The 230,686-nt window shown below is 61.3% G+C and carries 195 protein-coding genes, 3 tRNA genes, 1 other RNA gene, 3 pseudogenes and 1 riboswitch (1 of these 203 cut by a window edge); of the genes and pseudogenes, 79 read left to right on the plus strand and 123 right to left on the minus strand.

Features of this window, described 5'->3' with window-relative positions; genetic code table 11:
* A partial coding sequence (locus WBK23_RS14015) for an ABC-F family ATPase (RefSeq protein ID WP_424484553.1) occupies positions 1–1,497 on the plus strand: 1,497 nt, incomplete at its 5' end.
* 66 nt (positions 1,498–1,563) lie between these two features.
* On the opposite strand, the gene WBK23_RS14020 is transcribed toward WBK23_RS14015, so the two are convergent.
* Positions 1,564–2,172 (minus strand): FMN-dependent NADH-azoreductase, encoded by a 609-nt coding sequence (locus WBK23_RS14020; RefSeq protein ID WP_424484554.1) that lies wholly within the window; start codon positions 2,170–2,172, stop codon positions 1,564–1,566.
* A 123-nt stretch (positions 2,173–2,295) separates the two neighbouring features.
* Between WBK23_RS14020 and WBK23_RS14025 the strand changes: the two genes are divergently transcribed.
* A complete protein-coding gene (locus WBK23_RS14025) occupies positions 2,296–3,195 on the plus strand; it encodes a LysR substrate-binding domain-containing protein (protein ID WP_424484555.1) in 900 nt (299 codons plus the stop codon).
* Positions 3,196–3,222: 27 nt separating this feature from the next.
* Here the strand turns inward: WBK23_RS14025 and WBK23_RS14030 are convergent, their stop codons facing one another.
* Positions 3,223–4,191 (minus strand): alpha/beta fold hydrolase, encoded by a 969-nt coding sequence (locus tag WBK23_RS14030; RefSeq protein WP_424484556.1) that lies wholly within the window; start codon positions 4,189–4,191, stop codon positions 3,223–3,225.
* 85 nt (positions 4,192–4,276) lie between these two features.
* Positions 4,277–5,107 carry an undecaprenyl-diphosphate phosphatase gene (locus tag WBK23_RS14035; RefSeq protein WP_424484557.1) on the minus strand — a complete coding sequence of 277 codons (831 nt, stop codon included), beginning with the start codon at positions 5,105–5,107 and terminating at the stop codon, positions 4,277–4,279.
* 326 nt (positions 5,108–5,433) lie between these two features.
* Here WBK23_RS14035 and WBK23_RS14040 point away from each other — a divergent pair, with 326 nt between their 5' ends.
* The 4 genes from WBK23_RS14040 to WBK23_RS14055 all read left to right on the plus strand — a co-directional run bounded on the left by WBK23_RS14040 (position 5,434) and on the right by WBK23_RS14055 (position 10,269).
* Positions 5,434–7,068, plus strand: coding sequence for a methyl-accepting chemotaxis protein (locus WBK23_RS14040; protein WP_424484558.1), 1,635 nt, complete (start codon positions 5,434–5,436; stop codon positions 7,066–7,068).
* A 7-nt stretch (positions 7,069–7,075) separates the two neighbouring features.
* Positions 7,076–7,693, plus strand: a complete 618-nt coding sequence (locus tag WBK23_RS14045; protein ID WP_424484559.1) for a hypothetical protein — start codon at positions 7,076–7,078, stop codon at positions 7,691–7,693.
* Positions 7,694–8,129: 436 nt separating this feature from the next.
* Complete coding sequence (locus WBK23_RS14050; protein WP_424484560.1) at positions 8,130–9,788, plus strand: nitrite/sulfite reductase; 1,659 nt, start codon at positions 8,130–8,132, stop codon at positions 9,786–9,788.
* Entirely contained in the window at positions 9,772–10,269 is a 498-nt protein-coding gene (locus tag WBK23_RS14055) for a DUF934 domain-containing protein (RefSeq protein ID WP_424484561.1), read from the plus strand. Before WBK23_RS14050 ends, WBK23_RS14055 begins: the two co-directional genes overlap by 17 nt.
* Before the next feature lie 60 nt (positions 10,270–10,329).
* Here the strand turns inward: WBK23_RS14055 and WBK23_RS14060 are convergent, their stop codons facing one another.
* Positions 10,330–11,319: a YhdH/YhfP family quinone oxidoreductase gene (locus WBK23_RS14060; protein ID WP_424484562.1), complete on the minus strand. Its 990-nt coding sequence runs from the start codon at positions 11,317–11,319 to the stop codon at positions 10,330–10,332.
* 19 nt (positions 11,320–11,338) lie between these two features.
* Complete coding sequence (gene sohB / locus WBK23_RS14065; RefSeq protein ID WP_424484563.1) at positions 11,339–12,358, minus strand: protease SohB; 1,020 nt, start codon at positions 12,356–12,358, stop codon at positions 11,339–11,341.
* A gap of 210 nt (positions 12,359–12,568) precedes the next feature.
* Between sohB and WBK23_RS14070 the strand changes: the two genes are divergently transcribed.
* From WBK23_RS14070 to WBK23_RS14085, 4 genes are all read left to right on the plus strand, one after another.
* On the plus strand, positions 12,569–13,279 hold the full coding sequence (locus WBK23_RS14070) for a histidine phosphatase family protein (protein ID WP_424484564.1): 711 nt from the start codon (positions 12,569–12,571) through the stop codon (positions 13,277–13,279).
* Positions 13,280–13,339: 60 nt separating this feature from the next.
* Positions 13,340–13,651, plus strand: a complete 312-nt coding sequence (locus tag WBK23_RS14075; RefSeq protein ID WP_424484565.1) for an SCP2 sterol-binding domain-containing protein — start codon at positions 13,340–13,342, stop codon at positions 13,649–13,651.
* Between the two features lie 208 nt (positions 13,652–13,859).
* Entirely contained in the window at positions 13,860–14,927 is a 1,068-nt protein-coding gene (locus tag WBK23_RS14080; RefSeq protein ID WP_424484566.1) for a phosphotransferase family protein, read from the plus strand.
* A gap of 40 nt (positions 14,928–14,967) precedes the next feature.
* Positions 14,968–15,735, plus strand: a complete 768-nt coding sequence (locus WBK23_RS14085) for an SDR family oxidoreductase (RefSeq protein WP_424484567.1) — start codon at positions 14,968–14,970, stop codon at positions 15,733–15,735.
* Positions 15,736–15,789: 54 nt separating this feature from the next.
* Here WBK23_RS14085 and WBK23_RS14090 read toward each other — a convergent pair whose 3' ends face one another.
* A complete protein-coding gene (locus tag WBK23_RS14090; RefSeq protein ID WP_424484568.1) occupies positions 15,790–16,437 on the minus strand; it encodes a hypothetical protein in 648 nt (215 codons plus the stop codon).
* 101 nt (positions 16,438–16,538) lie between these two features.
* On the opposite strand from WBK23_RS14090, the gene WBK23_RS14095 reads away from it, so the two are divergent.
* On the plus strand, positions 16,539–17,324 hold the full coding sequence (locus tag WBK23_RS14095) for a TSUP family transporter (RefSeq protein ID WP_424484569.1): 786 nt from the start codon (positions 16,539–16,541) through the stop codon (positions 17,322–17,324).
* Here WBK23_RS14095 and nudC read toward each other — a convergent pair.
* From nudC to WBK23_RS14130, 7 genes are all read right to left on the minus strand, one after another.
* The gene (gene nudC / locus WBK23_RS14100; protein ID WP_424484570.1) at positions 17,292–18,119 is read right to left on the minus strand and encodes an NAD(+) diphosphatase; all 828 of its coding nucleotides are present in this window, start codon (positions 18,117–18,119) and stop codon (positions 17,292–17,294) included. The genes WBK23_RS14095 and nudC overlap by 33 nt on opposite strands.
* Positions 18,120–18,121: 2 nt before the next feature.
* A complete protein-coding gene (locus tag WBK23_RS14105) occupies positions 18,122–19,801 on the minus strand; it encodes a ferrous iron transporter B (protein ID WP_424484571.1) in 1,680 nt (559 codons plus the stop codon).
* Between the two features lie 50 nt (positions 19,802–19,851).
* On the minus strand, positions 19,852–20,664 hold the full coding sequence (locus WBK23_RS14110; RefSeq protein WP_424484572.1) for a crotonase/enoyl-CoA hydratase family protein: 813 nt from the start codon (positions 20,662–20,664) through the stop codon (positions 19,852–19,854).
* 238 nt (positions 20,665–20,902) lie between these two features.
* Positions 20,903–23,161, minus strand: a complete 2,259-nt coding sequence (locus WBK23_RS14115; RefSeq protein WP_424484573.1) for an Orn/Lys/Arg decarboxylase N-terminal domain-containing protein — start codon at positions 23,159–23,161, stop codon at positions 20,903–20,905.
* Between the two features lie 128 nt (positions 23,162–23,289).
* The gene (gene dnaQ / locus WBK23_RS14120; protein WP_424484574.1) at positions 23,290–24,033 is read right to left on the minus strand and encodes a DNA polymerase III subunit epsilon; all 744 of its coding nucleotides are present in this window, start codon (positions 24,031–24,033) and stop codon (positions 23,290–23,292) included.
* Entirely contained in the window at positions 24,026–24,478 is a 453-nt protein-coding gene (rnhA, locus tag WBK23_RS14125; RefSeq protein WP_339527156.1) for a ribonuclease HI, read from the minus strand. Before rnhA ends, dnaQ begins: the two co-directional genes overlap by 8 nt.
* Positions 24,479–24,496: 18 nt before the next feature.
* Positions 24,497–25,276 (minus strand): methyltransferase domain-containing protein, encoded by a 780-nt coding sequence (locus tag WBK23_RS14130; RefSeq protein WP_424484575.1) that lies wholly within the window; start codon positions 25,274–25,276, stop codon positions 24,497–24,499.
* 74 nt (positions 25,277–25,350) lie between these two features.
* Between WBK23_RS14130 and gloB the strand changes: the two genes are divergently transcribed.
* Positions 25,351–26,124, plus strand: a complete 774-nt coding sequence (gene gloB / locus WBK23_RS14135) for a hydroxyacylglutathione hydrolase (RefSeq protein ID WP_424484773.1) — start codon at positions 25,351–25,353, stop codon at positions 26,122–26,124.
* 98 nt (positions 26,125–26,222) lie between these two features.
* Positions 26,223–27,791, plus strand: coding sequence for a LysM peptidoglycan-binding domain-containing protein (locus WBK23_RS14140; protein ID WP_424484576.1), 1,569 nt, complete (start codon positions 26,223–26,225; stop codon positions 27,789–27,791).
* On the opposite strand, the gene WBK23_RS14145 is transcribed toward WBK23_RS14140, so the two are convergent.
* The gene (locus WBK23_RS14145; protein ID WP_424484577.1) at positions 27,792–29,237 is read right to left on the minus strand and encodes an HDOD domain-containing protein; all 1,446 of its coding nucleotides are present in this window, start codon (positions 29,235–29,237) and stop codon (positions 27,792–27,794) included.
* Positions 29,238–29,383: 146 nt separating this feature from the next.
* Between WBK23_RS14145 and WBK23_RS14150 the strand changes: the two genes are divergently transcribed.
* From WBK23_RS14150 to fabI, 6 genes are all read left to right on the plus strand, one after another.
* Positions 29,384–31,213: an extracellular solute-binding protein gene (locus tag WBK23_RS14150; protein ID WP_424484774.1), complete on the plus strand. Its 1,830-nt coding sequence runs from the start codon at positions 29,384–29,386 to the stop codon at positions 31,211–31,213.
* Complete coding sequence (locus WBK23_RS14155; protein ID WP_424484578.1) at positions 31,210–33,051, plus strand: extracellular solute-binding protein; 1,842 nt, start codon at positions 31,210–31,212, stop codon at positions 33,049–33,051. The genes WBK23_RS14150 and WBK23_RS14155 overlap by 4 nt, the downstream gene beginning before the upstream one ends.
* A gap of 1 nt (position 33,052) precedes the next feature.
* Positions 33,053–34,126, plus strand: coding sequence for a microcin C ABC transporter permease YejB (locus WBK23_RS14160; RefSeq protein ID WP_424484579.1), 1,074 nt, complete (start codon positions 33,053–33,055; stop codon positions 34,124–34,126).
* A 1-nt stretch (position 34,127) separates the two neighbouring features.
* Entirely contained in the window at positions 34,128–35,147 is a 1,020-nt protein-coding gene (locus tag WBK23_RS14165; protein WP_424484580.1) for an ABC transporter permease, read from the plus strand.
* Position 35,148: 1 nt separating this feature from the next.
* Positions 35,149–36,756, plus strand: coding sequence for an ABC transporter ATP-binding protein (locus WBK23_RS14170; RefSeq protein WP_424484581.1), 1,608 nt, complete (start codon positions 35,149–35,151; stop codon positions 36,754–36,756).
* 174 nt (positions 36,757–36,930) lie between these two features.
* Positions 36,931–37,725, plus strand: coding sequence for an enoyl-ACP reductase FabI (fabI, locus tag WBK23_RS14175; RefSeq protein WP_274086671.1), 795 nt, complete (start codon positions 36,931–36,933; stop codon positions 37,723–37,725).
* Between the two features lie 141 nt (positions 37,726–37,866).
* Here the strand turns inward: fabI and WBK23_RS14180 are convergent, their stop codons facing one another.
* The 9 genes from WBK23_RS14180 to WBK23_RS14220 all read right to left on the minus strand — a co-directional run bounded on the left by WBK23_RS14180 (position 37,867) and on the right by WBK23_RS14220 (position 46,751).
* Positions 37,867–39,744, minus strand: a complete 1,878-nt coding sequence (locus WBK23_RS14180) for a SurA N-terminal domain-containing protein (protein WP_424484582.1) — start codon at positions 39,742–39,744, stop codon at positions 37,867–37,869.
* A 173-nt stretch (positions 39,745–39,917) separates the two neighbouring features.
* A complete protein-coding gene (gene hupB / locus WBK23_RS14185; protein ID WP_010490206.1) occupies positions 39,918–40,190 on the minus strand; it encodes a nucleoid-associated protein HU-beta in 273 nt (90 codons plus the stop codon).
* A 137-nt stretch (positions 40,191–40,327) separates the two neighbouring features.
* A complete protein-coding gene (lon, locus tag WBK23_RS14190) occupies positions 40,328–42,721 on the minus strand; it encodes an endopeptidase La (RefSeq protein WP_424484583.1) in 2,394 nt (797 codons plus the stop codon).
* Positions 42,722–42,870: 149 nt separating this feature from the next.
* Positions 42,871–44,151 carry an ATP-dependent Clp protease ATP-binding subunit ClpX gene (clpX, locus tag WBK23_RS14195; RefSeq protein ID WP_424484584.1) on the minus strand — a complete coding sequence of 427 codons (1,281 nt, stop codon included), beginning with the start codon at positions 44,149–44,151 and terminating at the stop codon, positions 42,871–42,873.
* A gap of 111 nt (positions 44,152–44,262) precedes the next feature.
* Positions 44,263–44,898, minus strand: coding sequence for an ATP-dependent Clp endopeptidase proteolytic subunit ClpP (gene clpP / locus WBK23_RS14200; protein WP_090241800.1), 636 nt, complete (start codon positions 44,896–44,898; stop codon positions 44,263–44,265).
* Positions 44,899–44,988: 90 nt separating this feature from the next.
* Positions 44,989–46,299 carry a trigger factor gene (gene tig / locus WBK23_RS14205; RefSeq protein ID WP_424484585.1) on the minus strand — a complete coding sequence of 437 codons (1,311 nt, stop codon included), beginning with the start codon at positions 46,297–46,299 and terminating at the stop codon, positions 44,989–44,991.
* A gap of 127 nt (positions 46,300–46,426) precedes the next feature.
* Positions 46,427–46,511, minus strand: a tRNA-Leu gene (locus WBK23_RS14210).
* Between the two features lie 53 nt (positions 46,512–46,564).
* Positions 46,565–46,640: transfer RNA gene (locus tag WBK23_RS14215), tRNA-His, on the minus strand.
* Positions 46,641–46,674: 34 nt separating this feature from the next.
* Positions 46,675–46,751: transfer RNA gene (locus WBK23_RS14220), tRNA-Arg, on the minus strand.
* A 270-nt stretch (positions 46,752–47,021) separates the two neighbouring features.
* Here WBK23_RS14220 and folD point away from each other — a divergent pair.
* Positions 47,022–47,876, plus strand: a complete 855-nt coding sequence (folD, locus tag WBK23_RS14225) for a bifunctional methylenetetrahydrofolate dehydrogenase/methenyltetrahydrofolate cyclohydrolase FolD (RefSeq protein ID WP_424484586.1) — start codon at positions 47,022–47,024, stop codon at positions 47,874–47,876.
* A gap of 129 nt (positions 47,877–48,005) precedes the next feature.
* Here folD and cysS read toward each other — a convergent pair whose 3' ends face one another.
* Positions 48,006–49,388: a cysteine--tRNA ligase gene (gene cysS / locus WBK23_RS14230; RefSeq protein ID WP_424484587.1), complete on the minus strand. Its 1,383-nt coding sequence runs from the start codon at positions 49,386–49,388 to the stop codon at positions 48,006–48,008.
* Between the two features lie 206 nt (positions 49,389–49,594).
* On the minus strand, positions 49,595–51,259 hold the full coding sequence (locus tag WBK23_RS14235) for a glutamine--tRNA ligase/YqeY domain fusion protein (RefSeq protein ID WP_424484775.1): 1,665 nt from the start codon (positions 51,257–51,259) through the stop codon (positions 49,595–49,597).
* 188 nt (positions 51,260–51,447) lie between these two features.
* Between WBK23_RS14235 and WBK23_RS14240 the strand changes: the two genes are divergently transcribed.
* From WBK23_RS14240 to WBK23_RS14250, 3 genes are all read left to right on the plus strand, one after another.
* The gene (locus WBK23_RS14240) at positions 51,448–51,945 is read left to right on the plus strand and encodes a peptidylprolyl isomerase (RefSeq protein WP_424484588.1); all 498 of its coding nucleotides are present in this window, start codon (positions 51,448–51,450) and stop codon (positions 51,943–51,945) included.
* On the plus strand, positions 51,942–52,664 hold the full coding sequence (gene lpxH / locus WBK23_RS14245; RefSeq protein ID WP_424484589.1) for a UDP-2,3-diacylglucosamine diphosphatase: 723 nt from the start codon (positions 51,942–51,944) through the stop codon (positions 52,662–52,664). The genes WBK23_RS14240 and lpxH overlap by 4 nt, the downstream gene beginning before the upstream one ends.
* A 102-nt stretch (positions 52,665–52,766) precedes the next feature.
* Positions 52,767–54,116: an SPFH domain-containing protein gene (locus WBK23_RS14250; RefSeq protein ID WP_424484590.1), complete on the plus strand. Its 1,350-nt coding sequence runs from the start codon at positions 52,767–52,769 to the stop codon at positions 54,114–54,116.
* Positions 54,117–54,165: 49 nt separating this feature from the next.
* On the opposite strand, the gene WBK23_RS14255 is transcribed toward WBK23_RS14250, so the two are convergent.
* Positions 54,166–54,771, minus strand: coding sequence for a tRNA-(ms[2]io[6]A)-hydroxylase (locus WBK23_RS14255; RefSeq protein WP_424484591.1), 606 nt, complete (start codon positions 54,769–54,771; stop codon positions 54,166–54,168).
* A gap of 228 nt (positions 54,772–54,999) precedes the next feature.
* Here WBK23_RS14255 and WBK23_RS14260 point away from each other — a divergent pair, with 228 nt between their 5' ends.
* Complete coding sequence (locus WBK23_RS14260; RefSeq protein WP_424484592.1) at positions 55,000–55,863, plus strand: universal stress protein; 864 nt, start codon at positions 55,000–55,002, stop codon at positions 55,861–55,863.
* Between the two features lie 59 nt (positions 55,864–55,922).
* Here the strand turns inward: WBK23_RS14260 and WBK23_RS14265 are convergent, their stop codons facing one another.
* Positions 55,923–56,399, minus strand: coding sequence for a DUF1289 domain-containing protein (locus WBK23_RS14265; RefSeq protein WP_424484593.1), 477 nt, complete (start codon positions 56,397–56,399; stop codon positions 55,923–55,925).
* Between the two features lie 406 nt (positions 56,400–56,805).
* Here WBK23_RS14265 and acnB point away from each other — a divergent pair, with 406 nt between their 5' ends.
* The 5 genes from acnB to alaC all read left to right on the plus strand — a co-directional run bounded on the left by acnB (position 56,806) and on the right by alaC (position 63,181).
* A complete protein-coding gene (acnB, locus tag WBK23_RS14270; RefSeq protein ID WP_424484776.1) occupies positions 56,806–59,415 on the plus strand; it encodes a bifunctional aconitate hydratase 2/2-methylisocitrate dehydratase in 2,610 nt (869 codons plus the stop codon).
* Positions 59,416–59,564: 149 nt separating this feature from the next.
* Positions 59,565–59,774 (plus strand): YgdI/YgdR family lipoprotein, encoded by a 210-nt coding sequence (locus WBK23_RS14275; protein ID WP_424484594.1) that lies wholly within the window; start codon positions 59,565–59,567, stop codon positions 59,772–59,774.
* A gap of 212 nt (positions 59,775–59,986) precedes the next feature.
* On the plus strand, positions 59,987–61,183 hold the full coding sequence (locus WBK23_RS14280; RefSeq protein WP_424484595.1) for a CmpA/NrtA family ABC transporter substrate-binding protein: 1,197 nt from the start codon (positions 59,987–59,989) through the stop codon (positions 61,181–61,183).
* Between the two features lies 1 nt (position 61,184).
* Positions 61,185–61,763 (plus strand): ANTAR domain-containing response regulator, encoded by a 579-nt coding sequence (locus tag WBK23_RS14285; protein WP_424484596.1) that lies wholly within the window; start codon positions 61,185–61,187, stop codon positions 61,761–61,763.
* Between the two features lie 179 nt (positions 61,764–61,942).
* Positions 61,943–63,181, plus strand: coding sequence for an alanine transaminase (gene alaC, locus WBK23_RS14290; protein ID WP_424484597.1), 1,239 nt, complete (start codon positions 61,943–61,945; stop codon positions 63,179–63,181).
* A 76-nt stretch (positions 63,182–63,257) separates the two neighbouring features.
* Here alaC and WBK23_RS14295 read toward each other — a convergent pair whose 3' ends face one another.
* Positions 63,258–63,653, minus strand: a complete 396-nt coding sequence (locus WBK23_RS14295; RefSeq protein WP_424484598.1) for a hypothetical protein — start codon at positions 63,651–63,653, stop codon at positions 63,258–63,260.
* A 210-nt stretch (positions 63,654–63,863) separates the two neighbouring features.
* On the opposite strand from WBK23_RS14295, the gene WBK23_RS14300 reads away from it, so the two are divergent.
* The 4 genes from WBK23_RS14300 to WBK23_RS14315 all read left to right on the plus strand — a co-directional run bounded on the left by WBK23_RS14300 (position 63,864) and on the right by WBK23_RS14315 (position 67,595).
* Positions 63,864–64,181 (plus strand): transcriptional regulator, encoded by a 318-nt coding sequence (locus tag WBK23_RS14300; protein WP_424484599.1) that lies wholly within the window; start codon positions 63,864–63,866, stop codon positions 64,179–64,181.
* A 448-nt stretch (positions 64,182–64,629) separates the two neighbouring features.
* Positions 64,630–65,913 carry a CmpA/NrtA family ABC transporter substrate-binding protein gene (locus WBK23_RS14305; RefSeq protein ID WP_424484600.1) on the plus strand — a complete coding sequence of 428 codons (1,284 nt, stop codon included), beginning with the start codon at positions 64,630–64,632 and terminating at the stop codon, positions 65,911–65,913.
* A gap of 14 nt (positions 65,914–65,927) precedes the next feature.
* A complete protein-coding gene (ntrB, locus tag WBK23_RS14310; RefSeq protein ID WP_424484601.1) occupies positions 65,928–66,779 on the plus strand; it encodes a nitrate ABC transporter permease in 852 nt (283 codons plus the stop codon).
* 24 nt (positions 66,780–66,803) lie between these two features.
* Positions 66,804–67,595, plus strand: a complete 792-nt coding sequence (locus WBK23_RS14315) for an ABC transporter ATP-binding protein (protein ID WP_424484602.1) — start codon at positions 66,804–66,806, stop codon at positions 67,593–67,595.
* Here the strand turns inward: WBK23_RS14315 and WBK23_RS14320 are convergent.
* The gene (locus WBK23_RS14320; RefSeq protein ID WP_424484603.1) at positions 67,592–68,491 is read right to left on the minus strand and encodes an alpha/beta hydrolase; all 900 of its coding nucleotides are present in this window, start codon (positions 68,489–68,491) and stop codon (positions 67,592–67,594) included. The genes WBK23_RS14315 and WBK23_RS14320 overlap by 4 nt on opposite strands.
* A gap of 173 nt (positions 68,492–68,664) precedes the next feature.
* Here WBK23_RS14320 and WBK23_RS14325 point away from each other — a divergent pair, with 173 nt between their 5' ends.
* The 7 genes from WBK23_RS14325 (at position 68,665) to cobA (ending at position 79,838) form a co-directional block, all read left to right on the plus strand.
* Positions 68,665–69,108, plus strand: a complete 444-nt coding sequence (locus WBK23_RS14325; RefSeq protein ID WP_424484604.1) for a thioesterase family protein — start codon at positions 68,665–68,667, stop codon at positions 69,106–69,108.
* An 822-nt stretch (positions 69,109–69,930) separates the two neighbouring features.
* Positions 69,931–71,142, plus strand: a complete 1,212-nt coding sequence (locus WBK23_RS14330; protein ID WP_424484605.1) for a nitrate/nitrite transporter — start codon at positions 69,931–69,933, stop codon at positions 71,140–71,142.
* A 233-nt stretch (positions 71,143–71,375) separates the two neighbouring features.
* A complete protein-coding gene (locus WBK23_RS14335) occupies positions 71,376–73,040 on the plus strand; it encodes a protein kinase domain-containing protein (protein WP_424484606.1) in 1,665 nt (554 codons plus the stop codon).
* Positions 73,041–73,400: 360 nt separating this feature from the next.
* Positions 73,401–75,857 (plus strand): nitrite reductase large subunit NirB, encoded by a 2,457-nt coding sequence (gene nirB, locus WBK23_RS14340; RefSeq protein WP_424484607.1) that lies wholly within the window; start codon positions 73,401–73,403, stop codon positions 75,855–75,857.
* Positions 75,854–76,183, plus strand: coding sequence for a nitrite reductase small subunit NirD (nirD, locus tag WBK23_RS14345; protein ID WP_424484608.1), 330 nt, complete (start codon positions 75,854–75,856; stop codon positions 76,181–76,183). Before nirB ends, nirD begins: the two co-directional genes overlap by 4 nt.
* 189 nt (positions 76,184–76,372) lie before the next feature.
* Positions 76,373–79,090 (plus strand): molybdopterin-dependent oxidoreductase, encoded by a 2,718-nt coding sequence (locus tag WBK23_RS14350; protein ID WP_424484609.1) that lies wholly within the window; start codon positions 76,373–76,375, stop codon positions 79,088–79,090.
* Positions 79,091–79,100: 10 nt separating this feature from the next.
* The gene (cobA, locus tag WBK23_RS14355; protein ID WP_424484610.1) at positions 79,101–79,838 is read left to right on the plus strand and encodes a uroporphyrinogen-III C-methyltransferase; all 738 of its coding nucleotides are present in this window, start codon (positions 79,101–79,103) and stop codon (positions 79,836–79,838) included.
* Positions 79,839–79,993: 155 nt separating this feature from the next.
* Here the strand turns inward: cobA and WBK23_RS14360 are convergent, their stop codons facing one another.
* From WBK23_RS14360 to ppsA, 8 genes are all read right to left on the minus strand, one after another.
* Complete coding sequence (locus WBK23_RS14360; protein WP_424484611.1) at positions 79,994–80,959, minus strand: OmpA family protein; 966 nt, start codon at positions 80,957–80,959, stop codon at positions 79,994–79,996.
* A 107-nt stretch (positions 80,960–81,066) separates the two neighbouring features.
* Positions 81,067–81,657, minus strand: a complete 591-nt coding sequence (sigX, locus tag WBK23_RS14365; protein ID WP_424484612.1) for an RNA polymerase sigma factor SigX — start codon at positions 81,655–81,657, stop codon at positions 81,067–81,069.
* A gap of 88 nt (positions 81,658–81,745) precedes the next feature.
* Positions 81,746–82,561, minus strand: a complete 816-nt coding sequence (locus WBK23_RS14370) for a mechanosensitive ion channel family protein (protein ID WP_424484613.1) — start codon at positions 82,559–82,561, stop codon at positions 81,746–81,748.
* Between the two features lie 2 nt (positions 82,562–82,563).
* Entirely contained in the window at positions 82,564–82,809 is a 246-nt protein-coding gene (locus tag WBK23_RS14375) for a CrfX protein (RefSeq protein ID WP_424484614.1), read from the minus strand.
* 54 nt (positions 82,810–82,863) lie between these two features.
* The gene (locus WBK23_RS14380; RefSeq protein WP_424484615.1) at positions 82,864–83,874 is read right to left on the minus strand and encodes a zinc transporter ZntB; all 1,011 of its coding nucleotides are present in this window, start codon (positions 83,872–83,874) and stop codon (positions 82,864–82,866) included.
* Between the two features lie 7 nt (positions 83,875–83,881).
* Positions 83,882–84,370, minus strand: coding sequence for a ribonuclease E activity regulator RraA (rraA, locus tag WBK23_RS14385; protein ID WP_424484616.1), 489 nt, complete (start codon positions 84,368–84,370; stop codon positions 83,882–83,884).
* Between the two features lie 65 nt (positions 84,371–84,435).
* On the minus strand, positions 84,436–85,455 hold the full coding sequence (locus WBK23_RS14390; protein WP_424484617.1) for an alpha/beta fold hydrolase: 1,020 nt from the start codon (positions 85,453–85,455) through the stop codon (positions 84,436–84,438).
* 137 nt (positions 85,456–85,592) lie between these two features.
* Positions 85,593–87,968, minus strand: coding sequence for a phosphoenolpyruvate synthase (gene ppsA, locus WBK23_RS14395; protein ID WP_424484618.1), 2,376 nt, complete (start codon positions 87,966–87,968; stop codon positions 85,593–85,595).
* 198 nt (positions 87,969–88,166) lie between these two features.
* Here ppsA and ppsR point away from each other — a divergent pair, with 198 nt between their 5' ends.
* A complete protein-coding gene (ppsR, locus tag WBK23_RS14400) occupies positions 88,167–88,985 on the plus strand; it encodes a posphoenolpyruvate synthetase regulatory kinase/phosphorylase PpsR (protein ID WP_424484619.1) in 819 nt (272 codons plus the stop codon).
* Positions 88,986–89,052: 67 nt separating this feature from the next.
* Here ppsR and prpF read toward each other — a convergent pair whose 3' ends face one another.
* The 5 genes from prpF to WBK23_RS14425 form a co-directional block, all read right to left on the minus strand.
* Positions 89,053–90,240, minus strand: a complete 1,188-nt coding sequence (prpF, locus tag WBK23_RS14405) for a 2-methylaconitate cis-trans isomerase PrpF (protein ID WP_424484620.1) — start codon at positions 90,238–90,240, stop codon at positions 89,053–89,055.
* Between the two features lie 99 nt (positions 90,241–90,339).
* Positions 90,340–92,952 carry a Fe/S-dependent 2-methylisocitrate dehydratase AcnD gene (gene acnD, locus WBK23_RS14410; protein WP_424484621.1) on the minus strand — a complete coding sequence of 871 codons (2,613 nt, stop codon included), beginning with the start codon at positions 92,950–92,952 and terminating at the stop codon, positions 90,340–90,342.
* A 14-nt stretch (positions 92,953–92,966) separates the two neighbouring features.
* Positions 92,967–94,127, minus strand: coding sequence for a bifunctional 2-methylcitrate synthase/citrate synthase (gene prpC, locus WBK23_RS14415; RefSeq protein WP_424484622.1), 1,161 nt, complete (start codon positions 94,125–94,127; stop codon positions 92,967–92,969).
* Between the two features lie 54 nt (positions 94,128–94,181).
* On the minus strand, positions 94,182–95,066 hold the full coding sequence (gene prpB / locus WBK23_RS14420; protein ID WP_424484623.1) for a methylisocitrate lyase: 885 nt from the start codon (positions 95,064–95,066) through the stop codon (positions 94,182–94,184).
* Positions 95,063–95,800 (minus strand): GntR family transcriptional regulator, encoded by a 738-nt coding sequence (locus WBK23_RS14425; protein ID WP_424484624.1) that lies wholly within the window; start codon positions 95,798–95,800, stop codon positions 95,063–95,065. Before WBK23_RS14425 ends, prpB begins: the two co-directional genes overlap by 4 nt.
* Before the next feature lie 303 nt (positions 95,801–96,103).
* Here WBK23_RS14425 and WBK23_RS14430 point away from each other — a divergent pair, with 303 nt between their 5' ends.
* The 3 genes from WBK23_RS14430 to WBK23_RS14440 are packed head-to-tail and all read left to right on the plus strand — an operon-like array spanning position 96,104 to position 99,163.
* Complete coding sequence (locus tag WBK23_RS14430) at positions 96,104–96,640, plus strand: ATP-dependent zinc protease (RefSeq protein ID WP_424484625.1); 537 nt, start codon at positions 96,104–96,106, stop codon at positions 96,638–96,640.
* A 5-nt stretch (positions 96,641–96,645) separates the two neighbouring features.
* Entirely contained in the window at positions 96,646–98,172 is a 1,527-nt protein-coding gene (locus WBK23_RS14435; RefSeq protein ID WP_424484626.1) for an inactive transglutaminase family protein, read from the plus strand.
* A gap of 4 nt (positions 98,173–98,176) precedes the next feature.
* Complete coding sequence (locus WBK23_RS14440) at positions 98,177–99,163, plus strand: alpha-L-glutamate ligase-like protein (protein ID WP_424484627.1); 987 nt, start codon at positions 98,177–98,179, stop codon at positions 99,161–99,163.
* A 63-nt stretch (positions 99,164–99,226) separates the two neighbouring features.
* On the opposite strand, the gene WBK23_RS14445 is transcribed toward WBK23_RS14440, so the two are convergent.
* From WBK23_RS14445 to WBK23_RS14475, 7 genes are all read right to left on the minus strand, one after another.
* On the minus strand, positions 99,227–100,375 hold the full coding sequence (locus WBK23_RS14445; protein ID WP_424484628.1) for a MalM family protein: 1,149 nt from the start codon (positions 100,373–100,375) through the stop codon (positions 99,227–99,229).
* A 9-nt stretch (positions 100,376–100,384) separates the two neighbouring features.
* Positions 100,385–101,977, minus strand: a complete 1,593-nt coding sequence (locus WBK23_RS14450; protein WP_424484629.1) for an outer membrane protein transport protein — start codon at positions 101,975–101,977, stop codon at positions 100,385–100,387.
* A gap of 17 nt (positions 101,978–101,994) precedes the next feature.
* A complete protein-coding gene (locus WBK23_RS14455) occupies positions 101,995–102,999 on the minus strand; it encodes a transporter (RefSeq protein ID WP_424484630.1) in 1,005 nt (334 codons plus the stop codon).
* Positions 103,000–103,035: 36 nt separating this feature from the next.
* Positions 103,036–103,797, minus strand: a complete 762-nt coding sequence (locus WBK23_RS14460) for a C39 family peptidase (protein ID WP_424484631.1) — start codon at positions 103,795–103,797, stop codon at positions 103,036–103,038.
* An 88-nt stretch (positions 103,798–103,885) separates the two neighbouring features.
* Positions 103,886–104,320 (minus strand): DUF6160 family protein, encoded by a 435-nt coding sequence (locus WBK23_RS14465; RefSeq protein WP_424484632.1) that lies wholly within the window; start codon positions 104,318–104,320, stop codon positions 103,886–103,888.
* A 243-nt stretch (positions 104,321–104,563) separates the two neighbouring features.
* The gene (locus WBK23_RS14470; RefSeq protein ID WP_424484633.1) at positions 104,564–107,287 is read right to left on the minus strand and encodes a LuxR C-terminal-related transcriptional regulator; all 2,724 of its coding nucleotides are present in this window, start codon (positions 107,285–107,287) and stop codon (positions 104,564–104,566) included.
* Positions 107,284–109,998: a LuxR C-terminal-related transcriptional regulator gene (locus WBK23_RS14475; protein WP_424484634.1), complete on the minus strand. Its 2,715-nt coding sequence runs from the start codon at positions 109,996–109,998 to the stop codon at positions 107,284–107,286. The genes WBK23_RS14470 and WBK23_RS14475 overlap by 4 nt, the downstream gene beginning before the upstream one ends.
* Before the next feature lie 162 nt (positions 109,999–110,160).
* Between WBK23_RS14475 and pabB the strand changes: the two genes are divergently transcribed.
* Positions 110,161–111,510: an aminodeoxychorismate synthase component I gene (gene pabB, locus WBK23_RS14480; protein WP_424484635.1), complete on the plus strand. Its 1,350-nt coding sequence runs from the start codon at positions 110,161–110,163 to the stop codon at positions 111,508–111,510.
* An 86-nt stretch (positions 111,511–111,596) separates the two neighbouring features.
* Here the strand turns inward: pabB and thrH are convergent, their stop codons facing one another.
* The gene (gene thrH, locus WBK23_RS14485) at positions 111,597–112,214 is read right to left on the minus strand and encodes a bifunctional phosphoserine phosphatase/homoserine phosphotransferase ThrH (protein ID WP_424484636.1); all 618 of its coding nucleotides are present in this window, start codon (positions 112,212–112,214) and stop codon (positions 111,597–111,599) included.
* A 188-nt stretch (positions 112,215–112,402) separates the two neighbouring features.
* On the opposite strand from thrH, the gene WBK23_RS14490 reads away from it, so the two are divergent.
* Complete coding sequence (locus WBK23_RS14490) at positions 112,403–113,137, plus strand: phosphoadenylyl-sulfate reductase (RefSeq protein ID WP_424484637.1); 735 nt, start codon at positions 112,403–112,405, stop codon at positions 113,135–113,137.
* Positions 113,138–113,201: 64 nt separating this feature from the next.
* On the opposite strand, the gene WBK23_RS14495 is transcribed toward WBK23_RS14490, so the two are convergent.
* Positions 113,202–113,483, minus strand: coding sequence for a GNAT family N-acetyltransferase (locus WBK23_RS14495; protein ID WP_424484638.1), 282 nt, complete (start codon positions 113,481–113,483; stop codon positions 113,202–113,204).
* A 587-nt stretch (positions 113,484–114,070) separates the two neighbouring features.
* Between WBK23_RS14495 and oprI the strand changes: the two genes are divergently transcribed.
* The gene (oprI, locus tag WBK23_RS14500; protein ID WP_257779487.1) at positions 114,071–114,322 is read left to right on the plus strand and encodes an outer membrane lipoprotei OprI; all 252 of its coding nucleotides are present in this window, start codon (positions 114,071–114,073) and stop codon (positions 114,320–114,322) included.
* Positions 114,323–114,537: 215 nt separating this feature from the next.
* On the opposite strand, the gene WBK23_RS14505 is transcribed toward oprI, so the two are convergent.
* The 3 genes from WBK23_RS14505 to WBK23_RS14515 form a co-directional block, all read right to left on the minus strand.
* Positions 114,538–115,491: a L,D-transpeptidase family protein gene (locus WBK23_RS14505; protein WP_424484639.1), complete on the minus strand. Its 954-nt coding sequence runs from the start codon at positions 115,489–115,491 to the stop codon at positions 114,538–114,540.
* A gap of 74 nt (positions 115,492–115,565) precedes the next feature.
* Positions 115,566–115,847 (minus strand): hypothetical protein, encoded by a 282-nt coding sequence (locus WBK23_RS14510; protein ID WP_424484640.1) that lies wholly within the window; start codon positions 115,845–115,847, stop codon positions 115,566–115,568.
* A gap of 58 nt (positions 115,848–115,905) precedes the next feature.
* On the minus strand, positions 115,906–116,511 hold the full coding sequence (locus WBK23_RS14515; protein WP_424484641.1) for an arylesterase: 606 nt from the start codon (positions 116,509–116,511) through the stop codon (positions 115,906–115,908).
* 10 nt (positions 116,512–116,521) lie between these two features.
* On the opposite strand from WBK23_RS14515, the gene WBK23_RS14520 reads away from it, so the two are divergent.
* The 4 genes from WBK23_RS14520 (at position 116,522) to mnmC (ending at position 122,372) form a co-directional block, all read left to right on the plus strand.
* A complete protein-coding gene (locus tag WBK23_RS14520) occupies positions 116,522–117,205 on the plus strand; it encodes an ABC transporter ATP-binding protein (RefSeq protein ID WP_424484642.1) in 684 nt (227 codons plus the stop codon).
* Entirely contained in the window at positions 117,205–119,709 is a 2,505-nt protein-coding gene (locus WBK23_RS14525) for an ABC transporter permease (protein WP_424484643.1), read from the plus strand. Before WBK23_RS14520 ends, WBK23_RS14525 begins: the two co-directional genes overlap by 1 nt.
* A gap of 174 nt (positions 119,710–119,883) precedes the next feature.
* Positions 119,884–120,381 carry a transcription elongation factor GreB gene (gene greB, locus WBK23_RS14530; protein ID WP_424484644.1) on the plus strand — a complete coding sequence of 166 codons (498 nt, stop codon included), beginning with the start codon at positions 119,884–119,886 and terminating at the stop codon, positions 120,379–120,381.
* 11 nt (positions 120,382–120,392) lie between these two features.
* Positions 120,393–122,372 (plus strand): bifunctional tRNA (5-methylaminomethyl-2-thiouridine)(34)-methyltransferase MnmD/FAD-dependent 5-carboxymethylaminomethyl-2-thiouridine(34) oxidoreductase MnmC, encoded by a 1,980-nt coding sequence (gene mnmC, locus WBK23_RS14535; protein ID WP_424484645.1) that lies wholly within the window; start codon positions 120,393–120,395, stop codon positions 122,370–122,372.
* A gap of 33 nt (positions 122,373–122,405) precedes the next feature.
* Here the strand turns inward: mnmC and rlmKL are convergent, their stop codons facing one another.
* Positions 122,406–124,679: a bifunctional 23S rRNA (guanine(2069)-N(7))-methyltransferase RlmK/23S rRNA (guanine(2445)-N(2))-methyltransferase RlmL gene (gene rlmKL, locus WBK23_RS14540; protein ID WP_424484646.1), complete on the minus strand. Its 2,274-nt coding sequence runs from the start codon at positions 124,677–124,679 to the stop codon at positions 122,406–122,408.
* 426 nt (positions 124,680–125,105) lie between these two features.
* Here rlmKL and rmf point away from each other — a divergent pair, with 426 nt between their 5' ends.
* Positions 125,106–125,321, plus strand: coding sequence for a ribosome modulation factor (gene rmf, locus WBK23_RS14545; RefSeq protein WP_424484647.1), 216 nt, complete (start codon positions 125,106–125,108; stop codon positions 125,319–125,321).
* Positions 125,322–125,408: 87 nt separating this feature from the next.
* Here rmf and WBK23_RS14550 read toward each other — a convergent pair whose 3' ends face one another.
* Complete coding sequence (locus WBK23_RS14550; RefSeq protein WP_424484648.1) at positions 125,409–126,437, minus strand: quinone-dependent dihydroorotate dehydrogenase; 1,029 nt, start codon at positions 126,435–126,437, stop codon at positions 125,409–125,411.
* An 80-nt stretch (positions 126,438–126,517) separates the two neighbouring features.
* Entirely contained in the window at positions 126,518–126,739 is a 222-nt protein-coding gene (locus WBK23_RS14555; RefSeq protein WP_424484649.1) for a DUF2835 domain-containing protein, read from the minus strand.
* A gap of 225 nt (positions 126,740–126,964) precedes the next feature.
* Between WBK23_RS14555 and WBK23_RS14560 the strand changes: the two genes are divergently transcribed.
* Entirely contained in the window at positions 126,965–127,849 is an 885-nt protein-coding gene (locus WBK23_RS14560; RefSeq protein ID WP_424484650.1) for a DUF6685 family protein, read from the plus strand.
* Between the two features lie 96 nt (positions 127,850–127,945).
* Here the strand turns inward: WBK23_RS14560 and WBK23_RS14565 are convergent, their stop codons facing one another.
* Complete coding sequence (locus WBK23_RS14565) at positions 127,946–141,352, minus strand: retention module-containing protein (protein ID WP_424484651.1); 13,407 nt, start codon at positions 141,350–141,352, stop codon at positions 127,946–127,948.
* A gap of 439 nt (positions 141,353–141,791) precedes the next feature.
* On the opposite strand from WBK23_RS14565, the gene WBK23_RS14570 reads away from it, so the two are divergent.
* The 3 genes from WBK23_RS14570 to WBK23_RS14580 are packed head-to-tail and all read left to right on the plus strand — an operon-like array spanning position 141,792 to position 146,698.
* Positions 141,792–143,147 (plus strand): TolC family outer membrane protein, encoded by a 1,356-nt coding sequence (locus tag WBK23_RS14570; RefSeq protein WP_424484652.1) that lies wholly within the window; start codon positions 141,792–141,794, stop codon positions 143,145–143,147.
* Positions 143,148–143,180: 33 nt separating this feature from the next.
* Positions 143,181–145,331: a type I secretion system permease/ATPase gene (locus WBK23_RS14575; RefSeq protein WP_424484777.1), complete on the plus strand. Its 2,151-nt coding sequence runs from the start codon at positions 143,181–143,183 to the stop codon at positions 145,329–145,331.
* A gap of 8 nt (positions 145,332–145,339) precedes the next feature.
* The gene (locus WBK23_RS14580) at positions 145,340–146,698 is read left to right on the plus strand and encodes an HlyD family type I secretion periplasmic adaptor subunit (protein WP_424484653.1); all 1,359 of its coding nucleotides are present in this window, start codon (positions 145,340–145,342) and stop codon (positions 146,696–146,698) included.
* A 24-nt stretch (positions 146,699–146,722) separates the two neighbouring features.
* On the opposite strand, the gene WBK23_RS14585 is transcribed toward WBK23_RS14580, so the two are convergent.
* The 6 genes and pseudogenes from WBK23_RS14585 to aceK all read right to left on the minus strand — a co-directional run bounded on the left by WBK23_RS14585 (position 146,723) and on the right by aceK (position 153,236).
* On the minus strand, positions 146,723–147,337 hold the full coding sequence (locus WBK23_RS14585; RefSeq protein ID WP_424484654.1) for a tRNA-uridine aminocarboxypropyltransferase: 615 nt from the start codon (positions 147,335–147,337) through the stop codon (positions 146,723–146,725).
* Between the two features lie 110 nt (positions 147,338–147,447).
* Positions 147,448–148,416: pseudogene (locus tag WBK23_RS14590) on the minus strand (methyl-accepting chemotaxis protein); the annotation flags it as partial.
* A 315-nt stretch (positions 148,417–148,731) separates the two neighbouring features.
* Positions 148,732–149,013, minus strand: a pseudogene (locus WBK23_RS14595) (PAS domain-containing protein); the annotation flags it as partial.
* 205 nt (positions 149,014–149,218) lie between these two features.
* Positions 149,219–149,350: a PA1414 family protein gene (locus WBK23_RS14600; RefSeq protein WP_424484655.1), complete on the minus strand. Its 132-nt coding sequence runs from the start codon at positions 149,348–149,350 to the stop codon at positions 149,219–149,221.
* A gap of 113 nt (positions 149,351–149,463) precedes the next feature.
* Entirely contained in the window at positions 149,464–151,500 is a 2,037-nt protein-coding gene (locus tag WBK23_RS14605; protein WP_424484656.1) for a TonB-dependent receptor family protein, read from the minus strand.
* Between the two features lie 5 nt (positions 151,501–151,505).
* On the minus strand, positions 151,506–153,236 hold the full coding sequence (aceK, locus tag WBK23_RS14610; protein WP_424484778.1) for a bifunctional isocitrate dehydrogenase kinase/phosphatase: 1,731 nt from the start codon (positions 153,234–153,236) through the stop codon (positions 151,506–151,508).
* Positions 153,237–153,439: 203 nt separating this feature from the next.
* Between aceK and WBK23_RS14615 the strand changes: the two genes are divergently transcribed.
* A complete protein-coding gene (locus WBK23_RS14615) occupies positions 153,440–154,339 on the plus strand; it encodes a DMT family transporter (RefSeq protein WP_424484657.1) in 900 nt (299 codons plus the stop codon).
* Positions 154,340–154,402: 63 nt separating this feature from the next.
* Here the strand turns inward: WBK23_RS14615 and cysK are convergent, their stop codons facing one another.
* Positions 154,403–155,377, minus strand: coding sequence for a cysteine synthase A (gene cysK / locus WBK23_RS14620; RefSeq protein ID WP_424484658.1), 975 nt, complete (start codon positions 155,375–155,377; stop codon positions 154,403–154,405).
* Between the two features lie 205 nt (positions 155,378–155,582).
* Here cysK and WBK23_RS14625 point away from each other — a divergent pair, with 205 nt between their 5' ends.
* From WBK23_RS14625 to WBK23_RS14640, 4 genes are all read left to right on the plus strand, one after another.
* On the plus strand, positions 155,583–156,428 hold the full coding sequence (locus WBK23_RS14625; protein ID WP_424484659.1) for an AAA family ATPase: 846 nt from the start codon (positions 155,583–155,585) through the stop codon (positions 156,426–156,428).
* Between the two features lie 28 nt (positions 156,429–156,456).
* Positions 156,457–156,852, plus strand: coding sequence for a GFA family protein (locus WBK23_RS14630; RefSeq protein ID WP_424484660.1), 396 nt, complete (start codon positions 156,457–156,459; stop codon positions 156,850–156,852).
* A gap of 34 nt (positions 156,853–156,886) precedes the next feature.
* Positions 156,887–158,065, plus strand: coding sequence for a vWA domain-containing protein (locus WBK23_RS14635; protein WP_424484661.1), 1,179 nt, complete (start codon positions 156,887–156,889; stop codon positions 158,063–158,065).
* Positions 158,066–158,157: 92 nt separating this feature from the next.
* Positions 158,158–159,123: a DMT family transporter gene (locus tag WBK23_RS14640; RefSeq protein WP_424484662.1), complete on the plus strand. Its 966-nt coding sequence runs from the start codon at positions 158,158–158,160 to the stop codon at positions 159,121–159,123.
* Between the two features lie 98 nt (positions 159,124–159,221).
* Here WBK23_RS14640 and WBK23_RS14645 read toward each other — a convergent pair whose 3' ends face one another.
* From WBK23_RS14645 to WBK23_RS14715, 15 genes are all read right to left on the minus strand, one after another.
* Entirely contained in the window at positions 159,222–160,889 is a 1,668-nt protein-coding gene (locus tag WBK23_RS14645; RefSeq protein ID WP_424484663.1) for a flavin monoamine oxidase family protein, read from the minus strand.
* Positions 160,890–161,087: 198 nt separating this feature from the next.
* A complete protein-coding gene (locus WBK23_RS14650) occupies positions 161,088–162,569 on the minus strand; it encodes an aldehyde dehydrogenase family protein (protein ID WP_424484664.1) in 1,482 nt (493 codons plus the stop codon).
* Between the two features lie 23 nt (positions 162,570–162,592).
* On the minus strand, positions 162,593–163,396 hold the full coding sequence (locus tag WBK23_RS14655; RefSeq protein ID WP_424484665.1) for an NTP transferase domain-containing protein: 804 nt from the start codon (positions 163,394–163,396) through the stop codon (positions 162,593–162,595).
* 168 nt (positions 163,397–163,564) lie between these two features.
* Positions 163,565–165,043, minus strand: coding sequence for an OprD family porin (locus WBK23_RS14660; RefSeq protein ID WP_424484666.1), 1,479 nt, complete (start codon positions 165,041–165,043; stop codon positions 163,565–163,567).
* 110 nt (positions 165,044–165,153) lie between these two features.
* Complete coding sequence (locus WBK23_RS14665) at positions 165,154–167,001, minus strand: amidohydrolase (protein ID WP_424484667.1); 1,848 nt, start codon at positions 166,999–167,001, stop codon at positions 165,154–165,156.
* Positions 167,002–167,103: 102 nt separating this feature from the next.
* Positions 167,104–168,156: a response regulator transcription factor gene (locus tag WBK23_RS14670; protein ID WP_424484668.1), complete on the minus strand. Its 1,053-nt coding sequence runs from the start codon at positions 168,154–168,156 to the stop codon at positions 167,104–167,106.
* A gap of 70 nt (positions 168,157–168,226) precedes the next feature.
* Complete coding sequence (locus WBK23_RS14675; protein WP_424484669.1) at positions 168,227–169,729, minus strand: aldehyde dehydrogenase family protein; 1,503 nt, start codon at positions 169,727–169,729, stop codon at positions 168,227–168,229.
* A 17-nt stretch (positions 169,730–169,746) separates the two neighbouring features.
* Entirely contained in the window at positions 169,747–170,787 is a 1,041-nt protein-coding gene (locus WBK23_RS14680) for an aminoglycoside phosphotransferase family protein (RefSeq protein WP_424484670.1), read from the minus strand.
* A 4-nt stretch (positions 170,788–170,791) separates the two neighbouring features.
* Positions 170,792–171,136 carry a cupin domain-containing protein gene (locus WBK23_RS14685; RefSeq protein ID WP_424484671.1) on the minus strand — a complete coding sequence of 115 codons (345 nt, stop codon included), beginning with the start codon at positions 171,134–171,136 and terminating at the stop codon, positions 170,792–170,794.
* Positions 171,137–171,197: 61 nt separating this feature from the next.
* Positions 171,198–171,563: a cupin domain-containing protein gene (locus tag WBK23_RS14690; RefSeq protein WP_424484672.1), complete on the minus strand. Its 366-nt coding sequence runs from the start codon at positions 171,561–171,563 to the stop codon at positions 171,198–171,200.
* Positions 171,556–172,842, minus strand: coding sequence for a nucleotide disphospho-sugar-binding domain-containing protein (locus WBK23_RS14695; protein WP_424484673.1), 1,287 nt, complete (start codon positions 172,840–172,842; stop codon positions 171,556–171,558). Before WBK23_RS14695 ends, WBK23_RS14690 begins: the two co-directional genes overlap by 8 nt.
* A 47-nt stretch (positions 172,843–172,889) precedes the next feature.
* The gene (locus WBK23_RS14700) at positions 172,890–173,969 is read right to left on the minus strand and encodes an ABC transporter ATP-binding protein (protein ID WP_424484674.1); all 1,080 of its coding nucleotides are present in this window, start codon (positions 173,967–173,969) and stop codon (positions 172,890–172,892) included.
* Positions 173,959–174,771 (minus strand): ABC transporter permease, encoded by an 813-nt coding sequence (locus WBK23_RS14705; RefSeq protein ID WP_424484675.1) that lies wholly within the window; start codon positions 174,769–174,771, stop codon positions 173,959–173,961. The genes WBK23_RS14700 and WBK23_RS14705 overlap by 11 nt, the downstream gene beginning before the upstream one ends.
* Complete coding sequence (locus WBK23_RS14710; protein ID WP_424484676.1) at positions 174,764–175,627, minus strand: ABC transporter permease; 864 nt, start codon at positions 175,625–175,627, stop codon at positions 174,764–174,766. Before WBK23_RS14710 ends, WBK23_RS14705 begins: the two co-directional genes overlap by 8 nt.
* 183 nt (positions 175,628–175,810) lie before the next feature.
* Positions 175,811–176,866 carry a polyamine ABC transporter substrate-binding protein gene (locus WBK23_RS14715; protein ID WP_424484677.1) on the minus strand — a complete coding sequence of 352 codons (1,056 nt, stop codon included), beginning with the start codon at positions 176,864–176,866 and terminating at the stop codon, positions 175,811–175,813.
* A gap of 191 nt (positions 176,867–177,057) precedes the next feature.
* On the opposite strand from WBK23_RS14715, the gene WBK23_RS14720 reads away from it, so the two are divergent.
* From WBK23_RS14720 to WBK23_RS14735, 4 genes are all read left to right on the plus strand, one after another.
* Positions 177,058–177,972 (plus strand): FCD domain-containing protein, encoded by a 915-nt coding sequence (locus WBK23_RS14720; protein WP_424484678.1) that lies wholly within the window; start codon positions 177,058–177,060, stop codon positions 177,970–177,972.
* A gap of 117 nt (positions 177,973–178,089) precedes the next feature.
* Positions 178,090–179,379: a glycosyltransferase gene (locus tag WBK23_RS14725; protein ID WP_424484679.1), complete on the plus strand. Its 1,290-nt coding sequence runs from the start codon at positions 178,090–178,092 to the stop codon at positions 179,377–179,379.
* A gap of 26 nt (positions 179,380–179,405) precedes the next feature.
* Entirely contained in the window at positions 179,406–180,800 is a 1,395-nt protein-coding gene (locus tag WBK23_RS14730) for an NAD(P)/FAD-dependent oxidoreductase (RefSeq protein ID WP_424484680.1), read from the plus strand.
* Positions 180,801–180,821: 21 nt separating this feature from the next.
* Positions 180,822–181,187: a cupin domain-containing protein gene (locus WBK23_RS14735; RefSeq protein ID WP_424484681.1), complete on the plus strand. Its 366-nt coding sequence runs from the start codon at positions 180,822–180,824 to the stop codon at positions 181,185–181,187.
* 7 nt (positions 181,188–181,194) lie between these two features.
* On the opposite strand, the gene WBK23_RS14740 is transcribed toward WBK23_RS14735, so the two are convergent.
* From WBK23_RS14740 to WBK23_RS14755, 4 genes are all read right to left on the minus strand, one after another.
* A complete protein-coding gene (locus WBK23_RS14740) occupies positions 181,195–181,728 on the minus strand; it encodes a DUF2937 family protein (protein ID WP_424484682.1) in 534 nt (177 codons plus the stop codon).
* Between the two features lie 32 nt (positions 181,729–181,760).
* A complete protein-coding gene (locus tag WBK23_RS14745; protein WP_424484683.1) occupies positions 181,761–182,537 on the minus strand; it encodes a class II glutamine amidotransferase in 777 nt (258 codons plus the stop codon).
* Positions 182,530–182,973, minus strand: coding sequence for an HIT family protein (locus WBK23_RS14750; protein ID WP_424484684.1), 444 nt, complete (start codon positions 182,971–182,973; stop codon positions 182,530–182,532). The genes WBK23_RS14745 and WBK23_RS14750 overlap by 8 nt, the downstream gene beginning before the upstream one ends.
* 68 nt (positions 182,974–183,041) lie before the next feature.
* Entirely contained in the window at positions 183,042–183,515 is a 474-nt protein-coding gene (locus tag WBK23_RS14755) for an MFS transporter (protein WP_424484685.1), read from the minus strand.
* 135 nt (positions 183,516–183,650) lie between these two features.
* On the opposite strand from WBK23_RS14755, the gene WBK23_RS14760 reads away from it, so the two are divergent.
* The 4 genes and pseudogenes from WBK23_RS14760 to WBK23_RS14775 all read left to right on the plus strand — a co-directional run bounded on the left by WBK23_RS14760 (position 183,651) and on the right by WBK23_RS14775 (position 188,127).
* Positions 183,651–185,681: a S9 family peptidase gene (locus WBK23_RS14760; protein WP_424484686.1), complete on the plus strand. Its 2,031-nt coding sequence runs from the start codon at positions 183,651–183,653 to the stop codon at positions 185,679–185,681.
* A 223-nt stretch (positions 185,682–185,904) separates the two neighbouring features.
* Positions 185,905–186,432: pseudogene (locus WBK23_RS14765) on the plus strand (Tar ligand binding domain-containing protein); the annotation flags it as partial.
* 507 nt (positions 186,433–186,939) lie between these two features.
* Entirely contained in the window at positions 186,940–187,527 is a 588-nt protein-coding gene (locus WBK23_RS14770) for a methyl-accepting chemotaxis protein (RefSeq protein ID WP_424484779.1), read from the plus strand.
* Positions 187,528–187,653: 126 nt separating this feature from the next.
* A complete protein-coding gene (locus WBK23_RS14775; RefSeq protein ID WP_424484687.1) occupies positions 187,654–188,127 on the plus strand; it encodes a cyclic nucleotide-binding domain-containing protein in 474 nt (157 codons plus the stop codon).
* Between the two features lie 4 nt (positions 188,128–188,131).
* On the opposite strand, the gene WBK23_RS14780 is transcribed toward WBK23_RS14775, so the two are convergent.
* Complete coding sequence (locus WBK23_RS14780) at positions 188,132–188,428, minus strand: hypothetical protein (protein WP_424484688.1); 297 nt, start codon at positions 188,426–188,428, stop codon at positions 188,132–188,134.
* Between the two features lie 126 nt (positions 188,429–188,554).
* Here WBK23_RS14780 and WBK23_RS14785 point away from each other — a divergent pair, with 126 nt between their 5' ends.
* Complete coding sequence (locus WBK23_RS14785) at positions 188,555–188,929, plus strand: YajD family HNH nuclease (RefSeq protein WP_424484689.1); 375 nt, start codon at positions 188,555–188,557, stop codon at positions 188,927–188,929.
* 74 nt (positions 188,930–189,003) lie between these two features.
* Complete coding sequence (locus tag WBK23_RS14790; RefSeq protein ID WP_424484690.1) at positions 189,004–189,474, plus strand: RNA methyltransferase; 471 nt, start codon at positions 189,004–189,006, stop codon at positions 189,472–189,474.
* A gap of 12 nt (positions 189,475–189,486) precedes the next feature.
* Here WBK23_RS14790 and WBK23_RS14795 read toward each other — a convergent pair whose 3' ends face one another.
* The 8 genes from WBK23_RS14795 to rnd form a co-directional block, all read right to left on the minus strand.
* Positions 189,487–190,578, minus strand: coding sequence for an extracellular solute-binding protein (locus tag WBK23_RS14795; RefSeq protein ID WP_424484691.1), 1,092 nt, complete (start codon positions 190,576–190,578; stop codon positions 189,487–189,489).
* A gap of 9 nt (positions 190,579–190,587) precedes the next feature.
* On the minus strand, positions 190,588–191,700 hold the full coding sequence (gene aguA / locus WBK23_RS14800; protein ID WP_424484692.1) for an agmatine deiminase: 1,113 nt from the start codon (positions 191,698–191,700) through the stop codon (positions 190,588–190,590).
* A 96-nt stretch (positions 191,701–191,796) separates the two neighbouring features.
* Entirely contained in the window at positions 191,797–192,684 is an 888-nt protein-coding gene (locus WBK23_RS14805) for a LysR substrate-binding domain-containing protein (protein WP_424484693.1), read from the minus strand.
* A gap of 51 nt (positions 192,685–192,735) precedes the next feature.
* Positions 192,736–193,962 (minus strand): hypothetical protein, encoded by a 1,227-nt coding sequence (locus WBK23_RS14810; protein WP_424484694.1) that lies wholly within the window; start codon positions 193,960–193,962, stop codon positions 192,736–192,738.
* Between the two features lie 85 nt (positions 193,963–194,047).
* Positions 194,048–194,497, minus strand: a complete 450-nt coding sequence (locus WBK23_RS14815; protein WP_424484695.1) for a YcgN family cysteine cluster protein — start codon at positions 194,495–194,497, stop codon at positions 194,048–194,050.
* A gap of 84 nt (positions 194,498–194,581) precedes the next feature.
* Positions 194,582–195,514 (minus strand): D-2-hydroxyacid dehydrogenase, encoded by a 933-nt coding sequence (locus WBK23_RS14820; RefSeq protein WP_424484780.1) that lies wholly within the window; start codon positions 195,512–195,514, stop codon positions 194,582–194,584.
* Positions 195,515–195,543: 29 nt separating this feature from the next.
* Complete coding sequence (locus tag WBK23_RS14825; protein ID WP_424484696.1) at positions 195,544–195,837, minus strand: YcgL domain-containing protein; 294 nt, start codon at positions 195,835–195,837, stop codon at positions 195,544–195,546.
* On the minus strand, positions 195,834–196,967 hold the full coding sequence (gene rnd, locus WBK23_RS14830; protein ID WP_424484697.1) for a ribonuclease D: 1,134 nt from the start codon (positions 196,965–196,967) through the stop codon (positions 195,834–195,836). The genes WBK23_RS14825 and rnd overlap by 4 nt, the downstream gene beginning before the upstream one ends.
* A gap of 147 nt (positions 196,968–197,114) precedes the next feature.
* Between rnd and WBK23_RS14835 the strand changes: the two genes are divergently transcribed.
* A complete protein-coding gene (locus WBK23_RS14835; protein WP_424484698.1) occupies positions 197,115–198,176 on the plus strand; it encodes an SMP-30/gluconolactonase/LRE family protein in 1,062 nt (353 codons plus the stop codon).
* A gap of 64 nt (positions 198,177–198,240) precedes the next feature.
* Here the strand turns inward: WBK23_RS14835 and WBK23_RS14840 are convergent, their stop codons facing one another.
* The gene (locus WBK23_RS14840; RefSeq protein ID WP_424484699.1) at positions 198,241–198,924 is read right to left on the minus strand and encodes a spermidine synthase; all 684 of its coding nucleotides are present in this window, start codon (positions 198,922–198,924) and stop codon (positions 198,241–198,243) included.
* A gap of 165 nt (positions 198,925–199,089) precedes the next feature.
* Here WBK23_RS14840 and WBK23_RS14845 point away from each other — a divergent pair, with 165 nt between their 5' ends.
* The 4 genes from WBK23_RS14845 (at position 199,090) to WBK23_RS14860 (ending at position 202,794) form a co-directional block, all read left to right on the plus strand.
* Positions 199,090–199,944 (plus strand): sulfurtransferase, encoded by an 855-nt coding sequence (locus tag WBK23_RS14845; protein WP_424484700.1) that lies wholly within the window; start codon positions 199,090–199,092, stop codon positions 199,942–199,944.
* Positions 199,945–200,197: 253 nt separating this feature from the next.
* Positions 200,198–200,677 (plus strand): hypothetical protein, encoded by a 480-nt coding sequence (locus WBK23_RS14850; RefSeq protein ID WP_424484701.1) that lies wholly within the window; start codon positions 200,198–200,200, stop codon positions 200,675–200,677.
* 163 nt (positions 200,678–200,840) lie between these two features.
* Positions 200,841–202,106, plus strand: coding sequence for an OmpP1/FadL family transporter (locus WBK23_RS14855; RefSeq protein WP_424484702.1), 1,266 nt, complete (start codon positions 200,841–200,843; stop codon positions 202,104–202,106).
* 70 nt (positions 202,107–202,176) lie between these two features.
* Complete coding sequence (locus WBK23_RS14860) at positions 202,177–202,794, plus strand: response regulator (protein WP_424484703.1); 618 nt, start codon at positions 202,177–202,179, stop codon at positions 202,792–202,794.
* Here the strand turns inward: WBK23_RS14860 and WBK23_RS14865 are convergent.
* From WBK23_RS14865 to ttcA, 25 genes are all read right to left on the minus strand, one after another.
* Positions 202,763–204,541, minus strand: coding sequence for a hybrid sensor histidine kinase/response regulator (locus WBK23_RS14865; RefSeq protein WP_424484704.1), 1,779 nt, complete (start codon positions 204,539–204,541; stop codon positions 202,763–202,765). The two genes, WBK23_RS14860 and WBK23_RS14865, sit on opposite strands and share 32 nt — an antisense overlap.
* A 27-nt stretch (positions 204,542–204,568) precedes the next feature.
* Entirely contained in the window at positions 204,569–205,408 is an 840-nt protein-coding gene (locus WBK23_RS14870) for a lipase secretion chaperone (protein ID WP_424484705.1), read from the minus strand.
* Positions 205,409–205,684: 276 nt separating this feature from the next.
* Positions 205,685–206,611 (minus strand): esterase/lipase family protein, encoded by a 927-nt coding sequence (locus tag WBK23_RS14875; protein ID WP_424484706.1) that lies wholly within the window; start codon positions 206,609–206,611, stop codon positions 205,685–205,687.
* Positions 206,612–206,722: 111 nt separating this feature from the next.
* Positions 206,723–207,277, minus strand: a complete 555-nt coding sequence (locus tag WBK23_RS14880; protein ID WP_424484707.1) for a glutathione peroxidase — start codon at positions 207,275–207,277, stop codon at positions 206,723–206,725.
* A gap of 19 nt (positions 207,278–207,296) precedes the next feature.
* Positions 207,297–207,422, minus strand: coding sequence for a hypothetical protein (locus WBK23_RS14885; RefSeq protein WP_424484708.1), 126 nt, complete (start codon positions 207,420–207,422; stop codon positions 207,297–207,299).
* Positions 207,419–208,627 carry an MFS transporter gene (locus WBK23_RS14890; protein ID WP_424484709.1) on the minus strand — a complete coding sequence of 403 codons (1,209 nt, stop codon included), beginning with the start codon at positions 208,625–208,627 and terminating at the stop codon, positions 207,419–207,421. Before WBK23_RS14890 ends, WBK23_RS14885 begins: the two co-directional genes overlap by 4 nt.
* Positions 208,628–208,794: 167 nt before the next feature.
* Positions 208,795–209,682: a hypothetical protein gene (locus WBK23_RS14895; RefSeq protein ID WP_424484710.1), complete on the minus strand. Its 888-nt coding sequence runs from the start codon at positions 209,680–209,682 to the stop codon at positions 208,795–208,797.
* A gap of 37 nt (positions 209,683–209,719) precedes the next feature.
* Positions 209,720–210,448, minus strand: coding sequence for an adenosylcobinamide-GDP ribazoletransferase (locus WBK23_RS14900; RefSeq protein ID WP_424484711.1), 729 nt, complete (start codon positions 210,446–210,448; stop codon positions 209,720–209,722).
* The gene (cobC, locus tag WBK23_RS14905) at positions 210,445–211,020 is read right to left on the minus strand and encodes an alpha-ribazole phosphatase family protein (protein WP_424484712.1); all 576 of its coding nucleotides are present in this window, start codon (positions 211,018–211,020) and stop codon (positions 210,445–210,447) included. The genes WBK23_RS14900 and cobC overlap by 4 nt, the downstream gene beginning before the upstream one ends.
* Positions 211,017–212,072, minus strand: coding sequence for a nicotinate-nucleotide--dimethylbenzimidazole phosphoribosyltransferase (gene cobT, locus WBK23_RS14910; RefSeq protein ID WP_424484713.1), 1,056 nt, complete (start codon positions 212,070–212,072; stop codon positions 211,017–211,019). The genes cobC and cobT overlap by 4 nt, the downstream gene beginning before the upstream one ends.
* A complete protein-coding gene (gene cobU, locus WBK23_RS14915) occupies positions 212,069–212,590 on the minus strand; it encodes a bifunctional adenosylcobinamide kinase/adenosylcobinamide-phosphate guanylyltransferase (RefSeq protein ID WP_424484714.1) in 522 nt (173 codons plus the stop codon). Before cobU ends, cobT begins: the two co-directional genes overlap by 4 nt.
* Positions 212,591–212,703: 113 nt before the next feature.
* Complete coding sequence (locus tag WBK23_RS14920; RefSeq protein WP_424484715.1) at positions 212,704–214,152, minus strand: cobyric acid synthase; 1,449 nt, start codon at positions 214,150–214,152, stop codon at positions 212,704–212,706.
* Positions 214,149–215,141, minus strand: coding sequence for a threonine-phosphate decarboxylase CobD (gene cobD / locus WBK23_RS14925; RefSeq protein WP_424484781.1), 993 nt, complete (start codon positions 215,139–215,141; stop codon positions 214,149–214,151). Before cobD ends, WBK23_RS14920 begins: the two co-directional genes overlap by 4 nt.
* Before the next feature lie 8 nt (positions 215,142–215,149).
* On the minus strand, positions 215,150–216,058 hold the full coding sequence (cbiB, locus tag WBK23_RS14930) for an adenosylcobinamide-phosphate synthase CbiB (protein WP_424484716.1): 909 nt from the start codon (positions 216,056–216,058) through the stop codon (positions 215,150–215,152).
* Positions 216,055–216,702: a 5,6-dimethylbenzimidazole synthase gene (bluB, locus tag WBK23_RS14935; protein WP_424484717.1), complete on the minus strand. Its 648-nt coding sequence runs from the start codon at positions 216,700–216,702 to the stop codon at positions 216,055–216,057. Before bluB ends, cbiB begins: the two co-directional genes overlap by 4 nt.
* A complete protein-coding gene (locus WBK23_RS14940) occupies positions 216,699–218,006 on the minus strand; it encodes a cobyrinate a,c-diamide synthase (RefSeq protein WP_424484718.1) in 1,308 nt (435 codons plus the stop codon). Before WBK23_RS14940 ends, bluB begins: the two co-directional genes overlap by 4 nt.
* Positions 218,003–218,614, minus strand: a complete 612-nt coding sequence (gene cobO / locus WBK23_RS14945; RefSeq protein WP_424484719.1) for a cob(I)yrinic acid a,c-diamide adenosyltransferase — start codon at positions 218,612–218,614, stop codon at positions 218,003–218,005. Before cobO ends, WBK23_RS14940 begins: the two co-directional genes overlap by 4 nt.
* Before the next feature lie 110 nt (positions 218,615–218,724).
* Positions 218,725–218,949, minus strand: a riboswitch (cobalamin riboswitch).
* A gap of 60 nt (positions 218,950–219,009) precedes the next feature.
* Positions 219,010–219,330 (minus strand): hypothetical protein, encoded by a 321-nt coding sequence (locus WBK23_RS14950; protein WP_424484720.1) that lies wholly within the window; start codon positions 219,328–219,330, stop codon positions 219,010–219,012.
* A gap of 6 nt (positions 219,331–219,336) precedes the next feature.
* A complete protein-coding gene (locus WBK23_RS14955; RefSeq protein ID WP_424484721.1) occupies positions 219,337–219,999 on the minus strand; it encodes an O-methyltransferase in 663 nt (220 codons plus the stop codon).
* A gap of 27 nt (positions 220,000–220,026) precedes the next feature.
* Positions 220,027–220,551: a C40 family peptidase gene (locus WBK23_RS14960; RefSeq protein WP_424484722.1), complete on the minus strand. Its 525-nt coding sequence runs from the start codon at positions 220,549–220,551 to the stop codon at positions 220,027–220,029.
* Between the two features lie 161 nt (positions 220,552–220,712).
* A complete protein-coding gene (locus tag WBK23_RS14965; protein ID WP_424484723.1) occupies positions 220,713–221,327 on the minus strand; it encodes a C40 family peptidase in 615 nt (204 codons plus the stop codon).
* A gap of 76 nt (positions 221,328–221,403) precedes the next feature.
* A complete protein-coding gene (locus WBK23_RS14970) occupies positions 221,404–222,162 on the minus strand; it encodes an NAD-dependent deacylase (protein WP_424484724.1) in 759 nt (252 codons plus the stop codon).
* Positions 222,163–222,178: 16 nt separating this feature from the next.
* Positions 222,179–222,251: non-coding RNA, sX9 sRNA (locus WBK23_RS14975), on the minus strand.
* Between the two features lie 51 nt (positions 222,252–222,302).
* The gene (locus WBK23_RS14980; protein ID WP_424484725.1) at positions 222,303–222,974 is read right to left on the minus strand and encodes a DNA-3-methyladenine glycosylase I; all 672 of its coding nucleotides are present in this window, start codon (positions 222,972–222,974) and stop codon (positions 222,303–222,305) included.
* Between the two features lie 31 nt (positions 222,975–223,005).
* Positions 223,006–223,830 carry a tRNA 2-thiocytidine(32) synthetase TtcA gene (gene ttcA, locus WBK23_RS14985; protein ID WP_424484726.1) on the minus strand — a complete coding sequence of 275 codons (825 nt, stop codon included), beginning with the start codon at positions 223,828–223,830 and terminating at the stop codon, positions 223,006–223,008.
* Between the two features lie 97 nt (positions 223,831–223,927).
* Between ttcA and WBK23_RS14990 the strand changes: the two genes are divergently transcribed.
* The 3 genes from WBK23_RS14990 (at position 223,928) to WBK23_RS15000 (ending at position 225,894) form a co-directional block, all read left to right on the plus strand.
* Positions 223,928–224,530, plus strand: a complete 603-nt coding sequence (locus tag WBK23_RS14990; RefSeq protein WP_424484727.1) for a DNA-J related domain-containing protein — start codon at positions 223,928–223,930, stop codon at positions 224,528–224,530.
* 158 nt (positions 224,531–224,688) lie between these two features.
* The gene (locus tag WBK23_RS14995) at positions 224,689–225,288 is read left to right on the plus strand and encodes a Yip1 family protein (RefSeq protein ID WP_424484728.1); all 600 of its coding nucleotides are present in this window, start codon (positions 224,689–224,691) and stop codon (positions 225,286–225,288) included.
* 111 nt (positions 225,289–225,399) lie between these two features.
* Positions 225,400–225,894, plus strand: a complete 495-nt coding sequence (locus WBK23_RS15000; protein ID WP_424484729.1) for a SprT family zinc-dependent metalloprotease — start codon at positions 225,400–225,402, stop codon at positions 225,892–225,894.
* Between the two features lie 14 nt (positions 225,895–225,908).
* On the opposite strand, the gene trhA is transcribed toward WBK23_RS15000, so the two are convergent.
* The 4 genes from trhA to WBK23_RS15020 all read right to left on the minus strand — a co-directional run.
* Complete coding sequence (gene trhA, locus WBK23_RS15005) at positions 225,909–226,526, minus strand: PAQR family membrane homeostasis protein TrhA (protein WP_424484730.1); 618 nt, start codon at positions 226,524–226,526, stop codon at positions 225,909–225,911.
* A 104-nt stretch (positions 226,527–226,630) separates the two neighbouring features.
* Positions 226,631–228,067, minus strand: a complete 1,437-nt coding sequence (locus tag WBK23_RS15010) for a response regulator (protein WP_424484731.1) — start codon at positions 228,065–228,067, stop codon at positions 226,631–226,633.
* 36 nt (positions 228,068–228,103) lie between these two features.
* On the minus strand, positions 228,104–229,219 hold the full coding sequence (locus WBK23_RS15015) for a response regulator (RefSeq protein WP_424484732.1): 1,116 nt from the start codon (positions 229,217–229,219) through the stop codon (positions 228,104–228,106).
* On the minus strand, positions 229,216–230,686 hold the final stretch of the coding sequence (locus WBK23_RS15020) for a response regulator (RefSeq protein ID WP_424484733.1). Its footprint extends 1,571 nt past the window's final position; 1,471 of the gene's 3,042 nt are visible here — the last part of the coding sequence; its start codon lies off the right edge, out of view — the gene reads right to left on this strand; it ends in the stop codon at positions 229,216–229,218. The genes WBK23_RS15015 and WBK23_RS15020 overlap by 4 nt, the downstream gene beginning before the upstream one ends.

Below are 230,686 nucleotides of genomic sequence, written 5' to 3' on the forward strand. Positions count from 1 at the left end.
GGCCTGATCGGGGCGAACGGCTGCGGCAAGTCGACCTTTATGAAAATCCTTGGCGACGACCTGGAATCGAGCGGTGGCCAGGTGATGCTGGAGCCGAACGTACGCCTGGGTAAATTGCGCCAGGATCAGTTCGCTTACGAAGAATTCAGCGTAATCGACACCGTGATCATGGGCCACGAAGAGCTGTGGAAGGTCAAAGCCGAGCGCGACCGCATCTACTCGCTGGCTGAAATGAGCGAAGAAGACGGCATGAAGGTCGGCGAGCTCGAAGGTGAGTTCGCTGAGATGGACGGCTACACCGCCGAGTCCCGTGCCGGTGAGTTGCTGCTCGGTCTGGGTATTCCGCTGGAGCAGCATTTCGGTCCGATGAGCGAAGTCGCGCCGGGCTGGAAACTGCGCGTATTGCTGGCGCAGGCCCTGTTCTCCGATCCGGAAGTGTTGCTGCTGGACGAACCGACCAACCACCTGGACATCAACACCATCCGCTGGCTGGAAAACATCCTCACCCAGCGCAACAGCACCATGATCATCATTTCTCACGACCGTCACTTCCTGAACTCGGTCTGCACCCACATGGCTGACCTGGATTACGGCGAGCTGCGCCTGTTCCCGGGCAACTACGATGAGTACATGACCGCTGCGACCCAATCGCGCGAGCAGTTGCTGTCCGATAACGCCAAGAAGAAAGCGCAGATCAACGAGCTGCAAAGCTTTGTTAGCCGCTTCTCGGCCAACGCCTCGAAATCCAAGCAGGCATCGTCGCGCGCCAAGCAGATCGACAAGATCCAGCTGGCCGAGGTCAAGCCATCCAGCCGCGTCAGCCCGTTTATTCGTTTCGAACAGAACAAGAAGCTGCACCGCCAGGCCGTGATGATCGACAAAATGGCCAAGGGTTTTGACGGCAAGGCGCTGTTCAAGAACTTCAGCTTCCAGGTTGAAGCCGGCGAGCGCGTCGCGATTATCGGCCCGAACGGGATCGGTAAAACCACCCTGCTGCGCACCCTGGTCGGCGAACTGACCCCGGATGCCGGTCATGTGAAATGGACCGACAGCGCCGAGCTCGGCTACTACGCCCAGGATCACGCCCACGACTTCGAAGACGACGTCAGCCTGTTCGACTGGATGGGCCAGTGGACCACCGGCGAGCAAATGATCCGCGGCACCCTGGGGCGCATGCTGTTCAGCAACGACGATATCCTCAAGTCGGTAAAAGTCATCTCCGGTGGTGAGCAAGGCCGCATGCTATTCGGCAAGCTGATTTTGCAAAAGCCGAACGTGCTGATCATGGACGAACCGACCAACCACTTGGACATGGAGTCCATCGAAGCGCTGAACCTGGCGCTGGAGAACTACCCGGGCACGCTGATCTTTGTCAGTCATGACCGTGAGTTCGTCGGCTCCCTGGCCACCCGCATCATCGAGCTGTCGGCCAACGGCATCACCGACTTCAGCGGCACTTATGACGACTACCTGCGCAGCCAGGGCGTGATCGTCTAAACCGGCAGCTACTGCCGACCAACAAAAAGCCCGCTTATTAAGCGGGCTTTTTGTTTATGCGTGTTATCACGCAGTGACGAACAACTCCGCGATCTTCGCCTGCGCCGCCATGAGGGCATTGGCGCGCGGCTCTTCACCGTAGGCCAGGCCTTCGGCGCGGACGATCTCGATGTCGGTGATGCCGAGGAAACGCAGCACCAGCTGCAGATACTCTTCATGGGCCTGGCCGCTTGGCTGGCCGGCGTGAATACCGCCCGCAGTGGAAACAATCACCACCTTCTTGCCGCCTGCCAGACCTTTAGGGCCGTTCTCATCGTAGGCAAAGGTCTTGTCGGCGACGGCCACACGGTCGATCCAGGCCTTGAGCTGGGTCGGCACAGTAAAGTTGTACATCGGCGCGCCAATCACGATGGCATCGGCGGCGAGAAACTCATTGAGGGTGCCTTCGGCCAGCTCGACTTCATGCTTTTGCGCCGCATCGCGCAGTTCGGCTGGGGTACCGCCGGCGACCAGACTGGCGGCGGACAAATGGCTCAGCGCATCGCTGGCCAGGTCGCGATAGCTCACGTGTGCTTCAGGCTCGGCGGCCAACCAAGCGTCGACCACGGCGCGGCTGAGTTGGCGGGAAGTGGACGAGTCGCCGAGGATGCTGGAATCGAGGTGCAGTAGTTTCATGACAATCTCCAAATTGAGATCGCCCCACGGCGATCAAGATGCTGGAGATACTATCGATGAAAGCAATAGCCGATTAGTCGGCGTAAATGCGATAGCTCGTCCCACTGATAGGACGATAAAACCATGCATGACCTCAACGACCTGTTCTACTTTGCCAAGGTGGTGGAAGCCGGCGGCTTCGCCGCAGCCGGACGCATCCTCGGCATCCCCAAATCACGCCTGTCGCGGCGCATTGTCGAGCTGGAGAACCGCCTCGGCGCGCGCCTGTTGCAACGCACCACGCGCAAGCTGGCGCTGACCGATATCGGCGAGCGTTACCTGCGCCATTGCCAGGCCATGCTGCTGGAGGCCGAACAGGCCGAGGAAACCGTGGCCAGCCTAACCAGCGAGCCACGCGGTCGCCTGCGGGTCAGCGCGCCAGGCGGCATCGCCCTACTGCCTGAGCTGGTGGTGAGTTTTCTCGCGGCCTACCCCAAGGTGCAGCTGGAGCTGATTCAGACCAATCGGCGCATCGACCTGCTTAATGAAGGCGTAGACGTCGCCTTGCGTGTGCGCAGCGCCGAGAATGAAGACCCTACGTTGATCACCCGCCGTCTGCGCCCGGCGCAGGCCTTTATGGTGGCTGCACCCGAATTACTGCAGTACGCCACTATCAGTACACCTGACGACCTCTCAGCGCTGCCGGCCCTGGGAGCTTTAGATGCGGATCGTAGAATTCACCTGCGCTTGCAGCATGACGGCGGCCGCGTGCAGGAAGTCGTGCTGGAGACGCGTCTGGCCATCGAGGACTTCAACGTGCGCAAACACGCGGCCATGAGCGGCCTGGGCTTTACCATGCTGCCCGAGCACCTGTGTCAGGAGGAGCTGGCCGATGGCCGACTGATCCGCCTGCTGCCTGACTGGACACTGCCCGGTGGCAATCTGCAGGTGGTGTACACCCACAGACGCGGCATGTTGCCAGCCGTGCGGGCGTGGATCGAACACCTGAGTGATGCCTTTAGCCGTTGGGATCAACCGATATAGCCATGCGGCGCTCATTACGCCCGTGGTTTAACGGGGAAAATGCCGCGCGAGAAAGGCCAGCAGCAGCTGATTAACCTGTTCGGCCTGCTCGTTCTGAATCCAGTGCCCGCAATCCTGCAGCACATGCTGCTCCAGCTGGGTCACACGTCTGGGCATCTGCTTGAGGGTGTAAGCCTCCAGGGTGCCGACCGGGTCTTTATCACCCAGCAGAAACAACGCCGGCTGTTCGATCTGCCGGTCGGCCAAGGCCTCGGTGCGCTGCCAGTTACGTTCGAAGTTGCGGTACCAGTTCAGCGCGCCGTAAAAGCCACGGCCTTCGAAGGTTTTCAGGTACTGCGCAAAAGCATCTTCATCACACCACTCGGGCAGCACGCCGGGGTCCTGCATGCCATCGAACAGCCAGGCCCCGGTAGGTTTTTCCTGCAGGAAGAAGTCCTTGGGCACGGCCGCCGAGGTGTTGTGCATCATCATGCGCAGGGTGCGGGGGATGTCGGCATCCATTTCCGCCTCGGCCACGCCCGGCTGCTGGAAATGCAGGATGTAATGAAAGCGTTCGGCATACAGCTGGCGCATCAGCTCAGTAGCCGGCTGCCGGGGTCGCCCGCCAAACGGCACGGCCATACCAACCACCGCCTGCACTCGCTCAGGTTCGAGCAGCGCCAGATGCCAAGCAACCGGCGCGCCCCAGTCGTGACCGATAACGCAGGCTTCATGCTGACCAAGAACGTCCATAGCCGCCTGGATATCGCCGCACAGGGTGATCAGGTCATAGGCCGCTGGCTCGCGCGGCGCGCTGCTCTGGCCATAACCACGCATTTCCGGGATCAGCACCCGGTAACCCGCCGCAGCTAATGGCGCAATCTGCTGACGCCAGGAATGCCAGCACTCGGGAAAGCCGTGCAGCAGCCAGAGCGGTCGCCTCGTGGTGGGACCGGCGCTGTACAGGCTGAGTTGGATACCGTTGACCGAGAGTAACTGATGTTCAAGCGGGTGCATGCGCGCCTCCTTTAGCAGACGCCACTATGACAAAGGCGCACCCATGGGTGCGCCTTTATTGATCTGCCGAATACAGCGCCAGCAATCAGCCCTGCGCCGTGCTCCAGTCGATCCACTGCAACTGCCAGGTCGCCAGTATCAGCAAGCCAAAGCCAATGCGGTACCAGGCAAAGGCTGCGTAACTGTGGTTGCCGATAAATTTGAGCAGCGCGCGCACCGCGATCATGGCGAAGACAAACGAGGTGACAAAGCCAATGGCGAACACCGGCAGATCGTCCGGGCGAAACAGCTCGCGGTACTTGTAGCCGGAGTACACCGCCGCCCCGACCATGGTCGGCATCGCCAGGAAGAAGGAGAACTCGGTCGCCGCCTTGCGCGACAAGCCAAACAGCAGGCCGCCTATGATCGTCGCCCCCGAGCGCGAGGTGCCGGGAATCATCGCCAGGCACTGCGCGCAGCCGATTTTCAGGGCATCTTTCCAGCTCATGTCATCGACCGTCTCGGCATGTACTACATGCGCGCGGCGTTCGGCCCAGAGCATGATCACCCCACCCACCACCAGGGCCATGGCCACGGTGACCGGGTTGAACAGGTAATGATGGATGAGGTCGGCAAACGCCACCCCGAGAATCACGGCGGGAAAGAAGGCGATCAATAGATTGCGGGTGAAGTGCTGCGCCTGGCGCTCTTTCGGCAGGCCGATGACCACATCGAGGATCTTGCGTCGGTACTCCCAGACCACCGCGAGAATCGCCCCAAGCTGGATGATGATATTGAAGGCCATCGCCCGTTCACCGCCGAAGCCGATCAGGTCGGCCACGATAATCTGATGCCCGGTGCTGGAGATCGGCAAAAACTCGGTAATGCCTTCAACAATGCCCAGTATCAGCGCCTGAACGGCCACCCAAAGATCCATCCCCACTCCTCAAACGGTGCTTCACACGCACCTGCAACGGCACTGCCGGTAAAATCGCTGCCTGCCAGCAGCGCCATGACAGCAACCCGTATGGCGTAGAAACAGCAGGCAAATCATTTGCTTAACCCATAAGCGGGCAAATCCTAGCAGAGAACGCGAGGGCCTCGCGCGACAAACCGCAACCGCAGCGCTCAGACGTTCGCAGTGAGTGGGCACAGCAATACGCCGTTATTTCATCAACTAGCCTAAGGTCTAACGTAGTGAACGCGCGCTGTTGGCCTATAAGAGGCGACCCAACGCCTAAAATAAAAAGGGAGAGCAATGCCATGAACAGCCTTCGCAGCCTGCCCATCAACCGTCGCCTGTGGCTGATCCTGGTGGTCGCCATCGTCATGCTGATCATCCAGGGTGCCCTGCTGCTGCAACAGATTCATGCCGACCTGTATGCCGCCAAGAGCGAGAAGACCGAGCATGTGGTGCAGAGCGCCGCCGGTATTCTCAAGCACTTCCACAGCCTGGAAACCGCAGGCGGGCTGAGCCGTGAAGACGCACAGAAGCAGGCGATGGCCGTGATCAAGGGCTTGCGCTATGACGGCCAGGAGTACTTCTGGATCAATGACCAGACGCCTGTGATGGTCATGCACCCAACCAACCCCAAGCTCGACGGGCAGAACCTCTCAGGCTTCAAGGACCCCGACGGCAAGGCACTGTTCAATGACATGGTGCAGGTCACCAAGGACAAAGGTGCTGGCCAGGTCAACTACCGCTGGCCCAAGCCGGGTGCCAGCGAGCCAGTGCCCAAGGTTTCATATGTCGAACTGTTCCAGCCTTGGGGCTGGATCATCGGTTCCGGCGTGTATGTTGATGATGTACAGGCCGAGTTCCAGACCCAGGCCACCCATGCGGTGCTGATCGGTTTGGCGATTGCCGTGCTGGTGGCCATTCTGGTGGTGTTGATCGTGCGCAGCATCACCCAGCCGCTGCAGCAGGCCGTCAGCGCCATGGCCAATATCGCCAGCGGCGATGGCGACCTGACGCGCAACCTGGATACCCATGGCCGTGATGAACTGTCCGCCCTCTCCCGCCACTTCAATGCCTTTACCGACAAGCTGCGTCTGGTGATCAAACAATCGCTCGACTCCGCCGGCCAGCTCGACGATGCCGCGCGCAACCTCGGTGAGGTGGCCGGCCAGGCGCAGCAGCACAGCGAACAGCAGTCGCAACAGATGGAGCTGGTGGCCACGGCCATCAACGAGGTGACTTACGGCGTGCAGGATGTGGCGAAGAACGCCGAGCATGCCTCAACCGAAGTGCACGCGGCCGAAGAGCAAGCCCTGCAAGGCCAGCAGAACATCGAGGCCAGCCTGCGCCAGATCAACGAGCTGTCCAGCACCATCAACCAAGCCGTCGAGGTGATTCAGGCCCTGGCCCAGGAAAGCACGCAGATCGGCAGCGTATTGGAGGTGATACGCTCGATTGCCGAACAGACCAACTTGCTGGCGCTTAACGCCGCCATCGAGGCCGCGCGCGCCGGCGAGCAGGGCCGCGGCTTTGCCGTGGTCGCCGATGAAGTACGCCTGCTGGCGCAACGCACGCAAAAATCCACGGCGGAAATCCAGGTGATGATCGAGCGCCTGCAAGGCAACTCGGAGGCTGCGGTCAAGGTCATCAATGAAAGCAGCAAAGCCTCAGAGCTCACCATCGAACAGGCCAGCCAGGCCGGCGAGAGCCTGGCGCAGATTGCCAGCGGCTTGCGCAACCTGACCGGTTTGAATGCTTCCATCGCCAGCGCTACGCTGCAACAATCGCATGTGGTCGAAGACATCAATCAGAACGTCACCCAGGCGGCCAGCCTGGCCCATAACAATGCCATGGCCGCGCAGCAATCCAGCGATGCCGGACAGCATCTAGGCCAACTGGCCGAACAGCTAAATCGGCTGCTTGGGCAGTTCAGGGTATGAGAGCTAAATGAGCAGCATGGAACATCAGGAAGTCGACCTCAGCAAACCGCAGAACCAGGACCTGATCTGGGACCTGGACAGCATTGCCCGGCGCGAGTTGGCGGAACGCTTTATCAAGCTGTTCGAGAACCGCCTGTGCGTGTATTCGGAATCGACACGCCAGCTGTACACCAACTATGACCTGCATTTTCCCAGCGACATGGGCCGCAAGATGGTGGTACTGCCCAACCCCTATGCCTTCCACGACACCCTGCATGGCATCGAGTCGCATGCCGTGCGCAAGACCGGGCTCTGCGTGCTGCCTGGCGTGGTGCTGAACAAACCGGGCCTGCTGCTGACCACCATGTTCACGGAAGGCGGCCCTGCGCCCAAGACCATGGCATTTAAACCGGCCCTGGCGCAGATCATCAGCAACCAGAAAAAGGCTGGCGATATCTTCCTGCCGATCTTGATGAAAGGTGACTTGCGCGAATTCGATCAAAAAATGCCCTACATCCACCTGCATCGCTTGCAGGTCAGCCGCCTGACCCGGCTGTCGACCTTTGAGCGCGACGATATCCAGCAAACCATTACGCGCAAGCTGCTCATGCTCTATCGCCAGGCAGATAGCCTCAGCTGCCACTAGACTGCCAATAAAAAAGCGGGCCCTCGTTATCGGGGACCCGCTTTTTTGTTTATCGAGTGAAAATGGCTGTGGGCGCGCCCGCTATTGCTGGCTGACCCAGAACACCGCGGTGGCGACGAAGATCACAATCAGGGCGAATATCGCCTTGGCATCTACTGCGCTGTCGCGGTTATCGGGTTCGGAATGCTCGGTCATGGACTACCCCTCTTGTTCTGTTTATGGGCGAATCGCTTCTGCAGTTAAGACCAGCCAGCGCGCTTACTCAAGCGGCGCAGCTATGTTTGGCTGCGGTCTTATCGCTTTAAGTTCTTTCCATATACTCAAACATCACTTTTGCGCATAACCCTGAACTGGTATCTTCCCCCGGCTCCGCCAGGGGTGCGCGGCCGTGCGCGCTGATTAGCTGTAAAAAGCCTGATAACAGGACAGACACTCCATGTACGTATACGACCAGTACGATCAACAAATCGTCGAAGACCGCGTCAAGCAGTATCGCGATCAAACCCGCCGTTACCTGGCTGGCGAGCTGAGCGGTGAAGAATTCCGCCCGCTGCGCCTGCAGAATGGCCTGTATATCCAGCGCTTCGCGCCAATGCTGCGCGTGGCCGTGCCGTACGGTCTGATGTCGTCCGCCCAAGTGCGCATGATGGCCAAGATTGCCCGCGACTACGACAAGGGTTACGCGCACATCAGCACCCGCCAGAACGTCCAGTTCAATTGGCCGGAGCTGGAAGATGTGCCCGATATCCTCGCCGAGCTGGCCACCGTGCAGATGCACGCAATCCAGACCAGCGGCAACTGCATCCGCAACACCACCACCGACCAGTTCGCAGGTGTGGCCAAGGATGAAATCATCGACCCGCGTCCGTGGTGCGAAATCATCCGTCAGTGGTCGACCTTCCACCCCGAGTTCACCCACCTGCCGCGCAAGTTCAAGATTGCCGTCAACGGCGCAGTCAGCGACCGTGCCGCGATTGAAGTGCACGATATCGGCCTGGAAGCGGTACAGAACGACGCGGGTGAGCTGGGCTTCCGTGTATCCGTCGGTGGCGGCCTGGGCCGTACCCCGATCGTCGGCAGCTTTATCAACGAATTCCTGCCGTGGCAGCACCTGATCAGTTACCTCGACGCCATCCTGCGTGTGTACAACCGCTATGGCCGTCGTGATAACAAGTACAAGGCGCGGATCAAGATTCTGGTCAAGGCGCTGACCCCTGCGGTGTTCGCCGAGCGCGTGAATGCCGAGTGGGCCCATCTGAAAGACGGCCCAACCACCCTGACCGAAGCCGAAGTGGCGCGCGTTGCTGCCCACTTTATCGACCCAAGCTACCAGGCCCTCGACGACCAGGACGCCGCACTTGCTGCGCTGGATGCCGAGCACCCGGGTTTCGCCCGCTGGCGTCAGCGCAACACCTTCGCCCACAAGAAGCCCGGTTATGTCGCCGTCACCCTGTCGCTCAAACCGACCGGCGTGGCGCCAGGCGATGTCACCGACAAGCAGCTGGATGTGATCGCCGACCTGGCCGACCGCTATAGCTTTGGCGAAGTGCGTAACAGCCATAACCAGAACATCATCCTCGCCGACGTCGAGCAGGCGCAGCTGTTCACCCTGTGGGGCGAGCTGCGTGAGAACGGTTTCGCCACGCCGAACGTAGGCCTGCTGACCGATATCATCTGCTGCCCCGGCGGCGACTTCTGCTCGCTGGCCAACGCCAAGTCGATCCCGATTGCCGAAGCCATCCAGCGTCGCTTCGATGACCTGGATTACCTGTTCGACATCGGCAATATCGACCTGAACATCTCCGGTTGCATGAACGCCTGCGGCCACCACCACGTTGGCCATATCGGCATTCTCGGGGTGGACAAGAAAGGTCAGGAGTTCTACCAGGTGTCGCTCGGCGGCAGCGCCGGCCGCGACGCCAGCCTGGCGCAGATCCTCGGCCCGTCCTTTGCCGAAGCCGACATGGCTGACGTGATCGACAAGATCATCAAGGTCTATGTCGAGCAGCGTACCGATGAAGAAAGCTTCCTCGACACCTTCCGCCGCGTCGGCGTCGACCCGTTCAAGGAGCGCGTATATGCAGCGAATCATTAAAAACGGCCAGTTGCTCGACGAGACCTGGCACCTGCTGCCCAAGGACGCCACGCTGGACGGCATTTCCAACTGCGACGACCTGATCGTGCCGTTGGCGCTGTGGGTCGAGCATGCCACCGCCCTCAAGGCCCGTGATGGCGGCCTGGGTGTATGGCTGGATGCCGGTGAGGAAATCGAAGAAATCGCCGATCAACTGGATAACTTCCAGGTGATCGCGCTGAATTTCCCAGCCTTCACCGATGGCCGTCATTGCTCGACCGCCTACCTGCTGCGCACCCGCTACGGCTACACCGGCGAAGTACGCGCGATTGGCGATGTACTGCGCGACCAGCTGTTCTCCTATCTGCGCGTGGGCTTCGACGCCTTCGCCCTGCGTGAAGACAAAGATCCGCTGGATGCTCTGAAAGCCTTCGAGGAGTTCGCCGAGGTCTATCAGGCGTCTGCCGACCAGCCGCAACCGCTGTTCCGCCGCCGCGCCTAAGTAATACTCAGTAAATAAAAAGCCCCGCAAATGCGGGGCTTTTTATTTACACAGAAGCCATCAGTCGAGTTTGACCAACACTCGCCCGACCTGCTGACCGGCCAGAATCTGCTCGATAGCCTTGGGCAGTTGCGGCAGCGTCACCTCGCTGACCAACGCGTCCAGATTGACCTTCCACTGCAGCGACAGCTTGTCCCACATCGACGCCTTGACCACGAGCGGCAGCTCGACCGAGTCGACACCCAGCAGGTTCACTCCGCGCAGGATAAACGGCAGCACATTGGCATTGAAGTCGACCCCGGCAGTCAGGCCGCAACAGGCCGCGCTGGCACCGTAGCGCAGCGACTTGAGCACGTTGAACAGAATCTCGCCGCCGACCGTATCCACCGCGCCGCCCCACTGCTCTTTCAACAGTGGCCGCTGCGTGCCTTCCTGCAATTGGCTGCGCAGCACCACCGCATCGGCGCCCAAGCTTTTGAGGAATTCCGCCTGCGACTCCTTGCCAGTTGCCGCCGTCACGCTGTAACCCAGACTGCTCAGCACCACCACGGCAATGCTGCCGACGCCACCGGTCGAGCCTGTCACCACAATCGGGCCGGCATCGGGCATCACCCCGGCACGTTCCAGCTTGTCGACACACAACGCGGCCGTCAGCCCGGCCGTACCGAGCACCATCGAATCGCGCAGCGACAAACCCTTGGGTCGCTTCAGGGCCCAGCTGGCGGGAATACGAATGTACTGGGCAAAGCCGCCCGAGGTGTTCATGCCCAGGTCATAGCCGGTGACAATCACCTCATCGCCAGCGCTGAATTCGGCCACGCTGGAGGCTTCCACCACACCGGCGGCATCGATGCCGGGGGTGTGCGGAAAGCTCCTGGTTACGCCGCGGTTGCCACTGGCCGACAAGGCATCCTTGTAGTTTAGCGAGGAATACTTGACCCGAATCAGCAGCTCGCCGGCCGGCAAGTCATCGATCTCACGCTGCACAATCACCTGTTCAAAACCGCCCGCTGCGCTCTCACGGGCCTGCAATGCATTGAACTTGCTCATATCGACTCCCTTTAAACGGTTACCAGAAGCGCTGCTGATTCAAACGACTCAGCCAGTTCAGCACGAAACGATCCAGCGCCACGCTGCCCGCCAGCCCAACGCGCTCCTGCAGGGTTTTCTTCTCGGTATAGTGCAAATGAAACAGCTCGGCGCTCTTCGCGCGTTCTGCCAGGTATTCGTCACTGGTCTTCAGTTCATCAACCAGCTGCTTCTCCAGCGCCGTCAGGCCCAGCCAGACTTCACCGGTGGCAATCTGATCGATATCCAGCTGCGGCCGATAGCGGGCGACAAAGCCCTTGAACAACTCATGGGTGGTTTCCAGGTCTTCCTGGAACTTCTCCCGGCCCTTCTCGGTGTTCTCGCCGAATACGGTCAGGGTGCGCTTGTACTCACCGGCGGTGAGCACTTCGAAGTCGATGTCATGCTTCTTCAACAGGCGGTGCACGTTAGGCAGCTGAGCCACCACGCCAATCGAGCCGAGGATGGCAAAAGGCGCGGAGATAATCTTCTCGCCAATGCAGGCCATCATGTAACCACCGCTGGCCGCGACCTTGTCGATGCAGACGGTCAGCGGTACACCCGCCTGGCGGATACGTGCCAGCTGCGAGGACGCCAGACCATAGCTGTGGACCATGCCGCCGCCGCTTTCCAGGCGCAGCACCACTTCATCCTGCGGCGTCGCCATGCTCAGTACAGCAGTGATCTCATGGCGTAGGCTGTCGGTGGCCGAGGCCTTGATATCGCCATCGAAATCCAGCACATAGACCCGCGGCTTGTGGATACCGGCCTTCTTCTCTTGCTTGGCGACCTTGGCTTCGGCTTTGCTCGCAGCTTTCAGTTGCTCCTTGTCGAGCACCGCGTGTTCCATGCGCTGATGCAGCTGCTTGAAGAAGTCGTTGAGCTTGTTCACCTGCAGCTGGCCAGTGCTCTGCCGGCCCTTGCTGCGCAGTGCGGCAATCGTCACCAGCACCACCAGAATGGCCACAACCAGGGTCACTGTCTTGGCCAGAAAGCCGATGTACTCTGCAAAAAACTCCACGTATTCCCCCTCGTCCCAATGGCAGCGCGTGCTCATCGACCGCACTGAATAGTGCCCAAGCATACCGAGGCCATGGGTTGGCGGCCAGCAAGCAAGACCTAGACATTCAGCGCGCCGATACAATTCAAACAAGCGTATGTTTTTACGTTGACAGCTCCTGAGCTTCCTCATACCCTCGCGAAACTTTCACCGTACCGGAATCGAGCGGACGTGGGCAGCATCTACCTGATTCGACATGGCCAAGCCTCCTTCGGTGCAGACGATTACGATGTGCTATCGCCCATCGGCATTCGCCAGGCCGAAGTGCTGGGCGTGCACCTCGCGCAACTCGGCACGCGCATTGATCGCAGCGTCAGTGGTGATCTGCGGCGCCAGCAACACACGGCGAACAGCGCCTTGCAACAGCTGTGTGAGGCCGGCATTGCCATACCGCCACTGGAAATTGATTCTGCCTTTAATGAGTTCGATGCCGACGCGGTGATCCGCAGCCTGCTGCCGGGCATGCTTGGCGAAGAACCTGAAGCCCTGCATATCCTGCGTAACGGCGCGAGTAATCGTGCTGAATTTCAGCGTCTGTTCGCCAAGCTGATTGGCCGCTGGATTTCCGGCGAGCATGACATGCCGGAGCTGCAAAGCTGGCAAGGCTTCGTCGAGCAGGTGCAGGGCGGCCTCAACCGCCTGCTGGAACAGGCCGAAAGCAAACAGAACATTGCCGTATTCACCTCTGGCGGCACTATTACCGCCCTGCTGCACCTGATTACCGGTATTGCGCCGGCGCAGGCTTTCGAGCTGAACTGGCAAATTGTTAACACCTCACTAAGCTGCCTGAAGTTTCGCGGCAGCCAAGTGAGCCTGGCCTCCTTCAACAGCCATGTGCATTTACAGCTGTTGAAGGCGCCGGAGCTCATCACTTATCGCTGAGCTGCGGCCCACTGCACCCATCACGGGCGCTAGAAAAAACCTGAGAAAAAGGAAGAAACCATGAGCGTTGCAGACATCGTCAATACCATGCAGTCCAAATTCAACGCAGCAGCCGCTGCCGGCCTGGACCTGGTGTTCCAGTTCAACATCGAAGACGGCGAAAACTACGCCCTGATCGTCAAGGACGGCACCTGCGCCGTTGAGAAAGGCGACAACGCCAACGCCAACGTGACCCTGATCATGGACACCGACACCCTGAAAGGCATCACCAGCGGCGAAACCGACGGTATGCAAGCCTTTATGTCCGGCAAGCTGCGCGCCGAAGGCGACATGATGCTGGCCATGAAACTGGGTGAATTGTTCCCGGTTTAAGCGACAAGGCTACTGCGCTACAAAACAAACCGGAGTCCTCGACTCCGGTTTTTTTTCGTCCTCAATACGCACCAGAACAGCCAATCAGGCAGCTTGATTGGGTAGCAACACGCCCGCCTATAACGGCGCGTAATCCTTGTGAGGCGGCCCCAGCAGCATTAGATTAGCTAATTATCTTAGGCACCCATCATAAGCAGAAGGGATAAACATGGCGCTTACTGACCAGTCCACCCGTATCCGCGAAGGCGAAGAACTCGACGCCGCGATCATCGACCAGTACCTCAAGGCGCATATCCCTGGTCTGACCGGCGAGCCACGTATCAGCCAGTTCCCCGGCGGTGCCTCGAACCTGACCTATCTGCTCGAATACCCTGATAAGGAATTCGTTCTGCGCCGCCCGCCATTCGGCCACAAAGCCAAATCGGCCCACGACATGGGCCGCGAATACCGCATCCTCAACCAGCTCAACGCCGGCTTCCCCTACTGCCCGAAAGCCTACGTGCACTGCACCGACGAGTCGGTGATCGGTGCCGAGTTCTATGTGATGGAACGGGTCAACGGCATCATCCTGCGCTCGGACATGCCGGCTGAACTGAACTTCAGCGCCGAGCAGACCCGCGAGCTGTGCAAAAGCTTTATCGACAAGATGGTCGAGCTGCACAACGTCGACTATCAGGCCTGCGGCCTGGGCGACCTGGGCAAGCCCGAAGGTTATGTGCAACGGCAGATCGGTGGCTGGAGCGATCGCTACGACAAGGCCCTGACCCCCGACGCGCCGCTGTGGGAGCCGGTTAAAGCCTGGCTCAAGGACAAGATGCCCGCCGACCACCATAAGCCCGGTATCGTGCACAACGACTACCGCTTCGACAACGTGATCCTCAATCCGCAGAACCCGAGCCAGATCATCGGCGTACTGGACTGGGAGCTGACCACCATCGGCGACCCACTGATGGACCTGGGCAACACCCTCGCCTACTGGATCGAAGCCGGCGATTCGGCCCCGATCCAGATGATGCGCCGCCAGCCGAGCAACGCCCCCGGCATGTTGACTCGCCAGCAGTTCGCCGACTACTACGCCGAACGCTCAGGCATCGAAATCAAGAGCATCGATTTCTACTACACCTACGGCCTGTTCCGCCTGGCCGGCATCGTGCAGCAAATCTACTACCGCTACTTCCATGGCCAGACCCAGGACAAACGCTTCGCGCAGTTCATTCAGATGAACAAGTTGCTGGAGCAGATGAGCCTGCAGGTCATCAATAAATCGCAGCTGTAACCGGCCGAACAGGCCTCTTAAATTAGGAAAGGAAAAGCCCATGTCCAAGACCCAACTGTTCGACCTCGACAGCAAGATCGCTTTCGTCTCCGGTGCCAGCCGCGGCATCGGTGAAGCCATTGCCAAACTGCTGGCCCAGCAAGGCGCTCACGTGATCGTTTCGAGCCGCAAGATCGACGACTGCCAGAAAGTCGCCGACGCGATCATCACCGACGGCGGCAAGGCCACTGCGATTGCCTGCCATATCGGCGAGATGGAGCAAATCAGCAATGTCTTCGCGCAGATCAAGGAGCAGTTCGGCCGCCTCGACATCCTGGTCAACAACGCCGCCACCAACCCGCAGTTCTGCAACGTGCTGGACACCGACCTGGGTGCATTCCAGAAGACCGTCGATGTGAACATCCGCGGCTACTACTTTATGTCCATCGAAGGCGGCAAGCTGATGAAGGCAGGCGGTGGTGGCAGCATCATCAACGTCGCCTCGATCAACGGCGTCTCGCCAGGCGAGTTCCAGGGCATCTACTCGGTGACCAAGGCCGCCGTGATCAGCATGACCAAGGTCTTCGCCAAGGAATGCGCGCAGTTCGGCATCCGCTGCAACGCCCTGCTGCCAGGCCTGACCGATACCAAGTTCGCCTCTGCGCTGGTGAAGAACGACGCCATCCTCAACCTCGCTCTGCAGCGTATCCCGCTCAAGCGCGTAGCTGCCCCGAGCGAAATGGCCGGCACCGTGCTGTACCTGGCCAGCGATGCCTCCAGCTACACCACCGGTGTGGCGCTGAACGTGGACGGCGGCTTCCTCTCCTGAGGTAGCCCCTAATAAAAAAGGGACCCGAGGGTCCCTTTTTTATTGTCTACAAGCTTACTGCCAGTCTTTCAGCGCCTGCTTGGCGGCCTGGTTCATCGGCTCGGCCAACAAGCCGGCCGGCGTCAGGCTGATGCTGTAGACTGCCTCATCGGCAAGCGGCAAATAGGTGACCCGGCGCGCCTGCGGATCGAACAGGAACAGGTCGTGCTGACCCAGCCGCAGCCAGCGCCACAGATCGATACCGTAGGGGCTGCGCGCCAGTTCGACGCGGGTGTGTTGAGCCAGGGTCTGTTGCTCGATGGCGAGGAAACGGCCGGACAACTTCTCCAGACGATAACCTGGCTGCAAGCCGATCAAGGCGGCCAGGCCCTTCCATTGCAGGAAGCGCGCATCTAGCTGCCAGAGATCGCCTTCCATGGTCAGGCTGCGCTCCTGACCGCCTTCCAGCACACTGACCCGATACAGCGGGCCGTCAGCCTTGAAGCTCAGCGTGGCCAGCGGCTTACCTTCGGGAATAGGCGCATAGCTGCGCAGGTCATAGGCCAGCACGCCAATCAGCGCGGCCAGCGCCAGAAAGGCCAGGCCACAGGTGCCCCGCAACCAGCCGAGAAACCACTGCCGATTGAACAGGATTCGAGCCGCAACAAAAGCCGCCAGCACTGCCAGCAATGCCGTTGCCCACGCCAGTCCGCCGTATTGCATCGCCCTGCATTCCTTATGCTTGAAATTGCCGGCATTATGCGCAGCTAGCGGTCTGGCGAACAGCAAGAGAACCGCACAATTAGACACAGGGCGTGTTTTTGATGGCTTTACCCTTTGAACTCAGCGTTGATCTATCGACCCTAGCGATTCTCGCTCTGGTGGCCTTTATTGCCGGTTTTATCGACGCGATTGCCGGCGGTGGCGGCCTGCTGACCATTCCCGCCCTGCTGACTGCCGGGTTGCCACCGCACCTGGCCATGGGCACCAATAAGCTCTGCGCCAGCTTCGGCTCGGCCACCGCCAGCTACACCTTCTACCGGCGCAAACTGTTCGACCCCAGGCAATGGCGCAACGCCCTGATCGGTACTGCGGTGGGCGCGCTACTGGGGGCAGCGCTGGCGCACTGGCTGCCGTCGGCCTGGCTGAATCAGATGCTGCCAGTGGTGGTATTCGCCTGCGGCCTGTATCTGCTGTTTGGCAAGACGCCCACGACTCCGCCAGTTGCCGATGCGCCCATCGCGCAAGGCCGGCAATGGCCGCAAAGCCTGGGGCTGGGCTTCTATGATGGGGTAGCCGGCCCCGGTACCGGAGCCTTCTGGACGGTCAGCAGCCTGCTGCTCTACCCGCTCGATCTGGTGCGCGCCAGTGGCGTGGCGCGCAGCATGAACTTCGTCAGCAACGCCTGTGCGCTCAGCGTATTTGTCATCAGCGGGCAAGTGGCGTGGCTACTGGGCATCTGCATGGGTTTGGCCCTGATGATCGGGGCGTTTCTCGGTGCACGTACCGCGATCAAGGGCGGCTCAAAGTTTATCCGCCCAGTGTTCATTCTAGTGGTGCTGGCCCTGACGGCTCGCCTAGCCTGGCAACACTGGTTCGGGCTGGCCTAAACGACGCGCCACGTAGACATCAATCAGATAGCGGGCGATCGAACGTGAAGCCGGCAGTGGCGGCAGGTCGTGCACGCTGAACCACTGCGCATCTTCGATTTCATCGGCCTGCATCACGATCTCGCCTCCGGCGTACTCGGCGTGAAAACCGAGCATCAGTGAATGCGGAAATGGCCAGCCCTGGCTGCCCAGGTACTGCAGGTTAGTGACCTCGACCCCGACCTCTTCGCGCACCTCGCGGGCCACGCACTGCTCGACCGACTCGCCCGCCTCGACGAAGCCCGCCAGGGTGCTGTAAACCCCGGCGACAAAGCGCGGCGAGCGCGCCAGCAGGATCTCATCGCCACGGGTCACCAGTACGATCATGCTCGGTGAGAGCCGTGGGTAATGCTGCAGCTCGCAGCGCGGACAATGCATGGCCCGCTCACCAGGGATATGCTGCATCGCCCCGCCACAGCTGCCGCAGAAGCGGTGCTGACTGGCCCAGGTGCCGATCTGGGTGGCGTAGCTGAGCAGCTTGAAGGTATCGGCATCGCCCTGCAGCATAAACTGGCGCAGGCTCTGCCAGGCGCAGCCCGGCATCTCGAACGGCTGGCTCAGCTCAAGCAGGTAGATGGCATCGCCATTGAAATGGCCCAGACCATGCTCGGCGATAATCGGCAGATCCTGCTTCTTTAGCCATTCCCGGGGAAACAGCACACCATTAGTGTCGGCCAGAAAGTGCTGCTTGCAGTGTGCTAGTACCCAGCCACCGGGTTGCTGGCTGTCGAGGTGGGCCGGCTGCCAGCGCTGCATCGTCAAACGCCCAAAGGCATACCCAGAGCCCGCACGCTTTCCGCGGCGAGATCGAGCACGCTCGGCTGGGTTTCCGGACGCATCACCGCGCCAGATTCCAGATAATACTCAAGGCTGCTCAGGGCATCGGCGAGGGTTTCCAGCATCTGCTCGGACGGCATCTGCTGCGCATCGAACATATGCTTCTGGATGTAATCGGCGCAAGCTCCGACCAACAGCGCCGCGCGCTCCTGACCGAGGAACCAGAGGCCACCGCGCACAGCTTGCAGGCTGAACGGCACATTCGACAGGTGCATCCGCTCGCCACCCGACTCCAGGTAAGCAGTAATTGCGCGCTTGGCCAGGGCCAGGCCGGCCTGGGCCTCATCGACCACGACAATTCGCGCCTCATTCAGTTGATGCAGGGCGAACGACTCGGCCTCGGTGCCGGACTGGGTTTGCGCCGAACGCGCATCGCGCCGCTCGCCACGCTCCAGACTGGCGACCATGCCTTCGACATACAGCACCGCATCGGCCAGTTTGTGCAGTTCCTGCGGCTGCGGCGCACTCTCCTCGCTCCAACCGGCAACGGTTTGCAGCTGGGCGCTCAGTGAGTTGCCGGCAGAACTCAGACCGACCATGCCAAGGGTCTTGCTCAGTTTGCCGAGCAAGGCATGCAGGTTGTTCAGGCTTTCGCTTTGCAGCGTGCCGCGTTCAATCAGGTCAAGCATGTCCTTGACGCTGGTCAGCTCCTCACGGATCGCCGAACTGAGCGAACGCATCACCGCCTGACCTGGGCCGGCCAGACGCTGGTATTCCTCTTCCAACAGATGGTCGGTAAACGGCAGCGGCGTCAGTGCAAACACTTCACCCAGAGCGCTCGCCAGAGGGCCACGGCTGTTGGCCAGCGCCACCAGATACAACAACTCTTTAAGCAGATTGCGCGGCGCTTCGTACTGACCGTTGGCCAGCATCAGCTTGAGTTCACGGTCGATCCGTGAGAACAGCTGCTTGCGCGATTTGCGCGACAACAGCTGGCCGTCCACCTGGGCCTCGACCGAGGCCGCCGCAACCCAACACAGGCGGCCGCGCGGCTCGTTGGCATACAAGCTGTCCAGACGCGTCAGCGCCCGCCCCATCAATTTGAGACTGGCCTGGGGATTCTGTTCGCGAATAAACCCAAGCAGCCCGACCTGATACATATGGCGCAAGCGCCGCCCCTCACTCTCGCGAGCAGCCCCGTCAACCGAGGCTGGCGCAGTGCGCGGGCGCGCATGATCGAGGCGTACGCTGAAGAAGAAGCTTTCCGGCAATGCCGGCTGGCCACCGGCCTGACGCAGGTCGTTGATCGCCGGCAGCAGCAGCTCGGGCATTTCCTGACGATGCGCCTCGACGTTTTCCAGGTAGCGGCGCAGCACGTGCAAGGCATTGCTCAGGGCGGAAAGCTGCACATCGCGCTCTTCGCCGGCACCCGCGGGAATGTCGGTAGCTTGATCGAGAACTTCCTGCGCCAGCAACTCGGCACCGGCCAGCTCGATCAGGTTCAGTGTGCCGCGAACCTGATGCAGGTTTTCCACGGCCTGTTGCAGCAGGCTGCCGTTGTGGCGGTCGGCAATAAACTGCTCAAGGCTCGACTCGGCCTCTTCCATGGTGGTGAACAGCTCGTCACGCACCAAATTAAGCGACGTGGCTCCAGAAACCATGAGCTATTGCGCCTCCCGCGTAAGTAATGAAAACAGCTGGAAGGACGGCATCAGTCAGCGAACTCCGGTTTTTGCTTGCTCATATGGGCCGCCATGGCCACGCGCAGGTCTACCGATTGCAGCATCGCGGCATTCCAGGTAGCAATGTATTCCAAGCCGTCATCGACCCGGTGATCACGCATATAGCGAATCATTTCCTTGGTGCCACGAATGGCCACTGGCGACTTGCTGGCGATCTCACGGGCAATACCCATAACGCCATCGAGCAAGGCATCGACGTCGGCATAAGTGCGGTTGACCAGGCCAATGCTGCGCGCTTCTTCACCGCCAATGGTGCGCCCAGTAAAGGCCAGTTCGCGCATCATGCCGTCACCAATGATGCGTGGCAGACGCTGCAGGGTGCCGACATCGGCCGCCATGCCGATATCGATTTCCTTGATCGAGAACTGCGCATCGACCGTCGAATAACGCATATCGCAGGCTGACACCAGATCGATGGCACCACCCAGGCAGTAGCCTTGAATGGCTGCCAACACCGGCTTGCGGCAGTTGTCCACGGCGTTGAAGGAGGCTTGCAGTTCAAGAATCTTGCGCCGCAGTTTTTCCGCATTACGGCCAACATCAGGGCCCATCTGGCTACCCAGTTGCGCCAGCATCATCAGGTCGATACCCGAAGAGAAGTGCTTGCCGGCCCCGGAAATCACCACCGCGCGCACCTCGTCGGTGACGTCGATCCAGCGGAAGATCTCGATGATTTCACTCCAGAAGTCCGCGCTCATGGCGTTGATCTTCTCCGGGCGATTGATCACCACATGGGCGACCTTATCTGCCAACACGACATTAAAGGCTTTGTAGTCGGACACGGCAGTCATCCTCAGCTGGGGCGCAAGCGCACGATGGAATTGTTCTTATGCTAAAAATCGAGCAACTATAACAATCAACAGATAAAAGTCGATGCTGGCCACTGTGACGCAGAACACGTCATTAAAGTTAAGCTCAACTTTTACCTATCGGTGATAAGCGCTTGATCTACTGGGGATCACAGCCGATTCCGGTGCTTCTCACCTGGCCCGCCGACAAAAACTGCGGGCCAAGTGAGCATCATGCCTTGATGCAATCGACGGTATATAGCCCTTCCTCGCGCTGCAAGCCATGCACATCGGCATCGAAGCCAGGGAAGCTGCGGTCGAAGGTGCGGGCAAATTCCAGATAATCGATGATCGAGCGGGTCTGCGCGGTAAAGCGCTCGCCTGGCATGATCAACGGAATACCTGGCGGATACGGCACCAGCATCACTGCCGCAATCCGGCCTTCCAGCTGCTCGATCGGTACCGCCTCGACTTCGCCACGCACCAGCTGGTTGTAGGCATCGGCCGGCTTGATCGCCACCTCCGGCAGCACTGTGTACATGCGTTTGAGTGCCTTGGCCGTGGCGTTTTCGCGGTAGCAGGCATGCAAGGCATCGCACAGGTCACGCAGGCCCATGCCTTGGTAGAACAGCTTGCCGGCCTGGGCAATCGAGGGCAGCACATCACTCAGTGGCAAGTTGGCGTCGTAGCTGCGCTTGAACTCCAGCAATTCAGTCAGCAGCGTGCTCCACTTGCCCTTGGTAATGCCCATGGAGAACAGCACCAGGAAGGAATACAGACCGGTTTTCTCCACCACCAGGCCGCGCTCCCAGAGGAACTTGCTGACCACTGCCGCCGGAATACCGCGGGCGTCCAGCTTGCCATCAGCGGTCAACCCTGGCGTGACCAAGGTCACCTTGATCGGATCGAGCAGCACGTAGTCTTCGGCAACATCGCCAAAGCCGTGCCAGTCGGCTTGCGGTTGCAGCAACCAATCCTGGGTCACCACATCATCGGTGCCCTCTGCCTGTGGCGGCTGCCAAATGCTGAACCACCAGTCGTCGCTACTGAGGTTCTGCCGCAGGTTAGCCAGGGCGCGGCGGAAGCTAAGGGCCTCATCGAAGGTTTCCTGAATCAGCGAGCGACCCGCCGGCCCTTCCATCATCGCCGAGGCCACATCCAGCGAAGCGATGATGCCGTACTGCGGCGAGGTGGAGATGTGCATCATAAAGGCTTCGTTGAAACGATCGCGGTCAAGCTGACGCACACCGCCATCCTGCACATGGATCATCGAGGCCTGGCTGAACGCAGCCAGCAGCTTATGCGTCGAGTGGGTGGTAAACACCAGTGGCGCACCCTCGGTGCGCGCCGTGCCCATGCCATAACGCCCGGCATAAAACTCATGAAATGCCGCATAGGCGTACCAGGCTTCGTCGAAATGCAGCACTTCGACACTATTGCCCAGGGTTTGCTTGATTAGTTCGGCGTTGTAGCAGAGGCCGTCATAGGTGGAGTTGGTCACTACCACCAGTTTGACCATCGCCCCGCTGCTGCTTGGCACACGGCCGCGCGCCAGTGGGCTGGCATCAATCTTCGCCTGGATCGACTCACGGCTGAATTCGCTCAGCGGAATCGGCCCGATGATGCCCAGTTCGTTGCGCTCTGGGCACAGGTACAGCGGGATCGCGCCAGTCATGATGATCGAATGCAGGATCGACTTGTGGCAGTTGCGATCGACCAGCACCAGATCGTCACGGCCGACCATGCTGTGCCAGACAATCTTGTTGGCCGTCGAGGTGCCATTGATCACGAAATAGGTGTGGTCCGCACCGAAGTTACGCGCAGCGCGGGCCTCGGCCTCGGCCAGAGGGCCAGTGTGATCGAGCAGCGAACCCAGCTCCGGCACCGACACCGACAGGTCGGAGCGCAGGGTGTTCTCACCGAAGAACTGGTGAAACGCCTGCCCCACCGGGCTCTTGCGATAAGCCACGCCGCCGCCATGGCCAGGCGTGTGCCAGGAATAGTTGGACTGCGCGGTGTGCTGCACCAGCGCCTTGAAGAATGGCGGCAGCAGGCAATCCAGATAATTACGCGCGGCGCGCGCCACCTGGCGGGCGAGGAACGGCACGGTGTCTTCAAATAGATAAAGGATGCCGCGCAACTGATTGAGATCGACCATGGCCTCGGCCGGCGCATTCTCGATGGTCACCTGCTCGCCAAGGGCAAAAATCGGCAGTTGTGGTGCACGGCGGCGAGCGATGCGGATCAGCTCGACCATGTCCTGCAGCAGGTTCTTGTTCTCCCCCGCACCTTCGGCGGCCACCAGGATGCAGGCCAGGCCGTGGTGGGTGGAGGCAACGATGCGCCCCTCGGCGGAGCTGGCGGTGGAAAGAATACTGAAACCGTCCTGCTCCAGTTCTTGGGCGATGGCGCGTACCCGGTCACCGGCCACGGTATCGGCCTTGATGTCACGGTGCACGATCAGGACGGGGAACTTGAGGTCTTTATACATTGTGGCGTCCCTGGGAGTGACAGGCTGAGCCTGCCTATCACCTCAGGGTAGAGGCTGGCTCCGTCAGGCGGAACCCCCTCTGCGTGACGCTGTACGAAAAGGTCGCGAGTGGATAACTCGCGACGTGATCAAGCTTCGATCTTGGGCTGCTCCATTTGCACCCAGAGCGGTGGCGCACCAGCGGATTTTTCGATAATCGCCAGGCGCGCAGCATGCTCGGCCAGTTCTGCAGCGCTGGCGTGAATCACCTGGGTGCGGGCGCGCTCGGCGGGCAGGCGGCGGATCGCACTGGGTTGCTGGCGCCCATTGCTATCGCCTTCCGAGCCATCGCCGGCCAGGGACAGATTGGTCTGCCCGCCGGTCATGGTCAGGTAGACGTCGGCAAGAATCTCAGCATCGAGCAAGGCGCCGTGCAGGTCACGACCGGAGTTGTCGACGCCATAGCGTTTGCACAGCGCATCGAGGTTGTTGCGCTGCCCCGGGTGGCGCTCACGGGCCATCATCAGGGTGTCGAGGATCGAGCAGTGCTCACTGATGTCGGCGCGCTCGTCCTGCTTGATCAGGGCGAATTCGTTGTTGATAAAGCCAACGTCGAACGCCGCGTTGTGGATGATCAGCTGCGCGCCCTTGATGAATTCGAAGAACTCGTCGGCAACTTCCTTGAAGCGCGGCTTATCCTTCAGCGCATCATTGGTGATGCCGTGCACCGCGATAGCGCCTTCGTCGATCTCGCGATCCGGCTGCAGGTAGACATGGAAATGCCGCCCGGTCAGGCGCCGGCCAATCAGTTCGACACAGCCGATTTCGATGATCCGGTGGCCATCGGCCACCGGCATACCGGTGGTTTCAGTGTCGAGTACGACGCTACGCATGCTTTAACCCTCTTATTTCATCCACACCGCGATTGGCCAACTGGTCAGCACGCTCGTTGCCTGGGTGACCGGTATGACCGCGCACCCACTGCCACGTCACTTCATGGCGATTGACCTGCTCGTCCAGCGCCTGCCATAGATCGGCGTTCTTCACCGGTTCTTTGGCGGCGGTTTTCCAACCACGCTTCTTCCAGTTCGGCATCCACTCCTGGATGCCCTTCATCACATACTGCGAGTCGGTAATCAGGCGCACCGAACAGGGCCGGGTCAGCGCGATCAAGGCACAGATCGCCGCCATCAGCTCCATACGGTTATTGGTGGTATTGGGCTCACCGCCCCACAGTTCCTTCTCTACACCCTTGCAAATCAACAACGCGCCCCAGCCACCGACGCCAGGGTTGCCCTTGCAGGCACCATCGGTGTAGATCTCGACCTGTTCACTCATGTATCTGCAATCTCTCGCTCAATTTATCGGCCGATGCTGTTCATCCGGCGTTTCGCGCCGGCTGACTTTGGCCACAGGCATGGGGATCAACTTGCCAACCGTCTGCCGGTTGGGTTGGCGTAATGGCCGCAGCCCCACCACCAGCTTGCGCGCCACCAGCACGTAAAAACCGCCGCCGGGAGGCTGCCAGGCCGCACCTAAGCGCTCCAGTGAAGCCAATCGCGCCTGCCAGGCCGGCGAAGAAAGCGGCGGACGATAGCACCCGAAGCGGCGTTTCTCCAGCGCAAAGCCCAGTAGGTGCAACCAGTCGCTGACCCGACTGGGCGCAATGCAGCGCGCCTGGTGCAAGGCATCACGGGTGAACAGATGGCGCATACCCCAGGCACTCATCGGGTTGACCCCGACAATCAGCAGATGGCCGCCCGGCCGTACACTGCGCGCGGCCTCACGTAGCAGGCCATGGGGCGACAGGCTGAAATCCAGGCCATGCTGCAACAGCACCACATCGGCGGCGTGTTCGGTCAGCGGCCAGGATTGCTCTTCGCAGACGATCTCCACCCCACTAAAGGGCGCGCCCAAGCGTACGCTGCGCTGAATCTGCACGGCATCGGGCAACGTGGTTGCAGTCGGGCCGTAATGCACCAGATAGCCGCCAAAGAAACGCGCCAGTTCGTCCTCCAGCAACTGCCGCTCCTGCTCCAGCAGCAACTGCCCGAGCGGACCATTGAACCAGGTGCGCGCCGCGCCAATCAGGCTCAGCCAGTCACTGTCGGCATGGGCAAACGGGTGATCGGACATAAGGATCGCCTAAGTAGTCAGCACCGCCAATGAGACCTAAGATGCACCTTTGTGCCCTGCTTAGCGACCTGCTCATGATAAAAATCGACGCACTGCCTGCATTCTCCGACAACTATATATGGCTACTGCAAGATCCCGAGCAACGCCGTTGTGCGGTGGTCGACCCCGGTGACGCGGCCCCGGTCGAAGCCTGGCTGACGGCCAACCCGGGTTGGCAACTGAGCGACATCCTGATCACTCATCACCATTTCGACCATGTCGGCGGTATCGAACAGCTGAAAGCAAGCAGCGGCGCACGCGTGCTGGGACCGGCCAACGAGAAGATTCCAAGGCGCGACCTGGCGCTCGGCGAAAGCGATCGAGTCACGGTACTCGGGCACGACTTTCAGGTTATCGAAGTGCCCGGCCACACCCTGGGGCATATCGCCTATCACCAGGCTGACCAGCACTGGCTGTTCTGCGGTGACACGCTGTTCGCCGGCGGCTGCGGCCGCCTGTTCGAAGGCACGCCGCAGCAGATGCATGCCTCGCTCAGCCGCCTGGCCGCGCTACCGGAACAGACCCAGGTGTACTGCACCCACGAATACACCCTGAGCAACCTGCGGTTTGCCACGACCGTTGAACCGCTCAACACACAGATCGCCCAGCGCCTGGAGCAAGTCAGCCAGTGGCGCGCGGCCGGGCAGATCAGCCTGCCGTCGTCGATTGGCCTGGAGCGCGCCACCAATCCCTTCCTGCGCAGCGCACAGGCGGCGGTCAGCACCACACTCGCAGCGCGTGACGGCATTAAAGAGCGCTCTAACATCGAGGCATTCGCGGCCCTGCGGGCCTGGAAAGACAGCTTCTAAAGCTCGACGACCACACAAAAGATTGGTTAAAACTTGACCAGGCGCATGCTGGTTCCTAGAATCGCCCGACCTTTTCGCTGGAACGCACACCGCCGCCAATGCCTCTATCACCACGCAAACCCTTGAATTTAAAGGCATTGGCACATAGCGCTCAGACGCTGGTGGTGATCATGTGCGTAACCCTGGCAGGCTGCCAGAGCATCAGTGACAAGCGCGCCGACGATGGCCGCGACACCGACCGCGCGGTCGGCCTCGAGCAAGAGCCGGAATGGCTCACCAGCAGCATTCAGCCTGCCGCCGAAGAGCCCAAGGACATCTGGGAGCGGGTGCGCAACGGCTATCAGCTGCAAGACAACATCACCCTCAACCCGCGTATCGAGCGGCAGCGCCTGTGGTTTGTCAGCAACCCTTCGTTTATCGAAAAGGCCGGCGAACGCAGCAGCCCCTATATCCACTTTATCGTCGAGCGCCTGGAACAGCGCAATATGCCGACGGAGCTGGCCCTGCTGCCGATGATCGAAAGCTCCTACAACCCGCTGGCCTACTCCCCCGCCAACGCGGTTGGCCTGTGGCAGTTCATCCCCTCGACCGGGCGCAACTTCAACCTGCGCCAAACCAACTGGTATGACGGCCGCCGTGATGTGATGGCCTCGACCGACGCCGCGATCAGCTACCTGACGCGCCTCAAGGAAATGTTCAACGGCGACTGGCTGCTCGCCCTCGCCGCCTACAACGCCGGTGAAGGCCGGGTTAGCCGGGCGATCGAGCGCAACCAAAAACTCGGACTGCCAACCGATTACTGGAACCTCTCGCTGCCCAGCGAAACCCAGAACTATGTGCCCAAGCTGCTGGCCTTGGCACAAGTGGTGATGACGCCACAGGCCTATGGCGTCAGCCTCAGCCCGATCGCCAACGAGCCATACTTCGAGAAAGTCGAATTCAAGCAGCGCATGGACCTCGCGCGCGTCGCGGCCATGGCCGACCTGGATGAAAGCGAGCTGTACCTGCTCAACCCTGCGTTCAAGAAAGGCGTGACCCTGGACGGCCCGCAACACCTGCTGGTGCCGACCGACAAGGCCGACCTGCTGACCGCCAACCTGTCGCTGATGAAGCCTCAGGAACAGGTGAGCTGGCAACAATACCGGGTGCGCTCCGGCGACAGCCTGCACAGCATTGCCAACCGCCACCAACTGACGGTGGCCACCCTGAAAGACATCAACAAGCTTAAAGGCAACAGCCTACGTACCGGCCAACTGCTCAGCATCCCCACCCAGCCTGGCGTGCAAGCGCGCGAACCGCTGTTTCAACGCGCGGTTGCGCACGTAGAGCCAACACGCACCTACCGGGTGAAAAGCGGCGACAACCTCTGGCAGATTGCCAAGAGCCACAAGGTTGCAGTCAAGGATGTGCAGCGCTGGAACAAGCTCTCCGGCAAGAGCCTGCGGGTCGGTCAGGTGCTGAGCTTGCAGGCGGGCCAGTCCAGCACTGGCGGCAGTGGCAGCGCACCGCGCAAGAGTGCGACCTATTACAAGGTGCGCCAGGGCGACTCGCTGTACCTGATCGCCAAGCGCTTCAATGTGCCAATGAAGAGCTTGCAAACCTGGAACCCAAGGGCCGGCAGGGCCCTCAAGCCAGGACAGACGCTGACCCTGTACAGCGTCAACTGATCAGGCCTTTTTGCTCATCGCCTCCAGGCAGCGCCCGGTCAGCTGGGTAAACCGCTGAAACGCGACAAACTGCTCGTGCTTCAAGGCCCGCCCCGACACCCGACTGTCGGCATACACCAGACCAATCTCACGCGTACCGGCCAGCAGTGGCGCGATAAAGAACATGCCCTGCCCCAGGCGCTGGCGAATGGGCTGGGTCACCAGCTCATTGAGGTTGTAGCTGGCCGGAACGCCCATCCACAACGCCTCCTTGTTGCGCAGCGCATAACTGAAAATATGCTGCTGCTCGCGCTGCTCTACCGGCAGGACAAAATCGCTGGCCCAGCTCTCGGTGCCTTCGCCGATCACCCGCTTGGCGCGAAAGCAGCTCTGCCCGTCGGCCAGCACCACCAGCATGATGCGCTCCAGCCCTGCGCCCTGATGCAGGCCCTTGAACAGGGTATCGAGCACCTGGCCAAGATCACCGCGACGCGAAACCATCAGCCCAAGGTCCTGCAGGGCCTGCTGCAAAACCAGCAGGTTGGGCTGCAACAGACGCGCCTTACGCTGCTCCTGCTGCATGCGGATCTGTTCCGGATCGGTATTGGGGATCAGCTTGCACAACTGGCTGGCCCCGAAGGTGGCCGCCATCTTCACCGTTTCCTCGGCACTGGCCAGCACCTGCTGCATGGCTTCCTGCGGGGTCACCCCGATAAAACTGGCCAACTGTCCAACCAGCGCTTCCATGGCCGGCGTATCCCAGCCATCCAGCGCCGCCTGGCTGATCTTCGCGCCCAGCGTCACCGCTTTCACCGCTGGGTCATTCTGGCTGGTCGACTGATGCGCCAGGCTGATGGTGTCGCCCAGGTTCCAGCTTTTCACCAGGGCCTGACTCAGCTGGCGGAAGCTGGTGCCCAGCACCCGCATGACCACTTCATCTTCATCCGCCCCAGGCTGGGCCAAAGCACTGGCCAGCTCATCGGCGTCATCACCGGCACAGCCCCAGAACGCCAGCTCGCCAACGTTGTGCAGCAAGGCGGCGATAAACACCACTTCATCATTCTTGGTCAGCACATAGCCGGCGATATTGCGCGCCTGCACGGCAGCGTGGAACGAGCGTGCCAGCAATTCCGCCAACTGATCGCGGGAGCTGCGCGCCAGCAGGCCGTCGATCAGACTGACCGACAGGCCGATCTGGCGCACGTTATCGAAGCCGATCAACACGATGGCTCGAGAAATGGTGCGAATGGTCTCCTGGGAGGGGTTGTAATACACGCTATTGCCGATGCGCAGCACCTTGGTGGTCAACGCCGCGTCGCGCAGCAACACATCGGCCAATTGTTGCACCGAGGATTTATCACCCAGGGTCAGTCGGTGTAAGTCCTGCACCACCGTAGCCAGAGCGGGGAGCTCGGCTTGGTTGAAACGGTCAATCCATGACTGCAGACCATGGCACGCTGTAGCCAAGTTAATACCCTCGCGATTAGTAAATGCAGTGTAGTCAAAGTGCCGCTATTGCTCGCCGGCGATCCTACCCTTTTTCCTGCCGATACAAGCTGTTAATGTGCCTGACCAGCAGCCCACCAGATGCCACGGATCGGATATTTCACTTGATACGTCCCCTCCTCTCGCTGTTCCTCTGCCTGACCATCGCCTCATCCGCCTGGGCTACTCGTTATGAAAGCCACGGTTATGCCCAATTTGGCGAACTGAAGTACCCCGCCAGCTTCACCCACTTCACCTGGGTCAACCCGGAAGCGCCCAAAGGCGGCACGCTGCGGATGATGGCCAACGGTACGTTCGACACACTCAACCCCTACACATTCAAGGGCAGCAGCCCGATCAGCACGGCCAACTTCCTGCAATACGGAGTCAACGAGCTGAACGCGCCGCTGATGGTCGGCACCGGGGCCTTCGACCCCTCCGGCGACGAACCGGCCTCCAGCTACGGTTTGATCGCCCAATCGGTGCAATACAGCGATGATCGCAGCTGGGTGGTGTTCAACCTGCGACCCGAGGCACGCTTTCATGATGGCAAGCCGATTACCGCCTACGACGTGGCATTTTCCTACCGACTGTTGCTCAAGGACGGGCATCCGCAGTACCGCACCAATCTGCAGGAAGTAAAACGGGTCGATATCCTCAATCGCCACAGCATTCGCTTCGTGTTCAAGCGCGGCGGCAATTCACTGCTGCTTCTGCGCCTCGGCGAGTTGCCGGTACTGCCCCAGCACTACTGGAAAGACCGCGATTTCAAAGCCACCACCTATGAGCCGCCCCTGGGCAGCGGCCCCTACCGTATCACCCAGGTCAGCCCCGGACGCAGCCTGAGCTTCGAGCGGGTCAAGGACTGGTGGGGCGAAAAGCTCCCGGTCAACCGCGGCAAATACAACTTTGACCGGGTGGACGTGGAGTTCTACCGCGACAGCCACGTCGCCTTCGAGGCGTTCAAGGCCGGTGAGTTCGACATCTATATCGAGCAACAGGCGAAGAACTGGGCCAGCGCCTACCGCTTTCCGGCGCTGAGCCGTGGCGAGGTGGTCCGGGCGGAAATCCCGCACAAAATCCCGACCCAAACCCAGGCACTGTTCATGAACACCCGCCGCGCCGTGTTTGCCGAGCGCAACGTGCGTGAAGCCCTGGGCCTGATGTTCGACTTCGAATGGGCCAACCGCGCGCTGTTCAACAGCTCCTACACCCGCGCCAAGAGCTATTACCCCAACAGTGAGTTCTCCGCTACCGGCAAGCCGGAAGGGGCCGAGTGGCTGCTGCTCTCGCCGTACCGCAAACAGCTACAGCCGCGCCTGTTCAGCGAGCCCTTCGCCGTGCCGCAGACCGATGGCCGTGGCATTCCGCGGGAAACCTTGCGCCGCGCCCTGGGTCTATTGGCTGAAGCCGGCTGGAAGCCCGCCGGACAACAGCTGCAAAACGCCAAAGGCGAGCCGCTGAAGTTTGAAATCCTGCTGGTCAACCCGAACCTTGAGCGCATTCTCCAGCCCTTTACCGAGAACCTCGCCAGCATTGGCATTCAGGCCAATCTGCGCACTATCGACCGCGCGCAATACAAGCAGCGTCTCGATCAATACGACTTCGACATGATTTTGCTGACCCTCCCGCAAACCCTGAGTCCGGGCCTCGAGCAATCGCTGTATTTCCACTCGTCCCAGGCCAAGGTCAAAGGCGGCAGGAACTACGCCGGTGTGACCCATCCAGTGGTCGACAACCTGATCGAAAAACTCCTGACGGCGCAGACCCGCGACGAGCAGATCGCCGCCACCCGCGCCCTCGACCGTGTGCTGCTGTGGCAGCACTACAGCATTCCCAATTGGTATATCGACTATCACCGCCTGGCCTATCGCAACCGATTTGCCTTCGTCGCCACGCCGCCTTACACCCTCGGGCTGCGGACCTGGTGGCTGAAATCCTTGGAGAACGTTGAATGACCCGTGCATTGCGCGCCTTTTTCGTCCACGGCAGCAGCATCGCCCTGCTCAGCCTCGCCGGCCTCGCGCTAGCCAGCCCCAAGCATGCGCAAACGCTGTATGACGAACCGCCCAAATACCCGGCCAATTTCAAACACTTCGACTACGTCAACCCGGATGCGCCCAAGGGCGGCATCCTGCGCCAGGCTGGCTTTGGCGGCTTCGACAGCCTCAACCCCTTTATCAACAAGGGCGTGCCTGCCGACGATATCGGCCTGATCTACGACACCCTGACCCGCCAAGGCCTGGACGAACCCTTTAGCGTGTACGGCCTGCTCGCCGCGAAAATCGAGAAGGCCCCGGATAACGCCTGGGTACGCTTCTACCTACGCCCTGAGGCGCGCTTCCATGACGGCCAGCCGGTGACCGCCGAGGACGTCAAATTCAGCTTCGATACCCTGATGAGCAAAGGCGCGCCGATGTACCGCGGCTACTACACCGATGTCGCCAGCGTCGAAATCGAAGGGCCGCGCACCGTGCGCTTCATCTTCAAACAGGCCGGTAACCGCGAGCTGCCGCTGATCATCGGCCAATTGCCGGTGCTGCCAAAGCATTGGTGGGCCAGCCGTGATTTCGCCAAGGGCAATCTGGAAATACCCCTGGGCAGCGGCCCCTACAAAGTGGCCGATGTGCAGGCCGGCCGCTCGATCCGCTATGAGCGGGTCAAGGACTGGTGGGGCAAGGACCTGCCGGTCAACCGTGGTTTCTACAACTTCGACACCCTGCAGACCGACTACTACCGTGACAACACCGTGGCGCTGGAGGCGCTCAAGGCCGGGCAGTTCGACTACTGGCTGGAAGTCAGCGCAAAGAACTGGGCCACAGCCTACAACACCGAGGCCGTAGCCAACGGCCAGTTGATCAAGGAAGAGATCGCCAACCACAACCCAACCGGCATGCAGGGCTTTATCTTCAATGCCCGCCGACCGCTGTTTAGCGATCGCCGCGTACGCGAAGCGCTGGGGCTGCTGTTTGATTTCGAATGGGCCAATCGGCAGCTGTTCAACGGCGCCTACACCCGCACCCGCAGTTACTTCGACAATTCCGAACTGGCCGCCAGCGGCTTGCCGTCCGCCGCCGAACTGAAGCTGCTGGAACCGCTGCGCGCACAGATCCCGCCGCAGGTGTTCACCAGCGAATACCAGCCCTCGGTCACCGACGGCAGCGGCATTATTCGCGAGCAGCAGCGCCGCGCTTACCAACTGCTGCAGGAAGCCGGTTGGCGTATCGATGGCGACAAGATGCTCGACAGCACCGGCAAACCGGTGAGTTTCGAGTTCCTGCTGGCGCAGACCGAGTTCGAACGCATCCTGCTGCCGTTCAAGCGCAACCTGGCAGACCTGGGTATCGAACTGGTGATTCGCCGCGTCGATGTCTCGCAGTACATCAACCGCCTGCGCTCGCGCGATTACGACCTGATCGTCAGCGGTTTCGGCCAATCCAATTCGCCGGGTAACGAACAGCGTGAATACTGGCACTCCAGCAGCGCCGACAACCCTGGCAGCCGCAACTTTATTGGTCTGAAAGACCCGGCAGTGGACAAGCTGGTCGATGGCCTGATCAATGCCGACTCGCGCCAGAACCTGATCACCCACACCCGCGCCCTCGACCGCGTGCTGCTGTGGGGCCATTACGTAGTACCCAACTGGCATATCAAGACCTGGCGCGTGGCCTACTGGAACCGCTTCGAGCATCCCAAGGTCACCCCGCAATACGACATCGGCCTGCACACCTGGTGGGTTCGTGAGCAATCACCGGAAGCGGCAGCCGCGGCAGCCCCTTTGAGCACGGAGCAATAAGATGCTGGCGTATATCTTCCGTCGCCTCTTACTGATCATCCCCACGCTGTTCGGCATTCTGCTGATCAACTTCATCATCATCCAGGCCGCGCCAGGCGGCCCGGTCGAGCAGATGATCGCCAAGCTCGAAGGCTTCGACGGCGCGACCAGCCGGATCGCCGGCGGCGGTGCCGAGGTATCCGTGGCAGGCTCCAACTACCGCGGTGCCCAAGGCCTCGATCCGGAGCTGGTGGCGGAAATCGAGCGCATGTATGGCTTCGACAAATCGGCCCCGGAGCGCTTCTGGCTGATGCTCAAGAGCTACGCGCAACTGGATTTTGGCTCCAGCTTCTTCCGCGATGCCGAAGTGATCGACCTGATTATCGAGAAGATGCCGGTGTCGATCTCGCTGGGGCTGTGGAGCACCCTGATCATGTACCTGGTGTCGATCCCGCTGGGCATCGCCAAAGCCACCCGCCACGGCAGCGCCTTCGACGTTTGGACCAGCTCGATGATCATCGTCGGCTATGCGATTCCGGCGTTCCTGTTCGCCATCCTGCTGATCGTGCTGTTTGCAGGCGGCAGTTACTGGGACTGGTTCCCGCTGCGTGGGCTGACCTCGAACAACTTCGACGAACTGAGTTTTACCGGCAAACTGCTCGACTACTTCTGGCACCTGGCGCTGCCCGTGACAGCCCTGGTGATCGGTAACTTCGCCACCCTGACGCTGCTGACCAAGAACAGCTTTCTCGATGAGATCAACAAGCAATACGTGGTCACCGCCCGCGCCAAGGGCCTGAGCAATACCCGTGTGTTGTATGGCCATGTGTTCCGCAACGCCATGCTGATCATCATCGCCGGCTTTCCGGCCGCCTTTATCGGCATCTTCTTTACCGGCTCCTTGCTGATCGAGGTGATCTTCTCCCTCGATGGCCTGGGCCTGATGAGTTTCGAGGCGGCGATCAACCGCGATTATCCGGTGGTCTTCGGCACCCTGTTTATCTTTACGCTGCTGGGCTTGGTGGTGAAATTGATCGGCGACATAACCTACACCCTGGTCGATCCGCGCATCGACTTCGAAAGCCGGGAGAGTTGAGATGAAACTGTCCCCGATCAATCAACGCCGGTTCAAGCTATTCAAGGCGCACAAGCGCGGCTGGTGGTCCCTGTGGATCTTCCTCGCGCTGTTCTTCGTCACCCTGGGTGCCGATCTGATCGCCAACGACAAGCCGCTGGTGGTGAGCTACGACAACGAGCTGTATTTCCCGGTCTTCAAGCGCTACCCGGAAACCACCTTTGGCGGCGAATTCCCGCTGCAGGCCAACTACAAGAGCCCGTATATCCGCGAGCTGATCGAAGCCAAGCAAGGTTGGATGATCTGGCCGCCGATACCGTTCAGCTACTCCAGCATCAACTACGACCTGCAAGTGCCCGCCCCGGCTCCGCCTTCTGCAGAGAACTGGCTGGGCACTGATGACCAGGGCCGCGATGTACTGGCGCGGGTGATTTATGGCTTCCGCATTTCCGTGCTGTTCGCCCTGATCCTGACCCTCGCGAGTTCGGTGATCGGCGTGTTTGCCGGGGCCCTGCAGGGTTTCTATGGCGGCTGGGTCGATCTGGCCGGACAGCGCTTTCTGGAGATCTGGTCCGGCCTGCCGGTGCTCTACCTGCTGATCATCCTGGCCAGCTTCGTACAGCCGAACTTCTGGTGGCTGCTGGGCATCATGCTGCTGTTTTCCTGGATGAGCCTGGTGGATGTGGTGCGTGCCGAGTTCCTCCGCGGGCGCAACCTGGAATACGTGCGCGCCGCACGGGCGCTGGGCATGCAGAACGGCGCGATCATGTTCCAGCACATTCTGCCCAACGCCATGATCTCGACCATGACCTTTATGCCGTTCATCCTCACCGGCGCGATTGGCACCCTCACCGCTCTGGACTTCCTCGGCTTCGGCCTGCCGCCCGGCGCGCCCTCGTTGGGTGAGCTGGTGGCGCAAGGTAAATCCAATCTGCAAGCGCCCTGGCTGGGCATCAGCGCCTTCGCCGTGCTCGCCCTGATGCTGAGTTTGCTGGTGTTTATCGGCGAAGCGGCACGCGATGCCTTCGACCCGAGGAAATAATATGAGCGAATCCAGCACCCTCATCGAAGTCCGTGATCTGGCGGTCGAATTTGTCAGCGGCAGCCTCAAGCAACGCGTGCTCGAAGGCGTCAGCTTCGATATCAAGCGCGGTGAAACCCTGGCCCTGGTCGGCGAAAGCGGCTCGGGCAAATCGGTCACCGCGCACTCGATCCTGCGTCTACTGCCCTACCCGCTAGCCCAGCACCCCAGCGGCAGCATTCACTACGCCGGACAAGACCTGCTCAAGCTCAGCGAAAACAAGCTACGTGGTATTCGCGGTAACCGCATCGCCATGGTCTTCCAGGAGCCCATGACCTCGCTGAACCCGCTGCACAGCATCGAGAAGCAGATCAACGAGGTGCTGGCCCTGCACAAAGGCCTGCGCGGCCAAGCCGCCACCGCACGCACCCTGGAGCTGCTGGAGCTGGTCGGCATCCCCGAACCGCACAAACGCCTCAAGGCCTATCCGCATGAACTGTCAGGCGGTCAACGCCAACGCGTAGTGATCGCCATGGCCCTGGCCAACGAGCCGGAGCTGCTGATCGCCGACGAACCGACCACCGCGCTGGACGTCACCGTGCAGCTGAAGATCCTCGAGCTGCTCAAGGACCTGCAAGCGCGCCTGGGCATGGCCATCCTGCTGATCAGCCACGACCTCAATCTGGTGCGGCGGATTGCTCACCGGGTCTGCGTGATGCAGCACGGGCATATCGTTGAACAAGCCGACTGCAAAACACTGTTCCATGCGCCGCAGCACCCCTACACCCGCGAACTGCTGGGTGCCGAACCCAGCGGCGGCCCGGTCGATCAACCGCCCGGCGAACCCTTGCTGGAAGTCGATGACCTACGCGTCTGGTTCCCGATCAAAAAAGGCCTGCTGCGCCGCACCGTCGACCATGTAAAGGCGGTGGATGGGATCAACTTCAGCCTGCCCCAGGGCCATACCCTGGGCATCGTCGGTGAAAGCGGCTCGGGCAAATCCACCCTGGGCCTGGCGATTCTGCGTCTGCTCGGCAGTCAGGGTGGCATTCGTTTTCAGGGCCAGGCTTTGAATGGTCTATCGCAGCATGAAGTGCGGCCGCTACGTCGGCAGATGCAGGTGGTCTTCCAGGACCCGTTCGGCAGCCTCAGTCCGCGCATGTCGGTGGGCCAGATCGTCGGCGAAGGTTTGCAGATTCACCGCATGGGCAGCGAGGCCGAGCAGGAACAGGCAATTATCGCCGCACTGGTCGAGGTCGGGCTGGATCCGGAAACACGTCATCGCTACCCGCATGAGTTCTCCGGTGGCCAACGCCAGCGCATCGCCATTGCCCGCGCACTGGTGTTGAAACCGGCGCTGATCCTGCTGGATGAGCCCACCTCGGCCCTCGACCGCACCGTGCAGCGCCAGGTGGTGGAGTTGCTAAGGTCATTGCAGGCCAAGTACAACCTGACCTACCTGTTTATCAGCCACGACCTGGCCGTGGTCAAAGCCCTCAGCCACCAGGTAATGGTGGTCAAACAAGGCAAGGTGGTCGAACAAGGCCCGGCCGCACGTGTCTTTGCCGCGCCACAGGACATCTATACACAGCAGTTGCTGGAAGCGGCCTTTATGGCCCCAGCTGATTAACAGGCTATTGAAAAGCGTTGGCGAGGCCGCCAGCGCAAGGCAAAAACAGGCGGAAAAGCGGAGTTTACGCGCTGTAAATGAGCATTTTTCGCCTGTTTTTAACGCAGTGATGGCAACGCAGGTAGTTTTTCAACTGCCTGCCAATCCTTGTAGACAGGAAGAGGAAAAACACCCATGGGTTTTCTAAGCGGCAAGCGCGTACTGATCGTTGGCGTCGCCAGCAAACTGTCCATCGCCTCCGGCATCGCGGCAGCCATGCACCGTGAAGGTGCCGAACTGGCGTTCACCTACCAGAACGAAAAACTCAAAGGCCGCGTCGAAGGTTTTGCCGCTGATTGGGGCTCGAACGCTGACCTGTGCTTCCCTTGCGACGTGGCTAACGACGAGGAAATTGCCTCGGTATTCGAAGCCCTGAGTAAGAAGTGGGATGGTCTGGATTGCATCGTCCACTCCGTTGGTTTCGCCCCTGGCGACCAACTGGACGGTGACTTCACCGACGTCACCACCCGTGAAGGTTTCCGCATCGCTCACGACATCAGCGCCTACAGCTTCGTCGCCCTGGCCAAAGCCGGCCGCGAGATGATGAAAGGCCGCAATGGCAGCCTGCTGACCCTGTCCTACCTGGGTGCCGAGCGCACCATGCCCAACTACAACGTCATGGGCATGGCCAAGGCCAGCCTGGAAGCTGGCGTGCGTTACCTGGCCGGTAGCCTCGGCCCGGAAGGCACTCGCGTTAACGCCATCTCGGCTGGGCCGATCCGCACCCTCGCGGCCTCGGGGATCAAGAGCTTCCGCAAGATGCTCGCCGCCAACGAGAAGCAGACTCCACTACGCCGCAACGTGACCATCGATGAAGTCGGCAACGCCGGTGCCTTCCTCTGCTCCGACCTGGCGTCAGGCGTCAGCGGCGAGATCATGTACGTCGATGGCGGTTTCAACACCACCGCCATGGGTGCCATGGAAGAGTAAGTCGTTAAATCGCAGCAATAAAAAAGGCCGCTTAACTAAGCGGCCTTTTTTATGCTTTGCCATCCATGGCAGTCACCCTTCGGGCCGTCGCTATGCGACGTTTAAAATGGCTCCCAGCCATTCTTCATTCAGCGCTGCCGATCAGAAACGCTCGATATCGGCCTGGGCTTGCAGCTGCTTACGGAACGCGTCGAAGTCCTGCTGGCCCACGCGCGAAGCGAGGAAACGGCTGTACATGGCCTTGTCTTCGTCCGACAGTGCTTGCTCGGGCTGGCTTACGCCATTCAAGCGCACAATCACGAAGTCGCCATTGCTCAGGCTCAGCCCGGAAAAGTTCGGCTTGTCGGCATCAGCGGGCTTGGGCATGCGGAACAAAGCCTGCAATACCGCTGGATCAACTCCTTCCTGACTACGCGTAGCCGCTTCAACGACCTGCCAGGTCTGCTTGGCATCCGCCTGGGCAACCGGCGTTTGCCCGGAGCGCAGTGCGGCCAGCTGCTCTTCACCCTTGGCTTTAACTGCTTCGGTGGCGCGAACCTTGGTCAGCTGGGCACGAATGCTGTCAGCAACCTGTTCGAGCGGCAGCTGCTCTGGCTTGTTGTGCTGTTTAACCCGCACCACCACCACAGTATTCGGATCAAGCTCGATCACGCTGCTGTTGCTGCCGTCTTCCAGCACTTCGTCACTGAACGCAGCCTGGATTACCTGGCGGTTGGCCGACAGGCCGGCAGCGCCGCCTTGACGTCCGAACGCTTCAGTGACCTTGACTTGCAAGCCAAGCTCTTGAGCCGGTTGGCTCAGGTCAGACGCTTCGAAAGCAGCATCTTCGAGGTTCTTGGAAACTTCGACAAAACGCTGCTCGACCTGACGTGCCTTGAGGTCACGTTGCAGCTTTTCTTCCAGGCTGGCAAAGCTCGGTACTTCCGGAGCCTGCACGCCCAGCAGCTTGATCAGGTGCCAACCGAACTCGCTGCGCACTGGAGCCGACACCGCATTTTCAGTCAGCGCGTAGAGCGCTGTTTCAAAGGCTGGGTCATACACGCCAGGGCCAGCAAAGCCGAGATCACCACCTTCACCGGCGGAACCCGAGTCATCGGAGAACTCTTTGGCCAATGCGGCAAAGTCTTCGCCCTGCTCCAGGCGCTTTTGCACCTCGACCAGCTTGGCTTTGGCCTGCTCGTCGTTCAGCTTATCGCTGACTTCAACCAGAATATGCGCGGCGCGACGCTGTTCGGCGAGGTTGCCGATTTCGTTCTGATACGCGCTCTGCAGCTCTTCCTTGCTGACTTCGACCTGATCAAAGAACGCGTCTTTCTTCAGCTCGACATACTCCAGCACGACTTGCTCAGGGCTCATGAACTCAGCGGCCTGCGCATCGTAATAGGCCTTGATGTCATCCTCGCTCAGGGTAACGGAGTTGATGTCCGCCTTGAGGGTCATGGTGGCGAAGTCGCGGGTCTGTTTTTCCAGTGCGGCAAAAGCCTTGACCTGGGCGTCGGTCACAAACCCGCTATTGGCCAAGCCGGCACGCAACTGACCGATCAGCATTTCCTGCTCAAGCATCTGACGGAATTGCAGGCGGGTGTAACCCAGCTGGCGAATCACCTGATCGAAGCGCTCGGCGCTGAACTGGCCATCCACCAAAAACTCGGGAGTCTTCAGAATAAGCTGATCGAGTGCTTGCTGAGAAAAGGCGAACTTGGCGTCTTTAGCGCTATCAAGCAGCAACGTACGTTCGACCAAGCCATTCAGTGCCGCTTCACGCAGCAGCTTTTCATCCAGCAAGGAAGCATCGAAATCCTGACCCAACTGCTGTAGCAACTGCCGGCGCTGCATTTCAACGGCCTGGCTCAGCTCTGCGGTGGTGATTTCTTCGCCATTCACTTCAGCGGCATTTTGACTGTTGCTGGTGCTGGTAAAAATGGCATCGACACCGGTCAGCGCCATCAGCGCGACGATAAGGCCGATAATGGTTTTGGCAATCCAACCCTGTGAATTGTCCCTAATATTCTGCAGCATGCGTCCCCCAGAACGACTGTACAAAAAAAGCAGTCGCGCAGTGTGGGTAAAATCCGGATAGAAGAAAGGCGCATCAGTGGATGCGCCTTCTCGTAACTGGCGAAGCGTATCGAACCCGCCCCGCTGACAGATCAGCCATTCAACTGATCTGCTGGGTAAACCCAGAAAGAGGCTTAGTTGACAGCGTCTTTCAGAGCTTTACCGGCTTTGAAGCCTGGAATCTTGGCAGCAGCGATGCTGATCGGGTTACCAGTCTGTGGATTACGGCCGGTGCGAGCAGCACGCTCTTTAACAGCGAAAGTGCCGAAGCCAACCAGTACAACGGAGTCACCAGCCTTCAGAGCACCAGTAACGGATTCAATCACTGCATCCAGCGCACGGCCGGCAACAGCTTTTGGGATATCAGCAGATGCAGCGATGGCATCGATCAGTTCCGACTTGTTCACTCTTAAGTCCCCTTAATTTCTGTTGAGTTTATTTCTTGCTTTTAAATGTAAGCGAAGCTGGTGCTGGAGAGCCTGCTGACACGATAAGAGCCGCTTTATAACAAGGGCTCTAAAAATGTGTCAAGAAACCCCTCCGGCTAATGCGTGCTAATTCGCTCCTTGGAATCAGTCTCGCGTTTTTCATCCTTTGCAACCATGGGAGCCGCATCAGGCAAGGGCTCCGGGGCGTATTGCAGCGCAATTTGCAGGACCTCGTCAATCCATTTAACCGGTTTAATCTGCAGGTCTTGCTTAATATTCTCCGGAATCTCTTTCAAATCGCGCACATTCTCTTCCGGAATGATCACGGTCTTGATTCCACCACGGTGAGCGGCCAGCAGTTTTTCTTTCAGACCACCAATTGCCAATACCTGGCCACGCAGGGTGATTTCACCGGTCATTGCCACGTCCGCACGCACAGGAATCTGCGTCAGGGCTGAAACCAGCGCCGTACACATGCCAACGCCCGCGCTGGGGCCATCTTTAGGCGTCGCACCTTCCGGCATATGGATATGAATGTCCTGCTTCTCATAGAAGTCCACAGGCACGCCCAGGCTCTTGGCGCGACTGCGCACCACGGTCTGCGCAGCAGTGATCGACTCCAGCATCACATCACCGAGCGAACCGGTTTTGATCAGCTGACCCTTGCCAGGCACCACCACCGCTTCGATGGTCAGCAGCTCGCCGCCGACCTGGGTCCAGGCAAGACCGGTGACCTGACCAATTTGATCCTGTTGCTCGGCCAAACCGTAGCGGTGCTTACGCACACCGAGGAAATGCTCGAGCGAATCGGCCGTAACAGTGACCTGGAAGCGCTTCTCGGTTGAGTGCTCCTTGACCACCTTGCGGCAGACCTTGGCAATCTGCCGCTCCAGGCCACGCACACCGGCTTCACGGGTGTAGTAACGAATGATGTCGCGGATCGCGGCATCCTCGAACATCAACTCGGTTTTCTTCAGGCCATTGGCCTGCACCTGCTTGGGTGCCAGGTACTTGATCGCGATATTGATCTTCTCGGCTTCGGTATAACCCGGTAGACGAATCACTTCCATACGGTCCAGCAACGGGCCCGGAATGTTCATCGAGTTGGCCGTGCAGAGGAACATCACATCGGAAAGGTCGTAATCGACTTCCAGGTAATGGTCGTTGAAGTTGTGATTCTGCTCGGGATCGAGCACTTCCAGCAGCGCCGAAGCCGGGTCGCCGCGCATGTCCTGGCCCATCTTGTCGATTTCATCGAGCAGGAACAGCGGGTTGCGCACCCCAACCTTGGTCATCTTCTGAATCAGGCGACCCGGCATCGAACCGATGTAGGTGCGACGATGCCCACGGATCTCGGCCTCGTCACGCACGCCACCCAGAGCCATACGCACGAACTTGCGGTTGGTGGCACTGGCAATCGATTCGGCCAGGGAGGTTTTACCCACCCCAGGCGGGCCGACCAGACAGAGCACAGGACCCTTGATTTTCTTCACACGTTTTTGCACGGCGAGGTATTCAAGGATGCGTTCCTTGACCTCATCCAGCCCATAGTGGTCGGCATCCAGAATCGCTTCGGCGCGCGCCAGATCCAGGCGCACCTTGCTCTGCGCTTTCCATGGCACGTTGACCAGCCAATCGATATAAGAACGCACCACAGTGGCTTCGGCCGACATCGGCGACATCTGCTTGAGCTTGTTCAGCTCGGCATTGGCCTTGGTGTGGGCTTCAGTGGTCAGGCCAGCATTTTCGATGCGCTTTTTCAGCTCATCGAGTTCGTTGTGGCCCTCCTCGCTGTCGCCGAGCTCCTTCTGAATGGCCTTCATCTGCTCATTCAGGTAGTACTCGCGCTGGCTGCGCTCCATCTGCTTCTTGACCCGCCCCCGAATGCGCTTCTCGACCTGCAGCAGGTCGATCTCGGCATCCAGCAAGGCCAAGACATGCTCGACTCGGGTGGAAAGATCGGTGATTTCCAGGATTTCCTGCTTCTGCTCGATCTTCAGCACCATGTGTGCGGCCATGGTGTCGACCAGGCGACCCGGCTCATCGATGCCATTGAGCGAAGCCAGTACTTCGGCGGGGACTTTCTTGCCCAGCTGCACATACTGCTCGAACTGGCTGAGCAGGCTGCGGGTGAATACTTCGGACTCACGCTCGGCGGCCTCGACCTCATCGATCAGCTGCACTTCCGCTCGGCAGTGGCCATCGACTTCGATAAAACGCTCGATCTCACCGCGCTGCTCACCTTCGACCAGCACCTTGACCGTGCCGTCGGGCAGTTTCAGCAATTGCAGGACGGTGGCGACAGTACCCACGCGGTAAAGGCCGGTTTCGTCTGGATCGTCGTCCGCCGGATTTTTCTGCGCGAGCAGCAGAATCTGCTTCTCACCGGTCATCGCTGCCTCGAGGGCCTCGATGGACTTTTCACGCCCGACAAACAGCGGGATGACCATATGCGGATAGACCACAACATCGCGCAACGGCAGGAGAGGCAATTCGATGGTTGTCTTCATGATTTCGGCTCTACGGCGGCCATACGGCCGTAAACAGATGGGATGACCCTTGACCCTAAGATGGGGGCAGCCCCAACAAAAAACAAGCACTGGCACAGCAAAAGAAAAGGGGCCCGCAGGCCCCTTGCTTTCAACATGTTACGAACTGATTACGCGTCAGGCGCAGCCTTGGCTGGTAGCTCGCTGTTCTCGTAAATCAGCAGAGGCTTGGAGGTGCCTTCGATGACGCTTTCATCGACGACCACCTTGCTGACGTCGGACTGCGATGGAATTTCGTACATGGTATCGAGCAGGACACCTTCGAGAATCGAACGCAGGCCGCGGGCACCGGTTTTGCGTTCCAAGGCCTTGTGAGCCACAGACTTGAGGGCATCCGGGCGGAACTCCAGCTCAACCCCCTCCATCTCGAACAGCTTGGCGTATTGCTTGGTCAGGGCGTTTTTCGGCTCGGTCAGAATCTGCACCAAAGCCGCTTCATCAAGCTCATCCAGGGTTGCGATAACCGGCAAGCGGCCCACGAACTCAGGAATCAGACCAAACTTGACCAGATCATCAGGCTCGACGGCACGCAGTGACTCGCCAACTTTTTTGCCCTCTTCCTTGCTGCGAACCTCGGCGTTGAAACCGATTCCACCTTTGGTCGAACGGCCTTGGATGACTTTTTCCAGACCGGAGAACGCACCACCACAGATAAACAGGATGTTGCGCGTATCGACCTGCAGGAATTCCTGCTGCGGGTGCTTGCGACCGCCCTGCGGCGGAACCGAAGCAACCGTACCCTCGATCAGCTTGAGCAGTGCCTGCTGCACGCCCTCGCCCGATACGTCGCGGGTAATCGACGGGTTATCCGATTTGCGCGAGATCTTGTCGATTTCGTCGATGTAGACGATGCCCATCTGGGCCTTCTCGACATCGTAATCACACTTCTGCAGCAGCTTCTGAATGATGTTCTCGACGTCCTCACCGACATAACCGGCTTCGGTCAGGGTGGTGGCATCGGCGATGGTGAACGGTACGTTAAGCAAGCGTGCCAGGGTTTCGGCCAGCAGGGTTTTACCCGAGCCAGTCGGACCAATCAGCAGGATGTTGCTTTTACCCAACTCGACATCATCTTTCTTGTCGCGCTGATTGAGGCGCTTGTAGTGGTTGTACACCGCTACCGCCAAAACCTTCTTCGCACGCTCCTGGCCGATCACATACTGATCGAGGATGGTGCTGATTTCCTTGGGTGCGGGCAGCTTGTGCGCACTGCTCTCGGCCTGGGCTTCCTGCACCTCCTCGCGGATGATGTCGTTGCACAGGTCGACGCACTCGTCGCAGATAAAGACCGAGGGGCCGGCAATCAATTTGCGCACTTCATGCTGGCTTTTGCCGCAGAAGGAGCAATAAAGCAGCTTGCCGTTGTCCTCGCCGTTGCGGGTGTCAGTCATTCGTTCAATCCAATCCGGTAGGCTTGAAACACAAGATGAGGGCAAATGCGGGCGTTTTCAAGCCCGCCGGCGGCCGGACACGCCGACCAGCCCTATTTTGAGCTGCTTATATTAAGCGGGGCGTTTTTCAATCACTGCGTCGATCAACCCGTATTCACGAGCGGCTTCGGCGCTCATGAAGTTATCACGATTGGTATCGCGCTCGATTTCTTCCAGAGTGTGCCCGCTGTGCTTGGCCATCAGCGTGTTAAGACGTTCGCGGATGAAGAGGATTTCCTTGGCGTGGATTTCGATGTCCGACGCCTGACCCTGGAAACCGCCCAGTGGCTGGTGAATCATCACGCGCGAGTTCGGCAGGCAGTAACGCTTGCCCTCAGCGCCAGCGGTGAGCAGGAATGCGCCCATGCTGCATGCCTGACCAATACAGGTGGTGGACACGTTAGGCTTGATGAACTGCATGGTGTCGTAGATCGACATACCCGCCGTCACCGAGCCGCCTGGGGAGTTGATGTAAAGATGGATGTCCTTGTCCGGATTTTCCGCTTCAAGGAACAGCAGTTGCGCACAGATCAAGTTGGCCATGTAGTCCTCTACAGGGCCGACAAGAAAGATCACTCGCTCCTTGAGCAGGCGCGAATAGATGTCGTAGGCGCGCTCACCACGGGCCGACTGCTCGACAACCATAGGAACCAGACCGCCAGCGGCTTGGATATCGGGCATTTGCTGCATAAAAGGATTGCGGGACATGCTGCACTCGCTCCCTAAATAGTCATGTCACAAATACGCATAAGCCAGCGCGGAGGCTGGCTTATGGCGTGTTCGAACGAGGTAAAGAAATCAGGCGGCTTGTGGTGCTTCTACCGGCTTGACAGCTTCTTCGTACGAGACCGCTTTATCGGTCACGTTGGCCTTCTGCAAAACAGTATCTACAACTTGCTCTTCCAGCACAACCGAACGCACTTCGTTCATTTGCTGGTCGTTTTTGTAGTACCAGGCCACAACTTGCTCAGGCTCTTGGTAAGCCGAAGCCATTTCCTGAATCATTTCGCGAACGCGGGCATCGTCCGGCTTCAGCTCGCACTGCTTGACCACTTCAGCCACAACCAGACCCAGGACAACGCGACGCTTGGCTTGCTCTTCGAACAGCTCAGCTGGCAGCTGCTCAGGCTTGAGGTTGCCACCGAACTGCTGAACAGCCTGCACGCGCAGACGGTTCACTTCGTTGCTGATCAGCGCCTTCGGCACTTCGATCGGATTGGCAGCCAGCAGACCGTCCATTACCTGATTCTTGACCTTGGACTTGATGGCCTGGCGCAGTTCGCGCTCCATGTTCTTACGCACTTCAGCGCGGAAGCCTTCCATGCCGCCTTCTTTCACGCCGAACAGGGCGAAGAAGTCGTCATTCAGCTCAGGCAACTGAGGTGCGGAGATGCTGTTGACGGTGACGCTGAACTCGGCAGTTTTGCCAGCCAGATCAAGATTCTGGTAATCAGCCGGGAAAGTCGGGTTGATTACACGCTCTTCACCCGCCTTGGCACCGACCAGGGCATCTTCAAAGCCAGGGATCATACGGCCAGAGCCGAGAACCAGCTGAGTGCCTTTGGCCGAACCGCCAGCGAAGGCTTCGCCGTCGATCTTGCCAACGAAATCGATGTTCAGCTGGTCGCCAGTTTCAGCAGCGCGCTCAACGGCGGCGAAACGGGTATTCTGCTTGCGCAGGATTTCCAGCATGTTGTCGACGTCGGCGTCAGCTACGTCAGCCTGCAGGCGCTCGATGGCGATCGAATCGAAGCCAGCAACGGTGAATTCCGGGAAGACTTCGAAGGTCGCAACGTATTCCAGATCCTTGCCTTTCTCGAACGACTTCGGCTCAACGGCCGGAGCGCCAGCTGGATTGAGCTTCTGCTCAACAACGGCTTCGTAGAAAGTGGATTGAATCAGGTCACCCAGCGCTTCCTGACGCGCAGCATCTTCATAACGCTGACGGATCACGCTCATTGGCACTTTGCCAGGACGGAAACCAGGAACCTTGGCGCGACGGGCAGTCTGCTGCAGACGCTTGTTGACTTCAGTCTCGATGCGCTCAACAGAGACGCCAACGGTCATACGGCGCTCGAGAGCAGAAGTACTTTCAACAGAAACTTGCATGGATAATCCTCGTTGCACAGACATAAGCCGGCCGCTTGCCGGCCCCTAATCAAGGGCATGCATTCTAGAGGGTCGATTTGCAGAAGTCACCCTAGATGCAGGCGGCAAACGGGAGGGAGCTAAAAGATGGTGCGGACGGAGAGACTCGAACTCTCACGCCTTGCGGCGCTGGAACCTAAATCCAGTGTGTCTACCAATTCCACCACGTCCGCGTGGTAAAGCTTTTATACAAAAACGCCAGGAATTAACCTGGCGTTTTGGAATATGGGGTGGACGATGGGGATCGAACCCACGACAACAGGAGTCACAATCCTGTGCTCTACCAACTGAGCTACGCCCACCATATTGCATTTTGCTTGAGCCAAGACCGCCAAATGGCACGCCCGGCAGGACTCGAACCTGCGACCATCCGCTTAGAAGGCGGATGCTCTATCCAGCTGAGCTACGGGCGCCTATCCATCTGCAGATGCAGACTTAAAGCTTTCGGCTTCGGAAAAAACTTTGCAGCTTCTACCTTTGCCGTCTTACCCAGCGACTGGCTGTGCTCGACAAGCGGGGCGAATGTTATAGAGCCGGTTCCAGGTCGTCAACAGGAAAAGTTAAAAAAATTCAGCCATTTAAAGGAGTTACGCGAAAACCGTGGCGTGCGCCTTTGCCCCACAGCATGGTCATGCGAGAATGCGCGTCCTTTTTCCATCCTTCTTTATGGTTAACCAAGCGCAATGATCGCACAACTGATCGACGGCAAAGCGATTGCCGCCAGCCTCCGCCAGCAGATCGCCAAACGTGTCGCCGAAAGGCATCAGCAAGGCCTACGCGCACCTGGCCTGGCTGTCATTCTGGTTGGCAGCGACCCGGCTTCCCAGGTCTATGTTTCGCACAAGCGCAAAGACTGTGAAGAAGTTGGCTTTGTATCGCAGGCCTACGATCTGCCGGCGGACACCAGTCAAACCGATTTGATGGCGCTGATCGACCGACTGAATGACGAGTCGAGCATCGACGGCATTCTCGTACAGCTGCCGCTGCCTGAACACCTCGATGCCTCCTTGCTGCTTGAGCGGATTCGCCCGGACAAAGACGTCGACGGTTTTCACCCGTACAACATCGGCCGCCTGGCCCAGCGCATGCCACTGCTGCGCCCCTGCACGCCGAAAGGCATCATGACCTTGCTGCAAAGCACCGGTACCGACCTGTACGGCATGCACGCGGTCGTGGTGGGCGCCTCGAATATCGTCGGCCGACCGATGGCCATGGAACTGCTGCTGGCTGGCTGCACCGTCACCGTTACCCACCGCTTCACCAAAGACCTGCCGATGCATGTTGGCCAGGCCGATATCGTCGTGGTCGCAGCCGGCAAGCCTGGCCTGGTGCACGGCGAATGGATCAAACCAGGGGCGATCGTGATTGATGTCGGCATCAATCGTCAGGCCGATGGCAAGCTGATCGGCGACGTGGTCTATGAAACCGCCCTGCCCCGCGCCGGCTGGATCACCCCGGTGCCCGGCGGCGTTGGCCCGATGACCCGCGCCTGCCTGCTGGAAAACACCCTGCACGCGGCCGAGCACCTGCATAACTGAATGCCGGCTTAGCGCATGCAAAACGGCACCTTCGGGTGCCGTTCTGGTTACTGGGGTGCGGGAACAGGGCGCAATCCGCGCCAAATAAAAAGGCCGCTCGAGAGCGGCCTTTTCAATCCAGCAGAACGGTTACTCAGACAAACGCCAGGTGGTGCCACCCTTGCCGTCTTCCAGAACCACGCCCATGGCGGTGATCTGGTCGCGAATACGGTCGGACTCGGCCCAGTTCTTCTCGGCGCGAGCCTGCAGGCGCGCGGCGATCAACGCATCCACTTCGGCGGCGTCAACCTTGCCCTCGGCTCCTGCTTTAAGGAAGTCGTCCGGCTGCAACTGCAAGACGCCGAGCACCCCGGCCAGCTCCTTCAAACGCGCCGCCAAACCAGCAGCGGCCTGCAGATCTGTTTCGCGCAGGCGGTTGATCTCACGAGCCAGCTCGAACAGCACAGCGCAAGCCTCCGGCGTGCCGAAGTCATCGTTCATGGCCACAGCAAACCGCTCGACGAATGCCTCGCCCCCGGCCACCGGCACGGCCGGCAGACCTTTGAGCGCGTTATAGAAGCGCTCCAATGCACTCTTGGCGTCCTTGAGACTGTCTTCCGAGTAGTTGATCGGGCTGCGATAGTGACTGGATACCAGCAGGTAGCGCACCACCTCGGGGTGGTACTTCTCCAGCACATCGCGAATGGTGAAGAAGTTGTTCAATGACTTGGACATCTTCTCGCCATTGATGCGGATCATCCCGCAGTGCATCCAGGCATTGGCGTAAGGCTTGCCGGTGGCCGCCTCGCTCTGGGCGATTTCGTTTTCGTGGTGGGGGAACTCCAGGTCGCTGCCGCCGCCATGAATGTCGAAAGTCTCACCCAGGCAGCAGGTCGACATCACCGAGCACTCGATATGCCAGCCCGGACGACCCGCGCCCCACGGCGATTCCCAGCTCGGCTCGCCCGGCTTGACGCCTTTCCACAACACGAAGTCCAGCGGGTCCTGCTTGGCTTCGTCGACTTCAATGCGCGCGCCGATGCGCAGATCTTCGATCTTCTTGCGCGACAGCTTGCCGTAGCCCATGAACTTGGCGACGCGGTAGTACACATCGCCATTGCCCGGAGCGTAGGCGTAGCCCTTGTCGATCAGGGTCTGGATCATGCTCAACATGCCCGGAATATGATCCGTGGCGCGCGGTTCCATGTCCGGCTTGAGGATATTCAGGCGCGCCTCATCCTCGTGCATGGCATCGATCATGCGCGCGGTCAGGGCATCAAACGGCTCGCCGTTCTCCCGGGCCCGGTTGATGATCTTGTCTTCGATGTCGGTGATGTTGCGCACATAGGTCAGGTCATAACCACTGAAGCGCAACCAGCGAGTCACCAGGTCAAACGCCACCATGCTGCGACCGTGACCAATGTGGCAGTAGTCGTACACGGTCATGCCGCAGACGTACATACGCACCTTATTGCCGTCCAGCGGCTTGAAGGCTTCTTTGCTTTTGGTCAGCGTGTTGTAGATCGAGAGCATCGATATTCCTTGGAAAACCACGGGCCAGTATGCCGGCCCGGTTCTAATCAGAGCGCCTGAGCCTTTAGAGGCTATTTCGGATCTCGCGAGCTAGAGCGAGACAAGGCAAAAATGGCCAAGGAAGCGGAGTTTACAACTGTAAATGAGCATTCCGAGGCCATTTTTAACGCAGTATCGCCGACGCGCAGTAGATCCGAGACAGACTCTTAGGCCCAGGAGTCACGCAGCGTCACGGTGCGGTTGAACACCGGCGCGCCTGGCTTGCTGTCTTTGATATCGGCGCAGAAATAGCCTTCGCGCTCGAACTGGAAGCGCTCTTCCGGTGCCGCATCGGCCAGCGACGGCTCGGCGCGACAGCCTTTGAGCACCACCAGCGATTGCGGGTTGATGTTATCGAGGAAGCTGCCGCCCTCTTCGTCCTTCTCCGGATTGGCGGAGCGGAACAGGCGGTCGTACAGGCGCACTTCGCACTCGACACTCTCGGCGGCCGGCACCCAGTGGATCACGCCCTTGACCTTGCGGCCCTCGGGATTCTTGCCCAGGGTGTTCTCGTCGTAGCTGCAGCGCAGCTCGATGATATTGCCCGCCGCGTCCTTGATCGCCTCGTCGGCGCGAATCACGTAGCTGCCGCGCAACCGCGCTTCGCCACCCGGAATCAGGCGCTTGAAGCCGTCCGGCGGGGTTTCCTCGAAGTCACCGGCGTCGATATAGATCTCGCGGCTGAACGGCAGCACACGCACGCCCATGTCCTGCTTGGGATGGCGCGACAGTTCGAGGTTCTCGACCTGGCCTTCTGGGTAGTTGGTAATGACCACTTTCAGCGGTTTGAGCACGCACATGGCACGTGCGGCATTGGCGTCGAGGTCGTCACGGATGGCGAACTCGAGCATGCCGACATCGACCACGCCGCCGGCGCGGTTGACACCGATCATGTCGCAGAAGGTGCGGATCGACGCCGGCGTGTAACCACGGCGGCGGAAGCCCGAGAGGGTCGACATGCGCGGGTCGTCCCAGCCATTGACGTGATTTTCGTCAACCAACTGCTTGAGCTTGCGCTTGCTGGTGATGGTGTAGTTCAGGTTCAGCCGGGCGAATTCGTACTGACGCGGCTGCGACGGCACCGGCAGCTGCTCGAGGAACCACTCGTAGAGCGGGCGGTGATCTTCGAATTCCAGGGTGCAGATGGAGTGGGTGATGCCTTCGATGGCGTCCGACTGACCGTGGGTAAAGTCATAGCTCGGGTAAATGCACCACTTGTCGCCGGTCTGATGGTGATGAGCATGGCGAATGCGATAGAGAATCGGGTCGCGCAGGTTCATGTTCGGCGAAGCCATGTCGATCTTCGCACGCAGGGCGCGAGCGCCGTCCGGGTACTCGCCGGCTTTCATACGGGCGAACAGGTCGAGGTTTTCCTCGACGCTGCGCTCGCGGAACGGGCTGTTCTTGCCCGGCTCGGTCAGGTTGCCGCGGTATTCGCGAGCCTGTTCCGGGGACAAATCACAGACATACGCCTTGCCGGCCTTGATCAGCTCGACGGCCCAGTCATGCAATTGGTCGAAATAGTTGGAGGCGTAGCGCGCCTCGCCGGCCCACTGAAAGCCCAGCCACTGCACGTCGCTCTTGATCGCGTCGATGTATTCCTGGTCTTCCTTGGCCGGGTTGGTGTCGTCGAAGCGCAGGTTGCACTCGCCACCCAGTTCCTGGGCCAGGCCGAAGTTCAGGCAAATCGACTTGGCGTGGCCGATATGCAGGTAGCCGTTGGGCTCCGGCGGAAAACGGGTGATGATCTTCGCGTGCTTGCCGGCATCCAGATCGGCCTGGACGATGGGGCGAAGAAAGTTAGCGGCGGCGACAGTTTCTGGCTTGCTCATGGTGTCCTTGATCATGCTGGTGCGCGGCGTAGGGTAGGCCGACTAAAACAAAGCGCTTATCATAGCCGAAGCTGTCAACCCCCTGACAGGCCCAAGCACCGCTTGAATAACCTTTACCTCACGCTAATGCGGCGTAACCAAAGGAAATTCCGACGGTTCGTGGATTTCTCGACAGAGCGACTATCTCGATGATCAAGCTGCACACCAACCACGGCGTTATCACCCTCAACCTGTTCGAAGACAAAGCCCCGGAAACCGTGGCCAACTTCAAGCAGTACGTCAAAGACGGTCATTACGACAACACCGTTTTCCACCGCGTGATCAGCAACTTCATGATCCAGGGTGGCGGTTTCGAGCCAGGCATGAAAGAAAAGCAAGACAAGCGCCCGAGCATCAAGAACGAAGCCAACAACGGCGTCGCCAACAAGATCGGCACCGTCGCCATGGCCCGTACCATGGAGCCGCATTCGGCCAGCGCGCAGTTCTTTATCAACGTTGCCGACAACGGCTTCCTCAACCACAGCGCGCCGACCGTACAAGGCTGGGGCTATGCGGTGTTCGGTGAAGTGGTTGAAGGCATGGACGTGGTCAACGCCATCAAGGGCGTCGCCACCACCAGCAAATCCGGCCACCAGGATGTGCCGGTTGATGACGTGATCATCGAGCGCGCCGAGATCGTTGAGTGATTCTACTGATCTCCGATCTGCATCTTGAACAGGAGCGCCCGGACATCAGCCGGGCGTTCCTGGACTTCCTCAAGACTCGCGCGACCCAGGCTGAGGCGCTGTATATCCTCGGCGACTTCTTTGAAGTGTGGGTCGGCGATGACGCCATTACCCCCTTTCAACGCTCGATTGCCCAAGCCCTGCGCCAACTGAGCGACAGCGGCACGCGCATCTACCTGATGCACGGCAACCGTGATTTCCTGCTCGGCAAGGCCTTCTGCCGCGAAGCCGGCTGCACCCTGCTAAAAGACCCTTGCCTGGTCGAATTAGGCGGCGAACAGGTATTGCTGATGCATGGCGACAGCCTGTGCACCCAGGACTTGGCCTATATGAAGCTGCGCCGCTGGCTGCGCAACCCGCTTTCGCTGTTTATCCTGCGCAACCTGCCGCTGAGCACCCGGCACAAACTGGCGCGCAAGCTGCGCAGCGAAAGCCGTGCACAAACCCGCATGAAAGCCAGCCAGATCATCGACGTCACGCCCGAAGAAGTGCCGCGGATCATGACCGCCTATGGCGTACGCACGCTGATTCACGGCCACACCCACCGCCCGGCGGTGCACCAGCTGGCGGTTGACGGCCAAGCGGCGCGGCGGATTGTCCTGGGCGACTGGGACAGCCAGGGCTGGGCCTTGCAGGTCGACGCCAGCGGTTTTCAGCAAGCACCCTTCCCGCTCGCCTGAAGAATCCACGCGAGGCAAGGCACATATCGACCCTGCCCGACTTGACGCCCAGCGCGCGCCTCCCCAGCATTCGAACTCTTTTCCCCTCATCAAGGACAGATCATGGAAATCTCCAACGGAGCCCCCTCAAAACGCTCCCTCGTCAAGTACGTCGGCCTGCCCGTACTGGTCGCCGCAATCGGCTTCGTCACCTTCAACGGCGTGTTCTTCTATAACGAAGCCGGTTTCGCTACCCACGTACGCACCATCTTCGGTGAAGAGAAGATCGTCGACGACGTGGGCTACGCGACCAAATGGTTCGGCCGTGCCACCGCCTGGAAGAAGGCGCTTAGCGTGCAATCGGTGCTCACCGAAGCCCTGGCCATCGACGACAGCAGCGACAACGATTCGCTCGGTGCGACCATTGAAGCCTTCCCCATCGTGTTTCTCGGCAACGTCGATGCCAAGGTCGAGTCGTCTGCGCGCTTTCGCCTGCCGGCGGGCGACCAGTTCCTGAAGATTGCCCAGGAATACCGCAACCCGGAGAACTTCATCAAAACCGCGCTGGTCCCGGCGATCAAGGAAACCCTGCAAGCCACCGCCTCGCTGATGAGCGCCGATGACTTCTATGCCGGCGCGCGCAGCGAATTCGCCGCCGAGTTCGAAAACCAGCTCAACGACGGCCTGTACCTGATCAAACGCCGCGAAGTGCGTGGCCCGCGTGGCCATCAGCCGAGCCAGACCGCCATTCTCCAAGCCGGCACCGAACAAGGCGCGTTCGGCGATAACAACGCCAGCCAGTTCGTTACCGAGAAGGTCATGGACAGCAAGGGCATCCCAGTGCGCAAACAGCAGCAGTTCCGCAAGTACGGCGTGGAAGTAGTCGAGGCGCGCATCACCAACGTCGACCCCAACCCGCAGTACAAACAGCGCATGGTCAAGGTGCAGCAGGCACTGGCCGAACTGGCTGTGGCACGGCAAAACCGTCTGAAGGAAGAGGAAGAGAAGCTGCTGGTCACCGCCCGCGGTGAGAAGGAAGTGGAAGCGCGTCGCCAGGAAACCCTGCGCGACCAGATCGAACGCACTACCCAGGCGGAAACCGAGAAGCAACTGGCGCGCATCAACGCCGAACGCGAAAAAGGCCGCGCCGAAATCGAGAAGCAGACCGCCGAGCTGCTACGCGACAAGGCCGCAATCACCGCCGATGCCACGAAGATCACCGCCGATGCCGAGGCCTACGCCCGTGAAGCGGTGATCAAGGCGGACGGTGCGTTGCAACCCAAGCTGGATGCGCTGATCGAAATCAACAAGGTCTGGGCGCAAGCGGCCTCGCAGGCTCCGGTGCCGAGCGTGATGATGGGCGGCGGCAAGGACGGCGCAAGCAGCCGCCAGGATGAAATCGGCCAATTGATGGGCGTATTGGCGACCAAGGCCGCGCGCGATCTGGCGCTGGATTTGAGCGTAAAGCAGTAACGCCACATCAGTGATCAATAAAAACCGCCCATCAGGGCGCTTTTTTGTTTTAGAGCGTGGGCACGCCGCTGTGAAAGCGCATCTCCGTATCCGGCGACTCGATCAGCTCGCGCTCAACCGCCCTCACCCGCTCGATGGCCTGGTTGACGTCACGCTCCTCGCCGTACTGATAGGCCAGTTTCAGATAGTTCTGAAAATGCCGCGCCTCGCTCTTCAGCAAACCGAAGTAGAACTTGCTCAGTTCTTCATCCAGGTGCGGCACCAGCGCCTCGAAGCGCTCACAACTGCGCGCCTCGATAAACGCGCCAACCACCAAGGTATCCACCAGTTTGACCGGTTCATGGGTACGCACCGCCTTGCGCAGGCCCGAGGCATAACGCGCCGCCGACACCGGGCGCAGGCCAATCTTGCGCCGCTTCATAAGGCGCAGTACCTGCTCGTGATGCACCAGCTCCTCGCGGGCCAGGCGCGACATGGCGTTAATCAGGTCGGCATAGGTGTTGTACTTGGCCATCAGACTCAGCGCCGTGCTCGCGGCTTTGAACTCGCAGTTCTTGTGATCGATCAGCAACGTCTGTTGGTCAGCCAAGGCGGCCGCGAGCCAGCCATCCGGCGTGCGGCAACCGAGAAACTCGTGAATCTCCGGCAGATTCATGGGCGCATATCCCGGAGAGCGGAAGCGCTGCAACGCAGCAGGTAATCGATTTCGGCTAACAGATACATAAATTCACAAAATTAGGCAGGCTGGCGTGAGGCCGCTACAGGGCGGCCATTATACGAATGAGCGCGCGAACAGCCACTCGCTTGACACCGATCAAGCACCAACCGGGCGGCAGCGATCTATAGTGATAAACAGTACAACCGACTGCACATGGAGATGATCATGCAAGCTATTCGCAGCATTCTGGTGGTAATGGAGCCAAACCACGCGGAAGGTCTGGCCCTGAAACGCGCCAAGCTGATTGCCGGCGTCACTCAATCGCACCTGCACTTGCTGGTGTGCGACAAGAAGGGTGACCACAGCGATTACCTGCGTGACCTGACCGGCCTGCTCGACAGCGAAGGTTTCAGCACCTCCAGCCAGCAGGCCTGGAATGAAAACCTGCACCAAACCATTATCAGCGTGCAGCAGGCAGAAGGCTGCGGCCTGGTGATCAAGCAGCACTTCCCCGACAACCCGCTGAAAAAGGCCCTGCTCACCCCTGACGACTGGAAGCTGTTGCGCTACTGCCCAGCACCGGTGCTGATGGTCAAAACCGACAGATCCTGGGCTGGCACCGCCATTCTGGCTGCGGTCGATGTCGGCAACGCCGATAACGAACACCGCACCCTGCACACCAGCATCGTCAGCCACGGCTTCGATATCGCCGCACTGGCCAAGGCCGAGCTGCATGTGATCAGCGCCCACCCCGCCCCCATGCTCTCGGCCGCCGACCCGACCTTCCAACTCAAGGAAACCATCGAGGCGCGCTACCGTGAACAGTGCAAGGCGTTCCAGGCCGAATACGAGATCAGCGATGAGCGCCTGCATATCGCCGAAGGCCCGGCCGACGTGCTGATTCCGCATACCGCGCACCAGCTCAAGGCTGGCGTCACGGTGATCGGCACCGTGGCACGTACCGGGATCTCCGGAGCTTTGATCGGCAACACCGCCGAGGTGATTCTCGACTCACTGGAAAGCGACGTGCTGGTGCTCAAACCCGACGATATCATCGCCCACCTGGAAGAGCTGGTTGCCCAACGCTGAGCCAGCCGCTGAAACGACAAAGCCGCCTAAAAAGGCGGCTTTGTCGTTTAAAACCCGATTTAAACCCTGATTTCCAGGCCTTCACGCAAAAATCGCGGGGCGATATAGCGCTCGTAGTGCGCCTCGGAAAGCAGAAAGAACTCGCGGTCGATGGCGTCACGCAGCTCTGGCAGGTTCCACTCACGAAATTCCGGCAGCAGCACCATACCGTAGGCATTCAACTGACTGATCACCCGCGCGCCACGGGCAATCAGCTGGTACGCCCAGCAATACGGCGATTGCTGTGGCACAAAGCGAATCTTGCGCTGCTCCAGCTGGTTGCGCAGGCGCGCCGTATCGAAAATCTCGAGTTTGCCGGCCATCACCTGCACCAGAAGCACTTCCAGGCGCAGCCAGACCGCGTGCTTTTCCTCTTCGTTATAGCCATTCCAATTGATCACCTCATGATGGAAGCGCTTGCAGCCACGGCAGACCAAATCACCGTAAACAGTGGAGCACAGGCCAACACAAGGGGTTTTGATACGTTGATTGGACATGACGAAAGGCATAGATACTGGCGGACAGGCTGGCATCTTAGCCCTTTGTCTAAGGCAGATCACCCCTAGATCGGCTGGGGCTTTTACTTAACTTTATAAAATCTTTCCAGTAGAATCGGCCGGCCTTTTAGAGGCAGCAACGTCCGTTGGAAGCTGTTTTCAAAGCGTCACGAGCACAGTCAATCCTGCAGGTTCGATGTTGGTGCCGACCCTTGAGCCACCCTTCAAGTGTCTGCACCAGCCCTCATCAAGCCCGTCCTGCCGGCGTAAAACTTTGAAAACAGCTTCTGCAAGAAAGCAGCGAAACCTCGGCTGAGCGGCCCATAAAGCCACGAAGCGCTTGGTTCGGTGTTTTCTGGATCGCGTCCCGGACAACCCTTTGGGACCACTGATGAGGGTAATAACTGTGCTTGAAGCCTATCGCAAACATGTAGCAGAGCGTGCCGCTCAGGGTATCGTGCCCCAGCCGCTGAACGCCGAACAAACCGCAGGCCTGATCGAGCTGCTGAAAACTCCGCCAGCCGGCGAAGAAGCCTTTCTGCTCGACCTGATCACCAACCGCGTGCCGCCAGGCGTCGATGAAGCCGCCTACGTCAAGGCCGGTTTCCTCTCTGCCCTTGCCAAAGGCGAAGTCACTTCCCCACTGATCAGCAAGCAACACGCTGTTGAACTGCTCGGCACCATGCAAGGCGGTTACAACATCGCCACCCTGGTTGAGCTGCTCGACGACAGCGAACTGGCTGCCGTGACTGCCGAGCAACTGAAGCACACCCTGCTGATGTTCGACGCTTTCCACGACGTCGCTGAAAAAGCCAAGAACGGCAACGTTCACGCCAAAGGCGTACTGCAATCCTGGGCTGACGGCGAGTGGTTCAAGAACCGCCCGACTCTGGCCGACAAGATCAGCCTGCGCGTATTCAAGGTGACTGGCGAAACCAACACCGACGACCTGTCGCCGGCTCCAGACGCCTGGTCGCGTCCGGATATCCCGCTGCACGCCCTGGCCATGCTGAAAATGGCCCGTGACGGCATCGTGCCGGACGAGCAAGGCGTAACCGGCCCGATGAAACAGATCGAAGCCATGCGCGGTCAAGGCTTCCCAATTGCCTACGTCGGTGACGTAGTCGGTACCGGCTCCTCGCGTAAATCCGCCACCAACTCGGTGCTGTGGTTCTTCGGCGACGACATCCCTAACGTGCCGAACAAGCGCGCTGGCGGCTTCTGCTTCGGCAGCAAGATTGCTCCGATCTTCTACAACACCATGGAAGATGCCGGCGCTCTGCCAATCGAATTCGACGTTTCCAACATGCACATGGGCGATGTGATCGACCTGTACCCGCATGCTGGCAAAGTCTGCAAACACGGCACCGACGAAGTACTGACCACCTTCGAAATGAAGACCCCAGTACTGCTCGACGAAGTCCGCGCTGGCGGCCGTATCCCGCTGATCATCGGTCGCGGTCTGACCGAGAAAGCGCGTGCCGAACTGGGCCTGGGCCCAACCGATCTGTTCAAACTGCCTGAGCCACCTGCTGCTAGCACCAAGGGTTTCACCCTGGCGCAGAAGATGGTTGGTAAGGCCTGCGGCCTGCCGGCTGGCAAAGGCGTCCGTCCGGGCACCTACTGCGAACCGAAGATGACCACCGTCGGCTCCCAGGACACCACTGGCCCGATGACCCGCGACGAGCTGAAAGACCTGGCTTGCCTGGGCTTCTCCGCTGACCTGGTGATGCAGTCGTTCTGCCACACCGCTGCTTATCCGAAGCCAATCGACGTCACCACCCACCACACCCTGCCGGATTTCATCCGCACCCGTGGCGGCGTGTCCCTGCGTCCTGGCGACGGCATCATCCACAGCTGGCTGAACCGCATGCTGCTGCCGGATACCGTCGGTACCGGTGGTGACTCGCACACCCGCTTCCCGATCGGCATCTCCTTCCCGGCCGGCTCCGGTCTGGTTGCCTTCGCCGCTGCCACTGGCGTAATGCCGCTGGACATGCCGGAGTCGGTACTGGTGCGCTTCAAGGGCAAACTGCAACCAGGCATCACCCTGCGTGACCTGGTGCATGCCATCCCTTACGTGGCCATCCAGAAAGGCCTGCTGACCGTCGAGAAGAAAGGCAAGAAGAACATCTTCTCCGGCCGCATCCTCGAGATCGAAGGTCTGGACGAGCTGACCGTTGAACAGGCTTTCGAGCTGTCCGACGCCTCCGCCGAACGTTCTGCTGCCGGCTGCACCATCAAGCTGCCGGAAAAGGCCATCGCCGAATACCTGCGTTCGAACATCACCCTGCTGCGCTGGATGATCAGCGAAGGCTACGGCGATGCGCGCACCATGGAACGTCGCGCTCAAGCGATGGAAGCCTGGTTGGCCGATCCGAAGCTGATGGAAGCCGACAAGGACGCCGAGTACGCCGAAATCATCGAAATCGACCTGGCCGACATCAACGAGCCAGTTCTCTGCGCACCGAACGACCCGGACGACGCTCGTCTGCTGTCCAGCGTTCAGGGCGAGAAGATCGACGAAGTGTTTATCGGTTCGTGCATGACCAACATCGGTCACTTCCGCGCTGCCGGTAAGTTGCTGGAAAAAGTCGAAGGCACCCTGCCGACTCGTCTGTGGCTGTCGCCGCCGACCAAGATGGACCAGCATCAACTGACCGAAGAAGGCTACTACGGCATCTACGGTAAAGCCGGCGCGCGCATGGAAATGCCGGGCTGCTCGCTGTGTATGGGTAACCAGGCACGCGTTGAGGCGAACTCCACTGTGGTTTCGACCTCCACCCGTAACTTCCCCAACCGTCTGGGCGATGGTGCCAACGTCTACCTGGCTTCGGCCGAGTTGGCGGCTGTTGCGGCCATCACCGGTAAGCTGCCGACTGTTGAGGAATACATGGTCTACGCGAAGAAAATCGACACCATGGCCGCGGACGTTTACCGCTACCTGAGTTTCGATCAGATCGCCGAGTTCCGTGAAGCTGCTGCAAACGCCCAGATCCCGGTCGTTCAAGCCTAACGAAACAACGCATCTCGCTGCATGTATCAAAGAAGAGCCCCGCCCTGTGCGGGGCTTTTTCTTTACGCGCCAATTGCACAGAACAAAGCCAAACAGCTACCTTCTGCGCCTGGGGGCACAACGCACCGCATCACCATTAGGAGAAACACATGAAGCACTGGATCATCGCTGCACTTTGCCTGTTCAGCCTGGCTGGCTGCAGCAGCGAATACATCATCAGCACCACCGACGGGCAGCTTTTGACCAGTGATGGCAAACCGCAGCTGGACGAGGACACCGGCATGATCGAGTTCACCGATAGCGAAGGTCGCGTACAGCAAATCCCGCAAAGCTCGGTCAAACAGATGCTGGAACGTTAAGCGTCCGCAAGCACATCGCAAACCCCGCCCCGGCGGGGTTTGTTTTTTCTGCAGCATTCCCAGCCGTGCTCTGGCATATGCCTTGCTTTGCATTAGCCAGCAGAGCGCATTCCAACGGCGGAAGCGGCTCGATAGACAATGGTGTCGTTCCAATCGCAGACTGAGTCGGCAATTGGCACGGCACCTTTTTGTGTGGCCAAAGGAAAAGCGTAATGAGCGAGCACGACAGCAGCCGCAGCAGTGCACCGGAGAAACCGGTGCTGAATATCGGCTTTATGGCCCTGACCGACGCCGCGTCGGTGATAGTTGCCGCTACGCAAGGCTTCGCCGAGAAGTACGGCCTCACGCTTAACCTGCAGCGCCAGGCCTCCTGGGCCACCCTGCGTGACAAACTTTTGAGCGGCGAGCTGGATGCGGCCCACAGCCTCTACGGCCTGATCTATGGCGTTCAGCTAGGACTTGGCGGCGCGCCTGCCACCGATATGGCCGTGCTGATGGGCCTCAACCACAACGGCCAGAGCATCAATCTGTCGCCAGAGTTGCAGGCTGCGAACGTGAGCAGCGGCAGCGCGCTGGCACAGCGCGCGCACCAAGGCGGTGCAAAGCTCACCTTCGCCCAGACCTTTCCCACCGGCACCCACGCCATGTGGCTGTATTACTGGCTGGCCAGCCAGGGCATTCACCCGCTGCGCGATGTCGACAGCGTAGTGGTACCGCCGCCACAGATGCTCGCCCACCTGAAAGCCCGACGTATCGACGGCTTCTGCGTCGGCGAACCCTGGAGCGCCCAGGCGGTGGATGAACAGATGGGTTGCACCCTGACCACCAGCCAGTCGATCTGGCCGGATCACCCGGAGAAAGTCCTGGGTTGCACTCGCGAGTTTGTCGAGCACAACCCCAACAGCGCGCGCGCCCTGATAATGGCCGTGCTGGAAGCCAGCCGGTTTATCGATGAGAGCGAAGAAAACAAACGCAGCACCGCGCAATTGCTCAGCGGCAGCGACTATGTCGACGCCCCGTTGTCGGCGATCCAGCCGCGCTTTCTCGGCCAATACCAGGACGGCCTCGGTCATGCATGGCAGGACAGTAATCCTCTGCGTTTTCATGGCGCAGGCACGGTGAACATGCCCTACCTGTCGGACGGCATGTGGTTTATGACCCAGTTCCGCCGCTGGGGCCTGCTGCGCGACGACCCCGACTACCTGGCGGTCGCGCGTCAGGTGCAACAACTCGACCTCTACCGCCAGGCCGCCGAAGCATTGAATATCCAGACTCCTGGCGAGATGCGCAGCTGCCAGTTACTCGATGGCAAGCACTGGGACGGCAGCGACCCTGCCGCCTACGCCCGCAGCTTTGCCCTGCACGCGCTGGCCGACGCGCCAGCCAGCGCCCTGCAGGAGAGTCGCTAAGATGCTGCGTATCCTGCTGATCAACGACACGCCAAAGAAGGTCGGGCGACTGAAAGCGGCGCTGATCGAGGCCGGCTTCGAGGTGATTGACGAGTCCGGCCTGACCATTGACCTGCCCGAACGGGTCGAGGCGGTGCGCCCCGACGTGATCCTGATCGACACCGAATCCCCTGGCCGCGACGTCATGGAGCAAGTGGTGCTGGTCAGCCGCGACCAGCCGCGACCGATTGTCATGTTCACCGACGAGCACGACCCCGGCGTGATGCGCCAAGCCATCCAAAGCGGCGTAAGCGCCTATATCGTCGAAGGCATCCACGCCCAGCGCCTGCAGCCGATTCTCGACGTGGCCATGGCGCGCTTCGAGAGCGATCAAGCCCTGCGTGCGCAATTGCAGGCTCGCGACGCCCAACTGGCCGAACGCAAGCGCATCGAGCTGGCCAAGGGCCTGCTGATGAAGATGAAGAACTGCGACGAGGAAGAGGCCTACACCCTGATGCGCCGTCAGGCCATGAGCCGTCAGCAGAAACTGGCGCAGGTGGCCGAGCAGATCATCGCCATGCACGACATGCTCGGCAGCTAAGAGGAACGCCTGCGTAGGATGGGTTGAGGCGCGCTCAACCCATCCTACGGCTGTACTCCCAAGTTTCCCCGCAACTGCTCTGGACAGTGGCGCTGCACCGCGCTTATCTTCGCCTCCTGGCCAGCGCACTGGCCAACGTCGCTCGGACGGTTCCGGGCGCTTACGTATCCGAGGAAAGCATGGCTGACCAAGCTTCGCGCCGCTTTGCGCGCATCGATCGACTCCCCCCCTACGTTTTCAATATCACTGCCGAACTGAAGATGGCCGCGCGTCGCCGTGGCGAAGACATCATCGACTTCAGCATGGGCAACCCGGATGGCCCCACGCCACCGCATATTGTCGAAAAGCTGGTGCAGGTCGCCCAACGTGAAGACACCCACGGTTACTCCACCTCCCGCGGCATCCCACGCCTGCGCCGCGCCATCTCGCGCTGGTACAAAGATCGCTATGCGGTCGAGATCGACCCGGAAAGTGAAGCCATCGTCACCATCGGCTCCAAGGAAGGCCTGGCGCATTTGATGCTGGCCACCCTCGACCATGGCGACACCGTGCTGGTGCCCAACCCCAGCTACCCGATCCATATCTATGGTGCGGTGATCGCCGGTGCCCAGGTGCGCTCGGTGCCGCTGGTGCCCGGCGTGGACTTCTTCGCCGAGCTGGAACGGGCGATTCGCGAATCGATTCCCAAGCCGAAGATGATGATTCTCGGCTTCCCCTCCAACCCCACCGCGCAGTGTGTGGAACTGGACTTCTTCGAACGTGTGGTGAGCCTGGCCAAGCAGTACGACGTGCTGGTGATCCACGACCTGGCCTACGCCGATATCGTCTACGACGGCTGGAAAGCCCCGTCGATCATGCAGGTGCCGGGTGCCGAGGACATCGCCGTAGAGTTCTTCACCCTGTCCAAGAGCTACAACATGGCCGGCTGGCGCATCGGCTTTATGGTCGGCAACAAAGAGTTAGTCAGCGCCCTGGCACGGATCAAGAGCTACCACGACTACGGCACCTTCACCCCGCTGCAGGTTGCAGCCATCGCGGCTCTTGAAGGTGATCAGCAATGCGTGCGCGATATCGCCGAGCAATACCGCCAGCGCCGCAATGTGATAGTCAAAGGCCTGCATGAAATCGGCTGGATGGTGGAGAACCCCAAGGCCTCGATGTATATCTGGGCCAAGATCCCCGAGCCTTATGCTCACCTGGGTTCGCTGGAGTTCGCCAAGAAGCTGCTACTGGAGGCCAAGGTCTGCGTCTCCCCCGGCATCGGCTTTGGTGACTACGGCGATGACCATGTACGCTTTGCCCTGATCGAGAACCAGGATCGCACCCGTCAAGCGATTCGCGGCATCAAGGCCATGTTCCGTGCCGATGGTTTGCTCGACGCACCAGCCGCCAACAAGCCCACCAAGAACACACCCTAGTCAAAACCTGAAGATGGGTTAGCCGTTAGCGGCTAACCCATCGCTAGCGGCGTTTGCCGTATCGGCTCGAACTGCATCAGCTCGAATAGTCCAGCACCGTCCACACCCGGCTAAGCCCCTCGGCGATCACACAACCGCTTTGCCCCAGCTGTTCGCTGTTGCTGTGCAACGACATCAGCGTGGTCATGCCGTCGGCGGCATCCGAGCGTTCGCTCAACCATTGCACCCGCCCGCAATTGACCGTTTCGATCACATAACTGGCCGCCACGCTCGAATCCTGGTTGGGTAACTTGAGCACATCCACCACCGTGCCCTGCTCTTCCACACGCTTGCCATCGGATACCAGCACCGCCCAGGCCTGGCCGTTCTCGATCACCAGGTAGGTGCCATTGGCCCTCGGTTGATCAAGCTGCGGTTGCGCACAACCGGCCAAAAGACCCAACAGCACAATTGTCATCAGCATCTGTTGCATTGTTAGTGACTCCTCTGCAGTGCCTGTGGCCATTGGCTTTGCGGGCAGATGGCGCGAGTGATCGAGTAGGTGCCGATTAGGGCGTTGGGCTTACTATTATCGAATACTGTTTATTTGTACAGTATTTTTCGATTACCCTTGTCTGCGTCATCCAGCCAGATCCGCAGACCGCCAAACTGGCCAATCCAAGGCGTCAACAGGAGTACACCGATGCTCGACGTACTGCAGCTCAAACACACCGTGAATCGCATGCCGCTGGAAAAAGTCCGGACGACTGTTGAAGAGTTACAGCTCGAAGGCATCGTCACCGAAGGCAAGACGCCCTTCTCACGCGTGCACTTCAATACCTGCTTTGCCGAAATCGAGGCGCTGTTGCAGCGCGCGGGATATCACCGCCAGCTGGATGTGGTCGGCTATCAGGGCCAGGCCTATGCCATGTTCGACCCCACGCGCTGGGAGGCGGTGGAGGTGCTGCGCTGGCTCAAGGAGTTTGTCGAGGAAGCCCAGAGCAAAACGCTGTCGCGCTAAGGCGCTGGCACGCGCTTAACACCTGGGCTCAGCCAGCACCAAGGCGAAGCAAAAGCGCTCGACTGCGGTTCAGCCATGCACAGCATTGGCTCAATAAACCGCCTGAAAGCGCTGCTGAGCAGCAGTATGGTGAGTGGCTATAGCAATAACCATGTGCTCTATTCAGCATTCAACATTGCGCTTAAACCCATGATTTATAGCGCTTAAGCCTACCAACCTAAGTCTTATTCGAGCCGCCTTCAGCAACTTCCGGCAGCGGCTAGCCGCCGCGCTTCAGTAAAACTGGCAAGCCCCTTGCAATTGTCCTCACAAGATTCCTGCGCAGCCCACCAACGGCGGTGAGCCGCGGATCACGGACAACGGCGTCCGTCAGGTCCCCTCCTTAGAGGTGGCCTGGCGTACGCCGTTTTTTGTTTCAGCCGTTTTATCGGCCAGAAAGGACAGACCAATGACTGATCGTGATTCGAAGCACCCAAGCCTGCACAGCCGCCGTAACTTCCTGAAAACCTCGATTGCCGTCGCCGGCACTGTCGGCGGTGTCGCCGCCCTTGGCCTAAGCGCGCCCGCCTCGTTACGTAGCGTGGCATGGGCCGCCGGTTCCGATGCACCAGAAAAGGCGGCGCTGAAAGTTGGCTTTATCCCGTTGACCGACTGCGCGTCAGTAGTGGTCGCTGCGACCCAGGGCTTTGGCGAGAAATACGGCCTGACCATCACCCCGAGCAAGGAAGCCTCCTGGGCCGGTGTACGCGACAAACTCAATACCGGCGAGCTGGATGCCGCCCACGTGCTGTACGGCATGATGTACGGCGCGCAGCTGGGTATCGCTGGGCCGCAGAAGGATATGGCCGTGCTGATGGGGCTGAACCAGAACGGCCAGGCCATCACCCTCTCCAAACAGCTCAAGGAAGCGGGCGTCACCAACGGTGCGCAACTGGCCGAGCATGTGAAAAAAGGCGGCAACCCGCTGACCTTCGCCCAGACCTTCCCCACCGGCACCCACGCCATGTGGCTGTATTACTGGCTGGCGAGCCTGGGCATCAACCCGATGAGCGATGTCAAAACCATCGTCGTGCCGCCACCGCAGATGGTCGCCAATATGCGCGTCGGCAATATGGACGGTTTCTGCGTGGGCGAGCCCTGGGGCGCGCGGGCGATTGCCGACAAGATCGGCTTCACCGCCACCACCACCCAGCAGATCTGGCCGGATCATCCGGAAAAAGTCCTCGGGGCCACCCGCGCCTTTATCGAGCAATACCCCAATGCCGCCCGCGCCCTGATCATGGCCGTACTGGAAGCCAGTCAGTTTATCGAGGCCAGCGAGGAGAACCGCAAGAGCACCGCCAAGCTGATTTCCGGCAAGGCCTACGTCAACGCGCCGGTGAGCGTCATCGAGCCGCGCTTCCTCAGCCAGTACGAAGACGGCCTGGGCAACAGCTGGAAGGACGACCACGCCATGGCCTTCTGCAAGGGCGGCACGGTGAACTTCCCTTATCACTCCGACGGCATGTGGTTTATGACCCAGTTCAAGCGCTGGGGCCTGATCAAGCAAGACCCGAACTACGCCGCCGTCGCCGCCGGGGTCAACCAAGTGGCGCTGTACAAGGAAGCCGCCAGTGCGCTGAACATCCCCGTGCCGGCCAGTTCACTGCGCAGCAGCACGCTGATTGACGGCAAGGTCTGGAATGGTGCCGACCCGGCTGCCTACGCCCAATCCTTTGCGATCAAAGCCTGACGGGGAGGTTCGTGATGAACGCACCATTGAAAACGCCATTACCGCTGCCGCTGGCCATCAGCAAAGCGCCGCGCCTGGCCTTGCCGGGCGCGGCGCTGCTGGCCAACCTGGTCAGAAGCGCCGTACCACCACTGCTGGGGATTGCCCTGTTTATTGGCGTCTGGGCGCTGATTGCAACCAAGAGCGAGGGCCTGCCCGGCCCGCTGAGCACCTGGCTGGCGGCACTGGAGCTGTTTGCTGATCCGTTCTATGACAATGGCCCGAACGACATGGGCATCGGCTGGAATATCCTGCACTCCCTGGGCCGGGTCGGTCTGGGCTTCGGCCTGGCGGCGCTGATCGGGATTCCGCTGGGCTTCGCCATCGGCCGCTTCGCCTTCCTCGCCAATATGCTCTCGCCAATCATCAGCCTGCTGCGTCCGGTGTCGCCGCTGGCCTGGTTGCCGATCGGTTTGCTGGTGTTCGAGGCCGCAGGACCTGCCTCGATCTGGGTGATCTTTATCAGCTCGATCTGGCCGATCATCCTCAACACCGCCGCCGGCGTCGCCAGCGTGCCGCAGGATTACCTGAACGTGGCGCGCGTGCTCAAGCTGTCGGAGTTCAAGGTGCTCACCCGCATCCTCTTCCCCGCCGTGCTGCCGCACCTGATGACCGGCATCCGCCTGGCCATCGGCGTGGCCTGGCTGGTGATAGTCGCTGCCGAGATGCTCACCGGCGGTACCGGCCTGGGCTTCTGGGTGTGGGACGAGTGGAACAACCTCAACGTCGAACACATCCTCATCGCCATCATCATCGTTGGCCTGGTCGGCCTGGCCCTGGAGCAGCTGCTGTTGCTGCTGGCCAAACGTTTCGATTACACCAGTTAAAGCAGGCCAGCTGAGGAGAATCACATGGAAAAGTTCGTAGAGCTGACCCAGGTCAGCAAGCATTTCGACACCAAGAAAGGCCGCTTCCAGGCGCTCAGTGACGTCAACCTGAGCATCGCCAAGGGCGAGTTCGTTTCGTTGATAGGCCACTCCGGCTGCGGTAAATCCACCGTGCTCAACCTGATCGCCGGCCTGCTCGAAGCCAGTGAAGGCGGCCTGATCTGCAACGGCCGCGAAATCGACGGCCCCGGCCCAGAGCGCGGCGTGGTGTTCCAGAACCACAGCCTACTGCCCTGGATGACCTGCTTCGGCAACGTCTACCTGGCAGTGGAAAAGGTCTTCGCCGGCAAGGAGAGCAAGGCCCAGCTGAAGGCGCGCACCGAAGCGGCCCTGGCTATGGTTGGCCTCAGCCACGCCACCTACAAGCACCCCAACGAGATATCCGGTGGCATGAAACAGCGTGTCGGCATCGCCCGCGCGCTGGCCATGGAGCCCAAGGTGTTGCTGATGGACGAACCGTTCGGCGCGCTGGACGCCCTGACCCGCGCGCATCTGCAGGACGAGCTGCTGCGCATCGTTGGCGAGACCCACAGCACCGTGGTGATGGTCACCCATGACGTCGACGAGGCGGTGCTGCTGTCGGATCGCATCGTGATGATGACCAACGGCCCGGCGGCGACCATCGGAGATATCGTCAAGGTCGAACTGGCGCGCCCGCGTGATCGCCTGGCGCTGGCCAATGACCCGCAGTACCACGCCTACCGCAGCGCCGTGCTGGAGTTTCTCTATCAGCGCCAGCAGCGTCCGGCGGCCTAAGGCAGCGCTGGCTTAGGCACTGCACCGACGCGTTTGAAGAAGGCTTCAACCGCGTCGGTGTAAGGCCCGGGCTCACCGAGTTGCTGATTGATCGCGCCATGCGACAGCGCTTGCGGCAACACCTGCACCGAGCGCCCCAGCTGCTTGCCACGCTCGGCAAAGGCGTCGGCCTGGCGACAGGCTTCCTCTCGTTTACTGGAACACACCGCCAACAGCGGCGCGCCTGCCGGCTGCAACCGCCAATACGGCGAGGCGATGCGCCAGTACTTGGGCTCAGTGCCAAATGCCTGGTCGTACAGGCGGTAATGCTTGCCGCGCATGATGCTGTCGACATCAAAGGCCGCGCTGTCCAGCGCCACCGTGCCGAGCCAGGGCTTGGCGGAAAACCGCGTGGCGATGGCGTTGTCGGCACTCAGCAGGCTGACCAGATGCGCACCAGCCGAATGCCCGAGCAACACCACGCGCTGCGGATCACCGCCCCAGCTCTGCGCCTGTTGCTGCACGTAACTCAACGCCTGGGCAATGTCCTCGACCTGCTGCAAGGGCCTGGCATCCGGCAGCAAGCGGTAGTTCACCGAGACCAACAGATACCCCTGGGGCAACCAGCGCGCCAGCTTGTTCTCCACCACCCGCGCCATGCGCTTGTCGCCCTTGGCCCAACCTCCGCCATGCACCATCAGCAGAATGGGCGCAGCGCTGGCCTGCAGCGGCCGGTAGACATCCAGACGCTGACGCTCATGGCTGCCATAGGGCAGATCGGCCAGCAGCTCACCGCCCAGTGCGGCCACGGCCTTGGCGCTGCGCCGCTCACTCAGGCGGTCAGCGAGCCCGGCCACCGCGCTGCTGCTCAAAAACAGCGCCAGCCAGGCCAGGCAAAGTAGGTGTTTTGCTGTCATCTGTTGCTCCCTGCCGATACAGATATTATCGCCACCCGCGTAATCATCACCGTTATCGCCCGCGGCCTGCCAGCCGTGGGTATTATCCAGCGCCGGAATGCCCTGGGTGACTGCCCGCACCCGGCGAACAGCAGTATTATCGACGCCCCTATTGATTGCGACCGGATATTGGCATGGCCCGCCTGACGCTTGAGTTCCCTGAAGACCAGTTCTGCTACGCCACCCACCTGACTGTGCGGGTCACCGATATCAACGCGGCCAACCACCTGGGCAATGACTCGATGATTTCGATGATTTCCGAGGCGCGGGCGCGCTTTCTCTTCGAGTTCGGCATCGAGGAAACCCAGGAAGACGGCACCGGCATCATCGTCACGGATCTCGCCACCACCTACCGCGCCGAGGCCCACGCCCGCGACCAACTGCTGTTCGAGGTTGGCGTGATGGACTTCAACAAGTACGGCGGCGATATCACCTTCCGCATCACCCGCCCACTCGATGGTGCGCTGGTGGCCATGGCCAAGTCCGGCTTCGTGTTCTTCAACTACAAGCTGGGCAAAGTGGTCGGTATGCCTGCCACGTTCAGCGGCAAGTTCAGCAAGGTCAATTGGCTGGATTGATAAAACACCCCAATTCTCGTCAGAACGCGGCGAGTTACCTGCCGGTTCCAGGTTGATCACGGCATACACCTGTTTATCGCACTGTTCTTGCACATTTCATTGGTTGCCGCAGTGACAGTTCCCTCATCCTCTGCTACGCCTTAGGCATAACAACAAAAGCAGGGGAATTGCTATGCCGACCACGCGCAGCCATGTCCGCCAAGCCGGGCTCTTGAGCAACCTACTCGCTCTGGCCCTTCTCACCCTTCCCTTACCCACCCAGGCCAAGAGCCCTAGCGCGCTCGACAGCCAACCAAGCGAACAGCGGTGCAGCGGCCTCAATCACGCCGGCTAAAGCACTGCCCATAAGGCCCTACATGGCCTGCGCGGCTCAGCTCCTGGTTTGCCAGAACCGGGCATGCACCCTACGCCCCATCCAAGTGCGCAAAATCCCACAGCGCCTCTTTTTGTAGCGACTTTGCCCCAGTTCAACCCCCGACAGTCCTGTTATCACGATAAATCCGCCAGTTGGCGCAGCTCTTGCTAATACACAGGCACAGGTAGCCAAAGGCGGCTGCTCGACAAACGACAAAGACGTCGCATCACCCACGCCCCAGGGCGCTCGGGTTATGCGACGTTTTGCGTTTTAGCCCCAGTGCGTGGGGCGGGTGCCTGCTCTGCGATCCAGAGCTTGCGCCAGCAACTCTCTCAACCCAGCTGCGGCTTCGGCCTCAGGGTGCCGCACCACAAGTACGGCACCTCCCCGGAGGGTTGCAGCCGCCATGCCCACGATCATGGCGAGCTGCACCCACCGGGACCCTTTATTGCTGAATGAGGTTTTCGATGAATACAAGTTTCTGGAAATCCGGCCACACCGCGACGCTGTTCGCCGCCTTTCTCTATTTCGACCTGAGTTTCATGGTCTGGTACGTGCTCGGCCCACTGGCCGTGCAGATCGCCACGGCACTCGACCTGACCGCGCAACAACGCGGCCTGATGGTGGCCACACCAATTCTCGCCGGTGCCGTACTGCGCCTGCTGATGGGCTTTATCTGTGATCGCCTGTCACCCAAGACCGCCGGCCTGATTGGCCAGGTCATCGTCATAGTGGCGCTGTTCTGCGCCTGGCAGATCGGCATCCAGAGCTATGAACAGGCCCTGCTGCTCGGCCTGTTCCTCGGCTTTGCCGGGGCCGCCTTTGCCGTGGCTCTGCCGCTGGCTTCACAGTGGTATCCGCCGCAGCACCAGGGCAAAGCCATGGGCATCGCCGGTGCGGGCAACTCCGGCACCGTGCTGGCGGCCCTGTTCGCCCCTGGCCTGGCCGCCCTGTTCGGCTGGCAGAACGTGTTTGGCTGGGCGCTGATCCCGCTGCTGGCCACCCTGCTGATTTTCGCCTTGCTGGCCAAGAACGCGCCGGAGCGGCCCAAGCCGAAAGCCCTGGCCGATTACCTGAAGGCCCTGGGTGACCGTGACAGCTGGTGGTTTATGTTTTTCTACAGCGTCACCTTCGGCGGCTTTATCGGCCTGGCCAGCGCCCTGCCGGGCTACTTCAACGACCAGTACGGCCTGAGCCCGGTGACGGCCGGCTACTACACCGCCGCCTGCGTCTGCGCCGGCAGCCTGATGCGTCCGCTCGGTGGTGCCCTGGCTGACCGCATCGGCGGTATTCGCTCGCTGCTGATGATGTACACCCTGGCCTCGCTGAGCATTGCCGCGGTGGGCTTCAACCTGGAAAGCTCGGCTGCCGCGCTGGCGCTGTTCGTCACCGCCATGCTCGGCCTGGGTGCCGGTAACGGCGCGGTGTTCCAGCTGGTTCCGCAGCGTTTCCGTAAGGAAATCGGCGTGATGACCGGGCTGATCGGCATGGCCGGCGGCATCGGTGGCTTCCTGTTGGCCGCTGGCCTGGGCACCATCAAGCAGCAGACTGGCGATTACCAGATGGGCCTATGGCTGTTCGCCAGCCTCGGCGTACTCGCCTGGTTCGGCCTGTATGGTGTCAAACAGCGCTGGCGCACCACCTGGGGCAGCGCGGCAGTGACCGCTGCCCGCGTGTAATTGCCCAGACGCAGGGTGGATGACGCCTTTTTCATCCACCATAAGCCAAAGGTGGATCGACAAGCGCGATCCACCCCAGGCCCAACCACTGGAGCGTTGAGGCAAAGGCGGGGCTGACCGGCAGCGCTGCATTGCACTGGTCAGGAAAGGCGAGTGAAGTCGGCAACGACAAACTCGTGCAGCCCGGCCCCGGTCTCGCCTTTGCCTCAACCCTTCCCACTCAGGATGTCCGCATGGCCTTGCAATTGACCTTCGGCGAAGCCAGCGCCATTGGCCCACGCAGCGAGAACCAGGACGCCATCCGGGTCGTCACCCCTGCACCCGCCTTGGCGGCGAGCAAGGGCTACCTGTTCGCCCTGGCCGATGGCGTCAGCCAGTGCGCCGACGGCGGTCTGGCCGCACGCGCGACCTTGCAGGCGCTGGCCCTGGACTATTACTCCACCCCGGAAACCTGGGCGGTCACCCAATCGCTGGACCGCGTGCTGGTGGCGCATAACCGCTGGCTGCAAGCCAACGGCGGCGGCCAGCCCCTGCTGACCACCCTCAGCGCGCTGATCCTGCGCGGCCGTCGCTTTACCCTGGCGCACGTTGGCGATTGCCGCGCCTATCGCTGGCTGGGCGGCACGCTGGAACGCCTCAGCGAAGACCATGTCTGGGAGCAACCCGGCATGCAGCATGTACTCAAGCGCGCCATGGGCCTGGATCAGCATCTGGTGATGGATTACCTGGACGGTGAACTGCGCCAGGGCGAAAGCTTCGTACTGGTCAGCGACGGAGTCTGGGCGACCCTCGGCGACGCCGGCATCCAGCGTATCCTCCACGATGAGCAGGAACTCGAGGCCGCCAGCCGCGCGCTGGTCAATGCCGCGCACCTGGCCGGCAGCCAGGACAACGCCAGCGCCCTGCTGCTGCGCGTCGATGCCCTGCCGGAAAGTGATCTGGCCGATACCCTGGCCCAGCTCGAACACTGGCCTTTGCCACCGAAACTGCGCGATGGCCAAGCCTTCGAAGGCTGGCAGGTCGAGCGCCTGCTGGCAGAGTCACGCCAATCACTGGTCTACCGCGTGCGCGACAACCAGACGCGGCGCTGGCTGCTGAAAACCCTGCCGAGTGGGCGCAGCGACGAACCGCAAGCCGGCTCTGCCCTGCTCCTCGAAGAATGGTTTCTGCGCCGCGTGTCCGGGCGCTTCTTTGCCGACGTGCACCCGCTGCCACAGCGTCAGCACCTGTATTACGTGCAACGCGAATACGCCGGGCAAACCCTCGCCGAACACCTGCGCCTGAGCGGCCCGCTGGGCCTGCCGGAGTGGCTGGACATCGCCCCGCGCCTGATCAAGGCTCTGGGCATGCTGCACCGGCGCAATATCCTGCACCGCGACATCAAGCCGGAAAACCTGCTGTGGGGAGACGATGGCGAGCTGCGCGTGCTGGATTTCGGCCTGGCCTACTGCCCAGGCCTGAGCCGCGACGAAGCCTGCGACCTGCCGGGCACCCCCAGTTATATCGCCCCCGAAGCGTTCAGCGGAGCCGCCCCCACGCCGCAGCAAGACCTCTACAGCGCCGGCGTAACCCTCTACCACCTGCTGACCGGGCATTACCCCCATGGCGAAATCGAGGCGTTCCAGCACCCGCGTTTTGGCCAGGCCACACCTGCCAGCCGTTACCGCCCTGACCTACCCAGCTGGATCGACGACAGCCTGGGCCGCGCCCTCAGCGCCGATCCCAAGCAGCGTTATGAAACCGCCGAAGAGTGGCTGCTGAGCCTCGAACAGGCGGAACGTAAATCCCTCAGCAGCCGACCACGACCGCTGCTTGAACGTGAGCCGCTGCGGGTCTGGCGCGGCGTGGCGCTGTTCTCCCTGCTGCTCAACCTGGCGCTGCTGGTCTGGTTGCTGTAGCTGGATAAACCCGCACGCGCACCAAAGCAGCGCAATCTGCATTGAAAAGGTGCGCAATAGCGCCGCGACCTTTACTGCAAGTCGCTGAAAAGCCTTTAAAAACGCCAATAACAGAAGTTGGCACAAGCCCTGCTAAGGCAATTGCATAATTTAATAAAGCGCAGCCTTCAACGAAGAGGGCCGCACTTCCCGATAGAACGGGACTTGGACAAAGGCGTCCTCGCTAGGTGACTAGCGGGACGCCTTTTTTGTTTTATGGCCGGCCATCCCTGGCAGCCACTTTTCGAGTCGTCGCGGAGCAACGCTAAAAAATGCTCCCGACATTTTCCCCGTGATTTCTATACGCAGGAGATAGCCGGCATGAAAAAACTCAAGCTGGTCATGGTTGGTAACGGTATGGCCGGGGTACGGACGCTGGAGGAGCTGCTCAAGCTCGCCCCCGACCTCTACGACATTACGGTGTTCGGTGCCGAGCCGCACCCGAACTACAACCGCATCCTGCTCTCGCCGGTACTGGCCGGCGAACAGACCTTTGAGGAGATCATCCTCAACGACCTCAACTGGTATGCCGAAAACAACATCCAGCTGATGCTCAACCGCAAAGTGGTCAGCATCGACCGCAAGAAGCGCGTGGTCATCGCCGATGACGGCAGCAGCGCCGAATACGACCGCCTGCTGATCGCCACCGGTTCCAACCCCTTCGTTCTGCCGATTCCAGGTAACAAGCTGGAAGGCGTGATCGGCTACCGTGACGTGGCCGACACCCAGACCATGATCGACACCGCCAAGACCCACAGCCACGCCGTGGTCATCGGCGGCGGCCTGCTCGGCCTGGAAGCGGCCAACGGTCTGAAGATGCGCGGCATGGACGTGACCGTGGTGCATCTGTCTGACTGGCTGCTGGAGCGTCAACTGGACAAAACCGCTGGCAAGCTGCTGCAAACCGCGCTGGAAGCGCGCGGCATTCACTTCCGCCTCAATGAGCAGACCGAAGAGCTGATGGACAACGGCGACGGCCGCGTCTGCGCCGTACAGTTCAAGGGCGGCGACGTGATCCCAGCCGACCTGGTGGTGATGGCCGCCGGTATCCGCCCCAACACCGAACTGGCCGAAAAAGCCGGCATTCCGTGCAGCCGCGGCATTCTGGTCAACGACACCATGCAGACCTACGACCCGCGCGTGTATTCGATTGGCGAATGCGCCAACCACCGCGGCATCGCCTACGGCCTGGTCGCGCCACTGTTCGAGCAGGCCAAGGTCTGCGCCAACCACCTGGCCCAGCTTGGTTTCGCCCGCTATCAAGGCTCGGTGACCTCGACCAAGCTGAAAGTTACCGGCATTGACCTGTTCTCCGCCGGCGACTTCATGGGCAGCGAAGGCACCGAGACCATCACCCTCTCCGACCCGATTGGCGGCGTGTACAAGAAGCTGGTGGTAAAGAACGACATCCTCGTCGGTGCCTGCCTGTATGGCGACACCGCCGACGGCGGCTGGTACTTCCGCCAGGTCAAGGAGAACGCCAATATCAGCGAGATCCGCGATCATCTGATGTTCGGCGAAAACGCCCTGGGCGACGTCGGCCACCAGGGTCAGAGCAGCACCGCCAACATGCCCGACAGCATGGAAGTGTGCGGCTGTAACGGCGTGTGCAAAGGCACCATCGTCAAGGCCATCCAGGAGAACGGCCTGTTCTCGGTGGATGAGGTGAAGAAGCACACCAAGGCCGCCAGCTCCTGCGGTTCATGCGCCGGCCTGGTCGAGCAGATTCTGATCAGCACCGTCGGCGGCGCCGCCGATGTGAAGCCGAAAAGCGAGAAAGCCATCTGCGGTTGTAGCGAGATGAACCACGGGCAGATCCGCCAGGCGATTCGCGACCAGCATCTGATCACCATGGCCGACACCATGAGCGCGCTGCACTGGAGCACGCCAAACGGCTGCGCCACCTGCCGTCCGGCGCTCAACTACTACCTGATTTCCACCTGGCCGGGCGAAGCCAAGGACGACCCGCAGTCGCGCCTGATCAACGAACGCGCCCACGCCAACATCCAGAAAGACGGCACCTACTCGGTAGTGCCGCGCATGTGGGGCGGCGTGACCAACCCGTCTGAGCTGCGTCGCATCGCCGACGTCGCCGACAAGTACAACGTACCGATGGTCAAGGTCACCGGCGGTCAGCGTATCGACCTCTTGGGCATCAAGAAGGAAGACCTGCCGGCCGTGTGGAAGGAGCTGGACATGGCCTCGGGCCACGCCTACGGCAAATCCATCCGTACCGTGAAGACCTGCGTGGGTAGCGAGTTCTGCCGCTTCGGCACACAGAATTCAACCCAGCTGGGCATCGATCTGGAACACGACCTGTTCAATATGTGGTCGCCACACAAGGTCAAGCTGGCCGTCTCCGGCTGCCCGCGCAACTGCGCCGAGGCCGGTATCAAGGACGTCGGCATCATCGGCGTGGACTCCGGCTTCGAGATGTACATCGGCGGTAACGGCGGGATCAAGACCGAGGTCGCCGAGTTCTTCGTCAAGGTGAAAACCGCCGAAGAAGTGCGCGAATACAACGGTGCCTTCCTCCAGCTGTACCGCGAGGAAGCCTTCTACCTGGAGCGCACCGTGCACTACATGCAGCGCGTCGGCATGGAGCACATCAAGAAGGCCGTGCTGGAAAGCGAGGACAACCGCAAAGCGCTGAATGCGCGCCTGCAGTTCGCCCTGTCGTTCGAGCAGGACCCGTGGAAAGAACGCATTGAAACCCCGCAACTGAAAAAAGAGTTCGACCGCATCAGCGTCGTGCAAGTCGAGGAGGCCACCGTATGAATTGGCTGGATATCTGCGCCCTGGAAGAAATCAACGTGCTCGGTTCGCGCATCATCAGCGGCCCGAAAGGCGATATCGCGATCTTCCGTACCAGTGACGACGAAGTGTTTGCCCTCGATGACCGTTGCCCGCACAAGGGCGGCCCGCTGTCTCAGGGGCTGATCTACGGCAAGCGCGTGGCCTGCCCGCTGCACAACTGGCAGATCGAGCTGGAAAGCGGTGTGGCGGTCGCACCGGATGTCGGCTGTGCGCACAAGCATGAGGCCAAGGTGGAAAACGGTCGCGTGCTGCTGGCCCTGAAAGTCGCCACCGCCGAGTGCGCATAACAGGCCGCTGAAAAGCGTTGGCGAGGCAGCCAGCGCAAGGCAAAAACAGGCGAAAAAGCGGAGTTTACTGCTGTAAATGAGCATTTTGAGCCTGTTTTTAACGCCGCGATGGCAACGCAGGTAGTTTTTCAACAGCCTGATAACCCTGTAGGCGCGGAGCAATCCGCGCTTGCACACGGAGAAACGGCCATGGCCAATCAAATCACCGCTTCGACCTGCTGCTACTGCGGTGTCGGCTGCGGCGTGCTGATCGAACACGACGGCGAGAAGATTCTTGGCGTCGCAGGCGATCCCAGCCACCCGGCCAACCTCGGCAAACTCTGCAGCAAGGGCGCGAGCCTGCACCTGACCGGCGACCTCGCCGCCCGCGCGCTCTATCCCGAGCTGCGTTTGGCCAAGGGCCTGGCGCGTTCGCGCACGGATTGGGACAGCGCCCTCGATCACGCCGCCAATGTATTCGCCGAAACCATCCGCGAGCACGGCCCGGACAGCGTGGCTTTCTATATATCCGGCCAGCTGCTGACCGAGGATTACTACGCCTTTAACAAGCTGGCCCGCGCCCTAGTCGGCACCAACAATATCGACAGCAACTCACGGCTGTGCATGAGTTCGGCCGTGGTCGGCTACAAGCGCAGCCTGGGTGCCGATGCGCCGCCGTGCAACTACGAGGACATCGAGCAGAGCGATTGCGTGCTGATCGCCGGCAGCAACATGGCCTACGCCCACCCGGTGCTGTTCCGCCGCCTGGAAGAAGCCAAAACCAAGTGCCCGCAGATGAAGGTCATCGTCATCGACCCGCGGCGCACCGACACCTGCGACCTGGCCGACCTGCACCTGGCGATTCTGCCCGGCAGCGACGTGGCGCTGTTTCACGGCATCCTGCATATCCTGATGTGGGAAGGCTGGATCGACCGCCGTTATATCGATGCCCACACCGAGGGCTTCGACGCCCTGAAAAGCCTGGTGCACGCCTACAACCCGCAGATGGTCAGCGAGCTGTGCGGCATCAGCGTGGAAAGCTTGCAACAGTGCGCCCAGCTGGTCGGCCAGGCGCCGAGCTTTCTCTCGCTGTGGTGCATGGGCCTCAACCAGTCCACCGCAGGCTCAGCCAAGAACAGCGCGCTGATCAACCTGCATCTGGCCACTGGGCAGATCGGCAAAGTCGGCAGCGGCCCGTTCTCCCTGACCGGCCAACCGAATGCCATGGGCGGCCGCGAAACCGGTAGCCTGAGCAATCTGCTGCCAGGCCACCGCGAAGCCGCAAACGCCGAGCACCGTGACGAAGTCGCCCGCTACTGGGGCGTCGACGCGCTGCCAGAAAGTACCGGCCTGACCACTGTCGAGCTGTTCGAAGCGGTGCGCGTCGGCCAAATCAAGGCCCTGTGGATCGCCTGCACCAACCCGGCGCAATCCATGCCGGACCAGACCAAGGTGCATGAAGCCCTGGCCGCCTGCCCCTTTGTCGTGGTGCAGGAAGCCTTCTTCACCACCGAAACCTGCCACTACGCCGACCTTCTGCTGCCAGCTGCCAGCTGGGGCGAAAAAGAAGGCAGCGTGACCAACTCCGAGCGGCGCATTACCCATGTGCGCCGCGCCGTGCCAGCGCCCGCCGAGGCGCGGCCGGATTGGGCGATCACCACGGATTTCGCCCGCCGCTTAGAACTTCTGCTCCGCCCCGGCCTGCCCAGCCTGTTCACCTTCGACAGCCCTAACGCGCTGTTCGAGGAATACAAACACCTGACCGCCAAGCGCGACCTCGACCTCTCCGGGCTGAGCTACGCGATTCTGGATAACCAAGGTCCCCAGCAATGGCCGTTCCCGGCCGGCGTTACTCAGGGAACTGCGCGCCTGTATGGCGATGGCCAGTTCCCAACTGCAAACGGTCGTGCGCAGTTTCAGGCCGAGCCGTTCCGTGCGGCCAAGGAAAAACGCGAGACGCGCTATTCCCTGACCCTCAACACCGGTCGTCTGCGTGACCAGTGGCATGGCATGAGCCGCACCGGCTCCGCCGCACAACTGTTTGGTCACGCCCCTGAAGCGCTGCTCAGCATGCACCCGGATGAACTGCGCCGGCGTCGCCTGCAGAGCGGCGACCTAATCAAGGTGCGCAGTCGCCGCGGCAGTCTGATCGTGCCGGTAGTGGCCGATGAGTCGGTACGCAGCGGCCAGGCGTATATGCCTATGCACTGGGGCAATCGCTTTCTCAAGGGGCTGGGCACCAACGTGCTGACCCAGCCGGCATTCGATCCGCTGTCTAAACAACCGGAACTGAAACATGCCGGCATCGAAGTGGAAAAGGTCGAGCTGCCCTGGAGCTTCTTTGCCCTGGTCGAAGGCGATGTGCAGTCGCGCTTCGAGGCATTGCGTCCGTTATTCGAAGAGTTTGCCTACGCCAACCTCACCCTCACCGGTCGCGAGCGCCCTGCTCTGTTGATCCGTGCGGCCTGCGCGGTGGCACCCGAGGCCGAATTACTGGCACAGATCGACCGCCTGCTCGGCCTGACCAAGGGCCCGGTACTGGCCTATGACGACCCGCGCAAAGCCGTCGGCAAGCGCGTACGCATCGAAGACGGCCGCATCACTGCGATCCGCCTGGCCGGTGAAACTGCCGCCCGCGACTGGCTGAAAACCCTGTGGAGCGAAGGCCAGGCCGATGCCGACCTGCGCCGCTGGCTGCTCGCCCCAGTATCGACACCACCGGGCAGTGCCAGCACTAAAACCGCCAGCAAAACCCTGTGTAACTGCTTGAACGTCAGTGAAGCCACGGTCTGCGCCGGTATCGCCCGCGGCCTCGACCTGAATGGCCTCAAGCAGGAGCTGAAATGCGGCACCAGCTGCGGCTCCTGCGTACCAGAAATCAAACGACTGCTGGCGACACAAACCGTGTCCGCCGTAGCGAATGCCTGAGGAGATCAACATGAGCGCAAAAGTCTGGCTGGTAGGCGCAGGCCCAGGTGATCCGGAGTTGCTGACCCTCAAGGCGGTAAGAGCCCTGAATCAGGCTGAGATCGTAATGATCGACGACCTGGTCAACCCGGCGGTGCTGGAGCACTGCCCTAACGCGCGGATCATGCCGGTGGGCAAGCGCGGCGGCTGTCGCTCCACCCCGCAGGCCTTTATCCATCGGCTGATGCTGCGCTATGCACGCCAGGGCAAATGCGTGGTGCGCCTGAAAGGCGGCGACCCGTGCATCTTCGGCCGCGGCAGCGAAGAAGCCGACTGGCTGAGCGAACACGGCATAGAGGTGGAAATGGTCAACGGCATCACCGCAGGTCTGGCTGGAGCGACCAATTGCGGTATTCCCCTGACCTTGCGCGGTGTAGCCCGCGGCGTGACCCTGGTCACTGCCCATACCCAGGACGACAGCAGCCTCAACTGGGCGGCCCTGGCCCAAAGCGGCACCACTCTGGTGGTGTACATGGGCGTAGCCAAGCTGCCGGAAATCCGCGAAAGCCTGCTGGCCGGCGGTATGCGTGCCGACATGCCGGTGGCACTGATCGAGAACGCCTCGCTGCCGCAACAACGCGAGTGCCGCAGCTCACTCGCCGCAATGCAGCAGGATGCCCATGACTTCCAGCTGAAAAGCCCGGCCATTCTGGTGATCGGCGAAGTCGCCGCCCAGCGGCAGGTAATGGCTACGGCCATGAGTGCATAACCGCTTCGCGCTCCTGCGGAGTTGTTCCCCTTGCCCGCCCCAAGCGGGCTTTTTTATGGCGGGTCATCGCGCGCGACGTTAAAACTATTTTCGGCAATTTTTTACAGACATAAAAAAACCCGGCCGAAGCCGGGTTTTCTATAAAGCCAGATCGATTACTGCTTGATCTGAGCTTCTACTTCAGCTTCTACACGGCGGTTAACAGCGCGACCGGAATCAGTGGCGTTGTCAGCAACCGGGCGAGCTTCGCCGTAGCCAGCAGCGTTAACGCGGGCAGCGTCTACACCGTACTGGTTGACCAGAACGTCACGAACGGCGTTAGCACGGCTCTCGGACAGATTCTGGTTGTAGGCGTCGCTGCCTTTGGAGTCAGTGTGACCTTCAACCACGGTGGTGGTCTGTGGGTACTGCTTCATGAAGTCAGCCAGGTTCTTGATGTCGCCGTAGCTTTCTTCTTTGACGCTGGATTTGTCGAAGTCGAACTTGACGTCCAGTTCAACGCGAACCAGTTCCATCGGCTCTTCAGCAGCAACCGGGGCAGGAGTCGGCTCAGGAGCAACTTCAGCAACCGGAGCCGGCTTGCTGCCGCCACCGAAGTTCATGCCGATACCGACGCTTGGTGCCCACTCGGTGTCGCCTTGGTCGATGTTGTACTGAGCTTCAACGCCAGCACGGGCGTAGAAGTTGTCAGTGAAGTAGTACTTGGCACCGCCGCCAACGTTGGCGAAGGTGGAGCCGTTACGACCGTCACGACCGGATTGACCGATGCTCTGGTCCGAGAAACCGGCGGAAACGTAAGGACGCAGAGCGTCGCCAGCGTTGTTGAAGTGGTACAGAGCATCCAGGGCAGTGTTCGAGCCCTTGATGTTGCGACCGTCTTCGCCACGAGCGTTGTGCACTTCATCGTAGCCAAGGCGCAGTTCAACGTCGTCGGTCAGGTAGTAACCGATGCTGCCGCCAAACAGATTGCCGTTGTTCTTGAAATCACGGGCGCTATCGAAGAGTTCCTTCTTAGCGAAGCCCTCCACTTCTACAGCGCCTTGACCCTGAGCCATCACGCAAACGGAAGAAGTGGCGAGCAGCGAGCCTATGACAACGCCTAAAGTGTTTTTCAATTTCATTACTAAAATCCCTATCTTGGTGGTCAGTAAGTTGTCTGACAGACGCAAGACAACTCAGCCGGCGATTCTATCAGAATTAGCCGCTAATTATGATGTTTTTATCCCAACTAAGTTTCGGCGCTGTCGGAAAATTTATCGCGAAGGCGATCAAGGGCGCGTTTGTAGCGCATTTTGGTGGCGCTCAGGCCCATATGCATGATGTCGGCGATCTCTTGAAACTCCAGTTCTGCGACAAAACGTAGCACCAGAATTTCCCGATCAATTGGGTTTACATGCACCAACCAGCGGTCTAAACCGCCTTTGTCTTCGGGCTTTGGCGTCTTTTCTTCGGACGCCTCTTCAAGCGGGTCAAGACTCAAGGCATCCAGCAAACGGCGCTTACGGCGCTCTTTGCGATACTGAGTAATACACTCGTTATACGTGATGCTATATAGCCATGTTTTGAACTTGGACTTACCTTCAAAGTTCTTCAGGCCATACAGAACCTTAAGCATGACTTCCTGGCATACATCGTCCGCATCGCGATCGTTACCCAAGTATCGCGCGCACACATTGAACAACGTGCGCTGATAACGACGCATCAATTCTTCATAGGCGCGAGTGATATGGAATAACTCGTCGTGGGCACGCGCCACCAACTCTTCGTCCGAGAGTTCGCGGGGGTCGTAGCGCAAAGACACAGATTGGGCTTTATTCAAAACGAGTCGGGCCGACAGTCAGGACAAAGGCCAACGCAACCTGAATTCAGGCTGCGTGATTGGCCGCATACAATAGCAGGGATTGGCCTTAGCGGCTGCTTACCTGCTGCTCGAGCAAGGTACGGTTGGCCACTGAAACCAGCTCGCCGGCTTCCGTCAGCAGCGTGGTTTTGACCGTACCGATTTCCTCGATCTGCCCTTCGACCGCACCAACCTGCACTTGTTGCCCAACCTCATACAACTCGCGCACATAAATACCGGCCAGAATCTGGCTGGCAATGTCGCGACTGCCCAAGCCCAGCGCCAGAGCGACAGCCAAGCCGACCGAGATCAACACAATGGCGATCACGTTGTTGAGCAGGTCAGTCTTGACCTCCAACTGACCGATTGCCACCGAGATGCTGATGATGATAACCAGCCCCTGGGCAACACGCCCCAGGCCATTGGCGTAGTCCAGACCAACGCCTTCCGCCGCGCCACGTACCAGGCCGCTGACCAGTTGTGCCAGCAATACACCGGCAAGCAGCACCAGCGCCGCGCCGAAGACTTTTGGCAAGTACAGCGCGAGCACGTCGAGGGTCGCGGAAACCCGCTCAAGGCCCAGGGACTCGGCAGCCGTGACCAGGAAGATCAGCAGCACGAACCAATAGACGATCTTGCCGATCAGGGTCGATACCGGCACCTGAATGCCGGCGCGGCTCAGCAGCTTGGTCAGGCCGGTACCCGCCATCAGGCGATCTAGGCCGATTTTTCCGAGCAATTTGGACAACAGGGTATCGAGAAACTTAGCCACCACGAAACCCAGCAGCACCACCACCATGGCCCCAAACAGACGCGGGATAAAGGCGGCAATCGGAGTCCAAACACCGGCCATCGCGTCAACCAGAACTTGAGTAAATTCCATGCTCAGTCAGCCTTATCAGTCGAACTAGTTGAAGGTTTACGGCGAGAAACCGGCGCAACATGCGCCGAGCCGTTGTTCAGCGCGATCATCAGCGCACTCGCCCAGTGCCCCATCAACGCAAACAAATCACCCGCCCCAACCTGACGATTGGCGGTCTTGAGCACACGATGCAAGCAGGCATCATCGTCATGACTCGAGGTGGGCGACTTGAGCAAGTCGCGCAGGGATTCTTCGAAGGGGTCGTGCATGGCGCACCTCAGGGTATGTGACGGCTAGACGAGGCGAAGCCCGTACAAGTCACATCAGATCCAGCGCAAACGGCGAAACAGCAACCACTGGCCAAAGGCCACGGCCGCCACCAATGAACAGGCCAGGAGAAAGCCATAAGGGCTTTCGGAGCCAGGAATACCGCCAACATTGATGCCCAGCAGGCCGGTCAGAAAGGTCATCGGCAGGAAAATTCCGGTAATGATGCCGAAACGGTACATGGTGCGGTTCATCCGCTCATCCATGCGCCGGTTCTCCGCCTCAAGCAGCAGGCTGACGCGCTCGCGGCTCAGCTCAAGCTCTTCCAGGTAACGGGTCAGACGGTTGTTCAACTCGTTCCAGTAGCCGCTGTCAGCGCCAACGAACCAGGCCTGGGCGCTGGCCGCCAATTGCGCATAGATATCGCGCTGCGGAGCCAGAAAGCGCCGCAGACCGGCGGCACGTCGGCGCATGTGCAAAAGCCCAGCGTGGTCGGGCGCCTGCCGCTCATCGGCATCCATTCGCTCCTCTTGCTCGTCAATACGCTCGGACAACTCAGCGAGCAACGGCTCGACCTTGTCCGTCAGGTAGTGCGCCAGGCTGAGAATTAGCTCGGCGGCGGTTTTCGGCCCACGCCCGGCAGCCAAATCCTCGATCAGCACATCGGTTGCATGCAACGGGCGCAGCCGCAGGGAGATCGCGCGGCGCGTGTCGGCGAATATGCGCACCGACACCATGTCCTCGGGCTCGGCACCCGGGTTGAGGTTGAGGCCGCGCAGGAACAGCAACAGCTGCTGCTCAGGCATGGCCAGCAGTCGCGGTCGGGTGTTTTCTTCCAGCAGCAGGTTGCAGGCGAACTCGCTCAAGCCGCTGTCGCTGCGCAACCAGCTCTGGGTGTGCGGGTGACTGCGGTCCCAGTGCAACCAGAGGCTTTCCTGCTCGGCCAGCACCAGGTCCTGCAAGTCTTGCCGGGCGATGCCGCGCGCACCGCCCTGACCATCCAGGACGAAGGCGTGCACCAGGCCCCACTGCGCGTTGTCGTCCTCGTAGCGTGCGGCTTCCTGCAAAATCAACTCACTCCGGCATTTGCAGCGTAGAGGGCGAGATAATCACGCCATTGTTGTCGGCGTAGATGAACTCGCCCGGACGGAAGGTCACGCCACCGAAAGTCACGGGCACGTTGAGGTCACCAATGCCGCGCTTGTCAGTTTTCATCGGATGGCTGGCCAGCGCCTGGATGCCCAGATCGGTCTGCGCCAGGACATCGACATCGCGCACGCAACCGTAAACCACAATGCCTTCCCAGCCATTCTTGGCCGCCTTTTCGGCGAGCATGTCACCGAGCAGCGCACGACGCATCGAGGCCCCGCCGTCGACCACCATCACCTTGCCCTTGCCTGGCTGCTCGACCTGCTCCTTGACCAGCGAGTTGTCCTCGAAGCACTTGATGGTGACGATCTCGCCACCAAAGGAATCGCGGCCACCAAAGTTGCTGAACATCGGCTCAACCACCTGGACCAACTCCGGGTAGGCATCGCACAGGTCGGGAGTGATGTAGTGCATGGCAAAGCTCCTTAAGAGAGGGATGGACGTATAAATCGCTGCAGGCCAGATACTAGTCGCAAAGCTTAATCCGGCGAAACGGCTTTGTTGCGCTCTAGCTCGGCACTTTCAACCTTGGCGGCGACCTCGGCAGCCACCTGCGGGCTTTTACGCAGCCACTGCTCGACCAACGGCCAGACTTCACGCTGTGCCTCTTTGCTGACCAACATTTCAACATGGCCGAAATCGCCGCTGAAACCATGTTTTTTACCCAGACAGAGAAACTCGCTCAGGGGCGAACCAAACTGTTTGAGTAATTTCTGGCAGGCCCACGCCGGGTCCTGGCTATCACCCAATGCCGCCACCGCCATGACCGGTACCCGCACCTCGGCCAAACCCGCCCACCAGTCGCGGTCAGCATCGCCGAAACGGCCAAACAGGCCATGCCAGCGCAGGCTCTCGACGGCCAGGCCAATCGGCTCATCCTCGGGGCCGCGCTTGAGCCGGGAACCGGAAATGGCGGAGAAACGCTTGAGCAGAAAACGCCCACCCCACTCCACTGGCGGAATCTTCAGCGGCCAGTAGACGCGGCTGATCTGACTGCCGAACAACACACTGGAGGCGACATTCGACTCATTCAGATAACGCCCACCCAGCGCGCCGGCAAGAATGATCCCACCCAGGGAGTGGCCCAGCCAGTGGGCTTTCTGTGGGTTCTGCTCATAAACGAACGAGGCAATCGCCGGCAGGTCATAGCGCACGTAATCGCTGACGGTGTTGCGTTGATAGTCGCGGTTACGCGGCGACAAACCGTGGCCACGCATCTCGGCGATCCACACATCAAAACCGGCGCGCGCCAGATACGGCCCCAGGCCAATGCCTTTAGGCGAATACCAGAAGCGCCGGTTGGAGAAACTGCCGGGAATCAGAATCACCGGCACGCCGCGATCCTGCTCATGCCCGGCACGCCCCAGGCGCGTCAGAGCCAGTTCGACACTACTATCCGGACTGTTGCCGGGCTTGAGGCGATAGATATCCTCACTCAAGTCACCGCGAAATTCCGCGCTGATCAAGGCGACGGGGAAAAGCTCACTGCTGCTTTGCATCTTCGCTCTGGCACAAAAAATTGTCGGGAGCAATTTTTAACGTCGCTCGCGACGACCCGAAGGGTGACTGCCAGGAAAGGCAGTCATAAAAAAGGGCAGGATCAACCCGCCCTTGGATAGAGATTTAGCAGCGTTAATCAGGCCGGCGACTGACCTTCGGCCAGGAAGAACCAGGTATCGAGCACCGAATCCGGGTTCAGCGACACGCTTTCGATGCCCTGCTCCATCAGCCAACGCGCCAGATCCGGATGATCTGAAGGACCCTGACCACAGATGCCGATGTACTTGCCGGCCTTGTTACAGGCCTGGATGGCGTTGCTCAGCAGCTTCTTCACCGCCGGATTACGCTCATCGAACAGGTGCGCGACGATGCCGGAGTCGCGGTCCAGGCCCAGGGTCAGCTGGGTCAGGTCGTTGGAGCCGATGGAGAAACCGTCGAAGAACTCAAGGAACTCTTCAGCCAGAATCGCGTTGGACGGCAGCTCGCACATCATGATGACCTTGAGGCCATCCTGACCGCGGGCCAGGCCGTTGGCAGCGAGCAGGTCAACCACCTGGCTGGCTTCGCCGAGGGTACGCACGAACGGCACCATGATTTCGACGTTGGTCAGGCCCATCTCGTTGCGCACTTTCTTCAGCGCACGGCATTCCAGCTCGAAGCAGTCGCGGAACGATTCGCTGATATAACGCGAAGCGCCACGGAAGCCCAGCATCGGGTTCTCTTCTTCCGGCTCATACAGCTTGCCGCCGATCAGGTTGGCGTATTCGTTGGACTTGAAGTCCGACAGACGCACGATGACCTTCTTCGGCCAGAACGCCGCGGCCAGGGTGCTGATGCCTTCGACCAGCTTCTCGACGTAGAAGTTGACCGGATCGTCGTAACCGGCAATGCGCTTGTCGACGCTGTCTTTGATTTCTGGCGGCAGGCCAGCGTAGTTCAGCAGCGCTTTCGGATGCACGCCGATCATGCGGTTGATGATGAACTCCAGACGCGCCAGACCAACACCTTCGTTGGGCAGTTGGGCGAAGTCGAAGGCACGGTCCGGGTTGCCGACGTTCATCATGATTTTGAACGGCAGCTCAGGCATGGCATCGACCGAGTTCTTGCGAATATCGAAGCCCAACTCGCCTTCGAAGATAAAGCCGGTATCGCCTTCGGCGCAGGAAACCGTCACGCCCATACCGTCTTTCAGTACCTGGGTGGCGTTGCCGCAGCCGACTACCGCCGGAATACCCAGCTCACGGGCGATGATCGCGGCGTGGCAGGTACGCCCGCCACGGTTGGTGACGATGGCGCTGGCGCGCTTCATCACCGGCTCCCAGTCCGGGTCGGTCATGTCAGAGACCAGTACGTCACCGGGCTGGACTTTGTCCATCTCGGACACGTCATGGATCACCCGCACGCGGCCCGCGCCGATCTTCTGACCGATAGCGCGACCTTCCACCAGCACGGTGCCAGTTTCCTTGAGCAGGTAGCGCTCCATCACATTGACGTTGGTGCGGCTTTTCACCGTCTCTGGGCGCGCCTGGACGATATACAGCTTGCCGTCATCACCGTCTTTGGCCCACTCGATGTCCATCGGACGACCGTAGTGCTTCTCGATGATCATCGCCTGTTTGGCCAGCTCGCTGACCTCGGCGTCACTCAGGCAGAAGCGCGCACGCTCGGCGCGATCGACATCGACGACCTTGACCGATTTGCCGGCCTTGGCTTCGTCGCCGTAGATCATTTTGATCGCTTTGCTGCCCAGGTTACGGCGCAAAATCGCCGGGCGACCGGCTTCCAGCGTCTGCTTGTGTACATAGAACTCGTCAGGGTTGACCGCACCCTGCACCACGGTTTCGCCGAGGCCGTAGGCGCCGGTGATAAACACCACGTCACGGAAGCCCGACTCGGTGTCCAGGGTGAACATCACGCCGGCGGTGCCGGTTTCCGAACGCACCATGCGCTGCACACCGGCGGACAGGGCGACCAGTTTGTGGTCAAAGCCCTGGTGCACGCGGTAAGCGATGGCGCGGTCGTTGAACAGCGAGGCGAATACCTCTTTGGCCGCGCGGATCACGTTTTCCACGCCACGAATGTTCAGGAAGGTTTCCTGCTGGCCGGCAAACGAGGCGTCCGGCAGGTCTTCGGCGGTGGCCGAGGAGCGCACGGCAACCGCCATATTGTCGTTACCACCGGCCATTTCAGCGAAGGCGGTGCGGATCTGCGCGTTCAACTCTTCGGGGAACGACGCATCCATCACCCACTGGCGAATCTGCGCGCCGGTCTTGGCCAGGGCGTTGACGTCATCGACATCGAGGGCATCCAGCGCGGCATGGATCTGCGCGTTCAGACCGCTCAGCTCGAGAAAGTCCCGGTAGGCCTGGGCTGTGGTGGCGAAACCACCGGGCACCGAAACTCCGGCACCGGCTAGGTTGCTGATCATCTCGCCCAGGGAGGCGTTCTTGCCCCCTACGTGCTCAACATCGTGGTTGCCGAGCTTATCGAGGGAAACTACGTACTCTACCAAGGTGATCTCTCCACTAAATGTTGGAAAAGCTCAGAACCCATTCAAGGCTCTCTAGGGGCTGGGAAGCTCGGCGGCAGACATGCCCGCACGATTGTGGCCTGGCCCTGGAAAATAAGTAACAATGCCGGCCAGATCGGCCCTGCAACGGCGGGCCTATGATAGCCAAGATTCGTCCTCAGCTTAAGGCCCATGGCGCAAATGAAACGAACCGCTTTTTTCATCTCCGATGGCACCGGCATCACTGCCGAAACCCTGGGCCAGAGTCTGCTGGCACAGTTTGAAACCATCGACTTCACCAAACTCACGCGACCCTACATCGACAGCGTGGAAAAAGCGCGCGCAATGGTACAACAAATCAACACCGCGGCCGAGAAAGACGGCGCTCGCCCGATCATCTTCGACACCATCGTCAATCAGGACATTCGCGACATCCTGGCTGAGTCCGAAGGCTTTATGATCGATATTTTCTCGACCTTCCTCGCCCCGTTGGAGCAGGAACTGACGTCGCATTCCTCCTACTCCGTCGGCAAGTCCCACTCCATCGGCCATAACTCCAATTACATGGAGCGTATCGAGGCGGTCAACTTCGCCCTCGACAACGACGACGGCGCGCGCACCCACTACTACGACAAGGCCGATCTGATCCTGGTCGGCGTCTCGCGCTGCGGCAAGACCCCGACCTGCCTGTATATGGCCATGCAGTACGGCATTCGCGCCGCCAACTACCCGCTGACCGAAGACGATATGGAGCGCCTACAGCTGCCGGCCGTGCTGAAAAAGCACAAGGACAAGCTGTTTGGCCTGACCATCGACCCGGATCGCCTCACCGCCATTCGCCACGAGCGTAAGCCCAACAGCCGCTACGCCAGCTTCGCCCAGTGCGAATTCGAAGTGCGCGAGGTGGAAAACCTGTTCCGCCGCGAGAACATCAACTTTATCAACTCCACCTATTTCTCCGTGGAAGAGATCTCCGCGAAGATTCTGGTGGAAAAAGGTGTTGAGCGCCGCCTCAAGTAACCCGCTCAACCCATTGAAGTCAAAAGAAAAGACTCGAACACATCGAGCCTTTTCTTGTTTATAAACGCTAGAAAGTATCGCCAGGCACCCGCACCCAGCCTTCCATCAATATCCGCGCGCTACGCGACATAATGGCCTTGGTTACCGTCCACTGGCCGTCGACCAGAGCCGCCTGTGCACCCACCCGCAGCGTGCCGGACGGATGGCCAAAACGTACCGCTTCGCGCGCACTGCCACCGGCCGCCAGATTGACCAAGGTGCCGGGAATCGCCGCCGCCGTGCCGATGGCGACCGCGCAGGTGCCCATCATCGCGTGGTGCAGCTTGCCCATGGACAGCGCGCGCACCAACAGATCGACTTCACCGGCCTGCACCGTCTTGCCACTGGACGAGACGTAGTCCTTGGGCTTGGCGACAAAGGCGATCTTCGGCGTGTGCTGACGGGTCGCCGCTTCTTCTGCCGTCTTGATCAGCCCCATGCGCAGGGCCCCGGCCACGCGGATTTTCTCGAAACGCGCCAACTGCTCAGGATCAGCATTGATCTGCTCGCGCAGCTCGGTGCCTTGATAGCCGATATCTTCGGCATTGACGAACACGGTCGGGATACCGGCAGTGATCATGGTCGCCTTGAAGGTGCCAATGCCCGGTACGTCCAGATCATCGACCAGGTTGCCGGTGGGGAACATCGAGCCGCCCTCCTCGCCATCGTCGGACGGATCGAGGAACTCCAACACGATCTCGGCCGCCGGAAAGGTCACTCCATCGAGTTCGAAGTCGCCGGTTTCCTGCACCTGGCCATTGCTGACCGGCACATGAGCAATGATGGTTTTCTGGATATTGGCCTGCCAGATACGCACCACGCATACGCCGTTTTCCGGAATACGTGCAGGGTCAAGCAAACTTGCATGAATGGCGAAGGCTCCAGCGCCGGTCGACAGATTGCCGCAGTTGCCGCTCCAGTCGACGAAAGCCTTATCGATGGAGACCTGACCATAGAGGTAGTCGACATCGTGATCCGGCTGACTGCTTTTCGAGAGAATCACGCACTTACTGGTGCTGGAAGTCGCGCCGCCCATGCCATCGATCTGCGCGGCATAAGGATCGGGGCTGCCGATCACGCGCATAAACAGCGCATCGCGCGCCGCGCCCGGCACCTGGCAGCTTGGCGGCAAGTCCTGCAGGCGGAAGAACACGCCCTTGCTGGTGCCACCACGCATATAGGTGGCGGGCACTTTGATCTGGGGTACATGAGCCATGGACATATTCCTCAAACTGAATTCTTGAGTCCTTTGCTTATCGACCCGGAGCGGAGGCCGCACCGGGTCGATAAGCAGGACTGAGACTGCACCAGGCGATTAGGCCGTGGCCGTCGACTCCAGGAAGTCCTGGGCGAAGCGCTGCAGCACACCACCGGCGTTGTACACGTTGACTTCGGCGGCGGTATCCAGGCGGCAGGTCACCGGCACCTTGGTCACTTCGCCGCTCTTGCGATTGATGACCAGAGTCAGATCGCAACGCGGCGACAGCTCGCCCTGGATGTCATAGGTTTCAGTGCCGTCGAGGCCGAGGGTCAGGCGGGTGGTGCCCGGCTTGAACTCCACCGGCAGCACGCCCATGCCGACCAGGTTGGTGCGGTGGATGCGTTCGAAGCCTTCGGCGACGATCACTTCCACGCCAGCCAGGCGTACGCCCTTGGCAGCCCAGTCGCGGGACGAGCCCTGACCGTAGTCGGCACCGGCAATGATGATCAGATTCTGCTTGCGGTTCATGTAGGTTTCGATCGCTTCCCACATACGCATGACCTTGCCTTTCGGCTCGACGCGCGCCAGCGAGCCCTTCTTCACTACGCCGTCAACAACGGCCATTTCATTGACCAGTTCTTTGTTGGCGAAAGTAGCGCGCTGCGCCGTCAGGTGGTCGCCGCGGTGGGTGGCGTAGGAGTTGAAGTCCTCCTCCGGCAGGCCCATCTTGTGCAGGTATTCACCGGCCGCCGAGCTCATCTGGATCGCGTTGGACGGCGACAGGTGGTCGGTGGTGATGTTGTCCGGCAGGATCGCCAGCGGCAGCATGCCCTTGAGGGTACGCTCGCCCGCCAGGGCACCTTCCCAGTACGGCGGACGACGGATGTAGGTGGACATCGGACGCCAGTCGTACAGCGGGCTTTCAGCTTCGGCAATGGTGCCCAGATCGAACATCGGGATGTAGATCTGCTTGAACTGCTCCGGCTTCACGCTGGCAGCGACAATCGCGTCGATCTCCTCATCGCTCGGCCACAGATCCTTCAGGGTGATTGGGTTGCCCGCTTTATCGGTACCCAGCACGTCCTGCTCGATGTCGAAGCGCACGGTACCGGCGATGGCGTAGGCCACCACCAGCGGCGGCGAGGCCAGGAAGGCCTGCTTGGCGTAGGGGTGGATACGACCGTCGAAGTTGCGGTTACCGGACAGTACCGCGGTGGCGTACAGGTCGCGGTCGATGATTTCCTGCTGGATCAGCGGGTCCAGCGCACCGGACATGCCGTTACAGGTGGTGCAGGCATAGCCGACAATGCCGAAGCCGAGTTTTTCCAGCTCGGTCAGCAGGCCGGCATCTTCCAGATACAGCTTGGCGACTTTCGAACCAGGAGCGAAGGACGTCTTGACCCACGGCTTGCGCAGCAGACCCAGTTCGTTAGCCTTCTTCGCCAGCAGACCGGCGGCAACCACGTTGCGCGGGTTGGAGGTGTTGGTGCAGCTGGTGATGGCGGCGATGATCACCGCGCCATCGGGCAGCAGGCCTTCGGCCTCCTCGACCTTGGACGCCGCCAGCATGGCGTCGCCAGCGATACCGCGCTCCTGCAAAGCAGACGTTGGCAGGCGTTTGTGCGGGTTGGACGGGCCAGCCATGTTGCGCACGACGGTGGACAGATCGAAGCTCAGCACCCGCTCGTACTCGGCAGTGACCAGCGCATCGGCCCACAGACCGGTGAGCTTGGCGTAGTTCTCGACCAGGGCGACCTGCTCCGGCTCGCGACCGGTGAGCTTGAGGTAATCGATGGTTTGCTGGTCGATGTAGAACATCGAGGCAGTGGCACCGTATTCCGGGCACATATTGGAGATGGTCGCGCGGTCGCCGATGGTCAGGCTGTCCGCACCCTTGCCGAAGAACTCGACCCAAGCACCCACCACACGCTCCTTGCGCAGGAACTCGGTGATCGCCAGGACGATGTCGGTGGCGGTAATGCCAGGCTGGCGCTTGCCAGTCAGTTCGACACCGACGATGTCGGGCAGGCGCATCATCGACGGCAGGCCGAGCATCACCGTTTCGGCTTCCAGACCGCCGACGCCGATGGCGATCACGCCCAGGGCATCAACGTGCGGGGTGTGCGAGTCGGTGCCCACGCAGGTGTCCGGGAAGGCCACGCCGCCACGCGCCTGGATCACCGGGCTCATTTTCTCCAGGTTGATCTGGTGCATGATGCCGTTACCGGCCGGGATCACATCGACGTTCTTGAACGCGGTCTTGGTCCACTCGATAAAGTGGAAACGGTCCTCGTTGCGACGGTCTTCGATGGCGCGGTTCTTGGCGAAGGCGTCCGGGTCAAAGCCTGGGGCTTCCACGGCCAGGGAGTGGTCGACGATCAGCTGCGTCGGCACCACCGGGTTGACCTTGGACGGGTCGCCGCCCTTCTCGGCGATGGCGTCACGCAGGCCGGCCAGGTCGACCAGCGCAGTCTGACCGAGGATGTCGTGGCAGACCACGCGAGCCGGGTACCAGGGAAAATCCAGGTCCTGCTTGCGCTCGATCAGCTGCTTGAGCGAATCGGTCAGCGCGGCCGGCTCGCAGCGGCGCACCAGTTGCTCGGCCAGCACGCGAGAGACGTAAGGCAGCTTGGCGTAGGCGCCAGGGGCGATAGCATCAATCGCCTCGCGGGTATCGAAGTAGTCGAGCGCGCTGCCGGGCAGGTTTTTGCGATATTGGCTATTCATTTGGATGCTCATGGTTATGGGCGATCCTTTAGCGGCACGAACTTCAGGTCTTCAGGACCGGTGTAGTTGGCGCTCGGACGGATGATCTTGCCGTCGATGCGTTGCTCGATCACGTGGCTGGACCAGCCCGAGGTGCGCGCAATCACGAACAGCGGAGTGAACATGGCAGTCGGCACACCCATCATGTGGTAGCTGACGGCGCTAAACCAATCGAGGTTGGGGAACATCTTCTTGATTTCCCACATGGTGCTTTCCAGGCGCTCGGCAATATCGAACATCTTCATATTGCTCTGCTCGGCAGACAGCTCGCGGGCGACGTCCTTGATCACCTTGTTGCGCGGGTCGGCCACGGTGTACACCGGGTGACCGAAGCCGATGACGACTTCCTTCTTTTCGACGCGGGCGCGAATGTCGGCCTCGGCCTCATTCGGGTTGTCGTAGCGCTTCTGGATCTCGAAGGCCACTTCGTTGGCACCGCCATGCTTCGGCCCGCGCAGTGCGCCGATGGCACCAGCGATGCAGGAGAACATGTCGGAACCGGTACCGGCGATCACCCGGGAGGTGAAGGTGGAGGCGTTGAATTCGTGCTCGGCGTACAGGTTGAGCGAGGTGTGCATGGCGCGCACCCAGGACGCACGCGGCTTCTCGCCGTGCAGCAAGTGCAGAAAGTGACCACCAATGGAGTCGTCGTCGGTTTCCACGTCGATGCGCTTGCCGTTGTGGCTGAAGTGGTACCAGTACAGCAGCGCGGAACCCAGCGAGGCCATCAGCTTGTCGGCGATATCGCGGGCACCCGGATGGTTGTGGTCTTCCTTCTCCGGAGACACGCAGCCCAGCACCGACACGGCAGTACGCATCACGTCCATCGGATGGGCCGACGGCGGCAGCTGCTCAAGGGACGCCTTGAGGGCGGCCGGAATGCCGCGCAGGGCCTTGAGCTTGGCTTTGTACCCAGCCAGTTCGGCCGCGTTCGGCAGCTTGCCGTGCACCAGCAGGTGGGCGATTTCTTCGAATTCGCAGCGATTGGCGAAGTCGAGAACGTCATAGCCGCGGTAATGCAGGTCGTTGCCAGTACGGCCGACCGTGCACAGCGCGGTGTTACCGGCCGCAGTGCCGCTCAGGGCCACGGATTTCTTCGGCTTGAAGCCGGTGGTGGTTTCTGGGGTAGCACTCATCACTTATCTCTCCTCATCCGTTTAATACACAGGCGGCTAAGACCTGCGCTCCGGTTATTTTTTAGCGGCAAACAGCGCGTCGAGGCTCTGCTCGAAGGCGTGGTAATTGATGCGCTCGTACAGCTCCATGCGGGTTTGCATGGTATCGACCACATTCTTCTGGGTGCCGTCGCGGCGTACCGCCATGTAGACGTTTTCGGCCGCCTTGTTCATGGCGCGGAAAGCCGACAACGGGTACAGCACCAGGGACACGTCGACTGCGGCCAGTTCTTCGGTGGTGTACAGCGGTGTGGCACCGAACTCGGTGATATTGGCCAGAATCGGCGCTTTCACCCGCTCGGCGAAGGTCTTGTACATCGCCAGTTCGGTGATGGCTTCCGGGAAGATCATGTCGGCACCGGCCTCGATGCAGGCGGCAGCACGGTCCAGCGCCGAGTTCAGGCCTTCAACCGCCAGGGCATCGGTACGTGCCATGATCACAAAGCTGTCGTCGGTACGGGCATCGACGGCCGCCTTGATGCGGTCGACCATCTCCTGCTGAGTGACAATCTCCTTATTAGGACGATGACCGCAGCGCTTGGCGCCCACCTGGTCTTCGATATGAATCGCTGCCGCGCCGAACTTGATCATCGATTTGACCGTGCGTGCGACGTTGAACGCCGAGGCCCCAAAGCCGGTGTCGACATCCACCAGCAGCGGCAGGTCGCACACATCGGTGATACGGCGCACGTCGGTGAGTACATCGTCCAGGCCAGTGATGCCCAGGTCCGGCAGCCCGAGGGAGCCGGCAGCCACCCCGCCGCCAGACAAGTAGATCGCCTTGAAACCGGCGCGCTTGGCCAGCAAAGCGTGGTTGGCGTTGATTGCGCCGATGACTTGCAGCGGGTGCTCTGCGGCGACGGCATCACGGAAACGCTGGCCGGGACTCTTCAAGCTCATGACTCACCTCGGGTTTTGGCTGTCTTGGAGTGCGCGCCCTGCCCCATACTGATGGCGTAGTGGCGCTCGATATTGCGTTTTGAGGCACCGATATGTCGGCGCATCAACAACTCGGCCAGCTCGCCGTCACGGTCGGCGATGGCATCGAGAATGCGGTGGTGTTCGGCGAACGCCTGGTGCGGTCGGTTCGGCGTTGCGGAGAACTGCAGGCGGTACATGCGCACCAACTGGTACAGCTCACCGCAGAGCATCTGGGTCAGGGTCTTGTTGCCGCTGCCCTGAATGATCCGGTAGTGAAAGTCGAAGTCGCCTTCCTGCTGGTAATAGCCGACACCCGCCTTGAAGGCCGCGTCCTGCTCATGCAGGTCAAGTACCGCACGCAGCTCGTCGATTTCCGCCTGGGTCATGCGCTCGGCAGCCAAGCGACAGGCCATGCCCTCCAGCGACTCGCGGATCTCATAGAGTTCGATCAGCTCGGCATGGCTGAGTGAGACCACCCGCGCGCCGATATGCGGCACACGCACCAGCAGGCGTTGGCCTTCCAGGCGGTGAATGGCCTCGCGCAAAGGGCCTCGACTGATGCCATAGGTGCGCGCCAGCTCCGGCTCGGAAATCTTGCTGCCCGGGGCGATCTCACCTTTGACGATGGCGGCCTGGATACGCCGAAAAACCTGCTCGGAAAGGGTTTCCGAATCATCCTGGGCGGACTCCAGCGGCTCGATTACATCCAGCATATTGTCGACACTGTTAGTGATTAATGCCTGAAAACTACCCTCGAAAGCCTTATCTGTCAAACAAACAAACAGCACTGTCGACAATATCCATGATCTTTTCGACTACCGGCGAGAGCGAGCTTACTTGCACAAACGCGTATAAGCGCCTGTCCTGACTGAAAAAGCCCATGGTAGAATGCCGGCCGTTTGTTGCCCGCAGGCTTGTTCAGGCGGCCTGCTAGACTCCAGACTCAGGCACGCCAACTGCACCACGCGCTGCCATCACATGCTCGGCTCATCATTGACACCATGCCTTCAGGACTTATGACACTAAAGCCCTCCATCGTGCTGCTTTGCCTGCTACTTGCTCCCGGCTTGAGCCTTGCCGCGGAAAAGACAGTCTATGGGCTTAATGAATACGTCAGATTGTTCGACCTCGACCTGAAATTGGCAGCCAAACTCGACACCGGTGCCAAGACCGCCTCCCTCAGCGCTCGCGACATCAAGCGCTTCAAGCGTGACGGCGAAACCTGGGTGCGCTTTTACCTGGCCATAGATGAAGCCCACACCAGCCCCATCGAACGCCCTCTGGCGCGCATCAGCAAAATCAAGCGACGCGCCGGCGACTATGATGCAGATGAAGAAAAAACCTACACCGCACGCCCCGTGATCGAAATGGATATTTGCATGGGCAAAACCCTGCGTACGATCGAAGTGAACTTGACCGACCGCAGCGCTTTCCAATACCCGTTGTTGATAGGCTCCGAAGCACTCAAGCGGTTTTCGGCCCTGGTCGACCCGAGTCTTAAATACGCAGCAGGAAAACCTGCCTGCGCCCCTGCCGCAAACCTTGGCGAGTAACTCCCATGCGCTCTCTTACCCTTCATCTGAAAGTCCTGGTCATACTCTTGGTGAGTCTGGGCGTTCTGATCACGGCCTATCAGATCTTTATCCTCGGCATTCCGGTGACCGAAGATGAGACTGACGACCTGTGGAACATCGACGCCAAAGTCGAGTTCCAGGCCAGCCCGCGCGAGCCAGTAAAGCTGCAGATGTTTGTGCCGCCCCTGGCCCAGGATTACGTCAGCCTCAACGAGAGCTTTATCTCGAACAACTACGGCGTGAGCATCAACCGCGCCGACGGCAACCGCAAAGTCACCTGGTCCGCACGGCGCGCCAGTGGCAAGCAGACCCTGTACTACCGTTTGGTGCTGACCAAGCGTTACAGCGGTGAGCAGGCCAAGGCCAAAGGCCCGATCTTCCGCGACAGCATCCCGGTTGAAGGGGCCGAGAAGATTGCCGCCGAAGCCCTGCTTGCGCCGATTCGCCAGCACTCGGCGGACGTCGAAACCTTTATCAGCGAGACCATCAAGCGCGTCAACAACGTCAATGACGACAACGTCAAGCTGTTGCTGGGCGGCGATGCCTCAACGCCGAATAAAGCCAAGGTCATCGAACTGCTGCTGTCCATCGCCCACGTACCGATGGAGCGCGTGCACACCATTCGCCTGGCGGCCGATATTCAGCAGAGCCCGGAACTGTGGCTGCGCAGCTTCAACGGTGAAAACTGGCTGTACTTCAGCCCGGAAACCGGTGAGCAAGGCTTGCCTGGCGACCGCCTGGTCTGGTGGATCGGCGATGGCAGCCTGGTCAGCCTGGAAGGCGGCAAGCAGGCGCAAGTCAGCTTCAGCCTGGACAACAGCGAAATGAACGCTATTCGCCTGGCCAAGCTGACCGACGAAAACACCGACGCCGACTTCCTCGAATACACCCTGTACGGCCTGCCACTGCAGACCCAGCAGACCTTTATGATCATGGTGATGATCCCGATCGGCGTGTTGGTGATCCTGATTCTGCGCAACCTCGGCGGCCTGCAGACGCTGGGTACCTTTACCCCGGTACTGATCGCCCTGGCCTTCCGCGAAACCCAGTTGGGCTTCGGCATCGTCCTGTTTACCGTGATTACCGCGCTCGGCCTGTCGCTACGCTCCTACCTCGAGCACCTGAAGCTACAGATGTTGCCAAGGCTATCGGTGGTACTGACCTTCGTTGTGGTACTGATCGCGGTGATCAGCCTGTTCAGCCACAAGCTGGGCCTGGAACGCGGCCTGTCGGTAGCACTGTTTCCGATGGTGATTCTGACCATGACCATCGAACGCCTGTCGATCACCTGGGAAGAGCGCGGCGGTGGCCATGCCTTCAAGGTCGCCATCGGCACCCTGTTCGCCGCAACCCTGGCGCACCTGCTGATGAGCGTGCCGGAACTGAACTACTTCGTTTTCACCTTCCCAGCCATCCTGATGGTGCTGGTGGGCTTCATGCTGGCGATGGGTCGCTATCGTGGCTACCGCCTGACCGAACTGTTCCGCTTCAAAGCCTTCCTCAAGGACTAATGCCATGTTCGGTCTGATCAAGACGTGGAAAGCCCTTGAAGCCAAAGGCATCATGGGCATCAATCGGCGTAACGCGGACTACGTGCTGAAGTACAACAAACGGCACCTGTACCCGATCGTCGATGACAAGATCATCACCAAGATGCGCGCCATCGAAGCGGGCATTGATGTGCCAGAAATGTACGGCATCATCGATACCGAAAAAGGCATCGATAACCTGCGTGCAATCATCGGGGATCGCCCGGATTTCGTGGTCAAGCCCGCGCAAGGCGCGGGCGGCGACGGCATCCTGGTGATAGCCGATCGCTTCGAGGAGAAGTACAAGACCGTCTCGGGCAAGATCATCAGCCATGAGGAGATCGAGCATCAGATATCCAGCATCCTCACCGGCCTCTACTCCTTGGGCGGCCACCGCGACCGTGCGCTGATCGAGTACCGGGTGACTCCGGACCAGATCTTCAAAAGCATCAGCTACGAAGGCGTGCCGGACATCCGCATCATCGTGCTGATGGGTTATCCAGTGATGGCCATGCTGCGGCTGCCCACCCGCCAATCCGGTGGCAAAGCCAACCTGCACCAAGGCGCAATCGGTGTGGGCGTGGACCTGGCGACTGGCGTAACCCTGCGCGGCACCTGGCTGAACAACAAGATCAGCAAACACCCGGACACCACCAACGCGGTGGATGGCGTGCAACTGCCGAACTGGGATGGCTTTATGAAGCTGGCGGCCGGCTGCTATGAGCTCTGCGGCCTGGGCTATATCGGTGTGGACATGGTCCTGGATCAGGACAAGGGCCCGTTGATTCTCGAACTCAACGCCCGCCCGGGCCTGAATATCCAGATCGCCAACGACTGCGGCCTGACTCACCGTGCCCACGCTGTCGAAGCACGCCTGGCCGAGCTGGCTAAGAAAGGCATAGTGGAAACGCCCGAAGAGCGCGTGCGCTTCTCGCAGGAGCTGTTTGGCCACGTGTCGATTGCGCAGATCTGACCGACCGCACCATAAAAAAGCCCGGATAAGTCCGGGCTTTTTTATGGCTGCCTGTTCAACCCACTAACGCACAATCGCCAATTCAAAAGCCCCTTCATCGCTGTGCGCATGTGCTTGCATGCCCGCTTCGTCGACGTCCAGAGCCTGCAGCGGACGCTTGAACGGCTTGTTATCCAGGGTTTTCAGGCTGCGGTCCTCGTCGGTGGTCAGCAGCAGCACGTAATGCTCACCGGTGGCCGCCTTGACCGGCACGGTGCCTTCGATAAAGGCATAGCGGTACCAGGTTTCCGCATGCAGCTGGTACACCGCATCACTGACCAAACGGGTCGGCCGCTTGGCTTCATCGAGAAAAAGCAGCGACGGATAAGCGACCTGTTTGTTGGCGAAACTGCGAATGCGCAAACCAAAGTTATGCTGCGAGCGCGGTAACTTCAGCGCGGCGTAATAACTCTTGCCCATGGGAAAATCCAGGCTGGACGAAAACCGGTTGAGCTCCTCATAGCGTGGTTCATCGGCGCTCAACGGGGTAAAGGCATCCTCGCTCAATTGCCCGCAGCAACGCTCGACCAACTCCTGGTAGCGCCCTGCCCCGGCGCTCTCGGTACCGGCGAGCAAGGCCTGCATGGCCGCATTCGGCTGGCCGTCCAGGCCCGGCAGCGCTTGCGGCGCGGCATCAAACTCGACTTCCCGGCCCTGGGTAAATCGGATATTCGGATCCGGCTGCTGCGGTGCCTTGGCACCCTTGGCAGGCACCTTGGAGTTGCGCATGCGCCCCTGCTCATCGACCCAGGTGAAGTAACGGCCATTCTCCTCGTCGCGGGAGAACTCGCGGCCTTCGAGCACATCCGAATCGATATAGGCGCTGGAACGCTCGCCGGTGCCCAGCAGCACTTCATTACCACCGGCCTGCATCTGCTGACCGGCATAGAAACTGTTCTGCAAGTTGCCGCTGGCATCCACCCAGGTGAAGTAGCGGCGCTTGCTTTCAATGCTAGCCTGACTGCCCGGCCACCCTGACACCTCACCGTCCTTGAGGCGGGCTTGATCGCTGCGGCTGATATTGCCCACTGCAAGGCGCTGGTGCTTGGCATAACTGGCGTCGACAAAGGTGTTATGCACCCGGCCCTGGTCATCCACCCAAGTCAGGTAGCGGCCGCTCGCATTCACCTGCGCGACCATTAGCGTCAATCCCAACAGCAACAGAACGCGCATAAGCAGAACCTAGAAAGTAGTGCGGTAAGTCAGCGCCAACACATAGGCTTTGACGCTGGTTTTCACATCAAGATCGGCATAGGGGTTGTACACCATGCTGTCGATGGATGAGCAGTTGATGTTGCAACTGGAACGCGCCGGAATGTCCTGCTTGCTGACCAGGTAGTTGAAGCCCAGATCGATCACCGTTTCCTTGTCCCACTGATAGCCCATGCCCAGACCATAGAGTTTCGCATCGCCCAGCGGGGCCAGTACATCCGCCTTGTTTCCGGGAATCGCCGAAGGCCGTGGCTCATAACCCATGCGCAGGCTCAGACGGTCATTGACCTGATACTCAACCCCCACCGCCCAGCTCCACACCGACTCATAACCACGGTCGAGGATGATGCTGGTCGAGGTGGCGTTCTCCGGCGAGAACAGGCTGGCGATGGTCAGGATGTCCAGCTGACGATCGAACTCCAGCTCGAACTTGTCCCAGGCCGCATAGTCGGTCCATTTCACATCCAGGTTGATCTGCCAGCGCTCATGCGGCTTGAACTTGATGCCCGTGGCAAAGTGCGCCGGGTAGGTCATGTCCATCGATACGTTGCCCTGCTCTTCATCGAACAAACCGTCCGGTGTCAGGGTGTTGAACACCGCGCCGATAAACGAGCTGTCCAGGCCCTGCCAGAAGCCTTGCCAATTCTCGGAGTAATCCACCACGTACTGTCCTTTCAGGCGCATCTTCGCCTCGCTCTGGTAAACCATGCCCAGGGCGAACCAGTCACGCGGTTCCCAGAGGAAACCGACGTTCCAGGTCGGCGAAAGGGTCTGCTGCATATCGATGTCGATATTGGCGATATCGGTAAAAGGCCCCAGCTCGCCACCGCAGATATTCAGAAATATCTCAAATGGGTTGTTGTCGACCAGGCACAAGGCATCCTGCGCCACGCCAACAAACCCGGTGAGAATCCCTGGCGCACGGAAGTCCTGGTTCAGCGCCATGGCCTGGTGCGAGAAGCCGACCGACAGGCCCAGCGACAACTCGTCGTTGACCTGGTAGGCCAGCGAGGGCGAAAAATAGGTCAGGCGCTGGAGCACCAACTCCTTGCCCTGATAGCGCCCCGGATCATCGTCCTCGCGAGCAAAGCCGAGCGCCTGCGGGGTGTACATATTGGTGGCGAACGTCAGCTTGGAGCCCGGCGGAGTGATCGACAACCCGGCCAGCGGTGCAAACAGCATGGGCAGTTCGGTGGCTCCGCCGACTCCGGGCAAATACATCATGGCCGAGCTGGCGCGACTGGAGGAGTTGGCGATCGGGTCATCGTCCAGCCCCAAAAAGCTGCTGCCATAACCTTCTGGCGCATCGAAGTCGGCGCGAATGTCCATCATCCCGGTGATGAACTTGACCGTGGTCTGCCGGCCCTTGAGCTTGCTCAGCGCCGCCGGGTTGTAATGCACCGCGTCGATGCCGGTAAAGTCGGCGGTCACCGCGTTACCCAAGGCCATGGCCTTGGGGCTGCCAATGGTCAGGTTCTGCGCCAGCTGAGCCTGGGCCAAGCCTGCGACAAGCAAGCCGGCCCAAAAAATCGCCTGCCTGAGCAGCGAAATTCGCATGTTCATAGGAGTTTCGCTCGCGCTTATTGGGCCTTCAGGCCTTTGATATCCAAAGGCATGGAGATGCCCAACAACACATCCGGCGAATCCTCGGTCATACCGAACCCGGCATTGACGTTGACGATGCGTTCCGGCGAGGTGCGCAAGCCCAGCGAGAAGTTCATCACCGCGCTGGTCTGGCCGCGACCTTCAATATCGCCGTCGGCAAAACCGAACGTCGGCTTCAGGGTGTGCGACATCTGGTAGGAGGTCGCCAGCGACACGTCATACGACAGGGCATAGGCAAAGCCCATGCTCAGGGAGAATGAAGAGCCTGGATCGACATCCTCAAGCAACCGCCCGCCACGCACCTGGCTGATGCCAGTAATCGGCTGGTTGTAGGTGTAACCGACTGAGCCGAAGAGCACGACCGGGTCGATCACATATGACAGGTTGGCCCCCACGCCCAGGCTGTAGTAACCGCTGCCGGTCGACAGATCACTCTGCGCATTGATGTCATAAGGGCTGTTGCCCGTCGGCAAACCAAGGGTCGCGTAAAGGGTGGTGACCGGCTTGCCGCGCAAGGATGTCCATGGCTGCCAACGCAGGCTGGCGGAGATATCGCCCAGGCTGTAGGCATCCATATCACGCTCGGTGTCGTACTTGGCCACCATCGGCAGGCGCACGCTGAACGTCAGGTTGTCCCACACGCCGTAATCGAAGGTAAACGAGTTGGTGAAGGTGTGCTGCGCCTCACTCTGCCCGACCACGCTGAGGATGTTGTTGCCGGTGCGTACGGTTTCGATAACCGTGTCGCGCACCAAGGCGTAATCGACGCCATAGGTCAGGGTCCGCTCACCCTTTTTCAGCAGGGTGTAGCTTTTTTCCGCCGCCTGGAACACTTCCTCCAGCGCCTTGGCACTGTCGGCGTCGTCTTCCTGCTTGCTCAATGCCTCACGGGCCTGATCGACCGAAGCCGGATCGGCGCAAACCGTTGAACTGGCAGCCCCTGCCAGCATGGCCAGCCATACATAATGCAAAACTCTCATGGCGCAGCCCCCAAATTTTATTGTTATGCCGGGCGTTTACTTGCGTCGGATATACCGAATATCGCCACCGGACCCCAGCTCTGTGGCCTGGTTCTCGGTGAACTTGGTGATTTGTGGGAACTCACGAAATGCCAGCAAGCTGACGGTGCGATCATCGATGATGCGCAAGTCCTGCTCGCTCAAGGCAAGGGCATTCGGTGGTTCATTGCCGTTCGGGAAAATCACGAAAAGCACGTTCTGATCCCAGATTTCCTCGAAGCGCGTACGGGTGAAACTGATGTTGCCAAGCGCGGGATCGGCCACGAACACGTGGTCGTTGTAGACATCGCGCACCACCACGAAATGCTTGAAGCCGGCATATTCGATGGGAACAATTGCCGGATGCTCAAGCGCATCGAGGTCGGCGAACGCCGCGCGAAAACCGCCGCTTTTGTAGCCAATGGCCGTGACAAAACGCTTCATGTCGAGCAGCGAGAAACCGCGGCGCTCGACGATCTTGTCGGCCTCGCCAAACTTCAGCAGCCCCTCCATGACCTGGCGCTCCTGCAGATTGCGGCCGAGAAAATAGTCCAGCAGTGAGGTCAAGGCCGCCGAGCCACAGCTGTAGTCATAGGCCTGACGAATCACATTGCGAAACTGCAACTGGTTCATCGGTTCAAGCGTCACGGTCTCGCGCAACGGGCCGTTCGGCAGCGACTGCTGATTAATGTGCACGGTGCCCGGTGCCGGCGGCTTGGTATCCACCGCCTCGGTAAAGCCCCACACGCCGATCAGGCTGCCCAGCAAAATCTCGATCATTGACCAACCGCACTCCTGCCCATCAAGAGAAAAGTCCTACCAGCCGAAACCGGTAAGACTTTTCGACACACGCAACGACTAAGCGAACTTAGTGGCCCCAGACCTTGATCGTGGTGCCGGCCATGTTCATGTCGTTGACGGCCAGGGAGCCGATGCTGGCAGCACTGGCGTCGCCAATTTTGATTGCGCCAACGCTCAGCTGACCGGTGATGGTCGGCAGGCTGATTTGCAGCTGCTCGGTACCGCTGGCGTTTTCGACTACGTCGACTTTGACCGGAGCGGTGTCGGAGATGTTGAAGCCAGTGAAGGAAACGGTTTCCATGCGCAGGGAACCGCCGCCGGTGTCACCGTCGGTGTAAACCAGGCTGCCGATGGTGCCGTTGAAGCTACCGGAGATGCTGATGCCGTCCTGACCGGTTACGGTGGCCAGAGCAGTGTCGTCCATGGCCTTGAGTTCAGCCTGAGCCATAAAAGGAACAGCCAGAACAGCGGCGGCCAGAGCCAGTTGCTTAAGAGTTTTCATTGTTATTGTCTCCACAGTTCACTAATGGGTTGTCCCCGGCAGGCTGTTCTGGACTCCTGTCCATCTCAGCTACAGCGACTTGCATCGCTCACCAGGTCTGACACTGCTTCCCTAGTCGCGTCAGGCTTGGAATCGTGAAGCGGCATGCTTCTCGTCCTGACGCTAAAACTACTGGTGCCTGCCCTGGCTGCCAGCCCATCCAAGGGATGGAGCGCCAACAGCCTGTCTCTCAGCCCATGAAGCTCAGGCCTCGCTTAACAACCCCAGACTCTTGCCCTTCAATACCGCCTGCGTACGGCTGCGCACACCCAGCTTGGCGAACAGGTTATGCAGGTGCCATTTGATCGTGGCTTCGGACAGATGCACCGCCTGAGCAATATCGCGGTTGGACAAGCCGGCCGCCACGAAGCGCAAAATCTCTCGCTCGCGATGGCTAACATCTTGATTTTCATCGAAAGTTTCTAAATCGATGGACAGCCGGCGGCACTGCTCACGCAACTGCTCGGCCAGCCCTTGCCAGGCTCCGGCCCGCTTGGCTTCGGCGTTGTGCCAGGCGTCCCAGAGCGGTAGCAGCCACAACGCATCGTCGAGAAAGATGCGCCGATAACCGCTGGCCCAGGCGTCTTCCAGCGTCGCCTTGAACAGGGCAAAAGCCTTGTCGCTGTTACCTTTGCGCCAATACGCCACAGAAAGTAACAAGGCCAGACGCAAACGCCGGTCGCGCTGGTGATCGGCCGTCTGTTTGGCCAGGCAGGCTTCCAGCGCGGTTTGCGCCTTGTCGGCACGCCGTTCGGTCAACGCCAGGCGCGCCTCGGACAGTACCAGTACAGTCTCCGCATCGGCATAGCGCCCCGGCTGCAGCACGGCCAGATGGCGCTGCAACTGCAAACAGGTGCGTTCGGCTTCATTGGGCCGACGCAACCAGAGCAGAAACTGCACCTTGCAGCTCATGCCCAGGGCATAAACCCGCTCATAACCCGGGCCATGCAGACCGCCTAGCCATTCATCCAACTCGGCCAGGGCAGATTCACCTTCGCCGGCAAAGAAGCGCGCCTTGGCCATAACCAGTTTGCCGCGGCTGATCAACTCGATCGGCGTTGCCACATCACGCCAGGTGGTCGCCAGTGGCAACTCCGCAAGAATCGCCGCGTGCCGATCCTGCTCATACAGCAGGTCGGCATAGGCCAGCGCCAGCGGACCACCGACTCGGCTACGACGGCCAAACACCTGTTCGACCCGTGCTCGCGCACTTTCTGCCAGCGCGCGGCCGCGCTCCGGCTGGCCCATCTCCTTGCAGATCAGCGCCTCGATCAGGCTGACCACCGCATGCAAATATTCACTGTCGGCCTGCTCCAGGTTGTCGCGCGCCACCGCAATCGACTTGGCCGCATCGCCGAACTCGCCGAGCAACGCGTAGGCTGCCGCCTGAATGCAGGACATGCTCGCGCGGAAAATCGGCTGGTTGTCCGGCACCAGGGCCAGCCAGTGACGCGCCACCTTCAGCGCTGCTTCCAGCTTGTCCTGATACAACAGCACCAGCGCCTTGAGCACCTGGGCCACCGCCAGCAACACCGCCAGGCCGAAGTGCATCGGCTTGCCACGCCCCTGCATCAGGCGCGTGCTGACTTCCTCGATCAGCGCTTCGGCCTCGGCGTACTTCTGCTCGAAGGCCAGTTGCCAGGCATAGAATATCTGGAACACCGGGTGTTCGCGAATCACCTCGGCAGGCACATCCTTGAGGATCGCCAGAATGCCGTACACCTGATTGCCGGCAATCAGGTTGGCCCCCTGGCGCTCCAGCAGCTCGGCGGCAAAACCGTAGTCGCGGGCACGCAAGGCGTATTTGACCGATTTGTCGGTCAGCTCATGGCTTTCACACCAGCGTGCGGCGGCATGCAGCAAGTGGGTCGGATCACCCGAGCGACTCAAGCGGCTTTGCAGGAACTCGGCAAACAGGTGGTGATAGCGGAACCACTCGCCCTGCTCATCCAGGGCGATGATAAACAGCTGCGCCGCTTGCAGGCGTTGCAGCATCTGCGCGCCATCGCTGCGCCCGGTCAGGGCGTTGCACAACTCGGCATTGAACTCATCCAGCACCGAGGTCTGGTCGAGGAAAAACTGCTGCTCCGGCGGCAAATGGTCGAGCACGTCCTCGGCCAGGTAATCGGCAATATTGCGCTCGGTGCCGGACAAACCAGCCAGGAACGCACTGCGCTCGGGGTGACGCGCCAACGCCAGGGCCACCAGGTGCAAGGCAGTGATCCAGCCTTCGGTGCGACCATGCAGCAGGTCCAGCTCCGCCGCGCTCAAGTCCAACTGTTTCAGTTCATGGAAATAGGCGGCGGTTTCGCTACGGGTCAGGCGCAGCTCTTCCGCCTTGACCCACAGGGCCCATGAGGCACTGGTCGGCTGCTCATCGAGAAAGCGCGGCTGGAAGCGCGTGCTGCCGATCATCCGCACATTGGCCGGTACCTGTTTGACGAAGTAACTGACCAGCGGCCCGAGATCGACATGCCGTACCCGGTGGAAGTCATCGAAGATCAGGTACAGATCGCCCTGAACCTTCTTCAAATCACCGATAAAGGAATCCAGCAGCACTTCATTGGGTAGGCTCAAATCGTCGCGCAACAGGCGCGCGGTGTGTTCGCCAAAGCCCGGTAACTGCGCATCGATCGCCGCAATCAGGTAATGCAGCAGGCGCTGCGGCTCGCTGTCGGCCTCATCGCAGGACAGCCAGGCCACCCGCGCACCCGATTCGAGCAAGCGCAGGCGAAACTGGCTGAGCACCGTGCTTTTACCGAAGCCGGCCGGCGCGCTCAGCAGAATCAGGCGCTGCTGACGGGCGCTGAACAGCCGATCGAGCAGCGCAGAACGCGCGAGCAAAGGCCGCCCGGCAGATTCGGCGGGGAACAGTTTGGTACGCAGTAACGGCAAGCGACGCGGACGAGGCAGAGTTTGGCTGTTCATAGTTCGAGGAGACTCAGTTCACGGGCGCGACGGATGGCTTGCGTGCGATTACGCACCTTGAGCTTTTCGTAAATGTTGTGCAGGTGCCATTTGACCGTACCTAGGGCCAGCGACAACTGCTGGCCAATCTCATCATTCGACATGCCCTGCGCCGCCAGGCAGACCACCTCGCGCTCGCGCTCGGTCAAGCCTTCCTCAAGCACTTCCAGCGATTGCCGCGCGTGACTACCCGGCCAGATGGCCAGCAAACCGCGAATAAAACCCTGCAAGGCCGGTTGACGCTCGGCGGCTTCCAGCTGTTGCAGCAGCAAACGAATGGCCTCGCCTTCCTCGACAAACAGGCTGCGCACGCCTTCGCGTTCGGCGCCGATCAGGCATTGCACCAACAGGCTCTGCGCGCGCTCTTGGTAACCCAGGCGCTGGTAGCTGAGCGCCGCCAGCAGATCCAGGCGCAGGCGCTGCAAGCCATGCCAGTTGTCCAGCAACATGCCGCGCAGCTGCGTGATCTCATGCAGCGCCTCGCTGTAATGACCACGCGCCTGCTGCAGGCGAATACGGGTCAGGCCGCGTACCCACAGCACCGGGTTGAAGCGCATGTGCTGGTAGTGCTCGGCGAGCTTGTTCCAGTCGACGGTTTTCAACCGTTGCTCGGCGCGTTTGAGGCGATCCGCCGCCGGCTCCTGAAGAATCTGCACCACTTCATCGGCCACCGCCTGGGCATAGAAGCGCCAGGACTGGTTGCGCGCCGCCAGGTTCTGCATCAGCACTAGGCTGGCGTAGGCCTCTTTCGGGTTGTCCTGCATGCGCTGCACATGAGCCATGCACAGCATGCCCTGGGCATACAGGTCGATCGGATTGATCACATCGACCGTGGCCAGCGCCCAGCGCAGACGCTCTTCGATGCCTTCCAGGCGGCCCTGGTTATAGGCAATCAGCGCCTCGGTGATGGTGGGCAGCGCAAGGGCGCGGGACTTGTCGGCAAACCAGGGAATAACCCGGGCGCGCAACTGGGCGAAGAGCAATTCCGCCTGGCGGATCTGCCCCTGCTCCAGGCTGAGCAGCACCTCGACATTGGCCAGCTGCATATCCAGGTAGCGGCCTTCGAGGAAGTGGTTGCGCTGCTGCGCCAGTGCCAGCAGGCGTTTGGCGTGGTCCGGCTGACCGATCATGACATTGGCCAGCGCGCCGACAATCAGCATTGCCACTTCAAGGAATGCGGTGTGCTGACCCAGTTGCACCTCGACCCGGCGCGCCAGGGCGATGCAGGTTTGCAGATCATCCTTCTGCAAGGCGATGACCGCCTTGATTGCCAGAGTGGCCAGCAGCTTGTCGCTCAGCGGGCCATTGGCCTTGGCTTCGCCCCAGCGCTCGAGCAACTCATCAAGCATGCGGTTGGCTTCCACCAGCCCCAGTTCGGCAGCGCGGGTCCAGACATCGGCCAGAACCAGCACCGGAAAACGCTCGGCAATTTCATCCGGGACGTGCTGACGCCACTTGTAGATGCTGTGCAGCTGGCCGCGGTTGATCAGTTCCAGGCCGCAGCCATCGACCAGCGCCGCAAGCATCTCAGGGTCTTCGGCCAAGCAGGCGTGCTCGATCGCCAGGTTCTGCATATGGTGGTTGGTAAACCACAGGCTGGCATTGAAATGCAGCTGCTTGAAGCGCTCGGGGTCGCGCTCCTTGAGACGACCACGGAGGAATTCGGCGAACAGGTTGTGGAAGCGATACCACTGGCGCTCGCGGTCCAGCGGCAGGAGGAACAGCTGCATGGCTTCCAGCTCTTCGAGCAGGTGCTGACCATCCTGACGCCCGGTCAGGGCGTTGGCCAGATCGCCGCTCAATTGCTGGGCGACGCCCAGGGCCAGTAGCAGTTCCTGCTTGTCGGCCGGCAACTGCTCGAACACGCTGCGCAGCAGGTACGCGCCAACAGCCGCTTGGTCGGTGCCCATATCGGTGATCTGCGCGGCAGCCTGCGGCTGATGCCGTAGCCAGAGGCTGGCCAGGTGCACGCCGACCATCCAGCCTTCGGTCTGGCTGTACAGCGCGCTGAACGCCACGGCATCCAGCTGCAGCCCGCAGCGGGTCAGGTAATCGCGGGTTTCCGCCTTGCTCAGGCGCAGCTCCTGCTCACCGATCTCGATCAGCAGGCCCTTGGCGCGCAGGGTGGCCAGGTTCAAGGCCGGTTGCGAGCGGCTACCGATAGCCAGGGTAAAGCCTTCGGGAGCGAACTTGATCAGGCGGTTGAGCGCGCTGATCAGCTCGCCATCCTGGATCAGGTGCAGATCATCGAGCACCAGCAGCAGCGGCGTATCCAGCTGCGCCAGGTCAACCAGCAGGCTTTCCATCACGGCGGAAACCGGCACGCGCATGGTGTTCTGCAGGTAGGCCAGCGCCTCGCTGCCGAACTCCGGCAACAGGCCGGACAGCGCTTCGATCAATTGCAGGAGAAAACGCGACGGCTCATCGTCGCCGGGGCCGAGCGACAACCACGCCACCGCGTGGCCACTCTGCTCGCGGGCATTGGCCAGCGCCACCAGCGCACTGGTTTTGCCAAAGCCGGCGGGCGCGGCCAACAGCAGCACCCGTGCATGGGGATTGGCTGACAGCGCCGACTCCAACTGCGGCCGGATCAGGTAATCGGCAGAGGCCTGAGGCGGCATCAACTTGGAGCGCAAAAGGCTGCCCGCAGCAGGATCTATAACTTCATCCATGGCCTTGATCCCGTATTAATTATTGTTTTATGAGTTACGTAGCACATCCGGGGACCTGTCCATACTAATGAGCTGTAGCATCCCGAGTAAACCCATGCGCAAGCTCTAGGATGAATGTTGGCGACGTTCTACAATCGGCATCCGCGACCTCGAAAGTGTCACATGCCTACTTGCCTTGTACAGGCTCTGCCCTACCGAGCAGACCCTTCCAGCTACTTCAGTGCCGTCATGCATGCCCCAGGCGCAGTCCTGCTGGATGCCGGGCGCCCGAGCGCGCAGCGTGGACGCTATGACCTTATTAGCGCCTGGCCATTGGCAGAGCTGGCACCGACGCCTGACGAAACGGCCAACGCTTTCCTGCAACGCCTGCGCCAGAGCCTCTGTACTCTTGGCCAGGCCGACGCACCGGCCGATAATCCGCTCCCGTTCGTCGGCGGCCTGATTGGCTATCTGAGTTACGACTTCGGCCGCCGCCTCGAACAACTGCCCGCCCAGGCCATAGACGACCTTGACCTGCCTGACGCGCGCTTCGGGGTTTATGCCTGGGCGCTGATCAGCGACCACCAGCGGCAAGTCAGCCAGCTGGTATTTCACCCAAGCCTCAGTGAGGCCGAACGGCAACGCCTGAGCGAACTGTTCGCCGCCCCCACAGCACCTGCCGAACAGCCCTTCAAGCTGCTGGGGCGCTTCCACTCCGACATCAGCGCCCAGGACTACCAGCGCGCGTTTGCCCGCATCCAGGGTTATATCCAGGCCGGCGACTGCTATCAGGTGAACTTTGCCCAGCGTTTTTGTGCGCCCTACCAGGGTTCAGCCTGGACGGCCTACCAAGCGCTACGCGCGGCCTGCCCCACACCGTTTTCCGGCTACCAGGCGCTGGCAGGCGGTGGAGCCATCATCAGCCTGTCGCCGGAGCGCTTTCTGCGTATCAGCCAGGGCCAAGTGGAAACCCGACCGATCAAGGGCACCCGGCCGCGACATACCGACCCGCAGCAAGACCAGGCGCAGGCCGACGCCCTGCTCGGCAGCCAGAAGGACCGTGCGGAAAACCTGATGATCGTCGACCTGCTGCGCAATGACCTCGGCCGCAGCTGCAAAATTGGCTCGGTGCGCGTGCCGGAACTGTTCGCCCTGGAGAGCTACCCCAACGTGCACCACCTAGTCAGCGCGGTCACCGGCGAGCTGGCGGCCGACAAGGATGCCCTGGACCTGATCGCCGGCAGCTTCCCCGGCGGCTCGATCACCGGCGCACCGAAGATCCGCGCCATGCAGATCATCGACGAACTGGAGCCGACCCGCCGCGCCCTCTATTGCGGCTCGTTGCTGTATCTGGACGTACGCGGGGAAATGGACAGCTCGATCGCCATCCGCAGCCTGCTGGCCAAGGACGGGCAACTCAATTGCTGGGGCGGCGGCGGCATCGTCGCCGACTCCGACTGGCAAGCCGAATACCAGGAGTCGATCACCAAGGTCAGGGTGCTGCTCGACACCCTGGAGCAGCTCTGCGACTGACCTAAACGGCAGACACGAAGGCTGGCCGCCATGGATGGCAGGCCACAAAAAAGCCCGCGTAAGCGGGCTTTTTTACAACGGGCTGATTACAGACTCAGCTCGCGATTGGACGCCTTGAGGAACTCACGCTTGAGCTCTTCAAAGGTGTGCACGGCTGGGAACTGCGGAAACTCACGGATCACGTTTTCCGGCGCATGGAACAGGATGCCTGCATGGGCTTCGCTGAGCATGGTGGTGTCGTTGTACGAATCGCCGGCGGCAATTACGCGGTAGTACAGGCTCTTGAAGGCGATCACCGACTGGCGTTTAGGGTCTTTCTGGCGCAGCTGGTAGCCCACTACGCGATCAGTCTCATCGGTGATCAGCTTGTGGCACAGCAGCGCCGGGAAGCCCAACTGACGCATCAGCGGCTGGGAGAACTCGTAGAAGGTGTCCGAAAGAATGACGACCTGGAAACGCTCGCGCAGCCAGTTAACAAACTCCACCGCGCCGTCCAGCGGCTTGAGGGTGGCAATCACTTCCTGGATGTCGGCCAGTTTCAGGCCGTGCTCGTCGAGGATGCGCAGACGCTGCTTCATCAGCACGTCGTAGTCCGGAATATCTCGGGTGGTCGCTTTCAGCGCTTCGATGCCAGTTTTTTCCGCGAAGGCGATCCAGATTTCCGGGACCAACACGCCTTCCAGGTCGAGACACGCGATTTCCACAGGACACTCCTAGCTTGGATTTATCAAAGAAGGCGGCACTCTAGCGACTCGCCCCAGGCTGCGCAACGCACTCTTTATACCCAAAACAAAGGTCTACTGCGGCACTTGGTTATTTAGCTGTATAAGCTGCTTTTGCTACCATCGCCACACAAGACGCCTGACGTCACCATAACTAGGAATTCAGCCCGATGAGCCACCCCTTCGACGCAGCCGAACTGGCAGCCAGCTATGCCAATAAGTCGCCTCAGGACATTCTCAAGCTCGCCTTCGAGCACTTTGGCGATGAGCTGTGGGTGTCTTTCAGCGGCGCAGAAGACGTGGTGCTGGTGGACATGGCCTGGAAACTCAACAAGAACGTCAAGGTGTTCAGCCTGGATACCGGTCGCCTGCACCCGGAGACTTATCGCTTTATCGATCAGGTCCGCGAGCACTACAAGATCAGCATCGACATCCTCAGCCCCGACGCCGCCGTGCTCGAGCCGTTCGTCAAGGACAAGGGCCTGTTCAGCTTCTACAAGGACGGCCACAGCGAGTGCTGCGGCATCCGCAAGACCGCGTCGCTGCGGCGCAAACTGTCGACGGTCAAGGCCTGGGCCACCGGCCAACGCCGCGATCAGAGCCCGGGGACACGCAGCCAGGTTGCCGTGGTGGAGCTCGACGCAGCCTTCTCCACCGCGGACAACACCCTGTACAAGTTCAACCCGCTGGCACAGATGAGCAGCGAAGAGGTGTGGGCCTACATCCGCATGCTAGAACTGCCCTACAACAGCCTGCATGAACGCGGCTTTATCAGCATCGGCTGCGAGCCTTGCACCCGCCCCGTACTGCCCAACCAGCATGAGCGCGAAGGCCGCTGGTGGTGGGAAGAAGCCACCCAGAAGGAATGCGGACTGCACGCCGGCAACCTGATCGCCAAGAACTGATCCAGGCAGCATAAAAAAGGCCAGTCACGTGAATGACTGGCCTTTTTTGTTTTCTGGCGGGCGTTCAGCCTTTATCGACCTGACGCTGGCGGCGCAGCATATAGCGCTCTACATAGGAGCACGAAGGGATCACCGTATAACCCAGGCGCTCGGCATACTGCAGGGCATGCTCGGTCAAGGCTGCGGCGATGCCACGCCCGCGCAGCGCGTTGGGGACAAAGGTGCGATAGATATCCAGAGTCTGCTTACCCAGATCCATATACGCCAGGTACGCCCGATCACCCTCCACTGTGGTCTCGAATTGATGACCCGACAGGTCATGGTGAATGGACAACGCCTCGCTCATCGCAATTCCTCTGTTAACCCTGGCAACCCGCACTTGCCAGCATGGCATCCGGGTTACGGCATGCCGCACCTGTAGTTATAGGCAATATCTCCTGAGCTTATCAGGCCAAAACCGCCGCGGTCACGCGAATCAATAACTTAGCGCAGGTTCAACACCGCAATACTGCGCCTGGTCACAGCCTGTTCTGCGTGCCGCACATCGTGCAATGCTCTCGACGAGTAACCCGGGCGAACTTCATTGGTGCGACAAACTGACATACCACTCTGCGAGTATGTCTTTTGCCTGGCTTAAACAATCGCCAACTTGGATCAGGCAGATACCCATAACAACCCATTTTTCAGCGCTGACTGCACTCGCACATAACAACTAAGACTGCGCAACAAACTGCCAAAACTGCTCGAGCTGCTTGTTTTTTAACCAATTTCTCTTTGATTACGGTTAAAGGTCTCACTCAGCAGAAAAAAACCTGCACCACTTGCTTAGGTTCCGTTTACTTACTACAAGTTACAGGTAGTATGTACGCCGGCTAATTTCCTACCATCAGGAAATTGCTTTTATGGAAAAAACTCCACCTTAAGGGGAACACGATGAACAACGTTCTGAAATTCTCTGCTCTGGCATTGGCCGCAGTTCTGGCTACCGGTTGCAGCAGCATGTCCAAAGAAACTGAAGCTCGTCTGACTGCAACTGAAGATGCAGCTGCTCGCGCTCAAGCCCGTGCCGACGAAGCCTACCGTAAGGCTGATGACGCTCTGGCCGCTGCTCAGAAGGCTCAGCAAACTGCTGACGAAGCCAACGAGCGCGCTCTGCGTATGCTGGAAAAAGCTAGCCGTAAGTAATAGCCCCTCAAGGCTATGACAAGCCGACCCAGTTTCTGGGTCGGCTTTTTTATTGCCAGCGAAAAGCCACTCGCGCAATCAACAGGCAATAAACAATTGTCTGGAACAATTTTTAACGTCGCGCAGCGACGGCCCGAAGGGTGACCGCCAGAGATGGCAGGCAATAAAAAACCCGTCAGCGCTACGCATAACGGGCTCTTTAAACTCAGCAGCTATCAGATAGCTGGCTCTGTCGCGACCACGGCCTGATCAGGCTGGGCGATTTCAACCGGCAAACCGTCTTCGGCGGCCACCACTTCACGCAGCATTTCCCAGTCCAAGCGCAGACCGGCGAACTCGTCGTTCTTCAACAGCGCATTGATCACTGCTGTGTGTTTATCCACGACCGAGGCGTCGCCAGTGTCATCCAGGGGCGCATGCGCCTCAAGGTAGATCTTGCCGCCACTGCGACCGAACTTGTACGGCTCATTGACGATGCGCACCGACGTGCCCACAGACACCATCGAGGCCAGCTTCAGCACGTTATGGTTAAGCATGCGGAAGCAGCCATGGCTGACGCGCATGCCGATACCGAACTTCTTGTTCGAACCATGAATCAGGTAGCCCGGCACCGAAAGACCCATCTTGTAAGGACCCAGCGGGTTGTCGGGGCCTGGCGGCACGTAGCTCGGCAGCGGATCGCCATCGGCGGCATGTTCTTCACGGATCGACTTGGGCGGCGACCAGCCCGGGTTCGGTACCTTGGCCGTGATACGCGCATTGGCAACCGGCGAACTCCAGCCCTCGCGGCCAATACCCAGCGGGTAGGTGTAAACCACGTTGCGCCCTTTCGGGTAGTAATACAGCCGGTATTCGGCGAGATTGATCACGATGCCCTCGCGCGGGCCTGGCGGCAGGATGTAGCGCGTCGGCAGGATGATCTCGTTGCCTTCGCCCGGCAGCCAAGGGTCAACACCCGGGTTGGCCACGACCATTTCCAGATAACCCAGGTCATTGGCCACACCAAGGTCGGCAAAGGTATCTTCATACTTGGCCTTGACCACCTGCACCTGGCCCACGATGTCTTCGCCGGGCGGCGGCAAAGGCAGTTCAATGGCATTGGCAGACGCTACAGCGAACAGGCTGGCGAGAGACAGGCAACGGGTGACGGCAATAGCACGCGGCAACATCCGGGAATTCCTGACGAAAAGGCTGGTAAATGTAAGCGGCGATTGTACACCGGTTGAGCAAGGCCTGGGAGGCCTCAGCGCGCCAACAACGACGGGCGCTCGCCGCGTCGTTCGGCATCGAATGTCGCTCGGCAGGCCAGACACAGGCGCTTGTCACGCAGCATCGCTTTATCCAGGTCACGCCACACCGGCTGCGCCGGCAGCAAGCCTCCGCACAGCGTGCGGTCGGCAAAGCCGCCCAACTCCAGCTGACGCGCCAGCAAATGCACACGCACTTCTCGACAGGCGAACAGATCAAGCTGCTCGTCAGGTTCGATCAGTTGGTAGGCATGCAAGGACCAAGCAGGACGCGGCATTGAGGGCTCCAGTGCGGGGTCGCCACATTAGCCGAAAGGCACTGCGCAGAAAAGCCTGTCAGAGCAAAGGTTGCAGGGTCGGCCAGAGGTTATCCAGCAGCCTGGGCTGCGCTTCGGCAGTGGGGTGAATGCCATCGTTCTGCATCAGCGCAGGCACACCACCTACGCCTTCCAGCATGAAAGGCACCAGAGCGGCGCCATGCTCTTTGGCCACCTTGGGAAACACCTCAGCGAACGCCGTGGTGTAACGCACGCCGTAATTCGGCGGCAGCTGCATACCCAGGATCAGCACCTTGGCCCCCTTTTGCTGCGACGCCTGCACCATGGCCGCAAGGTTTTGTTGCAATTGCGCAGGAGGCTGGCCACGCAGCCCATCGTTGCCGCCCAGCTCGATAATCACCAGGCTCGGCTGATGCTCGGCAAGCAGCGCCGGCAGCCGTGCGGCACCGCCTGCGCTGGTGTCGCCACTGATCGAAGCATTCACCACCTGGTACGCGAAACCCTGCTCGGAGAGGCGTTTTTCCAGCAAGCTGACCCAACCCTGGCGGGTATCCAGGCCAAAAGCCGCGCTGATACTATCGCCGACGACCAGTACGGTACCCGCAAACGCCGCCGGCCCCCACAGCAGCAGGCTCAGGGCAGTACCGATCAACCACTTACGCATTGGATTCTCCATGAGCTCAAGCATTCTCACCGCGCGAAACCTTAGCAAAGTGGTGCCCAGCACGGAAGGCGAGCTAACCATACTCCATGACCTGTCGCTGGAGCTTGCCTCGGGCGATAGCCTGGCGATTGTCGGCAGCTCCGGCTCGGGCAAATCCACCCTGCTCGGCCTGCTCGCCGGCCTCGACCTGCCCAGCAGCGGCAGCGTGGTGCTGGCGGCCAATGATCTGGGCAGCCTCGATGAAGACCAGCGCGCTCGCGTGCGCGCCGAACATGTCGGCTTTGTCTTCCAGTCCTTCCAGCTGCTCGACAGTTTGAACGCCCTGGAAAACGTCATGCTGCCGCTGGAACTCGAAGGTCATGCCGACGCTCGCCAGCGCGCCCGCGCCCTGCTCGAACGCGTCGGCCTGGGCCAACGCCTGACCCACTACCCACGGCAACTGTCGGGCGGTGAACAGCAACGCGTAGCCATTGCCCGCGCCTTTGTCGCGGAACCGGCGGTGCTGTTTGCCGACGAACCCACCGGCAACCTCGACAGCCATACCGGCGAACGCATCAGCGACCTGCTGTTCGAGCTGAACAAGGAGCGCGGCGCGACCCTGGTACTGGTCACCCACGACGAGCGCCTGGCCCATCGCTGCCAACGCCTGATCCGCCTGGAAGGCGGCCATCTGGTCGACCATGTGGAACCCTGATGAACCCTCTGCCGTTTAACCGCCTGCTGTCGCTGGCCAGCCGCCAATTGTTGCGCGACGCCCGCGCCGGCGAGCTGCGTGTGCTGTTTTTCGCCCTGCTGATCGCGGTAGCGGCCAGTACCGCCATCGGTTATTTCAGCGCACGCCTGAACGACGGCATGCTGCTGCGTGCCACCGAGTTTCTCGCCGCCGACCTGCGCCTGAGCAGCAGCTCGGCCAACACCCCGGAACAGATCGACACGGGCAAACAGTTAGGGCTGGAACACGCGCAGCTGGTGGAATTCTCCAGCGTGGTGGCCAGCGAGGCCGGCATCCAACTAGCCAGCGTCAAGGCAGCGGACAGCGCCTATCCACTGCGCGGCGAATTGAAGAGCGCCGCCGCGCTGTATGACGTCGAACACACCGGTCCCGGGCCGCAACCAGGCGAAGCCTGGGCCGAAGCGCGCCTGTTTGTCGCCCTAAATCTCAAGCCTGGCGACAGCGTCGAGATCGGCGCAAAAACCCTACGTTTGACCCGCGTGCTGACGTTTCTGCCCGATGAAGCCGGCGATTTCTACAGCCTGACGCCGCACCTGCTGATGCACTTGGATGATTTACCCGCCACCGGCGTGGTGCAGCCCGGCAGCCGCGTGCGCTATCAAGAATTGTGGCGCGGCCCCAGTGCGATGCTGGCCGACTACCGCAAGACCATCGAACCCACGCTGCAAGCCAATCAGCGCCTGGAAGATGCCAAGGATGGCAATCGCCAGGTCGGCAGCGCCCTCGGCCGCGCCGAGCGCTATCTCAACCTGGCCAGTCTGGCCGCCGTACTACTGGCCGGGGTGGCCGTGGCGCTGTCGGCCGCACGCTTTGCTGCCAGGCGCTTCGATGCCAGTGCCCTGCTGCGTTGCCTGGGCCTGTCGCGCAACCAGGCGCTGGGCCTGTTCAGCCTGCAACTGGCATTACTGGGCATCACGGCCAGCCTGATTGGCGCGCTGCTGGGCTGGCTTGCCCAACTGGCACTGTTCAACCTATTGCAGAACCTGCTGCCCGCGCAGATTCCCTCCGGCAGCCTGTGGCCGGCCTTGGCGGGGATGGCCACAGGCTTGGTCGCCCTGGCAGGATTTGCCTTACCACCGCTGGCCGCACTCGGCCGCGTGCCACCACTGCGAGTGCTGCGCCGCGACCTGCTGCCGGTGCCGGCCAGCTCCTGGCTGGTGTATGGCGCAGCCTTGCTGGCACTCGGCCTGATCATGTGGCGCTTGAGCCTCGACCTGCAGCTGACCTTCGCCCTGCTCGGTGGCGGCCTGGTTACCGCCGTGCTGCTGGGCGGCCTGCTGCTGCTCGGCTTGCAAAGCCTACGCCGGTTGCTGGCCGGCGCTTCACTGCCCTGGCGGCTCGGCCTGGGCCAACTGCTGCGTCATCCACTGGCCGCTGCCGGACAATCGCTGGCGTTTGGCCTGATCATCCTGGCCATGGCGCTGATTGCCCTGCTGCGCGGCGAGCTGCTCGACACCTGGCAGGATCAACTGCCCGAGCAGGCACCCAATCACTTTGCGCTGAATATCCTGCCGGCCGACAAGGATGCCTTCAGCGCTCGTCTGAACGCGCTGTCGCCACGCCCCGCACCGTTGTTCCCGGTGGTGCCTGGACGGCTGGTGATGATCAACGGCGAACCGGTGCGGCAGATCGTCAGCAAGGAGTCCCAGGGTGAACGGGCGATTCGCCGCGACCTGAGCCTGACCTGGGCCGCCGAGTTGCCGGCGGACAACCAGATAATCGCCGGCAGCTGGTGGGACGCATCCGCAGCTACCGAACTGCCGGGCGTATCGGTGGAGTCGGAACTGGCCGAAAGCCTGCAACTGCAAGTCGGCGACCGCCTGAGCTTCAGCGTCGGCGGCCTCAACCGCGACGCCGTGGTCAGCAGCCTGCGCGAAGTCGACTGGAACAACTTCCAGCCCAACTTCTATATGATCTTTGAGCCCGGCACCCTGCAGGACCTGCCGGTCACCTACCTGACCAGCTTCTACCTGCCGCCGCAGCACGAACGGCAACTGGTCGAGCTGTCGCGCGCATTCCCGGCGGTCACCTTGCTGCAGGTCGAAGCGCTGCTGGCGCAGCTGCGCAGCATCCTCGCCCAGGTCACCCTGGCCATCGAATTCGTGCTGCTGTTCGTCCTGGCCGCCGGCATGGCGGTGCTGTTCGCTGGGCTGCAAGCCACGCTGGATGAACGCATCCGCCAAGGTGCCCTGCTACGCGCCCTGGGTGCCGAACGTCGCCTGCTGCTCAAGGCACGCAGCACCGAGTTCGGCCTGCTTGGCGCGGCCAGCGGCTTACTGGCGGCCTTGGGCTGCGAGCTGATCAGCTTCCTGCTCTACCGCTTTGCCTTCGACCTGAGCTGGCAGCCCCATCCCTGGTTGCTGTTACTGCCCTTGATCGGCGCGCTTCTGGTAGGCACGGCTGGCGTTCTAGGCACCCGCCGCGCCTTGAATATCAGCCCGCTGACGGTGTTGCGCGAGGGCTGATAGACTCGCGCACCACTTTTCTCAGCCGTCTAAGAGCCTGTTTAATGTCTTGCGAGCTAGAGCCCGGCAAGGCGAAAACAGGCGAGGAAGCGGAGTGTACTTTTGTACATGAGCATTCCGAGCCTGTTTTTAACGCAGCAGGGCCGACGCGCAGCAGACGTTAAATAGGTTCTTATGAGTCGCTATCGCCCACCCCGCGCCGCTGGCACGCCCCTGATCACCCCCGAGGGCGAGGCCCGCATGCGCGCCGAGCTGCATGAGCTCTGGCATGTGCGCCGCCCACAGGTCACTCAATCGGTCAGCGAAGCGGCCGCGCAGGGTGATCGCTCGGAGAACGCCGAATACACCTATGGCAAGAAGATGCTGCGCGAGATCGACAGCCGCGTACGTTTTCTGACCAAGCGCCTGGAAAACCTCAAGGTCGTCAGCGCCCACCCCAGCGATCCGAACAAGGTCTACTTCGGCGCCTGGGTGACCCTGGAAGATGAGGACGGCAGCGAGTCGCGCTACCGCATCATCGGCCCGGACGAACTGGACCTGAAAAACAACCTGATCAGCATCGACTCGCCCCTGGCCCGCGCCCTGATCGGCAAGAGCCTGGACGCCGAAGTGCGGGTGCAAACCCCAACTGGCGAGAAGACCTGGTACATCGTCGCCATCGACTACCCGTGACCGAGCCAAGCATGCCCCCCGCACCTAACGCCCCACCCCAGCAAGCACGCCTTGAGTGGGATGAGCAGGGCCAGCCGCTTTCCAGCCAATTCGCCGATGTGTACTTCTCCAACGAGAACGCTCTGGCCGAAACCCGCTATGTGTTTCTCGCCAACAATCAGTTACCGGAGCGCTTCGCCGCGCTAACGGCCGATCAGCAACTGGTCATTGGCGAAACCGGCTTCGGTACCGGGCTGAACTTTCTCTGCGCCTGGCAGCTGTTTGAACAGCACGCCGTAACGGGAGCCCGCCTGCACTTTGTCAGCGTGGAAAAATACCCGCTGAACAAGGCCGATCTGCAACGGGCGTTGGCGCTATGGCCTGAGCTTGCGCCCTACGCCGAGCAGCTACTAGCGCAGTACGTGGCGCTGCATCCGGGCTTTCAGCGCCTGATTTTTGCAGATGGCCGTATCGTCCTGACCCTGTTGATTGGCGATGCGCTGGAGCTGTTCGGCCAACTGGACACCTATGTCGACGCCTGGTTTCTCGACGGCTTTGCGCCTGCGAAAAACCCGGATATGTGGACGCCGGAGCTGTTTGCCGAGCTGGCCAGACTGTCCCACGCCAGCACCACAATGGGCACCTTTACCAGTACCGGTTATGTGCGCCGCCGGCTGAACGATGCCGGTTTCAAGATGAAACGTGTGCCGGGCCTCGGCAAGAAATGGGAAGTGCTCAAGGGCGCGTTTATCGGCACAACTGAAACAGCCGAAAAGCCCTGGTTTGCCCGCCCGCCGCAGCCTGCCGGCCCGCGCGGCGCGTTGGTGATCGGTGCCGGCCTGGCCGGTTGTGCCACGGCCGCCAGCCTGGCCCAGCGCGGCTGGCAGGTCACTCTGCTGGAACGGCATAACGCCATAGCCCAGGAAGCCTCGGGCAATCCGCAAGGCGTGCTTTATCTCAAGCTCTCGGCCCATCACACCACGCTGTCACGCCTGATCGTCAGCGGTTTCGGCCATACCCGCCGACTACTGGAGCGCTTACACAAAGGCCAAGACTGGGATAACTGCGGCGTACTGCAACTGGTTTTCGACGCCAAGGAAGCGCAGCGCCAGGCGCAGCTTGCTGCGGCCTTTCCGGCCGACCTACTGACGAACGTGGACAAAAGCGACGCCGAAGCCAAGGCCGGCATCCCCCTGCCCGCCGGCGGTCTGTTCTACCCCGAGGCGGGCTGGGTGCATCCACCAGCACTGTGTGAATTGCTTAGCCAGCAGCCCAATATCCAGCTGCAACTGCATCAGGAAGCGCTGGAGCTGCGTCGCGACGGTGATAGCTGGCAGGCCTGGAACGGCGAGCAGCTACTGGCCAGTGCCAGCGTGGTGGTCTTGGCCAGCGCTGCCGAGATCAAGGGGTTTAATCAGAGCGCCGATTTGCCGCTGAAACGCATCCGCGGGCAGATCAGCCGCCTGCCGGCCACTGTAGGCAGCCGCGCGTTAAGCACCGTGGTGTGCGCCGAAGGTTATGTCGCCCCGGCGCGCCTGGATGAACATACCCTGGGCGCGAGTTTCGACTTCAACAGCGACGACCTGACGCTAAACAGCGCCGATCATGCAAGCAACCTGCAACTGCTGGAAGAAATCTCGCCCGAGCTTGCCTTCGCGCTAAATGCTGCAGCACTCGACCCCGAGCAACTGCAAGGCCGCGCCGCGTTTCGCTGTACCAGCCCGGACTATCTGCCGATTGTCGGCCCGCTAGCCGATGCAGCCACCTTTGCCGAGGCTTATGCGGTGCTCAGCAAGGATGCCCGCCAGGTGCCGGACACGCCCTGCCCCTGGCTCGACGGCCTGTATATCAACAGCGGGCATGGCTCACGCGGGCTGATCACCGCACCACTGTCCGGTGAGCTGATCGCCGCCTGGCTGAACAACGAGCCACTGCCAGTGCCTGCTGATGTAGCGCAGGCCTGCCATCCGAATCGCTTCGCCTTGCGTGCACTGATCCGCAACAAGAGTTAACGCTGCGCGCCTGTTAGCAGGCGCGCGCAATGATCAGCCACGCAGGCTAAAACGCCAGGCGCGGTGAATCTTCTGGTTGCGGGCGAAGTCCGGATCGAGGGTCGACTCGCTGATTTCTTCAACCTGATAACGCGCCGCCAGGCTCTCATCGAGTTCAAACTTGCGGAAGTTGTTGGAGAAATACAGCACGCCGCCCGGCGCCAGACGCGCCATGGCCAGATCGAGCATCTGCACGTGGTCACGCTGGATATCGAAGATGCCTTCCATGCGCTTGGAGTTGGAGAAGGTCGGCGGGTCAATAAAGATCAACTCGTATTCGCCACGGTCTTCGGCCAGCCAGGCCATCACGTCGCCCTGCTCCAGACGGTTCTTATCCGAATAGCCATTGAGCGACAGGTTGCGCCGCGCCCAATCCAGATAGGTTTTCGACAGGTCGACGCTGGTGGTGGTACGCGCACCGCCCTTGGCCGCATGCACAGTCGCGGTGGCGGTGTAGCAGAACAGGTTGAGGAAGCGCTTGCCGGCGGCCTCTTTCTGAATGCGCAGGCGCAGCGGACGGTGATCGAGGAATAATCCGGTATCCAGGTAATCGGTGAGGTTGACCAACAGCTTTACGCCGCCCTCGCTGACTTCCAGAAACTGGCCTTGGGTCGCCTGGCGCTGGTACTGCTTGGTGCCGCTCTGGCGTTCGCGGCGCTTGATCACCACCTTGCTCTTGTCGACGCCCAGCGCCTGCGGAATCGCGGCGATGGCATCAAACATGCGCTCTTTGGCTTTCTCAGGATCAATGGACTTGGGTGCGGCATATTCCTGCACATGCACCCAGTCACCATACAAATCCACCGCCATGGAATATTCCGGCATATCGGCGTCGTATAGGCGGTAGCACTCAACGCCTTCCTTGCGCGCCCACTTACCCAGTTGCTTGAGGTTCTTCTGCAGGCGGTTGGCAAACATCTGCCCGCCTTCGCTCAGGCGAGCCTGCTCGACCACCGGCGCTTGTGCCGGAGCCGGTTTGATCGGGTTGCCGTTCTTGTTGTACTGGCGCTCCAGCGGCTCCAGCGGGGATTTGTCAGCTTCGGCCTGCTCGCGGTCACGTTCGCGCTGCTCAGGCGTGCGGCGCTCGCCAGTGACGAACTGCTCCGGCTGCACCTTGATCAGCAGCAGCTTGCACGGCAGCGCGCCGTTCCAGAAGGCGTACTGCTTGTGGCTGCGGATGCCCATGCGCTTGCCCAGGTCTGGCGCGCCGGTAAATACCGCCGCCTCCCAACCCATGCAGGCCTGACGCAGGCGTTCGCCGAGGTTCTGGTAGAGGTACAGCAAGCTGGCTTCATCACCCAGGCGCTCGCCGTAGGGTGGGTTACAGATCACCAGGCCTTTCTGGTTCTGATCCGGACGCGGCTCGAAGGTCGCCACTTCACCCTGATAAACCTTGACCCAATCGCTCATGCCCGCGCGTTCGATGTTATTGCGTGCTGGCTGAATCAACCGTGGGTCGGCTTCATAGCCGCGAATCCACAGCGGTGGCTTGGCCATGCCTGCAGCTGCGCGCTGTTCGGCCTCGGCATGCAGTTTCTTCCACAGAGCTGGCACGTGACCCAGCCATTTGCTGAAGCCCCATTGCTCGCGGGTCATATTCGGCGCAATGTCGGCGGCGATCATCGCCGCCTCGACCAGGAAGGTGCCGACACCGCACATTGGGTCGGCCAGTGCGCCGCCCTCGGCCGCGATACGTGGCCAGCCGGCGCGGATCAATACGGCAGCCGCGAGGTTTTCTTTCAATGGCGCAGCGCCCTGCTGCAAGCGATAACCGCGCTGGTGCAGGCTATGGCCCGACAGGTCGAGGGAGAGAATTGCCTCGCCGCGGTCCAGGCGCAGGTGAATGCGCAGGTCCGGATTGAGCTTGTCGACCGATGGCCGCGTGCCGTCTTTCAGGCGCAGCTTGTCGACGATGGCGTCCTTGACCTTCAAGGCACCGAAGTGGGTGTTGTCGATGCCCGAGCCGTTACCGCTGAACTCCACAGCCAGGCTGCCGGTGGATTCCAGGTGCTCGAACCAGTCAACCTCCAGCACGCCTTCGTAGAGGCTCTGGGCGTCCTGCACGCTATAGCGCTTGAGCACCAACAGCACGCGGTTGGCCAGGCGCGACCACAGGCACAGACGATAAGCGGTTTCCATGTCGGCCATGCCACGAATGGCCGAAGTGTGCTCACGCGCATCCTCAAGGCCGAGGCTGCTGGCTTCTTCGAGCAGCAGACCTTCGAGGCCCTTGGGGCAGGTGAGGAAGAGTTCGTAACGATCCGACATGGGAGTTTCCAGTGCCTAAGGCAATCAACGGCGTGCAGACCAATCAGCACGGCCAAAATAAGTGACAAAGCGTCGCAGCGCGACCCTTCGTCGGAATAAACAACAGTCGCAATCGCAATTCATTCGCGATAGCAAAACACCAGCACACCCGGCGCATACGCCCACAGCATAGGCGCTACAGAGAAAACTCCGGGCGCTCGCCACAACGCCTTATGGCCTGACCCGCAAAAAGGTTACGGCCTTATGACGAAACGGTCATTCACAGGCACCCGCGCATTCGTTAGAAATCTACCTAGGCCATCACTGCAACGGTGCTGGCAAGGAGGCTCGCGACGCCGGCAGCGAACTCCGTAAGGCAGACCATTTCTGCCTGACCTTGCGACAAGGTCTAAGGGACATAACAGTCAACATTGAGGGCTTCACCCTATGAGAAGACTTAAGCGTGATCCATTAGAAAGAGCTTTTTTGCGCGGCTATCAATACGGCATCCATGGTAAATCCCGCGAACTCTGTCCATTCACCCTCCCCTCTGTCCGCCAAGCTTGGTTAAACGGCTGGCGCGAAGGCCGCGGTGACAATTGGGACGGCATGACCGGCACCGCCGGCATCCATCGACTCAACGAACTCCACGCTGTCGGCTGATTCAGGAACCTACCGACTTCACCATGCGCGCTCCATCCGAGCGGCGGGCGCGAGCCCAGGGGCTCCCTTAGGGAGCCCTTTCTATTTCTAGGCTTTGGCCGGCAACGCCGCAATGGCATCCACCGCCTCGCGAATTAAGGCGGGGCCCTTGTAGATAAACCCGGAATAAATCTGCACCAGGCTGGCACCCGCGGCGATCTTCTCAGCCGCATGCTTGCCTTCAGTAATGCCGCCGACAGCGATGATCGGCAAACGGCCTTTCAACTCGCCCGCCAACACCTGAACAATGTGGGTGCTCTTGTCACGCACCGGCGCACCGGACAATCCGCCTGCCTCATCGGCGTATTCCAACCCGTGCACACCTTCACGACCCAAGGTGGTATTGGTGGCAATCACCGCATCCATCCCGGCCTCAACCAGCGCATTGGCAACTTGAACGGTTTCTTCATCGCTCATGTCCGGGGCGATCTTGATCGCCAGCGGCACACGCTTACCGTACTGCGCGGCCAGGTCTTCCTGGCGCTTACGCAGGGCTTCCAGCAATTGCTTGAGCGAATCACCGAACTGCAGGCTGCGCAGCCCTGGGGTATTCGGCGAGCTGACGTTAACGGTCACATAGCTGGCGTGGTTGTAAACCTTGTCCAGACACTGCAGATAGTCATCCACGGCGTTCTCGACCGGGGTATCGAAGTTCTTGCCGATATTGATACCCAGCACGCCGTTGTATTTGGCAGCCTGCACACGGGCCAGCAGGTGATCGACGCCGTGGTTGTTGAAGCCCATGCGATTGATGATCGCCTCGGCCTCCGGCAAACGGAACAGGCGTGGCTTGGGGTTACCCGGCTGCGGACGTGGCGTGACAGTACCAATCTCAACAAAACCAAAACCGAGCTGAGCGAAACCATCGATGGCATCGCCGTTCTTGTCCAAACCGGCAGCCAGGCCGACCGGGTTAGGAAAGTCCAGCCCCATCACCTTGACCGGCAGCGCAACCGGGCTCTTGGTCAGCAGGCCATTAAGCCCCAGACGACCGCCGGCACCGATCAGATCGATGGACAATTCATGGGAGGTTTCAGGAGAAAGTTTGAACAGCAGCTCGCGGGCCAGGGTATACATGGGCAGGCTTAGCTCGATAAAGTTACAAAGGCCGCGATTATAGCTGCCTGCTCGCCTGATAGGCGAGGCGCAAGGCGGCTTCAGCCTAAACGGCGCAGGCTTAGCAGCTCGCCGGTCGCGCTGAATTCAAGTTCAAAGGAACCGTGCACCCCGTCATGGGTCAGAAACTGGCGGAAATGATGGGCAGGCAGGCTAACCCGCCGTCCGTCACGACTATGCACTACTATCCGATTGGCACGTCCCTGATACACCGCGCGCATGCGCTCGGCCGACAACGCAATATCCAAGACCAGACTGGGCATGGAGGCACCTTCGCAAATGACTGCGTCAATCTTGCCATACGCCGCGCGCAAGCCCGGTAAAAAATGGCCGGGAGCCATTTTTAACGTCACGCAGCGACGGCCCGAAGGGTGGCCGCCAGGGATGGAAGGCCATAAAAAACCTGCCGGATCGGCCGACAAAGCCTGTGCAGTGCCTGCGCGGCTCTGCCAAACTGGCAATGGTGACTTTGGAGTTCGTACCTGGCCATGAGTCTGTCTGAGCAGCCCTCCACCCTCAGCTCACGCCTTGGTGCCCTGGCGCAACGGCTGGGCCTTATTGGCCGTGGACCACGCCAAATACTCGAGCGTGCCAGCCAACTGCGCCTGCCCTTCAGTCCCCTGCCGAATGCTCGTGAGAGCATCAGCTGGCAAGACGGCCCCCAACTGCATCGCCTACTCGACCTGCCCCGCAGCGCCTTGTCAGGCCCGGTACAGGAAGACAAGGCTCAAGCTCATGCGATGCTGATTCGCATCATTGAGAGGCAAGAGCAGCAGCTGGATTTATTTGATCTGCGCATGATTGGAGGGCTCTCCGGCTGCACTGCGGAGCAGGCGCACTACAGCAGTTTTGAAGACTTCTCCGCGAGCGAGGCCTGCCGCCACGTACGCATCATCAGCTACAAGGATTTCGTCAGAACCATCAGCTTGGCACTACCACGCTTCCTTGCGGGCGAATGCATCAACCTGCGGCAAGCCAGCTGGCATGGTGAACGGATCTTCTGGGCGGCCGAGCATCACAATGAAGCCTTTGCCTGCGCCATTGCCTACGCCCGCCGTCGCGAGCTGGAAATCACCCTCCCCGCTGAACTCAGCCACTACCACCTGAACGAACAAGGGCTCAACGAGCTGCAACAGCACTATCACGTGCTGGCCATGCCGAACGCGGCCTGGAGCGACCCACCCTTTATGGCGCTACTTCTCGATAGCGGCCTGCCCTACGCCCGTCTGTCACTGCAACGCGGCCCCGGGCTCCCCGAATTCCTCCTGCTACCCAAACACTCCAGCGAAGCCACCGCCCTCGGCGAAGGCCTGCGCCTGGCGGGTGCACCGGATGTAGTGGGCCACCTGCAACAACTGCAAAAACAGCGCTAAACCCTTTCGGCTTCTACTCAGTGCCGTAGGCACAAAAAGCAGGCATAAAAAAGCCCGCTACCCATAAGGGCAGCGGGCTATTCGTTTCCGCAAGGGTTAGACAGTATCGACCTTGAGGCTGTCATCGCCCAGCATCGCGGTTATGACACCCGCCGCATCCGCAGCACCGTAGGCCGCTTGCAGATTGATGCCCTGCAGCACAATGCTCTGACCTGTGCCACCACCTGCTCCGGCATTGCTATCCACCGTAATGGTGGTATCGGTGCTGAACGAGAAGGTGAGGTATTGACTAAGGCTGGAAGCCGTATCGTCCTCACCGGTCAGCAGCTGGGACAGATCCAGCGAATCGACGCCTTTGACGAAGTCCGTCACCGTGGTGGTACCGGTATTGCTCGCCAGCCACTTGAAGGTATCAGCCCCATCGCCGCCAGTGAGGCTATCAGTGCCACCATTGCCGATCAGGATGTCATCACCTTCCAGGCCGATTAGCGAGTTAGTGCCACTGCTGCCCGTCAAGGTATCACCGAAGCTCGAGCCGACCAGGTTCTCGATCGAGTTCAGCGTATCGGAGCCAGCTCCGCCGGTGTTCTGAGCGATTGCAACGCTCAGGTTCACCGTCACACCGCTGCCAGCATCGAAGTATCCGGCGGTATCGGTATTTGAACCGCCGTTGAGGGCATCGTTGCCGCTACCGCCCACCAGCAGATCATTGCCATCTTCACCGTTGAGGGTGTCGTTACCATCGTTGCCGATCAGGATGTCGTTGCCATTGTCACCGACGAGGGTATGAGCACCGGCCAAGCCATCGACCAAGATGTCATCACCACTGGTGCCATCCAGATCACCACTGGTATCCAGTGCAACCGTTACCGTAGAGGTATCGCTCGCTCCACCACCTGAGGAGGCTGTGTAGTCAAAGTCTGAGCCGCTGCCTCCGTTGTTATCGTTGAAGTTCACCGCGCCATAGAAGCTGGTGCCCGTGGTGTGCGAAGCAACGCCACCGGTCACCGAGCTGATGGCGCTGATATCCAGCCGACCATCCGGATCGCTGTCGTCCCACAGCAGCGCCCACTCGGGTATCGCCACGGATACGTTACCAACGTTGGTGCGAACAGCATCGTTGCTGGTATTGGCATCATCGCCAGCTGCGGCGATGTTGATCACCGCGGTGTCAATTGCACTGAGCGAACCACCACCCGTATTGCCATTATCGTTGATCAGCAGCGCCAGCATGGTGGTTGCCGCTGGCGCATTGATATTGGCGTTATAGAGCAAGGTGCTGGTGCTGGCCGCACCGAGGAAGGCGTTGACCTGAGCGAGCGTGCCGCTAAGGGTCAATGCCGCCGTGTTGTTGCCGCCAACCGTAACGCCACTGTTGCCTGCAGTACCGGTCAGGCGACCTTGCCCAACACTCAGCGTCACGCTTACCACACCGCTGCCCGCATCGACGTCCGCAACCGACAAGCCAGTGCCCTTCAGAACCAAGTTGCTGTCCTCAGTCGCGTTGTAGCTGGCATTAGTGATGGTTGCCGTCGGCGCATCGTTGACTGGCGTTACATTGAAGGTGATCTGGTTCGGGGTTGCATCCAGATCCACTCCGCCACCCACCGTGCCGCCGTTGTCGCGTACCTGGAAGGTGAACGAGGCATAGCCATTGCCACTGGCATTGGCTGCCGGTGTGTAGACCAACAGACCGAGGTTGCCCGCCAAGATCTCTGCCGGAACCGCCCCACCGTTATAAGCCAGCGTACCTACAGCCGGCAGCGTGGTAATTTTCACCGAGAGCAGGCTGTCGCCATCCGAGTCAGTGAAACCAAAGTCGGCAGCAGAGAACACTTTGCTGCTGTCTTCGGCAATGCTCAGCGTGGCATTGGCACCACTCGGAGCCTGATTGACGTCAAGTATGGTGACCGTCAGGTTGGCACTGGATGGATCGCCGTCCTTGTCCAGGATGGTGTAGTTGAACACCTCATTGGTATCAGCGTTAACCGATACCGGTGCTACGTAGCTCCACGCGCCAGTGGCGAAGTTAAAACTCAACTTGCCGCCCTGGGCTGTGCTGATATTGCTCAGTGAATTGCCCGCAATATTCGACCCACTGCTTGGGTCGATAACCACGCCACCGTCCCACACATAGGTGATGCCATTGATCGCGATGGATTGAATCCGACCCGCGCCATCGGCACCGAAGCCATCGTCATCACCACCGCCCACCGCATTGTTGTTACCCAGCAGTACGTTGCCACTGATATCGCCGCCAGCGATCTGATCCAGCAGCGTATCGATCAACTCATCGAACTCACTGACCAAGATCGGCGCACCGCTTCCATCAAGATCGACGTCCTGCAAGCGCGCGTTGTTGATGCCATCGCCGACACCGATGGTCGTAACGTTGATGCCATTGCTATCGACGAAGGTATTCCAGGCCGCAGCAGTCGCATCGCTCAGCGAGTTACCACCCGTGCCGGTCTGCTCGTTAGGGTTGCCGTCGCTGATAAAGAACACCTGGTTGCTCCAGCCTGAGATCGGGCTGTAGACCGCCATGGTTTCCTGAATGCCATCAGTGAAGTCAGTACTGCCGCTGAACGGACGATTAGCGATGATGTTATCAACCAGCGCATTAAAGGTGGCCAGCGTGGTCACCGGCGTATAGGCCAACGAATCCGAGGAGAACGCCACGATGGTGACTTTCACATCGCCGCTGGTGCCGTTAAAGATCTCCTGCCCAGCCGCCTTCACCGCATTCATCATGGTGGTGAAGGCGCTGTTGCTGATGCTGCCACTGGAGTCCAGCACAAAGGCGACGTTGAAGTCCTCGCCACTGCCTTCGGCCACCGAGGCAGAATCGTTCTGCGCAACCGGCGTATCGTCGTCGACGTTGATCGTCAAGGTTCCAGTCGCCGTATCGCTATCCTTGTCTGTGACTTGATAGGTCAAGGTGAAGGCCTGGTTGTTCTCCTGGTTGGCCGTGGCGTGCTGGATTGCTGCGTTTTGCGTCACGGTGTAGGCACCAGTGGCGCTGTTCATGGTCACCGTCAGCACCAAGGTGGCACCCTGGCTGATCAGCAACGAACCAGCAGGGCCTGCTGCGTAAGTGAAGCCTCCCGGTGCACCGCTAGTCTGCCATTGCACAGTCCCCGCACCATCAGCACCGAAGTTAAGACCCAGCGTGCTACTGGTATTAGCCGAGTTGACATCGTCGGTGCCACCAGGGCCACCGGGGATGCCATTGGCCAGGGCATCATCGTCCAGTTGCACCGTGGCATTGCTGCTGGTGCTCGGACCATCGTCCTTGAAGCTGATGGCGCTGCCCAGATTTACCGTGGTCACCGCAATGTCGCCGTCGCCATCAGTAACGGTTGCACTCAGCTGCACCAGATTGGCAGCAGTCAGGCTGGACGCCTGATCGGCCGTGGTGTTCGGCGTATGAATGATTGCCCGTTGCTGATCCAGTGTGACCTGGCCGCTTGCATTCACCGTAACGGTGAAGGAAATGGCACCTGCCGCACCGCCTACGCGGCCAACGATCACGCCAGCCTCGTTGAACAGCAGGATGCTGCTGCCAGTGGCTGAATCATCCAAGCCACTGTCCACGCCTGCAACACTGACACCCAGGCTGTAAACCGTAGTGCCCGCACCGTCCGCGCCGTAGTTAGGGCTGAACAATCCGCCGTAGTTGGCAGTGAAATCGCCCGACAAGTTAGTTTCATCCACTTGCAAGCTGTTGCTGCCAGGGGCAGTGGCGCTGACGCTAGGGCCATCGTCATCGAAGGCGACCTTGCCGCCCAGATCCAGTGTCTGGTTGGCGGTTGCAGTGTCGCCGTCACCGTCAGTGATGGTAACAGTCGCTTTCAAACCAACCAGGTTGCTGGCGAGAACCGCTTCCTGTGCACTGTAGTTGCTGGTTGCACCGCCTGGGGTATGGTCGATCTCCTTGAGTTGAGTCAGGGTTACCTGCCCTGCACCATTCACCGACAGGGTGAAGACGCTGTTGCTTCCATCAACACCCGCCTCACTCAGCGAAGTGGAGCCGGTAATGACCCCGCCGCTCTCGTAGAGGTAGATGGTCGCGCCATCACTGCTCATTCCAGAAGAGGTTCCTTCTGCGGCGAGCATGGTCAATGCGTAGGCGGTTCCAATAGTGCCTGCGCCATCGGCACCGTAGTTTGAAGCGGTGACGTTGAAGGCCGCGCTGAAACTTGCGCTGTCGCTGTCCGAAGCCACGCCAATGGTCTGTGCATCCTGGGTGTTGAGTACCGGCACGGGGCTGGTACCAAAGCCCAGGCTGATGCTCGGACCGTCGTCATCGAAGGCCACCTTGCCGCCCAGATCCAGTACGGCACTGTCGACGTGGGTATCCCCGTCGTAGTCAGTAATGCTCGCCGTACCGGTGAGCCCAACCAGATTGGAGGCTAGAAGCGCTTCCTGCGCATCGTAATTACTGGTGGCACCGCCTGGGGTGTGATCAATTTCAGCGAACTGATTCAGAGTCACCAACCCGGCACCGTTCACCGAAAGGGTAAAGACGGTGTTCCCAGCATTGACCCCAGCTTCGCTGCCAGCAGTCGAGCCGGTGATCACGCCAGCGTTTTCATACAGTTTGACGGTGAGGTTATTACTGCTCATGCCAGACAGCGTACCTTCGGCAACCAGTAGCCCCAGCGAGTAGCTCCAGCTCACCACGCCAGGGCCATCGGCACCGTGGTTGGCTGTAGCCGAGAAGGCTCCGCTGAAATTACTGCTGGCGGTATCGGTGTTCACACCAATGGTCTGCGCATCCTGAGTATTGAGCGCTGCCGGTAGCTGGCCGCTCAGGCCAGCATCGATCAGCGGGATGTCATCCTCGACATGAATCAGGAAGCTACCAGCCAAGGCCAGTGGATTTACGCCATTGCTGGCCAACAGGATGCTGGTGAAGTCCAGCGTCAGCAATTGCGCGTCGTTGCTGCCATCCAGTGGATGGTCCAGAGCCTTATCCAGATTGAAGGTATAAGTGCCATCACTGGCCACCTGCAACGTGAATACCACAGGGCCCGCAGGGCCAGCGGTAGCAGTCAGGGTATCGCCGAGCACGCTGTAGACCAACGCCACACCGCCTGAACTGGCAGCCGTAATGTCGGCAAGATCCGCCGGAGCGTTGGACAAGGTGAATTGCGAACCGGCATCCGGCCCGACCACCAGCGATGCCACGGAGCCCGTGGCAACATCGGTCACTGCATCAGGGTCAATAATGCCAGTAGGCAGGTTGTCTTCATCGACATAGCCTTCGACCGGGCTGCTGTCCTCGACATAGACGGTCAAGGTGGCGGTCGATGGATCGCCATCCTTGTCCACGATGCTGTAGGTGAAGGTCTCGGTTTTATCGCCAACCACATTGGATGGTGCTTGGTAGGTCCAGGCACCCGTGCTGAAGTTGAAGTCCAGCGTGCCGCCTTCCGGGGTAGCAATGTCGGTCAATAGGCTACCCGCAATATTCGGCCCGACACTTGGGTCGATGGTGCCTGCGCCATCCCACACATAGGTGATGCCATTGATCACGATGGACTGGATGTAGCCTGGGCCGTCGGCACCGTAGCCGTCGTCGTCGCCGGTACCGCCGTTATTGATGCCGTCGCTGCCATGCAGCACGTTGCCATTGACCAGACCACCCACCACATTATCGAGGAGGGTGTCGACTAGGTCGTCGAAGTCATCCACCTGCAGCGGGGCGTTGTTCGGCCCGGCATCCACATCCACATCTTCCAGGCGGTCTTCGTTGATGCCGTCGCCTATGCCGATGGTGGTGATGGAGATGCCGTTGCCGTCGACGAAGTTATTCCAGTTGGTAGCCGTCGGCTCGGTTAGCGAAGGAACGCCGCCGGGGCCAGTCTGCTCGTTCGGGTTGCCATCGCTGATGAACACCACCTGATTGTTCCAGCCCGGCAGCGGCACATAGGACACCATGGTCTGCTGGATGGCATCGGTGAAGTCGGTGGTGCTGTTCAGCGGCCGCGTGCCACCCTCGTCCGGATTGAGGGAGTTCACCAGGTTAGTGAAGGCGGTGATGTCGGCGACTGCCGGGTAGCCGATCGAGTCGTCCGAGAAGGCCACGATCTGGATCTGCACCGCGCCACCGGCGCTGTTGAACAGCTCCTGGCCGGCCGTGCGTACGGCATCCAGCATCAGGTTCAGCTCGCTGTTACTGATGCTGCCGCTGAAGTCGAGAACGAACACCATGTTGATGTCTTCGACCTGGCCAGTACTGGCATAGGCCACATCATTCTGCGCCACCGGCGTATCGTCGTCGACGTTGATCGACAGCGAGCCATTGGCCGTGTCGCCGTCCTTGTCCGTGACCTGATAGGTCAAGGTAAAGGCCTGGTTGTTCTCCAGATCGGCATTGGCATGCTGGATCGGTGCGTTTTGGGTAACGGTGTAGGCACCCGTGGCGCTGTTCAGCGTCACGGTCAGCACCGTGGTCGCACCCTGTTTGACCAGCAGCGAGCCAGCAGGGCCTGCCGCGTAGGTGAAGCCGCCCGGAGCACCCGTGGTCAGCCATTGCACGCTACCCGCACCATCGGCACCGAAATTGTGGCCGACGGTACCGCTGGTATTGGCTGAGTTAGCATCATCGGTGCCACCAGGGCCACCGGGGATACCGTTAGCCAGCGCGTCGTCGTCCAGTTGCACGGCGGCATTGCTGGTGACGCTAGGGCCGTCGTCCTTGAAGCTGATGGCGTTGCCCAGGTTGATGGTTTCCGAGTCGCTGTCACCGTCCTTGTCAGTGATGGTGGCGGTCAAGCGCACCAGATTGTCAGCAGCCAGGCTGGACTCCTGATCATTAGTGGTATTGGGCTCATGCTCGATGGCCCGTTGCTGATCCAGGGTGACCTGGCCACTGCCATTGACCGACACGCGGAAGGCGATAGCCCCAGCTGGGCCACCAACCCGACCGACCACATCGTTGCCCAGCATATACAGGAGGATGTCGCTGCCGGTGGCCGTGTCATCCAGGCCGCTGTTAGCACCGGCCACGCTGACACTCAGGCTGTAAACCGTCGTTCCCGCGCCATCGGCACCGTAGCCGCCAGTGAAGTTACCGGCGTAGTTGACCGTGACATCCGTTGCCAGAATGGTTTCATCCACTTGCAGGCTATTGTCGGCAGGCGCGCTGGAGTTAAGGGTTGGGCCATCGTCCTTGAAGCTGATGGCGCTGCCCAAGTTGATGGTTTCCGAGTCGCTGTCGCCGTCCTTGTCAGTAATGGTGGCAGTCAAGCGCACCAGATTGGCCGCTGCCAGGCTGGACTCCTGATCATGGGTGGTGTTGGGCTCGTGCTCGATGGCCCGTTGCTGATCCAGGGTGACCTGACCACTGCCATTGACCGATACGCGGAAGGCGATAGCCCCGGCTGGGCCACCAACTCGACCGACCACATCGTTGCCCAGCATATACAGGAGGATGTCGCTGCCGGTGGCCGTGTCATCCAGGCCGCTGTTAGCACCGGCCACACTGACACTCAGGCTGTAAACCGTAGTGCCCGCGCCATCGGCACCATAGCCTCCAGTGAAATTACCGGCGTAGTTGACCGTGACATCCGTTGCCAGAATGGTTTCATCCACCTGCAAGCTGTTGTCGGCAGGTGCACTGGCATTGAGGTTAGGGCCATCGTCGCGGAAGCTGATGGCATTGCCGAGGTTGATCGTGGCCGAGTCAGTATCACCATCCTTGTCGGTGATCGTGGCACTCAGCTGAACCAGATTGGCGGCCGCCAGACTGGACTCCTGATTGTCCCCAGTGTTCGGTGTATGGAAGATCGCCCGCTGCTGATCGAGAGTGACCACGCCGGTGGCAGAGTTGACCGAGACGGTGAAGGAGATATCACCGGCAGGCCCACCTACCCGGCCGACTATCATGCCGCCCTCGTTGTACAGCAGGATGTCCTGCCCGGTGGCGGTGTCGTCCAGCCCGCTGTTGGCACCGGCCGCGCTGACGTTCAGGCTGTACACCGTGGTGCCTGCACCATCCGCGCCGTAATCGTCGTCGAAGTTTCCAGAGAAATCGTTGCTGTCATTGCCCAACAGGTTGGTTTCATCCACCTGCAGACTGTCGTTGCTGACGCTACGGCCATCGATCTCGGGCGCGTCGTCCTCAAAGGCCAGGCTCTGGCCAATATCGATAGTCGAGCTGGCGCTATCACCGTCCTCGTCGGTGATGGTGGCGGTCAGCTTGATCAGATTGGCAGCCGCCAGGCTGGCTGTCTGATCCGGCCCAGTGTTCGGGGTGTGGATGATCGCCCGCTGCTGATCCAACGTAACATCACCACTGCCGTCGACCGACACACGGAAAGCGATGGCACCTGCCGGGCCACCTACGCGGCCCACCACATCGTTACCTTGCATATACAGCAGGATGCTCTGCCCAGTAGCGGTGTCGTCCAGCCCGCTGTCTGCGCCAACGGCGCTGACACTCAGGTCGTAGTCGATATCACCGGCACCGTCGGCACCATAGCTACTAATGAACAGCGAACTGAAATCGTCCGTGTCGTTGTCACCCAGATCACTTTCATCCACCCGCAGCGAACCTGCGGCTACAGCAGTAGCGCTGATGCTCGGGCCGTCGTCCTTGAAGCTGATGGCACTGCCCAGGTTGACGGTGGCCGAGCTGCTGTCGCCGTCGTCATCAATGATCGTGCCGACCAGTTGAATCTGATTAGCAGCCGCCAGGCTGGCTTCCTGGTCTGCTGTGGTGTTGGGCTCATGCTCAATGGCACGCAGCTGATCCAGGGTCACCGCACCGGTGCTGCTGTTGACCGACACGCGGAAAACAATGGCACCGCCGGAGTTACTGACGCGGCCGACCACATCATTGCCCTGCATAAACAGGAAGATGCTATTGCCCGTGGCCACATCGTCCAGCCCAGTGTTCACGCCGCTGGCGCTGATCTGCAAGCTGAAGGCCGTGGTACCTGGGCCGTCACCACCATAGCCGCTGGTGAACAAGGAACCAAAGTTGGCCGTGCTGTTGAGCGACAGATTGGTTTCATCGACCTGCAACGAGTCGTTGGGCGCTGCTGCGGCAGAAATCGCCGGCACATCGTTTTCAATCTGCACCAGGAAGTCGCCGGCCAGAGCCAGCGGATCGACTCCATCGGTGGCCTCAAGAATGCTGGCGAAGTTCATCACCAGCAGCTCGCTGTCATCGGTACCCGCAGACGGATGATCCAGTGGACCGCTGAGAGTGAAGGTGTAGTCACCGTTGCTCTGTACCTGCAAGGTGAACACCGTAGGGCCAGCAGCCCCTGCGGTAGCAGTCAGTAGGTTACCCACCACGCCATAGACCAGTGCCACCCCATTGGATGTAGCTGGAGCCAGGCCACTGGTATCGGTGGACAAGGTGAACTGCGCGGCAACTGGCGGGCCGACCACCAGATCGCTCAGGCTGCCATTTGCCACTGTGGTTACAGTGTCGCCATCGGTGATACCGCCAGGCAGCTCGTCTTCATCGACGGCAGCAATAACCGGGCTGGTGTCCTCGACGTATACAGTCAAGTTGGCAGTCGACGGGTCACCATCGTTATCGATGATGGTGTAGGTGAAGGTCTCGGTTTGATCGCCACTTACGCTAGCCGGTGCCTGATAGTTCCATGCACCGGTAGCAAAGTTGAAGGACAGCTTGCCGCCCTCTGCGGTGTCGATATCGGTCAGTTGATTGCCGGCGATATCCGGCCCAGCACTGGCATCGATGTTGCCCGTACCGTCCCAGGTGTAAACCACCCCATTGATATCAATCGAGAGGATCTGACCGGGGCCATCCGCACCAAAGGCATCGTCATCCCCGCCGCCCACAGCATTGTCACTGCCGAGCAACACATTGCCGCCGACCAAGCCACCAATGACTTGATCAACCAGGGTATCGATCAGGTCGTCGAAGTTGGCGACCAGAATCGGTGCACCGCTGCCATCCAGATCGACATCCTGCAAGCGGGTACCGTTGATGCCGTCACCGATACCAATGGTGGTGACATTGATGCCATTACTGTCGACAAAGGTGTTCCAAGCGGCAGCTGTCGCATCGCTCAGCGAATTGCCACCGGTACCAGTCTGCTCGTTGGGGTTACCGTCACTGATGAAGAAGACCTGGTTGCTCCACCCTGGAATCGGGGTATAGGCCGCCATGGTTTCCTGGATGCCATCGGTGAAGTCGGTCGACCCATTGAATGGACGCGTGCCACCATCGGCCGGATTGAGGCTGTCGATCAGCGCCGAGAAGCTGGCGAAATCAGTCAGTACCGGGTAGGAACTCGAATCGCCGGAGAAGGCGACGATCTGGATATTCACATCGCCCGTAGTGCCGCTAAACAACGCCTGCCCAGCCGCACGCACGGCCTCGAGCATGGTGTTCAGCTCGGTGTTGTCGATACTGCCGCTGAAGTCGAGAACAAACACCGCATTGAAGTCCAGGCCTTCGCCGGCCAGTACGGTGGCATTGTCATTCTGGGCGATGGGTACATCGTCTTCCACGTTGACCGCGAAACTGCCTGCGGCAAAGCCGCCGACCGGGTCGCCATCGCCATCGGTGGCGGTCAGCACACCGGAGAAGTCGATCGGCAAGCCGAGCAGCTGATTGTCATCGGTGCTGCCGGGCAGCGGATGATCCAATGGGCCGCTCAGCACGAACTCCCAGCTACCGTCGGCATTCACCGTCAGGGTGAAGATGGTGTCAGCGCCCGCCGAAGCGGTCAGCACATTGCCCACCACGCCATAGGTCAGCGCCACGCCGCCAGAAGTCAGACCCTGGGATTCCATGGTAGCGATATCAACCGGGTCGTCACTCAGACCAAACTCACCGGGACCATCTGCACCGAAGTTGACCAGCGACGACAGCCCACTGGCCCCCGAACCGCTGGCCACCAGAGTTTGATCAGGATCGTCGTTGCCATCGTGAGGACTGCTCAGAGCGTCCTCGTTGACCGTGGCGTGTTGCCAGTCCACCTGGATGTTGACGTCGTTGAAATCGCCATCACCGCCGCCGCTGATATCCTCCCAGTTCTGATTGCCGGGCGCGCCGTTATCCGTGAACTGAGCGCTGGCCGAGGGATTGAGCAGCGGATTGTCAAAGAGCACATTAGCGCCACCGCTACCGACCAACGGCTGACCATTCAGGAACGCCTGCCATTCACCTGCGACTTCTACGAAAGTCAGGTCCGCACCATTCTCATAACCGCTGAGCACGTTGTTGGACGCGCCATTGGGAATGATAAAGAAACCAATCGAATCCGGGTTTACCCCCTCCAACTGGATGGGCGCACCCACATCCTGCACATTAGCCCAGATGATGGTGCCGCTGACCGGGTTGCCCAGTGCATCCTTAACGTAGTAGCCGTAAGTGTTGGCGAAACCTGCGTTGCTCCCCTCCAGGGTCACCGTCAGCGTGGTGCCGACAGCGGCACCGCCATTGAGTACAGGTACGTCGTCTTCCACATCGATGGCAAAGCTGCCGCCAGGGAAGCCGCCGACCAAGGGGTCGCCGTCGCCATCGGTGGCGGTCAGCACACTGGAGAAGTCGATGCCCAGGCCAGGCAGTGTTTCGCTATCAAAATCGCTGTCATGAACAGGATGATCCAGCGGCCCTTTGAGTACGAACTCATAGCTGCCATCACCATTGACCGACAGGGTAAATATCTCTACCGAGCCGGCCTTGGCGACCAGCATGTCACCCTCAAAGCCATAGGTGATTAGCACGCCACCGCTGGTCAGCATCTGTGCATCTAGCCCTGAAAGATCAGTAGATAGGCCGAAATCACCAGGGCCGTCAGCACCAAAGTTAACCAGAACACTCAACGCTCCAGGCCCACCGTTCAGTGTCACGGTCTGGGCAGGGTCATCGTCCTGACCAACACCATCGAGATCCTCATTGTTACCTTCGTGCGGAGCATTGAACTCCCCGCCGATAGTCAGTGCATCCTCGTGGACGATACCGCCCACAGTCGTTATCGAAGGACGATAGACGAATGACTGTTCGGACTCGTACTCGTTATCGCCATACTCGCAGTCACCACCGGCAAGTACCGGCACGTCATCCTCGACGCCAATGACAAAGCTGCCTTCATTGAAGGTTCCTACCGAGTCGCCATCACCGTCGGTAGCGGTCAGTACGCCCGAGAAATCAATCGGGAAGTCCAGCATTTCATCGTCATTACCGTCGGTGACTGGGTGATCCAGTTGCCCGATTAGCGTGAAGGTGAAACTGCCGTCACCGCCCACCTGCAAGGTGAAAATAGTCTCCGCGCCTGCAAATGCGGTCAGAGTATCGCCCACCACGGTGTAGCTGAGCGCGGTAGTGCCGGAGCTCAAACCCTGGGCCTCCAGGGTCGCTATGGCTGGCGCAGTGCCATTCAGGCCAAAACTGCCGATGCCATCCGCGCCGAAGTTAACCAGCGCGCTCAGGGCACCTGGGCCACCAGCAGCAACGTTGGTCACGCCATCGCCATCGCTGTTGCCATCAATCGTTTCATCTTCATCAACGATTGCCCTTACCGACGACTGCTCACCTTCGCTGAGAATCGGACCATCGTCGTTGACCAGCACGTTCAGCAACACGGTCGGCGACACGTCGCCGTCTAGGTCGAACACCCGAACCGGGAAGCTTTCGCCAAGCTGATCGTCAGCCCCAGTGGCATTAGGATCGGTGTGATCGAGGGTGTTATCGGTGAGGGTGTAGGTCCAGTTGCCAGCAGCATCAACAGTCAGGGTGCCATATTGGCCCTGCACGACGCCGCCAGCAGTTACATCGACCCAGACGCCGTTGAAGCCCTGGATCTGCAGCGAGGAAATACCATCAGGCGAATCGATGATGATCGCGCCATTGGCCTGTTCGGCATCGCTACCTGGGTTGGTGCCATCGATCAACGCCTCTTCATCGACGATACCTGGCCCTGTGGCCAACGAGCCTTCGGCATCACGGTATTCGATTGTGATCGTCGGATTGAAATCAGGGTCAGTAACCTCAGGCTCTGGATTGGGAAACTCCGGCCCGGTGCTGAAACCTGCAGTAGGGAAACCAATGGTTGGGTCAAGCTGGCCACCGGTTTCACCCAGCAACACGAATGAGTGACCGCCCCCGACGCCACCGGCACCACCACCGCCGCCGCCAGCACCAGGGCCGGCTGCGGTTGCTTCACCTTCTAGGGTTGGGTCGACGCCGGCCTCGATCGCGGCCTGCAGTTTTTCAACATCGGTCAGCTCGCCATCACTGGGCGCTGCTGGAGGCGTATCTGCAGTTGGGGTTTGCTGCTCGGAACTGCCTGCGAGCATTTGTTCGGTGAGATTCAGGCTGCTATCGCGCCCCAGGGTGAGTTGCTGGCCATTGCTCATGGCCACTGCAATCGACCCAGACGCTCCCGTGACGATCTGCTCGCCGGCAAAAACTCGATCACCTTCACTAAGTGGCCGACGCGTTCCATCGCCAGCTACTGCATAGACTTCGCCGATAACCTGGCTGACGACACCAATCAAAGTAGCCATGATTCCATCCTCACTACAACTGCCGACCACCGTCGACACGTATGTCAAAAAAGGCCAAGACACACTTGAGGGAGAGAACAGAACAGCTGGCTGAATTGAAACGACGTCACACTCAAAAACAATAACGACAAAAAACTGTCACCCTGACCTACGTCGCCCTACCGCACCAGAAAGATCCCGCCCCTATTGCATTTGACCATCTGTTTTAGCCGCGCACGCCACTTAAGAGCACGAAATGCACGGCTTCTGATTGAAAACAATGTGCTGGTTTTCGCACTCTGCATAAGATTTTTTTCTTATAGGCCTTGTAACAATTTTTTCTTAGCTACGCTGAAAAGTGTTCTTAGCTGTGATGTTACACGCTGAGGCAGTTTTAGCAGGCAGACGAGCCATTTTTTTGGCGACTGGATTTAGATAATCTTATAAGGAGAGTTACCAGATGCGCGCACTCAACCCTTTATGGAGCAGTATTGTGCTGGCAGCGGTCTGTACCCAGGCACAAGGCATTACGTTGTCGGAGGCGATCCAAAGCACATTGGATAACCATCCAGAAGTTCATGCTGGGGCCAACAGCCGTCTTTCATCGGATGAAGACGTAAAGATTGCTAAAGGTGGCTACCTGCCAACAGTCGATCTGCTGATGGGGTATGGCCGGGAAAACACCGACAGCCCAAGTACACGAGCGCTAGGCGACCACAACACCGAAACACTCACATACGGCACCTCTGAGCTGCGCCTGCGCCAGATGGTCTTCGACGGATTCAATACCCCCAACGAAGTAGCGCGCACCAAGGCTGTAGTGAACTCACGGGCTTACCGCCTGCTCGGCACCTCTGAGAGCCTGGCGTTGCGCAGCGTCGAGGTGTACTTGGATGTGTTGAAACGCCGCGAAATGGTCGAACTGGCGAAGAACAACCTGCAAGCTCACCAACGCATTCATGACCAGATCAGCTTGCGTAGCCAACAAGGCGTTGGCAGCACCGCCGACCTGGATCAGTCTGAAGCCCGCTTGGCCCTTGCCGAAAACAACCTTTATACCGAGCAAGTAAACCTGGCCGATGCCGAAGCCAACTTTTTTAGTGCCATCGGGCGGATGCCTGATGAACTGGAGTCACCGGCCTCATTGAAAGGCACGTTGCCAGAGAACCTTGCAGATGCCCGGCAAACCGTACTCGACAACAACCCCTACCTGAAATCGGCCCAGTCGGACGTGCAAGCTGCCGAGAAACAATACGAGGTGGCTAAATCCTCGTTCTATCCGCGTGTTGACCTAGAGTTGGCGACCAACGCCGATGACAACACCCAGGGCGATGAAGGCCACAACAATGGCTGGCGCGCTGCCGTCGTGATGAACTACAACCTGTTCAACGGCATGCGTGACAAAGCCCGTCTGCAATCAACTGCCCATCAGATCAATGAATCGATGGACATTCGCAACAACGCCCTGCGCGTTCTCAACGAAAACCTCTCGTTGGCCTGGAACGCCATGGAAAACGCGCGCCTGCAAACCCCCAAAGCCCGTGACTACGCCGACTACACCGCGCGAGTTCGCGAGGCCTATCAACAGCAGTTCAGCCTGGGCCAACGCACCCTGCTCGACCTGTTGGACAGTGAGAACGAACTCTTCACGGCTAACCGCCGCTACAGCGAGGTCCGTTTCCTCGAAGAGTTCTCCATGTACCGAGTGACAACAGCTATGGGTGATTTGCTGCGTCAGCAGCAAGTGGTCGTACCGGCAGAAGCTGTAGCCCTCACCGAGGTGAAGAGCGAGGCCCGTCTGCCGGAAATGAAATAGAACCGGCATAAGGAGTAGTAGACCTTGACCACCATGGAACGGCCAGGGTCATCCAGCGATCCGCGTCTCAATCACGACGACCCGCTGCTTGATGGCTTGTTGATTCTCTGCAAACTCCACGGCTGCTCGGCCAGCCGTGGCAGCTTAAGCGCAGGCCTGCCCTTACCAGAACAGTGCCTGACCGCCGACTTGCTCCCCCGCGCTGCGGCGCGGGCGGGTTTGCAAGGCCGCTTGCTGCAGCGCGATTTAGCCAGCATCTCAACTCTCAACCTACCGGTGCTGCTGCTGTTGAAAAACGGCCGCAGCGCGGTCTTGCGTCAATGGGGGCCCAAAAACCAGGCGCAGATACTGCCGTGCGAAGCCGATGGCGGTGAGCAATGGGTAAGCCGTGAGCAACTGGCCGGCGAGTACAGCGGGCAAGCCTTCTTTGCCCGCCCTCGGCATGAACTGGAAGAAGCACGCTCGCCCCTGGTACCGCGCATTGAGGCTTGGTTTCGCGACACGCTTAAACTGTCACGTTGGCTCTATACCGACGCCATTCTCGCCAGCCTGCTGATCAATCTGCTGGGCTTGATGGTGCCGCTCTTTGTCATGCAGACCTATGACCGCGTAGTACCCAACCAGGCGACGTCTACCTTGTGGGTATTGGCAGTTGGTCTGTTTATCGGCATGGGCTTCGAGCTTTTGCTGAAAGTACTGCGTGCCCACTTGCTGGATACCGCCGGGAAGAAAACCGACGTAGTGCTCTCGGCCACCTTATTCGAACGCATTACTGGCATGTCGATGAAAGCGCGGCCAGCGACCATCGGTGGCTTTGCGCAAAGCATTCATGACTTCCAGGGACTGCGCGAGTTTCTCACGGCAGTAACCCTAACCAGCCTGATCGACCTGCCCTTCTCGTTTTTCATGATTGTCGTGATCTGGTTGATCGGCGGCTGGCTGGTGGTCATCCCTCTGCTGGCCTTTCCGCTTACCGCCCTCTTCGCCTTTATTATCCAGGCGCGTCTACGCGACACCGTGGAAAAAAGCCTGCAGCTGGCCTCCCAACGCCAAGCCTTGCTGATCGAAACCCTCGGCGGGCTGGAAACCCTGAAAGCCTGCAGCGCAGAAAGTGAACGCCAGCATCAATGGGAAAAAACCCACGGTGCCTTGACCCGCCTGGATGTCCACGCCCGCTCGCTGGCGGCCATTGCCACCAACGGCACCTTGTTCCTCCAGCAATTCGCTGGCATGGCCACCATCGTGGCCGGGGTCTACATCATTATTGCCGGCAAACTCAGCGTGGGGGCACTGGTCGCGTGTTACATGCTCGGCAGCCGAATCCTTGCGCCACTGGGGCAAATTGCTGGGCTTATCACCCGCTATCAACAAGCGCGCCTGACCATGACCAGCACTGATGCCCTGATGGCCCTGCCGCAGGAACGCCAAGCGAAGCAACGGCCACTGGATCGCACCCAGCTGCACGGTGCCCTGGATGCTCGTGAAGTCACCTTCAGCTATCCCGGGCAAAGCACCCCAGCCCTGACTAATGTCAGCCTGCGCCTGGCCGCTGGCGAGCGCATCGGCATCATTGGCCGCAGCGGTTCGGGTAAAAGTACCCTGGCACGCCTGGTCATGGCCTTCTACACCCCTGACAAGGGGCAAATACTGCTCGACAATCTGGATCTGCGTCAGCTCGATGTCGCCGACCTGCGTCACCAGATTGGATATGTGGCCCATGACCTGCCTCTGCTGTCCGGCAGCCTGCGCGACAACCTGACCCTGGGTGCACGCTATGTCAGCGACGCACGGATGCTTGAGGTAGCCGAACTGACTGGTGTCGTCGACCTTGCCAGGCAACACCCGCAAGGCTTTGATCGCCCGGTTGGCGAACGTGGCCAATTGCTTTCTGGCGGCCAACGTCAAGCGGTGCTTCTGGCCCGCGCCCTGCTGCTGGACCCGCCGATCCTGCTGTTGGATGAACCGACCAGCGCCATGGACAACACCAGCGAGGAAATCCTGCGCAACCGCCTGCAGACCTGGGCACAAGGCAAGACCATGCTCCTGATCACCCATCGCGCCTCCATGCTCAGCCTGGTTGACCGCCTGGTGGTACTGGATAACGGCCATATTGTTGCAGACGGCCCTAAAGAGGCGGTCATCGAAGCCCTTCGCAAAGGTCGAGTCGGCCCTGCGGCGGTCTAGGAAATGTCATGCAAATGAGCCACTCGATTCGCGACTACTTCGCCAGCATGCGCCAGCGCAAGCAAGACACCGAGTTCATGCCCGAAGTTGACGGGGCCATCCTTGAGGATTCGCCTTGGTTCACCCGGATAACCGTCTGGGTTGTCAGCAGTTGCCTGCTGGTGGCGCTGATCTGGGCCAACTTTGCGGTACTTGAAGAAGTCACCACCGGTGAGGGTAAAGCCATTCCTTCAAGCAAGATTCAGGTAATCCAGAACCTGGAAGGCGGCATCGTCAGCGAAATCTTCGTGCGTGAAGGCCAGATAGTGGAAAAAGGCGCGGTGTTGCTGCGCCTGGATGACACTCGCTTTCTTTCTAACCGCGGCGAAGCCGAAGCCGACCGCCTGGCCCTGATCGCCCGGGTCGAGCGCTTGACCGCTGAAGCAGAAGGCCGGCCAATCAATATGCCAGCGGACATCCTGCGTCTCGCCCCGCAACTGGCAGAGGATGAATTGGCGCTGTATCAGTCCAGGCAGAATCGCCTGCAAAGCGAACAACGTACCCTCGGTGAACAACTGCGACAGAAGACCCAGGAGCTTGCCGAGTTCCGCGCCAAGTCCCAACAGTACCGCTCCAGCATGGGGCTGCTGCAGCAGGAGCTGAATATGTCGCAGCCCCTGGTAGCAACCGGAGCCATTTCCCAGGTTGAAATCCTCCGCCTGCGTCGCAGCCTGGTGGAAATCCGCGGTTCGCTGGATGCTACCAACCTGGCCATACCACGCGCCGAATCGGCGATGGATGAAATCAAAAGCAAGATAGAAGAATCGGAATTGATCTTTCGCTCTGATGCCTTCAAAGAGCTCAATGAAATACGTACCGAACTGCAGAAACTTACCGCCACCAGCGTCGCCATCGACGATCGGGTCAGCCGCACCACTGTGGCCTCTCCCGTGCGCGGGGTGATCAAACAGCTCAAGGTCAACACCATCGGCGGCGTCGTACAGCCGGGCAGCGACATGCTGGAAATCGTGCCTCTGGACGACAGCCTGCTGATCGAAGCCAAGGTGCGCCCACAGGATGTCGCCTTTCTGCACCCAGGGCAGAAAGCCATGGTCAAGTTCACCGCCTACGACTACACCATCTACGGCGGCCTCAAGGCCAAGCTGGAGCTGATCAGCGCCGACACCATCACCGACGAGGAAGGCAATAGCTTCTATCTGATCCAGGTGCGTACCGACAAAAGCCACCTGGGCAATGAGGAGCACCCACTGCTGATCATTCCCGGCATGGTCGCCACAGTGGACATCATCACCGGTGAGAAAAGCGTGCTGGATTACCTGCTCAAACCCGTACTCAAGGCGCGCTCGGAAGCCATGCGGGAGCGCTAGAACGGCACAATGGCTACTCCGGCCTTACACCTGCCGCCCCGAGTCACCATGATTGCGTTGATAGGTCTGCTCGCCCATTGCCTCAATCTGCCCTTCGATCAACGCCTCAAACGGCCTGAGCAACGCATCAAAGCATGCCGGGGCCTCGACAATATTCAGCACGCTGACAATCGCCTCGATGGTCGATAACGCCCCTGGCATTGGTGCTTTGCGCAGCCGATAACGTGACTGCAAGCCATCTGGCAGTACCACCCGAGGAAGTGCAGCCAGAACCGGATTGAGGTGCAGCAGCTTACGCGCCTTACGCCAGGTGCCATCCGGAACCACCAGAAGCAGCGGCAAACCCGTTTGCGCTTGGGCAAATTGCGCAGCAGGCAATGCTGCATCGCCAGGGAACAATAGACAGGTCTGATACCCGGGCTGCTGCAAAAGCGCGGGTAACTCCTCGAACACCTCCCCCACCAGCAACTCGGCATTGCACAACCCGAGCGCCGCCAGACGTGCGGTGTTCAAGGCATGTTTGACCTCGCTGGGGTGCTGCAGAATCAGGATGCGACTCCGACTGGACAGCTGCGGAATAAGCGCACACAAACAGCGCTCGAACGGACGAGTACAACGTGGACATTGGGCGCGGGGCATCGACGGTATCTCCTCAGCCGCGCAGTTTGCCATAGCCAGCAGCAAGGCGTGCCTGAAGCGAACAGGCTCGAGTCGCCGGCGACCGAGCCTGGTTACAACGCGTCGGGAATCTAGCGGTTAAAGCGCTCCGCCAGGCTATGCAGATAATCCGCCATGTCCTCCAGCTCCTGGCCAATGGCAGCACCCTGATGGGCTTGCTCGGCACTGCGGTCGGAAAGCTGTGCAATCTGGGTTATCTGCCGGCTGATATCTTCCGCCACATGGCTTTGCTGCTCGGAGGCGGAAGCCATCTGCTGGCTCATCCCGGTAATCCGGCTGACCGCCTCGCTGATGCCATCCAGCGCAGTGCGCACCGATTCAACGCTTTCGACGCTCTGCTTGGAAATCGCCTCCCCCTTGCCTGCGGTGATCACCGCCCGCTCAGCGCCAGCACGTAACGATGAGATGATCTGGTGGATCTGCTCGGTTGACTCACGCGTGCGCGAGGCCAGTGAGCGCACCTCATCGGCCACCACCGCAAAACCGCGGCCCTGCTCACCAGCACGCGCCGCCTCGATCGCCGCATTGAGCGCGAGCAGGTTGGTCTGTTCGGCAATCGAGGTGATCACATCCGCCACGCTGCCGATGGATTGGGTCGAGTTGGCCAGGTCATTAACCGCCTGGCCAATATCCACCACGGCCTTGGCCATATGCTGCATGGAATCCAGGCTGCCGCTGGCCAACTGCAAGCCTTGCCTGGCCAGACGATCAGCCTCTTCAGCGGCATGCGAGGTGCTCTGCACGTTGTGCGTGACTTCCTGAATGGTTGCGGCCATCTGGTTGATCGCCGTAGCGGATTGATCGGTTTCACTGCGTTGCTGATCGAGCATTTTCGCACCTGATCGCGACAGATCAGCAGAACGGCTAGCGTGCTTCTTGACACTCGCCCCGGCATCTTCGATGCGGGTCAGGGCCGTCTGCAACCGCGCGTCCTCACTGATCATCGCCATATCGAGCAGCGCCTGCGCGCCACGGCTGTCGGTATAGGTCAGCGCAACCAGGGCACTGGTAAAGGCCTTGGGGTGCTCTGCGAGGGTCTGCCGAATCAGGTTGCGCTTGGCGTAAAGCTGATACGAACCCAGGCCAAACATCGTCGCGATGATAAAGCCCCACATCCAGGGGCCGCTGAGCAGGAAATGCGCACCGAGAATGGCCATGCCGGCCAGAATCAATGGCCACGACTGGATGATATCGAGCGTCCAGTACTCCAGCTTCGGCACCGGCGGTTTGCCTTCACGCAACCGGGTGTAGAGCTTTTCCGCCCGACGCTTTTGCGCTTCGTTCGGCAACGAACGCACCGATTCATAGCCGGCTACCCGGCCATTTTCATAGATAGGCGTGACATAGGCGCTGACCCAGTAGAAATCGCCGTTTTTCGAGCGATTCTTGACGATACCCATCCAGGGCTTGCCCTGTTTGATGGTTTCCCACATATGGCCAAAAACCCCTGGCGGCATATCGGGGTGGCGAACCAGGTTATGCGGTTGGCCAATCAGCTCTTCACGGGTGAAGCCACTGATCTCGACAAAGGCATCGTTGCAGTAGGTGATAAGGCTATTGAGATCGGTGGTAGAGATCAGGCGTTCATGCTCAGGGAAAGTTCTTTCCCGTTGAGTAATGGGGAGATTCTGGCGCATCGCGGCGTCCCTGTCTGAGCTGAGTTTTTGTTACTGCTGCTGTAGGTCTAGCACAGCCGTGCCAACGCGCGCGCAAATCCGCACAGTTTCTGTGCCTATAGCCGAACAGCAGGCAACCTGCGCAGACAGGCATGAAAAAATATTGGCTACAAACAGGGCCACTCAGCGATGTATCAGCATCGCGGCCAGCCCTGGTTTGAGTGCATCAGCGGCGACGATTTTTGCTCGGGTTGCCCGGCTTATCGTGGCGCACGGGGATGGGTTGCAGCTTTGGCCGTTCGCGTAGGCCAAGAGCAACCAGCAGATCATGTAAGGCATTTTGCAACTTGGCGTTCATGCAATCACCTCCTGCCAAGGACTTCGAGAAGGTGCCTGGGCACCTTCTTTGAGCCTAGTTCAGCCTGGCGAAAAACGCCGCGTGCTATAGCTCTGCGCAACGACGTACGGACATCAGAACAGCAGACTCAGCCCCGCATACAACGTGCGCCCTGGCCCAGGCTCAAAGTAACGGGCATTGCCATCGTTGCTGCGGACATTGTCGAAATACTCGCGATCGAGCAGGTTATCGATGCCCAGATAAGGCTCCAGGCTTTGCTGGGCGAACAGCAAACGCTTGCCCAAGCGCAGATTGACCACGGCATAGCCCGGCACGCTCACGCTGTTGCCATCGTTGACGTAGAAACCACTCAGTGCATTGACGCCAACGCGCACATAACCGCCCGCTCGCTCATATGCCAGCTCGCTGGAGAAGGTCTGCGACGGGATACCGGGCACACGCTGGCCGGAGTAATCAGCCTGCGCCGTACGGTACTGGCGAAAATGGTAGCGGTTATAGGCGTAGGCCGCCGACCAGCGCCAGGACTCGGCAAACTGCCAATCCAGACTCAGCTCCAGGCCCTGACGGCGTGACTCGCCGGCATTGCGATAGAAGTTACGACCAGGCTGAGCTGGCAGGCTGAACGCCAGCAGCTCGTCGTCGAGGTCGATCTGGTACAACGCCAGCTCATAACGCAGCGCGGGCCATTCACCTTTGAGGCCCAGCTCGCGGCTGAACGCCTGCGCCGGTTGCAACGCCGAGTTGAACCCGCCGCCCTGCGGGTTGGCCAACTCGTTGACCGTCGGTGTTTCGAATGAGCTGGCCAATCGCGCATAAGCCGATTGCCGAGGTGTCAGGCGGTAACTCAGGCCCGCGCTGTAATTCCAGTCGGCCAAATTACGCGAACCTGAGTCATCACGACCATCCGCCATATAGAAGTCATCCACCGCCAGACGCACCTGGTCGTAGCGGCCACCAAGCGTGGCCTGCCAGTTATCCGTCAGGCTGATCTGATCTTCGACAAACAATCCTTGGCTCAGCGCCGTTTCGTCCTGTTGCAAACGCAACGGGCCACGCGCACCGAGCAGGTTGTCGTAACGCCGGCGATCATCCTGCTGCGCCTCCAGATCGAAGCCGCCGGTGACTCGATGCGCCAGTCCAAACAGCTCGCGGTGATGGCTGTATTGCCCGCCCAGCCCGGCAAACTCCCGAGTAAAGGTGGTCTGGCCGGCCGTGGTAAAACCCAATCGATTGGCGAACTCGCGCTGCCCCAGATAACTGCGCAGCTGGTACTCGTCGGCCCCACCGGCATAGCCATCCCAGACCAGTGCCAGGCGTTGCTGGGTAATTTGTTCATCGGCATTGAAACGCAGGTTATTTCGCGCGGACTGACGACGATCGGCGTCGACCTCGGCAGCGGTAAGGCCGCCAGGGTCTTCGGCGCGATTATCGATGGCGTTGAAGTTCAAGCCCAGACGACCCGCTGCGCCGTACCAACGCAGCTTGCCGGTGAGGTTGTTGGTTTCACCACGGCCATGCTCGCGGTAACCCTCCAGGCTGCTGTGATTGAAGGCCAGCAAACCGCCGAGGTTGCCCTGGCTGCCACCAATTTCGCTACGTGCACGCTGGTAGCCAAGGCCGCCGGCACTCAGATCAAACAGTGAATAGGGCTCGCTCGGTGGCTCGCGGGTGGTAATCGCCAACACCCCGCCCGCCGCATTGCCATACAGCACCGCTGCCGGGCCGCGCAGCACCTCGATGCGCTCGACCAGCCCCAGATCCAGGCCATCCAGTTCGGTTTGCCCATCAGGCATGGTCAAGGGTGCGCCATCGACCAGCACCCGCAGCCCGCGCACGCCAAAAGTGCCACGTGCGCCGAACCCGCGAATGGCTGGGCGCAAGCCCTGGGCCAGGTTGTAGCGGTTCTGGCTGAACACCCCCGGCACCCGTACCAGCAGCGAGTCCAGCGCCAGACTCTGCTCGCCCGGAACGGCGCTGGCCTGCACCACGCTGACCGCCGCTGGCGTGTTCAGCCAACGCTCGCTGCTGCGTGGAGAGGTGATCAACAGCGGTGCCAGCTCAACCGCTGATGCCGCCTCAACAGCCGGCGACAGCACACTGATGGCTATCAGGCCGCAACCCGCAAGCCTGCGAAGCAGCGGCAGGCGCACGCCGCTCAATATTCCTTGTCGGCCTGATCCTTGCGCCGATAGGGGAACACGTCGATCACCTTGCCGGCGCGAATCGCCTCCTGCAGGCTTTTCCAGTAATCGGCGTCATACAGGTCGCCATGCAGCTCGCTGAACAGCTTGCGCTGCTTGATATCGGCAAACAGGAACGGCGGGAATTCTTCGGGGAACACATCCAGCGGGGCCACCGAGTACCAGGGCTCCGAGGACATTTCATCCTCCGGGTAGCGCGGCGGTGGAATGCGGCGGAAATTCGCCTCGGTCAGGTAGCAGATCTCGTCATAGTCGTAGAACACCACACGGCCGTGGCGGGTCACGCCGAAGTTCTTCAGCAGCATGTCGCCGGGGAAGATATTCGCCGCCGCCAGTTGCTTGATCGCCAGGCCATAATCCTCCAAGGCCTCACGCACCTGGGCGTCGCTGGCGCTTTCGACATACAGGTTGAGCGGGGTCATGCGCCGCTCAGTCCAGCAGTGACGCACCAACACCGTGTCGCCATTGACCTCGACGGTGGACGGCGCAACCTCCAGCAACTCGGCCAGGCACTCGGGCTCGAATTTGCTGACCGGGAAGCGGAAATCGGCGAACTCCTGGGTATCAGCCATGCGCCCTACCCGGTCGACGGTTTTCACCAGGCGGTACTTTTCGATCACCGTGGCGCGGTCGACGTTCTTCGACGGCGAAAAGCGGTCCTTGATGATCTTGAACACGGTGTTGAAGCCCGGCAGGGTGAACACGCTCATCACCATGCCGCGCACGCCCGGGGCCATGATGAACTTGTCATCGGTGGTGGCCAGGTGATTGATCAGCGCGCGGTAGAACTCCGACTTGCCGTGCTTGTAGAAACCGATCGAGGTGTACAGCTCGGCAATGTGCTTGCCCGGCAGAATGCGCCTGAGGAAGCCGACGAACTCCGCCGGGTAGCCAACCCGCACCATGAAATAGGAACGGGTGAAGGAGAAGATGATCGACACCTCCGCCTCGTCGGTGATCAGCGCATCGATCTGGATGCCCTGCTCCTCGCGGTGCAGCAGCGGAATCACCAGCGGCCATTGCTCGTCACGGGTGTAGATGCGCCCAACCAGGTATGCGCCCTTGTTGCGGTACAGGCGCGAGGCAAACAGCTCGATGCGCAAATCCGGGTCCTTGCACACCCAGTCCGGCAAGTTGGCGTGCAACTGTTTGAGCAGGCGTGCAAGGTCACGCTCGAGGTTTTCATAGCCGACTTCGAAGCTGAAATCCTCGAAGACCTGGCGTAACGCCTGCTCGACATCGCCCTTTGGCTCATACACCCGGGTCTGCGGCGCACGCTCGTTGACCCGCAGCGCCGGGCGCGTAGTGTGGATAAACATGCAGCCATCGTTGATCTGGTCGTGGCTGAACAGGCCGCAGAAGATCGAGTTGAACCAGGTTTCCGCCAGCTCGTCGTCATAACGCAGGTCGATCAGGGCGATATAGGCCGACTTGACCAGGGGCCACTGCGCCACCTCCAGCAATACCTCATCGCTATAGGCCTTGCGCAGACGCGCCCCGACTTCGCTGACGAATTCTTCATAGAGGGCGATACGTGCCGCCGCGGCCTGCTGGATTTCCTGCCACTGCGCCTGTTCGAAGCGCACCCGCGCCCCATTGGTGATCTGGCGGAACTGCTCACGATAGTCGTCGAAGCCATCGAGAATAAGCTGGGCGATAGCGCCGGCGGGCCATTGCTGTGGCATAAAGCGAACCCCTAGAGAAGACATGCGGATAATCCGCCGAGCTTATCCAGTGGCCGCGCCAAGTAAAAGCCGGCAAATGGGTGAAAAAGCTTTATCTGCTGCGAAATATTGGCAAAAAGCAGTTTGAAAGCGCATTTCGATTTGCCTTGACCCAGCGCCCCGGCAACACTGCTCAGCCTGTTCAACTGCATATGGAGTGTGTCGTGCGCCTTGCTGATTTGTTGCGCCTGCTGCTGCTCGCTGCTATCTGGGGCGCGAGTTTTCTGTTTATGCGCATCGTCGCGCCGGTGCTGGGTAGCATGCCGACCGCGTTCTTTCGCGCCAGCCTGGGCATGCTCGGCCTGCTGGCCCTCCTGCTGCTGATGCGGGTGCGCTGGGACTTCACCGGCAAGCTCAAGCACTGCCTGATTCTCGGGGTGATCAACGCCGGCCTGCCCTCGGCCATGTACTGCATGGCCGCACTGGTGCTGCCAGCGGGTTATTCGGCGATTCTGAATGCCACCACACCGATGATGGGCGTGCTGATCGGCATGCTGTTCTTTGCCGAAGCCATGACCTGGAGCAAAGCCGCCGGTGTGGCCATCGGCCTGTTTGGCGTGGCGGTGCTGACCCGTACCGGCCCGGTGGAGTTTGATCTGAGCCTGCTCTGGGGCGCAGCCGCCTGCCTGGTGGCAACCGCCTGCTACGGCTTTGCCGGCTTTCTCACGCGCCGCTGGATCGGCCAGCAAGGCGGTCTGGATAACCGCCTGACAGCCTTCGCCAGCCTGTGTGGTGCCAGCCTGTTCCTGCTGCCGCTGTTCGCCGGAGCATTGGTTGTGCAACCGCCGGCCAGCTGGGGCGGGCTCGACGTCTGGCTGTCGCTGGCAGGGCTGGGGTTTATCTGCACCGCATTCGCCTACGTGCTGTATTTTCGCCTGCTCAGCGATATCGGCCCGATCAAGGCCAGCACCACCACCTTTCTGATTCCGCCGTTTGGCGTGCTGTGGGGCGCGCTGCTGCTGGACGAACCATTGTCCTGGGCCTACCTGTACGGTGGCGTGCTGATCGCCGTGGCGCTATGGCTGGTGGTGCGGCCGAGTAGCCCGGCCAAGGCTGCGGCCTGAGCGAACAGAAAACCAACACCTATAAAAAAGCCGCCCTTATGGGCGGCTTTTTTATGGCGGTACTTACTGCTGCAGTTCCTGCTCGGTAAACAGATCACTAAACAGCATGCTCGACAGGTAGCGCTCGCCCGAGTCCGGCAGGATCACCACGATGGTCTTGCCCTGCATGCCCGGCTCGGCGGCAATGCGCAGTGCCGCCGCCATGGCCGCACCGCAGGAGATACCACAGAGAATCCCCTCTTCACGCATCAGACGCAGGGCAATCGCCTTGGATTCGTCGTCGCTCACCAGCTCGACCCGATCGACCATGCTCAGGTCCAGGTTGCCCGGGACAAAGCCGGCACCGATGCCCTGGATCTTATGCGGGCTGGGTTTGACCTCATCACCGGCGATGGTCTGGCTGATCACCGGCGAGACGATCGGCTCGACCGCAACCGAGAGAATCGGCTTGCCCTGGGTCTGTTTGATATAGCGCGACACCCCGGTGATGGTGCCGCCGGTGCCGACGCCGGCGACCAGCACGTCGATCGCGCCGTCGGTGTCGTTCCAGATTTCCGGGCCGGTGGTCTTTTCATGGATCGCCGGGTTGGCCGGGTTATTGAATTGCTGCGGCATAAAGTAGGTACTGCTGTCGGAAGCGGCAATTTCCGCGGCCTTCTCGATGGCGCCCTTCATGCCCTTGGCCGGCTCGGTCAACACCAGTTCGGCACCCAGGGCCTTGAGCACCTTGCGCCGCTCTAGGCTCATCGACGCCGGCATGGTCAGCAGCAGCTTGTAACCGCGCGCCGCAGCGACGAAGGCCAGACCGATGCCGGTATTACCGGAAGTCGGCTCGACAATCGTCATGCCCGGCTTGAGCACGCCCCGCTCTTCCGCATCCCAGACCATATTCGCGCCGATCCGGCACTTCACCGAGTACGCTGGGTTACGCCCTTCGATCTTGGCCAGAATGGTCACACCCGCCGGGCCCAGGCGGTTGATCTGAACCAGCGGAGTGTTGCCGATGGCTTGTGCGTTGTCAGCGAAGATGCGGCTCATGACGATGTCCTTGTGCGTGGGTTGCCGAGAGTCCACCAGACTAAAACGCGCGCCAGCAGCCGTCCAGCACAGGGCGTGACCCGCTATTCAGTGACTGAATGGCCCGTCTGCGTTCACAGTCACCGGGGCTGCGCGTTATAGTCTGTTTTTTCAAATACTGAACCCGCGGGTATGGCCCTGCGCGTTACCGTTCGAGGATTTACCGATGAAGTTCGAAGGCACCCAGTCCTACGTCGCCACCGACGACCTCAAACTCGCGGTCAATGCCGCCATCACCCTGCAACGCCCCCTGCTGGTCAAGGGCGAGCCCGGCACCGGTAAAACCATGCTGGCCGAACAACTGGCCGAGTCCTTCGGCGCGCGTCTGATCACCTGGCACATCAAATCCACCACCAAGGCCCACCAGGGCCTGTACGAGTACGACGCAGTGAGCCGCCTGCGCGACTCGCAGCTGGACTCGGACAAGGTTCACGACGTTCGCAACTACATCAAGAAAGGCAAGCTGTGGGAGGCCTTCGAGTCCGAGGAGCGGGTCATCCTGCTGATCGACGAGATCGACAAGGCCGATATCGAGTTCCCCAACGACCTGTTGCAGGAACTCGACAAGATGGAGTTCTACGTTTACGAGACCGACGAGACGATCAAGGCGAAAAAACGCCCGATCATCATCATCACCTCGAACAACGAAAAAGAACTGCCGGACGCCTTCCTGCGCCGCTGCTTCTTCCACTACATCGCCTTCCCGGATCGCGCGACCCTGCAGAAGATCGTCGATGTGCACTACCCCAACATCAAGAAGGACCTGGTCGCCGAGGCGCTGGATGTGTTCTTCGACGTGCGCAAGGTCCCGGGCCTGAAGAAGAAGCCGTCCACCAGCGAACTGGTCGACTGGCTCAAGCTGCTGATGGCCGACAATATCGGCGAAGCGGTGCTACGCGAACGCGACCCAACCAAGGCCATCCCGCCGCTGGCCGGGGCCCTGGTGAAGAACGAGCAGGACGTGCAGCTGCTTGAGCGCCTGGCCTTTATGAGCCGCCGCGCCAGCCGCTGAAGCGGGCTGCCGAACGGGAGGGAAATCAATGCACAGCGGCAGTTGCCTTTGCGCTGCAGTGAAATACCGCATCGATGCGCCTATCGAGTCGGCGACTCATTGCCATTGTTCGATGTGCCGCAAAGCCCATGGCGCGGCATTCGCCACTTACGGCAACGTGCGGCGCAGGGATTTCCACTTCACCCAAGGCGAGGAATCACTGGGCGTCTACCAGTCCTCGCCGGGCGTGACGCGGACTTTTTGCCAGCACTGTGGTTCGACCCTGCAGTGGTACAGCGAACAGCCCCACCCGAACTGGCTTTCAGTCGCGCTGGGCACGCTTGATACGCACGTAGGTGAAATCGCGCAGAAGCATATTTTTCCGGAATCGAAGGCCGACTGGTACGCCATCAACGATGGCCTGCCATTGGAGCGGCGCTCCTAGCGCCATAGTCAGTTGAATTCACGAGGGCGCAGCCATGCTGCTCAACCTGTTTAACGAAATGCGCGCCGCCAAGGTGCCGGTGTCGGTGCGTGAGCTGCTCGACCTGATCAACGCGTTGAAACACAACGTGGTGTTCGCCGATATGGACGAGTTCTACTTCCTCTCGCGCACCATCCTGGTCAAGGACGAGCGGCATTTCGACAAGTTCGACCGCGCGTTCGGCGCTTACTTCAAGGGCCTGGAAAACCTCAATCAGCACATCGAGGCGTTGATCCCCGATGAGTGGCTACGCAAGGAGTTCGAACGCTCGTTGACCGATGAAGAGCGCGCCAAGATCGAATCACTCGGCGGCCTGGACAAGCTGATCGAGGAGTTCAAGAAGCGCCTCGAAGAGCAGAAGGAACGCCACGAAGGCGGCAACAAGTGGATCGGCACCGGTGGTACCAGCCCGTTCGGCTCCGGCGGCTTCAACCCGGAAGGTATCCGCGTGGGTGACGCCGGCAAGCGCCAAGGCAAAGCGGTCAAGGTATGGGATCAGCGCGAGTACAAGAACCTCGACGATCAGGTCGAACTGGGTACGCGCAATATCAAAGTGGCCCTGCGCCGCCTGCGTAAGTTCGCCCGCCAGGGCGCGCAGGACGAGCTAGATCTGGACGGCACCATCGACCACACCGCCAAGGACGGCGGCCTGCTGAATATCCAGATGCGCCCGGAACGGCGCAACGCGGTCAAGCTGCTGATCCTGTTCGATATCGGCGGCTCGATGGACGCCCACGTCAAGGTCTGCGAGGAGCTGTTCAGCGCCTGCAAGACCGAGTTCAAGCACATGGAGTACTTCTACTTCCATAACTGCGTGTACGAGTCGGTGTGGAAGAACAACCTGCGCCGCACCTCCGAGCGCTTCTCCACCCAGGACCTGCTGCACAAGTACGGCGCGGACTACAAAGTGGTGTTCGTCGGCGACGCGGCCATGGCCCCCTACGAGATCACCCAGGCCGGCGGCAGCGTCGAGCACTGGAACGAGGAGCCGGGTTACGTCTGGATCAAGCGCTTTATGGAGAAGTACAAAAAGCTTATCTGGATCAACCCCTACCCCAAGGACACCTGGGGCTACACCGCCTCGACCAACATCATGCGCGAGCTGTTGGAGGAGCAGATGTACCCGCTGACGTTGCAAGGTCTGGAAGACGGCATGAAGTTTCTTTCCAAATAAGACCAACGGGCCCAGCAGGGCCCGTTATTCTTTGCGCCTTGCCTCGCGCCAGCTGGCGAGACCGTCAACCGCTTGTTGGGACTTCACCTGCCATGCCATGGAAATCCTGGTCAGCCGAACGCCTGGGCATCGCGCTGGCGTTGCTCGCCGCCTTCGGTTTTTCGTTCAAGGCGATTTTCGTCAAGCTGGCCTATACCGCCGCGCCAGTCGACGCGGTCACCCTGCTGACGCTGCGCATGAGCTTTGCCCTGCCTATCGCGCTGTGGGCCACGCTGTGGCTGTGCCGCGCTGCGCCACCGCTGACGCGCAGAGACTGGAGCCTGCTGATTGCGCTGGGGTTGCTGGGTTATTACGGGGCCAGCATCTTGGACTTCATTGGCCTGCAGTACATCTCGGCGGCACTTGAGCGCTTGATTCTGTTTATCTACCCGACCATAACCGTACTGATCGGCGTGCTGTTTATGGGTAAGCGCCTGGAGAAGCGCCAGGTTGCGGCGCTGCTGCTTACCTATGCCGGTATCGGCCTGGCGTTCGCCCACGACCTGCACGTGGCGGATGACCTGCATAGCGTGCTGATCGGTGCCGTCTTTATCTTCGGCTCGGCGCTGTGCTACGCGCTGTACAGTTCGGGGGCCGAGGTTGCCATTCACCGTATTGGCACCGTCCGCTTTGCCGCCTTGGCGATTATCGTCTCTACCTTCGCCACGCAGCTTCACTTCCTGGCCACTCAACCGCTTTCCGTGTTGAATCAGCCCACAGAGATCTACGCATACAGCGCGGCGATGGCGATTTTCTCCACGGTGCTGCCGGTGTTCTGGCAATCCGCGGCGCTGCGTCTTATTGGTTCGGCGCGTACCGTGCTGATTGGCACGCTGGGTCCGATCCTGACGATCTTCTTCGCCTGGGTGCTGCTGTCCGAACCGGTTTCGTTTGCGCAACTGGCGGGTGCCGGCCTGGTACTGGCCGGCGTGCTGCTCGTCTCGCGGCGCAAAAAGCTGCCCGCGCAGCCGCAGCCTGCCCCTGCGCAATGCGCTCCAGACGCCAAGCAGGAAGCATAAGCAATGACTAGCAGGCGGCCGGTTAGCGACCGACGCTCCGCGTAGCACACAAGCAAACGCCCCGAACCAGTCGGGGCGTTTGTTGTGAGGGTGCCGAACTAGCCTTGCACCAACGCCTTGGCCGCCAGCTCGCCGGTCTCCACCGCGCCATTGAGGAAGCCCCAGAACTCCTGCGAGCAGTGCTCACCGCAGAAGTGGATGCGGTTGCCGACGTCCTGCTGCCACTGCGCGCCCCAGAAGCGGGTGTAGTCACCCAGGGCCGGGGCGCTGTAACTGCCCTTGCTCCAGGGGTTGGCCGACCATTTGGAGACCAGCGCCTTGCCCTGATAGGCCGCGGTGGTGCCTGGGAATACCGGCTCGATCTGCGTCAGCAACTTGTTGATGTCCTTGGCGGCCGCTTGGGCGAATGGCTGGTTGCTGTGCAGAGCCTTCCCCTGGTGACCGCCCAGGTAGTTGCACAGCACACTGCCGGTGGTGGGCTTGCCCACCTGGGTGTCCCATACGGTGACGAAGCCATTGGCTCCGGAATAACTCACCCCTCCCATCTGCACCGGATGGCCGTCCACGTAATGCAGCGCATCCCAGGGGCGCGAGCCGCACTGGATATGGAGCTTGCCATTGCTGCCCAGGCGCAGCTCGTTGATCGCCAGCTGCTTGGCCGGGGAAAAGGTCGCCCGCACCTGCGGCGACAGCTCCACCTCGCGCAGCTTGCTGAAGGGCAAGGCCAGCACCAACTGGTCGCAGATATCGCTGGAGCCATCGCTGAAGGTACAGACGTAAGGCCCCATGGCGCTGCCGGAAATGGCCGTCAGCGCCTTGCTGGTGACCACACAACCCGCCGGCAACTGGTTGACCATGGCATAGGCCACTGCATCGTTGCCGCCGACGATGTGGTAGCGCTCGTCGGTACCTGCCATGGGCAAGGGCTCGGCGGCCGGGTTTGAGGCCATCAGGTAGATCATGTTCAGGCAGCTCTGCTGCTCCGGCGGCAGGCCATACTCGGAGATCAGGTTGCTCTGCATCAGCTGGCCGAAGCTACTGTTGGCACCGATACCGACCTGGTCCAGCCAGTCGCTGGCGCTGATCTGGTCGAGGCGCGCATGTTCGGCATTATGGCTGTTGTACATCGGCTGCCAGGGCGCGGCCTGCTGGGTACGTTTGAACAGCTGGTGGACTTCGCGCCAGTCAGCCTCGAGCTGTTCCTCGCGGTAGAACTGGTTGTTCAGGTAGTACAGCTCTTCGCCACCCGGCAAGGAGCCGCTGTTGACATCCTCCAGGCTCAGGCCCAATTGCTGCACCAGCTGGCGCAACTCGCGGTGCTCGGTGGAAACCAGCTCGCCACCACGCTCCACGGCCATGCCCTCGTCGAAGAAACCGCGGGTGGTGAAGGCGCGCCCGCCGATGCGCGTGCTCGCCTCGTAGACGGTGCAGGGATAGCCATACTGCTGCAGCCGGTGGGCACAGCGCAGGCCGGCCAGACCGGCACCGATGACAATGACCCGGCCCGGGTTACGGCCACCGCCATCCATGGCGGCCAGGGCCGGGCCCATGGCACCGAGCAGGCCGGCACTGGCGATACCGCCGCCAACGGTCTTGATAAAGTCGCGCCGACTGCGCTGCAGGGCAGCCTGCTGCTCTTGCTCGCGGTGCATGGCCAGCAGCTCGTCAGCGGGGATGCCAGTCAGCCCGGACTGGTTATGGGCCCATTGCAGGCGACTTAGCAGGCGGGCTAGCGGGGAGTTCGAGCGACGTGATTTACGACTCATGGGATGCTCCACTTTCAGGTTGGTTAAGTACCGCAGTGAATGTGCTTGCCTTTGGCTAGGGCGACGGCAATCCCACGAAACACCACTACCGACGGGCGCTAGCCGTTTTCTCCAGATACTTGAACAGCTAAAGAGAAACGCGTGTGCCGGGCCATGCGCGGGCCCGGCTAACTGCTGCACTGACTCGCGGTCAGCCGCTTATTGCTGATACCAACCCCAGGGCTTGGCGCTGTCGTAGCGGGTGATCTGCTTCACCTCGCGGTAGCTGTCGAAGCCCCACTGGCCAAGCTCGCGACCGATGCCGCTCTGCTTGTAACCGCCCCAGGGTGCCTCGTTGAAGGTGGGTTGCGAGCAGTTGATCCAGACGATGCCGGCACGCAGCCCACGCGCCACCCGTTCGGCGCGGGTGAGGTCCTGCGACATCACCGCGGCGGCCAGGCCGTACACCGAGTCGTTGGCCAGGCGCAGCGCCTCTTCCTCGCGGTCGAACGCACGCAGGCAGACCACCGGGCCGAAGATCTCCTCGCGCCACAGCGCGCTCGCGACCGGCACATCGGCGAAGATCGCCGGGGTCAGGTAATGGCCCTGTTCCAGGTGCGCGGGGCGCTGGCCGCCGTGCAACAGGCGCGCACCTTCCTGCTGACCGCTGGCGATGGCAGTCAGCACCTTGTCCAACTGGCCGCGGCTGACCAGTGGGCCGAGCTGCACACCCTCCTCCAGGCCCTGGCCGATGCGGATCTTGCGCGTTTGCTCGACCAGACGTTCGAGCAGCGCCGGATACAGCGCGCGCTCGACCAGCACGCGCGAGGTGGCCGAGCAGACCTGGCCCTGGTTCCAGAAGATGCCGAACATGATCCATTCCACCGCCGCGTCCAGGTCGCTGTCGGCGAAGACGATCAGGGGCGATTTACCGCCCAGCTCCAGGCTGAAGTTTTTGATCTCGCGGGAAGCGGCCTGCATGATCCGCCGCCCGGTCGGCACGCTGCCGGTAAAGGCCAGCTTGTCGATGCCCGAGTGCTCGGCCAGCGCTGCACCGGCCTCGCTGCCCAGACCGCTGAGCACATTCAGCACCCCGGCCGGCAGCCCGGCCTGATGGGCGATGCGCGCCAGTTCCAGGGCGCTCAAGGGCGTCAGCTCGGAGGGTTTGAGCACCAGGGTGCAGCCCGCCGCCAATGCCGGAGCGACCTTCCAGGCGGCCATCAGCAGGGGGAAGTTCCACGGGATGATGGCCCCCACCACGCCCACCGGCTCGCGCTCAACCCAGCAGCTAAAGCGCGGGTCAGGCACCTCTAGGCTCTGCCGCGGAGCGGCATCGGCGGCTTCGGCAAGGCCCGCGTAATAGTCGAAGCAGCCGGCGGCATCGGCGATGTCCCCCTGCGCCTCGGCCAGCGGTTTGCCGTTGTCGCGCACCTCGAGTATCGCCAGTTCGTCCTGGCGCGCGCGGATGCCCTCGGCGATGCGCCGCAGCACACTGGCCCGCTCGTGACCGGACAGGCGTGGCCAGTCGCCCTGATCGAAGGCCCGGCGCGCCGCAGCGACGGCCAATTCGACATCCTCGGCGCTGGCCGCCGCCACTTTGGCCAACAGGCTTTCGTCGCAGGGGTCGAAGCTGTTGAAGCAGCCCTGACGAACCGGCGCGAGCCATTGGCCATCGATATACAAGTGCTCGTAGTGGTACATGCGGTAAGTCTCCAGATACGGGTTTAGGCGTTAAGCGCCGGCGCTTCGCTATGGCTGCTGGGCAGCGTCTGCTGGCGCAGACGGCGCTGGAAGATCTGCTCCGCGGCATCCAGTTGCTCGCGGTCATTGACCCCGAGGATCTCCTCCTCGGCCACTTCCACGGCGACTACCGACAGGCCGGCGGCATTGGCCAGTTCGACCGCATCGGTGAGGTAGAACTCGCCTTGGGCATTGCTATTGCCGATGCGTTCCAGGAGCCACAGGCAGTGGTCGGCGCGAAAACCCATGACGCCGCCATTGCACAGGTTGATCTGCAGCTCCTCGGCGCTGGCGTCCTTGGCCTCGCGGATCGCCAGCAAGCGCCCGCCCTCGGTGAGCAGGCGCCCGTAAGGGCCGGGCTGCGCGCTGGTGAAACCGGCGACGGCCACCGCGGCACCATCGATCAGGGTCTGGCGCAGACGCTCAAGGGTATGCGCACCGATCAGCGGTGAATCGCCGAACAGCACCAGCACACAGCCTTGCTCATGCTTGAGCAGCGCCGGGCGCGCGGACAGCAGCGCATGGGCAGTGCCCAGACGCTGCTGCTGGATGAACTGCTGGGCAGCCGGCGCTGCCTGGCGGACGTACTCGGCCACGGCCGGCGTATCCGGGCCGACCACCACCGCCAGTTGCTCGATACCCGCCGCGTCGGCCGTAGCCAGCACATGGCCGAGCAGCGGACGGTTGCCTACCTGGTGCATCACCTTGGGCAGGCTGGAACGCATCCGCGTGCCCTGGCCGGCGGCGAGAATCACCGCCAGGGTGGGAAATGGAAGGCTGTTGCTCATAGATGCCTCTTGTTTCAAGGGGAAACACGGCGGTACGCATGGCACACGCCTGTTGCAGGGTGCTTCAAGCAGGCACAAGCCAGGCAGTAGCAGCCTGGCCGGCAGAAAATCAGGGATGCCCCGAGAACCCGAAAACACGGGTTCTCGGGGCGCTAGCGCCGTGCAGAATTAAAAAATCTCCAACGGGTATTCGGTACTGAAACGCACTTCGTCGTTGTCAGCGCCCGCGTTGATATTGGCGGCGCTGTTACCGCGATAGGTCGCCTGGCGCAGCTTGAACGCCAAGCCCTTGGCCGCCCCTTCCTGTACGACGTAGGCCACCTGGATATCGCGCTCCCACTCTTTGCCATCGACCACTCCGGCCTCCCAGGCATAGGCACCCAGTGGATCGGCACCGCTGCCATCCGAATCCTTGCCCATGACGTAACGCATCATAAAGCTCAGCCCCGGCACCCCCAGGCTGCTGGCATCGAGGTCATATTGCAGCTTGTAGGATTTCTCGCCCGGGGCGTTGAAGTCAGACCACTGCGAGGAGTTGGCCAGCCAGATTGAGCCGCCACCGTTGTAGGCACCCAGCGGGTTGGCACCGTTGACACCATTATCGGCACCGCTGAAGCCACTGATGCCCAGGTAGTCGAATGGCGTGTCGCCCTTGATGCGCTGATGGGCCAGGGTGAAGGTGTGCGCCCCGGTGGTCAGTGCCAAGGCCACGCTGAACGAATCGTTATTGATCTCGCCAGCGCGTGAATCGCCTGCGTCATCGGTCTTGTAGTAGTTGATGCTGGTCAGCAGCGAGGTGTCTTCGCCCAGCGCCCAGAAGTGGTAAAGGTCCGCATAGTACTGGTGCCATACATCTTCATAGTCGGACGCGTGCAGACCGCCCGACAGGCTCTCGCTGAAGGTGTAATCGCCACCGATATAGTCGGCGCGATCGACCCGGGTATAGCCATAGATGGTGCCCAGGTTACCGCTGCGGTTGGTGCTGTTCTCGTTGTTACCCGAGGTGAAGTGACCGCCCTGCAGCGCCAGATCCTTGATCTCGTTGCTGCTGAACATCACCCCATTGGTGTGGGCCGGCATCAGATAGCCGTCCCAGGTACCGAATACCGGGCTCTGCGGGTTGAGGTCGCCGGCTTTGATCTCGGTTTCCGAAATCCGCACTTTCAGCGCACCGCCCACCATGCCGTAGGCGTCCTGACCCTGGCAGCTGATCGTCTCGCCCAAGGCATTTTCAGCGCAATGGCTGTTATTGCTTGGCAAGATGCTGCTGCCGCCGGTGCCGCCACCGCCACTGAGACGCACCGCGCCATTGGCAAATGCGTCGAGGCCAAAACCGACGGTGCCCTGGGTATAACCCGAGGTGAAGGTCAGCATTTCCGCCTGGCCCCACTCATTGCGATAGTTCTGGCTGTCCGCGTCGGTGTTCCTGAAGTTCTTGTAGTACGCCATGTTGCGGCTCAGCAAGGTCAGGTGGCTGTCTTCGATAAAGCCCTTGGCCTGGGCCTGGCTGGAGCCCTCCATGCCTTGCGCCAACAGCTCGGGGCCTATGTCCTTGGAGTCATCGTTGGCCACTTCCGCGGCATAACCCAGCTGGGTCGTGGCCAGCGCGATGGCCAGGGCCAGCAGGCTGCACTTGTTCATTTGCATGATCTTGATTCCCTTTCTCTTGTTGTTATGGGTTCGGCAGTTGCTGCCGGATCGAGCGTGTCGGGCTGCGACCCAGCAGCTGTTTCGTCATCAGTGAATTGGCGTACCACTCACTTGCTTGCGGTGGTCTGCGGCGCGGTTTCAAGGCTGCTGAACTGGTCCTTGGCAAACACCACCTTGCCGCCCACCAGGGTCAGCAGCACCTGGTTACGCGCCAGTTCAGCCTCCGGCACCTGCATGAAGTTCTTGTCGAGGACGATCAGGTCGGCGAACTTGCCAACCTCGACCGAGCCGACCGCTTTATCCAGGCGCAGCTGCTCGGCGGCGTTGAGGGTGATCGCGCGCAGCGCGGCACTGCGCGACAGCGCCGGGTCGGCGTTGAGACGGGCGGCGTAGTCGGGGCCATAGCTGTGTGGGTTAGTGGGGTCGCCGGCACGGGTGACGCCGACCTTGAGGGCGAGGAACTGGTCGAGTGGATCGACCGGCCAATCGCTGCCAAAGGCGATGCGCCCGCCTGCGTTCTGAATGCTGCCGGAGGGTTCCATGCGCGCGAAACGCTCAGCACCAATATGGTCGTCGGTACCGTCGACCGAGAACGGTGCCTGCTGGCCCCACTGCAAGGACATGGTGGCGCTCACGTCGAGTGCCTTGAAGCGGGCGTAGTCGGCTGGATCCACCGTCTCGGCATGGGCAATGGCCGGGCGGATGTCGGTCTCCGGCAGTTGCTGACGCAGGTAGGCGAAGCCGTTCAGCGACTCGCGCACCGCGCGCTCGCCGGTGGCATGCAGGTGCGGGTCGAAGCCGGCCTTCACCGCCTCAAGCAGCAATGGATTGAGCACCTTGGCGGAGTAGTACAGCTCGCCGAGGTTTTTACTCGGCACCCACTTGGGCGCGGCGTCACTGCCGGCATTCTGGTTATAGGGGGTCAGCAGCGCGCCAGTATCGGCCGGGGCGTTGATGATGCCGTCCATAAACAACTTGACGTGGCGCATGCTCACCCCGGGGCTCACCTGCAGCGCGCCCTGGTCGTAGGTCTGCGCCAGGGCCTTGGCCTCGGCAATGGTCTTGACCGGGTCCGCGGCGGCGGCCGGGTCCAGCTTGATCGACAACAGGGCGCGGGCGCTCAGCTCGCCCGACTGCTGCAGGCTGCTGAAGGCCTTGGCATTCTCCGGCCCGGACAGGGCGTCGAAGAAGCTGGTGATGCCTTGCTGGCGCATGGCGTCCAGGGCACGGCGGATCTGCACCAGCTTCTCCGCATCGGTAACCGGTGGCACGGCCATGGCGATAATTTCGGCGGCACCGTCCTCGCTGATGCCGGTGGGGTTGCCGGCGCTGTCACGGGCGAACTTGCCGCCCTCGGGATCGGGGGTAGCCTTGCTCACCCCGGCCAGTTCCAGGCCGCGCGAGTTGGCCAGTACGGTGTGGAAGTCGGTGGAGCGCACCTGGATCGGCCGGTCGGTCTTCAGCGCATCCAGGGTCGACTTGTCGGGGTCGCCGTCGAGGTTGTTCATGCCCATGCGATCCCAGCTGCCCACTTCGAGCCAGACATCGGGGCCCTTGTCCTTGCTGGCATCCAGGCAGGCCTGGATGGCTTTCTGGAAGTCGGCCTTGGTCATGGCCTGGTACTTCAGGTCGCACAGCGACAGCGCGCGGCCGCCGTCGCCCGGATGCATGTGAGCATCGACGAATCCGGGCATCAGCATGCGCCCACCCAGGTCGACCTGCTGGGTCTGCTTGCCGATGTAGGCGGCGGCACCTTTATCGTCGCCGACATAGACGATCTTTCCGGCGGCCACGGCCACCGCCTGCTGCACCGAGTCCTGGCCATCGACGGTGTAGACGAAGCCGTTGCGCAGCACCAGGTCGGCCGGTGGCGTGCTGGCGGTCTGGCAACCGAGCAGGGCCAGGGTCGAGAAGGTCGTGCTGGCAAGCGCTATGGATAATCTGGAGAGTTTCAAATTCTGCACCTCTGTGAGTGTTCAGTACGTGATCCGAAGCGACCACCGCGCCTGCCTTAGCAGGCTGGCCCAGCCTAGCGAGCCGAAGCCAGCTATGGCCCTCTACAAATGAGGGGGGGCAACACGATTACTCGCCCTCTGTCGCAGGTGGACCTGACCTGGCTCGGCCGCCAGCGACAGGCGCAGGATGGAACCCAGCTCGACCTTGCTGCGCACGCCCAGATGCAGGTAACAGTTGCGTAGGTAGGTGCGCACCGTGGCTGGGCTCAGGGCCAGCATCCGGGCGATTTCCTTGTACGAGTGACCGGCGGCGAACAGCATGGCGGCGCTGCGCTCGCGCGGTGCCAGGGCCGTGCTGCGCGAGGGCGTCTGCAGCGCCAGCAGCACCTGCTCGCCGACCCGCGTCAGGGTCAGCGTCGCCCGCCCCAGGCGCACCACGCAGGGTGCCTTGGGCAGTTGCTCGATCAGCGCGGCGGGCAGCAGCGAGCCATGCCAACCGGGCTCCGCGCCGGCAATCCTGTTGCACAACCGGGCACCGATATACAGCAGGCTGCCGTCCAGGCAGGCCACTGCGAAATCACTGGCACCGGCGCAGGAGGCCAGGCGCTGCATGTCCTGCACCTGAAAGCGCCAGAGCTGCAACAGGTGCTCACAGAAGGCGGCAAACAGGTTGGCCTGGCTGTCGCTGAAGGCCTGATCCGCCACACCACGGTAGAGGCAGACGAAGAACATCAGGCCGCTTTCGGGCAGCTCGAAGGTGATGCACAACAGGTGGTAGAGATCATGCCGGCGAGCGAAGGCGTTTACCGCGGCGCAGGGGTCACTGAAACCGCTGGCGCGCACTATCTCCCCCGGGCGATTCAAGGTGCCGTGGGAAAACTGATCATTGCCGGCGACCTGGTGCCACTCGGCGGCGAACGAGGCGCTCAGGTTGATCCGCCCGTGCATCCAGCTCTGTGGCGGCGCGCTGTCCTGCGCCTGGGACATCTCGCCCCACCAGGCCGACGCAAAGGGCACCAGCTCGGCGAGGGCCTGCAGACCCTCGGCGATGAACTGCGAAGCGCCACGCTCACGGGTGAGGCGTCCCAATTGCAGCAGGCACAGGTTGAAGGCCTGCAGGCTTTCCATCGATTGGCCCGCGCCGTACTGGATCATCGCCACGCCCTCATCACACAGCGGGCGGGCGGTGACACTGGAAAGGTGCTGTGCATGGCTGACTCCTGGCTCAGGCGCGATAGAACACATCGTCGGCGTAGGGGTACCACCACGACTGAATCTGCGGCTGGTGGTCGATGATCACCATCTTCGAGCGGCGGAATGCATCCAGACCCTGACGGCCCAGTTCGCGGCCCATGCCAGACATCTTCCAGCCGCCGAAAGGCAGCGCGTCGTTGTCGATCAGCGGGTTGTTGACCCAGACCATGCCGGCTTCCAGACGGTCGGCAGCCTCCATGGCCTCGGCGAGATCCGTGGAGAACAGCGAGGCACCGAGGCCGAACGGCGAGTCGTTGGCCAGGCGCACGGCTTCATCGAAGTCGGCGACCTTGCAGATCGCCGCCACCGGGCCGAAGCACTCCTCATGGAAGATCTTCATGCTGGCGTTGACGCCGGTGAGGATGGTCGGCTCATAGAACCAGCCGCAGTCCTGTCCCGGCGGAATGCGCCCGCCACACACCACCGTCGCGCCCTTCTCGACCGCATCGGCGACCAGGAGCATGACCTTGTCGCGCGCGGCCTGGCTGACCAACGGGCCTATTTCGCTGTGCTCCAGGCCATGGCCAATACGCAGTTGGCGAGTCTTTTCGGCGAAACGGGCGACGAACTCATCGTGCACTTCATCGACCACGAAGAAGCGCTCGGCCGAGGTGCAGATCTGCCCGGTGAGGTGGAAAGCCGCGGTCACCGCGCCGGCGGCGGCGACTTCTAGCGGCGCATGCTTGCTGATGATCATCGGGTCGCTGCCGCCGGCCTCGATCACCGCCGGTTTCATCCGTTCGGCACAGGCCACCGCCACCGCCTTGCCGGCGGCGACGCTGCCAGTAAAGGCCACTGCATGGGTACGCTCCGACTGCACCAGCAGCTGCGCGGTCTGCGCGTCCCCCGGCACGCAGGACACCAGCCCCGCCGGTAGCGCGCGGAAATACTGCATGAACTTGAGAGTGCACAGGCTGGTGCTTTCCGCCGGTTTGATGATGCAGGCATTGCCGGCGGCCAGGGAGGCCGCGACTGTCCAACACATCAGCAGAATCGGGAAGTTGAACGGCATGATGTGCACGCTGACGCCGTAGGGCTCATAACGCACGTGCTGGAAGGAGCCGATCTGCGTGGTGCCGGCGACCTTGCCGGCTTCGTCGCGGGCCATCTCGGCGTAGTAGCGGAATATCGGCGCGCAGTTGGCCAGCTCGCCCATGGCCTCTGGAAACGGCTTGCCCATTTCCAGAGTCATCAGCCGCGCTGCTTCACGGTTGCATTCCACATCGCTTTCGATGGCATTGGCCAGACGGTGCAACAGCGCCGCGCGGCTCTTGGCATCGGTCTGACGCCAGCCCTGCTGCGCGGTATTGGCCGCGTCGATGGCGGCCTGCACGTCGGTCGCATCGCCGAGGCCGATGGTGCCAACCCGCTGCAGGGTCGCCGGGTCGAAGATCTCGCGCAGGCGCTGAGTGGCCGGTGCCTGGTAGTCGGGGCTGATAAAGCGCAGCGGCGTGTCGCAGGTGAAGGTGCTCATGGCATTTCCTAAGGCAGTCAAAGGGGGCGGCCGCGCAGTACGGCAATCGCGCTGGCCGGCAGAGCGTCGCTCCAGGGCGCGAGTTGCTGGTCGAGAAAATCGCGCAGCGGCTGCAGCGCAGGATGATCGAGGGCCTGACAAAACAGACCGAGGGTGCGCGGCAAATGGTCGAGGTAGCCGAGCTTGCCGTCGCGCTGGGCCAGGCGCACGAAGATGCCGAGCACCTTGGCGTGGCGCTGGGCGGCCAGCACCGCGTAGTCGGCCATAAAGCGTTCGGCGTCCAGCTGCGGGCGCTGCGCCAGGTAGCGTTGCAGCAGGCTGGCGCGCAGCGCGGCCGGTACGTCACGACGGGCGTCTTCCAGCAGCGACATCAGGTCGTAGGCCGCCGCGCCCTGCAGGGCATCCTGGAAATCCAGCAGGCCGCAAGCGGCCACCCCGCTACGGCCTTCCAGCAGCATCAGGTTGTCGACATGGAAGTCGCGCAGCACCACGGCCTCGCGGCGTTCGGCCACCGCCGCGCAGAGCCCGCCGAACAGCTGCAGATAGTCCGCACGCAGGGCACTGGCGCGTTCGCGGCCGACCAGCAGTGGCGCATACCAGTCGATAAACAGGCCGAACTCCGTCGCCAGGCGCTCCGCGTCGTAAGCCGGCAACGCTGAGCCATGGCTGGCCGGTGCCTGGTGCAGCTGCACCAGGCAATCCACCGCCAGTTCGTACAGCGGCTGCTCGGCATGCCCGGCCGCCAGCAGGCGGGTGTAGGTGGCGTGGCCGAAGTCTTCAACCAATGCCAGCCCTGCCGCCGCATCGGCCGCCAGCACCCGCGGTGCCGACAAGCCCAACAGGCGCAGCAGCTCGGCGACCTGCAGGTAAGGCGCGAGCGGCTCACTGGCCGGCGGCGAGTCCATTAGCAGCAGGCCGGCACCGTCCAGGCGGAAATAGCGGCGCGCCGAGGCGTCCGCCGGCAACGCTCGCACCGGCGTGGCAGCATAACCATGCAGAGCGAGGAAAGCGGCGCGCGCGTCGTCGGCTGCGGCTTGAGTAGACAGGGCTTGGTTCATGTCATCACCGGATCATGTAGACCTTTTTCACCGTCTCGTGGACGGTGCATACGCCTTTCCAGTCCTTGGGGAAGAAGGCGGCGGTGTCCGGGGTGACCTCGATCACCTCGCCCAATTCGTGCACGTAGGTGCAGCGACCTTCGAGGAAGTGGCAGAACTCGTCGTTGGTCACGTGGCAGAACCACTTGCCTGGCGTGCAGTGCCAGATGCCGCATTCAGACTGGCCCTCAGGCCCCTTGTGCAGCACTACGCCACTGATGTGCGACTCGCCTTCGAGCATGGTCGGGATCACGCCCCAGTCCTTGAGCTCGGTGACCTGCAGGGGGCGGTAGATAACGGGGGTTTTCATGGTCGAACTCTCACTTATCAATAGGGCCGCACCTGCGCAGGTGCGGCGGAACAGGCAGGCCTCAGGCCAGCATATAAAGGTTGCGCAGGGTCTCCTGGACCTCGCACTCGCCGGTCCAGCCGGCGGGGAATAACACCAGGGTCTCGGGACCGACCTCGATCACCTCGCCGTTGTCGTGGCGATAGATGGCGCGGCCGGCCACGAAATGGCACAGTTCGTCACGCGGGATCGACAGCCGCCAGATGCCGGGAGTGCACACCCACACCCCGGTTTCCGGGCTGTTGTTCGGCCCCTTGAACAGCAGGCGGCCGCTGGAATGCGACTGGCCGGCGATGGCATCGGCCTGCACGCCCCAGTCGACCAGGTCGTTGTAATCGCAGGCAGCAGTGATATGTGGCGCACTGGAATCGAGGCGGGCTTCAGGCATTGTTCAGAATTCCATCAAGAATATTGGCCGCGTCTTGCGGGCCATTGCGTGAGGTCATGTGGGCGCTGGCGCGCTGCAGGCGTGCAGCCATGCTGGCGTCGCTGACACACAGCACCAGCTTCTCGGCCAGCTCTGCGTGTTCCCAGTTGCTGCGGTGCATGCGCAAGCCATGGCCGCTTTCCTCTGCACGCATGGCGTTGTCGTGGCCATCCCAGACGTAGGGCATGACGATGGCCGGTTTGCCGAAGTACAGGCACTCGGTGAAGCTGTTGTTGCCGCCGTGATGGATCACCGCGTCGACCTGGGCGATGACCGAGGGCTGCGGATACCAGTTGGAGACAATCACGTTGTTCGGCAGCTCGCTGTACTCCTCCAGATGCTCGCCGACATTGAACAGCGCGCGGTACGGCAACTTGCCGATGCTGGCAATCAGGCGCTTAAGCAGGCTGACGTCGCCCGAGCCCAGACTGCCGAAGCTGACGTAGAGCAGCGGCTTGTCGTTGTTGGCGCGGAACTCGGGAATCTCATAAGCCTTGTCCTGGCGCACGCAGCCTTGCAGGTAGTGGAAGCGCCTGGCCGGCAGCGGAAAGCGGCGCTCGAACTTGACCGGGTCCGGGTAGAGCAGCAGGTTCATCCAGGGCGACTCTTCGAAGAAGGTGCCCAGCGGATAAGGCCGCTCGCCGCACTCGGAGAGGAACTGGTTGAAGTCGGCATGGATCGGCGCGATCACTTCCTCGAATTTCGCCCTGAAGCGCACGTGCCCAGCCTTGTCGTCGATGCTCATACCCGACAGATACGGCGGGATATCCGGGTCTTCGACCTCGTTCTCCGAGCAAGAGATGATCCGTACCCACGGCTTGCCGTATTGCTTGATGGCCGGGAAGAGGATGACGTTGTCGACGCAGATCAGGTCCGGTTTGATCCGCTCGAGAATCGCCGGCAGTTCCTTTTCCGCCCACTTGCTGGTCTCGACTATGGCCGCCCAACACTCCTTCACATAGTTGTCGAGCTGGTCGATCGGCTCCTTGCCGAAGTTCGGAATGTGGCCGTTGATAAAGTCGCTCCAGTAGCGCGCCATCTCCTCGGCGGGCATCGGCTCGGACATGTTCACGTAGTGTTCTTCGAAGCCGTAGGCCGAATACACCCCAGTCATGCCTGGATCTGTGAGGAATACCGCCTTGTGCCCCAGCGCTTCGCACGCCTGGGCGATGCCGACGGAATTGAGCGCCGGGCCGTAGGCGGCCTCGGGGAAGAAGGCGATGACTTTGCGTTCACTCATGGTCTGGACTCCCGTTGTTCTTGTTGTTCTTGTTTGTTCTGTGCGGCTTAGCAGGCCAGCACGCGCGCATGCTGGGCATTCCAGCCCAGGCGGATCGGCATGCCGGTGGTGAAGGTGGTGAATTCGTGCTGCGAGGACGGCACCCGTACGATCAACGGCTTGCTGGAGACCGGCGTGTGCACGTGCAGGTTGGTGTCCAGGCCGTGGTAGGCAACCTCGACCACCCGGCCGTCGACTTCGTTGTCGCAGCGCGGCGACTCGCCGCCGAGCACCTGCAGGCGCTCCGGGCGCAGGGCCAGGGCGACGTTGCCGCTGACCAGCGCGGCGGTCGGCTCGATCTTCAGGCGATGCCCGCCGGCATCGACCTGGTCGTTTGATATGCGCTGGCCTTCGATCAGGTTGCTGACGCCGATAAAGTCGGCGACGAAGCGGCTGCGCGGGTTCTCATAGATGTCGTTGGGGCTGCCGCACTGGCTGACCTCGCCGTCCTTGAGCACGGCCATGCGATCGGCCATGACCAGCGCCTCCTCCTGGTCGTGGGTGACCATGATGAAGGTGATGCCGCTCTCGTGTTGCAGGCGCTTGAGCTCCAGCTGCATCTTGCCGCGCAGCTTCTTGTCCAGCGCGCCCAGCGGCTCGTCCAGCAGCAGCACCCGTGGCCGCTTGATAAGCGCCCGGGCCAGGGCCACGCGCTGGCGCTGGCCGCCGGACAGCTGGTCCGGGCGACGGCGGGCGAAGTCGCGCAGCTGCGCGGTCTCCAGCATGGCGTCGACACGCTGGGCAATCTCGTCTTTGGGCAGGCGCTCCATCTCCAGGCCGTAGGCGATGTTGTCGCGCACATTCATGTTGGGGAACAGCGCGTAGGACTGGAACATCAGGTTCAGCGGGCGCTGGTTGGCCGGCATCGGCGAGATGTCGCGGCCGTCCAGGTAGATGCTGCCGGCGGTTGGCGTCTCGAAGCCGGCGAGCATGCGCAACAGGGTGCTCTTGCCGCAGCCGGAGGGGCCGAGCAAGGCGAAGAACTCGTTCTCGCGGATGCTCAAGCTGACGTCTTTCACGGCCATACCCTGACCGTAGGACTTGCTGACCTTGTCCAGAACCAGCACCGGAGCGTTATTAGTCTTCATGCTTGCTGTGCACCTTGTTGAGCCGCTGGGAAGCGAACAGCGCGGTGAAGCTGACCAGCATCACCAGGGTCGCCAACGCGTTGATTTCGGGGGTGACGCCGAAGCGGATCATCGAGTAGACCTGCATCGGCAAGGTGGTCGAGGCGCTGCCCGAACCGGAGTTGAAGAAGGCGATGATGAATTCATCGACCGACAGGGTGAACGCCAGCAACCCGCCCGCCAGCACGCCGGGGAAGATGCTCGGCAGCAGCACCCGGCGCAGGGTGGTCGGCCAGTTGGCACCGAGGTCGATGGAGGCCTCGAGGATCGAATAGTCGAAGTGCTTGAGACGGGTACGCACCACCGCGCAGACGAAGGCGATGTTGAACACCACGTGGCTCAAGATGATCGAGTGCAGGCCCAGGCTCATCTTCAGCAGGTTGAAGAAGCTCAGCAGGGCGATGGCCAGGACGATGTCGGGAATGATCATCGGTGCCATCAGCAGGGTGTCGGCCAGGTTGCTCGCCTTCGCCGCATTGCCGCTGGCGTGGCTGCGCAGCTCCACCCCCAGTGCCAGCAAGGTGCCGAGCACGCAGGCCAGGCTGGTGGAAACCAAAGCGACGATCAGGGTGTTGAGCGCCGCATGCTGGATCGCCTGGTTGGCGAACAGCGCGCCGTACCACTTCAGCGACGCCCCGCCCCAGGCGGTGGGCAGGCCGCTGGCGTTGAACGACAGCAGGATCAGCACCAGGATCGGTATATAAAGGAAGGCATACACCAGCCACAGGTGGCTGCCCAGCAAAACAGCCGGCGCGTTACGCATGGCGAGCCCCCTGGGCGCGGCGCGCCAGCATGGCCTGGATAAACAGCAACAGCAGCATGATGGCGATGAGGAAGAAGCTCAGCGCCGAGCCGAACGGCCAGTCACGGGCGGTGAGGAACTGCGAATAGATCAGGTTGCCAACCATCAGCACCTGCTTGCCACCGAGCAGGTCGGCGGTGATGAAATTACCGATGCTGAGGACGAAGACGAACACCGCGCCGGCGGCCACGCCGGGCACGCTGAGCGGCAGGATGATGCGGCGGAAGGTGGTCAGGCCTGAGGCACCGAGGTCGCTGGAGGCTTCCCACAGTTCGCCATTGATCCGCGACAGCGAGGAGTAGATCGCCAGGATGACGAAGGGGATGTAGTTGTAAACCAGCCCCAGGATCACCGCCGACTCGGTGTAGAGGATATTCAGCAGCTCGCCGTACAGGCCCATGGGCTCGAGCACGCCGGCGATCAGGCCCTTGCGGTTGAGCAGGACGATCCAGGCATAGGTGCGGATCAGGTAGTTGCTCCAGAACGGCAGCATCACCAGAAACAGGTACACCGCCTGCCGCTGCCGCGGGGCGCGGGCGATAGCGTAGGCCGCCGGGTAACCGATCAGTACCGCGTACAGAGTGGCTAAGCCTGCGATCTTCGCCGAGCGCAGGAGAATCTCCAGATACAGCGGGTCGAGCGCGCGCTGGTAGTTGTCCCAGGTGAAGACGTAGTCGATACCACCGTAGGCACCGCGCTCAAGAAAGCTATAAACCAGTACCAACAGGCACGGCAGCAACAGAAACAGGGCCAGCCAGCCCAGCGCGGGCAGCAACAGCCAGGCCGACAGCCGCCTGTCAGCGTGCAAAACACTCATTTAAAGGATCTCGAAATGCGGGGGATTGGGTAGCCAGTTTTTCTGGCTACCTATTCATAAATATCGAGGACTTCTGGGCTAGAGCCAGACAAGGCGAAATCGGGGTGAGAAGCGCAGCGTACTCAAGTACGTGAGCATTCGAGCTCCGGTTTCAACGCCGTATGGCCGACGCCCAGGAGGCCGTCAGTCTTGTGCCGCCATGATTTCGGTCACCGCGCGGGTATAGGCCTTCTGCGTGGCGCCGCCGACATCACGCAGCAACTCCTGCTTGACCAGCTCCGCCGGTGGCGTAGTGAGGTTCGGATACTGGCTCAGCAGTTCCTTGCCCAGCCCTTCCATGGCGGCCTGATTGGGCACCTTGTAGAGGATGTTCTCGGCGACCCAGGCGTGGTTTTCCTTGGCCAGCATGAAGTTGACGAACTGGTAAGCCGCGTCGAGGTTCTTCGAGCTCTTCAGTACCACCATGGTGTCGACCCACAGGTCGGAACCTTCCTTGGGCACCATGAACTTGATGTCCGCATTGGCCTGGGTGCCGTAGTTGCACCAGCCATCCCAGGCGTGCGCCATCAGCGTCTCGCCGGAAGCCAGCTTGGAGTAGAAGGTGGTGTCGTCGAAGGAGAGGATGCGCTTCTTGGTTTCGATCAACTGATCGCGCACGGTCTTGATGTGCTCCGGCTGCGCCTCGTTGACGCTCCAGCCGTTGGCCAGGAAGCCGGCGCCGAGCAACCAGCGATCGGTGGCCAGCAGGGTGACCTTGCCCTTGACCGCATCGCTCGGCTTGAGCAGGTCGCCCCAGCTCTGCGGCGCCTGGCTGAGTTTGTCAGCGCGGTAGCAGATGCCGGTGGTGCCCCAGGTATAGGGCACGGAGTAGCGATTGCCGGTGTCGTACGCCAGGACCTGCGCCTCGGGGTAGAGGTTCTTCAGGTTGGACACCTTGATCGGATCGATATCGGCCAGCAGCCCCTGCTGGTGCAGGACTTCGGCAAAGGGTGAGGAGACGAACAGCACGTCGTAGCCTTCGCCACCGGAAGCCATGACCTTACCCATGATTTCTTCGTTGGTGGCATGCAGCGACTTGTCAGCCTCGATACCAGTGGCTTGCTGGAATTTCTCCAGGGCATCCGGGGCCATGTAGCCGTCCCAGATGGAGATCACCATATCCTTGGCACTAACCAATGGCGCAGCCATGGCAGCGGACAGGGAAAGACTTGCGCACAACAGGGTTCTGCTGGTTTTCATTTGGCACACCTAACGAACGATTGATTGTTGTTGTTTTCGAAGGCAGCTGAAGCGATGTTACATGTCTTTTTTTTCGAATAAATACCACACGAAACATTAAGTCAACAATTTTCTGTTTCTTGTTGGAGGGGTCGCTGCTGTGGCATAAGGTGATTCACGCGCTGCAACAGCCCATCTAGAGAGCAAACGGATTGAGCACTACCCGCGAAAAGAAACCCCGCATCAACCACTTGGAGCTGGCCCGACGCATCCTCGAGCACGCCCAGGAAAATGGCATGGAAGCCGGCGACGCCCTCTCCGAACAGCAACTCGCGCGCACCTTCCAGGTATCGCGCACCTTGATCCGCGCCGGCCTCAATGTGCTGCTCGAACAGCACCTGGCCGACCACCAGGCCGGCCGCGGCTACTGCCTGACCGCCGCCCCAGCCAATCAGACACTCAACCCGACACTGCCCCAGGCCGCCGAAGAGGAGACGGCCGCCTCGGTACTGCGCGACCGCATGGCCGGCCGCCTGGGCAGCAGCGTCAACGCCAGCGAGATCATGCGCCGCTACGACATCGGCCGGCCGGCCGCACAGAAGGTGCTGACCCAGCTGACCGAGGACCAGGTACTGGAGCGCGGCCCCGGCCAGTCCTGGCTGTTCCGCCCCCTGCTGAACAACCTCAACGCCCTCGAAGACAGCCTGCGCTACCGCATGCTGCTGGAACCCGAAGCCCTGCTCTCACCCGGTTTCGAAGCCGACCGCCAGCGCCTGTCGCTACTGCGCAGCGGCACGGAAAGCCTGCTCACCCTACCCATCGAAGCCTTCGATATCGAACAGTTCCGCGAACTCGATATCAGCTTCCACGAACTGATCGCACAGAGCTGCGGCAACCGCTTCCTCTGCGACGCCCTACTCCACCACCAACGCCTCCGCCGCCTGCCCAACCTGCTGCCGATGGTCAGCGTGCACCGCCTGCAGGAAGCCATGCGCGAGCACCTGCGGATCATCGAGGCGATCGAGCGCGGCCAAATGGAAATCGCCGCCGACCTGATGCGCCTGCACCTGCGCCTGTCCGCCGCGCAGCGCCCACAGACCGCCAACCGCGGCATTCCGCGGACCTGACTTTCGCCCCGGTACTAATTTATTCAAAAAAAACAGTGTGTTTTTTTATCAAAAAATACATGATCTGGAAAAACCAGGCCGACCAGGGTTGAGCCCTGGTCACGGAAGCGACCCGCCATGTCCAAAGAAAAAGTGATCGCCCTGTTTCCCGAAGCCAGCTTCGGTGCCGCACTCAACTGCATCGGCATCGCCCAGGCGCTGCGCGAGCAGGGTGCGCGCCCGGTATTCATCTGCCATGAGCATTTCCAGGGGCTGTTCGCCGAATACGGTTTCGCCGAATACCCGATCCTGCTCGGCAGTGCGCTCTCCGCCGAGGAGCATCAGCATTACTGGGAGCGCTTTATCGAGCGCAACATCCCCTACTTCGATCAGACCCCGCTGGAGCAGATCGACAGCTATGTAGTGCCGGCCTGGGAAGCCATCATCGATACCGCCATCGAGACGGAAAAACCCTTGCAGCAGCTGCTCGCCCGACTCAAGCCGGACGCCATCGTGCTGGACAACGTGGTGATGTTCCCCGCCATTGCCAAGGCCGGCTGCCCCTGGGTGCGGGTGATCTCCTGCGCAGAGACGGAGCTGCCGGATGCCGCCGTGCCGCCCTACCTGTCCGGTGCCAGCGCCAGCGACCCGCTCGCCTGCGAGCGCTACTGGCAGCACTACGTCAAAGCCGTAGCCCCGGCGCATGCACGCTACTCCCGTTTCCTGGAAGGCTGCGGCCATAATCCCTGCGCTCCGGGCCTGTTCCTCGAAGAATCGCCCTGGCTCAACCTGTTGCTGTCGCCCACGCCGGTGCGCTACGCCCGCCAGCAGCCACTCGACCCGGCGCGCTTCGTCTACCTGGATGGCTGCGTGCGCCGCGAGGCACCGTACGTGGCCCCGTCCTTCCCGCACCACAATGACGCGCCGCTGGTTTATCTCAGCTTCGGCAGCCTTGGTGCCGCCGACGTCGGCATGATGAAGCGCCTGATCGACACCGCGGCCGACCTGCCCTACCGCTTCCTAATCAACGTCGGCGCCTACCGCGACCAGTACGACAGCGTGCCGGACAACGTCTACCTGGACAGCTGGTTCCCGCAGCCGGCGGTGCTGCGCGAATGCCAGCTGTTTATCCACCACGGCGGCAACAACAGCTTCTGCGAGGCCCTGTACTTTGGCCTGCCGTCGCTGATCATTCCCTACTGCTGGGACGGCCACGACAACGCCCAGCGCGCCGAGGAAGTCGGTGTCGGCCGCTACCTGCCGCGCTTCGAGGACCCGCTCGCGGCACTGCCCGCAGCCATCGCACAACTGCTCGACGACAGCGCCATGCAGCAGCACCTGCAACAGGCCAGCGCACAGATGCAGGCCTCGCGCGGCACTGAAATGGCCGCCCGGGCGATTCTCCAGTTACCCGACCCCTCCTCCTAATAAACCACTCCGCCAGCGAGCCCCCCATGAGCGATCGCGCCCTGCACAGCCTTGAGCAAACCATTCCGCAACCTTACTGGTTGGACGCCGAGGGTCCCGCACCCAGCTTCACCCGCCAGGTGGGTGAACTGCACTGCGAGCTGGCGATAGTCGGTGGCGGCTTCTGCGGCCTGTGGACGGCCTTGTTGGCGCGCCAGCGCCATCCGCAGGCGCGTATCGCCCTGATCGAGGCGCAGGCCTGCGGTGGCGCGGCCAGCGGACGCAACGGCGGCTTCTGCGCGCCGAGCATTTCCCACGGCGTATCCAACGCGCTGAAACGCTGGCCCGCCGAAGCCGAAACGTTGGTCCGCCTGGGCCGACAGAACCTCGACGAACTGGAACAGGATGTGCTCCGCCTGGGTCTGGCCGTGGAGTTCCAGCGCCAGGGCAAGCTGAGCGTGGCCAACAGCCCCTGGCAGATCGACGGGCTGCGCAGCCTGGAGGAGAAATACCGCCGTTTCGGCATCGCCTGCGAATACCTGGAAGGCAGCGCACTGAAGGAGCGCCTCGACTCGCCGCTGTACAGCGCCGGCCTGTTCGAAAGCAACTACGCCCTGCTCAACCCGGCCAAGATGGCCCGGGAACTGCGCCGCGCCTGCCTGCAGCAGGGTATCGAGATCTACGAGCACAGCCCGGTGCGGGCCCTGCAACAGTACCCCGGCCACCTGCTGTTGCAGACCGACTACGGCAGCATCCAGGCCGAGCGAGTGGCGCTGGCCACCAACGTGTTCACCGACCTGCTGCCGCGACACAAGTCCGCGATCATCCCGATCTACGACTACGCGCTGACCACCGAGCCGCTGAGCGACGAGCAGCTGCGCAGCATCGCCTGGCGCGGTAACTACGGCATCGCCGACTCCGGCAACCAATTCCACTACCTGCGCAAGACCGCCGACCAACGCATCCTGTGGGGCGGCTACGATGCCGTGTACCCCTTCGCCAGCCGCCTGGACGAAGGCCTGACTCAGCGCCCGCAGACCTTCGTGCGCCTCGCCGAGCAGTTCCAGCAGACCTTTCCGCAGCTCGCCGGAGTGCGTTTCAGCCATGCCTGGGGCGGCATCATCGACTCCTCGGCGCGCACTACCATGTTTACCGGCAGCCACGCCGGCGGGCGTATCGCCTACGCCCTGGGTTTCACCGGCCAGGGCGTGTCCGCCAGCCGTTTCGCCGCCGCCACGCTGCTCGACCTGCTGGACGGCCAGCAGACCGAACGCACCGCGCTGCGCATGCTCAACCGTACACCGGTGCCCTTCCCGCCCGAGCCGCTGCGCTACGCCAGCATCAGTCTGGCGCAGCGTGGCCTGGCCGAGGAAGACCGCAGCGGCCGACGCAACCTGCTGCTGAAGACGCTGGATGCCTTCGGCGTCGGCTTCGATTCCTGATCAAGAACAAGGAAAACCTGTATGTCGAGCACACTGCCCAACCACGTCATCGATTTCGCCAGCAGCCCGGTCCCGGCCCTGCAGAACGAGATCAACGACCCCGCCATCGTCGACGCGCCCTACCAGAGCAGCACCTGGCGTCACTTCAGCAATGCCGGCAAAGGCCTAACCGCCGGCATCTGGGAGGCCGGCCCGCACAAGGAGCGTTGCAGCTGCGACTACGACGAGCTGTGCCATATCCTCGAAGGTGAAGTGCGCCTGACCGACAACGCCGGTAACAGCCGGACTTTCGGCCCGGGCAGCTCCTTCGTGGTCGCCGCCGGGTTCGAAGGCACCTGGGAAAACCTCAGCCCGGTACGCAAGGTCTACCTGATCAGCGGTGCCTGAACACGGCTTAGCGCCAGTGACGCGAGCCGGGCTGGACGACCCTGTGCTGGCGACCGCTGCCCAGCAGCTGGCCAATACCTAGTCCCAGTAACTCCAGCAGCCAGGCCAGCAGCAGCGCGCAGGCAATGCCCCAGGCGATGGCTTCGGGGGCGAGCAGCACCTGGTAGCGGTAGGCGGCGAAGGTTTCTTCCAGCAACTCATGATCAGCGGCGCTCGCCAGATGCCAGACCTGGCTATACCAGGGCCCCTGCATGGCCTTGGCTTCGCGCTCGAGAAAGGCCGAACGCTCGACCAGCGTGCCCAGGCTTTTGGCATCGCTGCGCATCACCGGATCGGCGCTGGCCTGGTAATGACCGACCAGGGCCACCAGATCGCCCTTGAAAAAGCGTTTTGCCGTGTCCCGGAAGCCCTTGAGCCCCTGCTCCGCTTCGATACGGTGGGCCTCGACGCGCTTGCTGTAATCGTCGATAAAACCCGGTACCTGCACCCCAACCAGCAACCCCAGGGCAAACAAGGCCAACCGCAGATAGCTTCTAAACATTGCTTCCCTCCCCGTTAAATTTCAGCCCTGAATCAGCTCGCCATACCCTGTGCCACACACTCACCGCCGCGCCACAAACGCCACTCGCCCGGCTGGTAAAGCGTCCAGCTTTCGTTATCGGTCAGTGGCTCGGTGGCCAAGACAGTGACCACGTCATTGGGCGTAGTTTCCGCCTGGAAATCCACCTGCATATCGGCATCTTTCAGATGCGCCGGGCCAAACGGCGCGCGCCGGGTGATATGCGCCAACTTGCTGCTGCAAAAGCTGAACAACCAGTCGCCATCGCTGAGCAGGCAGTTGAATACGCCCTGTTGCCGATACCCGGCGCAGGCACTGACCAGGGAGGGCAACAACTGCTCCACCGCCACCGGCTCGGGAAAGGCCTGACGCAGGCGATTGAGCAGATCACAAAAGGCTGCCTCGCTATCGGTGTCGCCAATTGGTCGGTAGTTATCCAGTTGCGGGGCAAAATCGGCCAATTGGCCGTTGTGCGCAAAGCACCAGTTGCGCCCCCACATCTCGCGCACGAAAGGATGGGTGTTGGCCAGGCAGACGCGGCCGACATTGGCCTGGCGAATATGGCCGATTACCACCTCGCTCTTGATCGGGTAGCGCTGCACCAGCTGCGCCACCTCCGACTCGCTGCTGGCGCGCGGGTCCTGAAATAGACGCAGGCCGCGTCCTTCATAAAAACCGATGCCCCAGCCATCGCGATGCGGGCCGGTACGCCCGCCGCGCTGCATCAGGCCGGTAAAGCTGAAAACGATATCGGTCGGCACATTGGCGCTCATGCCCAGCAACTCACACATGGCGCAACGCCTCGCGCAGCTGCTGCGCTTCACTCGCCAGACGCGCCTCGATACGTTTGCGCGCCAACGGCAGAAAGCGCGTCAGGGCGCGCCACAGCAACTGCATGACATCGCCGCTGCGCCGTGGAATCAGGTGCAGATGCAGGTGCGGCACATGCTGATTGGAGGTCGGCCCGTCATTGACCAGGAAATTGATGCCCTGCTCGCCATAACCGGCCGCACGCAGGGCCGCAGCCATACGTTGCGCCAGCGGCAGCAAGCGCTCACAGGCGGCAGTGGAGAGGTCTTTGAGAAAGGGCGCATGTTCGCGGCTGACAATCAGCACATGGGCCGGGCGCAGGGGGAAGATATCCAGCAGGACGATAAAGTGCTCATCCTCGTAGATACACTCGGCAGGCAATTGCTCAGCGGCAATTGCACAGAACACACACTCCATAACCCCTCCTTATAAGCGATGGGCCATGCTGAACGGGTGTGTCGCTCGGTGCAAGGGTACGGAGCAGATTACAAGCGCGGCTCAACACGTAGGCGACGGTCGCCACGAGCGTCGTAACGGGTGTCGCCGAAATCCTGATCATCGCGCGCCATCATCTCACGCAGGGTCGGTTCGCCAGCGGCAATCGGTGCCGGCCCCTTGCGCGCCTGCCACCAACGCTCTACAGGCCAGCGAACGGCAACAAACAGCAGGTACAGGGTAAACACGATCAGACCGTACATGCTCAGGTCAGCCACCGCACGCCAGGCGTTGTTGCCCACGTCCAGCAACAGGTCCATGGCAGTGATCGCCACTGCGGGCGCGAATTGCTCCTTGCCAGGGTCGACGATGGTCGGGCTGAACAGCAGCACCAGCACCAGCACGCGCAGCGGCTCGCGCAGGTAGCGCCACATCCAGTTGGTCAGGCGAAACCACACCAGAAGGCAGCCGAGCGCGGCGATCAGGTAGGCGCTCCAGGCAAGCAGGTAGTCGTTCTCAATCATAAAACGCAGGTTCTCTGGCAGCGGCGGCCTGGCCGACGCGGAAAAAGCGCCCAGCCGGCAAAGTGGCGCTTATGATAACGGCTTTTGCCTGCTTCGGCGTCCCCGCTGTCGGCCGTCAGCTAACGGAGTTACCCCATGCACCACGCCCCTATCGCCCGCACAGGCGACGCTAGCGACCCCTATCGCTGGCTGGAAAACCGCGACAGCGCTGAGGTGCTCGATCACCTCAAGGCGGAAAACGCCTACTTGGAAAGCCAGCTCAGCGAGCAACTGCAACTGCGCGAAACGCTGTTTGAAGAGATCAAGGGGCGCATCCGCGAAACCGACCTCAGCCTGCCATCACCCTGGGGGCCGTACCTGTACTACCAGCGCACCACGGCTGGCGATGAATACCCGCGGCATTACCGCTGCCGCAAACCCGCCGATGGCTCGCTGACTGTCGATGACGCCAGCGAACAGCTGCTGCTCGACCCCAATGCCCTGGCCGAGGGCGGTTTTATCTCGCTGGGGGCGTTCAGCATCAGCCCCGATCACCAGCGCCTGGCCTACAGCCTGGACACCAGTGGCGAGGAAACCTACCAGTTGTTCGTCAAGGAACTGGCCGACGACAGCCTGATCGAGCTGCCGTTCGAGGACTGCGACGGCAGCATGACCTGGGCCAATGACAGCCAGACCCTGTTCTTCGGCGAACTGGACGACACCCACCGGCCGCACAAGCTGTATCGCCACCGCCTCGGCACCCAGGCGGCCGAAGAGGTATTCCACGAACCCGACGGGCGCTTTTTCCTCAGCTGCTACCGCAGCAGCTCCGAACGCCAGCTGGTGCTACTGCTCGGCAGCAAGACCACCAGCGAAGCCTGGGTGTTGGATGCCGACACGCCGCACGCCGCATTCAGCTGCCTGGCCCCGCGCGAGGAAGGCCACGAGTATTACGCTGACCACGGCACCCTTGGCGGCGACTGGCTGTGGTTGATTCGCAGCAACCAGAGCGGCATCAACTTCGCCCTGTTCAGCGCCGGCGAAGCAACCCCGACCCGCGCCCACTGGCAGCCGCTGCGCGGCCATGACCCGCAGGTGATGCTCGAAGGCATCAGCCTTAATCAACACGCGCTGATTCTCAGCCTGCGCGAAGGCGGCCTGCCGATCATCGAGGTGCAACCCCACGGCCAGGCGACCTACCGCGTGCAGTTGCCGGACGCCGCCTACAGCCTGTATGTGCAGGACAGCCTGGAATTCCACAGCCCGGTGATTCGCCTGCGCTATGAAGCGCTCAACCGCCCCGCGCAGGTGCGTCAGCTGGAACTGGCCACTGGCGAGCAGATTGTACTCAAGCAAACCCCGGTGCTCGGACCGTTCGATGCCGACAGCTATGTCAGCCAGCGCCTCTGGGCCACTGCCGCCGATGGCAGCCAGGTGCCGATCAGCCTGGTGGCCAAACGCGAGGTGCTCGGCACCCCCGCCCCACTCTACCTGTATGGCTACGGCGCTTACGGCGAAAGCCTCGACCCCTGGTTCTCGCATGCGCGCCTGAGCCTGCTGGAGCGCGGTTTCGTCTTCGCCATCGCGCATGTACGCGGCGGTGGCGAGCTGGGTGAAGCCTGGTACCGCGCCGGCAAGCTGGAACACAAGCACAACTCGTTCAGCGACTTTATCGCCTGCGCCGAGCACATGATCGGCAGTGGCTACACCCAGGCCAGCCAGCTGGTGATCAGCGGCGGCAGCGCGGGCGGTTTGCTAATGGGTGCAGTGCTCAATCAGCGCCCCGAGCTGTTCGCCGCCGCCATCGCCGAAGTGCCGTTTGTCGACGTGCTCAACACCATGCAGAACCCCGACCTGCCGCTAACCGTCACCGAGTACGACGAATGGGGTGACCCCAACCAGCCCGAGGTATTCGAGCGAATCAAAGGCTACGCGCCGTACGAGAACGTGCAGGCCCAGGCCTACCCGGCGATTCTCGCGGTGGCCGGCTACAACGACAGCCGCGTGCAGTACTGGGAAGCCGCCAAATGGGTGGCCAAGCTGCGCGCGCAGAAAACCGACAGCAACCTGCTGTTGCTGAAGACCGAACTGGATGCCGGTCACGGCGGCATGAGCGGCCGTTACCAGGCCCTCAAGGATGCAGCCCTGGAATACGCCTTTATCCTCAAGGTGTTCGGCCTGATCTGACTCGGCCGCCACTGCGCGCCCGTTCGACTGCCAACCTCAGGCAAAACCGAACGGGCGCACACCCTCAGTGTTTTTCGCGCTAAACACCCGGTTTCTAGAGCGAAAAACTACTTGACCACTCGTACAGATTTAACCTGTCTGACGCAAAAACTGGGCTACCCTGACTTCCACGCTGGCGCATTGCCACTCCCCTGTTCGGCTCATTCACCATGGAAGGTTTGTGATGAATAACTGGAAGATCAGAACCCATCTTTTTTTGCTCGCTGGCTGCCTGCTTCTGGGCCTGTTGTGCGTTGGCGGCCTCGGCCTGTATGGCCTGCAAGCCACCGTCAAAGGGCTGCAAACCGTCTACCTCGACCGTGTGGTGCCGCTGCGCGACCTTAAGCTGATCGCCGACCTGTATGCGGTGAATATCGTCGATGCCACCCACAAGGCCCGCAGCGGTGAAATCGACAGCAAAGCCGCGCAGCAACTGATCGAACAAGCCCAGCTGCGCATCGAGAAAACCTGGCAGGCCTACCTGGCCACCGAACTGATCAACGAAGAAAGCCAGCTGATCAAGCAAATCAACCCACTGATGGAGCAGGCCCGGCAACCGCTGGATGAGCTGCAGAACCTGCTCAACCGTGGCGACGCTGACGGTATTGCCGGCTTTGCCAACGACCGCCTTTACCCATTGATCGACCCCCTGTCAGCCAAGTTCGCCGAACTGATCGACGTGCAACTGCTGGAAGCCAAACGCCAATATGAGCTTGGTGAAGCGGCGTACTCGCGCAACCTCGCCATGAGCATTGGCGTGCTTCTGCTGGCGCTGTTTGTCGGCCTGGCGCAGGTGCTGTATTTCACCCGCTTGATGAGCCGCCAGCTGGGTGCCGAACCCGGCGAGCTGGAGGAAATCAGTGCACGCATCGCCGAAGGCCGCCTGGGCGGCAAGAACCTTGGCAGCCAGGTGATGACCGGGGTGATGAAATCGGTGCAGAGCATGCGCAAGGGCCTGCAGGACATGATCGGCAATATCGGTGAAGCCTCCGAGCAGATCGAATGCGCCACCCTGCAGTTGGCCGCCTCCTCCGAGCAGGTGCTGACCAGCGCCAACGTGCAGAGCGATACCGCCTCCGCCATGGCTGCCACTGTCGAGCAACTGGCGGTGAGCATCAATCACATCGCCGAAAACGCTCAGCAAACCTACGATATGGCGAAAAAAGCCGGCGACATGACCGATGAAGGCATTCTGGTGATGGCCCGCGCCACCGCAGAAATGCACAAGATCGCTGAGCTGGTGGCCGAAAGCTCGCAGGATGTCGAAACCCTGGCGGCGCAGTCGCGCAATATCAGCGCCATCGTCGACGTCATTCGCGGCATCGCCGAACAAACCAACTTGCTCGCTCTCAACGCCGCCATCGAAGCCGCGCGCGCTGGCGAACAAGGTCGCGGCTTTGCCGTGGTCGCCGATGAAGTCCGCAGCCTGGCCGGACGCACCGCGCATTCCACCACCGAAATTATTGCCCTGGTCGATGCCATTTACAGCGGCATGCACAAGGCGAAAAACAGCATGGCTGCTGGCTGCGAACGGGTCAGCATTGGCACTCAGCTGGTGGATCAGGCAGGCAGCTCGATGGGCGGTATTCGCCAAGCCCTGAATGAATCGCTGCAAGCGGTCAGCGTGATCTCTCTGTCACTGCAGGAACAACGCGCCGCTAGCGAGCAGGTGGCCATGAGCGTGGAGCGCGTGGCGCAAATCGTCGAAGAAAACTCCGCTGCGCAAGGCGGCATCGTGCAGGCCATCCAGGCCCTGCAAGCCATGTCCGGTAGGCTGCAAGGGGTTATCCGCCGCTTCAGCTTCTAGGCCACGCCTGTATTCAGGGTGGTTTGCACCAATCAGCAGCTCACCACGGCTATCGCTGGCGAGCGCGGAAACGGCCGGCTAAGGTCTCAGTATCTGCTCCCGCCGACTTTCCCAGGCCGTATCCGCATGCACCCCAGCTCGCATCTGATCGATGAAATCCGCGACATGCTGCTCGACTGCGGCCTGCTCGATAACCTCACGCCTAATGAGCTGCTCAGCGCTGCGGGCTACTTCAATGTCAGCAAATACCACGCGGATCAGAACATCTGCCTCGAAGGCGAGGCTGGCTCCTTTATGTGCATCATTCATGCGGGGGCGGTGTCGGTGCGCAAGATCAATTCCGCCGGCGAAGTGATCGAGTTGGCCAAGCTGCGCAAAGGCCGCGCGTTTGGCGAGATGGCGGTACTGGACGGTGAACGCCGCTCGGCCAGCTGCATTGCCGTGAGTGACTGCAGCCTGCTGATCCTGGCCAAGGACTCACTGGACAAGATGCTCAGCGAAGCGCCCAAGACCGCCGCCAAGGTCATCCGCGCCATTGCCGTGGCCATGTCGCGGCGCTTGCGAATGGCCGACGGGCAACGGGTCGAGCAACAGCTCTAGCCGCTCAGTTGCGTGGCTTGCCCAGGGAGTCGACATTGCGCTGCCGTTGCTGCTGCAACAGCGGCAAATCCTGATCCGCAGTGCGCCCGGGGTTAAGGGCCGGCATTTGCGGCTGCTTCAACAGCGGAGGTTTGTTGGCATAGGTGTTCGGTGCCGCGCGTGGCAGCGTCGGTGCGGGGGCATAGGGTTGCGGCGTCGCGGTACCGGGCGAGCCCGCAGGACGAACGGCCGATTGCTGGGCGTGTAGCGGCAGGCTGCACAGGGTGGTCAGCACGGCAAGCAACAGCATGGATAGGCGCATACGTTATCTCCGGCTACAGGTAATGTCTGATTGGGCCACACACCGGTCGGTAAGTGCCCCCCACGGTTCTCAGCAACGACCGACGGCGCTAGACTGACAGCATACGCCCACGCCACGAGAAGTCAGATGAGCAGCGACAAATCCCCCTCCGCCACCGGCAAGCTTGACCGCATCCTCGCCGAGGCCCAGCGCTCGCGTGAAGAAGGCTACCGCGACAAGGCGCTGAAAATGTATCCGCACGTCTGCGGCCGCTGCGCTCGCGAGTTTTCCGGCAAGCGCCTGAGCGAACTGACCGTGCACCACCGTGACCATAACCACGACAACAACCCGCAGGATGGCTCCAACTGGGAGCTGCTGTGCCTGTATTGCCACGACAACGAACACTCGCGCTACACCGACCAGCAGTATTTCAGCGAAGGCTCGCTGAGCACACCGAAAACCGCCCAGGCGACCCACAACCCCTTCGCCGACTTGGCTGCAAGGCTGAAAAGCAAAGAATAGGTCACCTCCCGCCTGCGCCCGTATAATCCCGGCCTTTACCCCGATGGCTGCAAAGCCAAGACAAGGCCGGTTACGTGGCAAACAAACGATACAGCTGCATTGGTTTATTCAACCCCAAGTCCCCGGAAAACGTCGGCGCAGTGATGCGCGCGGCCGGCTGCTATGGCGTCGCCTCGGTGTTCTACACCGGCAAACGCTATGAGCGGGCACGCGACTTCATCACCGACACCAAGCGTATCTATATGGATATTCCGCTGATCGGCGTCGAGGACCTGCAACAGATCATTCCGTTGGGCTGCACGCCGGTCGCCGTAGAGCTGGTCGATGGCGCGCGACCACTGCCCGAATACACCCACCCGGACCGCGCCATCTATATCTTCGGCCCCGAAGACGGTTCACTGAGCCAGGAAGTCCGCGACTGGTGCGAGGACGTCATCTATATCCCCACCGAGGGCTGCATGAACCTCGCCGCCACCGTCAACGTGGTGCTCTACGACCGCATGGCCAAAGGCAACAACACCAAGTCCGGGCCCAAATTCAAATAGGCCGCGCCGTCACTACAGACCCGACTTGAGCCGGCTGAAGGCGCGGGTCAGCGCGCGATTGAAGGCCTGAGTGTTGTCGTTCTTGCTGTAGAGCCCAGCGCGCACGGCCTGCGGCGGGTAGATGCCGGGGTCGTTGAGAATCGCAGGATCGACCGCCGGATTGGCCGCCGGCACTGCATTGGCGTAGTAGATGCTGTTGGTGATGCCTGCCACCACGTCCGGGCTCATCAGGTGATCCATCAGCGCATGGGCGGCCTCGGGGTGCGGCGCATCCTTGGGAATCACCATCGCATCGAACCAGATCAGCGTGCCTTCACGCGGGATGCTGTAGTGCAGGCTGTACGGCTTGTCCGCCTGCTGCGCCTGGCCGGCGGCAATCGACACGTTGCCGTTCCACGACATCGCCAGGCAGGTATCACCATTGGCCAGATCGGCGATATTGCGGTCGTTGTCGAAGTAGCGAATATGCGGCCGCACCTTGGCCAGGTGCGCCTCGGCCAACTTCAGGTCGTCGAGGTTCTGCTGATTGATATCCAGGCCCAAGTAGCGAAAGGTCGCGGCGAACACCTCGTTGGGGTCATTGAGGAAACTCACCCCACAGTCGGCGAACTTCACCACCACCGCTGGGTCGAGCAGCATCGCCCAGCTATCGATCGGTGCATTGGCCATGCGCTTGGCGATGGCCTGCTGTTGATAGCCGAAGCCGGTGGTACCCCAGACGTAGAGCCCGGCGTAGCGATTGCCGGGATCGAAGGTCGCCATATGCCCAGTAAACTCACGGTCCAGACCCACGAAATGTGGCAGCGCAGCTTTGTTCAGCGGTTGCAGGGCATCACTCTTGATCGCCCGTTGCAGATGCTGGCCGGCGGTCAGCACCAGGTCATAACCGCTGCGACCGGTGAGCAGCTTGGTCTCCACGGTTTCCAGCGAGTCGAAATGGTCGGCCACCACCTTGATCCCGGTCTTCTTCTCGAAGCTGGCCAGGGTGTCTGCGCCCAGGTACTCGTTCCAGATATACAGATTGACCTGTTTCGGCGTTTCGGCTGCCTGCGCACTCGCGCAGGCAGCCAGGCTCAGGGCTAACAAAGTGGTGTGCAGTTTCATCGAAACCTCCTAGGCGCGCTTGGGCGCGGCGTATTGCGGCATGGTGATGCAGGCGACGTTGCCGCCACCCAGGAGGATTTCCCGCGAATTCTCGATGCCGATAATCCGGTGTTTGGGGAACAGCTCGGCCAGGGTGGCCTGGGCCACGCGGTCACAGGGGTCGTTAAACAACGGCACGACGATGGCCGAGTTGCCGGCGTAGTAATTGATGTACGAGGCGCAGATCTGCGTGCCGGCCTGGCGGGTGTGGGTGGCGTCGTCCTGGTCCAGGCCTTCGGCCTCCTCTGCCGTCCACTCGAGCACCCGAGGTTGCGGCAGCTTGTGCACCTCCAGTTCGCGGCCCTGGGCGTCGCGGGTGCTGCGCAGGATGTCGTAGGCCTCCTGGTAGATTTCCCACTGCGGATCTGAGCGGTCGTCGGTCCACTGCTGCACCACCACACCGGGGCGTACGAAGCAGGCCAGGTCGTCGATATGGCCGTCGGTTTCATCGAACTTGCAGCCGCGCGGCAGCCAGATCACCTGCTCGGCGCCCAAGTAGTCGCTGAGCCGGCGGGTCATCTCGTCCTTGCCCAGATGGGCGTTGCGGTTGCGGTTGAGCAGGCACTGCTCGGTGGTCAGCAGGGTGCGCTGGCCATCGGTCTGGATGCCGCCCATCTCGGCGATAAAGGGTGCGCGGTAGCGATCAAAACCTTCGATCTCGAGGATCTTCTGCGCGATCTGGTCGTCCTTGTCCCACGGGTAGTACAAGCCGCCGTCGAGACCGCCGTAGGCGTTGAACTCGAAGTCCACGCCGCGCACTTCACCGCTGTCGTCATTGACCAGGAAGGCCGGGCCGCTGTCGCGGAACCAGGTGTCGTTGCAGGTCATCTCCACCACTCGTACATGGGCCGGCAACTGGCGACGGGCGTTGGCGTACTGATTGGCCGAGGCGCACACGGTGACCGGCTCGCTGCTGGCGATAGCCGTGACGATATCGACCCAGACCTTTTGCGCCGGCTTGGCGCCGTTGCGCCACACATCGGTGCGCTCCGGCCAGCCGAGCCAGCAACGCGCTTTGGGTTCGAATTCGCCGGGCAGGCGGAAGCCGTCGGCTTTGGGGAGAGAAGTCAGGGAACGGGCCATTGCTAGGTACTCGTCGTGGCTGAGGAATAGCTCGACAGTACCCGCGGCAGAGCGCCCGCGACCAATGACCATTATCGCGGGATAGCTGAATTCAATTCACAGGTCGATCAGCTGATCAGTGAACCATTCAACGAACTGCGCCACCGCTGGCTTGTCCAGACGCAGCCGCTCGCAGACCAGCGCGTATTGCCCGAGCGAGGCCACGCTGGCGGCGAATGGGCGCACCAGGCGGCCGCTGGCCAGGTCCTCGGCGCTGGTCAGGTTGTCGCCGATGGCTACGCCCTGCCCCCGCGCCGCGGCCTCCATGGTCAGCCCGGCATGGCCGAGGTAGAGATGACGTTGCGGCTGGATATCGCCAGCGTGGGTGGTCAGCCAGGCGGTCCAGGTCTTGCCGTCCTGGTCGTCGTGCAGCAGGCAGTGGCGGGCCAGATCACGCGGGTGCTTGAGCGGCAGCTGGTTGAACAGGCTCGGGCTGCATACCGGAAAGAACAGCAAAGTCGGCAGCGGCCGCACGAAGTAGGCGCTGCCATCCGCTGGGCCGGTGCCATAGGTGATCGCCAGGTCAATCTCTTCGCCTGGCTGGGTCGCCTCCAGCGGTTGTTCGTAAAGGTGCAGGGTGATCTGCGGGTAGCGCTCGCTGAAATCCGCCAGGCGGCCGATCAGCCACTTCTGCGCCAGCTCGGCGGTCACCGCAATGCGCAGTTGCGCTTGCGAACCGGGGTCACGCAGCTCATCGCAAGCCTCGCCGATCAGTTCGAAGGCCTGCTGCAGGCTGCGCAACAGGCGCTTGGCCTGCGGCGTGGGGCGCACCTGGCGACCATCACGCTGGAACAGCGGTGTGCCGAGTTGCTCTTCGAGCTGGCGGATCTGGTGGCTGACTGCGCTGTCGGTAACGCACAGTTCGGCGGCCGCGCGGCCAAAGTGGGCATGGCGGGCGGCGCACTCGAAGGTGCGCAACGCGGTAAGAGAAGGCAGACGGCGCATGCAGGGTTTCCTGATCAGCAATGGCGCCGCCATGCTTGCTCAGGGCGACGCTCAGCGCAACAGCGGGGTGTCCAGCACCTTGGACGCGCCACCCATGACGCTTTCGCTGATCTCGATAAAGTCCTTGCTGCTGGCTTTATCCAGGCGCATCAGGCCGCGGGTCACGTCATCCAGCGAGCGCGGTTGAGTGGTGCCCTTGGTGGCCTGGCGAATTTCCCGGTCCAGCTCCTGCAACAACAACACCGCGCGGGCGGTTACCGGGCCGCTCGAGTAACTGGTGCGCAGGCTTTTCACCGGCTTGCTCCAGCCGATCAGCTGTTCGCGGATTTTCTGATAGCGCTCTTCGCTCAAGCCACCGGCGCGGCGCATCAGCTCGATGGCGTAATACTCGGCCAGGCCTTCGGTGATCCAGTCGCTGCGATCACGCGCCTTGATCCGGCTGAACACATGCACCAGTTCGTGCACCAGGGAGCTGGTGCCATTCTCGCTGACCAGCGGTCGTTCGGAATGCATGTAGTAGGAGTTGGCTGCCGACAGGCCGCCGCGCCACATGGGATCGCCGGCACCGACAATCAACAGCTTGCCCGGGTCACGCGGGAACACGTCCTGGGCGTGGGGCCAGATAAAGGTCAGCAGGGTCATCACGTCCATGCGGCGCATGCCCTCACCCACCGGCGCGGCGATGGCCACATCAGTTTCGCCCAGCTTGGCGCGGCGCGTGCCGATCTTGCCAGCGACTATCCAGCCAGTCGGGCGGTCAAATTTGCGCTGCGGGTTGTCGATGCGAAACTTGTTCTTGCCGATGCGCGGCCAGCCAGTTTCCACGGCCTTCCAGCCCTTGGGCAGATCGAACTGCAGGCGCGACACCAGCACGGTTTTGTCTTGCTGGCGCAGCTTCACCGCCGGCACCAGGTCGTCGCCACGCAACAGCGCCCAGTCCTCGGTCATGCGTGCATCGAAGCGGCCTTCGCTGCGCTCATGGTTGATGCGCACGCGGTAGCTGAGCGTGGACTTGCCCTTGCCCGGCTGCCACACCCCGAGTTGCGGGGTTTTCTGGCTCCATAGGCCGTCAGCGCTGAAGTCGCTGTACACGCCCTGCTCGCCCAGGTTGAACGCCAGGCTGATCACCGGCGCGCCATCGGCCAGGGTCAGGCTGACTTCGGCCTGGTCGCTGTCCGGCAGAAAACGCACCTGATAGTCCAGATTGACCTTCTGCGCCCACAGCGGCGTACTCAGGCTCAGCAAGGCGGTAGCCAGCAACAGACGGCGAATCAGCATAAGAAAAGCTCCATGAGGCAGTCATTGATCCAGACGAGTTTAGGCTGGTGTTGCCGGGCAAGGTTCAAACTGGATGCAGAACCGCTTAGCCGGCGCGGAAAATCATGTGATCTTCCCACTCATCCTCGGCCACGCTGTTTTCGCTGAGCATGCGCCCGGCCTGGGAGATACGCTGCTTGTGCACCTGCTCGGGATCGCCACAGACCAGGTGATGCCAGAGCAGCAGGTCCTTACCCTCACTGACCAGGCGATAGGCGCAGGTCGGTGGCAGCCACTGGAATTGGTCGGCCTGGGCCGGCGTGAGCTGGATGCAGTCGGCGACGAATTTGCGCCGGTTGCTGTAGTCGGTGCACCGGCAGGTCTTCAGGTCCAGCAGCTTGCAGGCAATGCGCGTGTAATAGACGCTGCCATCCTCCTCATCCTCAAGTTTCTGCAGGCAGCACAGGCCACAGCCATCGCACAGCGACTCCCACTCGTCCTGATTCAGCTGATCGAGGGTTTTGCGTTTCCAGAAGGGTTCGACTTTGGCGGCCATGGCGGGGGTACGGTGACTGGTGAAAAGGCCGGCAGTCTAGCGGCTAGGCCAGCAGCGGCCAAGGCCGGCATGCCGAATGGTCAATTAATAACCACGGGCAAAATCCACTGGCCCGCGCAGCTCATCACCGCCCTGCCAGCGCGCCAGATTATCGAGAAACAGCTGCACCAACAGACGCGGCTCAGTAGGCGCAGAGCTGTGCCCGGTCAGCAGCAAGCGTGGAGCGCTCCAGAATGGGTGACCTGTTGGCAAAGGCTCCTCACGGCAGACGTCGATCACCGCGCCAGCCAAGTGACTTTGCTCCAGCGCCGCGACCAAGTCGGCATCCACCACCGCGACGCCGCGCCCAGCATTGATAAACAGCGCGCTCGGCTTGAGCTGGGCAAACAACGCAGCATCGTAGATATCGCGAGTGGCGGGCGTATCCGGCAGCAGGTTGATCAGGTAATCGGCCTCGCCCGCCAGGCTAGGCAGGTCATCCAGCCCTAAAACCTGACGAAACGGCGGCAGCTGCCGCGGGCTGCTGGCAACCCCCAGCAACTCAACGCCAAACGGTGCGAGAAATTGCGCCACACTCAGCCCGATATCGCCCGTGCCGACGATCAACACCTTGCGCCCAGCCAGGCTGTGCGGCCGGCGGTTGTCCCAGCGTTGCTCGACCTGTGCCGCCAGGGCCGCGAACAGTTGCCGTTCATGGGCCAGCAGATGGCACAGCACATACTCGGCCATCACCTGGCCGAAGATGCCCACTGCGCGGGTCAACAGGTAATCCGTCGGCAGCCCGCTGGCCAAGAGCGGCGTAATCCCGGCCCAGGTCGATTGCAGCCACTGCGGTTTAACCCCTTGGCGCAGCAGCGGCGCGAGCAGATCCGGCTGACCCAGCCAGATCGGGCAGCCCGCGGCGTATTCGGCCAACCGGGCCGGCTGATCGCTGCCAAACAGTTCAAGTTCGGGGGCCTGCTGGCGCAGCAACTCGGCATACAGAGCGTGCTCGGCTTCAGCAAGCAACACACGCAGCGGAGCCTTCACAGTGGTGTGCATGGCGCTTACATCGGGTCGTTGCGACGCAGCAATTCATCCGGCAGGTGCTCGATATATTCATCCTCGGGTGGCGGCATCTGCAGGTGGTAGCCCTGCTCGTCGAGGTTGGCCAGCACCTTGTGGATGTCCTCGCGAGCCAAAACGCGCTCGGGGGTCAGCACCATCTCGAAGGCCAGGGTCGGCGTGCCGAAGGCCAGCAGCAGGTTTTCCGGCACGCGCTTGAGGCCATCGCTGCGCAGCACGTACAGGTACATTTCGTTTTTACGCGGGCTTTTGTAGATCGAACAAATACGTTTCACGCGGACTCTCCGGTAGCAGCCAGGCAATCTAGCAAGGCCTGGCCCATCAATTCACGCCGCCAGCCGCGCAGCGACTCCGGCAGCTGGTACGGCCCCTTGGGGTAGCCGGTTTTCAGCAGGGCTTCGAGGGTTTTCTTGCGCAGCATCAGCTCTGGGGCGATGTTCAGCCGCTCGCCCTCACGCTGGCCGATAACCCGCAGCTGCTTCAGCAGCGTGGCAGCTTCCAGCGGCAAGGGCTCAGGCAGCGCGGGCGGCCAGCTTTCAGCCGGGCTGGCTGCGGCCTGCTTGATCAGCTGCAGAATAAACTCGCCGTCCTGGCGCACGGTTTTCGGGTGCATGTCCTCGATCCGCGCCAGAGCCACCAGATTATCCGGCTGGGTGCGGGCCAGCGGCCACAGCGAATGCTCGCGAATAATTCGGTTACGCGGCTGGTTGCGCTTGCGCGCCTGGCCTTCACGCCAGGTACATAGAGCCTTCAACACAGCAAGCTGCTGGCGCGACAGTTTCCACGCCAGCTTGGCCTCGCGGTAGGCCAGCTCTGGGTCGACCTCACGGCTGAGGTTGGCCACCAGCTCGGCACCGTCGTCCAGCACCCAGCGGTATTTCTCCTCACTGAGCTGCGCCTTCAGCACCGCATAGACCTCCGCCAGATGCAGCACGTCTTCTGCCGCGTAGCTGACCTGGGTTGCCGACAGCGGGCGCTGCAGCCAGTCGGAACGGGTTTCGCCCTTGGGTAGCTCGATATTCAGCACCGCCTGCACCAGGCGCGAATAGCCCATGGAGAAACCGAGATTGAGGTAGCCGGCGGCCAGCTGAGTGTCGAACAACGGCGTGGGCAGGCTGCCGGTCAGGCGTAGAAACACTTCGAGGTCTTCGCTGCAGGCATGCAGCACTTTGACCACAGCCGAGTCCTGCAACAAATCGGCAAAGGCCGTCCAATCGCTGATCAGCAGCGGATCGATCAGATAAGCCCGCTCGCCTTCGCTGACCTGCAGCAAACCGGCAATCGGGTAGAAGGTATCGACCCGCATAAATTCGGTGTCGACTGCCACGAACGACAGTTGCCGCCACTCGCTGCATTTTTGCGCCAGGCTGGCATTGTCACCAATCCAGTGAATTTCAATAGCCACGCGGCTCTCCCATCAAGAATGCCGCGCAGTATATATGCCCAGGCACGGTGCCGGGCATTTCCCGCCATGGGCTCACAGATGCGAATGAACCCTGTAATCTGACCGGCGCTTGCATTCGCTTACCTTCAGCACAGGGAATAACAACTAATGAAGAAACTGCTTGGCCTGCTTCTGGCCCTGGTCGCGGCTGTCGCGATCTACCTGACCATCACCCCCAGCCCGATCGACCCACTGGCCTGGGAAGCCCCGGCTATCCCGCCGATGACCGGCGTGCTGGAGCCCAACGACACCCTGATGAAGGCCGAACTGCTCGGCCGTGGCCAGGTGCATGGCCCGGAAGACAGCGCCGTGGACGCCCAAGGCCAGGTGTACAGCGGCCTGCATGACGGCCGCATCGTGCGGATCAAGGCCGACGGCAGTGTCGAGACCTTTGCCGATACTCAAGGTCGCCCGCTGGGCATGGACTTCGATGCCGGCGGCAACCTGATCGTCGCCGACGCCTACAAGGGCTTGCTCAGCGTCAATGCCCAAGGGCAGATCAAGGTGCTGACCAGCGAAGCCGAAGGCGTGCCCTTCAAGTTTACCGATGACCTGGATATCGCCCGCGACGGCACCATCTACTTCAGCGATGCCTCCGCCCGCTTCGAGCAACCGGATTACCTGCTCGACCTGCTCGAAGCCCGCCCGCATGGCCGCCTGCTCAGCTACAACCCAAGCAGCGGCGAAACCAAGGTACTGCTCAAGGACCTGTACTTTGCCAATGGCGTGGCGCTGTCGGCCGCCGAGGACTTCGTGCTGGTCAACGAAACCTACCGCTATCGCATCACCCGCTACTGGCTGAGCGGCGACAAGGCTGGCACACATGACATCTTTATCGATAACCTGCCGGGGCTGCCGGACAACCTGCAGGGCGATCGCAACGGCACCTTCTGGGTCGCCCTGCCAACGCCGCGCAACACCGACGCAGACTTTCTCCACCGTCAGCCGTGGCTGAAAGCGCAGATGGCCAAACTGCCGCGCGCGTTGTGGCCCAAGGCCGTGGCCTATGGTTTTGCCATCGCCGTCAACGAACAAGGCGAAATCACCCAGAGCCTGCACGACACCAGCGGCACCCACCTGCGCATGATCACCTCGGCCAAACCAGTGGGCGACTACCTATATCTTGGCAGCCTGGATAATGACCGGATCGGTAAGCTGAAAATTCGCTAAACCGCCTGCACAAAAAAGCCCGCCACCTGATCAGGTTGCGGGCTTTTTAATCTTCGGCATTCGCCTACTTGAGCTTCTCGGCGATCCAGATGGTGTGCCGGGTGCCCTTGTTGCCATGGGCATACACCTGCACTTCCTCGACTTTGAAACCGGCCTTGCGGATTTTCTCGGAAAACTGCCGGTCAGCACTGGCCGACCACACCGCCAGCACGCCCTTGTTGCGCAACGCCTGGTGGCAGCGCTGTAGGCCCTGCGCCGAATACAACCAGCTATTACGCTTCTGAGTCAGACCTTCGGGGCCGTTGTCGACGTCGAGCATGATCGCGTCATAACGCTGATCGGCGTTCTTCAGGCAGTTGGCCACATCGTCCTGAATCACCCGCGTACGCGGATCGAGGATCGGGTAACCGGCCTTGGCCCCCAACGGCCCGCGGTTCCACTCCACCACCCCTGGCACCAGCTCGGCCACTTCCACTTCGGCGGTCTTGCCCAGGTTCTGTAGCGCCGCCGCCAGGGTAAAGCCCATGCCCAGACCGCCGATCAAAACGCGGGAGTCCGGGCGGCCGGCGACCTTCTTGCAGGGAATCGCCGCCAGGGCATCTTCGGAGCCATGCATACGCGTGTTCATCAGCTGGCCACCGTCGCCGCCGGCGATCTTGATGACGAAATCCTCGCCGTACTCGAACAGGCACAGCGCGCCCGAACCATCGGGAATCGGAGCGGTATCGAGCAGTACAAAACGCTTCATCGGTCGCAGCAGCCTGAGTCATGGAAAAACGGGCAGGCAGCATGCACACAAACGCGCAAAGATGCAGCGCCCTGTCGACAGAAAATTCTTCTGCGCGGCACTTTCCGGCAGCCGCCGCACTGGGTTTATGATGCCAGCTGCCCCTTTGCCCACAGGATGACCGGCATGCCCATCGCTCAATTGATCAGCGCCGCGCAACTGCAGCAGCGTCTCGCCCAACCGAACCTGCTTCTGCTCGATTGCCGTTTCGCCCTGGATGACCCGGCCTATGGCCAGCGCAGCTATGGCGAGGGGCATATCCCAGGCGCGCAATTTGCCGATCTTGAGCGCGACCTCTCGGGGCCAATCACTAAAGACGTCACCGGCCGCCATCCACTGCCCGATCCCGCATTGCTGTTGCAGCGTTTGCGCGACTGGGGCCTGGAGGATGACAGCATGGTGGTGCTGTATGACGACGGTCCCGGCGCTTTTGCCGCGCGCGCCTGGTGGCTGCTGGCCTGGCTGGGCAAACGCAGCGATGTCTACCTGCTCGATGGCGGCCTGAAGGCCTGGCGCGCCGCCGGTGGCGAGTTGACCCATGCGCAGCCACCTACACGCAGCGGCCACTTCAATGGCAGTGCCGATGCCAGCCTGCTGGTCAGCGCCGCACAGCTGCAACAGCGCCTGGCCGATAGCCAACTGACTCTGCTCGATGCTCGCGCCTTGCCGCGTTTTCGCGGCGAGGTCGAGCCGCTTGATCCGGTAGCCGGGCATATTCCTGGCGCGCGCTGCGCCGTGTTCACCGACAACCTCGACAGCGACGGCTACTTCCTCGATGCCGCCCTGCTGCGCCAGCGCTTTGCCGCGCAACTCGCTGAGCGCCCGGCCAGCGGGCTGGTCGCCTATTGCGGCTCAGGGGTGACAGCCTGCCACAACCTGTTCGCCCTGTGCCTCGCCGGCTATGCGCTGGCACCGCTCTACGCCGGCTCCTGGAGCGAGTGGATCACCGACCCTGCGCGGCCAGTAGCGACCGGCGACTAACGCCAACACCATTGGAAAAATGGCTGACGTTACGCGGTTGGCGCGCCACACAACGTGTGTCGCGCTTAAGTACCAACTGGAATATAGACAATAACCGAAAGCGGAAAACAATTTAAAAACAGCCCTTTACAGTAGAAAGGTCGCACTACACTTCAACATGAGCGGCTAACCCCGCTTCCGGTGGGGCCTTTATCAGAACAAGTCGAAGCTGCCAGCGCCCCGGCCCCACCGGCCACTTTTCGCCGAGGGCTATATGGGAATTGCCGCCTGCGAGTTAAGCCAGTACGTCATCCGCCCTACCCTGCTCTACCTTGGGCGTCACTCCATCGCCGCCGAAGCCCTGTTGCTGGGCGCGGCGGCCAGCCAATCCGGGCTCGGCTCGGTGCTCGATGACAAACACGGCCATGGCCTCTACCGCATTGCCGCGCAGCGCCATCAACAACTCTGGGATCAGCACCTGGCCCTCGATCCAGAGCTTGCCAGCCAGGTGCGCGGCCTCGCCAGCCAGCATGCCTTCCTCGCCGCGCCGCACCTGGAGCTGACCGTCAACCTGCGCTACGCCACGGCGATTGCCTGGATGCTGATCGAAGCTGATCACAGCGAGTTACCGGCCGCCGATGACCTGCTCGGCATGGCGCATATCTGGCGCAGGGTATTCAAACCCCACGGCCGCCCCCGCGACTTTATTGCCGCCTGGCAGCGCTGCATTGGCAAACTCAGCCAGGTCGCCTGAGACCTGTTCGGCGCAGGTCATTGTCCGACAACTTAGCAGCAGTTAGCAGAAAATAGCCGCCAGTTAAAGGATAAAACCGCTCTATTCCGGACACTTCAAAGGCTTGGCAGGGCTTGCGGAAACTTGTTAGTTTCCGCCCCCCCGCTCAACCTAGGAGTCCCCCGTGACTAAGCGCGTCCTCAAGACCAGCCTGGCCTTGGCCATTTCTGCCGCCTCCCTGCAGAGCCTGGCCGGTGGTTTTGCCATCAATGAACAAAGCGTCAGCAATATGGGTACTGCCTATGCCGGCCGCTCGTCGTCTGCCGACGATGCCAGCACGGTTTTCGGCAACCCCGCCGGTATGGCACGCCTCAAGCGCGAGCAAGTCAGCGGCGGTGTCTCACTGATTTACGCGCAGACCGAAATCGATAACGCCAGCGGCTCTTTCGCCGGTAGCAACGACGGCGACATGGTGCCGTTTATCGGTGCGCCCATGGCCTATTACGTCAAACCGCTGGACGACAACTGGAGCTTCGGCCTCGGCCTGTATGTGCCATTCGGGCTGGTCACCGATTACGAAAGCGACTTCCAGGGCCGCTATTACGGCGACCGCAGCGAAGTGCGGGTGATCACCCTGCAACCGACCCTGAGCTACCGCTTCAACGAGCAGCTGTCGATCGGCTTCGGCCCGACCATCAACCGTATCGATGGCGAGCTGACTTCGGCCATCAAGAATCCGCTACCCGGAGCAGCGGACGGCAAGGTCAAAATCAAGGGCGATGACACCGCGCTGGGCTACAACCTGGGCGTGCTGTTTGAAGTTACCCCACAAACCCGTTTCGGCCTGACCTACCACTCCAAGGTGGATTACCGCCTGAAAGGCGACACTCAGGTTTCCGGCCCAGGCTTTGTGATTGGCTCTTCTGCCGGTACCTACGACGCCTCCCTGGAGCTGACCACGCCAGAATCGGTGGACTTCTCCGTGACCCACGCACTGGATGCCAACTGGAACCTGTATGCCGGCAGCTCCTGGACACGCTGGAGCCGTCTGGAGGAAATCCGCGCAGAGAACCGAGGAGTGGGTGGTTTGCTGGCGGGAAGCCTCAGCAGCATCGCGGAGCCACAGAACTGGCACGACACCTGGGCCCACGCCCTGGGCCTGGCCTATGCATTGAACCCGCAATGGACGCTGCGTGCCGGTGTCGCGGTCGACCAGTCGCCAACCAACAATGCCGACCGTTCGCCACGCATCCCCACCGGTGACCGCAATATCTTCAGCCTGGGAGCGGCCTGGAGCCCGAACGCGGACATGACCATCGACCTGGCTTACTCCTATCTCAAGGAAGACGACACCCAGATCGACCACGTCAGCGCCAGTAAGGGTGCCTACAGCGCCACCTACAAAAACACCGCCCACGGCCTGGGCGCACAAGTGACGTACCGCTTCTAAATCAGCCAGCGGTTTGGGTTACACTCGCGCGGCGCTCACAAGAACAATAATGCCGCCTGAGACAGCCCTTATGACTGCACTCTGCACAGCCTTGCCCGAACAGCTCAGCCTGTTGCTGGTGGATGACCACCGGATCTTTCTCGACGGCCTCAGCCTGGCCCTCGCCCCGCTTTGCCCCAACCTGATAATCCACACCGCAGAAACCGCCGCGGCCGCCGAAGCCTGCCTGCAAGCCGGTGATGTCGACCTGATTCTGCTCGACCTGCGCCTGCCCGATGTGCCGGGCTTGGAGTTGCTGCAACGCTGGCAACAGCAAGGTCGCATGACCCCGGTGGCGATCCTCAGCGCCAGCGATTCCAATCTGGACGCCCAGGCCGCACTGGCAGCCGGCGCGCTGGGTTTTATCCCGAAAAGTGCCAATAGCGATGAACTGCGCCAGGCGGTGACCCGCGTATTGTTGGGGGAAACCCTGCCCGCGCCGCAGGCTGGCGACAAACCACAACTCACCCCGCGGCAGATGGAAATCCTCCAGCTGCTGGCCGAAGGCCTGCCGAACAAGTCGATCAGCCGTCAGCTCGGGGTCTCCGAAGACACGGTGAAAACTCACCTGAAATCACTGTTTCAGGAGTTCGCCGTCCACACTAGAACGGCCTGCGTCAGTGCGGCGCGGCAACGGGGTTGGCTCTAGCCTCCGCCGGCAACAGCACCGCCAGGGCCTGACGCAGACGGGCCGGCAGCAGCGGCTTACCAAGCAAGGTGACATGCGCGCGGGTGCAGCGCTCCTGGATATCGGCGCTGATATCGGCGGTCACCAGCAGTGCCGGCAACATCCGTCCGGCCTCTTCACGCAGGCGCTCGAGGGCGCGCAAACCATCCTCGGTGGCCGCCAGGCGGTAATCACTGATCAGCACCTGCGGCTGCGCCTCGGCCAGGCACTGCAAGGCCGCCGGCAGATCGGCGCACGCCCAGACCTCGCAACCCCAGCGTTGCAGCAAACCGGACAACGCTTCACGGCCGGCCGCATCGTCTTCTAGCAACAAGACCCGCCCACTCAATGCCGTGGCAACCGCCGCGGGCGCTTGCCATTCGCCGGCCTCGGCCAGCGGCAGTTGCAGGATAAAGCGCGCACCGGCCCCTGGGCTGGAATCCAATCGCAGCGGATGCCCGAGCAGCTGCGCCAGCTGCTGGACGATGGCCAGACCCAAGCCCAAACCGCGTTCGGCATTGCGCCCAGGGTTATCCAGCTGGCGGAATTCCTCGAACACCTGCGCCTGCTCGGTCTCGCTCAGGCCCTGGCCGTCATCGCCGACCTCCAGGCGCACGCCATCCGACTCAACGTGGGCGTGCAACCACACGCGCTGCGCCTGGGCATGGCGCAGCGCATTACTCAGCAGATTGCGCAGCACGCGCTCCAGCAACAGTGGATCGCTGCGCACCCAGAGCTCGGCGCATTGCAGTTGCAGCTCAACGCCCTGGGCCTCGGCCTCGCTGCGGGTCTCGCCGGTCAGGCGCGCCAATAACGGGCGCAAGGCAAATACCTGCGGCTTGGCCTGCACCCCGCCAGGCAGGGTCAAGCGGGTGTAGTCAAACAGCGATTGCAACAAGCGGCTGAGCTGCTCGACCGCCACCGCCAGGCGGCTGCTGATGCGGTGTACGCCAGGGTCTTGGTTCTGCTCCAACAGGTGCTGGGCGTACAGGCCCATGGCATTCAACGGCTGGCGCAGGTCATGGCTGGCGGCGGCGAGCAGGCGCAGCTTGCGCGCGTCATCGGCTTCGGCGCGCAGGCGGGCCAGGTCGAGCAAGCGCAGGTTGAGCCAGGCCCCGCGCTGGCCATGCTCTTGCAGGTAGGCCCCGACACTGCCGATCAGGTTGGCGCAGCACAGGAACAGGCTCTGGTAGCCCAGCGCCACGCTGCCGCCACTGAGCCAAAGGCCGAGCAGCAGAAACAGCCCACACACGCCCCAGGACGCCAGGCTAACCGCGCGAAACGACACCCCCAGCAGCACATAGCCAAACAGCAGCACCAGAAACAGCCCGTCGTAGGGCATGGCCACGCCCTGGCTCCAGCACAGGTGAATGATCACCGTCACGCAAACGCCGTTGAGGGCATAGGCGGCCACATAGGCCAGCAGGCTCAGACGCGCCGGACTCTGGGGGCGGCGACAATAGAAGAAGGCCAGCAGTGCGCCGAGTATTCCCAGCACGCGCAACGGCAGCGAGATCAGGCTGACAGGCAACGGCAGCACCCACAGATCCAGCGCGCAATAGACCAGCTGAAAGAGCACCGCGGTGCTGATGATCAGCAGCAGACGACGGCGAATGCGCTGCACTCGGTGCTCGACAAACCCGCTCTCCAGGCCAGCGCTGAAACGCAGGCTGCGGTAACCGCGGCGCTGTTGCAGCAACAGCAGCGCCTCCTGCTGTTCGAGGCTCATGGCCGCCCCTGCCACTGGGGTCTGGCACTACAACTCGGGGGACTGGCTGTCCTGCTGCTTGGCGGCAATGGCGTCATAGGTCTCCACCCGGTGGCGATCTTCGGCATTGAATAAACGCTGACGCAAACGCTGCTGCTCGGCCAGCCGATCCGCAGGGCTCAAACCATTACCCTGCAAGCTGGCGAGTTCCTGTTGATAGGCGGCATAGCGCTGTTGCCAGGCCCGTTCGCTGCGATGCTCACTAAGCAGGCGCTCGACCGTGGGCGGATCATAGGTCAAGGCAAGGAACTGGCGCACCTGCTCCTCGCTGGCCCCCTCCTGCCACAGCTTCGCGCTCTGCACCTGCTGGGTCTGCGCCTGGGCTTGGCGTTCTTCGCTGGCGCGCATGGCCTCGGGCAGTTGCGCGCGCAAACGCTCCTGGGCCAGGGCTTTGTCCTGCTCGCTCAAGTCCGTACGGGCCATCAACGTCAGGTTATCCAAGGTGTAACGGCCGTAGGCCTCTTCTGCACCGAACAAGGCTTCGCTTGCCGCACTGGAAAAGTGCGTGCGACGCAGCTGAGCCAACTGCTCGAAGGCCCGCTGCAAGGCGGCCAGTTGCCCATCCGGCGTACTTTGCTGAGCACTGCTCAAGGGTTGCTGCAGCAGCGCCATGCTGGCGCGCTTGTAATCCATATAGTCGCCGAGCAGGCCGATAAACTGGCCCAGTGCCGGCTCCTGCAAGCGCCCACCGGCATCGGCCAGCATGGCCGCCACTGCGGCATCCAGCCCGGATTGATCGGCCGCGCTGAGGAAGTAATCGAGGTAATCACGTAATCCCAGGCTCAGTTGCAAGTTGCCGGCATGGTCGACTTTCAGCTCGCCATCCACTTCCGTGCCCTGCAAAACGGGCAGTTGCGCAGGTGCGCGAGTAGATGCTGGGCCTGGTTTTACTGCTGGCAGCAGCGAGCTCGGCGCAACGGCGAGCGGGGCCGTAGCGGCAACCACAGTAGGCACGACGGCTACAGCAGCGGCTGGCCACTGCCAATAAAGCGTAAGGCCGGCAACGCTGCCGACCAGTAACAGAACAGGAACAGTTGAACGCAATGACAGGCCCATATGACCTCCAGAATGCGGGCTGCATGGCGCAGCCCGCTGGTGCAACGGTCAGACGCCTTTGTTTTTCAGGCGGTTGGCATGCTGGCGGTACAGCGACACCGGCTCGGTCCAGCCACGAATGCCGAACAGGTGGTTGATCGCATCGACGTGGTTCATGTTGTAGTTATCGCCGATGACCTGCCCCAGATAGGTCGAGCAGACGCCGACCAGGCCATCGTTCTTCTCGCTGCCAAACGCCAGGCCGGTGATCGCCAGGAACGGGTCGACCGCATCCAGCACGTTGGTGTAGGCCGCGTTACCGGTCCAGGAGAAGTAGCGAATGTTGTGGCCACGCACGTTATGCACTTCGGTGGACTTGGCGCAGTAGCTGCTGCTGTTGACGCCCCACGGATGGCGACCGTTCAGCGCGGTGGTACCGGCGGTGGTCAGGGTCTTCAGCGCATCGATACCGCTCTGCGGGTTGCTGCTGCCGGACAGCAGGTTGATCACCGCACCCAGTGCATTGGCCAGGCCATTGGCACCGCCTTCGATGGCGCTGTTGGGCGGGATCACCCCACGCAGCACATCCGCCACTTTCGAGCCTTTGTTGACGCCGTTGATCGAGGTCACCGAGGCCACCAGATCAGGGCGAAGCGAGGCCGCGACCCGCGAGGTCGGCGAACCCTGGCTGTGGCCGATCAGGTTGACCTTGCCGCCATTGGCACCGGCCCACGGCACGATCTGCTGGGCCAGAGAGGCACCACGCTGCTCGCTGTCATTGAGTGCCGAAACGCTGGCGACATAGACCTTGGCCCCATCGCGCTCGAGGTTCCAGGGAATGGTGTGGAAGTAGTTGATCAGACCGCCGATGGTGTCGAAGCCGGTCACGCCGTGTACCAGCACGATCGGGTATTTGGTCTGGGTGTAGTTGGCCTGGGCCTCAACCGCGCCGATCAGGGCTGCGGCAGCTAGAGCAGTGGAAATAACGCGACGCATGGGTGCCTCCTTATTTTTCTTGTTGGCACGCCGGGAGACTGCGTCCGGCGTGCGCACATAGTAAGGAGGTGGTACAGCACGGCCCATCGCCCAGATGGGTGAGGCCAATGCCTACTGCATTTGCGAAGCGATGGCCTGCTCGATGGCGGCAATCAGCTTGGGATCATCGGGCATGGTGCTGCTGGGAAAACTGGCCAGCACCTTGCCCTGGGCGTCGACCACATATTTGAAGAAGTTCCAGCGCGGTGGCTGGCTTTGCGCCGCCAGCGCCTTGAACAACGGGATGGCCTGCGCACCGCTGACGGCCTGGGTTTCGCTCATGGGGAAGGTCACCCCGTAGTTGACGTAGCAGACCTTGGCGGTCTCTTCGCTGCTGTCGGCCTCCTGGCGAAAATCATCGGAGGGCACGCCAAGCACCTGCAGGCCCTGCGCCTGGTAACGCTGGTAGAGCGCCTCAAGGCCTTTGAACTGCGGGGTGAAGCCACAGAAGCTGGCGGTATTGATCACCAGCAGAGGCTTGCCGGCGAACTGCGCGCACAGGTCGATACGCTCCTCGCTACGCAGCTTCTGTACCTCGCCCTGTAACAAGGCCGGGCATTCCGCCGCCTGGGTCGGGCTCACCCAAGCGCTTAACAGGACGACAACCAGCAGGGAAAAACGCCACATACGCATCACCTTGATGAAATCAGCAAACGCCCAAACCCAGCTGCAAAAACGCCATCCCACTTTGCAGCCAGCCCCACCAGGCCAGCCCCAGGGCCAACATACCGCCCATTACCAGCGCAGTGCTCCAGCCATAGTCAGTATTCATGCATTCACCTCCTGTTGTTGCAAGCGTGCCACGGGCAGCTCGCGCACCGGCCAGTTCAGCGCCGCGGCCAGCAGGCTGAGTAGTACGGCAATCTGCCAGACCAGATCATAACTGCCGGTATGGTCATACAGATAGCCGCCCATCCAGCCGCCGAGAAAAGCCCCCAGCTGATGGAACAGAAACACAATGCCACCCAACATCGACAGGTTGCGCACGCCGAACAGGGTCGCCACCGTGCCATTGGTCAGCGGCACCGTCGACAACCACAACAGGCCCATGGCCACGCCGAAGGCATAGGCGCTCCACACCGTCAGCGGCGTCATAAGAAACGCCACAATCACCACCGCACGCGCCAGATACAAAGCGCTGAGCAGACGCGGTTTAGACATCCGCCCACCCAGCCAGCCAGCGATATAGGTGCCAAAGATATTGAACAGGCCTACCAGCGCCAGCACCGTGGTGCCGACCAGGGCGGGCAGATGCTGATCGACCAGGTAGGCCGGCAAATGCACGCCGATAAACACCACCTGAAAGCCGCAAACAAAAAAGCCCAATGCCAACAGCCAGAAACCGGAATGACTGCAAGCCTCGCGCAGCGCTTCACCGAGGGTCTGCTCCTGGCCGGTAAGCCGCAGAGGCGTGTCCTTGAGCATTGCCGCCAACGGTATGATCAGCGCCACCAGCAGGCCCAGGGCCATCAGCGCCACAGACCAACCGAGCCAGCTAAGCAGGCCCAGGGTGCCGGGGAGCATAACGAACTGGCCAAAGGACCCCGCCGCCGCCGCGATACCCATGGCCATGCTGCGTTTTTCCATCGGCACAGCGCGGCCCACTGCACCGAGAATCACCGAGAACGAGGTGCCGGACAAACCAATACCGATCAGCAGCCCGGCGCTCAGCGACAGACTCATCGGCGAATCGGCCAGGCCCATGCAGCCGAGGCCAATGGCATACAGAATGCCGCCAACAATCACCGTACGTTTGGCGCCAAAACGATCAGCCAGCGCGCCGGTAAAGGGCTGAGTCAGACCCCAGATCAGATTCTGCAAGGCAATGGCGAAGGCGAACACCTCACGCCCCCAGCCGAACTCGGCGCTCATCGGCGGCAGGAACAGGCCAAAACCATGGCGAATGCCCAGCGACAGCGCCAGGACCAGCGATGCGCCCAGCAATAACCAACCACTGGTGCGCCATAACGAAGTCATAGGTTGTCCTTTACGGGTAACGACCCGCTTATCGAGAAATCGGCAATATGGCGCAGGTATATACCGCTACCCGCTCAGGTAACAGCTACAGCTGTTCGGCAATGCAGTGCTACAGATTGCACCCTGAGTTGGTCATGCCGACAAGCCGACCATCGGCTAACAGCCTGCTATTCGAATAACAGCGGCGGCGCACTGGCGCGTTGCGCGAAGTACTGCAGCAATTGCTCACGGTAATGGGCGAACACCTCGGGCGGTAACCAGCGCTGGTACAGCGCCAAGTAGCTTGCCGGTGCCGCCGCCACTTCGCGCACGGCCTGGTCGAGGCGCTTGGCCATGCGCGCCCCCCACTCGTTGCGCGAACAATAAATGCCCACGCTCACCAACTGCGAACTCTCGCGCAATGGCACGCTGACCAGCGCATCACTCAAGCTGAAATGACGACTGACCTCGGTGTAGATGACTGGGTAATCGAAGACGTAATCCAAGCGTCGATGGCTGACCATCAGCAGCAGGTTCTCCCCCGCCAGGCTGCCGCCGAGCTGGGCAATACGGCCCTCGGCATGCGCTTGCAGCAACTGCTCGCGGATATCCGGCGGATACACCCGATTCGTGGCCACAGCTCCGCGCAGATAGGGATTATCGAGCAACCAGCCAAGGCTGACCTGACCGTCTTCGATCTGCAGTTGCTCGCGCGTCTGTGCGCGCACCAGCACATGCATCGGCGTAGACACCAAATACGGCACAAAATAGCCCACCCGGTCGCGTTCGGGGCTTTGCAGCTGGCCACTGCTGCACATCTCATCCTGCTCGCCCATACGCTGTTCGACGCGCGCCATGGGTAATACTTCATAACGCATCTGCAGCTCGGGCAAGCGCGCAGCCAGTAGCTGAATCGCCTCGAACAGCACCCCGCCAACCACCTGCCCCTCGTGCACATTGACGGCTCCGGAGAGCGGCACAACACCCCACACCAGCTCCTCGGCCTGCAATGCGCCGGCACAGGGCAAGGCCCCGAGCAACGTCGCCAACAGCGTCGAGTAAAACGACCTGCGCACCATATACATCCCTGCTACGTCTTGCTGTCCTTACACGCTAGCAGGCCAGAGCCACCAGCACCGCGCACTCGGCTATTTCCAGCAGCCCCCCGGCGGTATCGCCGGTGGTGCCACCCAGGCGTTTGAGCATCAAGCTGCGCAGCCAGATAAACACGCCCCCGGCTACCAGCAAGGCCAGCAGCGCCGGCCAGCCCAGCAGCAACATGGCCAGCGCATTGGCACCCAGCACCCAGGGCAGCTGCCGGCGCGGCAGGTGCTCGGCCAGGGCCTGACCGAGGCCGCCGGCCCGCACATAGGGCGTGGTCAGAAACAGCAGCGGCAACAGACAACGCGCCAGCCAGGGCACCAGCAACAACAGCAACCCGGAGCCGCTCTCCAGCAAGGCAACCAGCGCGGCAAACTTGAGCAACAGCAGCAACACCAGCACCACCACTGCGATCGGCCCGCTGCGCGGGTCTTTCATGATTTCCAGGGTGCGTGCGCGGTCGCCGAAACCGCCGACCCAGGCGTCGGCGCTATCGGCCAGGCCGTCCAGGTGCAAGCCGCCACTGACGCCAACCCAGACCGCCAACAACAACGCCGCCTGCAACAGCACCGCGCTATCGCCCAGCAGTTGCTGCGCAGCGAGCAGCAGCAGCAGGCCGATCAGCAAGCCCACCAACGGGTACCACAATAGCGAGCGGCCAACCTGCTGCGGCGCTGGCATACCAGCCAGGCGGACCGGTAAGCGCGTCAGAAACTGCAGCGCGATCCACCAGGCGGTCATACCTGCTCCCAGAGCTGGCCCTGCTCATCCAGGCCGAGCTGAAAACGCTGGGCATGCGCGACCTGCACCTGCAGCAGATCGTTACGCGGCAAGCCACGCGCCCGTGCCAGCAGCAGGCGGATCACCCCACCATGGGTCACCAGCAGCAAGCGCTCGCCGGCATGCAGCGCCTGCAAACGCTGCACAGCGCCCAGCACCCGCGCCTCGAACGCCAGCAGCGGCTCGCCTTCGGGTGGGGTAAAGCCGTAGGGATCGCTCCAGAAGCGCCCGAGGTCTTCGGCGCTGGTCTGCATCAATTCAGCCGTATTGCAGCCTTCCCAGGCCCCGAAATGCAGTTCCTGCAGATCCGGCTCCAGGCTAAGCGGCAGGTCATGCTGCGCCGCCAGCTCTTCGGCAAAGCGCGCACAACGCTGCAGGGGCGAACTGACCACGCGATCCCAGCGGCTACCGTCGGCGACTGCCGCACGCAGCTGCGCCCAGCCGGTGGCGGTCAGGGCATCGTCGAGGCTGCCGCGCAGGCCACCACCCAGTTCGGTTTCGCCGTGGCGCAACAACTCCAGATGCAGCCTCACGCCGGGCGCTCCGCCACCGCTGCCTCGGCAAAGGTGGCCATCTGGTTGTGCAGGCTGCAGGCCAGTTGCAGCAGCGGCACCGCCAAGGCCGCGCCACTGCCCTCGCCCAGGCGCAGGCCAAGGTCGAGCAGCGGCTCGGCTTGCAGCACCTTGAGCACGCGCCGATGGCCCGGCTCAGCACCGCAGTGGGCGAATAGCAGCCACTCGGCGCAATCCGGGTTCAGACGGACCGCCAGCAGCGCCGCAACGCTGCAGATAAAACCGTCCACCAGCGCAGTAATGCCCTGCTGCGCACAGGCCAGGTAGGCCCCGGTCAACGCGGCAATCTCGAAGCCGCCGAGGCGTTGCAAGGTGTCGATGGGCTCGCTGATCGCAGGGCGATGCAGCTCCAGGGCAGCCTCGATCACCTTGGATTTATGCGCCACGCCGACGCTGTCCAGACCGGTGCCGGGGCCGACCAGTTCCTGTGCTGGGCACTCCAGCAGCCAGCAGGCCAGGGCCGTGGCGGCGGTGGTGTTGCCGATGCCCATTTCGCCGCCGATAAACAGCTGGCTGCCAGCCTCACGGGCGCGCTGCACGCTGGCCTGGCCGGCCTCCAGGGCGATATACAGCTGCGCCGTGGTCATCGCCGGGCCCTGCAGGAAGTTCTGCGTGCCGGCCCCTACATGCAGATGACGCACGCCGCGCAGCGGCTCCAGCGGCACGGCGGTGCCCAGGTCGATCACCTCAAGCGTCGCGCCCAGCTGTTTGGCCAACACACTGATCGCCGCGCCGCCGCTGACGAAATTGCGCAGCATCTGCCCGGTGACGGCCTGGGGAAACGCCGATACACCTTCGGCGACCACGCCATGGTCGCCGGCGAAAATACTGATCCACAGCTGCTCGATGCTTGGACGCTGGCTGCCCTGCATGGCCGCCAGGCGAATCGCCAGTTGCTCCAACTGGCCCAGCGAGCCTGCCGGTTTGGTCAGTTCGAGCTGACGCGCCTGGGCCTTGTTGCGCGCCACCAGGTCCAGCGGCTGACAGCCCTGTTGCCACCATTGCAGACTCATAACGCCTCTCCTTTGAGCACCATCGGCAGACCCGCCACGGTAAACACCACGCGATTACAGCGCTCGGCCAGGGCCTGATGCAGCCACCCCGCCTCGTCGACATAACGGCGGGTCAGCTCGCCCAGCGGCACCACGCCCAAGCCGGTTTCATTGCTGACCAGAATAATCCGCCCCGGCAGGTCGCTCACACAGTCCAGCAGCGCATCACGCTCGGCGCTTAGGCGCGCCGGGTTATCCAGCATTAACAGATTGGTCAGCCACAGGGTCAGGCAATCGACCAGCAGGCACTTATCCGCGGCGGCCTGCTCACGCAGCACCCGAGCCAGAACGAGCGGTTCCTCCACCAGCCGCCAATGCGCCGGACGACGCTCGCGGTGATGCTGAATACGCGTATTCATCTCACCATCCAGAGGCTGGCTGGTGGCGATATAAGTCACCGCCAGGCCGGACTCGGCCGCCAGCCGCTCGGCCAGACGGCTCTTGCCGGAACGGGCACCGCCGAGAATCAGTTCATGCATATCGATAACCTTCTCATTGCAACGGGTGACGAAGGATTACTGTGGGAGGGGCTTTAGCCGCGACACTTCTGGGTCAGCCATTTCGCGGCTAAAGCCCCTCCCACAAAAGCGCGTCACAGGCCACATAGCATCCGCAATTTCGCGGTATCCAGATGCGCCTCGACCAGATCGGCCAGACGCTCGATATCGCGCTCACGCAGGGCGTGGTAATCCACCTGCTGCACCTCGCGCAGGCCAGCCCAGCGCAGCAAGGCGCTACAGGCTGCGCTGCTTTCAAACAGACCATGCAGATAGGTGCCGAGCACCTGGCCATCGGCGCTCAGACCACCATCGGCGCGGCCATCGTCCAGTCGCACAGCCGCGTTCAAGCCCTCGCCTGTGCTGACGCCAGCATGAATCTCATAACCGCTAACTGGCGCATCCTCCAGACACAGCCGGCCGCACACATTGCGCAGCTGTTTCTCCGGTTCCAGCACGGTAGTGAAATCCAGCAGCCCCAGCCCTGGGCTAGAACCCGCCGCACCTTCCAGGCCATGTGGGTCGTCGATCTGCGTGCCGAGCATCTGCAAGCCACCGCAGATACCCAGCAGCTTGCCGCCATAACGCAGGTGCTTGGCGATGGCCGCCGGCCAGCCCTGCTGACGCAGAAAAGCCAGATCGGCGCGTACGCTTTTCGAACCGGGCAGGATAATCAGGTCGGCGGCTGGGATCGCCTGACCAGGACCGACAAAGGTCAGTTCGACCTGAGGATGCAGGCGCAGTGGATCGAAATCGGTGTGGTTGCTGATGCGTGGCAACACCGGCACCACCACCTTGATCCGCTCGGCGACCTTGGCGCTCTGGCGAATATCGATGGCGTCCTCGGCTTCCAGGTGGAAATCCATCAGGTAGGGCAATACGCCGAGCACCGGTTTGCCGGTGCGCTGCTCCAGCCAGTCCAGACCCGGCTGCAACAGGGCGATATCGCCGCGAAAGCGGTTGATCACAAAGCCCTGCACCCGCGCCTGCTCGCTCTCGGAGAGCAACGCCAGGGTGCCGACCAGATGGGCAAATACGCCGCCCTTGTCGATATCGGCAATCAGGATCACCGGGCAGTCCACCGCTTCGGCAAAGCCCATATTGGCAATATCACCGGCACGCAGGTTGATCTCAGCCGGCGAACCCGCACCCTCCACCATCACCACCGGGTAGGCGGCGCTCAGGCGCTGGTGCGATTGCAGCACCGCCTGCAGCGCCACCTTCTTGTAATCGTGATAGGCCACAGCATCCATGCAGCTAAGGGCACGGCCGTGAATAATCACCTGGGCACCGGTGTCGCTATTGGGCTTGAGCAACACCGGGTTCATATCGGTGTGCGGAGCCAGCCCGGCGGCCTGAGCCTGAACCGCCTGGGCGCGACCGATTTCGCCGCCGTCGGCAGTCACCGCACTATTGAGCGCCATATTCTGCGGCTTAAACGGCACCACGCTGACGCCCTGGCGCTTAAGCCAGCGGCATAGCGCGGTTACCAGCGTACTTTTTCCTGCATCCGAGGTGGTGCCTTGGACCATCAATGTACTCATTGCGACTCCTTGGCAAAGGCTGCGAGGGCCTGCTGCAAACGCTGCCAATCGGCTTCATCCGCCGGAAGCCCGAAACGCAGGCTTAGCGGGCTGACGAACAGCCGAGTGAGGATGCCTTGCGCGGCAAGAAACTCGTGCAGCTCGGCAGCAATAGGCGTGCAGCAGAACTGAAACAGAGCACAGCCACCGGCCGGTGCAAAACCTTGCGCACTGAGCAACGTAGCCAGCCGTTCGCCATCGGCCAACAGTCGTTCACGCTGCAAACGCTGGCCGACCTGATCCTGCAGCAGCGCAGTGGCCACTACCCGGCTTGGCCCGCTAATCGCCCAAGGACCAAGCAGCTCAGCCAATTGCTCCAGCACAGACAGCTGGGCCAAAACAAAGCCCAATCGAATGCCGGCCAGACCGAAGAATTTGCCGAACGAGCGCAGCACGATCAGCCCTGGCCGGTCGCTAAAAGCCGCCAAACTGAACTCAGGGGTGCAATCGATAAAGGCCTCATCCACCACCAGCCAGCTGCCACGTTCGGCCAGACGCGCGTGCCAGTCCAGCAGACGCTGGGGCTCGATACGTCGTCCGGTTGGGTTGTTTGGGTTGACCAGCAGCAGCACATCGAGGCGTTCAAGCGCCCGTTCGACGCCGCCTTCACTGAGTTCCAGCAGACGATGGCCTTCGCGCTGCCAGGCGGCGGCGTGCTCGGCGTAAGCCGGCGAAACGATGCCGACAGTGGCATTGCGCACCAAGCGCGGCAGCGCCTGGATCGCCGCCTGGGAGCCCGCCACCGGCAGCAGGTTGGCCACCCCGTAGTAATCGCGAGCGGCGATTTCCAGGCCGTCATCCTGCTCCGGCAGACGGTTCCAGGCCGCAGCCGGAATGGACGGCAGCGGCCAACCGTAAGGCGCGATGCCGGTGGACAGGTCCAGCCAATCCGCCAGGGCAATGCCATAACGCAGAGACGCCGCGCGCAAGCGCCCGCCGTGCTCAAGCATAAGAAGGTTCACGCATAAAAAGCCCCCCACAACAGCAGCAGCGCCAGCCACAGCAGCACACCGCCGTTGACCAGATTGAGCGCCCGTTCGATATCCCGCGCCTTGGGTTGCGGCCCCGCGCCCAGTTCCGGGCGCAGATGCAGCTCGCCGTGATATTCCGCCGCGCCGCCCAGGCTGACGCCCAGCGCCCCGGCACCGGCCGCCATTACCGGACCGGCATTCGGGCTGTCCCATAGCGGTGCCTGGGTACGCCAGCAACGCAGAGCCAGCATCGTGCGGCCAAGCAGCGCGTAGGTCAGTGCGACCAGCCGCGCCGGTAAGTAATTGAGTACATCGTCGATCTTCGCCGCGGCCCAGCCGAAGCGCTCGAAGCGCTCGTTACGATAGCCCCACATGGCGTCCAGGGTATTGCTCAGGCGATACAGCACCACGCCCGGCGCACCGGCAAGCACAAACCAGAACAGCGCGGCGAATACCGCGTCACTGCCGTTTTCCAGCACCGATTCGCTGCCCGCCCGAGCCACTCCGGCGGCGTCCAGCTGCGCGGTATTGCGGCTGACCATATAACCGACTCGCTCGCGCGCCAGGCGCAGGTCGCCCAGACGCAAAGCCTGGGCCACCGGCATGGCATGCTCGCCCAAGCTTTTCAGGCCCAGGGCGGCATACAGCGCGACAATCTCCACCGCCCAACCCAGCCCGCTGATCTGGCTCAGCAGCCAGGCCAGCAACGTCAGCGGCAATACCGCCAGACACCAGGCACTGACACCATGGCTACGCCAACCACCGCCCGCTGGGTTGAAGCGTTGCTCAAGACGCTCAGCCAACTGCCCGAACGCCACCAGCGGATGCCAGCCCTTGGACTCGCCAAACACGGCATCCAGGGCGACCCCGGCGCAGGTGCTAAGAACCAGGCTCATGGCATGCCCCAGTGGTTCTCGAACAGCAATTCGCTAAGCGGTCGAGGCTCGGCCCAGCCTTGCTGCGCCAGCATCGGCGCATCATAGAAGGCCGTGACCGGCCCCAGGCACAGCACCGCCAGTGGCTTGCTACCGACCGGCATACCGAGCAGATCCGCCAGGGCCTGGGGCTCGAACAGTGACACCCAGCCCATGCCCAATCCTTCGGCGCGGGCGGCCAGCCAGAGGTTCTGAATAGCACAGGCTAGGGACGCCAGGTCCATTTCCGGCAGGGTGCGGCGGCCGAACACATGGGCCTCGCGGCCCTCCATCAGGGCCACCACCAGCAGCTCGGCGCAGTCGCGGATGCCCTCGACCTTGAGCCGCATAAATTCATCGCTGCGCTCACCCAGGGCCTCGGCGGTGCGCACCCGCTCCTCCTCCACCAGGCCGTGAATCGCCTCGCGCAAGGCCGGGCGGGTGATGCGAATAAACCGCCAGGGCTGCATCAGGCCGACGCTGGGGGCCTGATGCGCGGCTTCGAGCAGGCGTGCGAGCAGTTCGGGGGCTACCTCACCACCGCTGAAATGGCGCATATCGCGGCGCTCGGCGATAGCGCGGTACACCGCCGCGCACTCCTCGGGGCTGAAGGCCTGCTCACTCATGCCGGCACTCCGGGGTGAAACAGCGCGGCGGCAGCCGCTGGATCGGACGGCAGATAGAAGTGGATATAGGAAGCCGTCATCCGCCCCTGGCGATAGACCGCCTCGGCGGTGCGCTTGTAGTTCGGGCATTCGCCGCAAGTCAGCGGCTGCAGTTCGCTGCTTAGCGCCGAGTAGTGGAAGCTGTGGCCGCGCAACAGCCCTTCCGGCAGTGCAGCCTGTTGCAGGGCCATGGCGGTCATGCGCGGTTGCAGGATCGCCTCGCCGTTTAACAGGCCGAGCATCTGCCCGCTCGCGCCCTGCTTGTCGGTCAATTTATCGAGCAGATAGAGCATGCCACCGCACTCGGCATGGATCGGCTTACCGGCTGCATGGTGCGCTCGAATGGCATCCGCCATCGGCTGGTTGGCCTCAAGCTGGGCCAGGTGCAGCTCCGGGTAACCACCGGGCAGATAGAGGCTATCGACCTCTGGCAGCTGGTTGTCGATTAATGGCGAGAAAAACCTAAGCTCCGCACCCAATTCGCGCAGCAGATCGAGATTGGCCTGATAAAGAAAGGCAAAGGCGCTGTCGCGCGCTACACCAATCCGCACACCCTTGAGCAGCGGCGCGGGCCTTGCCTGCTCGGGGGCGGCGAAGCTGACCGGCGCTGGCAAGCTGGTATCGGCGCTGGCGGCCAAGGCATCGGCAGCGGCATCCAGACGCGCATCCAGATCAGTCAGCTCACCCGCCTGCACCAGGCCCAGATGGCGACTCGGCAAGCCGACCTCGGCGCTGCGCGGCAACGCGCCGTACCAGCGGATCGAGGCCGGTAGCGCATCGCGCAGGATCTCGCCATGTCGCGTGCTGCCGACCCGGTTGCCGAGCACCCCGGAGAACGGCAAATCAGGCTGAAAGGTTGCCAGGCCATGGGCCATGGCACCGAAGGTCTGGGCCATGGCCGAGCCGTCGATCACCGCCAGCACCGGCACGCCGAAGTGCCGGGCCAGGTCGGCCGCCGACGGTGTGCCATCGAACAGGCCCATCACCCCCTCGATCAGAATCAGATCGGCCTCGCCCGCCGCGTCCCAGAGCAGGCGACGACTCTCGGCCTCGCCAACCATCCACAGGTCGAGCTGATACACCGGCGCGCCGCTGGCACGGGCGAGAATCATCGGGTCGAGAAAGTCCGGGCCGCACTTGAACACCCGCACGCGCTTGCCTTGGCGTGCATGCAAACGTGCCAAGGCGGCGGTCACCGTGGTCTTGCCCTGGCCGGAGGCCGGCGCGGCGATCAACAGTGCCGGGCATGAGCGAGCGCTGCTCAAAACTCGACTCCCTTCTGCGCCTTCACCCCGGCCTTGAAGGCGTGCTTGACCAGGCTCATCTCGGTGACGGTATCCGCCGCCTCGATCATCCCCGGCAGCGCGCCACGACCGGTGACCACCACATGCTGCAGCAGCGGCCGTGCTTCGATATCGGCGAGCACCGCATCGAGTTCCAGGTAGCCATGCTTGAGGGCAATATTCAGCTCATCCAGCACCACCAGGCCGATGGCCGGGTCATTCAGCAATTGCGTCGCCACCGCCCAGGCCTCGCGGGCCTTGTCGATATCGCGCTGGCGATCCTGGGTTTCCCAGGTAAAGCCCTCACCCATCACGTGGTAGCTGACTTCGTCGGGAAAGCGGCGGAAGAAGGTTTCTTCGCCGGTGCTGGCCGCGCCCTTGATAAATTGCACCACACCGACCTTGATGCCATGGCCCAAGGCGCGGGCGACCATGCCGAAGGCGCTGCTGCTCTTGCCCTTGCCATTGCCGCTGTGCACCAGCAGCAGGCCGTATTCGTCCTGGGCCTGGGCAATCTTCTCGTCGATCAGGGCTTTCTTGCGGGCCATGCGCGCCTTGTGCCGGGCGTCACGCTCAATCGATTCAGTCATCGCATTGCTCCACCGCCACAGGGCGATCTGGCTGGAAAAAGCATGCGGGGATAGACAAGACGCGGGCTCGCAAACAGCGCAAACCACGCGCCAGCCATCGCCCTCCGCGATGCCGTGGACTGCAACAGGCCGGTCTCCGGGCTTGTGAGCGAACCCCTAGGTTCTAAGCCGCGCCTTCCCATGCGTGCAGCACAGTGGCACTTGCGGCGTTTGACTCACTTACCGTTGCGGGGGCAGCGTCGGAATGGCTGGCGTGGTGACGCACAACGCACCGACTTCCCTGTTTCACCCCGCACACGCTCAGCGTCGGGGGCACCTGCTACAAGGCGCGAAGGGTAGAGAGTTCGCGATTAAGCGTCAAACGAATGCGCCGCCTGCAATATTGAAATAGCCGGTCAATGCCTGGGCATAAAGCCTGCGGGCTTGCTGGCCAGCCACTCAACAAACGTACGCAGGCGTTCATCACTGAGCAGGCTATCGCGACTGTTATAGGTCAGCGCCAGCTCCTTCTCGCTGAACAGGCGGTGGATCTGGTTGTGACAAGCGCGGCAGACCCAGAGCGTGGCGCTGATGCGCTCGCTTTTACCGAAGCGCTTCTGCACATAGACCTTGTTGTGCAGCGCCTTGGGGATCAGATGATGGCGGGTCAAAACTGCAGCGCGGGCGCAGAGTTCGCAGGCATCAGGCTGTTCGGGCAGACGAATCGGTTCAGGCATACGGGCTTAGCGTTTACGGCACAGGCTCAGGCCATCGCCCAGCGGCAGCACAGACAGGTCGACGCGCGGATCATCACGCAACGCCAGGTTGAGTGCCTGAATCGCTCGGGTGTCGGCGCTTTCGGGGTTTTCCTCAAGCACACGGCCGCTCCACAGGGTGTTATCGAACAGAATCAGCCCACCCTGGCGCACCAGCCTGAGGGCATGCTCCAGATAGACGGGGTAATTGGCCTTGTCGGCATCGATAAACAGCAGATCGATACTGCCCGCCAGGCCTTCAGCCTCCAGCGCCGCCAGGGTCTGTAGCGCCGGGGCTAAACGCTGTTCGATGCGCGCACTAAGGCCCGCTTCGCGCCAGTAACGCTCGGCCGTGGCGTTGTATTCGCCAGGGGTATCGCAGCAGATCAGCCGCCCATCCTCAGGCATGGCCTGGGCCATGCACAGGGCGCTGTAGCCGGTAAAAGTACCCACTTCGACAATCCGTCGTGCGCCCATCAGCTGCACCAGCAAGGCCATAAACTGGCCCTGCTCGGGGGCAATCTGCCAACGCGCCATGCTCAGCTGCGCGGTTTCCTCACGCAGACGCTTGAGCAGCGGCGTTTCACGCAGGGAAACATCCAGCAGGTAGTGATACAGGGCGGTATCGAGATTGAGCGTTCGGTTGGTCATGCCAACTCCCTCTGCAAACCACGGCGGTCAGGGGTTACGCGCCAGCTCCGGGGTGAATACACGCTTGGCGTTCAGGTAGGTGCGCTGCCAGTAAGTGTTGCTCAGGCTGTCCAGGCGCACGGTACCGCCACTGGAGGGCGCGTGGACGAAGCGCCCTTCGCCGACATAGATGCCGGCATGGCTAACCTGACTGCCGCCATTGGTGGCGAAGAACACCAGATCACCACTTTGCAGGGCATCGCGGCGAACGCCTGGGGCGCGCATGCTGATCAGCTCACGGGTCGAACGCGGCAGGCGGATACCGGCCGCATCGCGGTAGACGTAGCCAATCAGGCCACTGCAATCAAAACCGCCATCCGGAGTATTGCCGCCGTAGCGATAAGGCGTGCCGACCAGGCCCAGGGCGCGAAACAGCACATCATCGGCATTGCCGTTAAAGCCGCTGATGGGGGTATGCGTAATGGGTTGCGGGCTTGGTGCGGGGGCATTGCTGGCGCAGGCGCTGAGCAGCGCGGCCAGCAGAATCAAGCTGAGACGGGCGATAGCGGTCATGGGCGAGGCGATCCTGAGCCGGGATGCGCCCTACTCTGCCGGCTTGCACATCGCAGTGCAAGCTTTAGCTTTGCTTGGCAGGTTGTTGAAAACTATCGAGATGAGCCTGAGATATCACTTAATTGCAGCGGCCGAACAGATTCAGCCGCCACTCACAGGGCTCAGGGGTGACGTACAACCGACTCGCTTGGAGCCAGCGCCAGGGCACGTTTGGCCTCGATAAAGGTACGCGACCAGTAGCGATCTTCCAGGCTATCGACCCGCACACCGCCGCTGCGGCTGCTACTGGAGTGGATAAACTGGTTATCGCCCATATAGATACCGGCATGGCTGACGCGGTTACGGCCATTGGTGCTGAAGAACAGCAGATCGCCCGGCTCCAGCTCATCACGCGCCACCAGCGGGGCGTCGATGTTGATCATCTCGCGGGACGAGCGCGGCAGTTTCATGCCCAGCTCTTCCTTGAACAGGTAGCCGATAAAACCGCTGCAATCGAAGCCGGACTTGACCGTGCTGCCACCGTAACGATAACGGGTGCCCACCAGCGACAGGCCATGAGTCAGGATGCTGTCGGCCAGCTGCGGCAGTTTGTAGGCTTTGTCTTCAGTGAAGTCGCCCAGAGCAGCTTCTTTGGCTTGCTCGTCAAAATCAGCAAGTTCTGTCGAGGAGAACACGGCCGGCTGGCTTGCCAGCTCTGACTGTGGGGCATGGTTGGCGCAGGCGGCCAGAGCCATGGAGAGTGCGATAGGCACGAGGGGTGCGAGGCGTTTTAGCATGGGCACGACCGTGTCGGAGAATTTTATAAGAGCGCGACTATGCCTTCTATGGCATGCATTTGCAAATTCTATGGCCCTAAATGTGACTCAGTAGTTCCGGCAGCACATCTAAGGCTCGCCCTTGCAGGTGCACATCCACGCGAGCGCTCAAGTCGGTACGCTGCGGGTTGATTTCCACGGTAAAGCCGCCCGCCTGGCGGGTGCGCAGCAGTGGCTCGACTATATAAGGGAAGCTCGCGCTGGTGCCGATGCTGATCACCACCTCGAAGCCCTTGCGCACCTCGCCGTAGAGCGTGTCGATGGCCTGCTCGGGGAGCATTTCCTCGAACAGCACCACCGGCGGGCGCAGCACCCCAGCGCATTGCGCGCACCTGGGCGGCAGTGGCCGTTCGAGATGCTCGGCCAGCTCAGCATCGACAGCGCCACAGGACTGGCAATACAGCGGTGCCAACTCACCATGGATCTCAATCATGCGCTCCGCCGGGCTGCCGGCGGAGCGGTGGTAACCGTCGATATTCTGGGTCAGCAGCCAGCAGTGCGGCTTTCTGCGTTGCAGCTCGGCAATCGCATGGTGCCCGGCATTCGCCTGCGCGCCCAGACAGGCCTTGCCCAGCTCAGCCAGGTATTTCCAGCACAACGCCGGATCGCGTTGCAGCATCGGGCCTGAAAGCGCCGCCTCAATCGGCAAGCCTTCGGCGGTGTGGCCGTTGTACAGGCCACCGAGGCCGCGGTAAGTGGGCAAACCAGAGTCGGCGGACAGCCCGGCACCGGTGATCAACAGGATGCGTTCGGCATGCCGGATGACCTGGGCAACGCGGATGATGTCCTGCTCCATAAGACCTCCTCGCGAAATCCAAAGCGTAGCGAGCGGGTGTCAGCTTGGGGCGGCCGGAGCACAGGAACCGGAGTGTACGAGTAGTACATGAGGATTCCGAGCACCGCCCAACCCGAGATCACACTCGCGCAGTAGCTTTGTCAGTGATTGACCGTATGCGCCAGCATCACCGAGAGCTGACACAACGGCCTTCCGCTCTGTTCATGCCACTGGTTGAACGCGGCCTGTACCGCCGCCAGCTCTTTCAGGCTGGTGGGGGCCTTGTCGATGACCTGCTGCGCCTTGAGTGCGGCGACCATATCGTCGGTCGGAATAAAAGTGTCCTTGCCGAGCATGCGCAGCAGGCGTGGCGCAGACAGGCCGCCGAGTTGGCTGCCGTGCTTGGCCAGATACTTCCACAGGCCGACGATATCGCTCACCGGCCAGTCGGCGATCAGCGCGCCGAAGCTGCCCTTCTCCTGACGCACATCGAGGATGAACTGGGCGTTGCGCGGCACGCTCTTGAGCTTGCCCAGGTGGCGGATGATGCGCGCATCCTGCATCAGGTTTTCCAGACGCTCCGCGCCCATCAGCACCACTTTCTCCGGATCAAAGCCGAAGAACACTTCCTCGAAGGCCGGCCATTTGGCATCCACCAAGCTGTGCTTGAGGCCGGCACGAAACACCCGCAGGCTGATGGTCGACAGGTAGCGGTCATCGCTCAAGCTGTGCAACTCGGCATCACTGCGCGGCTGCGGCAGGATCGACTCCAGCGCAGCGGCCGAGCCAAAGCGGTTCAGGCAATACTCGTTAAGCCATTTGTAATCGCGCATCGGGCAGTCCTTGAGCCGGGAAACCGCTGGGTCAGAGATTCATTACATCGAGAAAACGCGAGGCGGCGTTCTCGTCGATTTTCAGGCTCTTGAAGTCGAACAGGTTGCGGTCGGCCAGCTGCGACGGCACCACGTTCTGCAGGGCGCGGAACATGATCTCGGTACGGCCCGGCGACTTGCGCTCCCAGTCCTGGAGCATCTCCTTGACCACCTGGCGCTGCAGGTTTTCCTGCGAGCCACAGAGGTTGCATGGAATGATCGGGAATTCCTTGAGCACGCTGTAGGCCTCGATGTCGCTCTCGCTGCAATAGGCCAGCGGGCGAATCACCACGTTGCGACCATCGTCGGCACGCAGCTTGGGCGGCATGGCCTTGAGCGTGCCGCCGTAGAACATATTGAGGAAGAAGGTTTCCAGGATGTCGTCGCGGTGATGCCCCAGGGCCATCTTGGTCGCGCCGATCTCATCGGCGAAGGTGTACAGCGTGCCGCGGCGCAGGCGCGAGCACAGCGAGCAGGTGGTCTTGCCTTCCGGGATTTTCTCCTTGACCACCGAATAGGTGTCCTTCTCGACAATGTGGTAGGGCACGCCGATGGACTCCAGATACGCAGGCAGCACGTGCTCAGGGAAGCCGGGCTGCTTCTGGTCCATGTTCACTGCAACGATCTCGAACTTGATCGGTGCAACCTTCTGCAGGTGCAGCAGCACGTCGAGCATGGTGTAGCTGTCCTTGCCGCCGGACAGGCAGACCATGACCTTGTCGCCATCCTCGATCATGTTGAAGTCGGCAACGGCTTCGCCGGCCTGGCGACGCAGGCGTTTTTGCAGTTTGTTCTGATTGACCGAGAGGGTGCCCATGGTGCGCTGGAATCCGGAGGCTTACGAAAGTGCGGCATTTTACCCAGAAAGCGTGACGCGCCCTACCCCGCAGTTGCTGAAATGCTAGGCTCGGCCGATGAACGACGATCTAGACCCTGGCCTCGACCTGCCGGACCAACTGCATCAGCTACTGTGCGCCGCGCCTGCCGGCCTGGCTGAGTACGCCTTGATTCAGCAATTGAAAGACCGCCACTGCACGCATATCCCCAACCTGCCGCTAACCGACAAGCTGGTGCTGTTTCGCACGCATTTTCTGCTGTTCAACGCCCTCTATCGCCTGCGTGAACGGCTGTGGGCGACGCAGAGCGGTTATCTGCAGATCAGTGCGCTGAATATCCAGTTACTGCCCTACCAGCCCGGCAGCACTGAGCTGAGCGAGCACGACCCGCTGCGCGACTACTACCTGGACCTCAGCCAACTCAGCGACACCGATGAGCAGGATGTGGCCAAGTTGCTGCTGAGCTTCTGGACGCGCATGCACGGCAGCGAAGAAAAACAGGCGGCACTGGAGCTGTTTGAACTCGAAGGCAATGCGCAAGCGCTCAATCTCGCCACTATCAAGCACCGCTACCGGCAACTGGTCAGCCAGCACCATCCCGATCGCGGCGGCAGCACGGCACGCCTGCAGTCGATCAACAAGGCCATGGAAATCCTCGAACGCTATTACGGCCGACTTTGAGAGTCCGATTTGCTCTAACGCCGCGCCTTTTTCCCCACAAACGCCTGCCTATACTGCGACATACGGTCGCATAGGTTCGGCCTTGTACCTGATCACGCTGTACATGCGAATCAGGCGCTGCGCTGGGGGGCGACCGCTATAACAATAGGAGGTCTGGCATGATCCATCACGTTTGGGGGCTATTCACCCATCCTGACCAGGAATGGCAGGAAATCCGTGGCGAAGAAGAATCCATCAGCCACATGTATCTCACCCACGTTCTGATTCTCGCGGCTATTCCCGCAATCTCTGCTTATATCGGCACTACCCAGGTCGGCTGGTCAATCGGCGACCGAGCCCCGGTAATGCTGACCGAAGCCAGTGCACTGCAAATGACCATCATGACCTACCTGGCGATGCTCGCCGGCATCGCGGTCATGGGGGCCTTTATCCACTGGATGGCGCGCACCTACGATGCCAGCCCCAGCCTGACCCAATGCGTGGTGTTCGCGGCCTATACCGCCACCCCATTGTTTATCGGCGGGCTCGCGGCGCTTTATCCGCATCTATGGCTGGCCATGGTGATGGGCACGGCGGCCATCTGTTACACGGTCTACCTACTTTACGTCGGCATACCGACCTTTATGGGCATACCGGAGGATGAAGGCTTTATGTTCTCCAGCTCGGTACTGGCGGTAGGCCTGGTGGTACTGGTGGCGATGATTGCCAGCTCAGTAATTCTCTGGGGCTTTGGCGTTGGCCCGGTGTACACCAGCTAGGACTACTGACGAAACAAGACGAAACCACCTACGGGTGGTTTCGTCGTTTCAGGGCTGTGATCGTTGCGCTGCTTCGGCATAATCAGCGCCTTTCCCCACCCTCAAGCCTCCATGCCCGAACAACTCATCCAACGCGTAGAACACTGCTATCAGCAGGCCGAAGTGTTCTTCAAGCAGCCTTTTCGCCGCGCCGAAGTGTGCTTCAAGCTGCGCGGACAAAAGGCCGGCGTGGCGCACCTGACGGAAAACAAGCTGCGCTTCAACCCACAGCTGTACCGGGAAAACCGCGAAGACTTCCTCAAACAGACAGTGCCCCACGAAGTGGCGCACCTGATCGCCCATCAGCTGTTTGGTCTGAAGATCCAGCCCCACGGCGAGGAATGGCAGCTGATCATGCGCGGCGTGTATGAGCTGCCGCCCAACCGCTGCCACAGCTATGCGGTGCAGCGGCGCACGGTCAGCCGCTATATCTACCGTTGCAGCTGCCCGCAAGGGGAGTTTCCGTTTTCCGCCCAGCGCCACTCCCTGGTCGGCAAAGGCCGGCGCTACTACTGCAGGCGTTGCAAGGTGACTTTGAGCTATACGGGCGAACAGCGCGTTGAGTAACGCGCTACGGCGCTTTACAGCACGTAACGCAGTACAGCGACAAAGTGCATCAGGCTGCCACCCATGACGAACAGGTGCCAGATGCCATGCCAGTGGCGAAAGCGGCTGTCATATGCGAAGAAGATGATGCCCACCGTGTACAGCACCCCGCCGCCGGCCAGCCAGATAAACCCAGTCATGCCCAGCGCGGCAAGCAGCGGTTTGACTGCAATAAGCACAATCCAGCCCATCACCGCGTAGATCACAATCGACAGCACGCGCGCCTCGGAACGCGGCTTGATCTCCTGCAACATGCCGATCACCGCCAGCGTCCAGACGATGCCGAACAGCGTCCAGCCCCAGGCACCTTCAAGTGTTATCAAACAGAACGGCGTATAGCTGCCGGCAATCAGCAAATAGATCGACAGATGATCGAGCTTGCGCATCAGCACTTTCGCCCGGCCCTGCACGCTGTGATACAGCGTGGAGATGCTGTACAGCAGCACCAGGGTCAGGCCATAGATGGCGACACTGATGATCTTGCGCAGCTCGCCATCCAGGCTCGCCAGCACCAATAGCCACACTGCCCCGGCGCAGGCCAGCAGCGCCCCGACCAAATGCGTCCAGGCGTTGAAGCGTTCCCCGTGATACATGTTTTCCGTTCCCGAACAGTCAGCCGACTCGAATGCACCAGGCTTATGCCGGAAAATTAACTATTTGACGAGCATCCTTTTGCTCGCAAAGCCTGAGCGTTGGCTCAGGCGCGTGGCAGGCTGACCCGAATAACGCAGCCCGGGCCGTCATCGTCCTGCTGCACATCTCCGCCCTGGGCACGCGCCAAGGCTCTGGCCGCCGCCAGGGGTTTGGCCTGAATGGGGCGCGTGGGCAGCACTAACCTCACCTGCACCGGACTCTCATCGATCATCACCAGGCTCAACTGGCTGCCAACCGGACAGGCGCTGTGAGCATGCTTGAGCACGCGGTAGAGCAAGGCATGGCAGAGCCCTGGGTCGGCCATTACCGTGGCGCTGCTGCCCAGCGCGGTCTCCAGTTGGATCTCGACGCCGCGGTCGCCATAACGCTGGCGCAGCAAGGCGATCAACTCACGCAGCAGCGGGTTCAACCGAAGACTCTCAGGACGCAACTCACGCTGCCCGGCCTCCAGGGACAACTGCTCACTGGCCATCTCGAGCAGTTCCTGCATCTGCTGCCCGCCCTGCGTGGCTAGTTGCACCTGTTGTTTCTGGGTGGGATTAAGCTCGGCATCCTGGCTCAGGTCGTGCAGCGTCGCACGGCATTGTGTCAGCGGTTGCAGCAGGTCATGACTGACCAAGTGCAGCATGTCGGCACGCAGCGCCGCCAGCTCCAGCAGCTGATCCAGGTCGATCTGCAGTTGCCGGCGGTGCTCGACGTAACGCATCAGGTTGCGCACGCGAAGCTGCAGCAGGGTCGGATCTATCGGCTTGAATACATAATCCACTGCGCCAAGCGCCAGCCCCTGCTCACGTGAGCGCGCATCACTCAGGGCCGTGACGAAAATGATCGGGATATGTTCCGAGGCATGATGCTGGCGCAGCCTGCGCGCTACTTCGAAGCCATCCATGTCGGGCATCATGACGTCGAGCAGGATCAGATCCGGTGGGTTGTCCGAATGGCAGATGGCAATCGCCTTCTCGCCGTTATGCGCCAACTTGACCTTGAACTGATCGCGAAACAGCCCCGCCAGCAATTGCAGATTGTCCGGAGTGTCATCCACCACCAGGATGCTCGCACGCTCCGCACTTGCTGGCTGATCAGGTGGCACCAGCAGGTCATCGCGCTGCAGCGAGCGCTGAATCCGCTCGAGCAAACGCTGGGTGGTAAAGGGTTTGACCAATAAATCGCGGACGCCCAACTGAATAGCACGTTGCACATCCTGGCGCTGCATGGCACTGGACATCAGGACGAAGGGAATATCCGCCAAAGCCTCTTCGCTGCGCATGGCTTCAAATAACGCCAAGCCCGTGGAGCCGGACAGATTCTGCTCACTCAAGACCAGTGACGCGGGCAGCTGCCGCAATTGCTGCAAGGCACTGGCAACATCATTGGCCTGCACAACCTGGGCAAAGCCCTGGCGTTGCAACTCCTCGACCAGGGCGCGGGTCAGCATGGGGTCGCTATCGACAACTAACAGCGTGATGGCATTGTTTGGCATGCGGTGGAGCACCTCTGCTGCGCCAGGAAAATCCTGCTATGGCTTTATCGATTCATCGCCATATTGCCGGGCGATCTGGGCAAAGCCATCGCTGATCTGCAAAAAACCGTCGACGATATCGGGATCAAAATGGTTGCCGCGTCCCTCGCGGATGATCTCTAGCGCTTTGTCATGGGAAAAGGCCGGCTTGTACACCCGCTGCGAAATCAAGGCGTCATACACATCGGCCAGCGCCATCAACCGCGCCGACAATGGAATCGCCTCTGCGACCAGCCCCTGGGGATAACCACTGCCATCCCACTTCTCCTGGTGCGAGTAGGCAATTTCCTTGGCGTAGCGCAAGAACGTGATGGACTCGCCCAGCTCCTGCTCGGCCTGCACGATGGCGTCGCGACCCAGGGTGGTGTGGGTTTTCATGATTTCAAACTCATCGGCGTCCAAACGCCCGGGCTTGAGCAGGATGCGATCGGGAATGCCGACCTTGCCGATGTCATGCAGGGGTGCCGACTTGAACAACGACTCGATATTTTCAGCACTCAGCTCGGCACTGAAGCGCGGGTGCGCCTGCAGGTGCTCGGCCAACAGGCGCACGTAATGCTGGGTACGTCGGATGTGATTGCCCGTCTCGTTGTCACGGGTTTCCGCCAATGAAGTGATCGCTCGGATCGTCACGTCCTGAATCGCCACCACTTCGCGGGTGCGCTTTGCCACCTCACGTTCGAGAAACTCATTGTGGTTCTGCAGAACGTCACGGGCAAATTTCAGCTGCAGTTGCGTGTGCACCCTGGCCAGCACGATCGCCGGGTTGATCGGTTTGCTGATGTAATCGACCGCGCCCAAGTCCAGGCCGATTTTCTCATCCTCGGCCGCCGTCATGGCCGTCAGGAAAATCACCGGAATGCTTGCCGCGGCCGCATCCTGCTGCAAGCGCCGCAGCACCTCGTAGCCATCCATGCCCGGCATCATGATGTCGAGCAGAATCAGGTCGGGCTTGCTCTCGCCACTGACCACCTGCAGCGCTCGCTCACCGCTCGGTGCCAGCTTGACCTTGTAAGCGTCGCGCAGCAGGCCACTCATCAGCGACAGGTTATCCGGGGTGTCATCCACCACCAGAATCGTCGGCCGCTCACGGCTCCCCAGTTCCATGCTCATCGCGTCGTATCCTTACTCAGCTGCGGGTTGTCCTGAATTGCCGCCTGCAGTACCAGCAGTGCGTCGTCCAGGATGTAGCTATTGATGGCCCGCTCCAACGGAGCAAAGCCCTGCCGCAGCACAGCCTTGAACAGCGCCGCCTCGCGCTCGAACAACTCGATGGCGTCGGCATCATCATCGCCAAGCAGAAACTCCAACCGGGCCACCAACTGCCGCACGCGGGGCCAGTCGATGTCGCCCTGGGCCGCCTCAACCACCGCTTGCGCGGGTAAAACCGCTTGCAGGCGAGCGATCAATTCGCTGCAACTGCTGCCCAAGACTGTGAGTTGCGCGTCGAACTGAACACCTGACTGCCCCTGCTTGAGGGCATCTTCAAGCACCCCGGCCTGCTCGGCCAAACGCTCGGCACCAATGGTCGCCGCGGTGCCCTTGAGGGTATGCAGGGTGAGGATAGCGTCGTCGGGGCGGCCCTCGGCGAGGCATTGCTGCGCCTGCGCTGCAGCAGCGGCCTGCCCCTGGATAAATTTATGCAACATCGATTCGTAAGCCGCGCGCTTGTTCAGTACGCGGCGCAGGCCGGCTTGCACATCGACCCCGGCAATCGGCGGAAACTGCGTCTCGGCACTGCCCGGCTGGCGCGCAGTCGAGACGCTAGCAGCAGGCTGTGCATTCGCGGGCAGCCATTTCAGCAGCAGGCTGAACAACTCATCGGGATCGATCGGCTTAGCCAGGTGTGCATTCATCCCCACGGCAAAGCATTGCTCACGGTCGCTGCTCATGGCATTGGCGGTCATCGCCAGCACCGGCAAATCGGCCCAACGCGGGTTGGCGCGAATCTGCCGGGTGGCGCTCAGGCCATCCATCACCGGCATCTGCATATCCATCAGCACCAGTTGGTAATCGCTACGCGCCAGCATATCCAGCGCCACCTGACCATTCTCGGCAACGGCCACCTGTACCCCGGCGGCTTCCAGCAGGTCACGGCCGACCTGCTGGTTCAGGTCATTGTCATCGACCAACAGCACCCGCGCGCCTTGCAACGGGTTGAGGTTCTGCCGGCTGATCGTGCTCGAGCGCGCCGAGGTGTCGGCCGTGCTGACGCCACCGAGGGCGCGAATGGCCGCATCGAACAGCAACGAAGGGCTGACAGGTTTGACCAGCAGCAATGGAATACCCGCCTGCTCGGCCTCGTGAAACACCTCCTCACGCCCATAGCCGGTGACAATCACCGGCTGCGGCGCGGGCTCAAGCGCGGCCAGCTGGCGGCAGGTTTCCAGGCCATTGATGCCGGGCATCTTCCAGTCGACAAACGCCACCTCGAAAGGCTGCCCGGCGCGGCAGGCCTCCGCCGCCAACGTCAGCGCCTGCTCACCGGAGGCCGCTTCACTAACCTGGAAACTCATCGAACGCAGCAGGCTGGCATGGATATGCAGGGCCTGCGGGTTGTCATCAACCACCAGCACGCGG

Source organism: Pseudomonas sp. (assembly GCF_049653025.1).
Lineage (GTDB): Bacteria > Pseudomonadota > Gammaproteobacteria > Pseudomonadales > Pseudomonadaceae > Aquipseudomonas.

What these genes read in the sequence shown, in the direction of transcription:
- WBK23_RS14020 (WP_424484554.1), bottom strand. Translation starts at nt 2,172, where the DNA reads ATGAAACTACTGCACCTCGATTCCAGCATCCTCGGCGACTCGTCCACT.
- WBK23_RS14025 (WP_424484555.1), top strand. Translation starts at nt 2,296, where the DNA reads ATGCATGACCTCAACGACCTGTTCTACTTTGCCAAGGTGGTGGAAGCC.
- WBK23_RS14030 (WP_424484556.1), bottom strand. Translation starts at nt 4,191, where the DNA reads ATGCACCCGCTTGAACATCAGTTACTCTCGGTCAACGGTATCCAACTC.
- WBK23_RS14035 (WP_424484557.1), bottom strand. Translation starts at nt 5,107, where the DNA reads ATGGATCTTTGGGTGGCCGTTCAGGCGCTGATACTGGGCATTGTTGAA.
- WBK23_RS14040 (WP_424484558.1), top strand. Translation starts at nt 5,434, where the DNA reads ATGAACAGCCTTCGCAGCCTGCCCATCAACCGTCGCCTGTGGCTGATC.
- WBK23_RS14045 (WP_424484559.1), top strand. Translation starts at nt 7,076, where the DNA reads ATGAGCAGCATGGAACATCAGGAAGTCGACCTCAGCAAACCGCAGAAC.
- WBK23_RS14050 (WP_424484560.1), top strand. Translation starts at nt 8,130, where the DNA reads ATGTACGTATACGACCAGTACGATCAACAAATCGTCGAAGACCGCGTC.
- WBK23_RS14055 (WP_424484561.1), top strand. Translation starts at nt 9,772, where the DNA reads ATGCAGCGAATCATTAAAAACGGCCAGTTGCTCGACGAGACCTGGCAC.
- WBK23_RS14060 (WP_424484562.1), bottom strand. Translation starts at nt 11,319, where the DNA reads ATGAGCAAGTTCAATGCATTGCAGGCCCGTGAGAGCGCAGCGGGCGGT.
- WBK23_RS14075 (WP_424484565.1), top strand. Translation starts at nt 13,340, where the DNA reads ATGAGCGTTGCAGACATCGTCAATACCATGCAGTCCAAATTCAACGCA.
- WBK23_RS14080 (WP_424484566.1), top strand. Translation starts at nt 13,860, where the DNA reads ATGGCGCTTACTGACCAGTCCACCCGTATCCGCGAAGGCGAAGAACTC.
- WBK23_RS14085 (WP_424484567.1), top strand. Translation starts at nt 14,968, where the DNA reads ATGTCCAAGACCCAACTGTTCGACCTCGACAGCAAGATCGCTTTCGTC.
- WBK23_RS14090 (WP_424484568.1), bottom strand. Translation starts at nt 16,437, where the DNA reads ATGCAATACGGCGGACTGGCGTGGGCAACGGCATTGCTGGCAGTGCTG.
- WBK23_RS14095 (WP_424484569.1), top strand. Translation starts at nt 16,539, where the DNA reads ATGGCTTTACCCTTTGAACTCAGCGTTGATCTATCGACCCTAGCGATT.
- nudC (WP_424484570.1), bottom strand. Translation starts at nt 18,119, where the DNA reads ATGCAGCGCTGGCAGCCGGCCCACCTCGACAGCCAGCAACCCGGTGGC.
- WBK23_RS14105 (WP_424484571.1), bottom strand. Translation starts at nt 19,801, where the DNA reads ATGGTTTCTGGAGCCACGTCGCTTAATTTGGTGCGTGACGAGCTGTTC.
- WBK23_RS14115 (WP_424484573.1), bottom strand. Translation starts at nt 23,161, where the DNA reads ATGTATAAAGACCTCAAGTTCCCCGTCCTGATCGTGCACCGTGACATC.
- dnaQ (WP_424484574.1), bottom strand. Translation starts at nt 24,033, where the DNA reads ATGCGTAGCGTCGTACTCGACACTGAAACCACCGGTATGCCGGTGGCC.
- rnhA (WP_339527156.1), bottom strand. Translation starts at nt 24,478, where the DNA reads ATGAGTGAACAGGTCGAGATCTACACCGATGGTGCCTGCAAGGGCAAC.
- WBK23_RS14130 (WP_424484575.1), bottom strand. Translation starts at nt 25,276, where the DNA reads ATGTCCGATCACCCGTTTGCCCATGCCGACAGTGACTGGCTGAGCCTG.
- gloB (WP_424484773.1), top strand. Translation starts at nt 25,351, where the DNA reads ATGATAAAAATCGACGCACTGCCTGCATTCTCCGACAACTATATATGG.
- WBK23_RS14140 (WP_424484576.1), top strand. Translation starts at nt 26,223, where the DNA reads ATGCCTCTATCACCACGCAAACCCTTGAATTTAAAGGCATTGGCACAT.
- WBK23_RS14155 (WP_424484578.1), top strand. Translation starts at nt 31,210, where the DNA reads ATGACCCGTGCATTGCGCGCCTTTTTCGTCCACGGCAGCAGCATCGCC.
- WBK23_RS14160 (WP_424484579.1), top strand. Translation starts at nt 33,053, where the DNA reads ATGCTGGCGTATATCTTCCGTCGCCTCTTACTGATCATCCCCACGCTG.
- WBK23_RS14165 (WP_424484580.1), top strand. Translation starts at nt 34,128, where the DNA reads ATGAAACTGTCCCCGATCAATCAACGCCGGTTCAAGCTATTCAAGGCG.
- WBK23_RS14170 (WP_424484581.1), top strand. Translation starts at nt 35,149, where the DNA reads ATGAGCGAATCCAGCACCCTCATCGAAGTCCGTGATCTGGCGGTCGAA.
- fabI (WP_274086671.1), top strand. Translation starts at nt 36,931, where the DNA reads ATGGGTTTTCTAAGCGGCAAGCGCGTACTGATCGTTGGCGTCGCCAGC.
- WBK23_RS14180 (WP_424484582.1), bottom strand. Translation starts at nt 39,744, where the DNA reads ATGCTGCAGAATATTAGGGACAATTCACAGGGTTGGATTGCCAAAACC.
- lon (WP_424484583.1), bottom strand. Translation starts at nt 42,721, where the DNA reads ATGAAGACAACCATCGAATTGCCTCTCCTGCCGTTGCGCGATGTTGTG.
- clpX (WP_424484584.1), bottom strand. Translation starts at nt 44,151, where the DNA reads ATGACTGACACCCGCAACGGCGAGGACAACGGCAAGCTGCTTTATTGC.
- clpP (WP_090241800.1), bottom strand. Translation starts at nt 44,898, where the DNA reads ATGTCCCGCAATCCTTTTATGCAGCAAATGCCCGATATCCAAGCCGCT.
- tig (WP_424484585.1), bottom strand. Translation starts at nt 46,299, where the DNA reads ATGCAAGTTTCTGTTGAAAGTACTTCTGCTCTCGAGCGCCGTATGACC.
- folD (WP_424484586.1), top strand. Translation starts at nt 47,022, where the DNA reads ATGATCGCACAACTGATCGACGGCAAAGCGATTGCCGCCAGCCTCCGC.
- cysS (WP_424484587.1), bottom strand. Translation starts at nt 49,388, where the DNA reads ATGCTCTCGATCTACAACACGCTGACCAAAAGCAAAGAAGCCTTCAAG.
- WBK23_RS14235 (WP_424484775.1), bottom strand. Translation starts at nt 51,259, where the DNA reads ATGAGCAAGCCAGAAACTGTCGCCGCCGCTAACTTTCTTCGCCCCATC.
- WBK23_RS14240 (WP_424484588.1), top strand. Translation starts at nt 51,448, where the DNA reads ATGATCAAGCTGCACACCAACCACGGCGTTATCACCCTCAACCTGTTC.
- WBK23_RS14250 (WP_424484590.1), top strand. Translation starts at nt 52,767, where the DNA reads ATGGAAATCTCCAACGGAGCCCCCTCAAAACGCTCCCTCGTCAAGTAC.
- WBK23_RS14255 (WP_424484591.1), bottom strand. Translation starts at nt 54,771, where the DNA reads ATGAATCTGCCGGAGATTCACGAGTTTCTCGGTTGCCGCACGCCGGAT.
- WBK23_RS14260 (WP_424484592.1), top strand. Translation starts at nt 55,000, where the DNA reads ATGCAAGCTATTCGCAGCATTCTGGTGGTAATGGAGCCAAACCACGCG.
- WBK23_RS14265 (WP_424484593.1), bottom strand. Translation starts at nt 56,399, where the DNA reads ATGTCCAATCAACGTATCAAAACCCCTTGTGTTGGCCTGTGCTCCACT.
- WBK23_RS14275 (WP_424484594.1), top strand. Translation starts at nt 59,565, where the DNA reads ATGAAGCACTGGATCATCGCTGCACTTTGCCTGTTCAGCCTGGCTGGC.
- WBK23_RS14280 (WP_424484595.1), top strand. Translation starts at nt 59,987, where the DNA reads ATGAGCGAGCACGACAGCAGCCGCAGCAGTGCACCGGAGAAACCGGTG.
- WBK23_RS14285 (WP_424484596.1), top strand. Translation starts at nt 61,185, where the DNA reads ATGCTGCGTATCCTGCTGATCAACGACACGCCAAAGAAGGTCGGGCGA.
- alaC (WP_424484597.1), top strand. Translation starts at nt 61,943, where the DNA reads ATGGCTGACCAAGCTTCGCGCCGCTTTGCGCGCATCGATCGACTCCCC.
- WBK23_RS14295 (WP_424484598.1), bottom strand. Translation starts at nt 63,653, where the DNA reads ATGCAACAGATGCTGATGACAATTGTGCTGTTGGGTCTTTTGGCCGGT.
- WBK23_RS14300 (WP_424484599.1), top strand. Translation starts at nt 63,864, where the DNA reads ATGCTCGACGTACTGCAGCTCAAACACACCGTGAATCGCATGCCGCTG.
- WBK23_RS14305 (WP_424484600.1), top strand. Translation starts at nt 64,630, where the DNA reads ATGACTGATCGTGATTCGAAGCACCCAAGCCTGCACAGCCGCCGTAAC.
- ntrB (WP_424484601.1), top strand. Translation starts at nt 65,928, where the DNA reads ATGAACGCACCATTGAAAACGCCATTACCGCTGCCGCTGGCCATCAGC.
- WBK23_RS14315 (WP_424484602.1), top strand. Translation starts at nt 66,804, where the DNA reads ATGGAAAAGTTCGTAGAGCTGACCCAGGTCAGCAAGCATTTCGACACC.
- WBK23_RS14320 (WP_424484603.1), bottom strand. Translation starts at nt 68,491, where the DNA reads ATGACAGCAAAACACCTACTTTGCCTGGCCTGGCTGGCGCTGTTTTTG.
- WBK23_RS14325 (WP_424484604.1), top strand. Translation starts at nt 68,665, where the DNA reads ATGGCCCGCCTGACGCTTGAGTTCCCTGAAGACCAGTTCTGCTACGCC.
- WBK23_RS14330 (WP_424484605.1), top strand. Translation starts at nt 69,931, where the DNA reads ATGAATACAAGTTTCTGGAAATCCGGCCACACCGCGACGCTGTTCGCC.
- WBK23_RS14335 (WP_424484606.1), top strand. Translation starts at nt 71,376, where the DNA reads ATGGCCTTGCAATTGACCTTCGGCGAAGCCAGCGCCATTGGCCCACGC.
- nirB (WP_424484607.1), top strand. Translation starts at nt 73,401, where the DNA reads ATGAAAAAACTCAAGCTGGTCATGGTTGGTAACGGTATGGCCGGGGTA.
- nirD (WP_424484608.1), top strand. Translation starts at nt 75,854, where the DNA reads ATGAATTGGCTGGATATCTGCGCCCTGGAAGAAATCAACGTGCTCGGT.
- WBK23_RS14350 (WP_424484609.1), top strand. Translation starts at nt 76,373, where the DNA reads ATGGCCAATCAAATCACCGCTTCGACCTGCTGCTACTGCGGTGTCGGC.
- cobA (WP_424484610.1), top strand. Translation starts at nt 79,101, where the DNA reads ATGAGCGCAAAAGTCTGGCTGGTAGGCGCAGGCCCAGGTGATCCGGAG.
- WBK23_RS14360 (WP_424484611.1), bottom strand. Translation starts at nt 80,959, where the DNA reads ATGAAATTGAAAAACACTTTAGGCGTTGTCATAGGCTCGCTGCTCGCC.
- WBK23_RS14370 (WP_424484613.1), bottom strand. Translation starts at nt 82,561, where the DNA reads ATGGAATTTACTCAAGTTCTGGTTGACGCGATGGCCGGTGTTTGGACT.
- WBK23_RS14375 (WP_424484614.1), bottom strand. Translation starts at nt 82,809, where the DNA reads ATGCACGACCCCTTCGAAGAATCCCTGCGCGACTTGCTCAAGTCGCCC.
- rraA (WP_424484616.1), bottom strand. Translation starts at nt 84,370, where the DNA reads ATGCACTACATCACTCCCGACCTGTGCGATGCCTACCCGGAGTTGGTC.
- WBK23_RS14390 (WP_424484617.1), bottom strand. Translation starts at nt 85,455, where the DNA reads ATGCAAAGCAGCAGTGAGCTTTTCCCCGTCGCCTTGATCAGCGCGGAA.
- ppsR (WP_424484619.1), top strand. Translation starts at nt 88,167, where the DNA reads ATGAAACGAACCGCTTTTTTCATCTCCGATGGCACCGGCATCACTGCC.
- prpF (WP_424484620.1), bottom strand. Translation starts at nt 90,240, where the DNA reads ATGGCTCATGTACCCCAGATCAAAGTGCCCGCCACCTATATGCGTGGT.
- acnD (WP_424484621.1), bottom strand. Translation starts at nt 92,952, where the DNA reads ATGAATAGCCAATATCGCAAAAACCTGCCCGGCAGCGCGCTCGACTAC.
- prpC (WP_424484622.1), bottom strand. Translation starts at nt 94,127, where the DNA reads ATGAGTGCTACCCCAGAAACCACCACCGGCTTCAAGCCGAAGAAATCC.
- prpB (WP_424484623.1), bottom strand. Translation starts at nt 95,066, where the DNA reads ATGAGCTTGAAGAGTCCCGGCCAGCGTTTCCGTGATGCCGTCGCCGCA.
- WBK23_RS14425 (WP_424484624.1), bottom strand. Translation starts at nt 95,800, where the DNA reads ATGCTGGATGTAATCGAGCCGCTGGAGTCCGCCCAGGATGATTCGGAA.
- WBK23_RS14430 (WP_424484625.1), top strand. Translation starts at nt 96,104, where the DNA reads ATGACACTAAAGCCCTCCATCGTGCTGCTTTGCCTGCTACTTGCTCCC.
- WBK23_RS14435 (WP_424484626.1), top strand. Translation starts at nt 96,646, where the DNA reads ATGCGCTCTCTTACCCTTCATCTGAAAGTCCTGGTCATACTCTTGGTG.
- WBK23_RS14440 (WP_424484627.1), top strand. Translation starts at nt 98,177, where the DNA reads ATGTTCGGTCTGATCAAGACGTGGAAAGCCCTTGAAGCCAAAGGCATC.
- WBK23_RS14445 (WP_424484628.1), bottom strand. Translation starts at nt 100,375, where the DNA reads ATGCGCGTTCTGTTGCTGTTGGGATTGACGCTAATGGTCGCGCAGGTG.
- WBK23_RS14450 (WP_424484629.1), bottom strand. Translation starts at nt 101,977, where the DNA reads ATGAACATGCGAATTTCGCTGCTCAGGCAGGCGATTTTTTGGGCCGGC.
- WBK23_RS14455 (WP_424484630.1), bottom strand. Translation starts at nt 102,999, where the DNA reads ATGAGAGTTTTGCATTATGTATGGCTGGCCATGCTGGCAGGGGCTGCC.
- WBK23_RS14460 (WP_424484631.1), bottom strand. Translation starts at nt 103,797, where the DNA reads ATGATCGAGATTTTGCTGGGCAGCCTGATCGGCGTGTGGGGCTTTACC.
- WBK23_RS14465 (WP_424484632.1), bottom strand. Translation starts at nt 104,320, where the DNA reads ATGAAAACTCTTAAGCAACTGGCTCTGGCCGCCGCTGTTCTGGCTGTT.
- WBK23_RS14470 (WP_424484633.1), bottom strand. Translation starts at nt 107,287, where the DNA reads ATGAACAGCCAAACTCTGCCTCGTCCGCGTCGCTTGCCGTTACTGCGT.
- WBK23_RS14475 (WP_424484634.1), bottom strand. Translation starts at nt 109,998, where the DNA reads ATGGATGAAGTTATAGATCCTGCTGCGGGCAGCCTTTTGCGCTCCAAG.
- pabB (WP_424484635.1), top strand. Translation starts at nt 110,161, where the DNA reads ATGCCTACTTGCCTTGTACAGGCTCTGCCCTACCGAGCAGACCCTTCC.
- WBK23_RS14490 (WP_424484637.1), top strand. Translation starts at nt 112,403, where the DNA reads ATGAGCCACCCCTTCGACGCAGCCGAACTGGCAGCCAGCTATGCCAAT.
- WBK23_RS14495 (WP_424484638.1), bottom strand. Translation starts at nt 113,483, where the DNA reads ATGAGCGAGGCGTTGTCCATTCACCATGACCTGTCGGGTCATCAATTC.
- oprI (WP_257779487.1), top strand. Translation starts at nt 114,071, where the DNA reads ATGAACAACGTTCTGAAATTCTCTGCTCTGGCATTGGCCGCAGTTCTG.
- WBK23_RS14505 (WP_424484639.1), bottom strand. Translation starts at nt 115,491, where the DNA reads ATGTTGCCGCGTGCTATTGCCGTCACCCGTTGCCTGTCTCTCGCCAGC.
- WBK23_RS14510 (WP_424484640.1), bottom strand. Translation starts at nt 115,847, where the DNA reads ATGCCGCGTCCTGCTTGGTCCTTGCATGCCTACCAACTGATCGAACCT.
- WBK23_RS14515 (WP_424484641.1), bottom strand. Translation starts at nt 116,511, where the DNA reads ATGCGTAAGTGGTTGATCGGTACTGCCCTGAGCCTGCTGCTGTGGGGG.
- WBK23_RS14520 (WP_424484642.1), top strand. Translation starts at nt 116,522, where the DNA reads ATGAGCTCAAGCATTCTCACCGCGCGAAACCTTAGCAAAGTGGTGCCC.
- WBK23_RS14525 (WP_424484643.1), top strand. Translation starts at nt 117,205, where the DNA reads ATGAACCCTCTGCCGTTTAACCGCCTGCTGTCGCTGGCCAGCCGCCAA.
- greB (WP_424484644.1), top strand. Translation starts at nt 119,884, where the DNA reads ATGAGTCGCTATCGCCCACCCCGCGCCGCTGGCACGCCCCTGATCACC.
- mnmC (WP_424484645.1), top strand. Translation starts at nt 120,393, where the DNA reads ATGCCCCCCGCACCTAACGCCCCACCCCAGCAAGCACGCCTTGAGTGG.
- rlmKL (WP_424484646.1), bottom strand. Translation starts at nt 124,679, where the DNA reads ATGTCGGATCGTTACGAACTCTTCCTCACCTGCCCCAAGGGCCTCGAA.
- rmf (WP_424484647.1), top strand. Translation starts at nt 125,106, where the DNA reads ATGAGAAGACTTAAGCGTGATCCATTAGAAAGAGCTTTTTTGCGCGGC.
- WBK23_RS14550 (WP_424484648.1), bottom strand. Translation starts at nt 126,437, where the DNA reads ATGTATACCCTGGCCCGCGAGCTGCTGTTCAAACTTTCTCCTGAAACC.
- WBK23_RS14555 (WP_424484649.1), bottom strand. Translation starts at nt 126,739, where the DNA reads ATGCCCAGTCTGGTCTTGGATATTGCGTTGTCGGCCGAGCGCATGCGC.
- WBK23_RS14560 (WP_424484650.1), top strand. Translation starts at nt 126,965, where the DNA reads ATGAGTCTGTCTGAGCAGCCCTCCACCCTCAGCTCACGCCTTGGTGCC.
- WBK23_RS14565 (WP_424484651.1), bottom strand. Translation starts at nt 141,352, where the DNA reads ATGGCTACTTTGATTGGTGTCGTCAGCCAGGTTATCGGCGAAGTCTAT.
- WBK23_RS14570 (WP_424484652.1), top strand. Translation starts at nt 141,792, where the DNA reads ATGCGCGCACTCAACCCTTTATGGAGCAGTATTGTGCTGGCAGCGGTC.
- WBK23_RS14575 (WP_424484777.1), top strand. Translation starts at nt 143,181, where the DNA reads ATGGAACGGCCAGGGTCATCCAGCGATCCGCGTCTCAATCACGACGAC.
- WBK23_RS14580 (WP_424484653.1), top strand. Translation starts at nt 145,340, where the DNA reads ATGCAAATGAGCCACTCGATTCGCGACTACTTCGCCAGCATGCGCCAG.
- WBK23_RS14585 (WP_424484654.1), bottom strand. Translation starts at nt 147,337, where the DNA reads ATGCCCCGCGCCCAATGTCCACGTTGTACTCGTCCGTTCGAGCGCTGT.
- WBK23_RS14600 (WP_424484655.1), bottom strand. Translation starts at nt 149,350, where the DNA reads ATGAACGCCAAGTTGCAAAATGCCTTACATGATCTGCTGGTTGCTCTT.
- aceK (WP_424484778.1), bottom strand. Translation starts at nt 153,236, where the DNA reads ATGCCACAGCAATGGCCCGCCGGCGCTATCGCCCAGCTTATTCTCGAT.
- cysK (WP_424484658.1), bottom strand. Translation starts at nt 155,377, where the DNA reads ATGAGCCGCATCTTCGCTGACAACGCACAAGCCATCGGCAACACTCCG.
- WBK23_RS14625 (WP_424484659.1), top strand. Translation starts at nt 155,583, where the DNA reads ATGAAGTTCGAAGGCACCCAGTCCTACGTCGCCACCGACGACCTCAAA.
- WBK23_RS14630 (WP_424484660.1), top strand. Translation starts at nt 156,457, where the DNA reads ATGCACAGCGGCAGTTGCCTTTGCGCTGCAGTGAAATACCGCATCGAT.
- WBK23_RS14635 (WP_424484661.1), top strand. Translation starts at nt 156,887, where the DNA reads ATGCTGCTCAACCTGTTTAACGAAATGCGCGCCGCCAAGGTGCCGGTG.
- WBK23_RS14640 (WP_424484662.1), top strand. Translation starts at nt 158,158, where the DNA reads ATGCCATGGAAATCCTGGTCAGCCGAACGCCTGGGCATCGCGCTGGCG.
- WBK23_RS14645 (WP_424484663.1), bottom strand. Translation starts at nt 160,889, where the DNA reads ATGAGTCGTAAATCACGTCGCTCGAACTCCCCGCTAGCCCGCCTGCTA.
- WBK23_RS14650 (WP_424484664.1), bottom strand. Translation starts at nt 162,569, where the DNA reads ATGTACCACTACGAGCACTTGTATATCGATGGCCAATGGCTCGCGCCG.
- WBK23_RS14655 (WP_424484665.1), bottom strand. Translation starts at nt 163,396, where the DNA reads ATGAGCAACAGCCTTCCATTTCCCACCCTGGCGGTGATTCTCGCCGCC.
- WBK23_RS14660 (WP_424484666.1), bottom strand. Translation starts at nt 165,043, where the DNA reads ATGCAAATGAACAAGTGCAGCCTGCTGGCCCTGGCCATCGCGCTGGCC.
- WBK23_RS14670 (WP_424484668.1), bottom strand. Translation starts at nt 168,156, where the DNA reads ATGATCCAGTACGGCGCGGGCCAATCGATGGAAAGCCTGCAGGCCTTC.
- WBK23_RS14675 (WP_424484669.1), bottom strand. Translation starts at nt 169,729, where the DNA reads ATGAGCACCTTCACCTGCGACACGCCGCTGCGCTTTATCAGCCCCGAC.
- WBK23_RS14680 (WP_424484670.1), bottom strand. Translation starts at nt 170,787, where the DNA reads ATGAACCAAGCCCTGTCTACTCAAGCCGCAGCCGACGACGCGCGCGCC.
- WBK23_RS14685 (WP_424484671.1), bottom strand. Translation starts at nt 171,136, where the DNA reads ATGAAAACCCCCGTTATCTACCGCCCCCTGCAGGTCACCGAGCTCAAG.
- WBK23_RS14690 (WP_424484672.1), bottom strand. Translation starts at nt 171,563, where the DNA reads ATGCCTGAAGCCCGCCTCGATTCCAGTGCGCCACATATCACTGCTGCC.
- WBK23_RS14695 (WP_424484673.1), bottom strand. Translation starts at nt 172,842, where the DNA reads ATGAGTGAACGCAAAGTCATCGCCTTCTTCCCCGAGGCCGCCTACGGC.
- WBK23_RS14700 (WP_424484674.1), bottom strand. Translation starts at nt 173,969, where the DNA reads ATGAAGACTAATAACGCTCCGGTGCTGGTTCTGGACAAGGTCAGCAAG.
- WBK23_RS14705 (WP_424484675.1), bottom strand. Translation starts at nt 174,771, where the DNA reads ATGCGTAACGCGCCGGCTGTTTTGCTGGGCAGCCACCTGTGGCTGGTG.
- WBK23_RS14710 (WP_424484676.1), bottom strand. Translation starts at nt 175,627, where the DNA reads ATGAGTGTTTTGCACGCTGACAGGCGGCTGTCGGCCTGGCTGTTGCTG.
- WBK23_RS14715 (WP_424484677.1), bottom strand. Translation starts at nt 176,866, where the DNA reads ATGAAAACCAGCAGAACCCTGTTGTGCGCAAGTCTTTCCCTGTCCGCT.
- WBK23_RS14725 (WP_424484679.1), top strand. Translation starts at nt 178,090, where the DNA reads ATGTCCAAAGAAAAAGTGATCGCCCTGTTTCCCGAAGCCAGCTTCGGT.
- WBK23_RS14730 (WP_424484680.1), top strand. Translation starts at nt 179,406, where the DNA reads ATGAGCGATCGCGCCCTGCACAGCCTTGAGCAAACCATTCCGCAACCT.
- WBK23_RS14735 (WP_424484681.1), top strand. Translation starts at nt 180,822, where the DNA reads ATGTCGAGCACACTGCCCAACCACGTCATCGATTTCGCCAGCAGCCCG.
- WBK23_RS14740 (WP_424484682.1), bottom strand. Translation starts at nt 181,728, where the DNA reads ATGTTTAGAAGCTATCTGCGGTTGGCCTTGTTTGCCCTGGGGTTGCTG.
- WBK23_RS14745 (WP_424484683.1), bottom strand. Translation starts at nt 182,537, where the DNA reads ATGTGTGAGTTGCTGGGCATGAGCGCCAATGTGCCGACCGATATCGTT.
- WBK23_RS14750 (WP_424484684.1), bottom strand. Translation starts at nt 182,973, where the DNA reads ATGGAGTGTGTGTTCTGTGCAATTGCCGCTGAGCAATTGCCTGCCGAG.
- WBK23_RS14755 (WP_424484685.1), bottom strand. Translation starts at nt 183,515, where the DNA reads ATGATTGAGAACGACTACCTGCTTGCCTGGAGCGCCTACCTGATCGCC.
- WBK23_RS14760 (WP_424484686.1), top strand. Translation starts at nt 183,651, where the DNA reads ATGCACCACGCCCCTATCGCCCGCACAGGCGACGCTAGCGACCCCTAT.
- WBK23_RS14770 (WP_424484779.1), top strand. Translation starts at nt 186,940, where the DNA reads ATGCACAAGATCGCTGAGCTGGTGGCCGAAAGCTCGCAGGATGTCGAA.
- WBK23_RS14775 (WP_424484687.1), top strand. Translation starts at nt 187,654, where the DNA reads ATGCACCCCAGCTCGCATCTGATCGATGAAATCCGCGACATGCTGCTC.
- WBK23_RS14780 (WP_424484688.1), bottom strand. Translation starts at nt 188,428, where the DNA reads ATGCGCCTATCCATGCTGTTGCTTGCCGTGCTGACCACCCTGTGCAGC.
- WBK23_RS14785 (WP_424484689.1), top strand. Translation starts at nt 188,555, where the DNA reads ATGAGCAGCGACAAATCCCCCTCCGCCACCGGCAAGCTTGACCGCATC.
- WBK23_RS14795 (WP_424484691.1), bottom strand. Translation starts at nt 190,578, where the DNA reads ATGAAACTGCACACCACTTTGTTAGCCCTGAGCCTGGCTGCCTGCGCG.
- aguA (WP_424484692.1), bottom strand. Translation starts at nt 191,700, where the DNA reads ATGGCCCGTTCCCTGACTTCTCTCCCCAAAGCCGACGGCTTCCGCCTG.
- WBK23_RS14805 (WP_424484693.1), bottom strand. Translation starts at nt 192,684, where the DNA reads ATGCGCCGTCTGCCTTCTCTTACCGCGTTGCGCACCTTCGAGTGCGCC.
- WBK23_RS14810 (WP_424484694.1), bottom strand. Translation starts at nt 193,962, where the DNA reads ATGCTGATTCGCCGTCTGTTGCTGGCTACCGCCTTGCTGAGCCTGAGT.
- WBK23_RS14815 (WP_424484695.1), bottom strand. Translation starts at nt 194,497, where the DNA reads ATGGCCGCCAAAGTCGAACCCTTCTGGAAACGCAAAACCCTCGATCAG.
- WBK23_RS14835 (WP_424484698.1), top strand. Translation starts at nt 197,115, where the DNA reads ATGAAGAAACTGCTTGGCCTGCTTCTGGCCCTGGTCGCGGCTGTCGCG.
- WBK23_RS14840 (WP_424484699.1), bottom strand. Translation starts at nt 198,924, where the DNA reads ATGAAGCGTTTTGTACTGCTCGATACCGCTCCGATTCCCGATGGTTCG.
- WBK23_RS14845 (WP_424484700.1), top strand. Translation starts at nt 199,090, where the DNA reads ATGCCCATCGCTCAATTGATCAGCGCCGCGCAACTGCAGCAGCGTCTC.
- WBK23_RS14850 (WP_424484701.1), top strand. Translation starts at nt 200,198, where the DNA reads ATGGGAATTGCCGCCTGCGAGTTAAGCCAGTACGTCATCCGCCCTACC.
- WBK23_RS14860 (WP_424484703.1), top strand. Translation starts at nt 202,177, where the DNA reads ATGACTGCACTCTGCACAGCCTTGCCCGAACAGCTCAGCCTGTTGCTG.
- WBK23_RS14865 (WP_424484704.1), bottom strand. Translation starts at nt 204,541, where the DNA reads ATGAGCCTCGAACAGCAGGAGGCGCTGCTGTTGCTGCAACAGCGCCGC.
- WBK23_RS14875 (WP_424484706.1), bottom strand. Translation starts at nt 206,611, where the DNA reads ATGCGTCGCGTTATTTCCACTGCTCTAGCTGCCGCAGCCCTGATCGGC.
- WBK23_RS14880 (WP_424484707.1), bottom strand. Translation starts at nt 207,277, where the DNA reads ATGTGGCGTTTTTCCCTGCTGGTTGTCGTCCTGTTAAGCGCTTGGGTG.
- WBK23_RS14885 (WP_424484708.1), bottom strand. Translation starts at nt 207,422, where the DNA reads ATGAATACTGACTATGGCTGGAGCACTGCGCTGGTAATGGGCGGTATG.
- WBK23_RS14890 (WP_424484709.1), bottom strand. Translation starts at nt 208,627, where the DNA reads ATGACTTCGTTATGGCGCACCAGTGGTTGGTTATTGCTGGGCGCATCG.
- WBK23_RS14900 (WP_424484711.1), bottom strand. Translation starts at nt 210,448, where the DNA reads ATGACCGCCTGGTGGATCGCGCTGCAGTTTCTGACGCGCTTACCGGTC.
- cobT (WP_424484713.1), bottom strand. Translation starts at nt 212,072, where the DNA reads ATGAGTCTGCAATGGTGGCAACAGGGCTGTCAGCCGCTGGACCTGGTG.
- cobU (WP_424484714.1), bottom strand. Translation starts at nt 212,590, where the DNA reads ATGCATGAACTGATTCTCGGCGGTGCCCGTTCCGGCAAGAGCCGTCTG.
- WBK23_RS14920 (WP_424484715.1), bottom strand. Translation starts at nt 214,152, where the DNA reads ATGAGTACATTGATGGTCCAAGGCACCACCTCGGATGCAGGAAAAAGT.
- cobD (WP_424484781.1), bottom strand. Translation starts at nt 215,141, where the DNA reads ATGCTTGAGCACGGCGGGCGCTTGCGCGCGGCGTCTCTGCGTTATGGC.
- cbiB (WP_424484716.1), bottom strand. Translation starts at nt 216,058, where the DNA reads ATGAGCCTGGTTCTTAGCACCTGCGCCGGGGTCGCCCTGGATGCCGTG.
- bluB (WP_424484717.1), bottom strand. Translation starts at nt 216,702, where the DNA reads ATGAGTGAGCAGGCCTTCAGCCCCGAGGAGTGCGCGGCGGTGTACCGC.
- cobO (WP_424484719.1), bottom strand. Translation starts at nt 218,614, where the DNA reads ATGACTGAATCGATTGAGCGTGACGCCCGGCACAAGGCGCGCATGGCC.
- WBK23_RS14950 (WP_424484720.1), bottom strand. Translation starts at nt 219,330, where the DNA reads ATGCCTGAACCGATTCGTCTGCCCGAACAGCCTGATGCCTGCGAACTC.
- WBK23_RS14955 (WP_424484721.1), bottom strand. Translation starts at nt 219,999, where the DNA reads ATGACCAACCGAACGCTCAATCTCGATACCGCCCTGTATCACTACCTG.
- WBK23_RS14960 (WP_424484722.1), bottom strand. Translation starts at nt 220,551, where the DNA reads ATGACCGCTATCGCCCGTCTCAGCTTGATTCTGCTGGCCGCGCTGCTC.
- WBK23_RS14965 (WP_424484723.1), bottom strand. Translation starts at nt 221,327, where the DNA reads ATGCTAAAACGCCTCGCACCCCTCGTGCCTATCGCACTCTCCATGGCT.
- WBK23_RS14970 (WP_424484724.1), bottom strand. Translation starts at nt 222,162, where the DNA reads ATGGAGCAGGACATCATCCGCGTTGCCCAGGTCATCCGGCATGCCGAA.
- WBK23_RS14980 (WP_424484725.1), bottom strand. Translation starts at nt 222,974, where the DNA reads ATGCGCGATTACAAATGGCTTAACGAGTATTGCCTGAACCGCTTTGGC.
- ttcA (WP_424484726.1), bottom strand. Translation starts at nt 223,830, where the DNA reads ATGGGCACCCTCTCGGTCAATCAGAACAAACTGCAAAAACGCCTGCGT.
- WBK23_RS14990 (WP_424484727.1), top strand. Translation starts at nt 223,928, where the DNA reads ATGAACGACGATCTAGACCCTGGCCTCGACCTGCCGGACCAACTGCAT.
- WBK23_RS14995 (WP_424484728.1), top strand. Translation starts at nt 224,689, where the DNA reads ATGATCCATCACGTTTGGGGGCTATTCACCCATCCTGACCAGGAATGG.
- WBK23_RS15000 (WP_424484729.1), top strand. Translation starts at nt 225,400, where the DNA reads ATGCCCGAACAACTCATCCAACGCGTAGAACACTGCTATCAGCAGGCC.
- trhA (WP_424484730.1), bottom strand. Translation starts at nt 226,526, where the DNA reads ATGTATCACGGGGAACGCTTCAACGCCTGGACGCATTTGGTCGGGGCG.
- WBK23_RS15010 (WP_424484731.1), bottom strand. Translation starts at nt 228,067, where the DNA reads ATGCCAAACAATGCCATCACGCTGTTAGTTGTCGATAGCGACCCCATG.
- WBK23_RS15015 (WP_424484732.1), bottom strand. Translation starts at nt 229,219, where the DNA reads ATGAGCATGGAACTGGGGAGCCGTGAGCGGCCGACGATTCTGGTGGTG.